201 protein-coding genes, 5 tRNA genes, 2 pseudogenes and 1 riboswitch (1 of these 209 cut by a window edge) are annotated in these 230,686 nt (G+C 59.5%); of the genes and pseudogenes, 130 read left to right on the top strand and 78 right to left on the bottom strand.

The annotated features are described in order from the left end of the window. The 5 genes from AAIE04_RS12600 to AAIE04_RS12580 form a co-directional block, all read right to left on the bottom strand. Window positions 1-1,045: the 5' portion of an extracellular solute-binding protein gene (locus tag AAIE04_RS12600; protein WP_498577046.1), read on the bottom strand. It extends 767 nt beyond the left edge of the window; the window shows 1,045 of its 1,812 coding nt (coding positions 1-1,045); it begins with the start codon at window positions 1,043-1,045; the stop codon falls past the left edge of the window. A gap of 89 nt (window positions 1,046-1,134) precedes the next feature. Further along, window positions 1,135-2,721: a cyclic di-3',5'-guanosine monophosphate phosphodiesterase PdeN gene (pdeN, locus tag AAIE04_RS12595; RefSeq protein WP_498577045.1), complete on the bottom strand. Its 1,587-nt coding sequence runs from the start codon at window positions 2,719-2,721 to the stop codon at window positions 1,135-1,137. A gap of 413 nt (window positions 2,722-3,134) precedes the next feature. Continuing rightward, complete coding sequence (gene mepS, locus AAIE04_RS12590; RefSeq protein ID WP_025160183.1) at window positions 3,135-3,710, bottom strand: bifunctional murein DD-endopeptidase/murein LD-carboxypeptidase; 576 nt, start codon at window positions 3,708-3,710, stop codon at window positions 3,135-3,137. 410 nt (window positions 3,711-4,120) lie between these two features. Beyond that, window positions 4,121-4,831 carry a phosphatase PAP2 family protein gene (locus tag AAIE04_RS12585; RefSeq protein ID WP_498577044.1) on the bottom strand — a complete coding sequence of 237 codons (711 nt, stop codon included), beginning with the start codon at window positions 4,829-4,831 and terminating at the stop codon, window positions 4,121-4,123. A gap of 78 nt (window positions 4,832-4,909) precedes the next feature. Beyond that, window positions 4,910-5,884, bottom strand: a complete 975-nt coding sequence (locus AAIE04_RS12580; RefSeq protein WP_154746537.1) for a CobW family GTP-binding protein — start codon at window positions 5,882-5,884, stop codon at window positions 4,910-4,912. A 318-nt stretch (window positions 5,885-6,202) separates the two neighbouring features. Between AAIE04_RS12580 and AAIE04_RS12575 the strand changes: the two genes are divergently transcribed. Further along, window positions 6,203-6,511, top strand: coding sequence for a YmdA family protein (locus tag AAIE04_RS12575; RefSeq protein ID WP_019453631.1), 309 nt, complete (start codon window positions 6,203-6,205; stop codon window positions 6,509-6,511). Window positions 6,512-6,573: 62 nt separating this feature from the next. Here the strand turns inward: AAIE04_RS12575 and AAIE04_RS12570 are convergent, their stop codons facing one another. Continuing rightward, window positions 6,574-8,046 (bottom strand): mannitol dehydrogenase family protein, encoded by a 1,473-nt coding sequence (locus AAIE04_RS12570; RefSeq protein WP_498577043.1) that lies wholly within the window; start codon window positions 8,044-8,046, stop codon window positions 6,574-6,576. A gap of 293 nt (window positions 8,047-8,339) precedes the next feature. Between AAIE04_RS12570 and uxuA the strand changes: the two genes are divergently transcribed. Further along, entirely contained in the window at window positions 8,340-9,530 is a 1,191-nt protein-coding gene (gene uxuA, locus AAIE04_RS12565) for a mannonate dehydratase (RefSeq protein WP_498577042.1), read from the top strand. A 42-nt stretch (window positions 9,531-9,572) separates the two neighbouring features. Here uxuA and yeiP read toward each other — a convergent pair whose 3' ends face one another. Beyond that, a complete protein-coding gene (gene yeiP / locus AAIE04_RS12560; protein ID WP_004935725.1) occupies window positions 9,573-10,145 on the bottom strand; it encodes an elongation factor P-like protein YeiP in 573 nt (190 codons plus the stop codon). A 126-nt stretch (window positions 10,146-10,271) separates the two neighbouring features. After that, on the bottom strand, window positions 10,272-11,516 hold the full coding sequence (gene mtr / locus AAIE04_RS12555) for a tryptophan permease (RefSeq protein WP_019453628.1): 1,245 nt from the start codon (window positions 11,514-11,516) through the stop codon (window positions 10,272-10,274). A gap of 269 nt (window positions 11,517-11,785) precedes the next feature. On the opposite strand from mtr, the gene AAIE04_RS12550 reads away from it, so the two are divergent. Continuing rightward, complete coding sequence (locus AAIE04_RS12550; protein WP_019453627.1) at window positions 11,786-12,040, top strand: YkgJ family cysteine cluster protein; 255 nt, start codon at window positions 11,786-11,788, stop codon at window positions 12,038-12,040. Here AAIE04_RS12550 and AAIE04_RS12545 read toward each other — a convergent pair. The 4 genes from AAIE04_RS12545 to AAIE04_RS12530 all read right to left on the bottom strand — a co-directional run bounded on the left by AAIE04_RS12545 (window position 12,037) and on the right by AAIE04_RS12530 (window position 17,671). Beyond that, window positions 12,037-13,212, bottom strand: coding sequence for a sugar efflux transporter (locus AAIE04_RS12545; protein ID WP_025160184.1), 1,176 nt, complete (start codon window positions 13,210-13,212; stop codon window positions 12,037-12,039). The genes AAIE04_RS12550 and AAIE04_RS12545 overlap by 4 nt on opposite strands. 155 nt (window positions 13,213-13,367) lie before the next feature. Next, a complete protein-coding gene (gene torA / locus AAIE04_RS12540) occupies window positions 13,368-15,842 on the bottom strand; it encodes a trimethylamine-N-oxide reductase TorA (protein ID WP_498577041.1) in 2,475 nt (824 codons plus the stop codon). A gap of 12 nt (window positions 15,843-15,854) precedes the next feature. After that, window positions 15,855-17,015, bottom strand: a complete 1,161-nt coding sequence (locus AAIE04_RS12535; protein WP_498577040.1) for a NapC/NirT family cytochrome c — start codon at window positions 17,013-17,015, stop codon at window positions 15,855-15,857. 233 nt (window positions 17,016-17,248) lie between these two features. After that, entirely contained in the window at window positions 17,249-17,671 is a 423-nt protein-coding gene (locus tag AAIE04_RS12530) for a nucleotide triphosphate diphosphatase NUDT15 (RefSeq protein WP_063919738.1), read from the bottom strand. 248 nt (window positions 17,672-17,919) lie between these two features. Between AAIE04_RS12530 and fruB the strand changes: the two genes are divergently transcribed. The 4 genes from fruB to AAIE04_RS12510 all read left to right on the top strand — a co-directional run bounded on the left by fruB (window position 17,920) and on the right by AAIE04_RS12510 (window position 22,440). Then, window positions 17,920-19,053, top strand: a complete 1,134-nt coding sequence (gene fruB, locus AAIE04_RS12525; RefSeq protein WP_197668049.1) for a fused PTS fructose transporter subunit IIA/HPr protein — start codon at window positions 17,920-17,922, stop codon at window positions 19,051-19,053. Continuing rightward, window positions 19,050-19,991: a 1-phosphofructokinase gene (fruK, locus tag AAIE04_RS12520; protein ID WP_004935702.1), complete on the top strand. Its 942-nt coding sequence runs from the start codon at window positions 19,050-19,052 to the stop codon at window positions 19,989-19,991. The genes fruB and fruK overlap by 4 nt, the downstream gene beginning before the upstream one ends. A gap of 11 nt (window positions 19,992-20,002) precedes the next feature. Then, a complete protein-coding gene (gene fruA / locus AAIE04_RS12515) occupies window positions 20,003-21,685 on the top strand; it encodes a PTS fructose transporter subunit IIBC (protein WP_019453619.1) in 1,683 nt (560 codons plus the stop codon). Window positions 21,686-21,846: 161 nt separating this feature from the next. Further along, the gene (locus AAIE04_RS12510; protein WP_498056725.1) at window positions 21,847-22,440 is read left to right on the top strand and encodes a DJ-1/PfpI family protein; all 594 of its coding nucleotides are present in this window, start codon (window positions 21,847-21,849) and stop codon (window positions 22,438-22,440) included. 19 nt (window positions 22,441-22,459) lie between these two features. Here AAIE04_RS12510 and nfo read toward each other — a convergent pair whose 3' ends face one another. Next, window positions 22,460-23,299, bottom strand: coding sequence for a deoxyribonuclease IV (gene nfo / locus AAIE04_RS12505; protein ID WP_019453617.1), 840 nt, complete (start codon window positions 23,297-23,299; stop codon window positions 22,460-22,462). A gap of 89 nt (window positions 23,300-23,388) precedes the next feature. Further along, window positions 23,389-24,462, bottom strand: coding sequence for a YeiH family putative sulfate export transporter (locus tag AAIE04_RS12500; RefSeq protein WP_154746531.1), 1,074 nt, complete (start codon window positions 24,460-24,462; stop codon window positions 23,389-23,391). Window positions 24,463-24,656: 194 nt separating this feature from the next. Between AAIE04_RS12500 and AAIE04_RS12495 the strand changes: the two genes are divergently transcribed. The 3 genes from AAIE04_RS12495 to AAIE04_RS12485 all read left to right on the top strand — a co-directional run bounded on the left by AAIE04_RS12495 (window position 24,657) and on the right by AAIE04_RS12485 (window position 27,525). Beyond that, entirely contained in the window at window positions 24,657-24,854 is a 198-nt protein-coding gene (locus tag AAIE04_RS12495) for a hypothetical protein (protein WP_019453615.1), read from the top strand. Between the two features lie 104 nt (window positions 24,855-24,958). Continuing rightward, complete coding sequence (yieE, locus tag AAIE04_RS12490; RefSeq protein WP_063919734.1) at window positions 24,959-25,825, top strand: DNA-binding transcriptional regulator YeiE; 867 nt, start codon at window positions 24,959-24,961, stop codon at window positions 25,823-25,825. Window positions 25,826-26,046: 221 nt separating this feature from the next. After that, window positions 26,047-27,525 (top strand): amino acid permease, encoded by a 1,479-nt coding sequence (locus AAIE04_RS12485; RefSeq protein WP_025160186.1) that lies wholly within the window; start codon window positions 26,047-26,049, stop codon window positions 27,523-27,525. A 45-nt stretch (window positions 27,526-27,570) separates the two neighbouring features. On the opposite strand, the gene AAIE04_RS12480 is transcribed toward AAIE04_RS12485, so the two are convergent. After that, window positions 27,571-28,671 carry a GGDEF domain-containing protein gene (locus AAIE04_RS12480; RefSeq protein WP_498577039.1) on the bottom strand — a complete coding sequence of 367 codons (1,101 nt, stop codon included), beginning with the start codon at window positions 28,669-28,671 and terminating at the stop codon, window positions 27,571-27,573. Window positions 28,672-29,033: 362 nt separating this feature from the next. Here AAIE04_RS12480 and AAIE04_RS12475 point away from each other — a divergent pair, with 362 nt between their 5' ends. After that, window positions 29,034-30,116 (top strand): FecCD family ABC transporter permease, encoded by a 1,083-nt coding sequence (locus tag AAIE04_RS12475; RefSeq protein ID WP_025160187.1) that lies wholly within the window; start codon window positions 29,034-29,036, stop codon window positions 30,114-30,116. Next, the gene (locus tag AAIE04_RS12470) at window positions 30,113-30,901 is read left to right on the top strand and encodes an ABC transporter ATP-binding protein (RefSeq protein ID WP_019453610.1); all 789 of its coding nucleotides are present in this window, start codon (window positions 30,113-30,115) and stop codon (window positions 30,899-30,901) included. Before AAIE04_RS12475 ends, AAIE04_RS12470 begins: the two co-directional genes overlap by 4 nt. A 33-nt stretch (window positions 30,902-30,934) precedes the next feature. Here AAIE04_RS12470 and AAIE04_RS12465 read toward each other — a convergent pair whose 3' ends face one another. From AAIE04_RS12465 to puuR, 5 genes are all read right to left on the bottom strand, one after another. Beyond that, window positions 30,935-31,882: a siderophore ABC transporter substrate-binding protein gene (locus AAIE04_RS12465; RefSeq protein WP_074055859.1), complete on the bottom strand. Its 948-nt coding sequence runs from the start codon at window positions 31,880-31,882 to the stop codon at window positions 30,935-30,937. A gap of 55 nt (window positions 31,883-31,937) precedes the next feature. After that, entirely contained in the window at window positions 31,938-33,926 is a 1,989-nt protein-coding gene (locus AAIE04_RS12460) for a ligand-gated channel protein (RefSeq protein WP_197668045.1), read from the bottom strand. 244 nt (window positions 33,927-34,170) lie between these two features. Next, window positions 34,171-35,166, bottom strand: a complete 996-nt coding sequence (locus AAIE04_RS12455; RefSeq protein WP_498577038.1) for an ABC transporter permease — start codon at window positions 35,164-35,166, stop codon at window positions 34,171-34,173. Continuing rightward, window positions 35,163-36,674 (bottom strand): sugar ABC transporter ATP-binding protein, encoded by a 1,512-nt coding sequence (locus AAIE04_RS12450; RefSeq protein WP_498577037.1) that lies wholly within the window; start codon window positions 36,672-36,674, stop codon window positions 35,163-35,165. Before AAIE04_RS12450 ends, AAIE04_RS12455 begins: the two co-directional genes overlap by 4 nt. 157 nt (window positions 36,675-36,831) lie before the next feature. Next, window positions 36,832-37,389, bottom strand: a complete 558-nt coding sequence (gene puuR, locus AAIE04_RS12445; protein ID WP_063919728.1) for an HTH-type transcriptional regulator PuuR — start codon at window positions 37,387-37,389, stop codon at window positions 36,832-36,834. 395 nt (window positions 37,390-37,784) lie between these two features. Between puuR and AAIE04_RS12440 the strand changes: the two genes are divergently transcribed. Both AAIE04_RS12440 and AAIE04_RS12435 read left to right on the top strand, forming a co-directional pair. Next, window positions 37,785-39,203, top strand: a complete 1,419-nt coding sequence (locus AAIE04_RS12440) for a glutamine synthetase family protein (protein WP_498577036.1) — start codon at window positions 37,785-37,787, stop codon at window positions 39,201-39,203. Window positions 39,204-39,738: 535 nt separating this feature from the next. Continuing rightward, the gene (locus tag AAIE04_RS12435) at window positions 39,739-41,106 is read left to right on the top strand and encodes an APC family permease (RefSeq protein WP_019453602.1); all 1,368 of its coding nucleotides are present in this window, start codon (window positions 39,739-39,741) and stop codon (window positions 41,104-41,106) included. A gap of 69 nt (window positions 41,107-41,175) precedes the next feature. Here the strand turns inward: AAIE04_RS12435 and sbcB are convergent, their stop codons facing one another. The 3 genes from sbcB to AAIE04_RS12420 form a co-directional block, all read right to left on the bottom strand. Next, the gene (gene sbcB, locus AAIE04_RS12430) at window positions 41,176-42,603 is read right to left on the bottom strand and encodes an exodeoxyribonuclease I (protein WP_063919726.1); all 1,428 of its coding nucleotides are present in this window, start codon (window positions 42,601-42,603) and stop codon (window positions 41,176-41,178) included. Between the two features lie 90 nt (window positions 42,604-42,693). Then, window positions 42,694-42,882: a DNA polymerase III subunit theta gene (locus tag AAIE04_RS12425; protein ID WP_019453600.1), complete on the bottom strand. Its 189-nt coding sequence runs from the start codon at window positions 42,880-42,882 to the stop codon at window positions 42,694-42,696. A gap of 54 nt (window positions 42,883-42,936) precedes the next feature. Continuing rightward, entirely contained in the window at window positions 42,937-43,143 is a 207-nt protein-coding gene (locus AAIE04_RS12420) for a hypothetical protein (RefSeq protein WP_498577035.1), read from the bottom strand. 258 nt (window positions 43,144-43,401) lie between these two features. On the opposite strand from AAIE04_RS12420, the gene AAIE04_RS12415 reads away from it, so the two are divergent. Then, window positions 43,402-44,511 (top strand): SDR family oxidoreductase, encoded by a 1,110-nt coding sequence (locus tag AAIE04_RS12415; RefSeq protein WP_025160190.1) that lies wholly within the window; start codon window positions 43,402-43,404, stop codon window positions 44,509-44,511. A 36-nt stretch (window positions 44,512-44,547) separates the two neighbouring features. Here the strand turns inward: AAIE04_RS12415 and AAIE04_RS12410 are convergent, their stop codons facing one another. Further along, window positions 44,548-45,294: a S24 family peptidase gene (locus tag AAIE04_RS12410; RefSeq protein ID WP_019453597.1), complete on the bottom strand. Its 747-nt coding sequence runs from the start codon at window positions 45,292-45,294 to the stop codon at window positions 44,548-44,550. A gap of 175 nt (window positions 45,295-45,469) precedes the next feature. Here AAIE04_RS12410 and AAIE04_RS12405 point away from each other — a divergent pair, with 175 nt between their 5' ends. The 3 genes from AAIE04_RS12405 to tmaR all read left to right on the top strand — a co-directional run bounded on the left by AAIE04_RS12405 (window position 45,470) and on the right by tmaR (window position 47,877). Further along, the gene (locus AAIE04_RS12405; protein WP_019453596.1) at window positions 45,470-46,237 is read left to right on the top strand and encodes an N-acetylmuramoyl-L-alanine amidase; all 768 of its coding nucleotides are present in this window, start codon (window positions 45,470-45,472) and stop codon (window positions 46,235-46,237) included. Window positions 46,238-46,331: 94 nt separating this feature from the next. After that, window positions 46,332-47,399, top strand: coding sequence for an FUSC family protein (locus tag AAIE04_RS12400; protein WP_019453595.1), 1,068 nt, complete (start codon window positions 46,332-46,334; stop codon window positions 47,397-47,399). Between the two features lie 160 nt (window positions 47,400-47,559). Then, window positions 47,560-47,877, top strand: coding sequence for a PTS system regulator TmaR (gene tmaR / locus AAIE04_RS12395; RefSeq protein ID WP_004935612.1), 318 nt, complete (start codon window positions 47,560-47,562; stop codon window positions 47,875-47,877). Window positions 47,878-48,021: 144 nt separating this feature from the next. Here the strand turns inward: tmaR and AAIE04_RS12390 are convergent, their stop codons facing one another. Together AAIE04_RS12390 and AAIE04_RS12385 are read right to left on the bottom strand one after the other, a co-directional pair. Next, window positions 48,022-48,810, bottom strand: a complete 789-nt coding sequence (locus AAIE04_RS12390) for an ABC transporter substrate-binding protein (RefSeq protein ID WP_074055864.1) — start codon at window positions 48,808-48,810, stop codon at window positions 48,022-48,024. Between the two features lie 22 nt (window positions 48,811-48,832). After that, complete coding sequence (locus tag AAIE04_RS12385) at window positions 48,833-50,014, bottom strand: M20 aminoacylase family protein (RefSeq protein ID WP_498577034.1); 1,182 nt, start codon at window positions 50,012-50,014, stop codon at window positions 48,833-48,835. Window positions 50,015-50,152: 138 nt separating this feature from the next. On the opposite strand from AAIE04_RS12385, the gene AAIE04_RS12380 reads away from it, so the two are divergent. The 8 genes from AAIE04_RS12380 (at window position 50,153) to araD (ending at window position 59,081) form a co-directional block, all read left to right on the top strand. Continuing rightward, window positions 50,153-51,106, top strand: a complete 954-nt coding sequence (locus tag AAIE04_RS12380; protein WP_374930154.1) for a LysR family transcriptional regulator — start codon at window positions 50,153-50,155, stop codon at window positions 51,104-51,106. Between the two features lie 285 nt (window positions 51,107-51,391). Next, window positions 51,392-52,459, top strand: coding sequence for a zinc-binding dehydrogenase (locus AAIE04_RS12375; RefSeq protein ID WP_498577033.1), 1,068 nt, complete (start codon window positions 51,392-51,394; stop codon window positions 52,457-52,459). Between the two features lie 135 nt (window positions 52,460-52,594). Then, on the top strand, window positions 52,595-53,512 hold the full coding sequence (locus tag AAIE04_RS12370; protein WP_015378502.1) for an ABC transporter substrate-binding protein: 918 nt from the start codon (window positions 52,595-52,597) through the stop codon (window positions 53,510-53,512). Between the two features lie 54 nt (window positions 53,513-53,566). Beyond that, window positions 53,567-55,057 (top strand): sugar ABC transporter ATP-binding protein, encoded by a 1,491-nt coding sequence (locus AAIE04_RS12365; RefSeq protein WP_498577032.1) that lies wholly within the window; start codon window positions 53,567-53,569, stop codon window positions 55,055-55,057. Continuing rightward, on the top strand, window positions 55,054-56,043 hold the full coding sequence (locus AAIE04_RS12360; protein WP_498577031.1) for an ABC transporter permease: 990 nt from the start codon (window positions 55,054-55,056) through the stop codon (window positions 56,041-56,043). Before AAIE04_RS12365 ends, AAIE04_RS12360 begins: the two co-directional genes overlap by 4 nt. An 8-nt stretch (window positions 56,044-56,051) precedes the next feature. Then, entirely contained in the window at window positions 56,052-57,539 is a 1,488-nt protein-coding gene (locus tag AAIE04_RS12355) for an FGGY-family carbohydrate kinase (RefSeq protein WP_498577030.1), read from the top strand. Next, complete coding sequence (locus tag AAIE04_RS12350) at window positions 57,526-58,395, top strand: L-ribulose-5-phosphate 3-epimerase (RefSeq protein WP_498577029.1); 870 nt, start codon at window positions 57,526-57,528, stop codon at window positions 58,393-58,395. Before AAIE04_RS12355 ends, AAIE04_RS12350 begins: the two co-directional genes overlap by 14 nt. Next, a complete protein-coding gene (gene araD, locus AAIE04_RS12345) occupies window positions 58,389-59,081 on the top strand; it encodes an L-ribulose-5-phosphate 4-epimerase (RefSeq protein ID WP_498577028.1) in 693 nt (230 codons plus the stop codon). The genes AAIE04_RS12350 and araD overlap by 7 nt, the downstream gene beginning before the upstream one ends. Before the next feature lie 6 nt (window positions 59,082-59,087). Here araD and AAIE04_RS12340 read toward each other — a convergent pair whose 3' ends face one another. Then, window positions 59,088-60,092, bottom strand: coding sequence for a LacI family DNA-binding transcriptional regulator (locus tag AAIE04_RS12340; protein ID WP_004935582.1), 1,005 nt, complete (start codon window positions 60,090-60,092; stop codon window positions 59,088-59,090). Window positions 60,093-60,512: 420 nt separating this feature from the next. Between AAIE04_RS12340 and AAIE04_RS12335 the strand changes: the two genes are divergently transcribed. Then, window positions 60,513-61,292: a hypothetical protein gene (locus tag AAIE04_RS12335; protein WP_498577027.1), complete on the top strand. Its 780-nt coding sequence runs from the start codon at window positions 60,513-60,515 to the stop codon at window positions 61,290-61,292. A gap of 290 nt (window positions 61,293-61,582) precedes the next feature. Here the strand turns inward: AAIE04_RS12335 and AAIE04_RS12330 are convergent, their stop codons facing one another. Then, the gene (locus tag AAIE04_RS12330) at window positions 61,583-62,476 is read right to left on the bottom strand and encodes a LysR family transcriptional regulator (protein ID WP_498577026.1); all 894 of its coding nucleotides are present in this window, start codon (window positions 62,474-62,476) and stop codon (window positions 61,583-61,585) included. 107 nt (window positions 62,477-62,583) lie between these two features. On the opposite strand from AAIE04_RS12330, the gene AAIE04_RS12325 reads away from it, so the two are divergent. From AAIE04_RS12325 to AAIE04_RS12315, 3 genes and pseudogenes are all read left to right on the top strand, one after another. Beyond that, window positions 62,584-63,891: a serine hydrolase domain-containing protein gene (locus tag AAIE04_RS12325; RefSeq protein ID WP_498577025.1), complete on the top strand. Its 1,308-nt coding sequence runs from the start codon at window positions 62,584-62,586 to the stop codon at window positions 63,889-63,891. 210 nt (window positions 63,892-64,101) lie between these two features. Continuing rightward, window positions 64,102-64,299, top strand: a pseudogene (locus AAIE04_RS12320) (DUF6434 domain-containing protein); the annotation flags it as partial. A 416-nt stretch (window positions 64,300-64,715) separates the two neighbouring features. Continuing rightward, a complete protein-coding gene (locus AAIE04_RS12315) occupies window positions 64,716-65,708 on the top strand; it encodes a PDDEXK family nuclease (RefSeq protein WP_141967758.1) in 993 nt (330 codons plus the stop codon). Window positions 65,709-65,842: 134 nt separating this feature from the next. Here AAIE04_RS12315 and lptG read toward each other — a convergent pair whose 3' ends face one another. The 7 genes from lptG to AAIE04_RS12280 form a co-directional block, all read right to left on the bottom strand. Continuing rightward, window positions 65,843-66,922, bottom strand: a complete 1,080-nt coding sequence (lptG, locus tag AAIE04_RS12310) for an LPS export ABC transporter permease LptG (protein ID WP_498577024.1) — start codon at window positions 66,920-66,922, stop codon at window positions 65,843-65,845. Beyond that, the gene (gene lptF, locus AAIE04_RS12305) at window positions 66,919-67,989 is read right to left on the bottom strand and encodes an LPS export ABC transporter permease LptF (protein ID WP_498577023.1); all 1,071 of its coding nucleotides are present in this window, start codon (window positions 67,987-67,989) and stop codon (window positions 66,919-66,921) included. The genes lptG and lptF overlap by 4 nt, the downstream gene beginning before the upstream one ends. A 28-nt stretch (window positions 67,990-68,017) precedes the next feature. Next, window positions 68,018-68,584, bottom strand: coding sequence for a YtfJ family protein (locus AAIE04_RS12300; protein ID WP_498577070.1), 567 nt, complete (start codon window positions 68,582-68,584; stop codon window positions 68,018-68,020). A gap of 20 nt (window positions 68,585-68,604) precedes the next feature. Further along, complete coding sequence (locus AAIE04_RS12295) at window positions 68,605-69,474, bottom strand: hypothetical protein (protein ID WP_063919713.1); 870 nt, start codon at window positions 69,472-69,474, stop codon at window positions 68,605-68,607. Continuing rightward, window positions 69,471-70,808 (bottom strand): lipopolysaccharide biosynthesis protein, encoded by a 1,338-nt coding sequence (locus tag AAIE04_RS12290; protein ID WP_019453576.1) that lies wholly within the window; start codon window positions 70,806-70,808, stop codon window positions 69,471-69,473. Before AAIE04_RS12290 ends, AAIE04_RS12295 begins: the two co-directional genes overlap by 4 nt. 72 nt (window positions 70,809-70,880) lie before the next feature. Beyond that, on the bottom strand, window positions 70,881-71,675 hold the full coding sequence (locus AAIE04_RS12285) for a nucleoside/nucleotide kinase family protein (protein WP_498577022.1): 795 nt from the start codon (window positions 71,673-71,675) through the stop codon (window positions 70,881-70,883). Between the two features lie 30 nt (window positions 71,676-71,705). Next, window positions 71,706-72,431 carry a nucleoside/nucleotide kinase family protein gene (locus tag AAIE04_RS12280; protein WP_074053685.1) on the bottom strand — a complete coding sequence of 242 codons (726 nt, stop codon included), beginning with the start codon at window positions 72,429-72,431 and terminating at the stop codon, window positions 71,706-71,708. A gap of 368 nt (window positions 72,432-72,799) precedes the next feature. Between AAIE04_RS12280 and AAIE04_RS12275 the strand changes: the two genes are divergently transcribed. Next, complete coding sequence (locus tag AAIE04_RS12275; RefSeq protein ID WP_019453573.1) at window positions 72,800-73,531, top strand: nucleoside/nucleotide kinase family protein; 732 nt, start codon at window positions 72,800-72,802, stop codon at window positions 73,529-73,531. A 70-nt stretch (window positions 73,532-73,601) separates the two neighbouring features. On the opposite strand, the gene spt is transcribed toward AAIE04_RS12275, so the two are convergent. The 4 genes from spt to AAIE04_RS12255 are packed head-to-tail and all read right to left on the bottom strand — an operon-like array spanning window position 73,602 to window position 77,703. Further along, a complete protein-coding gene (gene spt / locus AAIE04_RS12270) occupies window positions 73,602-74,774 on the bottom strand; it encodes a serine palmitoyltransferase (RefSeq protein ID WP_498577021.1) in 1,173 nt (390 codons plus the stop codon). After that, window positions 74,761-75,021 carry an acyl carrier protein gene (locus AAIE04_RS12265; protein ID WP_019453571.1) on the bottom strand — a complete coding sequence of 87 codons (261 nt, stop codon included), beginning with the start codon at window positions 75,019-75,021 and terminating at the stop codon, window positions 74,761-74,763. The genes spt and AAIE04_RS12265 overlap by 14 nt, the downstream gene beginning before the upstream one ends. A 31-nt stretch (window positions 75,022-75,052) precedes the next feature. After that, a complete protein-coding gene (locus tag AAIE04_RS12260; protein ID WP_498577020.1) occupies window positions 75,053-75,967 on the bottom strand; it encodes an NAD-dependent epimerase/dehydratase family protein in 915 nt (304 codons plus the stop codon). Continuing rightward, window positions 75,964-77,703, bottom strand: coding sequence for a fatty acyl-AMP ligase (locus tag AAIE04_RS12255; protein WP_498577019.1), 1,740 nt, complete (start codon window positions 77,701-77,703; stop codon window positions 75,964-75,966). The genes AAIE04_RS12260 and AAIE04_RS12255 overlap by 4 nt, the downstream gene beginning before the upstream one ends. A 740-nt stretch (window positions 77,704-78,443) precedes the next feature. Here AAIE04_RS12255 and AAIE04_RS12250 point away from each other — a divergent pair. Both AAIE04_RS12250 and AAIE04_RS12245 read left to right on the top strand, forming a co-directional pair. Next, on the top strand, window positions 78,444-79,568 hold the full coding sequence (locus AAIE04_RS12250) for an N-acetyltransferase (RefSeq protein WP_498577018.1): 1,125 nt from the start codon (window positions 78,444-78,446) through the stop codon (window positions 79,566-79,568). Between the two features lie 218 nt (window positions 79,569-79,786). Further along, window positions 79,787-80,152, top strand: coding sequence for a diacylglycerol kinase (locus AAIE04_RS12245; RefSeq protein WP_063919704.1), 366 nt, complete (start codon window positions 79,787-79,789; stop codon window positions 80,150-80,152). Between the two features lie 208 nt (window positions 80,153-80,360). On the opposite strand, the gene AAIE04_RS12240 is transcribed toward AAIE04_RS12245, so the two are convergent. Next, window positions 80,361-81,269, bottom strand: a complete 909-nt coding sequence (locus tag AAIE04_RS12240; RefSeq protein ID WP_019453564.1) for a LysR family transcriptional regulator — start codon at window positions 81,267-81,269, stop codon at window positions 80,361-80,363. 138 nt (window positions 81,270-81,407) lie between these two features. Between AAIE04_RS12240 and AAIE04_RS12235 the strand changes: the two genes are divergently transcribed. Both AAIE04_RS12235 and AAIE04_RS12230 read left to right on the top strand, forming a co-directional pair. Then, entirely contained in the window at window positions 81,408-82,328 is a 921-nt protein-coding gene (locus tag AAIE04_RS12235; RefSeq protein ID WP_025160200.1) for an alpha/beta hydrolase, read from the top strand. Next, a complete protein-coding gene (locus tag AAIE04_RS12230) occupies window positions 82,328-82,963 on the top strand; it encodes an SDR family oxidoreductase (protein ID WP_498577017.1) in 636 nt (211 codons plus the stop codon). Before AAIE04_RS12235 ends, AAIE04_RS12230 begins: the two co-directional genes overlap by 1 nt. 123 nt (window positions 82,964-83,086) lie before the next feature. Here the strand turns inward: AAIE04_RS12230 and AAIE04_RS12225 are convergent. Beyond that, window positions 83,087-83,162, bottom strand: a tRNA-Asn gene (locus tag AAIE04_RS12225). Between the two features lie 433 nt (window positions 83,163-83,595). On the opposite strand from AAIE04_RS12225, the gene AAIE04_RS12220 reads away from it, so the two are divergent. From AAIE04_RS12220 to AAIE04_RS12200, 5 genes are all read left to right on the top strand, one after another. Further along, window positions 83,596-84,714 carry a branched-chain amino acid ABC transporter substrate-binding protein gene (locus tag AAIE04_RS12220; protein ID WP_019452435.1) on the top strand — a complete coding sequence of 373 codons (1,119 nt, stop codon included), beginning with the start codon at window positions 83,596-83,598 and terminating at the stop codon, window positions 84,712-84,714. Window positions 84,715-84,839: 125 nt separating this feature from the next. After that, window positions 84,840-85,754, top strand: a complete 915-nt coding sequence (locus tag AAIE04_RS12215) for an ABC transporter permease subunit (protein WP_019452436.1) — start codon at window positions 84,840-84,842, stop codon at window positions 85,752-85,754. Window positions 85,755-85,764: 10 nt separating this feature from the next. Next, window positions 85,765-87,051, top strand: coding sequence for a high-affinity branched-chain amino acid ABC transporter permease LivM (gene livM, locus AAIE04_RS12210; protein ID WP_019452437.1), 1,287 nt, complete (start codon window positions 85,765-85,767; stop codon window positions 87,049-87,051). After that, window positions 87,048-87,923, top strand: a complete 876-nt coding sequence (locus AAIE04_RS12205) for an ABC transporter ATP-binding protein (RefSeq protein ID WP_019452438.1) — start codon at window positions 87,048-87,050, stop codon at window positions 87,921-87,923. Before livM ends, AAIE04_RS12205 begins: the two co-directional genes overlap by 4 nt. Beyond that, window positions 87,920-88,636 carry an ABC transporter ATP-binding protein gene (locus AAIE04_RS12200; RefSeq protein WP_309530486.1) on the top strand — a complete coding sequence of 239 codons (717 nt, stop codon included), beginning with the start codon at window positions 87,920-87,922 and terminating at the stop codon, window positions 88,634-88,636. Before AAIE04_RS12205 ends, AAIE04_RS12200 begins: the two co-directional genes overlap by 4 nt. A 29-nt stretch (window positions 88,637-88,665) precedes the next feature. On the opposite strand, the gene AAIE04_RS12195 is transcribed toward AAIE04_RS12200, so the two are convergent. Then, the gene (locus tag AAIE04_RS12195) at window positions 88,666-89,088 is read right to left on the bottom strand and encodes a winged helix-turn-helix transcriptional regulator (protein WP_019452440.1); all 423 of its coding nucleotides are present in this window, start codon (window positions 89,086-89,088) and stop codon (window positions 88,666-88,668) included. A gap of 86 nt (window positions 89,089-89,174) precedes the next feature. Between AAIE04_RS12195 and AAIE04_RS12190 the strand changes: the two genes are divergently transcribed. Then, window positions 89,175-90,122 (top strand): aromatic alcohol reductase, encoded by a 948-nt coding sequence (locus AAIE04_RS12190; protein ID WP_498577016.1) that lies wholly within the window; start codon window positions 89,175-89,177, stop codon window positions 90,120-90,122. Window positions 90,123-90,135: 13 nt separating this feature from the next. On the opposite strand, the gene AAIE04_RS12185 is transcribed toward AAIE04_RS12190, so the two are convergent. After that, window positions 90,136-90,822, bottom strand: a complete 687-nt coding sequence (locus AAIE04_RS12185; protein WP_019452443.1) for an aspartyl/asparaginyl beta-hydroxylase domain-containing protein — start codon at window positions 90,820-90,822, stop codon at window positions 90,136-90,138. Between the two features lie 266 nt (window positions 90,823-91,088). On the opposite strand from AAIE04_RS12185, the gene AAIE04_RS12180 reads away from it, so the two are divergent. From AAIE04_RS12180 to AAIE04_RS12155, 6 genes are all read left to right on the top strand, one after another. Next, window positions 91,089-92,279 carry a sugar transporter gene (locus AAIE04_RS12180; protein ID WP_498577015.1) on the top strand — a complete coding sequence of 397 codons (1,191 nt, stop codon included), beginning with the start codon at window positions 91,089-91,091 and terminating at the stop codon, window positions 92,277-92,279. Window positions 92,280-92,452: 173 nt separating this feature from the next. Then, complete coding sequence (locus AAIE04_RS12175) at window positions 92,453-93,847, top strand: MFS transporter (protein WP_498577014.1); 1,395 nt, start codon at window positions 92,453-92,455, stop codon at window positions 93,845-93,847. Window positions 93,848-93,989: 142 nt separating this feature from the next. Then, complete coding sequence (locus tag AAIE04_RS12170) at window positions 93,990-94,820, top strand: alpha/beta fold hydrolase (RefSeq protein ID WP_498577013.1); 831 nt, start codon at window positions 93,990-93,992, stop codon at window positions 94,818-94,820. A 9-nt stretch (window positions 94,821-94,829) separates the two neighbouring features. Further along, on the top strand, window positions 94,830-95,255 hold the full coding sequence (locus tag AAIE04_RS12165) for a DoxX family protein (protein ID WP_019452447.1): 426 nt from the start codon (window positions 94,830-94,832) through the stop codon (window positions 95,253-95,255). Further along, on the top strand, window positions 95,248-96,858 hold the full coding sequence (locus AAIE04_RS12160) for an MFS transporter (RefSeq protein WP_019452448.1): 1,611 nt from the start codon (window positions 95,248-95,250) through the stop codon (window positions 96,856-96,858). Before AAIE04_RS12165 ends, AAIE04_RS12160 begins: the two co-directional genes overlap by 8 nt. 96 nt (window positions 96,859-96,954) lie before the next feature. Then, window positions 96,955-98,007, top strand: a complete 1,053-nt coding sequence (locus AAIE04_RS12155; protein ID WP_498577012.1) for an NAD(P)H-dependent flavin oxidoreductase — start codon at window positions 96,955-96,957, stop codon at window positions 98,005-98,007. A gap of 40 nt (window positions 98,008-98,047) precedes the next feature. On the opposite strand, the gene AAIE04_RS12150 is transcribed toward AAIE04_RS12155, so the two are convergent. From AAIE04_RS12150 to AAIE04_RS12135, 4 genes are all read right to left on the bottom strand, one after another. Further along, window positions 98,048-99,337 (bottom strand): alginate export family protein, encoded by a 1,290-nt coding sequence (locus AAIE04_RS12150; protein ID WP_498577011.1) that lies wholly within the window; start codon window positions 99,335-99,337, stop codon window positions 98,048-98,050. A gap of 41 nt (window positions 99,338-99,378) precedes the next feature. Continuing rightward, entirely contained in the window at window positions 99,379-100,278 is a 900-nt protein-coding gene (locus tag AAIE04_RS12145) for a VOC family protein (protein ID WP_498577010.1), read from the bottom strand. A 524-nt stretch (window positions 100,279-100,802) separates the two neighbouring features. Next, entirely contained in the window at window positions 100,803-102,998 is a 2,196-nt protein-coding gene (katG, locus tag AAIE04_RS12140; RefSeq protein WP_498577009.1) for a catalase/peroxidase HPI, read from the bottom strand. A 251-nt stretch (window positions 102,999-103,249) separates the two neighbouring features. Next, window positions 103,250-104,674, bottom strand: a complete 1,425-nt coding sequence (locus AAIE04_RS12135; RefSeq protein WP_498577008.1) for a coniferyl aldehyde dehydrogenase — start codon at window positions 104,672-104,674, stop codon at window positions 103,250-103,252. Window positions 104,675-104,878: 204 nt separating this feature from the next. Here AAIE04_RS12135 and AAIE04_RS12130 point away from each other — a divergent pair, with 204 nt between their 5' ends. The 3 genes from AAIE04_RS12130 (at window position 104,879) to AAIE04_RS12120 (ending at window position 107,431) form a co-directional block, all read left to right on the top strand. Beyond that, entirely contained in the window at window positions 104,879-105,709 is an 831-nt protein-coding gene (locus tag AAIE04_RS12130) for an alpha/beta fold hydrolase (protein ID WP_498577007.1), read from the top strand. 121 nt (window positions 105,710-105,830) lie between these two features. Continuing rightward, window positions 105,831-106,706: a glyoxalase III HchA gene (gene hchA, locus AAIE04_RS12125; protein WP_498577006.1), complete on the top strand. Its 876-nt coding sequence runs from the start codon at window positions 105,831-105,833 to the stop codon at window positions 106,704-106,706. After that, on the top strand, window positions 106,703-107,431 hold the full coding sequence (locus AAIE04_RS12120; RefSeq protein ID WP_498577005.1) for a PA1136 family autoinducer-binding transcriptional regulator: 729 nt from the start codon (window positions 106,703-106,705) through the stop codon (window positions 107,429-107,431). Before hchA ends, AAIE04_RS12120 begins: the two co-directional genes overlap by 4 nt. Here the strand turns inward: AAIE04_RS12120 and AAIE04_RS12115 are convergent. Continuing rightward, window positions 107,428-108,318, bottom strand: coding sequence for a LysR substrate-binding domain-containing protein (locus tag AAIE04_RS12115; protein ID WP_498056684.1), 891 nt, complete (start codon window positions 108,316-108,318; stop codon window positions 107,428-107,430). The genes AAIE04_RS12120 and AAIE04_RS12115 overlap by 4 nt on opposite strands. Window positions 108,319-108,447: 129 nt before the next feature. Here AAIE04_RS12115 and AAIE04_RS12110 point away from each other — a divergent pair, with 129 nt between their 5' ends. After that, entirely contained in the window at window positions 108,448-109,020 is a 573-nt protein-coding gene (locus AAIE04_RS12110; protein ID WP_498577004.1) for a hypothetical protein, read from the top strand. Between the two features lie 195 nt (window positions 109,021-109,215). Beyond that, window positions 109,216-109,674, top strand: coding sequence for an IS200/IS605 family transposase (tnpA, locus tag AAIE04_RS12105; protein WP_498577003.1), 459 nt, complete (start codon window positions 109,216-109,218; stop codon window positions 109,672-109,674). Window positions 109,675-109,792: 118 nt separating this feature from the next. On the opposite strand, the gene AAIE04_RS12100 is transcribed toward tnpA, so the two are convergent. The 3 genes from AAIE04_RS12100 to AAIE04_RS12090 all read right to left on the bottom strand — a co-directional run bounded on the left by AAIE04_RS12100 (window position 109,793) and on the right by AAIE04_RS12090 (window position 113,699). Further along, a complete protein-coding gene (locus tag AAIE04_RS12100) occupies window positions 109,793-111,508 on the bottom strand; it encodes a hemolysin (protein ID WP_498577002.1) in 1,716 nt (571 codons plus the stop codon). 565 nt (window positions 111,509-112,073) lie between these two features. Beyond that, on the bottom strand, window positions 112,074-112,562 hold the full coding sequence (locus tag AAIE04_RS12095) for a GNAT family N-acetyltransferase (protein ID WP_498577001.1): 489 nt from the start codon (window positions 112,560-112,562) through the stop codon (window positions 112,074-112,076). Between the two features lie 237 nt (window positions 112,563-112,799). Then, window positions 112,800-113,699 carry a LysR family transcriptional regulator gene (locus AAIE04_RS12090; RefSeq protein WP_004928662.1) on the bottom strand — a complete coding sequence of 300 codons (900 nt, stop codon included), beginning with the start codon at window positions 113,697-113,699 and terminating at the stop codon, window positions 112,800-112,802. A 227-nt stretch (window positions 113,700-113,926) separates the two neighbouring features. Here AAIE04_RS12090 and AAIE04_RS12085 point away from each other — a divergent pair, with 227 nt between their 5' ends. The 5 genes and pseudogenes from AAIE04_RS12085 to AAIE04_RS12065 all read left to right on the top strand — a co-directional run bounded on the left by AAIE04_RS12085 (window position 113,927) and on the right by AAIE04_RS12065 (window position 117,842). Continuing rightward, window positions 113,927-114,277: a cyclophilin-like fold protein gene (locus AAIE04_RS12085; protein ID WP_015378446.1), complete on the top strand. Its 351-nt coding sequence runs from the start codon at window positions 113,927-113,929 to the stop codon at window positions 114,275-114,277. 127 nt (window positions 114,278-114,404) lie between these two features. After that, entirely contained in the window at window positions 114,405-115,622 is a 1,218-nt protein-coding gene (locus AAIE04_RS12080; protein WP_071591411.1) for an MFS transporter, read from the top strand. 16 nt (window positions 115,623-115,638) lie between these two features. Beyond that, a pseudogene (locus tag AAIE04_RS12075) lies at window positions 115,639-115,767 on the top strand (alcohol dehydrogenase); the annotation flags it as partial. A gap of 34 nt (window positions 115,768-115,801) precedes the next feature. After that, window positions 115,802-116,830, top strand: coding sequence for an alpha/beta hydrolase (locus tag AAIE04_RS12070; RefSeq protein ID WP_004928673.1), 1,029 nt, complete (start codon window positions 115,802-115,804; stop codon window positions 116,828-116,830). Between the two features lie 25 nt (window positions 116,831-116,855). Next, complete coding sequence (locus AAIE04_RS12065; RefSeq protein WP_015378445.1) at window positions 116,856-117,842, top strand: aldo/keto reductase; 987 nt, start codon at window positions 116,856-116,858, stop codon at window positions 117,840-117,842. A 195-nt stretch (window positions 117,843-118,037) separates the two neighbouring features. On the opposite strand, the gene AAIE04_RS12060 is transcribed toward AAIE04_RS12065, so the two are convergent. Next, a complete protein-coding gene (locus AAIE04_RS12060; RefSeq protein WP_498577000.1) occupies window positions 118,038-118,958 on the bottom strand; it encodes an AraC family transcriptional regulator in 921 nt (306 codons plus the stop codon). Window positions 118,959-119,063: 105 nt separating this feature from the next. Here AAIE04_RS12060 and AAIE04_RS12055 point away from each other — a divergent pair, with 105 nt between their 5' ends. Beyond that, window positions 119,064-119,897: an oxidoreductase gene (locus AAIE04_RS12055; protein ID WP_498577069.1), complete on the top strand. Its 834-nt coding sequence runs from the start codon at window positions 119,064-119,066 to the stop codon at window positions 119,895-119,897. 96 nt (window positions 119,898-119,993) lie between these two features. Here the strand turns inward: AAIE04_RS12055 and AAIE04_RS12050 are convergent. The 3 genes from AAIE04_RS12050 to dpiA all read right to left on the bottom strand — a co-directional run bounded on the left by AAIE04_RS12050 (window position 119,994) and on the right by dpiA (window position 124,062). Continuing rightward, window positions 119,994-120,069 (bottom strand) — tRNA-Asn (locus tag AAIE04_RS12050). A gap of 114 nt (window positions 120,070-120,183) precedes the next feature. Further along, window positions 120,184-123,273: a beta-galactosidase gene (locus AAIE04_RS12045; protein WP_498576999.1), complete on the bottom strand. Its 3,090-nt coding sequence runs from the start codon at window positions 123,271-123,273 to the stop codon at window positions 120,184-120,186. A gap of 102 nt (window positions 123,274-123,375) precedes the next feature. After that, on the bottom strand, window positions 123,376-124,062 hold the full coding sequence (gene dpiA, locus AAIE04_RS12040) for a two-component response regulator DpiA (RefSeq protein ID WP_004940807.1): 687 nt from the start codon (window positions 124,060-124,062) through the stop codon (window positions 123,376-123,378). Between the two features lie 313 nt (window positions 124,063-124,375). Between dpiA and citC the strand changes: the two genes are divergently transcribed. From citC to dhbA, 11 genes are all read left to right on the top strand, one after another. Next, a complete protein-coding gene (gene citC, locus AAIE04_RS12035) occupies window positions 124,376-125,446 on the top strand; it encodes a [citrate (pro-3S)-lyase] ligase (RefSeq protein WP_028127715.1) in 1,071 nt (356 codons plus the stop codon). Then, window positions 125,446-125,754 (top strand): citrate lyase acyl carrier protein, encoded by a 309-nt coding sequence (gene citD / locus AAIE04_RS12030; RefSeq protein ID WP_019452464.1) that lies wholly within the window; start codon window positions 125,446-125,448, stop codon window positions 125,752-125,754. Before citC ends, citD begins: the two co-directional genes overlap by 1 nt. Continuing rightward, complete coding sequence (citE, locus tag AAIE04_RS12025) at window positions 125,738-126,658, top strand: citrate (pro-3S)-lyase subunit beta (protein WP_044030873.1); 921 nt, start codon at window positions 125,738-125,740, stop codon at window positions 126,656-126,658. Before citD ends, citE begins: the two co-directional genes overlap by 17 nt. Further along, window positions 126,658-128,163 (top strand): citrate lyase subunit alpha, encoded by a 1,506-nt coding sequence (gene citF, locus AAIE04_RS12020; protein ID WP_498577068.1) that lies wholly within the window; start codon window positions 126,658-126,660, stop codon window positions 128,161-128,163. The genes citE and citF overlap by 1 nt, the downstream gene beginning before the upstream one ends. Window positions 128,164-128,166: 3 nt before the next feature. Further along, window positions 128,167-128,715 carry a citrate lyase holo-[acyl-carrier protein] synthase gene (gene citX / locus AAIE04_RS12015; protein WP_498576998.1) on the top strand — a complete coding sequence of 183 codons (549 nt, stop codon included), beginning with the start codon at window positions 128,167-128,169 and terminating at the stop codon, window positions 128,713-128,715. Beyond that, window positions 128,696-129,580: a triphosphoribosyl-dephospho-CoA synthase CitG gene (gene citG, locus AAIE04_RS12010; RefSeq protein WP_498576997.1), complete on the top strand. Its 885-nt coding sequence runs from the start codon at window positions 128,696-128,698 to the stop codon at window positions 129,578-129,580. Before citX ends, citG begins: the two co-directional genes overlap by 20 nt. Before the next feature lie 25 nt (window positions 129,581-129,605). Then, the gene (locus AAIE04_RS12005; protein ID WP_498576996.1) at window positions 129,606-131,069 is read left to right on the top strand and encodes an anion permease; all 1,464 of its coding nucleotides are present in this window, start codon (window positions 129,606-129,608) and stop codon (window positions 131,067-131,069) included. Between the two features lie 146 nt (window positions 131,070-131,215). After that, on the top strand, window positions 131,216-132,445 hold the full coding sequence (gene agp, locus AAIE04_RS12000; RefSeq protein ID WP_019452469.1) for a bifunctional glucose-1-phosphatase/inositol phosphatase: 1,230 nt from the start codon (window positions 131,216-131,218) through the stop codon (window positions 132,443-132,445). Window positions 132,446-132,606: 161 nt separating this feature from the next. Continuing rightward, on the top strand, window positions 132,607-133,299 hold the full coding sequence (locus tag AAIE04_RS11995; RefSeq protein WP_498576995.1) for a 4'-phosphopantetheinyl transferase family protein: 693 nt from the start codon (window positions 132,607-132,609) through the stop codon (window positions 133,297-133,299). A 190-nt stretch (window positions 133,300-133,489) separates the two neighbouring features. After that, window positions 133,490-134,680: an isochorismate synthase gene (locus AAIE04_RS11990; protein WP_498576994.1), complete on the top strand. Its 1,191-nt coding sequence runs from the start codon at window positions 133,490-133,492 to the stop codon at window positions 134,678-134,680. A gap of 101 nt (window positions 134,681-134,781) precedes the next feature. After that, the gene (dhbA, locus tag AAIE04_RS11985; RefSeq protein ID WP_309530469.1) at window positions 134,782-135,540 is read left to right on the top strand and encodes a 2,3-dihydro-2,3-dihydroxybenzoate dehydrogenase; all 759 of its coding nucleotides are present in this window, start codon (window positions 134,782-134,784) and stop codon (window positions 135,538-135,540) included. 1 nt (window position 135,541) lies between these two features. Here dhbA and rarD read toward each other — a convergent pair whose 3' ends face one another. Beyond that, entirely contained in the window at window positions 135,542-136,420 is an 879-nt protein-coding gene (gene rarD, locus AAIE04_RS11980; RefSeq protein ID WP_309530468.1) for an EamA family transporter RarD, read from the bottom strand. 139 nt (window positions 136,421-136,559) lie between these two features. Here rarD and alkB point away from each other — a divergent pair, with 139 nt between their 5' ends. After that, entirely contained in the window at window positions 136,560-137,207 is a 648-nt protein-coding gene (alkB, locus tag AAIE04_RS11975; RefSeq protein ID WP_019452474.1) for a DNA oxidative demethylase AlkB, read from the top strand. Here alkB and AAIE04_RS11970 read toward each other — a convergent pair. Continuing rightward, window positions 137,190-138,125 (bottom strand): LysR family transcriptional regulator, encoded by a 936-nt coding sequence (locus AAIE04_RS11970; RefSeq protein WP_143778293.1) that lies wholly within the window; start codon window positions 138,123-138,125, stop codon window positions 137,190-137,192. The two genes, alkB and AAIE04_RS11970, sit on opposite strands and share 18 nt — an antisense overlap. 85 nt (window positions 138,126-138,210) lie before the next feature. Here AAIE04_RS11970 and AAIE04_RS11965 point away from each other — a divergent pair, with 85 nt between their 5' ends. Then, window positions 138,211-138,840: an alanyl-tRNA editing protein gene (locus AAIE04_RS11965; RefSeq protein WP_498577067.1), complete on the top strand. Its 630-nt coding sequence runs from the start codon at window positions 138,211-138,213 to the stop codon at window positions 138,838-138,840. Between the two features lie 11 nt (window positions 138,841-138,851). Here the strand turns inward: AAIE04_RS11965 and AAIE04_RS11960 are convergent, their stop codons facing one another. From AAIE04_RS11960 to AAIE04_RS11940, 5 genes are all read right to left on the bottom strand, one after another. After that, window positions 138,852-139,094, bottom strand: coding sequence for a hypothetical protein (locus tag AAIE04_RS11960; protein ID WP_019452477.1), 243 nt, complete (start codon window positions 139,092-139,094; stop codon window positions 138,852-138,854). A 223-nt stretch (window positions 139,095-139,317) separates the two neighbouring features. After that, complete coding sequence (locus AAIE04_RS11955; protein WP_498576993.1) at window positions 139,318-140,958, bottom strand: Na+/H+ antiporter; 1,641 nt, start codon at window positions 140,956-140,958, stop codon at window positions 139,318-139,320. A 189-nt stretch (window positions 140,959-141,147) separates the two neighbouring features. Then, window positions 141,148-143,493, bottom strand: a complete 2,346-nt coding sequence (locus AAIE04_RS11950) for a membrane-bound PQQ-dependent dehydrogenase, glucose/quinate/shikimate family (protein WP_498576992.1) — start codon at window positions 143,491-143,493, stop codon at window positions 141,148-141,150. Window positions 143,494-143,940: 447 nt separating this feature from the next. Beyond that, window positions 143,941-144,114, bottom strand: coding sequence for a hypothetical protein (locus AAIE04_RS11945; RefSeq protein WP_154746484.1), 174 nt, complete (start codon window positions 144,112-144,114; stop codon window positions 143,941-143,943). A gap of 487 nt (window positions 144,115-144,601) precedes the next feature. After that, window positions 144,602-145,486 (bottom strand): helix-turn-helix domain-containing protein, encoded by an 885-nt coding sequence (locus tag AAIE04_RS11940; protein ID WP_498576991.1) that lies wholly within the window; start codon window positions 145,484-145,486, stop codon window positions 144,602-144,604. A 744-nt stretch (window positions 145,487-146,230) separates the two neighbouring features. On the opposite strand from AAIE04_RS11940, the gene AAIE04_RS11935 reads away from it, so the two are divergent. The 3 genes from AAIE04_RS11935 (at window position 146,231) to AAIE04_RS11925 (ending at window position 150,057) form a co-directional block, all read left to right on the top strand. Then, a complete protein-coding gene (locus AAIE04_RS11935; protein ID WP_019452483.1) occupies window positions 146,231-146,956 on the top strand; it encodes a helix-turn-helix domain-containing protein in 726 nt (241 codons plus the stop codon). Between the two features lie 991 nt (window positions 146,957-147,947). Continuing rightward, window positions 147,948-148,856 carry a WaaZ-like lipopolysaccharide core biosynthesis protein gene (locus AAIE04_RS11930; RefSeq protein WP_211130270.1) on the top strand — a complete coding sequence of 303 codons (909 nt, stop codon included), beginning with the start codon at window positions 147,948-147,950 and terminating at the stop codon, window positions 148,854-148,856. After that, window positions 148,834-150,057, top strand: a complete 1,224-nt coding sequence (locus AAIE04_RS11925) for an O-antigen ligase family protein (RefSeq protein WP_498576990.1) — start codon at window positions 148,834-148,836, stop codon at window positions 150,055-150,057. Before AAIE04_RS11930 ends, AAIE04_RS11925 begins: the two co-directional genes overlap by 23 nt. Here the strand turns inward: AAIE04_RS11925 and AAIE04_RS11920 are convergent. Together AAIE04_RS11920 and AAIE04_RS11915 are read right to left on the bottom strand one after the other, a co-directional pair. Further along, entirely contained in the window at window positions 149,996-151,096 is a 1,101-nt protein-coding gene (locus AAIE04_RS11920) for a glycosyltransferase family 9 protein (protein ID WP_498576989.1), read from the bottom strand. The genes AAIE04_RS11925 and AAIE04_RS11920 overlap by 62 nt on opposite strands. A gap of 138 nt (window positions 151,097-151,234) precedes the next feature. After that, window positions 151,235-151,870 carry a flavodoxin family protein gene (locus tag AAIE04_RS11915; protein ID WP_498576988.1) on the bottom strand — a complete coding sequence of 212 codons (636 nt, stop codon included), beginning with the start codon at window positions 151,868-151,870 and terminating at the stop codon, window positions 151,235-151,237. Between the two features lie 114 nt (window positions 151,871-151,984). Between AAIE04_RS11915 and AAIE04_RS11910 the strand changes: the two genes are divergently transcribed. From AAIE04_RS11910 to AAIE04_RS11900, 3 genes are all read left to right on the top strand, one after another. Then, the gene (locus AAIE04_RS11910; RefSeq protein WP_498576987.1) at window positions 151,985-152,881 is read left to right on the top strand and encodes a LysR substrate-binding domain-containing protein; all 897 of its coding nucleotides are present in this window, start codon (window positions 151,985-151,987) and stop codon (window positions 152,879-152,881) included. A 69-nt stretch (window positions 152,882-152,950) separates the two neighbouring features. Further along, a complete protein-coding gene (locus tag AAIE04_RS11905; RefSeq protein WP_025160322.1) occupies window positions 152,951-153,538 on the top strand; it encodes a nitroreductase family protein in 588 nt (195 codons plus the stop codon). A 130-nt stretch (window positions 153,539-153,668) separates the two neighbouring features. Next, window positions 153,669-153,962, top strand: coding sequence for a DUF2623 family protein (locus AAIE04_RS11900; RefSeq protein ID WP_063917902.1), 294 nt, complete (start codon window positions 153,669-153,671; stop codon window positions 153,960-153,962). A gap of 13 nt (window positions 153,963-153,975) precedes the next feature. Here the strand turns inward: AAIE04_RS11900 and AAIE04_RS11895 are convergent, their stop codons facing one another. Next, on the bottom strand, window positions 153,976-154,545 hold the full coding sequence (locus tag AAIE04_RS11895) for a helix-turn-helix domain-containing protein (RefSeq protein WP_063917903.1): 570 nt from the start codon (window positions 154,543-154,545) through the stop codon (window positions 153,976-153,978). Window positions 154,546-154,583: 38 nt separating this feature from the next. Here AAIE04_RS11895 and AAIE04_RS11890 point away from each other — a divergent pair, with 38 nt between their 5' ends. Together AAIE04_RS11890 and AAIE04_RS11885 are read left to right on the top strand one after the other, a co-directional pair. Continuing rightward, window positions 154,584-155,108 carry a GNAT family N-acetyltransferase gene (locus AAIE04_RS11890; RefSeq protein WP_498576986.1) on the top strand — a complete coding sequence of 175 codons (525 nt, stop codon included), beginning with the start codon at window positions 154,584-154,586 and terminating at the stop codon, window positions 155,106-155,108. Further along, on the top strand, window positions 155,105-155,545 hold the full coding sequence (locus AAIE04_RS11885) for a DMT family transporter (protein WP_019452494.1): 441 nt from the start codon (window positions 155,105-155,107) through the stop codon (window positions 155,543-155,545). Before AAIE04_RS11890 ends, AAIE04_RS11885 begins: the two co-directional genes overlap by 4 nt. Window positions 155,546-155,616: 71 nt before the next feature. On the opposite strand, the gene AAIE04_RS11880 is transcribed toward AAIE04_RS11885, so the two are convergent. Next, the gene (locus tag AAIE04_RS11880) at window positions 155,617-156,480 is read right to left on the bottom strand and encodes a hypothetical protein (protein WP_498576985.1); all 864 of its coding nucleotides are present in this window, start codon (window positions 156,478-156,480) and stop codon (window positions 155,617-155,619) included. A 96-nt stretch (window positions 156,481-156,576) separates the two neighbouring features. Here AAIE04_RS11880 and AAIE04_RS11875 point away from each other — a divergent pair, with 96 nt between their 5' ends. After that, window positions 156,577-156,762, top strand: coding sequence for a hypothetical protein (locus tag AAIE04_RS11875; RefSeq protein ID WP_498576984.1), 186 nt, complete (start codon window positions 156,577-156,579; stop codon window positions 156,760-156,762). A 17-nt stretch (window positions 156,763-156,779) separates the two neighbouring features. On the opposite strand, the gene AAIE04_RS11870 is transcribed toward AAIE04_RS11875, so the two are convergent. Next, a tRNA-Asn gene (locus AAIE04_RS11870) sits at window positions 156,780-156,855 on the bottom strand. A 338-nt stretch (window positions 156,856-157,193) separates the two neighbouring features. Here AAIE04_RS11870 and nac point away from each other — a divergent pair. Next, window positions 157,194-158,117 (top strand): nitrogen assimilation transcriptional regulator NAC, encoded by a 924-nt coding sequence (gene nac, locus AAIE04_RS11865; RefSeq protein WP_019452497.1) that lies wholly within the window; start codon window positions 157,194-157,196, stop codon window positions 158,115-158,117. Between the two features lie 36 nt (window positions 158,118-158,153). On the opposite strand, the gene AAIE04_RS11860 is transcribed toward nac, so the two are convergent. Both AAIE04_RS11860 and opgB read right to left on the bottom strand, forming a co-directional pair. Then, complete coding sequence (locus AAIE04_RS11860) at window positions 158,154-159,617, bottom strand: AMP nucleosidase (RefSeq protein ID WP_019452498.1); 1,464 nt, start codon at window positions 159,615-159,617, stop codon at window positions 158,154-158,156. 137 nt (window positions 159,618-159,754) lie between these two features. Continuing rightward, entirely contained in the window at window positions 159,755-162,058 is a 2,304-nt protein-coding gene (opgB, locus tag AAIE04_RS11855; protein ID WP_498576983.1) for a phosphatidylglycerol--membrane-oligosaccharide glycerophosphotransferase, read from the bottom strand. Window positions 162,059-162,342: 284 nt separating this feature from the next. On the opposite strand from opgB, the gene AAIE04_RS11850 reads away from it, so the two are divergent. Then, window positions 162,343-163,083: a transporter substrate-binding domain-containing protein gene (locus AAIE04_RS11850; RefSeq protein WP_074053756.1), complete on the top strand. Its 741-nt coding sequence runs from the start codon at window positions 162,343-162,345 to the stop codon at window positions 163,081-163,083. Here AAIE04_RS11850 and AAIE04_RS11845 read toward each other — a convergent pair whose 3' ends face one another. From AAIE04_RS11845 to tenA, 4 genes are read right to left on the bottom strand one after another with little or no spacing between them, the layout of a single operon-like run. After that, window positions 163,084-164,019, bottom strand: a complete 936-nt coding sequence (locus AAIE04_RS11845; protein WP_154746471.1) for an ABC transporter substrate-binding protein — start codon at window positions 164,017-164,019, stop codon at window positions 163,084-163,086. It abuts the gene before it with no gap. Between the two features lie 35 nt (window positions 164,020-164,054). Next, window positions 164,055-164,822: an ABC transporter permease gene (locus AAIE04_RS11840; RefSeq protein WP_019452502.1), complete on the bottom strand. Its 768-nt coding sequence runs from the start codon at window positions 164,820-164,822 to the stop codon at window positions 164,055-164,057. Continuing rightward, a complete protein-coding gene (locus AAIE04_RS11835) occupies window positions 164,819-165,559 on the bottom strand; it encodes an ABC transporter ATP-binding protein (RefSeq protein WP_019452503.1) in 741 nt (246 codons plus the stop codon). Before AAIE04_RS11835 ends, AAIE04_RS11840 begins: the two co-directional genes overlap by 4 nt. Further along, window positions 165,556-166,239, bottom strand: coding sequence for a thiaminase II (gene tenA, locus AAIE04_RS11830; protein WP_019452504.1), 684 nt, complete (start codon window positions 166,237-166,239; stop codon window positions 165,556-165,558). The genes AAIE04_RS11835 and tenA overlap by 4 nt, the downstream gene beginning before the upstream one ends. Before the next feature lie 62 nt (window positions 166,240-166,301). Beyond that, window positions 166,302-166,404: riboswitch (TPP riboswitch) on the bottom strand. 149 nt (window positions 166,405-166,553) lie between these two features. On the opposite strand from tenA, the gene AAIE04_RS11825 reads away from it, so the two are divergent. From AAIE04_RS11825 to gap, 4 genes are all read left to right on the top strand, one after another. Continuing rightward, the gene (locus AAIE04_RS11825; RefSeq protein WP_063917911.1) at window positions 166,554-167,576 is read left to right on the top strand and encodes an LLM class flavin-dependent oxidoreductase; all 1,023 of its coding nucleotides are present in this window, start codon (window positions 166,554-166,556) and stop codon (window positions 167,574-167,576) included. Window positions 167,577-167,589: 13 nt separating this feature from the next. Next, window positions 167,590-168,324 carry a Rossmann-fold NAD(P)-binding domain-containing protein gene (locus AAIE04_RS11820; protein WP_498056656.1) on the top strand — a complete coding sequence of 245 codons (735 nt, stop codon included), beginning with the start codon at window positions 167,590-167,592 and terminating at the stop codon, window positions 168,322-168,324. A 126-nt stretch (window positions 168,325-168,450) separates the two neighbouring features. Beyond that, window positions 168,451-169,437 carry a GlxA family transcriptional regulator gene (locus AAIE04_RS11815; protein WP_197667788.1) on the top strand — a complete coding sequence of 329 codons (987 nt, stop codon included), beginning with the start codon at window positions 168,451-168,453 and terminating at the stop codon, window positions 169,435-169,437. 65 nt (window positions 169,438-169,502) lie between these two features. Continuing rightward, entirely contained in the window at window positions 169,503-170,513 is a 1,011-nt protein-coding gene (gap, locus tag AAIE04_RS11810) for a type I glyceraldehyde-3-phosphate dehydrogenase (RefSeq protein WP_063917913.1), read from the top strand. A 54-nt stretch (window positions 170,514-170,567) separates the two neighbouring features. Here the strand turns inward: gap and AAIE04_RS11805 are convergent. Then, window positions 170,568-170,643 (bottom strand) — tRNA-Asn (locus AAIE04_RS11805). 99 nt (window positions 170,644-170,742) lie between these two features. After that, the gene (mtfA, locus tag AAIE04_RS11800; RefSeq protein WP_211130594.1) at window positions 170,743-171,543 is read right to left on the bottom strand and encodes a DgsA anti-repressor MtfA; all 801 of its coding nucleotides are present in this window, start codon (window positions 171,541-171,543) and stop codon (window positions 170,743-170,745) included. Window positions 171,544-171,635: 92 nt separating this feature from the next. Here mtfA and AAIE04_RS11795 point away from each other — a divergent pair. The 4 genes from AAIE04_RS11795 to AAIE04_RS11780 all read left to right on the top strand — a co-directional run bounded on the left by AAIE04_RS11795 (window position 171,636) and on the right by AAIE04_RS11780 (window position 174,865). Then, window positions 171,636-171,725: transfer RNA gene (locus tag AAIE04_RS11795), tRNA-Ser, on the top strand. 440 nt (window positions 171,726-172,165) lie between these two features. Continuing rightward, complete coding sequence (locus AAIE04_RS11790) at window positions 172,166-173,653, top strand: UbiD family decarboxylase (protein WP_154746464.1); 1,488 nt, start codon at window positions 172,166-172,168, stop codon at window positions 173,651-173,653. Beyond that, entirely contained in the window at window positions 173,643-174,113 is a 471-nt protein-coding gene (locus tag AAIE04_RS11785; protein WP_025160318.1) for a MarR family winged helix-turn-helix transcriptional regulator, read from the top strand. The genes AAIE04_RS11790 and AAIE04_RS11785 overlap by 11 nt, the downstream gene beginning before the upstream one ends. A gap of 119 nt (window positions 174,114-174,232) precedes the next feature. Further along, window positions 174,233-174,865: an ECs1377 family protein gene (locus tag AAIE04_RS11780; protein ID WP_498576982.1), complete on the top strand. Its 633-nt coding sequence runs from the start codon at window positions 174,233-174,235 to the stop codon at window positions 174,863-174,865. Window positions 174,866-174,922: 57 nt separating this feature from the next. Here AAIE04_RS11780 and AAIE04_RS11775 read toward each other — a convergent pair whose 3' ends face one another. After that, window positions 174,923-175,357, bottom strand: a complete 435-nt coding sequence (locus tag AAIE04_RS11775) for a DoxX family protein (protein ID WP_019452514.1) — start codon at window positions 175,355-175,357, stop codon at window positions 174,923-174,925. Between the two features lie 1,681 nt (window positions 175,358-177,038). On the opposite strand from AAIE04_RS11775, the gene AAIE04_RS11770 reads away from it, so the two are divergent. The 18 genes from AAIE04_RS11770 (at window position 177,039) to AAIE04_RS11685 (ending at window position 200,834) form a co-directional block, all read left to right on the top strand. After that, window positions 177,039-178,004, top strand: coding sequence for a type VI secretion system protein TssA (locus AAIE04_RS11770; protein ID WP_074053768.1), 966 nt, complete (start codon window positions 177,039-177,041; stop codon window positions 178,002-178,004). Between the two features lie 24 nt (window positions 178,005-178,028). After that, on the top strand, window positions 178,029-178,586 hold the full coding sequence (gene tssB / locus AAIE04_RS11765) for a type VI secretion system contractile sheath small subunit (protein WP_019456176.1): 558 nt from the start codon (window positions 178,029-178,031) through the stop codon (window positions 178,584-178,586). After that, window positions 178,583-180,109 carry a type VI secretion system contractile sheath large subunit gene (gene tssC, locus AAIE04_RS11760; protein WP_019456177.1) on the top strand — a complete coding sequence of 509 codons (1,527 nt, stop codon included), beginning with the start codon at window positions 178,583-178,585 and terminating at the stop codon, window positions 180,107-180,109. The genes tssB and tssC overlap by 4 nt, the downstream gene beginning before the upstream one ends. 231 nt (window positions 180,110-180,340) lie before the next feature. Beyond that, window positions 180,341-180,865, top strand: coding sequence for an Hcp family type VI secretion system effector (locus AAIE04_RS11755; protein WP_004935369.1), 525 nt, complete (start codon window positions 180,341-180,343; stop codon window positions 180,863-180,865). Between the two features lie 82 nt (window positions 180,866-180,947). Further along, window positions 180,948-181,394 carry a type VI secretion system baseplate subunit TssE gene (locus AAIE04_RS11750; RefSeq protein ID WP_071532884.1) on the top strand — a complete coding sequence of 149 codons (447 nt, stop codon included), beginning with the start codon at window positions 180,948-180,950 and terminating at the stop codon, window positions 181,392-181,394. Between the two features lie 11 nt (window positions 181,395-181,405). Beyond that, window positions 181,406-183,247 carry a type VI secretion system baseplate subunit TssF gene (tssF, locus tag AAIE04_RS11745; RefSeq protein ID WP_025160410.1) on the top strand — a complete coding sequence of 614 codons (1,842 nt, stop codon included), beginning with the start codon at window positions 181,406-181,408 and terminating at the stop codon, window positions 183,245-183,247. Further along, window positions 183,240-184,268 carry a type VI secretion system baseplate subunit TssG gene (gene tssG, locus AAIE04_RS11740; protein ID WP_498576981.1) on the top strand — a complete coding sequence of 343 codons (1,029 nt, stop codon included), beginning with the start codon at window positions 183,240-183,242 and terminating at the stop codon, window positions 184,266-184,268. The genes tssF and tssG overlap by 8 nt, the downstream gene beginning before the upstream one ends. 16 nt (window positions 184,269-184,284) lie before the next feature. After that, entirely contained in the window at window positions 184,285-186,870 is a 2,586-nt protein-coding gene (tssH, locus tag AAIE04_RS11735; protein WP_498576980.1) for a type VI secretion system ATPase TssH, read from the top strand. A 64-nt stretch (window positions 186,871-186,934) separates the two neighbouring features. Next, window positions 186,935-189,196, top strand: a complete 2,262-nt coding sequence (vgrG, locus tag AAIE04_RS11730; protein ID WP_063918626.1) for a type VI secretion system tip protein VgrG — start codon at window positions 186,935-186,937, stop codon at window positions 189,194-189,196. Window positions 189,197-189,208: 12 nt separating this feature from the next. After that, the gene (locus AAIE04_RS11725) at window positions 189,209-191,434 is read left to right on the top strand and encodes a DUF2169 family type VI secretion system accessory protein (protein WP_498576979.1); all 2,226 of its coding nucleotides are present in this window, start codon (window positions 189,209-189,211) and stop codon (window positions 191,432-191,434) included. Beyond that, window positions 191,424-192,578, top strand: a complete 1,155-nt coding sequence (locus AAIE04_RS11720) for a pentapeptide repeat-containing protein (protein ID WP_498576978.1) — start codon at window positions 191,424-191,426, stop codon at window positions 192,576-192,578. Before AAIE04_RS11725 ends, AAIE04_RS11720 begins: the two co-directional genes overlap by 11 nt. After that, window positions 192,571-193,185 (top strand): DUF3540 domain-containing protein, encoded by a 615-nt coding sequence (locus tag AAIE04_RS11715; RefSeq protein WP_019456420.1) that lies wholly within the window; start codon window positions 192,571-192,573, stop codon window positions 193,183-193,185. Before AAIE04_RS11720 ends, AAIE04_RS11715 begins: the two co-directional genes overlap by 8 nt. Window positions 193,186-193,190: 5 nt before the next feature. After that, window positions 193,191-193,556, top strand: a complete 366-nt coding sequence (locus tag AAIE04_RS11710) for a PAAR-like domain-containing protein (RefSeq protein ID WP_498056650.1) — start codon at window positions 193,191-193,193, stop codon at window positions 193,554-193,556. A 9-nt stretch (window positions 193,557-193,565) separates the two neighbouring features. Then, window positions 193,566-194,072, top strand: a complete 507-nt coding sequence (locus AAIE04_RS11705) for a type VI secretion lipoprotein TssJ (protein ID WP_498576977.1) — start codon at window positions 193,566-193,568, stop codon at window positions 194,070-194,072. A gap of 1 nt (window position 194,073) precedes the next feature. Next, complete coding sequence (tssK, locus tag AAIE04_RS11700; protein WP_019456423.1) at window positions 194,074-195,432, top strand: type VI secretion system baseplate subunit TssK; 1,359 nt, start codon at window positions 194,074-194,076, stop codon at window positions 195,430-195,432. Next, entirely contained in the window at window positions 195,429-196,940 is a 1,512-nt protein-coding gene (gene icmH, locus AAIE04_RS11695) for a type IVB secretion system protein IcmH/DotU (protein WP_498056648.1), read from the top strand. Before tssK ends, icmH begins: the two co-directional genes overlap by 4 nt. A gap of 35 nt (window positions 196,941-196,975) precedes the next feature. Further along, entirely contained in the window at window positions 196,976-200,455 is a 3,480-nt protein-coding gene (tssM, locus tag AAIE04_RS11690) for a type VI secretion system membrane subunit TssM (RefSeq protein ID WP_025159872.1), read from the top strand. A gap of 25 nt (window positions 200,456-200,480) precedes the next feature. Continuing rightward, window positions 200,481-200,834, top strand: coding sequence for a DUF6277 family protein (locus tag AAIE04_RS11685; protein ID WP_004935323.1), 354 nt, complete (start codon window positions 200,481-200,483; stop codon window positions 200,832-200,834). 267 nt (window positions 200,835-201,101) lie between these two features. On the opposite strand, the gene AAIE04_RS11680 is transcribed toward AAIE04_RS11685, so the two are convergent. Continuing rightward, complete coding sequence (locus AAIE04_RS11680; protein ID WP_019453435.1) at window positions 201,102-201,329, bottom strand: hypothetical protein; 228 nt, start codon at window positions 201,327-201,329, stop codon at window positions 201,102-201,104. Window positions 201,330-201,575: 246 nt separating this feature from the next. Between AAIE04_RS11680 and AAIE04_RS11675 the strand changes: the two genes are divergently transcribed. The 18 genes from AAIE04_RS11675 (at window position 201,576) to AAIE04_RS11590 (ending at window position 225,030) form a co-directional block, all read left to right on the top strand. Then, window positions 201,576-201,866 carry a hypothetical protein gene (locus tag AAIE04_RS11675; RefSeq protein WP_019453436.1) on the top strand — a complete coding sequence of 97 codons (291 nt, stop codon included), beginning with the start codon at window positions 201,576-201,578 and terminating at the stop codon, window positions 201,864-201,866. Window positions 201,867-202,567: 701 nt separating this feature from the next. Further along, window positions 202,568-203,143, top strand: coding sequence for a helix-turn-helix transcriptional regulator (locus AAIE04_RS11670; protein WP_019453437.1), 576 nt, complete (start codon window positions 202,568-202,570; stop codon window positions 203,141-203,143). Between the two features lie 109 nt (window positions 203,144-203,252). Then, entirely contained in the window at window positions 203,253-204,122 is an 870-nt protein-coding gene (locus AAIE04_RS11665; protein WP_498056647.1) for a hypothetical protein, read from the top strand. A gap of 34 nt (window positions 204,123-204,156) precedes the next feature. After that, window positions 204,157-209,949 carry an amino acid adenylation domain-containing protein gene (locus AAIE04_RS11660; RefSeq protein WP_498576976.1) on the top strand — a complete coding sequence of 1,931 codons (5,793 nt, stop codon included), beginning with the start codon at window positions 204,157-204,159 and terminating at the stop codon, window positions 209,947-209,949. Between the two features lies 1 nt (window position 209,950). Then, a complete protein-coding gene (locus AAIE04_RS11655) occupies window positions 209,951-210,778 on the top strand; it encodes an HAD family hydrolase (RefSeq protein WP_498056645.1) in 828 nt (275 codons plus the stop codon). 106 nt (window positions 210,779-210,884) lie between these two features. Continuing rightward, a complete protein-coding gene (locus tag AAIE04_RS11650) occupies window positions 210,885-211,118 on the top strand; it encodes a hypothetical protein (protein ID WP_498576975.1) in 234 nt (77 codons plus the stop codon). 78 nt (window positions 211,119-211,196) lie between these two features. Then, a complete protein-coding gene (locus AAIE04_RS11645) occupies window positions 211,197-211,595 on the top strand; it encodes a hypothetical protein (RefSeq protein ID WP_019453442.1) in 399 nt (132 codons plus the stop codon). Between the two features lie 71 nt (window positions 211,596-211,666). After that, a complete protein-coding gene (locus AAIE04_RS11640) occupies window positions 211,667-213,166 on the top strand; it encodes a PhoPQ-activated protein PqaA family protein (protein WP_498576974.1) in 1,500 nt (499 codons plus the stop codon). 657 nt (window positions 213,167-213,823) lie between these two features. Further along, window positions 213,824-214,363, top strand: coding sequence for a fimbrial protein (locus AAIE04_RS11635; RefSeq protein WP_071532816.1), 540 nt, complete (start codon window positions 213,824-213,826; stop codon window positions 214,361-214,363). A 56-nt stretch (window positions 214,364-214,419) separates the two neighbouring features. Then, entirely contained in the window at window positions 214,420-215,103 is a 684-nt protein-coding gene (locus AAIE04_RS11630; RefSeq protein WP_025159869.1) for a fimbrial biogenesis chaperone, read from the top strand. A gap of 55 nt (window positions 215,104-215,158) precedes the next feature. Beyond that, window positions 215,159-217,741: a fimbria/pilus outer membrane usher protein gene (locus AAIE04_RS11625; protein WP_498576973.1), complete on the top strand. Its 2,583-nt coding sequence runs from the start codon at window positions 215,159-215,161 to the stop codon at window positions 217,739-217,741. A 43-nt stretch (window positions 217,742-217,784) separates the two neighbouring features. Next, a complete protein-coding gene (locus tag AAIE04_RS11620) occupies window positions 217,785-218,726 on the top strand; it encodes a fimbrial protein (protein WP_025159868.1) in 942 nt (313 codons plus the stop codon). A 135-nt stretch (window positions 218,727-218,861) separates the two neighbouring features. Next, window positions 218,862-219,221, top strand: coding sequence for a hypothetical protein (locus AAIE04_RS11615; protein ID WP_019453448.1), 360 nt, complete (start codon window positions 218,862-218,864; stop codon window positions 219,219-219,221). A 74-nt stretch (window positions 219,222-219,295) separates the two neighbouring features. Beyond that, window positions 219,296-220,591: an HlyD family secretion protein gene (locus AAIE04_RS11610; RefSeq protein WP_019453449.1), complete on the top strand. Its 1,296-nt coding sequence runs from the start codon at window positions 219,296-219,298 to the stop codon at window positions 220,589-220,591. Then, the gene (locus tag AAIE04_RS11605) at window positions 220,578-222,710 is read left to right on the top strand and encodes a peptidase domain-containing ABC transporter (protein WP_019453450.1); all 2,133 of its coding nucleotides are present in this window, start codon (window positions 220,578-220,580) and stop codon (window positions 222,708-222,710) included. The genes AAIE04_RS11610 and AAIE04_RS11605 overlap by 14 nt, the downstream gene beginning before the upstream one ends. 95 nt (window positions 222,711-222,805) lie before the next feature. Further along, a complete protein-coding gene (locus tag AAIE04_RS11600; protein WP_019453451.1) occupies window positions 222,806-223,006 on the top strand; it encodes a hypothetical protein in 201 nt (66 codons plus the stop codon). Window positions 223,007-223,083: 77 nt separating this feature from the next. Further along, entirely contained in the window at window positions 223,084-223,482 is a 399-nt protein-coding gene (gspS, locus tag AAIE04_RS11595) for a type II secretion system pilot lipoprotein GspS (RefSeq protein ID WP_019453453.1), read from the top strand. 114 nt (window positions 223,483-223,596) lie between these two features. Next, complete coding sequence (locus tag AAIE04_RS11590; RefSeq protein WP_498056639.1) at window positions 223,597-225,030, top strand: EmmdR/YeeO family multidrug/toxin efflux MATE transporter; 1,434 nt, start codon at window positions 223,597-223,599, stop codon at window positions 225,028-225,030. 56 nt (window positions 225,031-225,086) lie between these two features. Here the strand turns inward: AAIE04_RS11590 and AAIE04_RS11585 are convergent, their stop codons facing one another. Beyond that, the gene (locus tag AAIE04_RS11585; protein ID WP_019453455.1) at window positions 225,087-225,350 is read right to left on the bottom strand and encodes a FaeA/PapI family transcriptional regulator; all 264 of its coding nucleotides are present in this window, start codon (window positions 225,348-225,350) and stop codon (window positions 225,087-225,089) included. Window positions 225,351-226,125: 775 nt separating this feature from the next. On the opposite strand from AAIE04_RS11585, the gene AAIE04_RS11580 reads away from it, so the two are divergent. The 4 genes from AAIE04_RS11580 (at window position 226,126) to AAIE04_RS11565 (ending at window position 230,669) form a co-directional block, all read left to right on the top strand. Then, complete coding sequence (locus AAIE04_RS11580) at window positions 226,126-226,650, top strand: fimbrial protein (RefSeq protein ID WP_019453456.1); 525 nt, start codon at window positions 226,126-226,128, stop codon at window positions 226,648-226,650. An 84-nt stretch (window positions 226,651-226,734) separates the two neighbouring features. Further along, a complete protein-coding gene (locus AAIE04_RS11575) occupies window positions 226,735-227,280 on the top strand; it encodes a fimbrial protein (RefSeq protein ID WP_498576972.1) in 546 nt (181 codons plus the stop codon). Window positions 227,281-227,336: 56 nt separating this feature from the next. Next, entirely contained in the window at window positions 227,337-229,877 is a 2,541-nt protein-coding gene (locus AAIE04_RS11570; RefSeq protein WP_498576971.1) for an outer membrane usher protein, read from the top strand. A 33-nt stretch (window positions 229,878-229,910) separates the two neighbouring features. Continuing rightward, window positions 229,911-230,669, top strand: a complete 759-nt coding sequence (locus tag AAIE04_RS11565; protein ID WP_019453459.1) for a fimbria/pilus periplasmic chaperone — start codon at window positions 229,911-229,913, stop codon at window positions 230,667-230,669. Window positions 230,670-230,686 lie beyond the last annotated feature (17 nt).

The raw sequence follows: 230,686 nt of genomic DNA, 5'->3' as shown, positions 1-230,686 counted from the left end.
GATAGGCGTTGTAATACAGCGCCTTGTTCATCCAGCTAAAGTCGAAAGCCAGAGTGATCGCTTCACGCACGCGCGGATCGGCGAACAGCGGCTTTTGGACGTTGAACGCAAGCCAGCGGGTATTCTGCGCCGCCTGATTCACTTCATCCTGCTTGATGATGTAGTTGCGTGCAAAGTTGCCGCCCTGATATTGGGTGGCCCAGCTCTTGGGCGACGGCTCGATGCGGAAATCGTAAGCGCCGGCCTTGAAGGCTTCCAGCGCCACTTTATCGTCCAGATAATAATCGTAGCGAATGCTGTCGAAGTTGTAACGGCCACGGTTCACCGGCAGATTAGCGGCCCAGTAGTCGCGCACCCGCTGGTAGGTGATGTACTGGCCGAGGCGGAAATCGCTGATTTTATACGGGCCGCTGGCGAGCGGCGGGGTGTTGAGCGGTTCATTGAGCTTATGCTGTTGCCAAAAGGCCGCCGGCAGGATCGGCAGACTGCCGAATAGCGACAGCATCGCCTCTTTGTTCGGCTGTGGGAACTCCATGCGCACCGTCAAGCGCGAGATGGCCTTGACCGTGACGCCTTTGTAGAAAGCACGAAACTGGGGTACACCCTCGGTCATGAATTTGTTGAAGGTGAAGGCCACGTCGGCGGCGGTGATCGGGCTGCCGTCGTGGAAACGGGCGCGGGCGTTGATATCCACTTCGACCCAGCGCAGATCGCCGGGATAACGGGCCGATTCGGCAATCAACGGGTAATAGCTGCCGGGTTCGTCGTCGGACGTTGCGAACAGGGTATCGTAGAGTTGGTCGGTACGCGCACCGGGCACGCCGCGGGTGGCGAAGCGGTTGAAATTGTCGTAGGTGCCGATGGCCGCCAGCCGCACGTCGCCGCCTTTGGGCGCTGCCGGATTGACGTAGTCGAAATGGCTGAAGTCGGTGGCGTATTTCGGTTCACCGAGAAGGGCGAAAGCGTAGCTTTCATTGAGGGCCTCGGCCTGCAGACCGAAGCTCAGTGTCGAAAGCACCAAAGCTGCGAAAATGCGCACGGACATCAGACGGTAAGCTCCTGCTGTGGAATGAAGTACAACCTGCGCCCAGCATAACATTCTTCGGGGAGGCGCAGGGTAAAGATGCTTAAAGATTAACTATTTTTTTCCTGATAATCAAAGACCTGATGCGCCTTACAGTAAGCGACGAAATTGTCGAGGCTCAAGGGCCTGCTGAAGTAATAACCCTGCATGAAGTTGACGCCGTGTTCCTGCAAGAACTGCATTTGCTCGGCGGTTTCCACGCCTTCGGCCACCGTCAGCATTTTCAGCTTTCTCGCCAGCGAAATCACGGCATCCAGCACCGGTGCAGTGACCGTATCCTGGCCGATGGTATTGACGAAGCCGCGATCGATCTTCAGGTAATCCATGGTGAAACGTTCAAGATAAATAAGCGCACTGTGGCCGGTGCCGAAGTCGTCTACCGCGATCTCGATGCCCTGCTTATGCAACCAGTCGAATTCCGCCAGCGCGCTCTCTTCTTCCACCATGCCGCGTTCGGTAATTTCAAACACCAGCGTAAAGTAGTTGCACGGCAACTGCGCCAGCAGTTCATACACGTCCTGGTGGAAGGATGGCGCGCTGAGGTGGGAAGGGGAGATATTGAGGCCGAGCTTGCCGCCTTGCGGTAAGGCTTTGGCCAGCTGCGGCGCATCTTCGGCGATCAGTCTGAACAGGTGGCGGGTGAGCGGCACGATCAGCCCGTTGCTTTCGGCATAAGGGATAAAGATATCCGGCGGAATGCGCCCTTCGATAGGATGCTGCCAGCGAATCAGCGCTTCCAGCCCGCCGATGCTGTTGCTGCCGGTATGAAACACCGGCTGGTATTCGACAAAGAACTCATTGCGCTTGATGCCGCGCAGCAGCGCGCGCTCCGGGCTTTGCCGCAGCAGCAGCATGTAATAGCAGAGCACGCCGATCATCAGCGACAGCACCAGGCTGCCCAGCAGCGTCAGGCGGATGTCGTTAGGCGTCAATTTTTCGTTGTAGAACATAATGGTCAGCGGCAGATTGGGCAGCGTCAGGTAATCCGCCTTGCCTTTCGGCAGCTGATCGACCGGCATCAGGTTCGGGCTGAAAGTGGTCAGGGCGCGCTGGCCCATCACGATGGCGATGCCCGGCGCCTGTTCGTCATGCGAGGTGAACAGCAGATAAGGCATCAGATCGATGTCCAGCGTCGCGAGAATGCCGGTAGCCGGCTCGCCGGGATGCCGCAGCCAAACCGCCACCGCCGGTTTGTTCGGCACAATCGGCGTGCCCTGCTGCAATTTCATATCCAGAGGCAGATTCCAGTCGATATCCTGATACAGGTTTTTCATCGGCAACATCATGTCGCCGGTGGCGGATGAGCAATAGGCGTAACCTTCCTTCACTAACAGGAAGGTGCGCACGCCGCTGGTGAAGGCCGCCTGATAGGTAATGTCCGACTGGCTGGAGAGGCAAGGCTTGTCCAGCAGCGGCATCATTTTTTGCATGACCGCCGTCAGGTGCGAAATATAATCCAGCGAGAACTGCCTGGTGCGAGCTTCAACCTTATGCTGATATTGCGTGCGTTGGTGGTTGATCAAAGAAAGCGTGACCGCGGTAAATAGCGTAAAAAAGACCAGGGCGGCGACGCAGCTCTTAGCCAGACTGCGCTGCCGATGCGACACGCTGCGGGCGAAAGCCCTTTTCAAGCCCATAATCGAGTCCTCTGCATCAGGGCGTCAGGGTTATTGCGCAGCCATTTAATGGATTGTGCCAACGGCTTTTTTTTCATTTTTGCCTTTCTATCCTGTACCCAGCCGACGGCGCCGTTTAAATGCGAAGCGTCGCTGATAAATATATTGCGCATATTTTAAGCGGTAACGTTTTAAATAACGCCGGGGCGCCGTTGCCGTCATCTGACGATAATAGGCGAGTTTCTCCTCGCCGGCGCGATTTCCTGCCAACAGTTTATCAAAATAATGGTGGGCGGCGGCGGCTTGGCGGGGAAGGTAACGAGAATACCTGGCCAAACCCCGGTGATTCGGCGGTTCGACAGCCAATAAAAACGCCGCCCGTAGGCGGCGCTTATCGCTCGTTTGGTCTTCAGAAACTTCAGGGCAGGGCGCCGTCAGCCGCTGGTCAGCACCCGGCGCGCTTCTCGATAACGTTTGTCCCAGTAGTTATCGGTCAGCTTGGAAATCATGACTCCACTGCTGGTGGAGGCGTGAACGAACTGGTCGTTGCCTAAATAGATGCCGACATGGCGCCCGGTGGAACCGGCGCGGAACAGCACCAAATCGCCGGCGCGCAGCTTGGTGCGCTGGATTTTCTTGCCGAGATCTTCCTGTTCATAGGTCGAACGCGGTAAATCCATGCCGAACTGTTCGCGGAAGGTGCGCTGTACAAACGCCGAGCAATCGATGCCGCGCTTGGTGTCACCGCCTAAGCGGTAGCGAACGCCTTTCCAGTCCGCGTACTGATCCATAATCTTTGACTTGACGTCAACGTTGCGGACCATCGCTTCGAATTCATCCTGAGAGGCTTGCAGTAAAAGACCGTCTTTGTCATTAACTGCACGCATCTCAGTTTGTGCGTTATTCAAGTTCGAAGTGTGAGTCGAGCTGCACGCTGACAGCATAACCGCAGCGGCAATTGCAGGGATCGCCCGCAAAAAATATCTCAGAAACGGTTGAGATTTGACCATTGTTGTTGTTTTCCCTTGAAGTCCTTAACGACGAAAGTCGCTACCTGAAAAATGCCAAACGGAACGAGCCTAATCTGCACCTGCTGCATCGACAATCAGTTACCGCTGAAAACGTGCGGGAACGCACATTTTTACCGGATTCCATACTGATTCAACTTAAACCAGGCACAAACGCATCCGAGATTACCGGAACAGATAGGGGATTGCGAGCCTTTTTCCCGTCTTTTTTATATGAATTTGTGATGTAACATAATGTAAATCTTCATATAAAAAACGCCAATTGTCCGATGTATGAATCTGGCGTGAAATCAGGTTGCAAAAGCGTTAACGGACGGCGGTGAAATTTTGCGCGCTGCGCGGAGGGAGTGCACGGGAGGCGTGGGCCTCCCGGCATGAGTCATAGACGCAAGTTATGGTTGGCCGGGGCGGTGCTTGCCGGGCACCAGGCGATTCAACCGATCGATAATCCAGTCGCTGCAAGGCGTCATCAGCACCCAGCTGGCGCCAACCAGCACTACGGAGAGCGAGCCGACGGCGATGTCGGTAAACCAGTGGGCGCCAATCATCACGCGCGGCAATGAAAAGACCAGCGTAATCAGCAAGGCGATGGCAAAGGCGCCGCGGCCGAAATAGCGCAGCATAAAGCAGGAAAAAATAATCAGCATCATGCCGTGGTCGCCGGGGAAACTGTCGCCTGAAGCGTCCTTGGTGGGGATACCGGTCAGCTCACTAACGCGATGGATATTGTCGAAGGTCAGGGTTGGGCTCGGATGTTTCACCGGCAGCAGGTGACCCAGTTGGTTCAGCACCACGGCGGTCAGCAGCATCACCACGCCGGTGATCACCAGGCGGCGGCGGCCGGCGGCGTCCTGCTTCAGGTAGAAGTACAGGTACAGCAGGCCCATGGCGAGCAGCGAAATCACATCGAACGCGCGGTTATTGGTGATGGCGACCAGGTGCAAAAATGACGGGTCGGTGGCCAGATGGCGGTTAAAGAAGAAGAAGATCGCCGAGTCCAGGGTAAACCAGCCGCCGTGGTTGGCCGGCAGGAACCAGGACAGAAACAGCGCAACGCCCAGTAAGTTGAAGAAGAGGATGAAGGGTAAATTGCGGCGTGTCATGACATAACCTGTTGAAAAAATGAAAATGAAACAAAACCCGGCTGCCCTGCGACAACCGGGGGGGCAACGGTACGAGATTTAACTTAAACGAATCTTAAACAAGGCGGATTGCAGGGCGTTCCAATCGGCATTTTCGCTGTGGATCAGCTCAATGCGGCTATCGAGCGGGGCGGCCGGACGAGTTTCGATGTTGAGATCCTGGCCCTGACGGTTGATCAGCAGCGTGCCTTCGGGGATGCGCACCACGCCTTTGGCGCGTTCGACCGGTGCCAGCCGCACCCACTCCATAAAACCGACGGTGTCGAACCGGGTTTCGCCGTCAAAAATCCAGCCGCAGCTGGTGAAGCCTTGCCCTTCGTTCAACGCCCGCCGCCAGCGGGCGTTTTCCGGTAGCCGCAGCGCCGCCAATCCCTGCGTTTTCGCCTGCCCATGATGATGCTGCGCGTCCGGCAATTCTGTACGATTCGTGCGCGGAAGTGACAACAGCGCGACATCCGCCTCGCCTTGCGCGATAGCGTAGCAGGGCCGCTGCAGCGGATCCTGCGCCGTCCAGGCTGTTAGCGCCAGCCGATCTTCTGCCTGATAGGTATCGCTTTTGCTGGCCAAAATAATGTCGGCTGCGGCCAGCTGATCGCGGAAGTTTTCGTTGTCGCGGTAGCGCGGTTGGCTGAGCTGGCGCGCGTCCAGCAGACACAGCGTCGCCTGCAGATCGATCCAGCCGGCATAGCTCTCCTGGGTCAGCAGCGACAGGATTTGTTTCGGATGCCCAAGCCCGGTTGGCTCGATCAGCAGCCGGTCCGGTTTGGCCTGCTGCAACAACATATTCAAACCCACCTGCATCGGCAGGCCGTTGACGCAGCACATACAGCCGCCGGGGATCTCTTTGAGCACCGCGCCGCTGTCCGCCAGCAGCGCGCCGTCGATGCCGATTTCGCCGAATTCATTGACCAATACCGCCCAGCGCTCATGCTCGGGTTTATGAGCCAGCAAATGGCGGATGGTGGTGGTTTTACCGCTGCCGAGGAAGCCGGTAATCAGATTGGTTTTGGTCATTAATCATTCCAGGTGCAAAAATTAACTTGCTTAATAAATGAGTTACGCTGCCGGATTGGCAAGGCCGCTGCGATTTAATTTGTGCTCTATCTCTCAAATTTTGCACGTCACCCTGCGCTTTTCAATCGACAAAATCCACTTTTCAGAACAAGAAAGTTCTTAGATAAAACCCTGTATTAGATACGGTTAACTTTTGTTAGTAGCTTGTTTTTACATTGTTAATGACGCGATTAACGATCAAATCCTGCCCCTTTCCTTGCGATTATTCCTAACAAGATCCTCTATGGTTAAATTGGCTTAACTAGAAATGAGGTTGCCATGAATATCTTTCGGTTATTTTTGATCGTAGGAATGTTGTTTTCATGGACGGCAGTGAGTCATGCAGGAGTGGCCGGCGGGGTAATTCGCTTCGTCGGTTCTATCGTTGAAAGTCCTTGCACGGTCAATATTGCAGATTCTAAGGCGAATACGCAATGTTACCGCAACGGCCAGCATTATCAGGCCCAGCAAGCGTTGTCAGGTTTTGATACTACACGCAAAGAACTTCCGCTAAATCTAGGCACAACCGAAATGAAGTGGGTAGACCAACAGAAGAAACTCGCTGTTATGACGGTCGTTTATCGTTAAGTCGTTCCGCCATGCCGGCGTAACGTTACGCCGGCATGGTTATTCTCGGCTCTGCAGGCTCCTCACCGCATCACCCACTCCTTCACCGTTTCACGCGCACCGCGATCGCGCAGCGATAAATAGGCTTGCGTCACCGCTTCGCTAAACGCCGCATGCGCCGCCAGCGTTTCGCCGAATACCGATTTCAACGCTAACAGCGCCGCTACGCGCCGTCGATCGTCCGGCGTTGCGGCAACCGTCTGCAGCAGCATGTCTGCCAGCGGATCGCGAATGTCGATCGGCTCACCGGCGTCATCGACGCCGCCGACGTAACGCATCCAGCCCGCCACGCCCAACGCCAGCCCGCTATAGTCGCCGCCGTGCCGCAGATGCCAGCGCACGGCATCCAGCAGGCGCTGCGGCAGCTTCTGGGTGCCGTCCATGGCGATCTGCCAGGTGAGGTGTTGCAGCGCCGGATTGCTGAAACGCGCGATAAGCTGTGCGGCATAGCCGGGCAGGCTGATGCCGGTGACGCTCAGCGTTGGCGCCTGTTCATCCAGCATCAACCGCAGGGCGGCGCGGCGGTAGTGCTCATCCGCCATGCACTCGTTGATATAGCGGTAGCCGCCCAGGTAGCCTAGGTAAGCCAGGAACGAGTGGCTGCCGTTCAGCATGCGCAGCTTCATGTGTTCAAACGGCAGCACATCGCTGACCAACTGGGCGCCGGCCAACTCCCACGCCGGGCGTCCGGCGGCGAAGTGGTCTTCCACCACCCATTGAATGAAGGGCTCGCAGGCGATGGCGCATTCGTCGCGCACGCCGCCCAGCGCGGCGGCGATCTCATCCAGCGTGGCCGGCGTGGCGGCTGGCACGATGCGATCCACCATGGTGCAGGGGAAGGTAGCGGCGCTGGCGATCCAATCGGCGAGCGACGGATCCCGCGCCTGCGCCAGATCGAGCACCGCCCGGCGCAGCACATGGCCGTTCTGCGGAATATTGTCGCAGGAGAGCAGGGAGAAGGCGGGCAGGCCGCGTTCGCGCCGCAGCCGCAGCGCTTCCACCAAAATGCCGGGCACGGTCTGCGGCTGATGCGGCCACGCCAGATCGGCGACGATCCCCGAATGCTGCCGATCCAGTCGCCCGCTGCCGGGTTCGATGCAGTAGCCTTTTTCGGTAATGGTCATCGAGACGATCGCCACCTGCGGTTCGGCCAGCTTCTCCAGCACCGCGGCGATGCCCTCCAGCTTGCGGTGCAGGCTCTCACGCACCGCGCCGATCACGATGGCCTGATGGCCGTCCGCGCCTTTCTCCAGCACGCTGTACAGATGATCCTGCTGTCGCAGCGCCTCAAACAGCGGTACGCCGCCGGACAGACTGATCTCGCAAATGCCCCAGTCGCCGCCTTGGGCGTTCAGCACTCGATCGGTCAGCAGCGCCTGATGCGCGCGGTGGAACGCACCGAAACCAAGGTGCACGATGCGGCTGCGCAGGGCTCGGCGGTCATAGCCCGGTTGCCGGACGGCGCCCGGCAGCGGGGTGTTGGCGATCGTTTTCATCTCATCTCCAAAGCCTGTAAGACAGCTGGTTGGCCCCTTGCGTCAAGTTAGCGGACCAGTTTGTCGCCCTATCAACAAGGGCGCGCTGACGATATAAAACTGCGGCCAGTGTAGAGCTGTCAGCCAGTCAAATAAATTGGTCTGTCCAAAATAAGCCAGATTCGTGAAGTGGATCAACCAATCAAGGGTTCGGTTTTGACAGCGGAGGGCGAAAGGGTAAGCTAAAGATAGCTGACATCTAAATTAAACTGGTATAACAGCATTGCGGTGCGAGACAGGCATAAGGATAAAACATGGAACAAACATGGCGTTGGTATGGCCCGAACGATCCGGTCTCTTTGGACGACGTACGTCAGGCCGGGGCGACCGGGGTGGTGACGGCGCTGCACCATATCGCGAACGGCGAGGTCTGGCCGATCGACGAGATCCGCGCGCGGCAGGCGCTGCTGGCGGAAAAGGGGCTGGTGTGGTCGGTGGTGGAAAGCGTACCGGTGCATGAGGAGATCAAAACCCACAGCGGCGACTGGCGGCGTCATATCGTCAACTATCAACAGACGCTGCGCAACCTGGCGGCCTGCGGCATCGACACCGTCTGCTACAACTTCATGCCGATCCTCGACTGGACGCGCACCGATCTGGCCTATCCGCTGCCGGACGGTTCCAAAGCGCTGCGTTTCGATCAGACCGCCTTCGCCGCGTTCGAGCTGCATATCCTGCAGCGCACCGGTGCCGAGGCGGACTATACGTCAGAGGAGTGCAGTCAGGCGGCGGCCTATTTCGCCGCCATGAGCGAGGAGGAAAAAAACCGGCTGACCGGCAACATTATCGCCGGGCTGCCGGGAGCGGAAGAAGGCTATACGTTGGAGCAGTTCCGCCGGCGGTTGGCGGAATATGATGGCATCGACAAGGTGCGGCTGCGCGAGAACATGGCGGTCTTTCTGCGCGCCATCGTGCCGGTGGCGGAAGAGGCCGGCATCCGGCTGGCGGTGCACCCCGACGATCCGCCGCGGCCGATCCTCGGCCTGCCGCGCATCGTTTCCACCCTAGAAGACATGCAGTGGCTGAAACAGACCGTCGACAGCCTTCATAACGGTTTCACGATGTGCACCGGTTCATACGGTGTGCGCGCCGACAACGATCTGGTGCGGATGATTGAAACCTTCGGCGATCGCATTCATTTCACCCATCTGCGCGCCACCTGCCGCGAGGAAAACCCGAAAAGCTTCCATGAAGGGGCGCACCTGCAGGGCGATGTGGACATGGTGGCGGTGATCGAAGCGATCCTGACCGAAGAGTTGCGGCGGCAACGGGCGGGCGATCGGCGGCCGATCCCGATGCGCCCCGATCATGGGCATCAGATGCTGGACGATTTGAAAAAGAAAACCAATCCGGGCTATTCGGCCATCGGGCGGTTGAAAGGGCTGGCGGAGCTGCGCGGCGTCGAGCTGGCGCTCAAGCGGCGCTTTTTCCCGGAATTGCCGTAGCGGAAAGTGACACGGGGCCGAGCATCGGCCCCGTAGGCGCGACTAGTCGGCGCGGCTCATATAGCGGCGTTCGGCGATATGAATGCGGATCTTGTCGCCAGCGCTGAGGTATTCCGGCACGTGGATCACCAGACCGGTCGCCATGGTGGCCGGTTTGTTGCGGGCGCTGGCGGAGGCGCCTTTGATGCCCGGCGCGGTCTCGACGATTTCCATATCCACGGTTTGCGGCAGCTCCAGCGCCAGCACCTGGCCATCCAGCGTCAGTACCTGCATGCCCGGCAGGCCGCCTTCCGGAATGAACAGCAGTTCATCTTCGATCTGGTCTTTCTTGAAGATGTACGGCGTGTAATCTTCGTCGTCCATGAACACGTATTCTTCACCGTCGATATAGGAGAAGTTCACCTTGCGGCGCGACAGGGAAATGGTGTCCAGAATATCGTCGCCCTTGAAGCGTTCTTCCACTTTCAGGCCGGTGCGCACGTCGGAGAAGCGCATTTTGTACAGGGTGCTGGCGCCACGGGCGCTCGGGCTCTGCACGTCGATATCTTTTACCAGCAGCAGTTTGCCGTTGTAGCTGATCGCCATGCCGCGCTTAATTTCGTTAGCTCTTGCCATTTCAATTCATCCGCAATGAAGAGTATTAGAGAAGTTGCGACAAGGTACTCGCGCCGCCGATTTCAGGCAAGGGCCTGGCGTAAAAACAGTGCAGGAAAGGGAGAGCAGGCGCTCTCCCTTCAAGGATTACTGGAAGACCGGCAGCAGGCCGAACAGCGACAGGATATGCGCGGCGGCGTTGATCAGCCCGAACAGGATGACGAACAGAATCACGGCGCGGCCGCCCGGTGCGCGGTAACCCGCCTGCGGGTAGCGGCGGCGGCTGGCGCGCGCCATCAGCGCCGGCACGATCACCGCCCAGATGGTGGCCGCCAGCCCGGCGAAGCCGATGGCGTACAGGAAACCGTTCGGGAACAGTAGCGCGGCCAGGGTCGGCGGCACGAAGGTCACCAGGGCGGTCTTGCTGCGCCCGACGGCGTCGTCCTTGAACTTGCAGAAATCCGCCAGATAATCGAACAGGCCCAGCGACACGCCGAGGAACGAGCTGGCCAGCGCCATATAGGAGAAAGCGTTCAGCAGTTGGCTGACGGTCTGGCTGCTGGAGACGTTGCCCATTTGCTTGAGCAGGCTGCCGATATTGCCGCCTTCGGCGATCACTTGCTTAAAGGCGTCGCGCGCGATATTGCCCTGAATCACATACTGCCACAGGATGTAGATAGCCAATGCCAGCAGGGTGCCGTACACCAGGCTGCGCACCACGGAGCCGCTGTCCTTGTGGTAGTACTTCACCAGCCCGGGAATGTTGCCGTGGTAGCCGAACGAGGTCAGCAGGTAAGGCAACGCCGCCAGGGCGTAAGGCAGATAGCTGGCCCGATCGTCGCCGCTGTTGAACAGCACCGCAGGCTGTACGTGGGTGAACATGTCGCCCACCGACATCACGAAGGTGATCACCATGCCGCCGATCAGAATGGTGCTGAGGCGATCGACCGCGCGGGTGGAGAGCCAGACGATAAATGCCACCACCAGTGCGAACACCAGGCCGGCGGTAGTCTGGCCGACGCCGACGATGCCTTCCAGCGTGTGGGCGATGATCGAGCCGCCGGCGGAGATATAGGCATAGGTCAGGATGTACAGCACGAATGCCACCGACAGGCCATTCACGGCGTTCCAGCCTTTACCCAGCAGATCCTTGACCATGGTGTTGAAGCTGGCGCCGCTCGGGTAGTGCAGCGTGGCTTCGAGGATCATCAGGCCGGACAGCAACATGCAGGCCCAGGTATACACCAGCAGCGCGACGGAGCCGCTGAACCAGACACCGGAAGTGACGATCGGAATGGAAAACATGCCGGCGCCAACGGCGGTACCGGCAATGATCATCGCGCCGCCGAGGACGGAAGGGCGGGCCAGCTTCTGGATGGTGTCCGTAGACATGTGTGCTCCTGAAAGAGGTTCTTTTGTACTAGCTCAATGGTACATGGGTGTATGACGCATGTAAAGCAGGGGGATTGCACGTTTCACGCGTATTTATCGTTAAAATGAGATGGTTTGGGCGTTTATTCGCCACGTGGCTAAATAAACCGGCGCCAAGCCGCCGCGAGAAGTGTGTAAAGATCGCCGGGCCGCAGGGATTCTGCTGGCGGCCGCCGCGCGCGGCTGCTATTGTCGCGCTTCTTTTCCCCAGCCCACCAGGAGTAGCGCTGATGGACTGTCGCAGCGACTGCGGCGCCTGCTGTATCGCGCCGTCAATATCCAGCCCGATCCCCGGCATGCCGAACGGCAAACCCGCCAATACCCGCTGCATTCATTTGGATGAACAGCTGCGCTGCGGCCTGTTTCACTCGCCGCTGCGGCCGAAGGTGTGCGGCAGCCTGCAGCCGAGCCGCGACATGTGCCACGATCACCGCGATCAGGCGTTGATCTATCTCGCCAGGCTGGAAGCGGACACCGCGCCCTAAGCTTCCTTCAGCTTCCACAGACACAGCGTCGCCCCTGCCGCCATCGCCAGCGCGGCGTAAAACACCGCATGGTAGCGCCAGATTTCCGCCACCGCGCCGGCGAGGGCGCCGGCAATGATCCAGCCCACCCGGATGGTATTGGTGAACAACGTGGTGGCGGTGCCGGCCTGACCGGGCATCAAATCCTGGAAATAGAGCATGCCGATCCCCGCCAGCACGCCGATAAACGCCGCATTCAGCAGCTGCAGAGCGATGAGTTGCCCGCTGCCGGTGATAAACAGCAGGCCAGCGTAGAACAGCACGCCGGCGACTACCGCCACGCGCATCAGAAAACGCTTGCCGCAGCGTTTCGCCGCCAGCCCGGCGAGCAGCATGATGGGGATCTCCAGCCCGGCGGCGGCGCCCATCAGTATCCCGGCCAGCCGTTCCGGCAGCCGCAATTCGTGCACCACATACAGCGGCATCGTGATCAGGTACATGCTGTTGGCGGTCCACATCAGGGTGCAGGCGGCGAACAACAGCAGCGAATCGCGGCGATGTTGGCGCGGCGCGGCCAGCGGGGCGCCCGCCGCCACGGCCTTTGGCATCGAAGGCAACCGCTGCCACACCAGCAGGCCGCACAGCACAAAGGCCGCCGCGCCCGCCAGATACAGGGTTTTGAAGCCGAATCCCAGCGCCAGCGCAAAGGCGATCGGCGGACCGATCACCCAGGCGAGGGAGACCTGGGCGCGCATGATGGAGGTGAACATCACCGCCTCGCGTCCGGAGCGATCGGCGTGCTCGCGCGCCAGCGCAAACATCTGCGGGTTAGCGGTGGAACCGAAGCTGGTGAGCAGTACGCCGACGAGCAGCAGCAGGTAATAGTTGCGGCTCCAGGCGAACAGCGTGAACCCCAGCGCGCCCAGCATGCAGCAGAGGAAAATCAGTGATTTGCGGTCGCCTTTTTTATCCGAACGGCCGGCGAGAAACTGGCTGACCAAAATGCCGATCACCGCGCTGCCGGTAAAGAACAGCCCGACCAGCGCCGGCCGCACCTTAACCTCGGTTTCCAGAAACAGACTCAGCGTCGGGGTTTGCAAAGCGCCGGCGATGCCGGTCAGGAACGCCACCGCCAAAAAGGCCAGCGAAGTGAGGTCGGGCGCGCGTCGCGTTACTGCGGATGAAGTCGGCATGGCGGTTGAGAATTCGTCGAAAAAGGGAGGTCGCGCGCATCATACGCCCGTTGAAAAGAAACGCAAACCGCTATCCAGCGGCGTAGGGTAAGCGAATATTTCGCGCGGCGACGAGAAAAAAGGGGCGCACCGCGCCCCTGATACTTGCCGATAAATCAGGCGCCTTGTGGCACCGCGTGCGCGGTGTTTTTCAGCGCCGGCCCCTGAAACTTCTCGATCTGCAGCTGTGCCATCTGCCCGCAGTTGCCCTGCGCCAGGCTGGAAGAGCCGATGTCGAAGGTCAGGCAGTTGACGTTGCCGTTCTTGCACAGCGAGCCGGGCTGCGCCGGATCGGCCGGATCGAACCAGGCGCCTTCGCTGATGCGCACCACGCCGGGCCGCACGTCTTCGCTGACCACCGCGCCCACCAGGATCTGGCCGCGATCGTTGAACGCCCGCACCAGATCGCCGCCGCTGATGCCGCGCGGCTGCGCGTCCTGCGGGTGGATCAGGATCGCTTCACGGTCCGCCACCGCGTATTTCTCGCGCAGCGGCGTGTTGTCGAGCTGGGAATGCAGCCGGTTGGTCGGGTGCGCGGTATTGAGCGACAGCGGATATTTGGCCGCTTCCGGCCCGCGATACCACTCGTGCGGCGGCATCCAGGTCGGGATGCCGGGGCAATCCGCATAATGCATTTTGGCGATGGCGTCGGAGTAGATCTCGATCTTGCCCGACGGCGTGCCCAGCGGGTTCAGCAGCGGGTTGTCGCGATAGTCGGCAAAGCGCACCCACTGCGTGTTGGCCTCCGGCACCGGGAAACGCACGTAGTTATTGGATTGCCAGAACATGTCGAACGGCGGCAACGCCACCCGCGCGGCGCGCGCCTGGTTCTTCATGTCGTCGTACATGCCTTTCAGCCACTGGGTTTCATCCTTGCCCTCGGTGAAGGCTTCCTGCACGCCCAGCCTGGCCGCCATCGCCGAGAAGATGTCGAAGTCGCTGCGCGACTCGTGCTGCGGCGGCACGCATTGATGCATCGGGAACACGTAGAGCTGCGAATAGTCGCCGCCCATTTCCAGATCGTTGCGCTCGTAGCTGGTGGTAGCCGGCAGCACGATGTCGGCATGCTTGGCGGTGGCGGTCCAGTAAGGCTCGTTGACTACGATGGTGTCCGGCCGCTGCCAGGCTTTGACCAGGTTATTGGTGTCCTGATGCTGGTGGAAGGTGTTGCCGCCCGCCACATACACCATTTTCACCTCGGGGTAGGTGACCTTGGCGCCGTTGAAGTCGATGGTTTTGCCCGGATTGCTCAGGCATTCGGCGATGCGCGCCACCGGGATCGGCGCCGGCGAGTTCTTCGGCGCGTTGCCGGCGGAGATGCCGGCGATGATGCCGCCTTTGGCGGTCGGGCTGCCGCCGGAGGAATAATGGTAGCTGAAGCCGAAGCCGCCGCCCGGCAGGCCGATCTGGCCGAGCATCGCCGCCACCGTCACTAGCAGCCAGTGCTGCTGTTCGCCGTGGTGCTGGCGCTGAATGCCCCAGCCGCCCATGATCATGGTGCGGTGTTTCGCCATCTCGCGCGCCAGTCCGCGCAGCGTATCGGCATCGACGCCGCTGATGTCGGCCGCCCATTCGGCGGTTTTCGCCACGCCGTCGCTCTCGCCCAGCAGGTAGGCCTGGAACTTGTCGAAGCCGACGGTGTAGGTTTTCAGGAAGTCCGGGTTATGCAGCTTCTCGGTCAGCAGCGTGTGGGCGATGCCGATCAGCATCGCGCCGTCGGTATAAGGACGCGGGGCGATCCACTGTGCATTGACGAACTTGGCGCTGTCGCTGTGCACCGGATCGATGCTGATCACCCGGGTGCCTTTCTTCTTCAGCGCCTCGAAGCCGGTCTGGCCGACGTGATCCGGCACGTTCCAGCTGTTTTTCAGCGTGACCATCGGGTTGCAGCCCCACAGGATCACCAGCTCGCTGTTCTCGATCACGTTCGGCCAAGCGGTCTGCTGCTCGTAGACCTCCATCGAACCGACCACGTGCGACATGATCACCTGCGCCGCGCCGGTGGAGTAGTCGCCGGCGTAGCCGAGGAAACCGCCGGTCAGGTTCATCAGGCGCTGCAGCAGCGTGCGGCTGTTGTGCAGCATGCCGACGCTTTTCCAGCCGTAGGAACCGGCGTAGATCGACTGCGGCCCGTGATCTTTTTGCAGGCGAACGATCTCATTGCACACCAGCTCGGTCGCTTTGTCCCAGCTGACGCGCACCCACTCGTCGCGGCCGCGCAGTTCGGTGCGGCTGCCGGGGCCGCCCTCCAGCCAGCTTTTGCGCACCATCGGGTATTTGATGCGGTTCTCGGCGTGCACCTGATAAGGCGCCATGGTGATCAGCTCATTCGGATACGGATCGTCCTGCACCGGCTGTACGCCGACCATCTTGCCGTCTTGCACGATGGCTTCAAACGCGCCCCAGTGAGCGCCGGTCAGAATGCCTTTCTGCGCCTGACGCAAGACGATGAACTGCGGCAGCGCTTCGCTGATGGCCTGCGCCAGCGCCGCTTTGGGCCACAAGCCCGCCAGCAGCGGGGCGGCGGCCAGCGCGGCGGCACCGGTCAGGAAACGGCGGCGGCTCATGGTTAACGGTTGTTGGTTGCTCATTGCGCTTCTCCCTTAAAGCTTGGCCGGTGCGGCAGGTGGCATGTCGCTGGCGTGTTTTTGTACGTATTGCGTCAGCACGCGCAGCTGTTCCTGCGTCAGCGAAGTGCGCGGTGCCATGCCTTTGATGACGCCGATCCATTGGTTGGCGTTGAAGCGATCGAGCGCGGTCAGCCCGTGGCAGCCGGTGCAGTTGGCCGACATCATGTCTGCGGCGTAGCGCCAGATTTTTTGCTGATCGTCGATCAACTGTTTGCGCGGCAGCCACACCTGCAGAGAAACCTGATGCCAGACCAGGCCGGTTTCCGCATCGGTCTGGGTGGCGGCGGTCTTCAGCTGTTGGCGTGCTTCCTCCCCCAGCAGCACGCTGAGGATGCGTTTGCCCTGCGCGGCGTAGAACACTTCGCTGACCCCGTCCTGCTGCCAGCCGCTGACGGTGGCCAGCACTTTGTCGCCATCCTGCTTGACCACCTGCACTTCGGTGGACGGCATCAGGTTGCCGGCGTTATGGCTGTCGTTGACGCCGAGGAAGAACGGCTCGGTGGCGATGGTGTAGAGGGTGGTGGCGTCCGGTGCGGTCAAGGCCGCGGCCTTCGCCAGCTCGGCGGCGCCGGCCTGGGTTTCGCCGCTCATGTCCGGCAGGATATGCGCCACGCCCTTGTGGCAATCGATGCAGGTTTCGCCCTGTTTGATCGCCACCGGGTGCTGCAGGCGCGCTTCAGGGCGCTGGGCGGTGATATCCATGGCGTCGTAGCTGTGGCAGGAGCGGCAGGTGGCCGAGTCGTTCTCTTTCAGCGTTTTCCAGACTGACTGCGCCATCGCCAGCTTGTGCGCTTCGTATTTCTCCGGCGTATCGATGGTGCCGACCATCTCGCCGTAAATGTCTTTCACCGCGCGGATTTTGGTCCACAGATAATCGATCGGCTGGTGCGGCACGTGGCAGTCGGCGCACTCGGCGCGGATGCCCTTGGTGTTCTGGAAGTGGACGCTGCCCTGATATTCGGCCAACGGTTGTTGCATGGTGTGGCAGGAAACGCAGAAGGCGGTATCGCTGGTTTTATGGAATACGGTGGCGGTCCCGGCCAACAGCGCCGCGCCGAGGATAATCCCCAGCAGCAAAAGCCATAGCCATCCCCACCGACGCTTTTTTTCAAAGCCAGTCAGTTTTTTGCTCATGGTAAACCCGCTTATAATTATGAATTTAAAATAAAATCTTGCCAAAAGGCCGCCGACCGGAGGTCAGAATGCCACGTCGATTGCAGGGATAATGATAGAAGAGGGTTAACCCCATAGGGTTATCCGTAGTCAAAAAAATGGCGTATATCGCAAAAAATAGCGTTATATTCTAATTTATATAACGGTGGAGCGATGCGGCAGGGGAAGCGAGCGCAGCACGCGCTCGCATTGGATCAGACCGCTGGCAGGTAGGCCTGGCCGCTCAGCCACAGGCGGATAGCGGTGCGGCTGGCTTCGAAATGGGGTTCCGGCAGGGCTTCAGGCGCGCACCAGCGCCACTCGGCGCATTTCTCCGGTTCTTTCAGCTCGGCTGCGCCGCCGGGGTGGGCCACCTGCAGGCAGATAGACACCGTGTGTTTGCCTTCGGCGCGCCAGGTCTGCAGATTGTTGCTGACGCCCACGAAGCGCGGCGGATCGATGAGCAAGCCGGTCTCTTCGGCGATTTCGCGCTGGGCGCACTGCTCGAAGGTCTCCCCGGCCTCCAGATGGCCGCCGGGAATCGACCAAAAGGGCGCGTGGGAACCGCAGCGTTTGCCCAACAAAATCTCGCCTTGCGGGTTGACGATGATCACCCCGACGCCCGTCACTACGTTCATGCTTTTCTCCGTCAGCAAAGTTTCAGCACCAGTATGTCATTTTGCCCCGGCGCTGACCAATGCGCCGGCGAAAGTGTGCGTAAGCTCAAAAATCTGCAATGGCGAAAGGGAGAAAACTTGCTTTCGCCTTGCGCTGCTCACACACTCCTTGAAACGTTTCAGCGTTATCCCGCCGCTTGTGGTCAGCGGATAGCGCTCCTTTTTCTCAATGAAGCTGAAACGATTCAATTCAGCAGGAGAGGAGAATCATGTTCCAGTTGTCACCGCAAGACATTCATCTGGGCGCCGCGGCTGCCGGTAAGCAGGAGGCCATCCGTCAGGTGGCCGCCGCCCTGACCGAAGCCGGCTGCGTCAGCGCCGGCTATGTAGACGGCATGCTGCAGCGCGAACTGCAGACGTCCACCTATCTGGGTAACGGCATCGCCATTCCGCACGGCACCACCGATACCCGTGATCTGGTGTTGAAAACTGGCGTGCAGGTGTTTCAGTTCCCGCAGGGCATCACCTGGGGAGAAGGCCAGACCGCCTATGTAGCGATCGGCATCGCCGCCCGTTCCGACGAGCATTTGGCGCTGCTGCGTCAGCTCACCCACGTGCTGAGCGATGACAGCGTGGCGGAGCGGTTGGCGAAAACCACCTCTGCGGAAGAGCTGCGCAGCCTGTTGATGGGCGAGCAGCAGAGCGCCGAATTCCAGTTCGACGTCTCGCTGATTGCGCTCGACGTCGCGGCCGACAGCCTGATGACGCTGCAGGCGCTGAACGCCGGCCGGCTGCAAAAGGTCGGTGCGGTCAATGCGCAGTTCGTCAGCGATGTCATCACCCGTAAGCCGCTGAACCTGGGGCAGGGTATCTGGCTGAGCGACAGCGTTGAAGGCAACCTGGCCAGCGCGGCCACCGTCAGCCGACCGGCGCAGGCTTTCGTGGAAGACGGCGAGCCGGTGGCGCTGCTGCTGACGGTGTCGGTCGCCGACGCGCAGCCGCTGGCGGTGCTCAACTACCTCAGCGATCTGCTGCTGGCCAATAAAGCTGAACGCTTGCTGAAGGCGGATGCCGCCGGCGTGCTGGCGCTGCTGACCAGCGAAGTGGCCGAGGAGAGCAGCGTGCTGAGCGCCGAGTTCGTGATCCGCAACGAGCACGGTCTGCACGCGCGGCCGGGCACGGCGCTGGTTAACGTGATCAAAAGTTTCAACAGTGACATCACCGTCACCAACCTGGACGGCAGCGGCAAGCCGGCCAACGGGCGCAGCCTGATGAAGGTGGTGGCGCTGGGCGTGAAGAAAGGGCACCACCTGCGCTTTACCGCCAATGGAGAAGATGCTGAAGCCGCGCTGAAGGCGATCGGCGAAGCGATTAATGAAGGACTGGGCGAGGGCGCAGCATGAGCAGAAGAGTAGCAACGATCACCTTGAACCCGGCGTACGATCTGGTGGGTTTCTGCCCGCAGATCGAGCGCGGGGAAGTCAACCGGGTAAAAACCGCCGGCCTGCACGCCGCCGGTAAGGGCATCAACGTCGCCAAGGTGTTGAAGGATTTAGGCATCGACGTCACCGTCGGCGGCTTCCTGGGCAAAGACAATCAGGACGGTTTCCAGCTGCTGTTCAGCGATCTGGGGATCGCCAACCGCTTCCAGGTGGTGCCGGGCCGCACCCGTATCAACGTCAAGCTGACGGAAAAAGACGGCGAAGTGACCGACTTTAACTTCTCCGGCTTCGAAGTCACGCCGCAGGACTGGGATCGTTTCGTCAGCGACTCGCTGAGCTGGCTGGGCCAGTTCGATATGGTGGCGGTGAGCGGCAGCCTGCCGGCCGGCGTCGATCCCGATGCGTTTACCGACTGGATGACCCAGCTGCGCGCCAAGTGCCCGTGCATCATTTTCGACAGCAGCCGCGAAGCGCTGGTCGCCGGGCTGAAGGCCTCGCCGTGGTTGGTCAAACCGAACCGCCGCGAGCTGGAAATCTGGGCCGGCCGCCCGCTGCCGGCGCTGGCGGACGTGGTCGAGGCCGCGCATGCGCTGCGCGAGCAGGGCATCGCCCACGTGGTGATCTCCCTCGGTGCGGAAGGCGCGCTGTGGGTTAACGCTTCCGGCGCCTGGATCGCCAAACCGCCGTCCTGTGAGGTGGTCAGCACCGTGGGTGCCGGCGATTCGATGGTCGGCGGCCTGATTTACGGCCTGTTGATGCGCGAATCCAGCGAACACACCCTGCGTTTGGCCACGGCAGTAGCGGCGCTGGCGGTCAGCCAGAGCAACGTCGGCGTGACCGATCGTCCCCAGTTGGCCGCGATGATGGCGCGCGTCGATCTGAAACCTTTCAATCAATAGCAGGAGGCAGAATGAAAACGCTGCTGATGGTAGACAGTTCGTTGGGGCAGGCCCGTGGCCACCTGGCGAAACGCATGCTGGAGGCTGCCGCGGCCAAAACCGGCCTGACGCTGGTCGAGTCGCTGCAGGATGCCGAACTGGTGGTGGTGGCAGGGCAGACTGCGCCTGCTGACGCCGGGCTGAACGGCAAATTGGTGTATGTGGGTGAGGTAGAGCAGGCGGTGCGTGAACCGGAGGCTTTTCTGGCACGGGCCAAGGCCGAAGCTGAAACCTATCAGGCGCCGCAGGCGGCGGCGGTGAAAGCCGCCGGGCAAAAACGCATCGTGGCGATCACCGCCTGCCCGACCGGCGTGGCGCACACCTTTATGGCGGCCGAAGCCATTGAAAGCGAAGCGAAGAAGCGCGGCTGGTGGGTGAAGGTGGAAACGCGCGGCTCCGTGGGCGCCGGCAACGCTATCACTCCGGAAGAAGTGGCGGCGGCGGATTTGGTGATCGTCGCGGCGGACATCGAAGTGGATCTGGACAAATTTGCCGGTAAGCCGATGTATCGCACTTCGACCGGCCTGGCGCTGAAGAAAACCGCCCAGGAGCTGGACAAGGCGCAGGCCGAGGCGGAAGTGTTCCAGCCGCAGCAGCGCGGCAACGCGGCGCCGGCGGCGAAAAAGAAAGAGGGCAACGGCCCGTATCGCCACCTGCTGACCGGCGTGTCTTACATGCTGCCGATGGTGGTGGCAGGCGGGTTGTGCATCGCGCTGTCGTTCGTGTTCGGCATCAAGGCGTTTGAAGTCAAAGGCACGCTGGCGGCGGCGCTGATGCAGATCGGCGGCGGCTCTGCCTTCGCGCTGATGGTGCCGGTATTGGCCGGTTTCATCGCCTTTTCCATCGCGGATCGTCCGGGGCTGACGCCGGGCCTGATCGGCGGCATGCTGGCGGTGAGCACCGGCGCCGGTTTCCTCGGCGGTATCATCGCCGGCTTCCTGGCGGGTTACGTCGCCAAGGCGATCAGCAGCAAGCTGCGCCTGCCGCAAAGCATGGAAGCGTTGAAGCCGATCCTGATCATTCCGCTGGTTGCCAGCCTGATCACCGGCCTTATCATGATTTACGTGGTCGGCACGCCGGTGGCGAAGATCATGGAAGGACTGACCCATTGGCTGCAATCGCTGGGCACCGCCAACGCAGTGCTGCTGGGCGCAATCCTCGGCGGCATGATGTGCACCGACATGGGCGGCCCGGTGAACAAAGCGGCCTACGCGTTCGGCGTCGCGCTGCTCAGCTCCTCGGTGTATGCGCCGATGGCGGCGATCATGGCGGCGGGCATGGTGCCACCGCTGGCGATGGGGCTGGCGACGCTGCTGGCGCGCCGCAAGTTCCCGAAATCCGAACAGGAAGGCGGCAAGGCGGCGTTGGTGCTGGGGCTGTGCTTTATTACCGAAGGGGCGATTCCATTCGCCGCCCGCGATCCGATGCGCGTGCTGCCGTGCTGCATTGCCGGCGGGGCGCTGACCGGCGCGCTGTCGATGGCCTTCGGCGCCAAACTGATGGCGCCGCACGGTGGGCTGTTCGTGCTGCTGATCCCGGGCGCGATTTCGCCGGTGCTGTTGTACCTGGTGGCGATCGCTGCAGGCACGCTGCTGGCGGGGGTGGCGTACGCCCTGCTGAAACGTGCTGAAGCGCCGGTAGCCGCCGCGGCGTAAGCCTTGCCGATACCGCAAAACGCGCAGCCTCGAGCTGCGCGTTTTTGTTTGTGCCTTAGTCGGTTAGCACGATTTACCCCTGGCCAAAAATCACAATGCTTTCTACGCTGATAGCGCGACTTTGTTCCTGCGAACAAGGAATGACTCAAGGAGATTCATCAGTGGCTAAAAAAGTGGCGATCGTACTGACATCCGGTTTCGCCGATTGGGAATACGCGCTTATCGCCGGCGTTGGCGGGCCGTTTTATGGCTTGGAGGTGGCGTTTTTTGCGCCGCAGGCCGGAAAGCTTCGCTCACAGGGCGGGTTGACGGTAGAGGTGGCTCGCGGCGTCGCCGAATTGGCGGATTGGTGCCCCGAGGTGCTGGTGGTGGTCGGCGGCACCCTGTGGGAAACCGAACGGGCGCCGGACATCAGCGCGCTGCTCAACGAGCAGCTGCAACGCGGTGCGACTGTGGCGGGCATTTGCGGCGGGACGCTGGCGTTGGCGCGGGCCGGCCTGTTGAACGGCAGGGCGCACACCTCCAACGATGCCGAGTTTTTGACGCGCCATGTGGCGGGCTATACCGGGCAGCGCCGTTTCGTTGCGAGCGCCGCCGCCGTGGCGGATGACCGAGTCATTACGGCGCCGGGATCGGCGCCGGTCAGCTTTACCACTGCGGTGTTCAGGGCTGCGGGCCTGGATGAAGAAACGCTGCGTCAGTTCAGCGCCATGCTGGCGGCGGAGCACGCGGTGAAGGAAACCGCCCGCGCTTAGGCGAGCGGCCAGGGGAGGGTTACTGCTGCGCCTTCAGCCAGGCGATCTCTTCGGCCCAGATATCCGGGTTTACCGTTTCCAGAATCAACGGAATATTGTCGAAACGCGGATCGCGCATGATGTAGCTGAACACCGTTTTACCGATGTTGCCTTCCCCCAGGCTGTGGTGGCGATCGACGCGGCTGTTGAACTCGCTCTTGGCGTCGTTCAGGTGCATGCCGCGCAGGTAGTTGAAACCGACGATGTCGCCAAGCTGCTTAAAGGTGCGCTCGCACTCTTCTTCGGTGCGCAGATCGTAGCCGGCGGCGAAGGCGTGACAGGTATCGATGCAGACGCCGACGCGGCTTTTGTCTTCCACGCCGTCGATGATCGCCGCCAGGTGTTCGAATTTGAAGCCCAGATTGCTGCCCTGGCCGGCGGTGTTCTCGATCACGGCCGTCACGCCGGCGGTTTTATCCAGCGCGATGTTGATCGATTCGGCGATGCGCGCCAGGCATTTATCTTCATCGATTTGCAGCAGGTGGCTGCCTGGGTGGAAGTTCAGCAGCGTCAGCCCCAGCTGTTCGCAGCGCTGCAGCTCGTCGATAAACGCTTCGCGCGATTTTTCCAACGCGTCGGCCACCGGGTGCCCGAGGTTGATCAGGTAGCTGTCGTGCGGCAGGATCTGCCCCGGCCCGAAGCCGTACTGGGCGCAGGCGCTCTTGAACTTATCGATCACGTCGGCGGCCAGCGGCGCGGCCTTCCATTGACGCTGATTTTTGGTGAACAGGGCGAACGCGGTCGCCTCCAATTCGTGCGCGCGGATAACCGCTTGATCCACGCCGCCTGACGCGCTGACATGTGCACCGACAAACTTCATCTTCATTCTCCTGTGTTATCGGTGACATTATGGCATTGATGGCGGGCGGAATAAATGCGGCCCGCCGAAGCGGGCCGCAGAAGGGGAGATTAGAACCAGTGTTGCACCAGCTGATTTATCGCGGCGCCGCCGACCAGCAGCCAGACGAACAGCAGCGTAGCCAACAGAATCGGTTTCATCCCGGCCTGGCGCACGGCGCTGATGTGGGTGGTCAGCCCCAGCGCCGCCATCGCCATCGCCAGCATCCAGGTGTCGGCGGTGATCAGGTGACGCACCAGCGTGGCCGGCAGCAGGTTGAAGGAGTTCAACCCGGCGACGGCGATAAACAGCACGGCGAACCACGGAATGGTGATGGCGGATTTTTCCGCCTTGCCTTCGCCGCCGCGGCTGATGTAGCCCGACAGCAGCAGCAGGAACGGCGCCAGCATCATCACGCGAATCATCTTGGCGATCACCGCCGCGTTTTCGGCGTCAGGGCCGATGGCGTGCCCGGCGGCGACCACCTGAGCCACTTCGTGAATGGTGGAGCCGGCGTAGATGCCGAAGGTTTCCTGGCTGAACGGCAGCCACTGGAAGTGTTCATTCAACTGATACAGCCACGGGTAGGCGAAGATCGCCAGAGTGCCGAACACCACCACGGTCGAGACCGCCACCGCCACTTTGCTGGAGTCGGCCTTCAGCACCGGCTCGGTGGCCATCACCGCCGCCGCGCCGCAAATGCTGCTGCCGGCGCCGATCAGTATCGCGGTCTGGCTGTCGATGCCGAACACTTTTTTGCCGAGCCAACAGGCCAGCAGGAAGGTGGTGGTCAGGGTCAGCGCGTCGATGATGATGCCGCTGGCGCCCACGTCGGCGATCTGCTGAAAGGTCAGCCGGAAGCCGTAAAGGATAATACCCAAACGCAGCAGACGCTGTTTAGCCAACTGTACGCCGCTGTGGCAAGCGGTTTGCCAGCGCGGATACAACGTGTTGCCCACCAGAATGCCGAGCAGGATCGCCAGCGTCAGCGCCCCCAGCCCCAGCTCCGCCACCCAGGGAATATCGCCGGCCCAGACGGCCAGCGCGGTGAGCGCGCCGGTCAGCAGCAGCCCTGGCACCAGCCGCGGCAGGCCGAACAGCGGAAAGCGTCGCTCGGGATAAGTGTGAGTGGTATCAGTCGCCATAAAAGTCAGTCCTTCAGTCTGTTTCTTGCCGCTAAGAGTACGTTTGGGCTGAATAAAAGAGAAATTGATTATATATTTATAACCTATCTGAATAAGTGGTATGCGTTCAGACATTGGCATAAAGCCGCATTGCGGCTAGGGTGAGGGAGGCGCGGCGAGCCGCCGTCAATTTTCCAACTGAACAGGAGCAGGCGATGGATATCGACGATCAACGCAGAGAGCAGATAGACCTGGAAGTGGGCCGCGCGGTGCGGCGTTTGATTGAAGAGAACAAAGCGGTCGATCGCGATCGCCTGGTGGCGATGCTGCAATTAATACAGCGGGACGAAACCGGCACGCCGCGCGAGGCGGTGCTGGCCGCCGCGGCGCAGCTGGTCGCTTTGGGCAAGTAACGCCGATCGGGCCGTAAACCGGGTGGCCTGATCGGGTCGCCCACATCATGCTGACATCATATTTTGGTTCTCTGACGGAACCTTCTTTCAATACCGGGACAGCTATGCATATCACGTTGCGTCAACTGGAAGTCTTCACCGAAGTGCTGAAAAGCGGTTCGACCACTCAGGCCTCGGTGGTGCTGGCGCTGTCGCAGTCGGCGGTCAGCGCGGCGCTGGCGGATCTGGAGGGGCAGCTGGGCGTGCAGCTGTTCGATCGCGTCGGCAAACGGCTGGTGATCAACGAACATGGCCGGTTGCTGTATCCCAAGGCGCTGGCGCTGTTGGAACAGGCGGGGGAGATCGAGCAGCTGTTTCGCCATGACGGCGGGGCGCTGCGCATCGCCGCCAGCAGCACCATCGGCAACTACATGCTGCCGGAGATGATCGCCCGTTACCGCCGGGATTTTCCGGCCGCGCCGCTGGAGCTGAATGTCGGCAACAGCCAGGACGTGATCGTGGCGGTGGCGGACTTTCGCGTCGATCTGGGGTTGATCGAGGGGCCTTGCCATATGCCGGAGCTGGTGACGCAGCCGTGGCTGGAGGACGAGCTGGTGGTGTTCGCCGCGCCGGATAACCCGCTGACCCGCGAGCCGCCGACGCTGGAGGCATTGGCCAATGCGCCCTGGATCCTGCGCGAGCGCGGTTCGGGCACTCGCGAGGTGCTGGATCATCTGCTGTTGGCGCATCTGCCGCATTTCCAGCTGGTGATGGAGCTGGGCAATTCCGAGGCGATCAAGCACGCGGTGCGGCACGGTATCGGCATCAGCTGCCTGTCGCGGCGGGTGGTGGCCGAACAGCTGGCCAGCGGCGCGCTGGTGGAACTGCCGCTTCCGCTGCCGCCGCTGCGTCGCACCCTGTACCTGATTCGCCATCGGCAAAAGCACATCTCCAACGCGTTGCAGCGTTTTCTCAGCTACTGCGCGCTGTAATCGGCAGCGCGTCACGCCCTCTATCGCCGCGCAGGCCTGAAAAAGCATAAAAATCTGCGCGCGCTCACATTAATGAGAGTAAGTAAGGCCATAAGGGCCGCGGCTAATAATTGCCTCTGAATTATGAAGCTATCTTATATCAGTGCAATGTTGCTAGTTCACCGGCGGGTATTTGTTACAATCCGCCCTCATTTTTCGAAGAGCAGATAGATAGGGAACGAATGGCTCAGCAGGATATAAAAACATCGGGGCAGCAAGCACCCGGATTGCGCCGCGAGCTGAAAGCCCGGCATTTGACCATGATCGCCATCGGCGGCTCCATCGGCACCGGTCTGTTCGTCGCCTCGGGCGCCACGGTTTCTCAGGCAGGCCCCGGCGGGGCACTGTTGTCTTACGCTCTGATCGGTTTGATGGTGTATTTCCTGATGACCAGCCTGGGCGAACTGGCGGCCTTTATGCCGGTCTCCGGTTCATTCTCCACCTACGGCGCCAAATACGTGGAAGAAGGCTTCGGCTTCGCGCTGGGCTGGAACTACTGGTACAACTGGGCGGTGACCATCGCGGTTGACCTGGTGGCCTCGCAGTTGGTGATGAGTTACTGGTTCCCGGACACGCCGGGTTGGATCTGGAGCGCGCTGTTCCTCGGCCTGATGTTCCTGCTGAACTACATTTCGGTGAAAGGGTTCGGCGAGGCGGAATACTGGTTCGCGCTGATCAAGGTCAGCACCGTGATTATCTTCATCGCCGTCGGCGTGCTGATGATCGTCGGCATTCTGAAGGGCGGCGAACACGCCGGCTGGCAGAACTGGACGATAGGAGACGCGCCGTTCGCCGGCGGCTTCTCGGCGATGATCGGCGTGGCGATGATCGTCGGCTTCTCGTTCCAGGGCACCGAACTTATCGGCATCGCGGCCGGCGAGTCGGAAAACCCGGGCAAAAACATCCCGCGCGCGGTGCGTCAGGTGTTCTGGCGTATCCTGCTGTTCTATATCTTCGCCATTCTGATCATCAGCCTGATCATTCCGTACACCGATCCGAGCCTGCTGCGCAATGACGTGAAAGACATCAGCGTCAGCCCGTTCACCCTGGTGTTCCAGCATGCCGGCCTGCTGTCGGCGGCGGCGGTGATGAACGCGGTGATCCTGACGGCGGTGCTTTCCGCCGGTAACTCGGGCATGTACGCGTCTACCCGCATGCTGTTCACTCTGGCCTCGGAAGGCAAGGCACCGCGCATCTTCGCCAAGCTGTCGAAAGGCGGCGTGCCGCGCAACGCGCTGTATGCGACCTGCGTGGTGGCCGGCCTGTGCTTCCTGACGTCGATGTTTGGCAACCAGTCGGTTTATCTGTGGCTGCTGAATACTTCGGGCATGACCGGCTTCATCGCCTGGTTGGGCATCGCCATCAGCCACTACCGCTTCCGTCGCGGTTACATGCTGCAGGGGCGCGATCTGAACGACTTGCCGTACCGTTCCGGGTTCTTCCCGCTGGGGCCGATCTTCGCCTTCGTGCTGTGCCTGATCATCACCCTGGGCCAGAACTATCAGGCCTTCCTGCAAGACAAGATCGACTGGTACGGCGTGACCGCGACCTACATCGGCATCCCGCTGTTCCTGCTGATCTGGTTCGGCTACAAGCTGTCGCGCGGCACCCGTGTGGTGAAGTACAGCGAAATGGAATTCCCGAAGATGGACGTGAAGTAATTTTCGGTGAGTGATACGCGGCGGGGGCTCCCGCCGCGTTTTATGTTACTTTTTCCCGCCTTTGGCTTCCGCCAGCGCCTGCTGCGCCGAGCTCATCAAACTGTCCACCGTCGCGTAATTCTGCGTCAACGCCAGAATGCCGGCGCTAAGCTGCATGTTCACCTCGCCGAACGCGCCAAAATCGTAGGGCGCCTCCAGCGGCGGCACAATGCGCGCCAGGAACTCGCTTTCCGCCCCGTAGGGCAGATCGTGCACCAGAATCAAAAACAGACCGCCGGTATAGCGGCAGACGTAGTCGCTGGGGCGGATCAGCGTCTTGAGGCGTTCGCCGACGGTGCGCAGTACGTCGTCGCCGATCTGGACGCCGTGGCTTTGGTAGAGCGCTGCCAGCGGGCCGAATTCAAGAATGAACAGGTGGGAGATCGGCTGCGTCGAACCGGGGCGGCAGATGCTGCGCATCACCGCTTCGCCCCCCGCGCGGTTGAGGAAGCCGGTCAGGCGATCGCGGTGTGACGCCAGCTGCTTTTCCCACGCCAGCGTGACGCGCTGCACCAATTGGCGGTGATAGCGAGCGATCATGCCATGAGCCAGCACCAGCCACAGCGGGGCGAGATCCGCCAGGATAAACAGGTTTTGCACCCGTGACAGCGGGGCCGCCAGCAGATAGGGCAGCGTCAGTACGATCACTTCAAGCAGCGCGAAGCGCGGGGCGGCGGCGTGACGCTGCATCAGCCAGCAGGCCAGGGCGGTGATCGTCAGACCGGCGAACAGGATCAGCACGAAGCGGCCCGACAGCATCGCCAGGGCGGCGCTGGCGCCGACCAGCAGCGCCCACAGCAGCACCGTCACCAGCATGGCGTTCGGCCAGGCAGGCTGACGTCGGCGCGCCAGCCAGGCGCGCCCGGCGGTCAACAGCAGCAACAGCAGCAGCAAGCCGATGCCGATCGGCCGTTGGCTCAGCCAGGCGTACCCCACCAGCAGCGCGGCCGGCCCCGCGGCATTCAGCCAAGGGGTGAGAGGAGAGGGCGTCAACGTGAGCCGCAGCTGGCGTTGAAACGGCTCGTCATCGGCGTGCAGCGGGCTGTATAACAGCCAGTTCAGCAGCGCAGGACGTTTGGGCGTTACCGCCGGAGATGGACTTCTCATTACTGCCTCGTCAATAAGGCCGCTCTTGCGGCAGCCTGAAGTTTTTTGCACGCGCGGTGCCGTGGTTCTGGATTCTATGTGGTTTTTTCGTGTTTTGTCAGAGTCTGGTCGGATCAGGAATAATTTTCAGAATAATTAACCTAATGGCGGTGAAGAGAGGAAACGCGAGGGGCTGAAAAATGGCGAGTAAAAACAAATTATTACATTTCGACAATGCCGTTTTCACCTATTGATATGATTGATAAGTATTATCGTTTGTTTTATTGTTAACGGCTGCGCGCGGGCGGTCTGCGCGCACTTTCCGGTTCACGGCGGCCGCTTTCGCGCCGCTGTCATCATGGTTGCAACAGGTATCTTAACTAATGAGCGTATCCACCGATCCCATGACTGAAGCCAAGGGGCAACCCGACGCCGGCGTGATGGGGCGTTATCAGCATATTCTTCGCCATCGCCTGTTGATGATGGGCGTGTTGGCACTGGCGATCCTGGGCTCGCTGCTGCTGGATTTCACCATGGGGCCGTCCGGCCTGTCGCTGGCATCCTTATGGCAAACGCTGCTTGACCCCGCCGCGGCCGACGCCGGTACGCGGGTGATCGTCTGGGATATCCGCTTGCCGTATGCGCTGATGGCGGTGGTGGTGGGCTTTGCGCTCGGCCTGGCCGGGGCGGAAATGCAGACCATCCTGAATAACCCGCTGGCCAGTCCCTTTACTCTCGGCGTGTCTTCCGCCGCGGCCTTTGGCGCCGCGCTGGCGATCGTGCTCGGCATCGGCATTCCGGGGATTCCCGATCAGTGGTTCATCTCCGCCAACGCCTTTATCTTTGCGCTGTTCGCCGCGCTGATGCTCGACGGCATCACGCGCTGGACGCGGGTCGCCACCTCCGGCGTGGTGCTGTTCGGCATCGCGCTGGTGTTTACCTTCAACGCGCTGGTTTCGATGATGCAGTTCATCGCCAGCGAGGACACGCTGCAGGGGCTGGTGTTCTGGACCATGGGCAGCCTGGCGCGCGCCTCATGGGACAAGCTGGGCATTCTGTTCGGCGTGTTCGCCGTGCTGCTGCCGCTGTCGATGATGAGCTCGTGGAAACTGACGGCGCTGCGCCTGGGTGAAGACCGGGCGGTGAGCTTCGGCATCGACGTGCGTCGTCTGCGGCTGACCACGCTGCTGCGCATCAGCATTCTCTCGGCGCTGGCGGTGGCCTTCGTCGGGCCTATCGGCTTTATCGGCCTGGTGGCGCCGCATATCGCCCGCATGATCTTCGGCGAAGATCACCGCTTCTATCTGCCAGCCAGCGCGCTGATCGGCGCTCTGGTGCTGTCGATGGCCTCGGTGGCGTCGAAAAACCTGGTGCCTGGGGTGATCATTCCGGTGGGCATCGTGACGTCGCTGGTCGGGGTGCCGTTCTTCCTGAGCATTATTCTGCGCCACCGGGGGAACGTATGAACCAGGGCTTGCGGATAGAAAACTTCTCGGCGGGCTACCCGAAACGCCAGGTGATTGACGATCTCTCTGTGCCGATGCTGCCGCGCGGGCAAATCACCGTGCTGCTGGGGCCGAACGGCAGCGGCAAATCGACGCTGCTGCGTTCGCTGGCCGGGCTGAACCCGGCGCAGGGCAAGCTGTGGCTGGACGACGGCGATCTGATGCAGATGCCGTTCGCCCGTCGGGCGGAGAAGGTGGTGTACCTGCCGCAGTCGCTGCCCGCCGGGGTGCATCTGCACGTGCTGGAGTCGATCATCGTGGCGCAGCGCGCCTCGGGCGGCCGCAGCAACGCCGGCAGCGAAGCGGAAGTGATGGCTTTGCTGGAACAGCTGGGCATCGCCCACCTGGCGCTGAGCTATCTCGATCAGCTGTCCGGCGGCCAGAAACAGCTGGTGGGGTTGGCGCAGTCGCTGATCCGCCAGCCTTCTCTGCTGTTGCTGGATGAGCCGCTGAGCGCGCTCGATCTCAACTATCAGTTCCACGTGATGGATTTGGTGCGCCGCGAAACCCGCAAGCGCAACATCGTGACGGTGGTGGTGGTGCATGACATCAATATCGCACTGCGTCACGGCGACCACGTGCTGATGCTGCAGGATGGCGATCTGATCGCCGACGGCGCGCCGGATCAGGTGATTACGCCGCAGAGCCTGGCGCGGGTCTACGGCGTGCGCGGGCGTATCGAACGCTGCTCGCAGGGCACGCCGCAGGTGCTGATAGACGGCTTGGTAAATCAGCCGACGATTTAATCCAGAAAAAAGCCCGGCATCGCCGGGCTTTCTTTATCGTGCAGTGTGATTGAGCGCCTCGCTCACGCGTTCAACAACGTGCTGGGCGGTGACGATGCCGCCGGACAGATAGACCTCGGCCGCCGGCAGGTAAACCACCTGGCCTTTTTTCACCGCCGTGGTTTTCTTCAGCGCGGTGCCGGTAAGGATCTTCTGCGGCGCCACCGCGTTCGGCCGCCCGGTCGCGGCGTCTCTGTCGATAACGAACAGCCAGTCCGGATTCAGTTTGGCCACCTGCTCAGGCGTCAGTTTGTTGCCGCGCACGTCTTTCTCGTCGGACTGCAACGCAGACGAGAAGCCGAGGGCGTCATAGACGAAGCTGAAACGGCTCTTGGGGGCGTAAGCACTGATCTTGCCGCCGGAGAACAGCACCACCAGTCCGCGCCCGGCCTGGGCGGCCTGCGGTTTGACCGCGGCGATTTGCGCATCCAGCTTATCGACCGCCGCCTGCGCCTGCTGCTGCTTATCGAACAGTTCACCCAGCTGCAGCGTGCGCTGTTTCAGGCTGCCCAACTGATCCTGCGGATCGACGGACATGTTCAACGTCGGCGCCAGCGCGTTCAGCTCGTCATAGGCCTTGGACGCCCGGCCGGCGATCAGGATCAGATCCGGTTTGGCGGCGCGCAGCACGGCCATATCCGGCTCGAACAGGGTACCGGCATTGAGGTATTTGTCGTCCTGATAGCGCTTCAGGTTATCCGGCAAGTTCTTGCGGTTGCCGGGCAGCGCCAGCGGCTCGACGCCCAGCAGCTGCAGCGTTTCTAGCGAGGCGTAATCCAGCACCACGATGCGCTGTGGGTGTTTTTTCACCTCGGTGCTGCCGTTCAGGTGCTGGACATTGACGGTGGCCGGGGCCGCCGGCGCGTCGGTTTTGCTGTGGCAACCCGCCAGCGCCATCGTGGCCAGCAGGGCGATCATCAGGGGGGAGCGGCGTAATTTCATGGGGCTTCCTCACGGTGATGGAATGAAAAGGGCGCGCAGCGCGCGCCCGGGGGCATCAGAAGTTGTAGGTCATGCCGACGGTGTAACGGCGGCCGTCCAGCGTGGTGTTGTAGTGGTCGTAATCCACGGTCTTGTCGAGGATGTTGTAGACCCCGCCGGTCAGCTGCAGGTTTTTCGCTGCCTGGTAGCTCAGGCCTGCATCGACGAAGGTGTAAGACGGCGTGCTCTTGGCCATCGAGGTGCGGCTCAGGTATTCCGACGTCTTGCTGCGGAAGTTAACGCGTGACCACAGGCTGAGGTCTTGCGTGGCGCGCCAGTCCAGCACTGTGTTGACCATGTGCTTCGGCATCTGGTTGAGCGCCTTGCCCTGGAACTCGCCGCTCTTCTGCTCGGAAGAGGTGTAGGTGTAGTTGGTGTTCCACTTCCAGTCTTTGTTGATCTGCCAGCCGAAGGTGGCTTCTACGCCGCGCATATTGGCTTTGTCGACGTTGACGCGATCGCTGATAAAGTCATAGACATCGTTGCCGATCTTACAGTCCGGCGTGTCTTCGCAGCGGCGCACTTCGGTGATCTTGTTCTTGAAGTCGGTATTGAAGACCGTAACCCCGGCGTTGATGCCTTTCAGGCTATCCCACATCAGGCCGATCTCTTCGCTCAGGCTTTTCTCCGGCTGCAGATCCGGATTGCCGACGATGATGCCTTTACGCACGCCGCCGCCGGTGACCTGGCCCCAGTTGGCGGAGGATTGGCGCAGGTCCGGCGATTTGTAACCGGCGGAGACGCCGCCTTTCAGCGTCCACTGTTCGGTCAGATGCCAGACGCCGTACATGCGCGGTGTCCAGTGGCTGCCGAAGTTTTCGTCCTGATCCATGCGGATGCCGGTCGTCAGACTGAAGTCGTTGGTCAATGCCCACTCGTCTTCGGCGAACAGCGCCCAGCTCCAGCGCGTTAACTGGTTAACGTCTTTTGCAGATTCAAGCTGGTTGCCGCCGTCGCTCAGTTTTTCATAGCGATACTGTCCGCCGAGGTTCAGCATATGGGAGCCCAGCTCGAACTGGTTCTGGGTGTTGAAGATGGTGTTGTACATCTTCATATTGCGGCCAGGGTTGTTGGTCTCTTCCCGCTGAACGTAGCTGGTGGAGTTGCCGAAGTCGTAATAGCCGTTGTGGGTCAGCGCGTAGTTGGTGCGCGTATACAGGCTTTCGCTGCGCGACGCTGGCGTGCATTTGCCTTTGCTGCAGCGTTCCGCCACCACCGATTTGCCCGGCGTGCTGTTGCGATCCTGCAGCGAGCGGCCGACTTCGAAGTCGAATTCGTTTTTCTCGTCCGGCGTCAGGGTGAACACCGCAGTGCCGCTGCGCATGCGCTGTTCGTTGTAACCGTTGACGATTTTATCTTCCGCGCGGCGCGACAGCAGGCCGTTGACCCGCAGGCCCAGCAGGCCTTCAATCAGCGGGCCGGAGGCGTAGGCGTTGGTCTGGAACAGATCGCCGGAATCGCGGTTTTCCTGAAGGGTCGCGTCGCCGTGCAGCGAGCCTTTCCACTCGGTGCGGGAGGTCTTGCGGGTGATGACGTTGATCACGCCGCCCATGGCGTCGGAGCCGTACAGCGAAGACATCGGCCCGCGCACCACTTCGATGCGCTCGATGGCTTCCATCGGCGGCAGCCAGCCCTGTTCGATACCGGCGTTGTCGCTGTTCGGCCGGGTACCGCGGGTGTCGACGCGCTTGCCGTCCACCAGGATCAGCGTGTACTTGGAGGACATGCCGCGAATGCTGATGTCGCTGCTGCTGGCGCCGCCGGTGACCACTACGCCCGGCACGTCTTTCAGCGCGTCGGTCACGTCGCGATAGGCCTTATCTTCGATCTGCTGGCGCGGGATCACCGAGATGGAGGCGGCGGAGTCCTGAATTTTTTGCTGGAAGCCGGAGGCGGTGACGACCATGGTGTCTTGGGTATCGTCCTGCGGCGCGGCCAGTGCGGCGGTGGCGCTGAGTGAGGCGATCACCAGAGCGGCGAGCTTGCTGTAACGTGGCGTTTCCATGAGGTAAACCTTTCCTGGATTGAAGTGAAAGTAATTAACCAATTGAATTTCTAATGAAATAATTCATCGTTCGCTGAGAAATCCGTCGCTTCGTCAGCGTTGCGTGAGGCCATTGTAAGGATTTTTTACTGAATGTAAACGCTAATGATAATTCATATCATTTGTATGCTTGTTATTCTGACGGGAAAGAGTAACCGGATGAATTAAAGGGAAAAGCGGCGCAGCGGACGTGCGCCGGAGAGGATCAGCGTTTCTGGATATAGGTGATGGCCAGCGCCAGCGCCAACACCAGGCCTTTGATAATGTCCATGGCGTAGTAGGGCACTGAGAGCATCACCAGGCCGTTTTGCAGCACGCCGAGGATCACCGCGCCGATTAGGGTGCCGAGCGCATTGGGTTTGCCGGAGCCGGCCAGCGAGAAGCCGATGTAGGCCGCCGCCACCGCATCCATCAGATAGCCGCCGCCGGCGTTGACCTGCGAAGAACCAATACGTGACGCCAACAGGATGCCGCCAAGCGCCGCCAGCCAAGAAGAAATGACGTAAGCGGCCACCCTGTAACGTACGGTGCGAATGCCCGACAGGCGCGCGGCCTCGGGGTTGCCGCCGATGGCATACATGCGGCGGCCGTGCTTGGTCAGCGACAGGAACAGCTGCACCGCCACGGTGGCCGCCAGCATGATCAGCACGATCACCGGCACCTGACCGAGGGCGGAAAACATCTCCGGGATCAGGCCTTCCGCCATGTCGCCGTTCGGCAGCACCATGTTTTGGGTGATGGAGCCGCCGTAGCTGTAGGTCATCGCCACGCCCTGGATCACGAACAGGCTGGCCAGCGTCGCCAGCATATCGGGAATTCTGAACACCACGATCAGTAGGGCGTTGAACAGGCCGACCAGCGTGCACAGCAACAGCGTCACCACAATGGCGCCGGTGGTGCCGAACCCGTGCCAGACGAACAGCGAAATCACCAGCGCGTTGGCCAACGAGGCGGTCGAACCGACCGACAGATCGAAACCGCCGACCGACAGCGAGAGAGAGACGCCGATGGCGATCACCGTCACGATGGCGATCGAACGCAGGATATTGATGATGTTGTTGGCGTCGAGAAAGTTGTCCGACGCCAGGCCAAACAGGGCGATCAGCGCCGCGACGGTCAGCAGCATGCCCCATTTGTAGAGGAAATCGAACAGCTGTTGACGCCAGGGCAGCGCTGGCCGCAGGGCAAATTCTTTACTCACGCAGGGGTTCCTCCGGTGGAATAGAGCAATAAGGTTTCTTCGTCGATGTCGGCGGCGTGCAGCTCCGCCACGATGCGGCCGTCCCACAGCACGCAGATGCGATCGCACAGGCCAACCAGTTCGGCAAACTCGCCGGAGGCGTAAATCACGCCTTTGCCGGCGCGCGCCAGGCCGTCGATCAGGCTGAACAGTTCCCGCTTGGCCTTGATGTCTACGCCCTTGGTCGGCTCATCGAAGATCAGCACCTCGGCGTCGCCGCGTAGCCATTTGCCGATCGCCACTTTTTGTTGATTGCCGCCGGACAGGCGCGCCAGCCGCTGTTGCGGGCCGGAGGCGCGAATGTTCAGACGCTGCATGATCTCGCGCGCCCAGCGCAGTTCCTGTCGCCGGCTGAACAGGCTCCAGCGCGAGAAGCTGTCGTCGGCGCTGACGCTCAGGTTCATCGGGATCGCCTCATCGATAAAAATGCCTTCTTTGCGGCGCTCTTCCGGCACCAGAGCCAATCCCTGTTCGACCGACAGATGCGGCGCGCGCGGCGCCCAGGGTTGCCCGCGTAGTTCGCCGCGCTCGAGCTGCACCGCGCTGGCGCCGAACAGCGCTTTGCACAGCTCGGTTTTGCCCGCTCCGGCCAGCCCGGCGATGCCGAGGATCTCGCCTTCATGCAGCCGCAGCGAAACGTCGCGCAGCTTGTGGCGATCGCGTAAGCCTTGCACCTGCAGCAGCGTTCGCTCAGGGTGCGGCGGGCGCGGCGGCGGGAAAATGTCGTCCAGCCGATGGCCGAGCATCTTTTCGACGATCTGTTCGCCACTCAGCCCGCGCATGGCGTCTTCGCTGACGCGGCGGCCGTCACGCAGCACCGTCAGCCGATCGCAAATGTCGCTCAGTTCGTGGATGCGGTGGGAAATAAACACGATGCCGATGCCTTCGGATTGCAGGCGGCGCACCACGTTAAACAGGCGCTCGCTCTCGGCGCGATCGAGCGGCGCGGTCGGCTCGTCGAGCACCAGAAAACGGCAGCGGTGCGACAGCGCGCGCGCCAGCAGCACCTGCTGTTTTTCCGCCAGCGTACAGTCCGCCAGGCGTTTGCGCGGGTTGAGCGGCAGCGCCCATTGCTGCAACAGCTGCACGGCGCGGCGGTGCAGCTCCGCCCAGTTCAGCCAATGCCCCGGCTCGTTCAGCCAGTCCAGCATGATGTTCTCCGCCACCGACAGCGTGGGGATCAGCGCGACGTCGACCTCTTGCTGCACCACGTGAATGCCGTGGCGGCGCGCCTGCAACGGGGAGTGGATCGCCACCGCCTGGCCGTCGATCAGGATTTCGCCGCGATAATGATCGTGGGCGCCGGAGAGGATTGCCATCAGCGTCGACTTGCCTGCGCCGTTGGCGCCAACCAGCGCATGGATTGAGCCGCCCTGCAGCGTGAAGTCCACGTCTTGCAGCGCGTTGAAGCCGGCGAAGGCGATCGAGATATTGCGCATCTCGAGGCGTGAAGGCGTTGCGGTTGACATAGGGTATTAAGGCCGTTTAGATGTTTAGATGGCTGTTTTGCTCTGTTGTAACACAGATTGCGCCGTTGGCAACCAACAAAATGGCATAACGGAGATGAAAAAAGCGTTGGCGGGCTGGGGCGCAACCCGCGTCAGGCTGCGCCGGTGCGAGAAGCGGTCAGAAGGTGGTGGGGGTGTGTGCGCTGACGATGCGGCAGACACGCGCCGACGTATTGCTGAAGCTGTGCGGGATGCCGGTGTTGATGGCGTAACTCTGGCCGGCGCTCAGGCAGTAGCTCTGGCCGTTGATGGTCAGCACGATTTCGCCTTCCAGCAGGGTGCCGATCTCTTCTCCCTGATGCTTGATCTTTTCGCCGGTGGTGGTGCCGGGCTGGTAGGTTTCCAGCATCATCGCCAGGTTGCGCGTCGGGCTGCCGTTATGCACCAGTTTCATCGACACCCCCTGGCTGCCGATCTCAATCAGGTCCTCGGCGTCGATCACCACGCGCGGCTCGTCGGCGGCTTCCGGTTCGGCAAAGAATTCCGACAGCGACAGACCATACACCTTCAGCAGCTTTTGCAGCGTGCTGATGGCCGGGCTGACCTTGTCCTGTTCGATGGTGCTGATCGCACTGTGGGTTAACCCGGACAGTTCGGCGACCCGGCGCTGCGACAAACCCAATTGCTGACGGATCTGCGACAGGCGCTTGCCCGGTGCCAAGCTGGCTTCGCTCATAGCGGTACTTCCTTCTGGTAGGGGCGACAGGCAGAAATGAATATCGGTATCGGGCGCCTGTCTGGGCGATAACGATGCTGCATGATATCGGTAGTTAGGGCGAGTTTGGAAAATATATTGCCCATGCTCACCTTCAGCGCGGCGGACAAAATAGTTGACGTGAAAATGACGACAAGGCCTTTTCGGTCAATATTTTATCAATTTAGCAGCCGGCGGCGAATAATCAAACAGGATTGTAACATTTGCAAACCAATTCTGTTAAGGCTATGTTTCATATTGTGGATGTTATTTTGAGCGCCCAGCAGCGGCGCGGCCTGGCGAGAAATCCTATCATGTGTTGAATTGAACGGCGGACGGGCGCCAGCGCGCCTTCAGAGCATAATGGCGGGTGACGTATGCAAACCAATAGCGCAGCAGTTGAACATTTTGCACAGCATCATGAAGAGAGGCGAAGTAGCGCGTTCCAAAATGAGGTCGCTCATTATTTGGAACGCCATCCCGCCACGCAGTATATCGATATCCTTCTCACCGATCTCAATGGTTCCTTCCGCGGCAAACGCATACCCGTCTCAGGGTTGAAAAAACTGGAAAAAGGCAGCTACTTCCCCGCGTCGGTGTTCGCTATGGACATCCTCGGCAACGTGGTGGAGGAGACCGGTCTTGGGCAGGAGCTCGGCGAACCGGATCGCGTGTGCCTGCCGGTGCCGGGCTCGCTGACCCCCTCGGCCGCCGATCCTGAGCACATCGGCCAGGTGCTGCTGACCATGCTGGACGAAGATGGCACTCCCTTTGACGTTGAACCCCGCAATGTGCTGAATCGCGTGTGGCAGGCGTTGCGACAGCGCGGCTTGTTCCCGGTGGCAGCGGTAGAGCTGGAGTTTTATCTCATCGATCGGCAGCGGGACGCGGAAGGCGATCTGCAGCCGCCGTGCGCGCCCGGCACCCAGGAGCGCAACACCCAAAGCCAGGTGTATTCCGTCGATAACCTCAACCATTTCGCCGAGGTGCTGAACGATATCGACGCGCTGGCGAAGCTGCAGGGGCTGCCGGCGGACGGCGCGGTGGCGGAGGCCTCACCGGGGCAGTTTGAGGTCAACTTGCGCCATACCGACGATATCTTGCTGGCCTGCGACCATGCGCTGGCGCTGAAACGGCTGGTGCGGCTGGTGGCCGAGAATCACGGCATGCACGCCACCTTTATGGCCAAACCCTATGAGGATTACGCCGGCAGCGGCATGCATGTGCATGTCAGCATGCAGGACGGCGCCGGCAATAACCTGTTCGCCGACGCCGAAGGCGAGGATTCGCCGCTGTTGGAGCAGACGCTGGCCGGGATGATCACCCTGATGCCGGCGTCGATGGCGCTGCTGGCGCCGAACGTCAACGCCTACCGGCGCTTCCAGCCGGGGATGTATGTGCCTATCCAGGCTTCCTGGGGCCACAACAACCGCACCGTGGCGCTGCGTATTCCCTGCGGGGAGGCGGAGAACCGCCGGGTGGAGTATCGCGTGGCGGGCGCCGACGCCAATCCGTATCTGGTAATGGCGGCGATCCTGGCCGGCATGCTGTATGGGCTGGACACCGCGTTGCCGTTGCCTGCACCGGTAACCGGCAACGGGCTGGAGCAAGAGGGGCTGCCGCTGCCGATCCGCCAGAGCGACGCGCTGTACGAGTTTGAACACCAGCGCGCGCTGACGCACTATCTCGGCGAGCGCTTCACCCACGTCTACCACGCGTGCAAGACCGACGAGCTGCTGCAGTTTGAACGGCGAGTGACGGAGACCGAGATCGACTGGATGTTGAAAAATGCCTGAATAGGCGTATAAAGTAAGAGGTATGTGCGGGCGACCAGCCTGCCGGTAGCGGATTAATTCGCCTGCCGGGCTGGTTTTCCGTTCGATCGACAAAAAGAATTTGTATTTGAGGGTTTCCGGATCTTGTCATCCGGAGGCATTCTGGTGCAAAATATCTCAAATGCAGATAGCCGACGTTTTGAAAGCGTCGGTTATTTTTTTTGCATTAAGTTTTACCAACGTAGCGTTTCATACACCAAGCGAGGCCGGACACCGATCCGGATAGATAAATAGTTTCGTGCACGATCAAACAAAACTTTATGGTCGTGACTCATGAGGATTAGAAAGATGGGGCAATTTTTCACTTTAGCACCGGTGCCCGCCGGTTTCCGCTGTGGCCGCAGCGACTATGGAGCAGCCGAGGTTACCTCGACCCGTTATCCAGCTTACAATCCCCTTCTTTTAGAATTAAGTCGCTCGTTGCGAAGTTTCCCCGCAACCTTAAGTCTTGGCGTGTCCGCCATCCGCAAGGCTCAAGGTAAGGGGGGGCTGACCAATGTCCGATAACACCATCAACGCCGCTCCGGCTCAGCGCACTCAGCTGCGTAAAACCCTGACTTTAGTTCCGGTAGTGATGATGGGCCTGGCTTATCTGCAGCCAATGACCATTTTCGATACCTTCGGCATCGTATCCGGCCTGACCGATGGTCACGTCGCGACCGCGTACGCCTTCGCTCTGCTGGCGATCCTGTTTACCGCCCTGAGCTACGGTAAACTGGTGAAGAAATTCCCTTCCGCCGGTTCTGCCTACACCTACGCCCAGAAAGCCATCAGCCCGCACGTCGGCTTTATGGTGGGCTGGTCATCGCTGCTGGACTACCTGTTCATGCCGATGATCAACATTTTGCTGGCCAAGATTTACCTGGAAGCGATCTTCCCGGGCGTTCCGTCCTGGATCTTCGTGGCGGTGCTGGTCGGGTTGATGACGATTTTCAACCTGCGCGGCATCAAGCTGGTGGCCAACCTGAACTCCATCATCGTGGTGGTGCAGGTGGCGATCATGATCGTGTTCCTCGGCCTGGTGATCAACGGCATCTACCACGGCGAAGGCGCCGGTACGCTGGTCAGCAGCCGTCCGTTCTGGTCCGATAACGCACACGTGGTGCCGATGATTACCGGCGCGACCATCCTGTGCTTCTCGTTCCTGGGCTTCGACGGTATCAGCTCGCTGTCCGAAGAGACCAAAGACGCGGAAAAAGTGATCCCGAAAGCCATCTTCCTGACGGCGCTGATCGGCGGCATCATCTTTATCGTGGTGTCTTACTTCGTGCAGCTGTACTTCCCGGACATCTCGCGCTTCAAGGATCCTGACGCGTCGCAGCCTGAAATCATGCTGTACGTGGCGGGCAAGTTCTTCCAGTCGGTGATCCTGGTGTTCTCCTGCGTGACGGTATTGGCGTCAGGCATGGCGGCGCACGCGGGCGTTTCGCGTCTGATGTACGTGATGGGCCGCGACGGCGTGTTCCCGACCCGCTTCTTCGGCTATGTGCATCCGAAGTGGCGTACCCCGGCGCTGAACGTGCTGCTGGTTGGCGCCATCGCGCTGTCCGCGGTGTCGTTTGACCTGGTGACCGCGACCGCGCTGATCAACTTCGGTGCGCTGGTGGCCTTCACCTTCGTCAACCTGTCGGTGATCTCGCAGTTCTATATTCGCGACAAGATGAACCGCACCGTGAAGGACACGTTCAACTACCTGATCCTGCCGGTGATGGGCGCACTGACCGTCGGCGCGCTGTGGATCAACCTGGAAGCCAGCTCGATGACGCTGGGCCTGGTTTGGGCGACCATCGGTCTGATCTACCTGGCCGTCGTTACCCGCAGCTTCCGCCTGCCGGTGCCGCAAGCGAGCGAAGACGCCGCCTAAGCGCGAGCCGTTTCCTCAGCCACAAAAAAGGCCGCATTCGCGGCCTTTTTCTTTTCTGCTGCTGCGGGGTTACCCCACCAATTCTTTGCCGTAATCGAACAGCGCTTTCAGCAGGGCGGTTTTCTCTTTGTCGCCTTCGTGCAGGTTATACAGCGATTCCAACTGCAGCAGGTAACTTTGCACGCGCTCCGCGCTCAAGGCTTCCTGACGGTGCTGTAGCCAGCGGCGCTGCTCGGTGTCGTCCAGCGTATTCGGGTAGTTGCGCGCACGGAAACGGAACAGCAGCTCTTTCATGCGGCCGTCGTTGAAGGCCAGATCCAGCGCCGGCAGGTTTTGCGGTTTGGTCTGCTGGATAATCTTCATCGCCGCCTTGTCGGCGTCGCTGAAGAAGCCGTCATACAACCGGGCGTCGACGTCGTCGGAGCCCTTGAACGGCTCGGCTTCGGCGAACAGCGCCACCACTTTCTCGCGCACTTCCGGGTGCTGTTTCAGCAGCTGCAGGTTTTGCAGGCAGGCCTGGCGATCGATACCCAGCCGCTCGGCGTTCTCCGGCAGCAGGGTTTTGGCCGGCGCCAGCACCGGGCATTTGTTGATGTGCACCAGCTTGATCGGCACCGGCGCCTGATCCGGCGCCAGGTCGTCGCGGCGGGTGTACAGCCTTTCCCGCAGTTGCTCGGCGCTCAGCGTCAGCAGCGGCGTCATATCGCCGGCGAGATCGCACATGATCACCGCGTTCTTGTTGTCCGGGTGCCAGGCCAGCGGCGACACCCAGCTGGTGTTGCCGCGCGCCGCGCCGAACATGCCGGAGACGTGCACCAGCGGCGTCATGTCGGCGACGTCGATCAGAGCGTTCAGCTTGTGCTTGTTGCGGTGCTGCAACAGGAAATCGAACAGCCGCGGCTGCGCCTGCTTGACCAGCTTGGCCATGGCGATGGTGGCGTAAACGTCCGACATCGCGTCGTGAGCCTGCGTGTGCTCGACGCCGTTGGCGCGCGTCAGGTGTTCTAGGCGGAAGCTGGGGAAGCCGTCTTCATTTTCTGGCCAGACGATGCCGTCCGGGCGCAGGGCATAGCAGGCGCGCATCACATCCAGCAGATCCCAGCGCGAGTTGCCGTTTTGCCAGCTGTAGGCATAGGGATCGTAGAAGTTGCGGTAGAAGATATTGCGGCTGACTTCGTCATCGAAGCGGATGTTGTTGTAACCGAGAATACAGGTGCCGGCCACGCTGAAGGCCTGATGAATTTGACGGGTGAACTCGGCCTCGTTAACGCCTTTGGCGCGCGCCACCTGCGGGGTGATGCCGGTGATCATCACCGCCTCGGGTTCCGGCAGGTAGTCGTCGGCCGGGGCGCAGTAGATGACCAGCGGCTCTTCGATAATGTTGAAATCCATATCGGTGCGCACGCCGGCGAACTGCGCCGGGCGGTCCAGCGACGGGCTCTTGCCGAAGGTTTCGTAATCGTGAATGTAAAATGTGGCCGTTGCCTTGCTGCTCAAAATCGCGTCTCTTCAGTGGCGGATACAATATGCTCCTATTGTAACGGCGTGGGGAGCGATGCCAAGCGGCGGTTAGCGAAATGCGCGCAATTACGCACGACGATAGTAATCCAGCCGTTGATGAAAGTAGGGGAGCAGGTGGTCGGGGATCTGTTGTTCGGTTTCCGCCTGGGTCGAAGCGATGCCGTAGCGTTCGTTGTAGATCACGCTGATGGCCAGCAAATCGGTTTCTATCTGTTCACGTTGCGCTTGCGGTAAGCTATCCAGCTTTCGAGCCATCGTTATCTCCCTGTTAACCTTAGGGCATAATAGGATCGTTAGCGGATATTGTCCCTACCCATTCCGGGGGGCGGTGGACGCCTGAGCGGCTTGCTGCGAGCAGGGGGCCAGGCTGTGGCGAGCGGCGAACTCGCTCTCCGGGTGATGCGCGCCGAGCCGCTCAGTCCGGTTATACAGCGAACAGGCGCCGCCGATCACCGCCACCCAAAACAGGGTGCACAGCAGTAAAACCCCCAACCAGGCTTTTTGGTTATAGGTCATAAGTCCTCCACGGACGAGAAGAGAAATAACATTGACCGTTAAATTAAATCAGGGGCTGCATCAATGGTATTTAAACAGTAGGGATTAATCGCAATGGTTGCCCGACTCTTTTGTTACTAAATCCATGACGGATGTTTCAAAAGATTCCTTAAGATAATATTAAGAAGAGTGAGTCAGGGTGCCGTAATTCTATTTAATATTTGTTTAATTATCCGCAGATACAATCTTCCACATTCAATACCAATGTGGGTGACAATTATGAAAACGCTACTGTTGACCGGCGCTACCGGCTTTCTCGGTGGTGCAGTTCTCGAAAAATTATTGATTGAAAATCAGTCTATTAATTATCTTTTACTGGTGCGCGCCGAGGATGCGCAGCAAGGGCTGGCCCGTATTCGCGCGAATATGGAAAAGTTTAATATCGACGCGAACCTGCTTTCTAAAATCACGATAGAAAATATATTGTTGGGCGATCTTTCCGAGCCGGCCGAGTTTTTAACTGACGCACGCATTAACAATGTCACGCACGTTATTAACTGTGCGGCTGTTGCATCATTTGGTAATAACCCGCTCATTTGGAAGGTAAACGTGGAAGGCACCCTGGCCTTTGCCGAAAGAATGGCGCAGGTGCCGGGGTTAAAACGTTTCCTGCACGTCGGTACCGCCATGTCCTGTTCGCCGGAACCGGGTTCGCTGGTGGCGGAGAGCGGCGAGTTTGAGGAAGACGCCGAGCACCTGGTGGAATATACGCGTTCCAAATCCACCATCGAACAGCTGATGCGCCAACGCTGCCCGCAAATGCCGCTGACCATCGCGCGTCCGTCGATCGTGGTGGGGCACACTCGCTTGGGCTGTCAGCCTTCCAGCAGCATTTTCTGGGTATTCGGCATGGCGCTGATGCTGCGCAAGTTCATGTGCTCGCTGCAGGACAATATCGACGTGATCCCGGCGGACTACTGTGCGGATGCGCTGGTGATGCTGATGAACAGCGAAACGCTGGAGAACGACGTTTATCACATCTCCGCCGGCGTAGAGAGCAGCGTCAGCTTTGCCGAAATTGACAACGCCATGGCGGCGGCGCTGGAAAAAGCGCCGGTGGGCGATGAGTATGCGCAGGTAACCTACGACGCGCTGGTGAAAATGCGCCGGCAGCTGAAAGACATTTTCGGCCCGTGCAACGAGCGGCTGATGCTGAAGGCGATGCGCCTGTACGGATCGTTCGCCATGCTCAACGTGCGTTTCAGCAACGAGAAGATCCTCAAGCTGGGCATGCCGAAACCGCCGCGTTTCACCGACTACATCGCCGGTTGCGTGCAGTCGACCCGCGGGTTGTCTATCCAGCAGCAGATGGTGGTGGACTTCAAGTAACCGCCGGGCGCAACGGGCGCCCGACGTTGTCGTCCGTTACCAGGACGAAGACGACCAGAAGACGCGGCCGAGCACCACCAGTTGCTCTTTGCGCTGCTGATAGCTGAGATGCTCGTCCTGGTACTCTTCCCGGTTGAGGGAGCGGATGATGACGCCGCCGTCCGGCTGTTCGATCAGCACCTTCACCCGCAGCAAATTGCCGTGGCGGATGGCGTAGGTCTTGCCTTCGCGAATGCGCGTGTCGTCGGTGTTGATGCCGACCACGTCGCCATCCTGCAGGCGAGGCTCCATGCTGGAGCCGGAGATGCGGATGATGCGCGCGGCGTTGACCGCCACCCCCATCTTGTGCAGATAGTAACGGCGAAAGATCAGCGAAAACTCCTCGCGATCGACGATTTCGTAGCAGCCGTCGCCGGCGGAAAAATCGATATCCAGCAGCGGGATCTCCACAAACTCTTCCTTGTCTTGTTCGGTATCTTCCCATACCACCGGTTTCAAACGGGCGGGTTGGAAGTCCGACTCCGCCGCCACGTTGTCAAACGGGCGCACCAGCTGCTTTTCATGAAATACGTCGAACCAGCCTTTAGGCAAATTCAGCCTGGCCTCGATCCGCCTGGCTAGATTGTCGCCAAGATTGCGGGAGGATTTTTCCCCGATGATTTGGCTCAGCGTTGGCGCGGAAGATTCAACCAGCGTGGCGAACTCATTCTGGTTGACACCTTGCCGGGCGTAGCGGGCCATCAATTCGCGCAGATTGTTGCGCCTGATTTCTTTAGTTTCCATCGTTTGATGATCGCACTCTTTAGCAAAAAGGTAAATAACGGTTTTGCTAAAAAAGACTTGCGCATGATTTAGCAATTAGCTAAAACAGAAAGGTGAGCCGAAGGTTCACCTGTGCGGGGCGGCCTGTCATGATGAGGGGCCGCTCAGTGAAATCAAACGAGAGAGGGACTTTACGATGTACAAGATTGATTACAATAGCTACCGATCGGTCGCCAGCTTCGGCCACCGCGTGCGCTTTCTGGTGCTGCATTACACGGCGCAAAACTTCGCCGACTCGGTGAAGTCATTGACCGGAAAATCGGTCAGCGCGCACTATCTGGTGCCGGATCCGACCGAGGCCACCTATCAGGCCGCCGGCTTCAACGGCGTGCGCATTTTCAACCTGGTAGACGAGAACGAACGCGCCTGGCATGCCGGTACCAGCCAGTGGGGCACCCGCAGCAACATCAACGACACCTCGATCGGCATCGAGATCGTTAACCTGGCGAGTGGCGACGGTGAGAACATCACCTTCCCGCCGTTCAACCCGCAGCAGATCGAGGCGGTCACCCAGCTGGCGCAGAACATCCTGCAGCGTTATCCGGACATCTCGCCGGTGAACGTGGTGGCGCACTCCGACATCGCGCCGGGCCGCAAGAGCGATCCGGGCCCGCAGTTCCCGTGGCAGCAGCTGTATCAGGCCGGCGTCGGCGCCTGGTATGACGAAGCGACCAAGCAGCAGCGCCAGCAGGAATATTGCAGCCAGGGGCTGCCGGCGCAGGCCGAGCTGTTGAAACTGTTCGCCCAATACGGCTACGACACCTCGGCGGCGAACACCGCAGAAGGCTATCGCCAGCTGGTGCGCGCGTTCCAGCTGCACTTCCGTCAGCAGAAGTATGACGGCGTGATGGATGTTGAGACCGCCGCCGTTCTGCGCGCGCTGGTCGACAAATACGTCGCCTGAGCCTGAGTGCGAATGGGGGACGCCTCATTCGCCTTTTCCTTGTCGCGCTTCCTCCGTTAAAATAGCGGCCTGGCTGGTACTTATCGGAGGCATCGTGCGCCTCGATCGAAAAATCTCTTCCCTTGAGCTGCTGACCTATCGCCATTATCGCGTCGTCCACGGCGTGCGCATCGGGCTGGCGTTTATCCTGACTTTTCTGCTGATCCGCCTGCTGGCGGTGCCTGAAGGCACCTGGCCGTTGATCACCCTGGTGGTGGTGATGGGGCCGATCTCGTTTTGGGGCAACGTGCTGCAGCGGGCGCTGCAACGTATCGCCGGTACGGTGTTCGGCGCCGTTTCCGGCCTGATCGCCCTGTACCTCGAGCTCTATTCGCTGCCGCTGATGCTGGCATGGTGCGGCGTGGTGATGTTCGTCTGCGGTTACCTGACGCTCGGCAAACGGCCCTATATGGCGCTGCTGGTGGGGATCACGCTGGCGGTGGTGTGCGGCGCGGGCGCCGGCGACATGCACACCGCGCTGTGGCGCAGCGGCGATGTGATCTTCGGTTCGCTGCTGGCGCTGCTGTTTACCAGCATCTACCCGCAACGCGCCTACATTCTGTGGCGCATGCAAATGGCGGACTGCCTGCAAACCGCCGCCCGCATCTACGGCGCCTATTTTTCACCGAACGTCATTGAGCGGCCGCGGCTGGAGCCGCAGCTCAAGGATTTGTTGAATCAGGTGGTGAAGCTGCGCAGCCTGATCGTGCCCGCCAGCAAGGAGACCCGCATTCCCAAAACGGTGTTCGAAGCGGTGCAAACCCTCAGCCGCAATCTGGTGTGCACGCTGGAGCTGATGGCCGACGCCTACTGGGCCTCGCGCGAAACGCACTTCATCATGCTGAACGCCCGCACGCTGCGCAGCACCCAATTGCTGACGTTGAGCTCGCTGGAATCGCTGGCGCTGCTGATGCGCGAAGGGCCACAGGCGCAGCGGCAGGCGGCGGCGGGGCAGTTGGCGGAGATCGCCGGCGAGCTGAAAACGCTGATGCAGGAGGTTAGCCTCGGCCAGCACGGCGAAGCGCCGATTTACGGCTATGTCTGGCTCAGCATGGAGCTGGCGCAACAGCTGGAAGAGTTAGGGGATCTGCTCCAGGTTTGCACCGCCGCCGGGCGTGAATAAGGGGTCAGATCATGAAGGTGGCGCTTTGGGTTTTGGCCGCCGGGGCAAAGTGGGTAAGATAAGGCAATCACTGTTGTGCCGGACCGCCACAAACCTGTATCTTGGTGCCATGTGGCCGTAAGCAAATGAATCTGTGTATTACTAAAGCAAGGGTATAAAGATGGATAATGCAAATAAGCCGAGTTTCCAGGACGTGCTGGAGTTTGTGCGTATGTTCCGCCGCAAAAACAAACTGCAACGCGAGATCGTCGACAACGAAAAGAAAATTCGTGATAACCAGAAGCGCGTGCTGCTGCTCGACAACCTGAGTGAGTACATCAAGCCCGGCATGAGCATTGAAGACATTCAGGGCATCATCGCCAACATGCGCAGTGACTACGAAGATCGCGTTGATGACTACATCATCAAAAATGCCGATTTGTCCAAAGAACGCCGCGAGCTGTCCAAAAAGCTGAAGGCGATGGGCGAAGTGAAGTAAATCGCCTTATCGGGCCGGGCGTCCTGCCTGGCCCGTATCGCAATCCCACCTGCTGACACTGCCGTTTTCGTTGGGGCGTTCCCCGGCGGCCGAAGGCGCCTCCCCATCCTGCCCGATCGGCAGGTGACCGCAAGGGAACGTTTGTTACTGCTCCGCGCCGTACATGTCGAAGTCGAAATACTTGTCATTGATTTTCTTGTAAGTGCCGTTGGCGCGGATCGCCTGCAGCGCGTCGTTGAAGGCGTTCAGCAGTGCGGTATCCTCTTTGCGCACCCCGATGCCGTCGCCGACGCCGAAGTATTTGCTGTCGGTCAGCTCGGCGCCGATAAAGGCGAAGTCTTTGCCGCCGGGCGTTTTGAAGAACTCGCTGGCGCTGACGCTGGCCAGCAGCGAAGCATCCAGGCGGCCGTTGGCCAGATCTTCGTTCACTTCCTGCTGGCTTTGGTAGGCGACCACGTTGACGCCGGCCGGCCGCCACAGCGCGTTGGCGTAGGCCTCCTGGCTGGAGCCTTGCTGCACGCCGACGGATTTGCCCTTCAGCGAGGCGGCGGTCGGCTGCAGGTTGCTGCCCTTATGCGCCACCAGCCGCGCCGGAGCGTTGGAGACTTTGCTGGAGAAAGCGATCTGCTGCCGGCGCTGCGGCGTGATGGTCATCGACGAGGCGATAGCGTCGAACTTCTTTGCCTGCAGGCCGGGGATCATGCCGTCCCAGCTGCTTTCCACCCACACGCACCTGGCCTGCATCTGGTCGCACAGCGCCTGGGCGATATCGACGCCGAAGCCGGTCAGCTTGCCCTGCGGGTTTTTATATTCCAGCGGCGGAAAGGTGGGATCGATGCCCAGCTTGATCACTTTGCCGCTGAATTCACCGCTCAGCGCGGGAAAACTCGCGGCCAGCGGCAGCAACAACAACAGCCCTTTGATGGTTTTCATGTCATTTCCTCAGCGTTGGCGATTAAACCGCGGGGCGAGCCAAAAAGCGCTCGACCAATTTGACCCAGTAGGTGGCGCCCAGCGACAGACTGTTGTCGTTGAAGTCATAGCCGGGGTTGTGCAGGGCATTGCCCGGCGTGGCGGGGCCGTTGCCGATTGAGATGTAACTGCCCGGGCACTTCTCCAGCATAAAGGCGAAATCTTCGCTGGCGGTGAACGGCCGCAGCGTGGGGATCACCCGGCCCTCTCCGGCCCACTCCAGCGCCACGGCGCGCGCCAGCTCGGTTTCTGCCGGGTGGTTCACCAGCACCGGATAGCCGTGCTGGTAGTCGATCTCCGCGCGGGCGCCGAAGCTGGCGGCCTGCGCCGTGACCAGCTCGGTGATGCGCTGCTCCAGCCGCGCGCGCACCGCCGCCGTCAGCGCGCGCACGCTGAGCGTCAGGGTGGCGGTCGCCGGGATCACGTTGGCGGCCTGACCGGCCTGCATCGCCCCCACGGTGACGATCGCCGTTTCCTGCGGATCGATATTGCGCGCCACGATGGTTTGCAGGCTCATGACGATGGCCGCGCAGGCCACCACAGGATCGACGGTGCTCTGCGGCACCGCGCCGTGGCCGCCGTGGCCGTGCAGGGTGATGTGCACCGTGTCGGCCGAGCACATCAAGGGGCCGCTGGCGAAGCCCAAGTGACCGGTGGGGAAGCCGGGCACGTTGTGCATGGCGAACACCGCGTCGCAGGGGAAGCGCTCAAACAGGCCGTCTTCGATCATCACTCTGGCGCCGCCGCCGCCTTCTTCCGCCGGCTGGAAAATCAGGTGCAGGGTGCCGCAAAAGTTCGGCTGCCGCGCCAGATAGCGCGCCGCCGCCAGCAGCATGGCGGTGTGCCCGTCGTGGCCGCAGGCGTGCATCACCCCGGAATGGGTGCTGGCGTAAGGCAGCTCGGTGGTTTCGGCGATCGGCAGGGCGTCCATGTCGGCGCGAATGCCGAGCGATTTTCCCGGCCCGCGCTGCAGTGTGGCGACAACGCCGGTTTGTCCTACGCCGCGCGTGACGCGGTAACCCCATTCCTCCAGCCGCCGCGCCACCAGATCCGAGGTGGCGAACTCCTGGAATCCCAATTCCGGGTGGGCGTGAAGGTGGCGGCGAAGGGCGACCATCTCATCATGAACGGCGGCGATATCAGGCAGTATCAGTGAATGCATCATCACGATCTCCGGCAAAGGGCCCCGGCTAACGGGCGGTGAACGGGGCAGAGAGGTTGGTATCGAGACTAGCAAACTCCGTTTTTGTCGGGTAGCCGCCGTTCGGTTATGCTGACAACCTGTGATTGTCAGGAGGTGAACATGAAACTGCATCAACTGCAGGCGCTGGTGGCCAGCGCCGACAGCGGCAGCATTCGCGCGGCGGCGCGGCATCTGGGGCTGTCGCAGGCGGCGGTGACCCGCGCGCTGCGCGAACTGGAACAGGAGCAGGCGCTGCCGCTGCTGATCCGCACGCCGACCGGGCTGGGCTTCACCCCTTACGGCAAAACCTTGCTGGCGCACGCGCGGCTGGTGCTCAACCAGCTGGAGCAGGCGCAGGGCGAAATGGCGGCGCTGCGCGGCAGTGCGGCGGATCTGGTCAAGGCGGCGATCACTCCCTGGCTGATGCTGACGGTGCTGCCGCCAGCGGTGATGGCGTTTCGCGGCAAGGTGCCGGCGGTGCGGCTGGAATTGTCGGAAAGCCTGATGGCCAACGCTCAGTCGCAGCTGCGCGAGGGCACGATGGATTTCGCCATCACGCCGCTGCCGGCGTCGTCGGCACCGCAGGAGTTTCATTGCGAGCCGCTGCTGGAGTATGAAACGGCGTACATGGTGCGGCGCGGCCACCCGCTGGCGCACAGCACCTCGCTGCATCAGCTGCTGGAGCAGGATTGGGTGATGAGCTATACCCAGGAGAGTTTCGATGCGCTGCTCGACGAGGTGTTCCACCGCCACGGCGCGCGCCTGCCGCGCCAGCGCATTATCCAGGCGCATTCGTTCGGCATGCTGCAGGCGCTGGTGGAGTCCGCCGAGATGTGTACCTGGTGCCCGCGGCCGATCGCCGCGCTGCCGCAGTTTGCCTCACGCGTGCAGCCGCTGGCGCTGCGGGAGAGCTGCCAACCGGCGCAGCTGAATATCGTCACCCGGCGCAACAGCATTCTGAGCGCTGCCGCCCATGCGTTTATCGACACGCTGGTGCGCACCCTGCGTCAGCAGGTGCGATCGTCGCGGCCGGAGGATCGCCAGATCTACGATCGCGTGCGCCTGCTGATTTAGCGGATCTGCCTGGATCGCCGATCCGGTAAATGGGATCGCGATCCGCATTTGTAGCATTTTTAGCCGCAATGTTAACGATATGTGATTTTGCTCAAATAATTATTTTTGCAGCTTTGGTTATATGTCGCTCTATGTTCACGTTGTCATTTTGAGTTTTCCTGGGTATTTGATGATTAATCAATTGAAATTTATCACTTTATAGCGTTTGTTGTTTTTTGTTAGATAAAAATGACAACGTCAACATTTATATTTTTCAAGCATTTAATGAGTGTATTGGAGGAGTGGATGAGTCAGTTGCCGGAAAAAATGCGCGCGGTCGTTTGCCACGGCCCGCAGGATTATCGTTTCGAACAGGTGCCCACGCCGCTGCCGAAGGCGCGTGAGCTGGTGATCAAGGTGGAAGGCTGCGGCATCTGCGCCGGCGACTGCAAGTGCAAGAACGGCGCGCAGATGTTTTGGGGAGAGAACCCGTGGGTCAAACCGCCGGTGGTGCCGGGGCACGAGTTCTACGGCCGCATCGCCGCGCTGGGCGAGGGCACGGAAGGCAAATACCGGATCGGCGAGCGGGTGATCGCTGAGCAGATCGTACCGTGCTGGGAGTGCCGTTACTGCAAATCCGGCAGCTACTGGATGTGTGAGACGCACAACATTTACGGCTTCCAGAAAGACGTGGCGGAAGGCGGTATGGCGGAATACATGCGCTTTTCCGAGAACGCCATCGTGCACAAGATCCCGGAAAGCCTGAGCCATGAAGACGCGGTATTGATCGAACCGATGTCCTGCGCCATCCACACCGTGGCGCGCGGCGACATTCAGCTGGACGACGTGGTGGTGCTGGCCGGCGCCGGGCCGCTTGGGCTGTGCATGGTGCAGGTGGCACGCCTGAAGACGCCGAAGAAACTGATCGTGATCGACGCCATCGACGAGCGGCTGGCGCTGGCGAAGGAGTTTGGCGCCGACGTGGTGATCAACCCGTTGAAAGAAGACGCCGACCAGATCGTCAAATCGCTGACCGGTGGCTACGGCTGCGACGTCTACATCGAGGCCACCGGCGCGCCGATCGGCGTCACCCAGGGGCTGCAGATGATCCGCAAGCTGGGCCGCTTCGTGGAGTTCAGCGTGTTCGGCAAGGAAACCACCGTCGACTGGTCCATCATCGGCGATCGCAAGGAGCTGGACATTCGCGGTGCGCACCTGGCGCCCTACAGCTATGAAATCGCCATCGATCTGTTCGAGCGCGGGCTGGTGACCTCAAGCGGCGTGGTCACCCACAGCTATTCATTGAACGACTGGGACGAAGCCTTCGCCCTGGCGGACTCGACCGACTCCATCAAGGTGATCCTGGTTCCCTGACCCTCCCGCCGTACCGCTGTTGCAGTCACGATCGCCGGCCCATCCGCAATGGGGGGCCGGCCGGTCGGCCAAACGTAAAGACATGCTGTTGCTCTGATAACCACAACAAGAAGCTTCCCTACAGGAGAATTGGCTATGTTTTCATTATTCAAAAAGACCCTGCCTTTTATCGTCGCCGGTGGAATGTTGGCGGCCAGCCATGGGGCGCTGGCCAAGCAAATCACTATCGGTATGTCGTTCCAGGAAATGAACAACGACTACTTCGTCACCATGAAACAGGCGCTGGATCAGGCGGCGGCCGATATCGGCGCCAAGGTTTACGTGGCCGATGCGCGCCATGACGTCGCCAAACAGATCGGCGACGTGGAAGACATGCTGCAGAAGAAGGTGGATATCCTGCTGATCAACCCGACCGACTCGGTGGGGGTGCAGTCGGCGGTGATCTCCGCCCATAAGGCCGGCGCGGTGGTGGTGGCGATCGACGCCCAGGCCGAAGGGCCGCTGGACTCGTTCGTCGGCTCGGAAAACTACGACGCCGGCTTCCAGGCGGGCGAGTACCTGGCGAAAGCGCTGGGCGGCAAAGGCAAGGTGGCGATCCTCGACGGCATCCCGGTGGTGCCGATCCTGGAGCGCGTGCGCGGCTTTGAAGCGGCGATGAAGAAATACCCCGACATCAAGATTGTCACCAAACAAAACGGCAAGCAGGAACGCGACACCGCGCTGACCGTCACCGAAAACATGCTGCAGTCGGCGCCGGATCTGGCGGGCATCTTCAGCGTCAACGACGTCGGCGCGCTCGGCGCCCTGGCGGCGATCGAAAGCAACGGCGCCAAGGTCAAGCTGGTGAGCGTCGACGGCCAGCCGGAAGCCATCAAAGAGATCCTCAAGCCGAACTCGCCGTTTATCGCCACCTCGGCGCAGTTCCCGCGCGACCAGCTGCGCATCGCGCTCGGCATTGCGCTGGCCCGCTACTGGGGGGCCACGGTGCCGAAAACCGTGCCGGTCAAAGTGAAGCTGATCGACCGCAGCAATGCGGCCGGCTTTAGCTGGTAACAGCGGCCAGGTTCGCCCCGCTGTGGCGGGGCGTTCGGCGCGGAGGGTAATGCGGTGACACCTTTACTGGAACTGAAGCGAATAAAAAAGAGCTTTCCCGGCGTGAAGGCGCTGGACGGCATCGACCTGGCCATTCAACGCGGCGAGGTGCACGCCCTGCTGGGCGAAAACGGCGCCGGCAAATCGACGCTGGTGAAAATCATGTGCGGCATCCATCAGCCGGACGAGGGCGATATTTTTATCGACGGCGAGCAGCGCCGCTTTAACAACTATCGCCAGGCGATCGAGGCCGGGGTCGGCATTATTTTTCAGGAATTCTCGTTGATTCCCTACATGAGCGCCATCGACAACATCTTCCTCAACCGGGAGATCAGGAACCGCTGGGGCCTGCTGGATCGGCGGGCGATGCGGCGCAAGGCCGAGGCCATTTTCAAGCGGCTGACGGTGGCTATCGATCTCGATTGCCCGGTGGAGCAGCTGAGCGTAGCGCAGCAGCAGTTCGTTGAGATCGCCAAGGCGCTGTCGCTGGAGGCGCGGGTGCTGGTGCTGGATGAACCGACCGCCACGCTGACGCCGGGCGAGGCCGAGCACCTGTTCAGCGTGATGAACGATCTGCGGCTGTTGGGCGTCGGTATGGTGTTTATCTCGCACCACCTGGACGAGATCTTCACCATCTGCGATCGCATTACCGTGCTGCGCGACGGTGCCTACATCGAAACGCTGGCCACCGGCGACACCAACGTGGAGGAGCTGGTGCGGCTGATGGTCGGGCGCAAAATCGAGAACGCCTTCCCGGTGAAACAGCACCCGGTCGATACCGCGACGGTGCTGCTGGAGGCGGAGATCCAGCGCGAGAAGCACGGCGCGACCGACCGTTTTCGGCTGTACAAGGGCGAGATCCTCGGCTTCGCCGGGCTGGTGGGCTCCGGGCGCACCGAGACCGTCTCGGCGCTGATCGGCGCCAGCCGCTGTCACCGCAAACGCGTCAGCCTCGGCGGCCAACCGGCGGCGCTGCGCTCCCCGGCGCAGGCGCTGGCGCAGGGCATCGGCCTGCTGCCGGAGAGCCGCAAAACCGAGGGTCTGGTGCTGCCGTTCTCGGTGGCGCAGAACATCACTCTCAACCGGCACCACCGGCGCGGCAAGATCTTCGTCAGCGCCCGCAAGGATCGCGACGTGGTGCAGCGGCTGATCCGCGCCGTAGGCGTGAAAACCCCGGACGCCGAGACCGCCGTCAGCACCCTGAGCGGCGGCAACCAGCAGAAGGTGGTGATCGCCCGCTGGCTCAACAACGACTGCAACATCCTGATCTTCGATGAGCCGACGCGCGGCATCGACGTGGGCGCCAAGGCCGAGATTTACCAACTGATGCAGCAACTGACCCAGCAGGGCATCTCCATCATCATGATTTCCTCCGAACTGCCGGAGATTATCGGCGTGTGCGACCGCGTGCTGGTGTTTCGCGGCGGCCACATCGTCGCCGAGCTGACCGGCGACGACATCGAATCCAACCACATCATGCTTCACGCGACCGGGAGTGCCTTATGATCGGAATTGAACAACCCGCCGTGGCGCGCCGCGCTGCCGGCCCCAGCCTCGGCAAGCGCTGGGAAAAACTGCTGCATCACCCGGCGGTCTTGCCGTTTATCGGCTTCGCTGTCCTGTTCGTGCTGATGAGCCTGTTGAACGATAGCTTCCTCAGCGTCAACAACCTGACCAACGTGGCGCGCCAGGTGTCGATCAACGCCATCATCGCGGTGGGCATGACCTGCGCCATCCTGACCGGCGGCATCGATCTCTCGGTGGGGCCGGTGATGGCGTTGGCCGGCTCGGTCGCCGCCGGGCTGATGCTGGCGGCGGTGCCCATCCCACTGGCGATGGTAGCGGCGCTGGCGCTCGGCGCGCTGTTCGGCCTGGCCAACGGCGCCTGCATCGCCTACCTGCGCATGCCGCCGATCATCGTCACCCTGGCGTCGATGGGCATCGCCCGCGGCTTGGCGCTGCTCTATACCGGCGGCTACCCGATCTCCGGCCTGCCCGACGTCTTCTCGTTCTTCGGCCGCGGCACGGTGCTGGGCATTCAGGTGCCGATCCTGATCATGCTCGGCGTGTACCTGCTGGCCTGGCTGATGCTCAACCAGCTGCCGTTCGGCCGCTACGTCTACGCGATGGGCGGCAACGAAGAGGCGGCGCGCCTGAGCGGCATCCGTGTGCCGCGCTACAAGATGCTGGTCTACGTGATCAGCGGCCTGACCGCTGCGCTGGCCGGGCTGGTGCTGACCTCGCGCCTGATGAGCGGGCAGCCCAACGCCGGCGAAGGCTTCGAGCTGGACGCCATCGCCGCGGTGGTGCTGGGCGGGGCGGCGATCTCCGGCGGGCGCGGCGCCATCATCGGCACGCTGGTGGGGGCGATGATGCTCGGGGTGCTCAACAACGGCCTCAATCTGATGAACGTGTCGCCGTATATCCAGAACGTGGTGAAGGGCGGCATCATCCTGGCCGCCATCTACCTCAGCTCCGTGCGGCGCAAATAGGAGGCGCGATGTCAGTCTTTCTTGGCATAGACGTCGGCGGCACGGTGATCAAGGCCGGGCTGTACCGGGCAAGCGGCGAAGAGCTGGCGATCGCCGAGCGCGACGGCGCGGCGATTGCCGCCCAGCCGGGCTTCAGCGAACGCAATATGGACGTGCTGTGGGATGACGTCTGCGCGGCGATCCGCCAGACGCTGCACGCGGCGGGGCTGGAGCCCGGGCAGGTGCGCGGCGTCAGCTTCTCGGCGCACGGCAAAGGGCTGTACGCCATCGACCGCCACGGCAAACCGGTCGGCAACGGCATCCTCTCTTCGGACAACCGCGCGGCGGCAACAGTGGCTGAGCTGCGCCGCGCCGGCATGGACGCGCAGACCTACCCGCGCAGCCTGCAGCCGCTGTGGCCCAGCCACCCGGCGCTGCTGCTGCGCTGGCTGAAGCAGCGGCAGCCGGCGCAGTATGCCGCCGTCGATCGCATCCTGATGGCGCACGACTACCTGCGCTTTCGCCTCACCGGCGAGGCGGCGGCCGAGGTGACCAATATCTCCGGCAGCAACCTGTTTAACCAGCGCAGCGGCGCTTACGATCCGGCGCTGATGGCGGCCTTCGGCATCGAAGAGGCGCAGGAGAAGACCGCGCCGGTGATCGGCTCGGCGCAGCTGGCCGGGCGGGTGACGGCCGCTGCGGCGGCGCAGTGTGGCCTGCGCACGGGCACCGCGGTGTATGGCGGCCTGTTCGACGTGGTGGGCGCGGCGCTCAGCTCCGGCGTGGCCGACGATCGCACGCTCAGCGCGGTGGCGGGCACCTGGTCGATCGCCACCTGCGTGACCGAGCGTATCATTCCCGCCGATTACCCCTACGCCTGGGGGCGCTACTGCATCGACGGCCGCTATTTCGTGCACGAAGGCAGCCCGACCTCGGCCGGCAACCTGGCCTGGTTCCTGCGCCAGTTCTGCGCCGACGACCGGCAGCGCTACGCCCAGTTCAACGCCTGGGTGGCCGAGCGCCGCGAGCAGCCCAGCGGGCTGCTGTTCCTGCCTTATCTGTACGGCTCCAACCTCGGCGGCAACACGCCGGGCGGGCTGATCGGCCTGAGCGCCCACCACGAGATGGCGGACGTGGTGCAGGCGATCTACCAGGGCATCGTGTTCTCGCACCTGATCCATCAGGAGCGCATGGTGCAGCTGAACCCGCGCATCGAACGGGTGCGCATGACCGGCGGGCCGACGCAGTCCGAGGTCTGGATGCAGATGTATGCCGATGCCGGCAACCTGCCGCTTGAGGTGGTGGAAACCCGCCAGAGCGGCTGCCGCGCCGCCGCCCTGTGCGCCGCCGTCGGCGCCGGGGAGTACGCCGGGTTCGCCGAGGCGATCGCCGCCGCGCCGCCCAAGCTGCGCTGTTATTATCCCGCGACCGCCGCCCACCGGCGCCTGCGCGCCCAGCAGGCGCGCTATCTGGCGGTCGCCCAGGCTTTGAGTGAGGTGACTGATGCAAACGACTAACGCCGCCTGTCTGGGGCTGTATGAAAAGGCGCTGCCCGCCGATCTGAGCTGGCCGCAGCGGCTGGCCACCGCCGCCGAGCTGGGCTTTGAGTTCGTGGAGATGTCGATCGACGAACAGCCGGCGCGCCAGCAGCGGCTGGACTGGGATCGCCGCCAGCGGCTGGCGTTTATCCAGGCGCGGCTCGACAGCGGGGTGACGGTGCCGAGCCTGTGCCTGTCGGCGCACCGGCGCGATCCGTTCGGCAGCGCCGAGGCCGCCACCCGTGAGCGGGCGCGGGTGCTGATGAGCAAGGCGCTGGAACTGGCGACGGATCTCGGCATCCGCAACATCCAGCTGGCGGGCTACGACGTCTATTACGAACCCGCCGATCGCCACAGCCGCGAACGCTTTATCGAGGGCATGCAGTGGGCGGCGGCGCAGGCCGCCAGGGCGCAGGTGATGCTGTCGGTGGAGGTGATGGACACGCCGTTCATCAACAGCATCAGCAAATGGCGCGACATCGCGCGCCACGTCAACAGCCCGTGGTTCACGGTGTATCCCGATCTCGGTAACCTCAGCGCCTGGAGCAACGACGTCGCCGCCGAGCTGGCGCTGGGCATCGGCAGCATCACCGCCGTGCACCTCAAAGATACCGTCGCGGTGGGGCCGGGCAGCGCCGGGCAGTTCCGCGACGTGCTGTTCGGCGAAGGCTGCGTGGATTTCGCCCACGCCTTTTCCGTGCTCAACGCGCTCGGCTATCGCGGCCCCTACCTGCTGGAGATGTGGGCGCGCGAAGACGGGCGGGATAAGCAACGCATCGCCCAGGCCAAGGCCTGGCTCGAACAACAGATGAATGAGGGAGGCATTGCATGCTGAACGAACTCAAGCGGCAGGTGCTGGCCGCCAACCTCAGCCTGCCGGAATACGGGCTGGTGACCTTTACCTGGGGCAACGTCTCGGCGATCGATCGCCAAAGCGGGCTGGTGGTGATCAAGCCTTCGGGCATCGCCTACGAGGCGATGACGCTGGCGGATCTGGTGGTGGTGGATCTGGAGGGCAAGGTGCGCGAAGGGCACCGAAAACCCTCATCCGACACTGCCACCCACCTGGCGCTGTACCGCGCCTTCGCCGATATCGGCGGCGTGGTGCACACCCACAGCCGCAACGCCACCATCTGGGCGCAGGCCGGGCAGCCGATCCCGGCGCTGGGCACCACCCACGCCGACTACTTTTACGGCGACATTCCCTGCACCCGGCCGATGAGCGAGGCGGAGATCGCCGGCGATTACGAGGGGGAGACCGGCAAGGTGATTATCGAGACTTTTAATCAGGCGGGGCGCGATCCGCAGCAGGTGCCGGGGGTGCTGGTTTACTCCCACGGCCCGTTCGCCTGGGGCAAGGACGCGGCGGATGCGGTGCATAACGCGGTGGTGCTGGAAGAGGTAGCGATCATGGCGATGGCGACGCGCCAGCTGGCGCCGGCCATCGCCCCGATGCAGCCGGAGCTATTGGACAAACATTTCCTGCGCAAGCACGGCAAACACGCCTACTACGGGCAATAGCGCCCGTCAGCGATTCAACAGCGAGCCGGTGAAGAACTCTCTGCGCACCGGCAGCTCGCCGCGCGGGCTGTTAATGGCGCTGAACAGCAGCTCCGCGGCGATCTCCCCCAGTTTTTGCGTATCGTGATACACCCCCGGAATGTGCAGGCCGTAAGCGCCAGCGCGCGGCGGCTCGTCTATCGAGAAGAATTTCACCTGCTGATAAAGCCCCATCTCGTGGCAGATGGCGATGGCGCCCAGCGTGATGATGCCATTCAGGCCGATGATGTAATCCGGGCGGTTCTCCGGTTGCGCCAGATAGGCGCGCACCTCGCTTTCCTGCGAGGTGAAATCGTAGTCGCCGTTGATGATATGAATCTCACGCCCGCTGCCCTGTAGCGCCGCGACGATGCCGGCGGTGCGCGTTAGCGTAATTTCCGAATCCGCCGGGCCGCCGATAATCAGCAGCTTCTGCTCCGGCTGCTCCGCCAGATAGCGCCCGGCCAGCACGCCGATCTCGCGGTTATCGAGGAACACGCCGCTCAGCTGCTGATCGTAGAGATCGCGGTCGATCAGGATCAGCGGCACGCCGTACACCTCGGCCAGCTCGAGATAGGCGGGGCGGTAGCGCTTGTCGTCGCGCACCGCCGACAGCAGGATGCCGCGTGCCTTGTAGCCGAACAGCGCCTGAATGGCGCGCATTTCCGCCTCTTCGCTGCCGTCGGTGTCGAACAGCATGATCTGGTAGCCCTGCTGGCGCGCAATGCGCGACACGGTCTTGATCAGGCCGGAATAGAACGGGTTGTACATGCTGCTGGTAACGATGCCGATAATCTGGCTGCTGCTGCTTTTCAGCCCCTGCGCGAAGGCGTTGGGCACATAGTTCAGCTCTTTGGCGATGGCGTGAATGCGCTCGCGGGTTTCCGGCTTGACCAGCTCGGGCTTATTGAAGGCGCGGGAAACGGTGATATTGGTCACCCTGGCGCGGCGGGCGATATCCACGATAGTGGCATTGGGATTGGCTTTCGACACCGTCTTTCCTTGCGTTATGCCTCAACAGATCCCTTATTGTAGGGAAAGGGCGGGGGCGGTGCTAGGGGGGAGTTGGGGGCTGGAGCTGGGGGAGGTAAAATAATGGAATGAATAAAGAGGTAATAATGTCATTGATTTATTAATTGTGAATTAAATCATTTTATGTGGCTGTATTTTTTTGAGGAGAGGTTGGTAAGGTGTGTTTCATGGCCGAAGTTAGGTATCAATGACTGCTTTGTGCCAAAAGCGGATATCGCGAGCGTTAAGTCATATATTTGAAAACGCATCGTTACCTTAGTTGGGATACTTGCACTACCTCTAGGCGTACTGCTATCTTGCACAGTTGTTCAAATGTAATCTTTTCTTTATTAGCAGCCTACTTCCAAGGGCTTGTACAACTGACGAACGAGGGAGATCCCCATGAGCGACAAAGATTTTTCACTTTTTTATTTTGCAACCATTGATCGGGCTTACTTCCTCGATAAACACAATTTTTATGTTGCTGAAGCCAGAAAGCGTTTATTTTCGCAGTTTAGCGATTCTGATCTTGAAGCTGAAGTTCGGCAGAAAGAAAAAGATTACTACGAGGCCGCCGGTAAGCGTTTTGACCCCGATTATGACGACGAAGGGGCTATCTGGGAACAGGCTCATGATGAAGGAATTTCACATTGGATTGCTCTCAGTGATATGAAAAATACGGTTTCACTTGCACTGACAGCAGGAATGTTTCATCAGTTCGATAAGGAACTTCGAGAGAAGTGTATCCGTGAATTCAGCCATTGGCTCGACGCTAAACCCGTAACATCGATGATCTGGGACATCAGCTTCCCAAGGCTAATTGAAATTCTAGAATGGATTGGGATGGATATTACCAGCAAGGCTTATTACGAAAAAATCGATGCCTGTCGCCAAGTAGTCAATGTTTATAAGCACGGTGATGGCCATGCCCATCGGGAGCTTTCCGTCGCGCATCCTGAGTATTATCAGAATATCACTATTCCAGGAGGCTACAGATTTAGTCTACGTCATGAGCAACTTGAGGTTACAGAAAAACAGTTTATAGAGTTTGCAGATGCGATTACAGCTTTCTGGAATGATATCCCAATACACTGTATGCGATCAGCTATTCGGGAAGAACCTGAATGGATAAGTGGCGAATATAAAAAGCATGAGAAGAAAGTTAAAATGCTTCAGGACTAAAATTCTTGATGATAGCAGGTGTATCCTACATGTAGACATTTGCCTGCCGTGTCTTTTAGCTGCCCTAGTTGCAAGAACAATTGCGAACTTCCGCTCCTCGCTCAAAGCAGCCCCTCTAATGCCGTGTATCAAATCAATAAACCAGCACCTTTAGCGATGGGGCAAAGGTGGTGAGGGGCTCACTGGGAGAAAACAACAATCCCCGCCTAAGAACGATCGAAAAAGCAACGTGGACGATGAGCTCTACGATCGTCTTCTGGTAACAACACCGCTAATCTAGCAGCAACTTTTCACCCCCCAACCCCCCGCCACAACCCCGGCAACAGCGCCAGCGTCTCATCAATCAGCGTCCGTCGGTCATTGCCTGGTTTCCAGATAGTCACCATGGTTTGGCTGATCCCTTGGCTGCCCACTTCGGTGCGCAGCGTGTTGACGTTTTTCCACTGTTCGGCATGCATATGTGTCGGCAGGAATCCCCAGCCGCAGCCCTGTTCGAGCAGGGCGCGCAGCATCTCCAGCTCGTTAGTAAATATTGTGTGCCCGGAAATTTGCAGGCGGCGCGCCACCGGTTCGTCAGAGTCCGGGTGCATGATTACCTGCGGCGTGAGCGAGAGCTCCAGCAGCGAAAGCGGCTGTTCCGCGCCGGGGAAAAGCGTTTTAGCGGCGTAAAAATCCATCTCTATCGCCCCTAGGGCGCGCCACTCCATAGTGTCACCCACGCTGCGGTGGCGCGCCTGGCAGATCCCCAGATCGGCCTGGCCGTTTGCCAGCAGGCTTTCTGCCTCGTCGCGCGAGGCGTTAATCAGGCTCAGGCGCGTATTGCGCTGGGCCATGGCGGCAATCAGCGCCTGCAGCAATGCGCGGGGCGTAAAGGGATCGTAGACCAGCGAGATTTCCTGCGCCGCGCTGTTCGGCACGTCTTTGGCAAATGCCTCAAACGCTTTCACCTGCCGCATCAGCAGGTGCGCCTGGCGCTGCAGCTGTTCGCCCTCCGGCGTCAGGTGCAGGCTGCGCCCCTCGCGCAGGAACAGCGCATAGCCCAAGCCATCCTCGAGAAAATCAATCAAATCGCGCAGCGTCGTGCGGTCTTTGCCCAGCTTGAGCGCGGCTTTCGCCAGGCTGCCGTGCTCGGCCACGGCGGTGAAGGCTTCCAGTTGGGCAAAGGAATAAATCAGGCTCGGCACGCGGTTCTCCCGTCGATTTTTCGGGGGATTTTCCCCCATCAGGCGTTTTTTATTATAGGCCGCGTTTTTTTAAGCTGAACGCCTTCCTGAGCTATGCGAGAAATAATATGAAAAGCAAAGTGTTTAACCGCAGCCTATTGGCGGGCGTCGTCATCAGTCTCTGCAGCGGCCTGCTGGCGCCCGCCGCGCTGGCCGCCTGCGCGGGCACCGAACTCAGCGCCTGTCCTGCGCCTTTCGATGCGCAATTACCGGAGACGCACAAGATGCTCACCTGGAGCCAGAGCGACCGGGTGATCGGTTTTCGTAACGACTACCGCAACTATGCCGGGGATGTATTTCACCATAGCAATGCCACACCGCTGCCGGCTGCCGCTAAACCTTTAACCGACGCCAGCTATCGGGTTAATGGCAAAACCTACCACCTGCAGGATTACCTGCAGCGCCAGAACGTCAGCGGCATGCTGGTATTGAAAGAGGGCAAAATCGCCTGGAAATATCTGGGGCAGGGCAATACCGACGCCACGCTGTGGACGTCGCGCTCGGTGGGCAAATCCGTGGTCGCCACGTTGGTGGGCGTGGCGATTAAACAGGGCAAGATCCGCTCGCTCGACGATCTCATCACGCAATACGAACCCGATCTGAAAGGCACGGCGTGGGATGGCGTGACCCTCAGGCAGCTGATCACCCACACCTCCGGCGTGGCGTGGAATGAGGATTACACCAACCCGAAATCGGACTTCGCGCAGCTGACCGAGTGTGAAGCCAAACCCGGCACCTATGCCTGCGTGCGCAAACTGGTGGCCGGCCTGCAGCGTGCGCATCCGGCCGGGCAGAACTGGTCTTACTCCTCCGGCGGCGCATGGCTGCTGGGCGACGTGCTGGAGCGCGCTACCGGCATGCCGCTGGCGGCCTATCTGGAGCAAAGCATCTGGCAGCCGTACGGCATGGCGAGCGACGGCGTGTGGCATGCCTACGCCAAAGGCCAGCATGACGTGGGCGCGCATGGCTTCAACGCCACGCTGGAAGACTGGGGGCGCTTCGGTGAGTTCATTCTGCATAACGGGACGCTGCCGAACGGCAAACAGATCTTGCCAGCCGATTGGGTAGCCCAGTCGTCCAACTGGACGCGGGCGGCGGGCTCGGTGTCGGCGGCGCATCCTGACGGCATTTACGGATTCCAATGGTGGAACAACGAAGTGCCAGTGAATGCGACTAACGTAGAACCTGCTCCGCAGGCTTCCCTCAAACATTCCCTGTGGGCGCTGGGGATTTTCGGCCAGATGATTATGGTCAATCAGGCGGAGAATCTGGTGATCGTCCAGTGGTCCACCTGGCCGCAGGCGGAGCCTTCCTTCAGCGCCCAACCGCTGGAGGCATCGCTGATGTTTAGTGCGATAGCCAAGGAATTGCGTTAATTCCACGGCGCGAACAGGGGCGGTTGCCACTCCGCCCCTGTTCGAAGGCGATGGTATAAATGCGCCCGCACATATAACAGCGCGAAAATGGCGAGCTGGGCTATGCTTTTCACCACATCCACTTTGCGCCGAAACGGGCGTGACAAAAGTGCGATAGGTCAGGCCAGGCTGAAGCTCTTTATCGAAAGGCTCTTCACAGGAGTGGGTAAATTGAAAATCGATTGGCATAGCGCATTGCTAACACGCGCCACGATCGTGGACAAAAGCTACAAAAATACGCAAAACGTTCGTCGTTTCATGGTTGAGGCGTGCGGAGAAGATTTTCGCTTCGATCGTGAATTTATGGCATGGATACGCAATGACATGCCAAAGACGTTAGGTGATGTCGCCGATGAGTGGCGGCGCAGGCACTCATGGTCGTTCATAAACCCTAGCCGGTTAGGGGACGGTACGGGCAGCGCCTTATTGTTGGGTACCAGAACGGCCATTCATTTTGCTCAAGTCTTCAAATGGTTCTCTATCATAAAGTCCGGCAAGGTGTGAAATTTCAGGGCGCCTTATTGGAATGAGGCATAGCGATAAAATCCAGAGGGCGGAAGAAGTAAGTACTTGGCCATTAATCCAGAACCAGATATTGACCAGCGGTGGTCGCATGAGCTGATGTTGATTATTTAAACAATAATCAACTTTCTCATGTTTGCATTAATATCAGAAGGCCTACCAACTGTTTTTCCAAGAGAGAAATTCCTTCCGTCGTGATAGATTAAATTCATGAAATATTGTTTTCAAACTTAAACTATTTAAGATTTAATAATGAGGGAGTCATGGGTTTATTCACTTTGGAAGATCAAGAATTCAAAAAGGTTGCTAAAACCACATTTATGCGCGAATCGATCCTTGAACGCAGGGATATTCAGTCAGCAATAGCCAAGAATATGAGCGATTTTTTGCCCGATTGCCTGGTAATCCAGGAAGAGTTTAACAATTGGGAAAATAGTCAACGTAGAATTGATTTACTCTGTATCGACAAGGCATTTAATCTGGTTGTCGTTGAGCTGAAGCGGGATGAACAAGGTGCGCATATGGAGCTTCAGGCGGTAAGGTATGCCGCCATGGTTTCACAAATGACGTTTAATGATGCTGCGGAGTGCTACCAAAAACATCTTGATAAAGAAGGTGTTGCTAAGAACGCAGAGCAGGAGATACTCAAGTTTTGTGAGCGAGACGAAAGTGAGATTGCTGACTTCAATACTCAGGTAAGGATCGTTCTGATCTCGGCTGATTTCTCTACGGAAGTGACTAATACGGTACTTTGGCTGAACAACAACGGGTTAAATGTCAGCTGTTTCAAGTTAAGCCCTTATCTACACCTTGATAAGATATTGGTCAATTTTGAACAGATAATACCACTGCCCGAAGCAAAAGATTTCTTGGTTAGACAGAAACGAAAAGAAACGGAGGCCAGGGATGCCAAAGAAAAAGGAGAGAGAGATTACTCGAAATTTATCTATAAGGGTGTGGTTTATAATAAAAGAAATCTGGCCTATGAGCTGATGAACGAATGGATTATGGATACTAATCCGTATGGTATGCAGGCGATAGCGTCCGTGTTTGGCGATGATATCCATCGCAGCCTTATTAAAGCTGAACAGGATGTGATTGCGTCACGGCGTAAGCGATTTCATGATGAAACCATTGAGCTTGCCTCCGGTGAGATAGTACTAGTGACTAATCAATGGAGTATTGGCTCTATTCAAAAGCTGATAAATAAGTTTGCCAGCCTTGGCTATAACATTGAGATGCACCAGCAAGATTGATGCCAGGCGGCCAATCAGATGAGTCTCAGCACGCAAAGCGGAACCTTGCCCCTGTATGTGATGGCATTGTTCCGCTTGATACTCTCTCCGTTGTCCGCAAGCATGCCAGGCACGCCTCTGCATCAGCGCTTTCCCTAACCCCGCCGATCAAACCGATAAACCAGCGCCAATGCCAACGCCAGGATCAAAAGCGGCGGGGCGAGGGCGGTGAAGGGCGCGTTGAGGGCGAACAGCAATCCTAGGTTGAGGACAATCTGGTAAGCGATGTAGGTCAGCAACCCGACGATCACGCCGAGCGCTAACCGGCTGCCCATGCCGGGGGCGCGCGGGGCGGTAAAGGTAAACGGGATGGCCAGCAGAATCATCGCCAGCACCAGCAGGGGCTGGCCGAGTTTTTTCCACAGCGCCAGCCGGTATTCGGTGCTGGGCTGCCCCGAGCCCTGCAGGTAATCGATATAGCGATCCAGCTGCTGCAGCGAGAAACTGCCCGCCGGCAGGGTCAGCTCTTTCAGGCTCGGCACGGCGAACAGCGATCGCCACGGCAAGCTGTTTACCCGCTCAATCGTCTCTTTTCTGCCTTGCCAGCTTTTTTGCATCACATTGTGCAGCAGCCAGCTGCCGTCGGCAGAGGTGCTGGCGCTTTCGGCGTATATGTAAGATTCCAGCGCGCGGTTGGCCTGATAACGGAAGATCTCAATGCCGTGGGGCTGGTCGTTCTCATCGACGGTTTTTACCGTCACAAATTCGTTGCCGCGCCGCGCCCATAGCGGGTTCACGGTCACGTCGTTATCGTTCGACTGCGTCAGCGCGTTGTTCTTCATCTGCAGCGCGCGCTGCTGCAGCGGCGAGGCCGCCCATTCATCGAGAGCGCCGAGCGAGAGGTTCATCAACAGCCCGGCGACGAGCATCACCAGCGCAATGCGGAATATCGACATCCCGGCGGAGCGGATCGCCGTCAGCTCCAGGGTTTTAGACAGCTGGCCCAGCCCAACGATGCCGCCGAGCAGCGCGATAAACGGCCCCAGATCGACCAGGCTGCGCGGCAGGGTCATCACGGTCACCAGCAGCGCCTGCTGCCAGCGGTAGCCGCCCGGGGTCACGTCCTCCAGCTCGTTGATCAGCGTGAAGGTGGTGAACAGCGGGATCAGCAGCCCGGCCGCGGCGGCGAAGCCGATGAACACGTTGCGGATCAGGTAGCGGCTAAAAATGGTCATCGGGCAGTTTTCCGCAGCAGGGATAGGTCGCGCGCCAGCAGCAGGGCAATGCCGACAGCCATCGCTATCGGCACCAGCCAAACGCCGGGGATCGTCGGCAGAGAGCCGTTGGCCACCAGCGTGCGGCAAATGTTGCCGCCATAAAAAATCACGGTAAACAGGATTGTCAGGGGCAGCAGCGCAGCATAGCGGCCCTGCCGCGGCTTGATGCGGCTAAAGGGGATCGCCAGCAGCACCATCAGCACGGTGGTCAGCCCGCGGCTTTCGCGCCATTGCAGTTCGGCGGCGTCACCCGGATCGGCGGAGCGTGCCAGTTCCGCCGGCGAGGCCGATTTATGCCGAGACTCGGCGCTGGGCACGAACGGTTTGAGCGCGATGTCGAAGTTGTCGTAGTTCTGCCCGTTGTCGTCGCTGCCCTGGCGATCCAGCGCGTAGGCGGTGCCGGTTTTCAGCCGCACGGCGGGGCTGGCGGGGGAGGCGTCGAGCACCTCCACCGACTGCGCGCGGTACAGGTTGGTGTGATGGGCGCCGCGTACGTAAATCAGGGCATCGGTCAGGTGGTTGGCCGTTTTATCGACGTGATTGGCGAGGATCATGCGGCCGTTGCCGCTGACGTTGAATTTGTCGGCCTGCAGGTGGCTCACGTCCAGCACCGATTGCGACTGCTGCTGCAGCTGATAAATATTGGCGTACGCCCAGGGTCTGCCATACAGCGAAAGCAGCGTGACCGCTATCGCCAGCGGCACGGCCAGTATCAGCACCGCCTTGTACAGCCGCAGCGGGCTGGCGCCGGCGGCCAGCATGGCGGTGATCTCCGCATCGCTGTACATCTGGCTCAGCGCCACCGCCACCGAGACATACAGCGCGACGGGCAAAATCATCTCCAGCGCGATCAGCGATTTATAGAAAACCACGTCGGCCACCACCCGCAGCGCCAGCGTGCCGTTGGCGGCGTCGGTCAGGTAGCGCTGGGCGGAGTAGCTGGCGAACATAAAGATCAGAAACCCGGCGATTATCATCACCAGGCGGCGGATCTCAACCGTGATATAGCGTTCAATCAAAGACATGCGTTATCGGCTCCCGGCGGCGTGCGCGTCATGGCGTCTCTTGGTCGATCAGGGCGCGCAGCAGGGCGATCACCTGGTCAACTTCCTGCGGCGTGAGTGCGCCGTCCTTCGCCCACTGCACGCGCCCGGTCTTGTCCAGCACCACGATGGTGGAACTTTCTTCCGGCAGCCGCCAGGCCATGCGCCCCAGCCCGTCGCTGTCGACGATGAATTGCGCCCAGGGGTAATGCCGCTTGTTTTTCTCTATCTTGCCGCGCACGAAGAAGCTGGAGCCCGGTATCGCGTCGTCGGTGTTGACGATGGTGGTGGGTTGGAAGCGATCGCCCGGCAGGTTCGCCTCCTTGACGGCGTTGATCAGCAGCGAGTTCTTCTTTTTGGCCGAGGTGCGCCCGGCGATGTACTGGATCACCCGCACCTTGCCCGCCAGTTTGGCGCTGTTCCACGGCCGGTAGTGGAAATCGCCGTCGCGCAGCAGCAGCTCGCCGCGATCGGCGATGGCGATCGGCGCCACCGGCTTGCCATGCACGAAGTTATGCGCAGGCGCCGCCAGCGGCGTCAGCAGCAGGGCGAGGGGCAGCAAGCGGCGTAACGTCATCATGGCTCTGAGCAACGCGCTTATCTGCCCGCCGCGATGGCCGGCTGGGAAAACGACAGCGGAAAGCGCGCCAGCAGCAACTCCAGGCGCTGGCGGATGTCGATGTCCAGCGTCGCCGGCCGGTCATAGATATCGCCGCCGGCCAGCTTGTCCGCCACCATCACGTCGTGCCGGTCGCCCATCAGGCCGTTAATCGCCGCCAGGAAGCGCGAGATCTGCCGGGCTTCGCGGTTATCGGGATCGATCGATCTCAGCGTGTCGTAAAACGACACCTGCCGGCTGACGATTTTGCGCACGTCGTGGAACTGATGCCCGGTCAGCGCCGGGCTGGCGATCAGCGTCTGCAGGGAGCGCATCTGCTCCTGGCGGTAGGTGATAAAGCCTTGCGGGCTTTCCAGCCGGGTGTGGCGCAGCGCATAGCGCACGTAAGACCACACCGGCTTGCTGAGCAGCAGCCGCAGCAGGTTGCCGTACAGCGTCAGGTTCTTCTGGTTGCCGTTGCGAAATGCGTCCTGAAAATGGCCGAGCACCACGGTGGTGGTGTGGAACAGGCGGTTGGCGCGATGAGAGGCGCCGTACAGCTGCTGGGCGAAGCGCAGGTGCTTATAGCGGGCGCGAATATATTTGTAGCGCATGCGGGTGGCCGCCGCCAATTGCGGGTCTTGCAGGAAACCGTTCACCAGCTGCAGCAGCTCGCGGCGGGAAAAACCGTCTTCCCAAAACTGCAGGCACAGCGCGTAGTTGTCCCGGATGCTCTCGGGGGAACAGTGCAAATCAATCTGCTGCGGCAGGCTGATATTCGCCTCGACCAGATCGTCCTCTTCCACCGCGACAAACAGCGCCTGGGTGGTTTCGGTGGAGAACTTCTTCCAATTCGTGTTAGCGGTCATTGATTACTCTCTTTGGGCACATTCAGCCCCAACATAAAGCGATTGCGGTAGGCGCCGATCGTCGGTATCAGGGATAACAGAACGTCTAAACATTGCCCAAGTAAATAAGCGAAGGCGGCGCCCTGCACGCCGAAGGCGTACGCCATCGACACCAGCAGCGCAATGTAGGCCGCCGAGGCCGTCGCCTGCGCGATCAGGAAGGCGCGCTGCTTGCCCGCCATAAACAGTAAGGATTCCTGCGGGAAGCCCATCATAGAGACGATGATCGCGCCCAGCATGATTTGAATCAGGTCATAGGCTTCCAGGTATTGTTGCCCGAACACCGTGGAGATAAGCGGCTTGCCCACCAGCAGCATCAACACCGCCACGGCCAGGCCGATGCCGCCGGCCAGCAGCGAGGAGCGCAGGCCCAGCAGCCACGGCGTTTTGGTACGCGGATCCAGGCGCATGATCTCCGGATAGAAGCTTTTCTCCAGCAGCTTGGCCGGGGTACCCGTCGCATCGAAGAAGGTCATGGCGATCTTGAACAGCCCGGCGGCGGCCGGCCCGAGCACCACGCCCACCAGCACCGTGGTGCAGGAGTTGCGCGCAGCCCAGATGGTATGGGCGATGTTGGTGGTCCAGACGAAGTTCCAGGCGCCCTCGATGCGGCGCGCGACGTCGAACAGCCGCGGCCGCAGCGCGCCGTGGATATCGCGGCGGCGCAGTTCGCGCGCGGTGAACCACCAGAACAGCGTGCCGCCGATCAGGTTAGAGGCGTACCAGGTGACGATAAAGCCCGGGAACCCCAGATCGAAATAGTAGGAGATGACGCTGCCCACCGCCTGCAGGAACGGCTTGATCGCCTGCTGGATGGCGATGAGATCGAAGCGGTTGAAGGCGCGCAGCACGCCGGTCGGCGTGGATGAGGTCATCGACGGGATCAGCGTGCAATACAGCATGGCGAGCCAGAAGCTCTCGCTGTCCAGCCCCAGGGCGTGAGACAGGAACGGCAGCATGACCATGCCGCCCAACACGGCGATGACGCCGCTGGCGATATCCAGCCCGAAGGAGAAGGCGACGACGTCGCGGAAGCGGCCGGTATTTTGATGCTCCAGCGCCGGGGTGCCGAATTGCACCACAAACTGCCAGGTCTGGAATTTGATGAAATCGCTGACCGCTTTGGTATAGGCCTGGATCACCACCAGCACGCCGAACATTTCAGGCGACATGCCTTTACCGGCGCAGGAGAGCGCCAGCAGGCCGAGCAGCGCGCTGGCCACGCTGCCGGAACCTAAATAGGCGGCGTTACGTAAAATGGAACGAAACGCGCCATCGGAAAACCACCGTTTCATGACTCAAACCAACCGTTATCGTTATTTTTCTGCATCTTGTGTCCCGCAGTCATGCACTTGCCCTGTATGCGTTTAATAAACCTGAGTTTCTTTGCCGGCGCTCTCGCCGGATTGCCCGATGTCGCTCTGTGGGCGCTGCGCGGCGTTCACCACGGCGGAAATGGCGTTGAGCGCGTTGCTCAATACCTCGTCGTAAGGGGCTCGGGCGTCCAGCTCGATGATGTGCGCGCCGTTGTATTGCAGGCGCACCATGGCGGCAATCTTGTCTTTCAGCTCGTCATAGCTGTGATCGGGCTTGCGGGAAAATGCCGTATCGACATCGATATCCAGGCGAATGATCAGCTCCGGCCGATAGACGGCCATCTGCTGATACAAACGGCGTTCGCGCGCCGCCAGGCGGCTCAATAAACCGCCTTTTGCGCGTTCCACGCCGATACCGGGCCCATCGTAGTAAAAACCCGATATTTCCGCCTGCGGATAGCGATCGCTGATCACCAGCACGCCGCTCTGCGCCAGCCGCCGCACCTTGCGCAGGTTGGCGGCGCGCCACAGCGAAAAGCCGTACATGATCAGCGCCGCCCACAGCGCCGGCGGCTTGTTGCTCATGCGCTGAGTTTTATCGGATTTGGCCGCCAGGCGCCGTTCCAGCCATACGCCGATGAACGGCAATTTTTTGATTTTGTCGCCGTCTTCGCCGGAGATCAGCCCCAAATAGCGCCGCTCCGTGGGGCGATGCCGCTGCAGGTTTTTCACCAGATCGGCGGTCAGCGTGGACTTGCCGGTGCCGTCGCTGCCCACTACGGCAATCAGCCCGGTAATGCAGGTGGCGGAGGCGTGCGGTTCGGCAGTAAGTTTATTTTTATTCATCTGTTTCGGTACGAAAAGGTTATTTGGCGGCTAGGCATTGGCGGCCCTCAGCGATATTTGAGCGGCGCGCAGCGACTCGTCGAAAATACGGTTGGCCGGCTCGCGGCCGTCTAAATCCAGTATGTTGGCGCCGTTAAACGTCAGGTGCGGGATAACGGCGATCTTTTCACGCAACGCCGCCAGCGAGTGATCGGGTTTGCGTGAATAAGCCGTTTGCTCGTCAATATCCAGCCGAATTAATAATAACGGCCGATAAGACGCCATCCATTGGTACAGGTTTTGCTCGCGTGTTCTCAGCCAGCGGATCCAGCGGTTGCCGCCGGCGGTTTTCGCCAGCTGCGGGCCATCGAAACGAAAACCCGCCACTTCCGCCTGCGGATAACGATCGGTAATCAGCAATGCGCCCCGGCGACTTTTCGCCAACATGCGGCGAAATTTATAAACGCGCCAATAGGAAAGTAAAAAAATAACCAGTGCCGTGGCATTATCCGGCGGCGTAGAAGGGCGATCGTGCACGCGCTGCGATTTCTTCAGCAAATAACGGCCGAAGGGCGCGCCAATAATCGGCAGCGAACTTATCCATTCGCCGATGCGCCCGGAAGACTGGCCGAGATACAGCAGTTCTGCCGGTTCCTGCGCCGATAAGGCGCCGACCAAACGGGCAGCCAATGTGGATTTTCCCGAGCCGTCACAGCCGGTTATCGCTATTACGCGCACGGGCGAGCGATCAGATGAAGGTCTTATCTGCTGACTCACAATAATTGATCCAATGCGAAAAAAACTATTGTATTCCAATACGCCTTGGGTTCAAGATATTTATTGTGCTTTGCTGCGATAAAATAATGAGATCTGTATTTTGGTTCGTTATTTGAATTGATATTTATGGCGTTGGTTCTTGTTATTTTGTGCTAATTGTCCGTGCATGGGTCGGTTTCGCTTTTTATGTTAACTTCCGGCCTGACCCACGGCGGAAAACGAGCGGAGGTTTTTTATTTTCGCTTAATCTTTTGTGCTGTTTGGCTCCGCGTGAAGAGAGTTTCTTTCGCGCTGTCGCCACGGCCGTGAGTGATATTTCGCTTCAAATAAGGCGCGCCGTTTCCGGCGCATTGAAAGAGAGTTTGATTATGAGTGCAAAATTTCCGCCGTTGATTGCGGTTATTGGCAGCGACGGTTCGGGTAAGTCCACCGTTTGCGAACATTTGATCGAGTATGTGAAACATTATGGCCCGGCGGTGCAGGTGCATCTGGGCAAACAGGCGGGCAACGTCGGGCGCGCGGCGGCGAAATTGCCGCTGCTGGGGCGCTCGGTGGGCAAGGCTATCGAGAGCAATACCAAAAAAGTCAAAACGAAAAAATCCCGCATCGGTTTGTTGCCGTCTGCGGTGATCATCGCTTTCGTGGGGCGGCGGCTGCTGCGGTTTCGCCGCATGCTGGCGTTTCGCCGGCAGGGATTCATCGTGTTGACCGACCGTTTTCCACAGGCGCAGATCCCCGGCGCGTATGACGGCACAGTATTTCCCGTCGATGTGGAAGGCAGCCGTTTCGTCCGTTGGCTGGCGGCGCGCGAACGGGCGGCGTTCCAATGGATGGCGGGGCAAAAACCGGATCTGGTCCTCAAGCTGAATGTCAGTCTGGACGTGGCCTGCGCGCGCAAGCCCGATCATCGCAAAGCGGCGCTGGAGAAGAAGATCGCCGTCACGCCGTTATTGACGTTCGAAGGCGCCGATATCGTGGATCTCGATGCCGATCGGCCGATCGAGGAGGTGCTTTCGGCGGCGGAACAGGCCATCGCGGAATTTATGGCGGCGCAGGGATATCGCTATTCGGCTGATGGAGTGTCAACGGCTGCGCACTGAGGTGCGCATCGGTTCGGCAGGGCGGCGATGACGTTTCCGGCACCGCCGCCGCGGCCGACAGGGAAAGGCTTTATTTTTTCAGCGCGGCAAAGGCGCGCACGATGGCATCGATCTCTTCATCGCTGTGCGCGGCATTGACGCTGCAGCGCAGCAGGGTGACGCCCGCCGGCGCGGCCGGCGGCAGCACCAGATTCACATACACGCCGTGGGCGATCAGCTCGCGCCAGAAACGCAGGCCGTCTTCCTTCGACCCGATCATCACCGGCACCACCGGGCTGATGCGCGGCCCCAGGGTATACCCCAGTTCGGCGAGGCCGTGGTACAGGCGGTGCGCGTTGCTCCACAGTTTTTCCCGCAGCTCGGGATGGCGCGCGATTTTTTGCAGCGCCGTGCGCACCGAGGCGATGCTGGAAGGCGACGGCGACGCGGTAAAGATATACGGCCGGCTGCTGTAGCGCAGCACGTCCATCCCCTTGCCGCCGACGGCGAATCCGCCGATCGAAGCCAGGCTTTTGCTGAAGGTGCCCAGGATGATATCCACGTCTTGCTCGACGCCCAGCGCTTCGGCCAGGCCGCGGCCATGCTCGCCCATCACGCCGAAGGAGTGCGCTTCGTCCACCAGCAGATAGCCGCCCAGCCGCCGCTTGATATCGACGATTTCCAACAGCGGGGCGACGTCGCCCAGCATGCTGTAGATGCCTTCGACGATGATGATCGCTTCGCGGGCGCGCTCGCCCAGGCGCAGCATGCGGCGCTCCAGATCGGCGGCGTCATTGTGGCGGAAGCGAATGATCTCCGCGCCGCCGAGGGCGCAGGCGTCGTAAATGCTCGCGTGGCTGTCCGCATCGATCAACACCACGGATCCCGGCCCCGCCAGCGTGCTGATGACGCCGAGGTTGGCGGTATAGCCGGTGGAGAACACGATGGCGCTGGGGCGATCGAAGAATTCCGCCAATTCCCGCTCCAGCGTCAGGTGCGATCCGTAGCTGCCGTTCGCCATGCGCGAGCCGGTAGTGCCGGTGCCGAGCGCGGCCAAGGCCGCCTGGCCGGCGGCGATCGCCTGCGCGTCGAACGTCAGACCGAGGTAGTTATTGGTGCCGGCGAGGACAATCTTTTGATCGCCGATGCGCCCCTGGGTGGCGGAATACACTTCGTCGATGCAGGTGCCGAACGGGTTCAGGCCGGACGTTTGAAATTGTTCACGCTCGCCCGCGAGCCGCGAAAATTTATCATACAGTCCCATGGCTTTTCTCCAGATAAGGTCGCAGAGCGTCAAGCAGTTGCTCTGGCGTTCTGACATCAAGCAATATATTGATCGGGATGGAGATATCTAATTCATCTTCCAGCATCATCAGCAGATCCAATACTCTGATGGATTCCAGGCCAAGATCATTGACGAGATCGCTATCAGGCTTTATTTCGACTCCGCCTTCGACGATACCTTGCAAACACGTCAGGATATAATCCATTACAGCATCGCGATTTAGCATAAGAACGTTGACACACCTCTAATTGGAATAATTAAAACAGCCCTTCACGCAGCGCGCGCTCCAAACTCACCTGTGGAAACCAATTAATCTGCTGCGACAGCGCATGATTGTTGGCGGACCAGTCGCGATGGGTTAATTCGCGTATTTTGCTGCGCGTCAGCATCGGCTCCCGTTTAATCAGGCGGTTCCACAATCCGCCGATATCCGCCAGGGCTTTCAGCAGCGGCAGCGGAATGCCCACCAGGCGCACCGGGCCCTGGCGCACCGCGGCGCCGATGTCGCGCAGGCGCAGCCAGTTATAGCCTTCGGCCACGCCGTCGCACAGTTCGTAAATATTCGGCTGCGCGGGCTGCGCCAATAACCATTGGGCGACCGCCTGCGCCAAATCGCTCACGTGCAGAAAAGAGAGTTTGGCGTCAGGCGCGCCGAGCCGGGGCAGCACGCCGCGCAGCAGGCCGTTGAACAGCGGTTTCAGCTCTTTATCGCCCGGGCCGTAAACCGCCGTCGGGCGGAAAATCCCCAGCGCGATATCGCCGCTGGCGGCGATGAGTTGCTGTTCGGCGGCCTGTTTTGAATGGGCGTACCAGGACAGCGCCGGATGGCGGGCCGCCAGCGACGACATGAACAGGAAGCGATTGCAGCGGCCGTTCTGCCTGGCCGCCTGCATCAGATTCAGGCTGCCGGTCACGTTGCAGCGGGTGAACACCGCTTCCGCATGCCCACGCACCTGGCCGGCGCAGTGCACCACGCACTCCGCGCCGCGCACCAGTTCGGTGAGCGAGGGCCGATCTTCCAGCGCGCCCGGGATCCACTGCAGGTTGTCGGCGGCGGCTTTTCCAGATTGCCGCGTCAGGGCGCGCACGCTAAACCCTTGCGCCAGCAGTTCCTGGACGATATGCCGGCCGATAAAGCCGGTCGCGCCCGTCACCGCGACGGTGCCGCTCATTGTGCGAAACCGGCCAGCTGCGGCATTTGCGGGTAGAGCGAGGCGCTCAGCCAGCGTTTTTTGGCTTCGGCACGGGCGGGTTTGCCCGACGACGTGCGGGGAATGCTGTGCGGCGGCAGCAGCTCAATGTCCACCGCGATGCCGAATTCGCTTTGAATGCGCGCGCTCAGCGAATGGACGATTTGTTCCCGACGTTCTTCCGAGCTGACCCGGCACTGGATCTGCAAAATAATTCTGGCCGCTTCGTCGTGTTCTTCGGTCACGAAGGCAATCGCATCGCCAGAGCGGATTTCCGGTTCGGATTCCGCGACGTACTCGATATCCTGCGGCCAGATATTGCGGCCGCGAATGATGATCAAATCCTTCTTGCGGCCGGTGACGTACAGATAGCCGTCCAGCAGGTAGCCCAGATCGCCGGTATCCATCCAACCGGTCACCTGAATTTGCTGCTGGGACTCATCGTCGCAGAAGTAACCGTTCATCAGGCTGGGACCGGAAATCGTGATATGGCCGACCTGACGTTCCGGCAGCGGTTGCCCGGTTTCGCTGCGGATCTCGATGCGGTGCCCAGGCAGCGCCCGGCCGCAGTTGACGAAGGTCGAAACGGCGCGGGTCTTCTTGCCGGGCGCGACCGCTTTACCCTGGTACTCCAAAATATCGCGGTCGACCGCGTTGGTTTGCGGGCCGGCGCAAGGATCGGAAAAGCTGACCGCCAGCGTGTTCTCCGCCAGGCCGTAACAAGGCATGAAGGCTTTGCTGTCGAAGTTGATGCTGCTGAAGTGTTCGCCAAATTGGCTGAGCAGCTCGGCCGGAATAGGTTCGGCGCCGACGCCGGCGACCCGCCAGCTGGAGAGATCCAGATCGGCCAGCTCTTTGGCGTTGCTGCGGCGCAGGCACAGATCGTAGCCGAACGGCGGGGCTACGGACACCGTGCCGCGGTTCTTGGCGATCAGTTTCAGCCACTGCATCGGGCGCATGGCAAAATCTTGCGTGCGCAGGTAGTCGACGGACAGCTGGGTCGCCACCGGGGTCAGCAGGAAACCGACCAGGCCCATATCGTGATAGAAGGGCAGCCAGGAGACGCAGCGGTCGCCGGCGCGCAGCTTGATGCCGTCGCGACTGATCGCGTTCAGGTTCGCCATCGCCGCCCGCTGGGTGATGATCACGCCGCGCGGAAAACGCGTGCTGCCCGAGGTGTATTGGAGATAGGCGATATCGTCGGGCGAGGGCGCCGGCAGCGCGATCGCCGGCTCTGGCAGCGCGTTGAAGTCCGCGTCGCTGAGAATGTGCAGCGACGGCGCGCGTTCCGTGGCGGAGGCGATCAGCGGCGTCCACTCTTCGCTGCTGATGATTGCCGCAGGATTACAGCTGGCGATCAGCCCTTTCAGTTTGGCGGTGTAGGAATCACGCTGGCCGACGCCCATGGGGATCGCCAGCGGCACCGCCACCAGGCCGGCATATTGGCAGGCGAAAAAGGCTTCGACGAATCCCGCGCTGGTTTCGGCGATAAGCGCCACGCGATCGCCTTTCTTGAGTTTCAGCGACAATAAACGCCGCGCGCCCGAGATCGCTTTTTGCTGCAGCGTGCGATATTCGAGAACGGTCACGAGTTGATTGCGACGGTCGTAAAAATTCATTCCCGTATTACCGAGCGCCGCGTAATCCAACGCGTCCACTAAAGTGGGGAAGTCCGCATAGCGCATAGGAAGAGAATGAACAGAACTTGTTTCAGACATAGACAAACTTAGCCATAGATTAAAAATCACCAAAAGAGATACATCACTCTTGGCGAGGTAATTGATATTTTACTATGAATAGGATTTGAATAAGTTTGTTATTCAACCATCTTCATTCCGCGAACAGCGTATATTGCCGAGCTTGAGTCGCGCGTCAGTTATTAACCCGGTAACCCGTGAGCAACTTGCGTCATCAGCCTTGAGCGGCGCGTTGGGGATATACGGGGAGATATTGTAATATCCTGGCTTTGCCGTTCTTTAGTTTGTATCTGTCGGGCAGGGAATAACTGTCGCCTCATAGGTTATGACCTCATGCATGGCTATCTTAGAACTTAAACACTTCCTAAACAGTATGCCGCAAGAAATCAAAAAGTGAATGCCTGATTTAGCCTGAATCTTAAAAACAGCATTAAGTGATAAAAATGATGGTGCCCCTCATGATTAAAGTCGGCACACTAAAAACGGGCGGGATTCTTTTGCCGAGACAGCACTAAATAATAAAAGAGCACCAATAGCGTAGCATGCCTGCGCCGCTTTGGGCTTTCCTTTTTTGCACCATCAACCGCGTTTACGGGTGAATGACAGGCAATTAATGCGCTGATTCACCGGGGGTAATATTCGGTTTTTCTTATCGTTTAGCCGGAGGCAAGACACAATTCAATAAAAGAGAACAGCATAAAAAATGCTAAAGGCGTTGTCGCGCTCATATTTGATTATTTTATTAAAACCTAAGGCTATTTATGATCCGTATTGAGAAAGTTCTGGATAAACCCGAACTTAAAGAGTTTATTGCTTTCCCCTCGTTACTGTTTCGCGATGATCCGAACTGGATTGAGCCGCTGTATTTAGAGCGTGAAGAACACCTGTCAAAGAAAAATCCCGGCACCGACCATATCGAATGGCAGGCGTGGGTGGCCAAAAAGCAGGGGAAGGCCGTCGGGCGCATCACCGCACAAATTGACTCCCTGCATCGCGAGCTGCATGGGCAAGATACCGGCCACTTCGGCATGATTGACGCCGTCGACGATCCCGCCGTTTTCAGCGCGCTATTCTCGGCGGCGGAAGAGTGGCTGAGATCGAAGGGCGCGCGCAAGATCACCGGGCCGTTCAGCCTCAACATCAATCAGGAGAGCGGCCTGTTGGTCGAGGGATTTGACACCCCGCCGTCGGCCATGATGACGCATGCCAAACCCTACTATGCGACCCAGATAGCGCAGCAGGGTTACAGCGAAGGGATTGATCTGCTTGCCTATTGGATGAAAAGAACCGACCTGCATTTCTCGCCGTCGCTCAGCCGGATGATGGACCAGGTGCGCAAAAAGGTGACCGTTCGTCGCCTCAACCGTAAGCGCTTTCGGGAAGAGATGCAGGTGTTGCGGGAGGTGTTCAATTCCGGATGGCAGCATAACTGGGGATTTGTCCCGTTCACCGAACACGAGTTCGCCACCATGGGGGATCAGCTGAAGTTCCTGGTGCCCGACGATATGATCCATATCGCCGAGGTGGACGGTGCGCCCTGCGCCTTTATCGTCGGGCTGCCGAACATTAACGAGGCCATTGCCGATCTGCAGGGGCGGTTATTGCCTTTCGGCTGGGCCAAATTGCTGTGGCGCCTGAAAGTCAGCGGCGTGCGCACGGCACGGGTGCCATTGATGGGCGTGCGTCAGGAATATCAATTCAGCCGCATCGGGCCGATTATTGCGCTGCTGCTGATTGAGGCGCTGCGCGAGCCCTTCGCCAAGCGCAATATCGACGCGCTGGAAATGTCGTGGATCCTGGAAACCAATACCGGCATGCGGACGATTTTAGAACGCATCGGCGCGGTGCCTTATAAGCGCTACCGATTGTACGAAAAAACACTTTAACCGATTGATCGCGAATCGCCTTTTAACGTCCCCAGGATAATTGCCGCGTCAGGGTGCTTTTCGTGCGGTGTGATTCCAGTCGTGGACGCTAAAACCTGAGTGAGTGGATGATCCCCAGAGGGGATAGATTAAAGTCTTTAACTAATAAACCACGGACAAATTCACGGCGTGTGACTTATTTTCGCCTGGTCGCCGTGATGTGGATGAGAGCAGAATAGATGCCTGTGAAAAAGAAAAAAGGAATAAACCGATTAACCTACAGCATAAGGAATTCATGGGCCGGCTTTATTGATGCCATGTTGACCGAGGATGCATTCCGTCAATTATTGGTTATTAACGCCATTTTACTGGTTGTTACATTTACTTTAGATATTACAAAAATGGAACGGCTGTTATTAATCGCCTGCAGTTTCCTGTTGTTGGTGGTCGAGCTGCTTAATACGGCGATTGAAACCGTGGTCGACCGTATTTCACTGGCGCTGCATCCGTTATCCAAACGTGCCAAAGATCTGGGCGGCGCGGCGCAATTGGTGGCGGTGCTGATGACCATCGTTGTTTGGGCAACGGTGCTGCTGGGGCGATAAGGGCGAGGCTCACCCAGGCGTTAAACCGGTGTCACGCGGCGTGCAGCCGCATGCCGTGCGCCACCGTGGTACCGGGCGCCGAGAACGTTATGCGCTTTTGTGACAGGGTTAATGGCGGGGCGGGGAACTGCGTCTGGATGTCGAACTGCCGGACGGTTCGCACTACGAATTTGTGCTGTAAGCGCCGTTGTCAGCTGGCGGCAGTACGCTATTTGGGCTTCTGCGCGTCGTTAAACCTAAGCACATCGATAAGCAAAGAAAAGGCCGATCCTGGATGCTTGCGGTGCGGGTAGTAAAGATGATACCCCGGCAGGTCCGGGGTGAACTTGTCCAGCACGCGAACGAGTTTTTTCTCGTCAAGGGCGCTCTGCACCTGATCGCAAGGCAGGTAGGCCAGGCCGTGCCCGTCGAGAGCGGCGTCCAGGATCAGGTCGATGGTGTTTAACAACAGTTGGCCTTCCATGCGAACCCGAACTTCACGTCCGCCGCGCATGAGTCGCCAGCGGTTGGCGGTGCCCGAGGTGGGAAGATAGAGGTTAATCGCCTGATGATCGACCAGCTGCGCCACCGAAGTCGGGGTGCCTCGCCGGGCAAGATAATCCGGCGCGCCAACGATCGCCATCGGAATATCAGGCCCAATCCGCACGGCAATCATATCCTTATCCATCTCTCCCCCCAGACGGACGCCGGCATCGAAACGCTCGGCGACCACATCGCTAAGACCATAATCGATCAGGAGCTGCACGTTTATTTCTGGGTGAGATTTCAGCAGCGTGCGCATGGCGGGCAGCAACAGGGTTTTTGCCGCATGCTCCACCGTGGTGATGCGTATGGTGCCGGAAGGGCGGTTGCGCAGCTCGCCCAGTGACGTCATGACGGAATCCAGGTCTTGCAGCATGGGGCCAAGGGTCGACAAAAGCTGCTCCCCGGCCTCGGTGGGCACTACGCTGCGCGTGGTGCGCGTCAGCAGACGAAACCCCAGCCGTTCTTCGATGCGGCGGACGATCTGGCTTAACGCCGACTGCGCCATGCCCAGGCGGGCCGCGGCCCGGGTGAAGCTGCGCTCCTCGGCGACCACCACAAATGCCACCAAATCGGCTATCTCATCACGTTTCATCTCTGTTTTCCGCTCGGCTGATTAATCATTTAAGTGATAGGTCCAATCATTATTTTGGGTCTAATAATCTTAATGTTCAATGTCTATAGTGAGAATCAGAAACGATGTAGTTAACCGACCACCCTGATGAGGAACCGGATGATGAACCAGAAAATCAGCTTCACTAATAGCAATAACCCAACCATCGATCTTTCCGCAGTGCTCTACTTGCCACCGGCGTTCGACGCGGGCCGTCAGTATCCGGCCATCGTCGTTTCTCACCCGGGGGGCGGCGTGAAAGAGCAAACCGCCGGCACCTATGCCGCAAAACTGGCGGAGCAGGGATTTGTGACCGTGGCTTACGATGCCTCTTATCAGGGGGAAAGCGGCGGCGAACCCCGTCAGTTGGAAAACCCTTATATCCGCACCGAAGACGTCAGCGCGGTGATTGATTACCTGACCACGCTGCCTTATGTCGACAACGAGCGCATAGGCGCGATGGGAATTTGCGCCGGCGCGGGCTATACCGCCAACGCTGCGATCCAGGATCGCCGCATCAAGGCGATCGGCACCGTCAGCGCCGTCAATATCGGCTCGATGTTCCGCAACGGGTGGGAAAACAATGTGAAGTCCATTGATGCGCTGCCGTATGTTGAGGCGGGTTCCAACGCCCGTACCGGCGATATCAGCAGCGGTGAACATGCCACCATGCCGCTGGCGCCGATGAAAGAATCCGATGCGCCGAACGAAGAGCTGCGCCAAGCCTGGGAGTATTACCATACCCCGCGCGCGCAATATCCGACGGCGCCCGGCTATGCGACGCTGCGCAGCCTCAACCAGATCATTACCTACGACGCCTACCACATGGCTGAAGTGTATCTGACCCAGCCGATGCAGATCGTGGCGGGCAGCGTGGCGGGCAGTAAATGGATGAGTGACGATTTATACGATCGCGCCGCGAGCAGCGACAAGCGTTACCACATCGTCGAAGGTGCGAATCATATGGAATTGTATGACGGCAAAGCCTATGTCGCCGAAGCTGTTTCCGTCCTGGCGCCGTTCTTTGAAGAGACGCTGTAATGAAAAATGTATTGATCCTTGGCGCCGGCGGCCAAATCGCCCGTCATGTTATCGACCGATTGGCGGATGAACAGTCGCTTGTGCAAACGTTGTTCGCTCGCCGGCCGGAAAAAATCCGGTCGCGCCCGGCCAACGGCCGGATCCTTATCGGCGATGTGTTGAACCCGTCCGCATTGGAACAAGCGATGCAGGGCCAGGATCTGGTGTATGCCAACCTGACGGGGGAGGATCTGGATGTGCAGGCTGAGGCGGTGATTGCCGCCATGCAGGCCAGCGGCGTCAAACGCCTGATCTTCGTTCTTTCGCTGGGGATTTATGATGAGGTCCCGGGAAAATTCGGTGAATGGAACAACGCGATCATCGGTGAGCCCCTCAAGCCATTTCGTCGGGCGGCTGACGCGATTGAAGCCTCCGGGCTGGACTACACCATTCTGCGCCCGGCCTGGTTAACGGACGAAGACCAGGTTGACTATGAGCTTACTGCCCGCAATGCGCCGTTCAAAGGAACCATCGTATCGCGCAAGAGCGTCGCCGCTTTAATTGCCGACATCATCGAGCAACCGAAAAAACATCAGGGTGAGAACATCGGCGTCAACCAGCCGGGCACTGACGGTGACAAGCCGTATTTTATGTAAGTGCCTTCAATACCCTATAGCGTTAAGGCGGTGTTCAGAGAGCCGGTGGCATCTCTGCCATTGCGCGCACGCGCCAAAAGCAAAAAGCCCGCTTAAGTTTCCTTAAGCGGACTTCTCTAAATATGGCTCCTCTGACTGGACTCGAACCAGTGACATACGGATTAACAGTCCGCCGTTCTACCGACTGAACTACAGAGGAATCGTGTGAACGGGGCGAATAATAGCGGGGTACCTGGGGTTTGTCAAAGCGCTAAACTGCAAAAAAAGCGCGTTTGCTGGCGGAATGAACATCTTGCGCTGTTTTTCGGCATTTTCCATCGCTGTGCGGTGATTTTGTGGCCCACAACGATTGCACAAGCCTTTGCACGGCGATGGTGCAGGGCCGTTCTCCCTCTCACGCTAGCCGCACTGCCCAGACTCTCGGTTATCCCCGCCACACACTGCGCTGCAACTGATATGTAGGATGAATAAGCAAACAATATGTATTCGTCGTCACAATGGCTGGATTTTTGCTTACCCATTTTTGGGGAATGCGACTGCGCTCTCAAGAAAATTATTTTCCCCGTCTACACATAAAGTGACTGATCCGCGCCCCAGGGCGTTTCGCTACAACAGTGCTGAGGAAGATAACAATGTCATCGAAATTGATAAAAAGTCCGCTCGCTGCTTTGCTCATCGGTTGTTTAGGCACGGCCTTTTCTGCGCAGGCCGATATCGTCATCGGCGTCGCCGGGCCGTTCTCCGGGCCGAACGCCACCTATGGCGATCAGTATTGGCGCGGCGCTTCGCAGGCGGCGGCGGACATCAACGCCGCCGGCGGCATCAAAGGGGAAAAAATCAAGCTGGTGCAGGGGGATGACGCCTGCGAACCGAAACAGGCGGTCGCGGTCGCCAACCGGCTGGTGGATCAGGACAAGGTCTCGGCGGTGGTCGGCCATTTCTGCTCCTCTTCCACCATGCCCGCCTCCGAGGTGTATGACGAAGCCGGCATCATCGCCATCACCCCTGGCTCCACCAACCCGCAGATCACCGAGCGCGGCATGAAGACCATGTTCCGCATGTGCGGGCGCGACGATCAGCAGGGCGCGATCGCCACCAACTACATGCTGGATACGCTGAAGGCCAAACGCATCGCGGTGATCCACGATAAAGACACCTACGGCCAGGGGCTGGCGGACGCCGCCAAGGCGGCGATGAACAAGCGCGGCGTCACAGAGGTGCTGTATGAGGGGCTGTCGCGCGGTGAAAAAGACTTCAACGCGCTGGTGACCAAGATCGCCTCGGTCAAGCCGGACGTGGTTTACTTCGGCGGCTGTCATCCGGAAGCCGGGCCGCTGGTGCGCCAGATGCGCGAGCAGGGCGTGACCGCCAAGTTCTTCTCCGGCGACTGCGTGGTGACCGAAGAGCTGGTGACCGCCGCCGGCGGGCCGCAGTACACCAACGGCGTCCTGATGACCTTCGGCAACGATCCGCGCCTGATCCCGGAAGGCAAGGCGGTGATCGCCAAGTTCCGCGCCAGCGGCTTTGAGCCGGAAGGCTACACCCTCTATTCCTATGCCTCGATCCAGGCGATCGCCGCCGCCTTCAACGCCACCGGCGGCAAAGACAGCGCCAAGGCCGCCGAATGGCTGAAATCGCACGACGTGGACACCGTGATGGGCAAGAAAGCCTGGGACCAGAAGGGCGACCTGAAGGTTTCGGACTACGTGGTCTATCAGTGGGATGACAAGGGCAAATATCACCAGCTTTGAACAACCCAATACTGAAGTTGTGACCCCATGACAGACGGGCCCGCCGCTGTGGCGCGCCCGTTCCGCGATGACCTTTGGGCCGCGTCGGACTGCGTTGGCGGCCTTACCAGGCGAGACTGCTCATTATGGATGTATTCTTTTTGCAACAGCTGATCAACGGCCTGACCCTCGGTGCGGTGTATGGCCTGATCGCCATCGGCTACACCATGGTTTACGGCATCATCGGCATGATCAACTTCGCCCACGGCGAGGTGTACATGATCTCCGCCTATCTCTGCGCCATCGGTTTGGCGCTGCTGTCGTTCTTCGGGCTGCACTCGTTCCCGCTGCTGATCCTCGGCACGCTGGTGTTCACCATCGTCATCACCGGGGTGTACGGCTGGGTGATCGAGCGCATCGCCTACAAGCCGCTGCGCAACTCCACCCGCCTGGCGCCGCTGATCTCCGCCATCGGCATGTCGTTAATCCTGCAAAACTACGCGCAGATTAGCCAGGGGCCGCGCCAGCAGGGCATCCCGACGCTGCTGAGCGGCGTGTTCCGCCTGGAGTTCGACGGCGGCGTGCTGCAGATCACCTACACCAAGGTGTTTATCCTGGTGGCGTCGCTGCTCGGCATGGCGATCCTCACCTACATCATTCAGCGCACCCGGCTGGGGCGCATCTGCCGCGCCACCCAGCAGGATCGCAAAATGGCCTCGATCCTCGGCATCAATACCGATCGGGTGATCTCGCTGGTGTTCGTGATCGGCGCTGCCATGGCCGGGCTGGCCGGCGTGCTGATCACCATGAACTACGGCACCTTCGATTTTTACGTCGGTTTTATCATCGGCATCAAGGCCTTTACCGCCGCAGTGCTGGGCGGCATCGGTTCGCTGCCGGGCGCGATGCTGGGCGGGCTGTTGCTCGGGGTGGCGGAGGCGCAGTTTGCCGGCATGGTGAACTCGGATTATAAGGACGTGTTCTCCTTCGGGTTGCTGGTGGCGATCCTGATCTTCCGGCCGCAGGGCCTGCTCGGCCGGCCGCTGGTCGCCAAGGTTTAAGGAGAACGCCATGTCGCAATCCGTGATCAACGGCGGGCTGGACGTTAAACGCAGCCTGCTGGACGCCGTCTTGGCCGGGCTGATCGCTCTGATCGTGTTCGGGCCGATCGTCGGCATCGTGCTGAACGGCTACAGCTTCAACTTCGAGCCGCACCGGCTGGTGTGGATCATCGTCGCGGTGATGGCCGGGCGGCTGCTGCTGAGCCTGTTCCTGCAAACTGCGCCGGGGCGTAAGGTGTTGGCGCGCTTCGACGGCGGCAACGACGGCGTCTACGTGCGGCCGCTGGGCTATAAATCCAACCTGCGCTGGATCCTGCCGCTGATGGCGGCGATCGCGTTGCTGTTCCCGTTCGTCGCCACCAAATACCTGCTGACGGTGGCGATCCTCGGCCTGATCTACGTGCTGCTCGGCCTGGGGCTGAACATCGTGGTCGGGTTGGCGGGGCTGCTCGATCTGGGGTACGTGGCGTTTTACGCCATCGGCGCCTACGGGCTGGCGCTGGGCTACCAGTATCTCGGGCTGGGGTTCTGGGCGATGCTGCCGCTGGGTGCGCTGATGGCGGCGCTGGCCGGCGCATTGCTGGGCTTCCCGGTGCTGCGCATGCACGGTGACTACCTGGCGATCGTTACGCTGGGGTTCGGCGAGATCATCCGGCTGGTGCTGAACAACTGGATGTCGCTCACCGGCGGGCCGAACGGCGTCTCGGTGCCGGCGCCGACGGTGTTCGGCCTCGAGTTCGGCCGGCGGGCCAAAGACGGCGGGGTGCCGATCCACGAGTTTCTCGGCATCGATTACAACCCCAATCTCAAGTTCATTTTCATCTACGCGGTGCTGTTTTTGGTGGTGCTGCTGGTGCTGTATATCAAGCACCGGCTGACGCGCATGCCGATCGGCCGCGCCTGGGAGGCGCTGCGCGAGGATGAGATCGCCTGCCGCTCCCTCGGGCTGAACCACGTGCTGGTGAAGCTGTCGGCCTTTATGCTGGGCGCCTCAACCGCCGGGCTGGCGGGGGTGTTTTTCGCCACTTATCAGGGCTTCGTCAACCCGACTTCGTTCACCTTCTTCGAGTCGGCGCTGATCCTGGCGATCGTGGTGCTGGGCGGCATGGGTTCCACCCTCGGCGTGGTGCTGGCGGCCTTCGTGCTGACGGTGGCGCCGGAGTTGCTGCGCAGCTTCGCCGAATACCGGGTGCTGCTGTTCGGCGTGCTGATGGTGGCGATGATGATCTGGCGGCCGCGTGGGCTGGTGCGCATCAGCCGATCCAGCTTCGCTGAGCGCAAGGGGGTGGCACCATGAGCGATGCCATTTTGCGGGTGGAGCACCTGATGATGCGCTTTGGCGGCATCAAGGCGCTGAACGACGTCAATCTGGAGGTGGAGCGCGGCTCGATCACCGCGCTGATCGGCCCCAACGGCGCCGGCAAGACCACGGTATTCAACTGCCTGACCGGCTTCTACCGCGCCACCGGCGGCGCGATCCTGCTCAATACCCACAAGCGGCCGACCGACGTGATCCAGGTGCTGGGGCAGAAGTTCCGCGCCGGCGACTGGATACGCCCGAAGCGGCTCGGTTCGCGTCTCTACTACAAGATGTTCGGCGGCACGCACCTGGTGAACCGCGCCGGGCTGGCGCGCACCTTCCAGAACATCCGCCTGTTTCGTGAAATGTCGGTGGTGGAGAACCTGCTGGTGGCGCAGCACATGCAGAGCAACCGCAACCTGATCGCCGGCGTACTGAATACGCCGGGCTATCGTCGGGCGGAGAACGCCGCGCTGGATCGCGCCTTCTACTGGCTGGAGGTGGTGGATCTGGTGGACTGCGCCAACCGGCTGGCGGGGGAGATGTCCTACGGCCAGCAGCGGCGGCTGGAGATCGCGCGCGCCATGTGCACCGCGCCGGAGATGATCTGTCTCGACGAGCCGGCCGCCGGGCTGAACCCGGTGGAGACGGCCACGCTGAGCCGCATCATCCGTTTTCTGCGCCAGCATCACGGCATCACGGTGCTGTTGATCGAGCATGACATGGGCATGGTGATGGAGATCTCCGATCGGGTGATCGTGCTCGATCACGGCGACGTGATCGCCCGCGGCACGCCGCAGGAGATCCAACACAACGACGCGGTGATCGCCGCCTACCTGGGCGCGGACGAAGAGGAGCTGGCGGGATGAGCGAAGCGATGCTGGAATTTCGCGAAGTGGACGTGTTTTACGGGCCGATCCAGGCGCTGCGTAAGGTGTCGCTGCAGGTCAACGCCGGCGAGACGGTGGCGCTGATCGGCGCCAACGGTGCGGGCAAATCCACGCTGTTGATGTCGATCTTCGGCCAGCCGCGCATCGCCGGCGGGCAGATCCTGTTCAGCGGTGAGGACATCAGCCGCCGCTCCACGCATTACGTGGCGGCCGGCGGCATCGCGCAGGCGCCGGAAGGGCGGCGCATCTTCCCGGACATGAGCGTGGAGGAGAACCTGCTGATGGGCACCATCACCGTCGGCAATCGCTATCTGGAAGAAGATTTGCCGCGCATGTTCGAGCTGTTTCCGCGCCTCAAGGAGCGGCGCAATCAGCGGGCGATGACCCTGTCGGGCGGCGAACAGCAGATGCTGGCTATCGCCCGCGCGCTGATGAGCCGGCCGAAGCTGCTGCTGTTGGACGAGCCGAGCCTGGGGCTGGCGCCGATCGTGGTGCGGCAGATCTTCGGCGTGCTGCGCGAGCTGACCCGCAGCGGCATGACGCTGTTTCTGGTGGAACAGAACGCCAACCACGCGCTGAAGCTGTCCGATCGCGGCTATGTGATGGTCAACGGCCAGATCCGCCTCACCGGCAGCGGCCAGGAACTGTTGAACGATCCTGAGGTGAGAAAGGCTTATCTGGGCGGCGGCTGAGTGCCGCCCAAGGGCAGGGAAGCCCGCGTTCATTCCTCGGCGGCGTTGCGCTGTTGGTCATCGTAGTGCGAGCGGGCCGTCCTGAAAGCGTCGGCGGAGGAGATAATCCACGACCAGAGCGGCAGCATGTTGAGCAGCATCGTTTCCCCCGCTTCGGTGATGGCGTACACCACGCGGGGCAGCTTTTCCTGATAATCGCAGCGCGATATCAGCCCGTCCCGCTCGAGATGGCGCAGCGTCCGCGTCAGCATTCTCTGCGTCACGCCCGCCAGCTGGCGGCTTATCTCGCCGTGGCGCAGCGGCCCGTGAGTGCCCAGGATATGCAATACCCCCAGCGACCAACGGTTGCCCGCATGCGCGAGGATCTCACGCTTCAACCCTTCATCGTCGTTGCTCAGTTCTTCACAGAACGCCTGCGAAAATTGCAGCAGCGCTGCGCGATCGCTCGTCATATTCCTCTCCGGTATCACGGGTGTACCTAATTGAACCCGTTTTTGTCAGCTGTCAGGATGACGCAGTGTTAAGACAGGAGGCAAGAATGAAATCCACAAATCCATCTATCAATACCGTGCTCATACTCGGCGCCGGTGAACTGGGGCTGCCGGTATTGCGTGCGATGAGCCGGCACGCTCAGCGGCATGCGAATGTCACCATCAGCGTGCTGCTCCGGCCGGAGGCCACCCGCGCCGTCAGCGGCCCGCATCGGGCGCGGCGGGATGAGCTGACGCGGCTCGGCATCGCCGTGGTGGAAGGCGATCTGCAGCAAAACGGCGTGGAGGCGCTGAGTGCGCTATTCCGTTCCTTCGACGCGGTGATCAACTGCAGCGGCTTTGTCGGCGGGGCGGGCACGCAGATAAAGATCACCCAGGCCGTCTTGCAGGCAGGCGTGGCGCGCTATTTCCCGTGGCAGTTTGGCGTAGATTACGATGTCGTGGGTAAAGGCAGCGGGCAGCAGGTGTGGGATGAACAGCTCGAGGTGCGCCACCTGCTGCGTGCGCAGCGTGCGACGGAGTGGGTGATTGTTTCCACGGGCATTTTCACCAGCTACCTGTTTGACCCCGGCTTTGGCGTGGTGGACGCGGCAAGCAAAACGGTATGCGCGCTGGGCGACTGGCGCTATGCGGTGACGCTGACCACCCCTGAGGACATTGGCCGGCTGACGGCCGAGATTTTTTTCCATCGGCCCGCGTTTCGCAACCAGGTGGTTTATATCGCCGGCGACACGCTGACCTACCGCGAGCTTGCCGATCTCCTGCAGGCGCACTGGGGCGTCGAGGTCAACAGAACCTTGCTCGACTCCGCACGGCTGCAGGAGGCGGTGCGGAACCATCCGCATGACGTCGGCGCCAAATACCGGCTGGCTTTCGCCCGGCCCGACGGCGTAGCCTGGGACAAGGCGGCAACCTTCAATGCGCGTCAGGGCCTGCTCACCACCACCGCCGGCCAGTGGCTGGCGCGGTATTGGCCGGTCGCTCACGACGGTTGATCGTCTGAGCGCTTCAGAACTGGCGCTGCATCCAGCGCACGTTCAGCCGCACCAGCGCGATGATGGCGCTGGAGAGCAGCCGCAGCCCGCCGGGCATGTCGCGACGGCGGATATCCAGCAGCAGCACGGTGCGCACCTGCGCGCTGTCGTTCCACACCTCGTGTTCGAAAGTGTCGTCCCACAGCATGAACTCCCCCTCGTGCAGGCGGTATTCACGGCCGTCCACTTTCAGCACCGCCGCCGGTACGCCGTCGGCGCGCTTGGGCATGTCCAGCACCAGATAGCCGCGCAGAATGCCGCGGAACGGGCCGCGGTGGGGCGGCACCTGCTTGCCGGGCGCCAGGAAGGAGAGTGAGGCGGACAGCACGTCCGGCGAGGAGGCGATCAATGCTGCCAGCGCAGGGCAGCGCGCCAGGTTGCGGGCGATCGGCTGGCCGTAGGCCTTCATGATGAACATGCGCCAGTCGCGCGCGTCGTTGGCGGAGATAGACTCCTGTTGGATCATGATCTCGTGAAAGCGTGGGATATTGTGCAGATCGTGGGCGACGGTCAGCGCCTCTTCGCGGATCTGCCGCCATTGGGCGGTGAAACGTTCCGCATCGGGGAACAGCGCGGCGCTGTCGAGCACCGGTTGGCCCTGAATGCGGCGATCGTAAACATTGCGCAATGCGAGCACGGACCAATCATAAATCGCGGACATAATGACCTCGCCTCAGGAAACGCCAAATGGACACTGCGCGCGGTTCTTCGGCGCGGCGCGTCGTCTGCGGCGGCCGAAGGAAGAGCGGCAGGAAAAATTGGTACGCTTCAAGAGATTAGCACAGCATTTGTGCAACCGTGTGTCTGCGAGTGTGTCGAAATGCGGCGAAAAAAACCACACAATTAAAGTGTGACGCGTATCGCATTTAGCGCGGCGGTTGGTTAAAATATCGCTACTTGCCCGCACCTGTCCGGATTTTGTTTACCATGGAAAACGCACCCGTTTCGCGCTCAACCGCCTGGTTGCGCGTGGTTATCCTCGCCGTCTCGGCCTTTATCTTCAACACCACCGAATTTATTCCGGTCGGGCTGTTGAGCGATATCGCCGCCAGCTTCTCGATGCAAACCGAACAGGTCGGCCTGATCATCACCATTTACGCCTGGATCGTCGCCGCCGCTTCGCTGGCGTGCATGCTGTTGACCAGCAAGATCGAGCGCCGCAAGCTGCTGATCGGCGTGTTCATCCTGTTTATCGCCAGCCATGTGCTGACCGCCGTGGCCTGGAACTTCACCACGCTGGTGATTTCACGCGCCGGCGTGGCGCTGGCGCACTCGGTGTTCTGGTCGATCACCGCCTCGCTGGCGATCCGCGTGGCGCCGCCGGGCAAGAAAGCGCAGGCGTTGAGCCTGCTGGCGGGCGGCACCGCGCTGGCGATGGTGCTCGGGCTGCCGCTCGGGCGGGTGGTCGGGCAGTTGCTCGGCTGGCGCATGACCTTTATCGGCATCGCGGTGTGCGCCACTCTGGCGCTGGTGCTGCTGTGGCGCCTGCTGCCGGTGCTGAAAAGCGAGCACTCCGGTTCGCTGGCCAGCGTGCCGCTGTTGTTCAAACGCCCGGCGCTGGTGGCGCTGTACATGCTGACCATCATCGTGGTGACGGCGCACTTCACCGCCTACAGCTACATCGAGCCGTTTATCCAGACCGTGGCCGGGCTGTCGGAAAACTTCACCACGCTGATGCTGCTGCTGTTCGGCGCCGCCGGCATCGTCGGCAGCCTGCTGTTCAGCCGCTACAGCGAGCGGTTTCCTTCCGGCTTCTTTATCGGCGCCATCGCGCTGCTGGCCCTGAGCCTGCTGCTGCTGTTGCCGGCCGCCGGCAGCGAAAGCCATCTGACGGTGCTGTGCATTTTCTGGGGCATGGCGATCATGGCCATCGGCCTGTCGATGCAGGCCAAGGTGCTGAGTCTGGCGCCGGACGCCACCGATGTGGCGATGGCGATCTTCTCCGGCCTGTACAACTTCGGCATCGGCAGCGGCGCGCTGCTGGGCAATCAGGTGAGTCTGCATCTGGGGATGGGCAACATCGGTTTCGTCGCCGCGCCGCTGGCGCTGATCGCCCTCGGCTGGTGCCTGCTGAGCTTTTACCGCAGCGAACGGTTGCAGCAGCACCACAGCCGTTAACCCACCGATTCGGGATGCCGGCCGGCATCCCGCGCTACATTTTCTCGCTATAAAACAGGCCGCTGCAGCGTTTTATGCTTAACTTTTTTTCATAGTCTGCTAATTAAAAATTTAACTCCGGCGTCGCTTCGCTAGCATAGAAAGTCATCAAAAATGTTAATGCGAGGTTAACGGTGAGTGACTCTGTAGCGGCGTCGCCGATCCATGCGCGGGATTTGGCGGCCAGAATCGACGCCTTGCCCGCGTCGGCCGGCCTGTGGCGCTTTATCATTTTGCTGTCGCTGGGCGGCTTTTTCGAACTCTACGATCTGTTCCAGACCGGCTATATCAGCACTGGCCTTATCGCCGACGGCATTTTCCACACCGGGGTGCTGGGCGTCTTCGGCGTGTCGGATCAGGCGGCCTTCGCCGCCGCCACCTTTCTCGGTCTGTTCGTCGGCGCCAGCCTGCTGAGCCCTTACGCTGACCGCTTCGGCCGCCGCGCCACCTTTATGTTTGCCCTGATCTGGTATGGCGCCTTCTCGCTGTTGCTGGCGTTTCAACAGCAGGCGGAATGGGTGATCTTTCTGCGCTTTCTGGTGGGAGTGGGGCTCGGCATCGAGCTGGTGACCATCGACACCTACCTGACGGAGTGGGTGCCCGCGCACTTGCGCACCCGGGCTTTCGCCTTCGCGTTCTTCGTGCAGTTCCTGTCGGTGCCGGCGGTGGCGCTGATGTCCTGGTGGCTGGTGCCGCAGACGATTTGGGGGCTGAGCGGCTGGCGTTACGTGGTGATCGCCGGCGCGCTGGCCTCGCTGGTGATCTGGCTGGTGCGCAAGGGGCTGCCGGAGTCGCCGCGCTGGCTGGTGCAGCAACGGCGCTATGCGCAGGCGCGGCAGGTGATGCGGGACATGGAACGGCGCTGCGGCGTGGCGCCCGCGGAGTTTCCGTTGCGCTCGGCTGAAGAGGCCGATGGCGCGCCGCAGCGCGGCCGCTTTCGCGACATCTGGGCGCCGCAGTATCGCGATCGCACGCTGATGCTGGTGGTGATGAACTTCTTTCAGGCCATCGGTTTCTTCGGCTTCGGCAACTGGCTGCCGGCGCTGCTGTCGGGCAAGGGCGCGTCGGTCACGCACAGCCTGCTGTACGCTTTCTTCATCACGCTGGCCTATCCGCTGGGTTCGCTGCTGTGCAGTTTTTACGCCGACAAGATGGAGAACAAGTGGCAGATCGTGTTGTCTTGCCTGGTGACGGTGATCTTCGGCTCGCTGTTCGCGCTGCAGAACAATCCGCTGTGGCTGATCCTGTGCGGTTTCTTCATCACTTGGTCCAACGCTTGGCTGACCTACAGCTACCACTCGTATCAATCCGAGATCTTCCCGACCCACATCCGCGCCCGCGCCGTCGGTTTTTGCTACTCCTTCAGCCGCCTGTCGACGGTGTTCAGCAGCATCATCATCGGCATTATCTTGCAGTACGGCGGCTCGCTGGGGGTGATCGCGTTTATCGTCGCCAGCATGCTGATCGTGATGCTGGTGATCGGGCTGTTTGGCCCGAAAACGCGCGGCATCGATCTGGAAAACATCTGACGTTATGCGCCGGCGGCTACGCCGGCCTCTTCAGCAAAAAAACTCGCGATCATGCGAAAATTATTCCGTTATCACTGCCTTTACGCCTGCCGTACTGTTAACCCGTACAAAATCCAATTCGATACCGAACGGGGAGCACGTCATGAGCACTCTTACCGCGCCCGATGGCGCACGCATTTTCTATAAGGATTGGGGCCGCGGCCAGCCGATCATGTTCTCCCACGGTTGGCCGCTGTCCGCCGACGCCTGGGACAACCAGATGCTGTTTTTCGGCCAGAGCGGATTCCGCGTGATCGCTCACGATCGCCGCAGCCATGGCCGTTCGGATCAAACCTGGCACGGCAACGACATCAATCAATACGCCGACGATCTGGCTGTGCTGATAGAAACGCTGGATCTGCGCGATCTGATCCTGGTCGGCCATTCCACCGGCGGCGGCGAAGTGGCGCGCTATATCGGCCGTCACGGCAGCAGTCGGGTGGCGAAGGTGGTGCTGGTGGGGGCGCCGGCGCCGCTGATGCTGCAGACGCCGGCCAACCCCGAGGGCACGCCGATGGCGGCGTTCGACGGCATTCGCAGCGGCGTGGCGGGCAACCGCTCGCAGTTCTTCAAAGATTTGGCGGTGCCGTTCTACGGCCTCCACTGCGATGAGGTCGAGAGCAACGCGGGGCTTATCGACAGCTTTTGGTTGATGGGCATGCAGGGCGGCGTGAAAGGCCAGTACGACGGCGTGCGCGAGTTCTCCGAAGTGGATTACACCGCCGATCTGCTGGCGATCGACAAGCCGACGCTGCTGGTGCACGGCGACGCCGATCAGATCGTGCCGTTCGAAGCCTCGGCGCAGAAAGCCGCTAAGCTTATGCAACAGGCGGAGCTGAATGTTTACGCTGGCGGCTCACACGGTTTGGCGCAGACCGATCCCGATCGCTTCAACGCCGATCTGCTGGCCTTTATCCAGAATTCGCCATTCTAAGGGGGCGCGATGAATATTACCGATATCGCCGCCCGCTGCGCTCAGCGGCTGCATGCGCCCGCGGTGCGCTGGCTGCTGCTGCTCGCGATTTGCGCCGCCTACATTCAGGGCGGGCTGGTCAAGGCGTTGAATGTCGAGGGCGCGGTCGCCGAGATGACCCACTTCGGCCTGCAGCCGGCGGCGCTGTTCGCCGTGCTGGTGACGCTGTTTGAACTGGCGGCGTCGGCGCTGATCCTGAGCGGTTTTTACCGCTGGCTCGGCGCGTTGGCGCTGGCCGGTTTTACCCTGATGGCGACGCTGATGGCCAATCCGTTCTGGCAGTTCGACGGCGCGGAACGAGGCCAGATGATGAACGGATTTTTTGAACACCTCGGGCTGGCCGGCGCGCTGTTGCTGGTGGCATTTAACGATTTGAAGGAGCGAACGGATGGCTGAACAGACGGAAAACAAGGCGGCGGCGGGCGGCTTCGCGCCGCTGAAAATCCCATTATTTGCGGTGCTGTGGGGCGCGACGGTGCTCGGCAACGTCGGCAGCTTTATGCGCGACGTCGCCAGCTCGTGGTTGATCACCGACCTGTCGAGCAACCCCTCGGCGGTGGCGCTGATGCAAACCGCCGCCACGCTGCCGGTGTTCCTGCTGGCGATCCCGGCCGGGGTATTGTCGGACATTCTCGATCGGCGGCGCTTTCTGATCTTCGTGCAAATCCTGCTGGCCTGCGTCAGTGGCAGCCTGCTGGTGCTGTCGCAGACCGGTGCGCTGACGGTGGAATACCTGCTGGCGCTGACCTTTGTCGGCGGCATCGGCGCGGCGCTGATGGGGCCGACCTGGCAGGCGATCGTGCCGGAACTGGTGCCGCGCGCCGAGCTGAAAAACGCCGTGGCGCTGAACTCGCTGGGCATCAACATCGCCCGCTCCATCGGCCCGGCGGCCGGCGGCCTGCTGCTGGCCAGCTTCGGCGCCGGCGCGGCCTACGGCGCGGACGTGATGAGCTATGTGCTGGTGATCGCGGCGCTGCTGTGGTGGAAGCGGCCGAAGGCCGAAGACAGCGGCTTGTCGGAGCATTTCTTCGGCGCCTTCCGCGCCGGTCTGCGCTATGCGCGTTCCAGCCGCGAGCTGCACGTGGTGCTGCTGCGGGCGGCGGTGTTTTTCGCCTTCTCCAGCTCGGTCTGGGCGCTGCTGCCGCTGGTGGCGCGCCGCATGCTGGGCGGCAGCGCCGGTTTTTACGGCGTTCTGCTGGGGGCGGTGGGCGCCGGGGCGATCCTCGGGGCTATTGTGCTGCCGCGTCTGCGCCAGCGGCTCAACGCCGACGGGCTGGTGCTGCTGGCGGCGGTGCTCACCGCCGTGGTGATGGCGGCCTTGTCGCTGGCGCCGCCGCAGTGGCTGGCGGTGGTGCTGCTGTTGGTGCTGGGCGCCGGCTGGATCATCGCGCTGACCACGCTCAACGGCGCGGCGCAGGGCGTGCTGCCTAACTGGGTGCGCGGCCGCGGCCTGGCCATCTACCTGATGGTGTTCAACGGCGCGATGGCGGCGGGCAGCCTGCTGTGGGGGCTGGTGGCGCAAGAGCTGGGCGTCGCCGCCACGCTGCTGGTCGGTGGCGTCGGCCTGTTGGCAGCGGGGCTGCTGTTCCACCGTCTGCGTCTACCGACCGGCGAAGCCGATCTGCAGCCGTCGAACCATTGGCCGGAACCGTTGGTCAACACGCCGGTCGAGAACGATCGCGGGCCGGTGATGATTCAGGTGGAATACCGCATCCGCGAACAGGATCGCCCGCAGTTCTTGCGCACTTTGCTGATGCTGGAGCGGGCGCGCCGTCGCGACGGCGCTTACGCCTGGGGCATCACCGAGCATACCGGCGATCCGGAATGCATCATGGAGTGGTTCCTGGTGGAGTCCTGGGCGGAGCATCTGCGCCAGCATCAGCGGGTGTCGCACGCCGACGCCGATTTGCAGCAGGAGGCGCTGGGCTTCCATATCGGCCCGGACAAGCCGGTGGTGCACCACTTCCTGTCGCTGGACCGGCGTCAGGTGAAGCATTAACTGCACGGTCAGACGGTGAGAAGGTGCTATGCTTTTGGTCGGTTCGGCGGCGCGGCCGCCGTAAGACGAATGTAGTCCACACAGGGAGACACATTGATGACGGCACCTTCTGCTTTTGCCCGCGAGCTTGGGTTGCGCTATCCGATCGTTCAGGGGCCGATGAACGGCGCATCGCCGCCGGCGTTGGCGGTGGCGGTGAGCAACACCGGGGCGCTGGGATCGTGCGCGGCGGCGCTGTTCTCACCGGAGGTGATCCTCGAGCGCGTGCAGCAGATCCGCGCGCAGACCGCCGCGCCGTTTAACATCAACCTGTTTCTGCTTGATGAACAGCACCCGGATCTCGCCGAGCTGAAACGCGCCCAGCACCTGCTGCGGCCGTTCCGCGAAGCGCTGGGGCTGAGCGAGCCGCCGATCCCCGCCAAATTTGCCGAAAACAACCGCGACCAGATCGCGGCCTTGCTGGAGGCCGCGCCGCCGGTGGCCAGCTTCACCTTCGGCGTGCTGCCGCGCGCGACGGTCACGCAGTTCAAGCAGGCCGGCTCGCGGGTGATAGGCACCGCCACCACGGTGGCGGAAGCCCGCGCCTGGGAAGAGGCGGGCGCCGACTTTGTCTGCGTTTCGGGCGCGGAGGCGGGCGGTCATCGTCCGACGTTCCTCGGCGATATCGAGCAATCCTGCGTCGGCCTGATGGCCCTGTTGCCGCAGGTGGTGGCGGCGGTGAAGATCCCGGTGATCGCCGCAGGCGGCATCATGAACGGTCGCGGCATCGCGGCGGCGCAATTGCTGGGCGCGCAGGCGGCGCAGCTCGGCACCGCGTTTCTGTGCAGCCCGGAATCGGGTATCGCCGACGCCTGGCGAGCGGCATTGCGCAACGCCGGTGATGACAGTACGCGCCTGACACGCGCCTTCAGCGGCCGCCCGGCGCGCGGCATCGTCAATGATTTCATGCGCCAGATGCGCGCGGAGGAGGGGCAGATCCTGCCTTATCCGGTGCAGAACGCGCTCACCGGCGATATCCGCCAGGCGGCGGCCAAGGCCGGGCGCGGGGAGTTTATGTCGCTGTGGGCCGGGCAGGGCGTAGGCCTGGCGCGGCCGATGCCGGCGGCGCAGCTGGTCGCCACCCTGGCGGCGGAGTTGGCTGCGCTGTAAGACAGACGGGGCGCCTGGTTCGGCGCCCTTTTTATTGACGTCAGAAGCTGTAGGTGCCCTGCGCCAGGACGAAGTTCATGTCTTTCAGTCCGGCATGTTGCTGCAGGCTGTGGCCGACGTCGAAGTAGACATAGGCCACCTTGAACTGGAGATCGCTGCGCGGCGTCCAGGTGGTTTCGACCTGATACTGATTGCCGATAAAGCGCGAGCCCTGCTCGCTGCCTTTCACCGGGCGCATCGGCCCGAGATAGAAGGCGTCCTGGCGGCGTTGCCGCCATAACGCGTCCCAGCTGAAGTCGATGGCCAGGGTTTGCCACGGCGTGATGGTGACCGAAGGGTGGATGGCGATCAGGTTAGCCGGCGCCACCAGCCCGTTCTCGGTCAGATAGGGCAGCTTGGGGTACATGGCGTTGAAGGTATTGAGTTGCCCGTCATGGCCGTTTTTATCGCCGCTGGCGATGCCAATCTTGCCGCCGAAGCGCGGCTGCCAGCGCCAGTCGCTCACCGTATAGCCGGCGTGCGCCGACGCCGACCAGGCGCGGATGTCGCGCTGTTCTGCGCTGCCGAATTGCCAGGCGGCCTCATTGTCCCAGTCGAACCCCTGTGCCGCGCCGAAAATGCGCGCGCCGACGGTATAGCGCCGCTCTTGCCCGTTGAGCTGCGCGTAATGGGCGTCGTTATCTTCAAAGCCAAAGGTGTAGAGATCGAGCGAAGAAGCCAGCGGCGTCAGCGGCGTGGTACCGTAGAGCCCCCAAACTTTTTGGCTGTTGTCGGTATCGTCGTCGAAACTGCCGGTTTTAAGGGTGACGGGATGGCCGATAAAGGCGTCGAGGCGGTTTTTATCCTTGGCCCAGCTGGCGCGGATGGCGTCGAAAGAACGGCGCACGTTGGGGCCGTCGCGGGTGCCCATCAGGTGCAGCGAACCCAGCGCAATCTCCTGGCGGCCGACCCGCAGGGTGCCGAGGCCGTAGGCGGTGGGCAATTTCATATCCACATAGCCCTGGCCGAGATAGGCGCGATCTTCATCGGTTGGCTTGCGCCCATGGTCGCGCATCGTCGCCAGCGAAGATCCCAGCTGGACGTAGGCGCCAAAATAGTCGCCGTAGTCGAGGCGTGCGCCGATCAGCAGGCGCTGCATCAAGGTATCGTCGCGCCCGCCGCTCAGATCGCGTTGATCCGTCCATTCATAGCGCTCGCGCAGTGAACCGTCGAAAGACAAGGTGGCCGCATCGCCCAACGGGATGTTTTTCCAGGGTGCCGCAGTGGGCTCCGCCGCCAGAGCGGGCAGCGCGGAGAGCAGCAAAAGTGCGGGAAGCGTGCGTTTCATCATGGATATCCGAAGAAAAAAGCGCGCCGCAGCGCGCCTTGGGTTTATTTAGCCGTCTGGTGAATTTCGGCGATATAGCCGCCGGGGAAACGCACCAGCGCCGAGGCGCGGCTTTCCGCCGCCGTCGAGCGCCACAGCACCTGCGCGCCGCTGGCCGTCGCTTTGGCCAGCGTGGCCTGCAGATCCTCGACGCCATAGCCGGTGCGCTCATGGCCGAACGGATAAGGCAGGTGCCCGTCGGTGACGAAAATGCGCGTTTTGCCAAACCGCGAATCCAGTTCGATTTGGCGGATCTTGCCGTTATCGTTGCGGCCGATCGCCGCATCGCTGACCTGCTCGTCGCGCACGACCTTACCGTGCGAGAACGCCTGATAGCTTTTCAGGAAGTCATCGACGCGGTAGGCGGAGAGATACAGGCGGTTTTCCGGCACGCTCTGCAGCGGCCGGTAGTTGGGCGCTTTGGTGTGCCAATAGAGCTGCATATTGACGCCGCCGGGCCATTGGATCACCGCGTCGCGGCCGATCGGATCGTCGAAAGGCTCAACCTGCACATCGGCGCCGGCGGCCTTGGCTTGTTGAATGGCGGCATCCATATCCCTGACCAGAAAACCGTTGCGCTCGGTGCCGAACGGGTGCGGGATCGGCGTTTTGAAATCGAACACCGAGAAGCTGCCGGCCGGCGTCAGTATCAGCTGGGAATAGGTTTCGCTCGGCGTGGGCGTGACGTTGACCAGCACGCGTTCGGTGCTGGTGCCGCCGAAGGTTTTCAGGATGCTGTCGACAAAGGCATCCATTTTGCCGCGTTCCACATAGACATGCGTGGTGTCGTATTGCGGCCCCACGGCGACAGACGCCGTATCGGCCGCCCATGACATTGCAGGGAGTAGCAGCGCAAGGGCCGATATCCTCAGCCGACGAGAAGAAATACCGATAATGTGTTGCATGATGACCTCCAGGTTGCGGTTATTTTCCTGAGTGCAGCGTAATTTCCTTTGAGCTTTCCCGTTGGCTGAAAATAAAAACGAAAAGCGCAATGCGCGCCGTAAAACATTAACGAAGGGCGAACGTCAGACGCCCAGGCGAATATCGCGCAGGGGCAGAACATTTATTCTTATTGGCGTAAAAGGTGAGACGCCCGGCCAGCAGGCCCGCTGTCGCTAAGGGACGGCGCTGATAATGCGGCCCGCCTCGTCGCGTGTTGAAGTGAATCGAGGATAATCCATAACGGTCTTCTCCTTGCTGGGATATATCGTATTGGTACGCTGAATTTACGTTCTTCATTGCCCTCTAAATATAAATACAGCATTAGAAGAATTGCCGCCCATCAAATTTTTATATGACTTGTTGAGTAAATACGAATAAGCGAGGAGATGAAATATAACGACGGGCGCTACGGCTGGCGCTGAGCGGAAGTAGTGTTGATCTCGGGAAAAAAACGGCCTGCCGAAGCAGGCCGTTGCGGGGGAGTTTACGCCAGATCGAAACGATCGAGGTTCATCACTTTGTTCCAGGCGGCAACGAAGTCATGGGCAAACTTCTCTTGCGCGTCGGCGCTGCCGTAGACTTCGGCCAGCGCGCGCAGCTGCGCGTGCGAACCGAACACCAGATCGACGCGGGTGCCGGTCCACTTGACCGCGCCGCTGCGGCGATCGCGGCCTTCGAACAGGCCGTCCTCGCCCACCGGGTGCCAGATGGTGCCCATATCGAGCAGGTTGACGAAGAAGTCGTTGGTCAGCGCCTGCGGCCGCTGGGTGAACACGCCATGCTGCGCGCCGCCGACGTTGGCGCCGAGCACCCGCAGCCCGCCGACCAGCACCGTCATTTCCGGCGCGGTCAGGGTCAGCAGCTGCGCCTTATCGACCAACAACGCTTCGGCCGGCACGCGGTATTTGCCCTTCAGGAAGTTGCGGAAGCCGTCGGCGAGCGGCTCCATCGCCTCGAAAGAGTCCACGTCGGTCTGTTCCTGCGAAGCGTCGGTGCGGCCCGGTGCGAACGGCACCGTCAGGGTCAAGCCGGCGTTCTTCGCCGCCTGTTCCACGCCCGCCGCGCCGGCCAGCACGATCAGATCCGCCAGCGAGACGCGCTTGCCGCCGGTTTGCGCATCGTTGAAGGCGCGCTGGATGCCTTCCAGCGTGGCCAACGTTGCGGCGAGCTGCGCAGGCTGGTTGACCGCCCAGTCCTTCTGCGGCGCCAGACGAATGCGCGCGCCGTTGGCGCCGCCGCGCTTGTCGGAACCGCGGAAGCTCGAGGCCGACGCCCAGGCGGTGGAAACCAGCGTTGAGACCGGCAGGCCGGAGGCCAGCACCTTGCTTTTCAGCGCGGCGACGTCCTGCTCGTCGATCAGCGGATGATCGACCGCCGGAACCGGATCTTGCCAGATCAGTTCTTCCTGCGGCACTTCCGGGCCGAGGTAGCGCGCGCGCGGCCCCATGTCGCGGTGGGTCAGCTTGAACCAGGCGCGGGCGAAGGCGTCGGCCAACTCTTCCGGGTGTTCATAGAAGCGGCGCGAAATTTTCTCGTAGGCCGGATCGAAACGCAGCGACAGGTCGGTGGTCAGCATGGTCGGACGGCGTTTCTTGTTCGGGTCGAAGGCGTCGGGGATGGTTTCGCCGATGTCTTTCGCCACCCACTGGTGCGCGCCGGCCGGGCTTTGGCTCAGCTCCCATTCGTATTCGAACAGGTGGCGGAAGAAGTCGTGGTTCCACTGGGTCGGGGTGGTGGTCCAGGTGACTTCCAGCCCGCTGGTGATGGCGTCTTTGCCGACGCCGGTGCCGAAGGTGCTGTGCCAGCCGAGGCCTTGCTGTTCCAGCCCGGCGGCTTCCGGATCGGCACCGACGTTAGACGCCGGGCCGGCGCCGTGGGTTTTGCCGAAAGTGTGGCCGCCGGCGATCAGCGCCACGGTCTCTTCATCGTTCATCGCCATGCGGGCGAAGGTTTCACGGATGTCGCGCGCGGCGGCCACCGGATCGGGGTTGCCGTCCGGCCCTTCCGGGTTGACGTAGATCAGGCCCATCTGCACCGCCGCCAGCGGGTCTTCCAGGTCGCGGTCGCCCGAGTAGCGGCTGTTCGGCCCGCCGCTCAGCTCCAGCCAGATCTTCTCAGACCCCCAGTAGACGTCGTCCGGCTCCCAGGTATCGGCGCGGCCGCCGGCGTAGCCGAAGGTTTTGAAGCCCATCGATTCCAGCGCCACGTTGCCGGTCAGGATCAGCAGGTCGGCCCAGGAGATGTTGCGGCCGTATTTTTGCTTGATCGGCCACAGCAGGCGGCGCGCCTTGTCGAGGCTGACGTTGTCCGGCCAGCTGTTGAGCGGAGCGAAGCGCTGCTGGCCTTCGCCCGCGCCGCCGCGGCCGTCGCCGATACGGTAGGTGCCGGCGCTGTGCCAGGCCATGCGGATGAACAGGCCGCCGTAGTGGCCGAAGTCCGCCGGCCACCATTCCTGTGAGTCGGTCATCAGGGCGTGCAGATCCTGTTTGACCGCCGCCAGATCGAGGCTGTTGAAGGCGTCGGCGTAGTTGAAGTCTTTATCCATCGGATCGGACAGGGGGGAGTGTTGATGCAGCGGTTTCAGGCTGAGCTGATTAGGCCACCAATCCTGATTGGTGGTGCCGTCTTGCGGTGCGGGCTGTTTGCCGCCCGAAAACGGGCATTTGCTTTCAGTTGTCATAATGCGCTCTCTGCTTCCGTATTGGGCTCCAGGCGTGGAGCGGTTAACAAGACATGCGGGTAAGGCTTGCGTCGGGTGTTGCGCTAAATAACTGAACTCAATCGATCCACATCGCCCCGGCCGCTAACGGGCAAAGGGCGACTCATGGCTAAGCTTAGTCAGCGGCGGCGGAGAGATAAAATAGGAATGATTGAATACTGTGATAGTTTTCAGCGATTCAAGGCCTTGCCGTCGATAGGCAACGCGGCGCCTTATCGACGCCGCAGCATGATCTTGAGCACCGCGTCCGCCAGTTTGCCGAACGGGGCGCGCAGCAGATCGGTAAAGTGCCAGTGGCTCTGGATGAAGACGCCCTTGGCGTGGCTCAGCGCCCGGAACCCTTCGATGCCGTGACAGGCCCCCATGCCGCTGGGGCCGATGCCGCCGAACGGCAGATCGTCCTGGGCGAAGTGCAGCAGGGTGGTGTTGACGCTGACGTTGCCGGAGGTGGTACGCGTCAGCAGCCGTTCCCGCTCCGCGCCGGCCGGCCCGAAGTAGTACAGCGCCAGCGGGCGCGGCCCGGCGTTGATAAGCTCGATCGCCTCATCAATAGCAGCGTAGGTGCGCACCGGCAGCAGCGGCCCGAAGATCTCCTCTTGCATGATCCGGCTGTCGTCGGGCGCGCCGACGATCAGCGTGGGGGCCAGGGTTTTTGCCCGTTCAGACGCAGATTCAGGGCGATGGCCCACCGGAACGATCCGCGCGCCCCGCGCTTGCGCGTCGGCCAGCAGGTCTTGCAAACGCTGATAGTGCCTGTCGCTGATGATGGCGCCGTAGTCGCTGCCCGTCGGCCCTGTGGGGTAAAACGCTTTGACCGCCGCGTCGTAGAGCGCAATGAAGTTCTCCACATCGTTCTGATGGATCAGCAGGTAATCGGGCGCGATGCAGGTTTGGCCCGCGTTCGACAGCTTGCCGAATGCCAGGCTGTTGACGTCTCTGGCGGTGAGCGCACCGCGCGCCATGACCGCAGGGCTCTTGCCGCCCAACTCGAGCGTCAGCGGCACCAGATTTTTAGCGGCCGCCTGCATGACCTGGCGGCCGATCGCCGTGCTGCCGGTGAACACCAGGTGATCGAACGCCAGTTCGCTGAACCTGGCCCCGATCTCCGGCCCGCCGGTCACCACGGCGACCTCGTCGGCGGGAAACTGCGCCGCCAGCATCGTCTCGATGAGTTGGCTGGTGTGCGGCGTGAGTTCCGAAGGTTTCAGCATCGCGCGATTGCCGGCGGCCAGGGCGGTGGCCAGCGGGATGAGCGTCAAGGATAACGGGTAGTTCCACGGTGCCATGACGCCGACCACGCCCTTGGGTTGGTATTGCACATAGGCGCGCCCGGCCTGGTACGGCAGGGCGACGTGGCGGCGCTCCGGCTGCATAAAGCGCTTCAGGTTGCGCAGCAGATAATCGATCGCCTGCACGGTGACCAGAATTTCCAGAATGTCGGTTTCGTAAGGCGAGCGGTGGCCGAAATCCGCGCTGACGGCCGCCGTCAGTGCGCTGCGCTGGGCCAAAATGGCGCTGCGCAGGTGGCGCAGGGCGGCCTTGCGTTGAGCGAACGTCGGCGCGCCGTCGCGCAGGAAGGCGCGGCGTTGGGCGGCAAGCCGTTGCTCCATCGTCATGGCGGCGTCATCTCCTGGCACTTGAATACTCCTGATACCGAGCTTGTTGGGTGGGGGGCACACCGTCAGCAGAACTGCATTTGACCTTAAAGTAAGGTTTAAACCTATACTCGTTAAGCGATCAACGCAAGATCGCCGGCCAACCGGGATGAGGGAGCTTGCCATACCGGCGTCGTGAGCACTATCCGTCTTATTTTCTGACAATGTGTAAATGGGAGAAACGACATGGGTTACGTAACGACCAGCGATGGCGTCGAGATTTTCTACAAGGATTGGGGCCCCAAAAACGGCAAGGTCATTTACTTCCACCACGGCTGGCCGTTGTCCAGCGATGACTGGGATGCCCAGATGCTGTTCTTCGTGAACCAAGGGTTCCGCGTGGTTGCGCACGATCGCCGCGGCCACGGCCGCTCCAGCCAGGTGTGGGAAGGGCACGACATGGATCACTACGCCGATGACGTCGCTGCGGTGGTGAAACACCTCGGCGTGCAGGGCGCCATGCACGTGGGCCATTCGACGGGCGGCGGTGAGGTGGTGCGCTATATCGTGCGCCACGGCGAGGATAAGGTGTCCAAAGCCGTGCTGATCAGCGCGGTGCCGCCGCTGATGGTGAAAACCGACGCCAATCCGCAGGGCACGCCCAAAGCGGTGTTCGATGATTTCCAGGCGCAGCTGGCCGCCAATCGGGCGCAGTTCTACTATGACGTGCCCGCCGGCCCGTTCTACGGCTATAACCGCCCGGGCGCCAAACCGTCGGAAGCGATTATCTGGAACTGGTGGCGGCAGGGCATGATGGGCGGCGCCAAGGCGCATTATGACGGCATCGTCGCCTTCTCGCAGACCGATTTCACCGAGGATCTCAAGAAGATTGCCATTCCGGTGCTGGTGATCCACGGCGACGACGATCAGGTGGTGCCTTATCAGGATTCCGGCGTGCTGTCGGCCAAGTTGGTCAAAAATGGCACGCTGCATACCTACAAGGGCGCGCCGCACGGCATCCCGACCACCCACGCCGATCAGGTCAATGCCGATCTGCTGGCGTTCGTTAACAGCTAAGAACAGCGCCCAGGGGGACGCTCCGCCGCCTGGGCGCTGCTTGAGGGATATCCCTCATTGCGGCCCCGCCGGCGGTTATTTAAGCTGAAAGGGCAATGCAACGGTGAATATGGAGATAATCATGACTGATTCAGTGTCCAACGATCGTAATCCCACCCCGGATGTGGCGGAAGACAACGCGTTCTTCCCATCACCTTACTCCCTTAGCCAGTACACCTCGTCCAAGACCGACTTCGCGGGCGCCAGCTACCCGAACGCCTATCGCGGCGGCAAGTGGAAGGTGCTGATGATCGCCTCACAGGAGCGCTATCTGCTGATGCAAAACGGCAAGTTCTTCTCCACCGGCAACCACCCGGTCGAGATGCTGCTGCCGATGTATCATCTGGATCTGGCCGGTTTCGAGATCGACATCGCCACGCCGTCCGGCGATCCGGTGAAGCTGGAGATGTGGGCGTTCCCGCATGAGGATGAAGCGGTCAAGGCCACCTACGAGAAGTACCGCAGCCAACTCAAGCAGCCGAAAAAGCTGACGGAGGTGGTGAAGGATCTGGATGGCGGCAATTACCTCGGCGTTTTCATTCCCGGCGGCCACGGTGTGCTGAATGATATCCCGTTCAGCGAAGAGGTGAAAAAGACGCTGCACTGGGCGCATGACCACGATCGCTACGTGATCTCGCTGTGCCACGGGCCGGCGGGTCTGCTGGCGGCGGGCATCGGCGAGAGCAAAGAGGATTTCCTTTATCGCGGCTATGAGATGTGCGTGTTCCCGGACTCGCTCGATACCGGCGCCAACATCGACATCGGCTATATTCCCGGCCCGATGCCCTGGCTGGTGGGCGAACGCCTGCGCGATCTGGGCGTCAAGATCGTCAACGCCGACATCACCGGCAAGGTGCATAAAGATCGGCGCCTGCTGACCGGCGACAGCCCGCTGGCTTCCAACAACCTCGGCAAACTGGCGGCGGAGACGCTGCTGGCCGACGTCGCCGCGCGATGAGCGACGAGCTCGCGCAGCGCGCTTTCCAGACGGCGTTGGCGATGGACCACGAGCGAACCCTGTCCGCCATTCAGGGGCGGGTTCGCACCTTCGCCGCACCGTTCGGCTTCGACCGCTTTGTGCTGTTCTCCGCCTCCGCTGCGGCGGAAGCGGGGATTGAGCATATCTATTGGGTCGAGGGCGACTGGTTCGGCGACGGTGAGGCGGTCGATGCGCTGACCTACGTGCGGCACTGCCCGGTGACCCGGCACATGCTGCGGGCCAGCGAACCGTTCTTCTGGACCAAAACCCGGGCGGAGCAAGGAGAGCGCTACCGGATTGTGCGCACGCCGCGCGGCGCGGGACTGCACGGCGTGCAGATCCCGGTGTTCGGCCCCGCCGGCCTGGAGGGGGCTGTCAGCCTGGGGGGCGAGCGCATCGACACCTCGCCGCCGGTGCGGTTGGCGCTGTCGCTCGTGGGCACGGCGGCCTTTCTGGCGGCGCGGCGGCTGTTCGAGCCGGCGGCCGTGCAGGAGAGGGGGCGTCTGTCGGCGCGCGAGCGCGAGGTGCTGAGCTGGACCGCCATCGGCCGGCGCCAGGCGGATATCGCCGCGATGCTCGGCCTGTCTGAACGCACGGTAGAAAACCATCTGCGGCGCATTCGCCAACGGCTCGGCGCCGCCACCACCGCGCAGGCGATCGGCGTGGCGATCCGCCTGGGGGAAATCGCCCCCGAGCGCCGTTAGCCCGCCGCCATTTGCCGCAACAACCACTCGCGCAGCGCAATGATATCGGAGCGCTGCGCGGTCTCTTCGGTGGCCACCAAATAGTAGTTGGCGCCGGGCAATGACATCTCGAACGGCGCGTCCAACACGCCGCGCTGCAACAAATCGCGCGCCAGCAGCCGGCTGGCGATCACCACCCCCTGACCTGCCACCGCCGCCTGCAGCGCATGGGTTTCGTCGCTGAAGGTCAGCCCGGCTGCCACGTTCAACCCCTCCGGCCCGTAGCGCCGCCGCCAGTTTTCCCAGGTCGGCGCGTCGGCGGGCACCTGCCGATGTTCCACGTGAAACAGCGTCACCCGCTGCAAATCCTCGCTGCGCTCCAGCGCCAGCGCCGGGCTGGCCACCACGATAAAGCGATCCTCATGCAGCAGGGTGCAGTGAAGATCGGTTTCCGGCGTTTCGCGGTAGCGGATAGCGACGTCCACGGTGCGCTGGTTGAGATCGACGCGCTCGACGCTGGTGTGCAGGCGCAGATCGATGGTGGGAAACTCCGCCTTGAAATCCGCCAGACGCGGCACCAGCCAGTGGGTGAGAAAATTGGAGGTGGTGGTGACGGTCAGCGCCGGCGGCAGCTGAACGCGGGTGATTTGGGCGACGGACTGCTCCAGCGCGGCGAAGGCGCGCTGGGTGCCGGCATACAAGATCTCGCCGGTCTCGGTCAGGCTGACGCCCTGCGCGCTGCGCTCGCACACCCGGCATGCCAGCACCGACTCCAGCAGCTTGATCTGATGGCTGACCGCCGTCGCGCTGACGCCCAGCTCCTCGGCGGCCAGCTTGAAGCTGAGACAGCCGGCCACGGCGTGGAAGGCGCGCAGCGCGCCCAGCGGCGGCAAACGGGTTTTTCTCATGGCTGAGTTATTCTCATCTAAGGCTGAAAACTATGAGTTTGTCTGACCGAGTATACAAGAGATAGGCTACCGACATGTGAACAGGGAAATGAATTTATTTCATCATTTTCATCTTGTCGGGAGTGAGCGATGAGCCTCTATATCAACAACGGCGCCCTGGGCGCTATGGAACATACGGGAACGGCGGCGAGCGCCCTGGCGCTCAGCGTGCCGGTGGCAGCGGGCGCCTTGCTGCTGGAGACGGAAAGCCTGTTGGGCATCGGCGTCACCCTGACGCTGCTAACGGCCTTGGCGCTGGCGTTTCTTGGCGGCGGCGCGCTGGCCCGCCGGCGGGCGCTGCGCAATAGCCCGGCGTTGATCGTTCTCCGCTACGGTTTTTTGCTGGCGGCGGCGGGGTGGTTATTCACGCTGCTAATGCTGTTCGGTGGCCATGACTGGCCGGCCCTGCTGCCGGGCATCGCCCTCGGCGGCCTGGGCCAGGGCGTAGCCTACCGCACGGCGGTGGGGGAGAAAGCGGCGTTCGCCGTGGCGTGCAGGCTGACGACGGTGATGACCACCGCGGCGGTGGTGGTTGCCGTTTTGCTGGTGCAGACCTATGCCGCGCCGGAGATAAAGGGAGCCTGTTTCGCGCTGGCGTTGCTGGTCGATTTGGCGTTGCTGGGGGCGCTGATGGCGCGGATTGCGGAGCGAGACAGGGAGTGAGTCGCCGCGCTGAAGGTAAACAGCCCGCCCGGGGAAACGGGCGGGCTTTATTGTGCACAGAAAACCCCCAGCTAGGCTGGGGGTTCAGTAAAGCTTTCAGCTTTGGGCCAGTTATAAAAACCCCTTTTGATTTGTTAAAACAGTTTGCGGTCTGGCAACTGCAAAGGTTCAACAAGAAATCAAAAGGGGGTCCCAATGAGGGACGAAAAGAGCTTAGCGCACACAAGATGGAGCTGTAAATATCACATAGTTTTTGCCCCGAAGTACCGCAGACAGATGTTCTACGGGGAAAAGCGTAAAGCGATTGGCAGCATCTTAAGAAAGCTGTGCGAATGGAAAAGCGTGAATATTCTGGATGCAGAATGCTGTGCAGATCACATCCATATGCTTCTGGAAATCCCGCCGAAGATGAGTGTTTCGGGCTTTATGGGGTACTTGAAGGGAAAGAGCAGTCTGATGCTTTATGAGCAGTTTGGCGATTTGAAGTACAAATATCGTAACAGAGAGTTTTGGTGCCGAGGGTACTACGTTGATACGGTTGGAAAAAATACGGCCAGGATACAAGAGTACATAAAGCACCAACTGGAAGAGGATAAAATGGGTGAGCAACTCTCGATCCCGTATCCAGGAAGCCCGTTTACGGGCCGTAAGTAATCCATAGAAGCAAATGTCAGATCGTGATGCGCCTGTTAGGGTGCGGCTGGTAACAGAGCCTTATAGGCGCATATGAAAAACCTCCGGCTATGCCGGAGGATATTTATTTAGGCGGCATTTAGGCGGCCGCCAGCTCTTGCGGCGTAACGTTTTGCAAACCGACAAGCTGTATGGCCGGCTGCTCCAGCGTGATGCCGAAGTCGCCTTGGCCCCAATTGTAGATATTGACGACGTGCTGATTGAGCGCGCTTGTGCCCTGCATGAATATCGACAGATCCTGCGTATGGGTTTGCGCGTTGTAGTTCAGCGAGAAGCTGCTGTTTGATCCTTCGGCGCCGAAGGCCAGCAGGTGGTTATCGATAGACAGGGAAGAGGCCTGTAAAAAGCCCAGCTCAAAGCTGTCGTCGATATAGATATTGTGAGTCTGCTTCACCGGAATATTCAGCAGGCTGTTGGGAAAAGGCACATCGTTGGACAGCATGCTCAGGTTTACGCCGAGATAATCCTGCGGCGCACTCCCACCCGGCACAGTGGTATAGCCGTGCTCGAAGCGAATTTCGCTGGAGCCTTTGCCCAGGTTAACCTCCAGGCCGTTGGCCGGCGTCAGCACCCGATCGTTAAAGGTGACGTTATCCTTAAAGTCCGTCAACTTCACCGCCTCGATGTTGTACAGCCCGTCCTTGAAGCCATACAGCCCGATGCCGTTTTTCTCGATCACCCCGCGCCCGCCGTAGCTGCCCTGAGCGTCAAACTTCAGGTTTACCCCGTGTGACAGGCTGGAATAATCGACCGTATCATGGCCGCTGCCGCCGTCGATGACCGTCCAGCCGTAGTTGCCGGCGTTGTTTTGCCAGCCGCGCGGCACGCTGATGGTGTCGTCGCCGCTGCCGGTGTTAACGGCGATATTGCCGAACGCCAACGTGAAATCATCGTCATGCAGCGTACCGACGCGGTACAGATTCGGCGTGGACAGCACGTCGGCAATGTCGTTGAAAATCGCCGAGCCGATATCCAGCTTGCCGGGAATAATGCTGCCACCGCCGGTCACGCTGCTGCCGTAGGATTCGGTGTAGAAATCACGCGCCGCCTCGGCGGCCAGGCGGATGGTCTCGTGGCCAATGCCCAGGGTGGTCAAATAGGTGGGCACTTCGCCCGCCAGCAGCGTTTCAACCACGTAACTGAGGTTTTTCATCTGCATGGAGACCTGCGCCGCCGCAATCAGATCGTAGGTGCCGCCTTCCACCTTAAAGGCCGAGGTGTCGTTGGTCGCCACCCATTCGGTAAAGAACGAAGTGTCGCCTAAATAGGAGAACAGCGTGGTGCCGGCCCAGGGGGAATAGTTGGGGGCACCGGTCGAGGAGGCGTCGGTGAACACTTCGGATGCCGCCGCACCGGCGTCGATCAGACCAACCTCGTGAATATCCGGCACTTTGGCGCTGGTGGGCGGGGCATCCGGCAGCGGCGCGTTAGGATCGCTGCTCAGATCGACGCCAAACAGCGTTTTGGCGAAGTTTTTGGCGATGTTGTCGGAGGCGTTCTGAATGCGCGTCTCCCAGTCATCGGGGACATGCCCGGTGCGCAGCTCATACTGCAGCTTGGTTTGGTCGCGAATGTAATGGGCAAACGCCCCCTGATTCGAGTTCACGCCATAGGCGCCTTTAATCCAGGTATAGACCGCGATATCCACGCCCTGAATAGGCTGGTTGGCATGGTTGGCATGGTTGGGATCGGTGAGCGCATCGACGGAGGCGGCATACACGGCCGGCCAGTCGCCGGCTTTGGCAGCCTCCCAAATCGCTTGCAGTTTTTCTCGGTCGGTAATGACGTAAGCCATATAAACACTCCTTGTTGCTGAGAGATTGCTTATAAATTCAACATGATGAATGGAGGTGCGCGATGGAATAAACCGAAACCCGTACAGCCAGAAACGCGCATGCCGCGAGCCGCAGCGAACGATGGGCAGCAGGCACCCATAGCGAAAGGATAGACGCAACTTGCCGAGCGCGAGAAATTCGCTTATCGATTGTTTTTACAGAATTATTGCTGTAAATCGGCGGGTTAACCCGCGTATTGGCATCAGGAAGGAATATCCGTCAGCTGAGTTAGGAATCTTCTTAGATAAAAGAGTGGGTTTCGCTGGTGGGGGTTGGCCAAACGTTGGCGTTATGGTGGTGATTGTGGTTACCGCTTTGCGGATTTACACCGACGGCAACGCAGGAGGGCTCTGGCGCTGCTGGGGCGTGGAATGGGGTGGGGAAATGCTGGAGTGGGTAATCTGACGGTCGGCTGTGTGCCAGAAGCGGACATTGATGATGTGAAGATATATAGTGGTAGATTGCCTATCGATAGTTGATATTACCCGAAATTGTCTCCGAAAATTATGATTAACGGATTGCTGATCAGTCGGATCCTAGCAAAAGACTCATATCAAAACCAGTTATCCGAAAACCAAACTCTTTATATAATTTTAAAGCCCTTTGATTGTCCGGTGACACTCTGAGTTCCACCTCATATGCGCCCTGTTGAGTCAGCTCATTCAGGAATGCACGGATAAAATCCCGACCCATTCCCTTACCCTGAAATTCTGGGAGAAGCATTATATCTGACAAAAAGGCTGAGTTATCTTCCAGGCTGAACCACAGATATCCCGCAGCCTGACTGTCATGTTCATAGGTTCTAAAATGGTTATTTTGAGTATTGATTCCCGCTGGCAAGGCTGTTTTAAATGATTTCGACGCCTCTATCTGGGCTTTTTTACGACTGTACCGATGATTTGCCATCAGGTCTTCAACATAGTCATTTAAAGAGAGGCCCCCCCAGAGGCCAAATTCGTCGTCATGCATGGGCCTATAAATTGATTTGGGGATTTTTGACTGTTTTGTTTTCAATTTACTGTCTCATTCTTAATAGCAACGTAACGCATACTTAGTACTACTCTACCGAATTATCCGCCGATTCAGCATGATAAAATTATATCATATAGCTTTGTCAACTGAGCGTAATTTTGCTGACGCCGAATTCTGCACTTCGCTCAAAGCAGACCCAATGACCACGTAGCCTGCCCGTTGCGTGCCAGAAGCGGACGTTCACGTCCGTTCTTGAAATATTGGCCCGATAATTCAGCGTTAAATTTTCCGGTTAATACGCAACGCATCCACAACGAGTGAAAACGCTGGGGAAGGCTGTTTACGGCTGGGATAATAAAGATAGTAGCCGGGAAAAGGACGGCACCATTCTTCAAGCACGCGGATCAGTTTTCCTTCCTGCAGATGTGTGCCGAACTCCTCTTCAGGTAAAAAGGCAATGCCCAGTCCGGCAAGAGCTGCGTCAACGACGTGTTCCGATGTGTTAAACGTCATTTGCCCTTCAACCCGAACGTGAAATTTACCGTTTTCCTGCTCAAACTCCCAGGCGTAAATTTTCCCCGATTGAACCATGCGCTCATTAATACAGCAGTGTTGCATCAGATCGCGTGGCGTCTGAGGGGCGGCGCACCGGGCAAAATACTCAGGGGAAGCTACAGCCGCCATGCGCAGTTTCGGGCCAATGGGTACGGCTATCATATCTTTGTCGATAGTGTCTCCGAGCCGCACGCCGGCATCAAAACGGTCCGCCACGATATCCCGGAACCCGTGGTTGGCATCAAACTCAATATGAATATCAGGATATTCGCGTAACAGTGGTGTCAGCTTTGGCAGCAGCGTGGTCTTCAGAACATTAGGTCCACATGTAATACGGACGGTCCCCGCAGGTTTATCACGCAGTGCCGTCAGCATGTCCAGCTCGGCTTCAATCTCATCAATACGATGGCCCACAGACTGCAGCAGGCGTTCCCCGGCGGCGGTCACTGACACGCTGCGCGTGGTTCGCGTCAGCAGGCGGATTTGCATCCGTTCTTCCAGCCCGGAAATCGCCTGGCTCAGTGCGGGCTGGGTCACGCCGAGCTGGGCGGCAGCGCGCGTAAAGCTGCCCTCACGCGCCACGGTGACGAAAGAGAGTAAGTCGTTGAGATTGCGTCTGGCCATGCTCGTTTCCGGTCCATTTATAAATTTTACTTATAAGGGTATTAAGTATTCATTAGCTAGTTAACCCGCTGCATATTGGTAACAATAATGCGATGAAAAAGTCAACGCTAACCCTTATGCAAAACGCTTACTGCAGAACATCACTGCTGCTCCTTGCCGGCCTGCTTTTCGTCACGCAGTCCGCTATGGCGGGTGACAACGACCGGGGAGTGGCGCAGGAGACGCTTATGAAAATTGAGATCATTGTGGAGGGAGAAACCGCCACCGCCACCCTCTTTGATACGCCGACAGGCCGGGACTTTGCGTCTTTGCTTCCCCTCAGCCTGACGCTGGAAGACTATGACGATATTGAGCGTATAAGCGACCTGCCGCGCAGGCTTTCCACGGTGCAGGCACCGGACGGCATGACGCCGGAAGCCGGAGATATCACTTACTACGCGCCCTGGGGCAACCTGGCGATTTTTGCCCAGGGCAGGGCTTACGCCCGTTCACTGATCCCGTTAGGGAAAGTGGATTCCGGACTGCCGGTCCTGCAGCGCCACGGACCTCTTGCGGTGCAGATCAGGGTCGCCAACTGACCCGCAGCACCTTCCGTACCGCGATTATCCCCCTTATCCCGTCTCCGTATGCCGTTTCAGCTCTTCCTGCAGCGCTGAAGGCTCCGGGGCACAGACTTCATGTTATCTACTGAAAAGAAATCCCTGAATGAGTAATAAGACAGACGAAAACAGAAAAAAAAACACCGGAAGCGGAAAACAGCCTGCGCACTGGAGTGGTGTCTTTGCCATGACGCTGTGCGTCTTCGCCCTGATCGCCTCCGAATTCATGCCGGTCAGCCTGCTGACACCGATGGCGCAGACCCTTCGTGTCACCGAAGGCATGGCCGGACAGGGCATCGCCATTTCCGGGGCATTTGCAGTGGTAACCAGCCTGTTTATTTCCGTGCTGGCAGGCACGCTTAACCGGAAAACGCTGCTGCTCGGCCTGACCTGCATGATGGCAATTTCCGGTGCTGTTATTGCGATGGCACCCAATTACCTGACCTATATGGCGGGCAGGGCTCTGATTGGCATCGTAGTCGGCGGGTTCTGGTCGATGTCGGCAGCCACGGCGATGCGTTTGGTTCCGGTGCACCGAGTTCCGCTGGCGTTGGCCATTTTTAACAGCGGCAATGCACTGGCCACGGTCATCGCGGCCCCTTTGGGCAGTTGGCTCGGTTCGGTGATCGGCTGGCGCGGGGCCTTCTTTTGTCTGGTGCCGGTCGCGATCGCCGCGTTTATCTGGCAGTTGTTCAGCCTGCCCTCCATGCAGGTCACCCGGCAGAGTAACGGTGCCAGCAATGTCTTCACGCTGTTTCGCCGTCGAGTGGTCACGTTAGGCATGCTGGGCGTCGGCATCTTCTTTATGGGGCAGTTCACGCTCTTTACCTACATCAGGCCTTTCCTTGAAACGGTGACGAAGGTGGATGCTTCAGTGGTCACCCTAATCCTGCTGGTTATCGGTGTCGCGGGTTTCATCGGCACCACGCTGATTGGCAGAGTGCTGAAACGCGGCTTCTACTCGACCCTGATAGCCATTCCGGTGCTGATGGCCATCACCGCGCTGGCACTGATCGCTTTTGGCAGTCAGGTGGCCATCGTGATGGTGCTGCTCGGGTTGTGGGGGCTGATTTCTACCGGTGCGCCGGTGGGGTGGTGGGCCTGGGTACCGCGTATCTTTCCGCAGAATGCCGAAGCCGGCGGCGGGCTGATGGTGGCAATGGTCCAGTTATCCATTGCGCTAGGTTCAACGGTAGGGGGGCTGCTTTTCGATCACCACGGCTACCAGAGCACTTTCTTGGCCAGCGTCACGATGCTGCTTATCGCGGCCGGGCTGATTTTCCTGACCTCACGCGCAGACACCTCTGCCAGAGACCATTCATAAACCCTGGAGTTATGTCATGACAGGTAAAGCTTACGGTGCCCATGCGGGCACACTGCCGCTGGAGCCGATGGATATCACCCGTCGCGCCTCCGGCGCCCGTGATGTGCAGATTGATTTCGCGTTCTGCGGCGTCTGCCATTCGGATAACGCCACCCTGGCTTAATGATAAGGAGACCATCATGAAAAAATTTACGTTAGCGCTGGGGCTGTTGATCAGTGCATTTGCTTCCTCTGCGGCGGATATGTCCCGTGGGGCCGATAATTTTTATAAAAGCGATAAGGTGACGCAGCAAAAAGTCACCTTTAAAAACCAGTATCAGATGGCCGTGGTCGGCAACCTGTTTATCCCGAAAAAGATGAACCAGAATACCCGACACCCGGCGATCGTCGTTGGTCACCCGATGGGAGCCGTTAAGGAACAGAGTTCGAATCTTTATGCGCAGAAGCTGGCGGAGCAGGGGTTTGTCACGCTGGCTATCGATCTCTCTTTCTGGGGAGAAAGCGAGGGCAAACCGGGGCACCTGATTTCACCGGAAATCTACACAGATGATTTCAGCGCGGCGGTTGATTATCTAAGCACACAGCCGTTTGTTGATCCGGATAGCATCGGTGTATTAGGTATCTGCGGCAGCGGAAGTTTTGTTATCAGTGCTGCCAAGATTGACCCGCGTATGAAAGCCATTGCCACCGTCAGCATGTATGACATGGGGGCTGCATTTCGCAACGGCCTCAACCATTCCCAGACGCCGGAACAACGAAAGGCCTTTATCCGGTCAGCCACAGAGCAGCGTTTAGCAGAGTTTCAGGGAGGCGAGACGGCCTACATTCCCGGTACCGTGAATACACTGGACGCTTCAACGCCGGATATTCAGCGTGAGTTTTTCGATTTCTACCGCACCGAACGCGGTGGTTACACCCCGAAGGGTGAGAAAGAAGCACTGACGACGAAACCGATGTTGAGCAGTATCGGCAAGTTTATGAACTTCTATCCGTTCAACGATATTGAAACCATTTCACCGCGTCCGATGCTGTTTATCACCGGCGATCGGGCTCACTCAAAAGAGTTCAGCGAGGATGCATTCAAACGCGCCGGTCAGCCTAAAGAGCTTTATGTCGTACCGGGCGCAGGGCATGTCGATCTCTATGATCGTACCGACGTGATCCCTTTTGACAAACTGACAGACTTTTTCCGTAAGAACCTGCAATAACACGTTCAGTTAAGGAGCATCTGACATGAACTATAAACATCTGGGTCGTACCGGCCTGCGGGTGAGCCGCATCGGTCTCGGTACCATGAATTTCGGTGAGCTGACGGATGAGCCGGCCAGCTTCAGGATCATGGATGAAGCCGTGGATGCGGGTATCAACTTTTTCGATACCGCTGACGTCTATGGCGGACCGCAGTCACCGGATATGGCAAAGGGGTACGGGACATCCGAAGAAATCATCGGTAACTGGTTGGCGCGCAGTGGCCTGCGTGACCGAATCGTGCTGGCCACGAAAGTTTACCAGCCGATGGATACGGGCCCGAATGACAAATATCTGTCCGCTTACCATATTCGCCGGGCCTGTGAGGCCAGTCTGAAAAGACTGAAAACGGACCATATCGATCTCTACCAGATGCACCATATCGACCGGAACACCCCCTGGGAGGAAATCTGGCAGGCCATGGAACAGCTGATCCGTGAGGGTAAAATCAGCTACGTGGGCAGCAGTAACTTTGCCGGCTGGGATATTGCCACCGCACAGTGCACGGCTGATGCGCGCAACCTGCTGGGGCTGGCATCGGAACAGAGCCTTTACAACCTGACCCAGCGCACGGTTGAGCTTGAAGTCATTCCGGCACTGCGCCATTACGGCATTGGCCTGATCCCCTGGAGCCCGGTCGGGATGGGGATGCTGGGTGGCGTGCTGAAAAAAATTGCCGATGGCCGCCGGGCAACACCGCAGCTGCAGGCACAAATCAATCGCTTGCGGCCGCAACTGGAGGCCTGGGAAACGCTGTGTGATGAGCTGGGGGAGGCGCCCTCAGACGTGGCGTTGGCCTGGCTGTTGCAGAACCCCGTGGTTACCGCTGTGCTCAGTGGTCCGCGCACAGCTGAACAGCTCCGTCAGAATCTCAATGCCCTGACGTTGTCCCTTTCAGGCGATACGCTCAAAAGACTGGATACCATCTGGCCGGGACCGGGTGGGGAAGCCCCTGAAGCCTACGCATGGTAACCGTTATCCGTGTTAACAATGACCGGCCTTCGGGTCGGTAAGTACGTTATTTCAGTCAAATTTATTTATCACCTGAAGATGTTGTTCTTTGCTTTAATACTTTGATGTCCGCTCTCGCTCATAGCTGACTTTCTCCCCAAGTGCCGATCCGCCTGGCGCCAGAAGCGGACTATCGTTCGCCTGACCACATAAGCCTCAGTGCGATGAAACAAATACCGAGGCAGGCTGCGCGGGCGGAATGGCGAAGTGACGCTGCATGCGTTTTATCTCCTCTGCCGGTGGTAGGCCAAACAGACGCTTGAATTCGCGGTTAAATTGCGATGGGCTTTCATAGCCAACGGCGTAACTCGCGGCGGCGGCGGTGATTTGTTGGCGTACCATCAGCATCCGTGCCTGGTGCAGGCGTACCGATTTCACATACTGCATCGGCGGCATCTGCGTTATCGCTTTGAAATGGCTATGAAAGGTCGGCACGCTCATGCCGGCCATCATCGCCAGCTGCGTCAGCGTTAACGGCTCCGCGTAAGCGGCATGGATGTGCTGCAACGCTTTACCGATTTTGCCAAACTGGCCCTGCAAGGCCAATGCGGCACGCATTGCGTTGCCCTGTGCGCCTGTCAGTACGCGGAAATAAAGCTCACGCACCCGCGCCGGGCCGAGGATCGCCGCCTCAAGCGGGTTAGCCAGGACTTCAAGTAAGCGAAGTACGGCCATTTTTACCGCACCGTCCATGGGGCTCGACATCATGCTTTGCGGCGCGACGGGAGGATGCGGGGCGCCATGCTGTTCAATCTGCAACATCAGTTCCGCGGCAAGCTGAAAATCCAGATGCATATAAATCGCCAGCAGCGGATGTGCTGCCGACGCGTCGGTTTCCATCACAAACGGTACCGGCACCGAAACCGCCAGGTAGTGCTGCTCATCATATAAATAGGTCTGTTGACCGAAATAGCCGCGTTTGCTGCCCTGGCAGACGATCACGATCCCCGGATCGTAAAGCACCGGCGTCCTGGCAAGCGGGCGATCGGAACGCAAAATTCGCACATCAGGTAGGGCAGTGAGGTTGTATCCCTCTTGCACCGCAAGTCTATTCATCAGGGCAATCATGTCGGACATCCCACCACCTCATAAAATCAGGCAAGAAAAAGAGAAGATACGGCCTAAAAATGCGGCAGAGCAGAGAATACCATGCAACCTTCATGGTTCATGGGAGTTCTTTTTATGGCATCTGCAAAAACGATTTTAATCACCGGCGTCAGCAGTGGCTTTGGTCAGGCGCTGGCGCGAGAAGCCCTCGCCGTGGGGCATCGGGTTATAGGGACGGTGCGCAACAGCGAAGCGCTGCAGGCTTTCGGTGCGCTCGATACGCAGCGGGCTTTTGGCTATCTGCTTGATGTCACGGACGTTGAACGTATTGATGAGGTGGTTGGAGAGATAGAGTCTGCCATTGGTCCGATAGATGTGCTGGTGAACAATGCCGGTTACGGCCACGAAGGCATTCTGGAAGAATCCCCGCTTGCAGAGCTGCGCCGCCAGTTTGACGTCAATGTGTTTGGCGCGGTGGCGATGATCAAAGCCGTGCTACCGGGCATGCGCCAGCGCCGTCGCGGTCACATTATCAATATCACCTCAATGGGCAGTTTCATTACCTTGCCCGGTATCAGCTATTACTGCGGCAGCAAATTTGCACTGGAAGGGATATCAGAAACCTTAAGTAAAGAGCTTGCCCCGTTCAACATAAGCGTGACCGCAGTAGCGCCCGGCTCGTTTCGAACGGACTGGGCCGGGCGTTCAATGGTACGCAGCCCTCGCCGTCTCCCTGACTATGACGCGTTATTTGAACCTGTTCGTCAGGCGCGTCAGGAAAAAAGCGGCAAGCAACTCGGCGATCCCGTGAAGGCGGCTCACGCCATGCTGGCATTGATCGAGAGCCAGACCCCACCTACGCATCTGTTGTTAGGCAGTGACGCATTAAGTTTGGTACGGCAAAAGCTCGAGGCGTTAGGTCAGGAAATTGAACAATGGGAGAAACTCACCCGTTCAACGGATGGCTGACCGGTGTCGGGTAGAGAGAGTGCAGTGGATAATTGAGTATAACCGCCCAACAGCAAAAAGCCCGCTCAGGTTTCCCTGAGCGGGCTTCTCTAAATATGGCTCCTCTGACTGGACTCGAACCAGTGACATACGGATTAACAGTCCGCCGTTCTACCGACTGAACTACAGAGGAATCGTGTGAACGGGGCGAATAATAGCGAGGCGCCGCAGGCATGTCAAAGGCGGATTACACATTCTGTGACTGTTTGCTTACAGAATGCGCAACCCGTTGAGTTTTTTGGCAGATTTAGCCCTCTGGCGCTCGCTGCAGGCGCAGCTGATAGCGGTAAACGCCGGCGGTGAGCAGGTAATCCCGGTGCACGCTCGGGCTCCAGGAATCGTCGCCGCCCACCCCCATGTGGAAGCCGTCCAGATGCAGCCAGGTGCCTGCTTCCGGCTGCAGCAGGTGCTGGTGGCTGCAGGCCATCAGCTGTTGCAGGCCGTAGCGGCTGAGCGAGAAGTGGAAGCGGCCGTCGATGCGCCAGCCGCCGTAGCGCAGGCTGCGGGTATCGCAGCGCAGGCCGTTCTCGCCGGGGAAAATATACGGCGTGTGCAGTTCCGCCAGCGGCAGGCGCCAGCGCCCGTGCTGCGCGGCCAGGCGGCGATCCGGGTAGTTCTCGTGCGGGCCCAGGCCCAGCCATTCCGCCTGCGGCTGCACCGTTGCCAATTGGCAGTGCAGGCCGATGCGCGCCGGGGGCGGCAGAGTATCGGCCACCTCGACCTCCACGTTCACGCTCACTGCGCCCAGCGCATCGAACAGCCACTGTTTGCGGCTGATCAGCAACATCTCCCCGTCCACGCCAAACAGGTGTTCGCTCACCACCTGCACGCCGTTTTGCAGCGCATCGGCCTGCAGCAGCGTGCAGCGCTCATCCAGCCGGTACAGGCCCGCCAGCTTCCAACGTTCGACCCAGGCGTTGGGATCGATATGGTCCGCCTCGCTGACGCCGATGTCGTTGTCGATCGGCGCGCGCGCAAAGCCGTCGCGCAGCGGCGTCAGCAGCTGCGGCTGCTCATTCTGCCACCACTGCGTCAGGTGGCCGCTGCTGCGATCGAAGCGCCAGCGCTGGTCGCCGTGGGTGAGGGTCAGCCCCTGATCGTCTTCAATCAGCGTTGGCGGCACGCCCTGTGCGGGCGGCGGCGCGGGATGCATCGCACGCGGCACCCGCCACTGATCCCAGGCGCAGCGGTGGTGAGCTTCAGACCAGTCGGTGGCCTGCGGTTGCACCACCTCCACGTTCAGCCACAGCTCGCCTGGCTGATGCAACATCGGCAGCCGGTCGAGCAAGATGAAGCTAGCGCTGCCCTGCGGCGCCAGCGCCAGATCGAAGCTGCCGCTGGCGCGCTCCACGCCGTCCAGCTCCAGCCGCCAGTTGAGCTGTTCGTTGTCGGTGTGGCGGAACAGGTAATCGCTGGTGACGGTCAGCGTCAGCGAGGCGGCGTCGAAGGCGAAGCGGAACAGCTGCTGCGCCCGCTGCGCTTCGAACAGCGCCGGGTGAGGGGTGCGATCCGCGAACACCAGCCCGTTCAGGCAGAACTGGCGATCGTTGGGGGTGTCGCCGAAGTCGCCGCCGTAGGCCCAGAACTCTTGGCCGTGCTCGTCGCGTTTGATCAGCGCCTGATCGACCCAGTCCCAGACAAAGCCGCCCTGCAGGCGCGGATGTTCGTGGAATGCGCGCCAGTAGCGCTCAAAGCCGCCGAAGCTGTTGCCCATCGCATGGGCGTATTCGCACAGGATCAGCGGGCGCTGTTCCTCCGGCAGGCCGATCCACTTGCCAATTGCCCATTTGGGCACCGCCGGGAACGGCTGATCCTGATCCACCCGCGCATACATCGGGCAGATGATGTCGGTGGCGGCGGTGTCGGCGCCGCCGCCTTCATATTGCACCGGGCGGGTCGGATCCTGGCTTTTCACCCAGCGGTACAGCGCGTCGTGGTTCACGCCGTGGCCGGACTCGTTGCCCAGCGACCAGATAATGATGCAAGGGTGGTTGCGATCGCGCTGCACCATGCGGGTGACGCGCTCGCTCATCGCCGGCAGCCACAGCGGATCGTCAGCCAGCCGGTTCATCGGCTGCATGCCGTGGGTCTCGATATTGGCTTCGTCCACCACATACAGCCCGTAGCGGTCGCACAGCCGATACCACAGCGGGTGGTTGGGATAATGCGAGCAGCGCACCGCGTTGAAGTTGTGCTGCTTCATCAGCAGGATGTCGTGGCGCATCGTCGCTTCGTCCATCACCTGGCCGTGGCGCGGATGATGCTCGTGGCGGTTAACGCCGCGGATCAGCAGCGGCTGCCCGTTAAGCTTCAACAGCCCGCCGCTGATTTCCACCTGGCGGAAGCCGATGTCATAGGCTTCCACTTCGATAATCTCCCCCTCGGGGGAGAGCAGGGCGACGGTGGCGCGATACAGCGCGGGCGTTTCGGCGCTCCACAGCGCGGGGTGCTCCACAGGCAGGCGCAGCGTGACGCGGTCGTCATAGGCGCCGCGTTCGTCCACCATCTCGCCGCCGAGTGGCTGGGTGCGTTCGGCCACCTGGGCGCCGTCGCGCCACAGCTGCACCTGCACCTGCAGTGGGCCGGGCCGGTTGGCACGCGCCGTTACCACCAGTTCGCCGCGGGTAAAGCCGTCATGCAGCGGGGTAGTGAGGCGGATATCGCTCAGGTGCGCGGCGGGTTTGTGCAGCAGGCTGACGTCGCGGAAGATGCCGCTCATGCGCCACATATCCTGATCTTCCAGGTAGCTGCCGTCGCACCAGCGCAGCACCATCACCGCCAGCCGGTTTTCTCCCGGCTGCAGCCACGGGCTGAGATCGAACTCCGCCGGCAGGCGGCTGTCCTGCGAATAGCCGACCCAGTGGCCGTTGCACCATAAATAGAACGCCGAGTTGACGCCGTCGAAGATGATGCGCGTCTGGCCGGCGACCAGCCAGGCCGGATCGACGCTGAAGGTGCGCGAGTAGCAGCCGGTGGGGTTGTCTTCCGGCACGCGTGGCGGATCGACCGGGAATGGATAGCGCACGTTGGTGTAGATCGGCGCGTCGTAGCCGGCGAGCTGCCAGTTGCCCGGCACCGCCAGCGGGGCGGCGTCCGGCAGATCCTGCTGCAGCCAGCCTTCCGGCGCCGCCTGCGGGCGCGGGAAATAGCTGAAGCGCCATTCGCCGTTCAGCGACTTGCGGCTGGCGCTGGGGGCATCGTCGCGCGCGTCCTCCACCGTGCGCCAGCTGGCGAACGGCGGGTGGGCGTCCAGCCGGCGGTAGTGGGTGCAGGCCGGGTTTTGCCAGTCACGGCGGGCGAGGATCTCGGTCAGGGAAGCAAGGGGCGCAGCAGGCATCGGCGATCGTCCAGTTGGCTAGGTGATGCTCACCAAGATGCTGACCGGCGCATAAAAAGTAAAGCGGTTACACGCAACCTTGCAAGGGCGATCAAATAACCGTTAATGCGGCTCGCCGGCGCGATAGATCCGCTGTGGGCGGCCCACCTTGCCGTAAATGATCTCGGCGCGCAGCTGCTGCGCGGCGGTGCAAAATTCCAGATAACGGCGCGCGGTGGTGCGGCTGAGCCCCATTTTTTGCGCAACGCTTTCAGCGGTGTGGCGCGCGGCGGGTTCGGCGAACAGCGCGCGGATCTTACCCAGCGTCAGCTCGTCGATGCCGGCGGGCAGCGCCGCCTGCTGTTCGCCGCGGGCGTAGGTGTTGAACATCTCGTCAATGCGGCGTTGGTTGAGGCGCGCCTTGTCCTTCAGCGCTTCGCGGCGTTGGCTGAAGCGCTGAAGGGTCTGGCTCAGCCGGTCATAGGCCAGCGGTTTGATCAGGTAGTCGAACACGCCGTAACGCAAAGCCTCGGCTACGGTGGCCATGTCGCTGGCGGCGGTGATGAACACGATGCCGCCGCGATAGCCGCTCAGCGTAAGTTCGCGCAGCAGGGTGATGCCCTGGCCGTCGGGCAGAAAGTTGTCCAGCAGGATCAGGTCCGGCTTGAAGCGTTCGGTCATGGCGCGGGCCTGCGCCAGCGTACCGGCCAGCCAAATCTGGCGGCAGCCGCCGTTCTGGCGGATAAACTCCGCATGCATCTCCGCCAGCGGCGTTTCGTCTTCAACGATCAGGATGTTCAGCCATTCCATAATGAAACCTACTATTGCAATCAAGATGCTAAATGAATGTAAGTAAATTGCGGCGTCAAATAAAGATTATCTCAATAATAAACACCATAAGATTAATTAAGTAAATAAAGAACATTAAATAACTTATTAACCGGGGACGGTTTGTGAAATAGGTCAATAATCCGCGTTTTTTTTCTGTTTACCATTGGTTTATCGAGCGCGATGTCGTGTTTATCTTCATGGTTTTTAAGGTTTTAATTAGTCTTGTCAATGTTAATTAAAAAGCCTTTTTGTATTTAACTTGTTGTTTGTCAGTTAACCCAGAGAGCGTGTTATGTTAGGCGATGCCGTATTTAATCGGGTAAAGCGATCGGATCATAAAGCGATTTCGGAAATAAGCGCCTTCTTGCGCAGTAACGATCTGAATATCGACACTACGGTTGAAATATTTATTACCGTTACCCAGCACGACAAATTGGTCGCCTGCGGCGGCATCGCCGACAATATTATCAAATGCGTCGCCATCAGTCCGCTGATGCGCGGCGAAGGGTTGGCGCTGGCGCTGGCGACCGAGCTGGTGAACCTGGCCTACGAGCGGCACCATACCCAGCTGTTTATCTACACCAAGGTGCAGAACGAGCCGCTGTTCCGCCAGTGCGGTTTCTACCCGATCGCCACCGTGCCGGGCATCGTGGTGCTGATGGAAAACAGCCCATGCCGCCTGAAGCGCTATGCCGCCCAACTGGCGAGCCAGCGCCGGCCGGGCGAGACCATCGGCAGCATCGTGATGAACGCCAACCCCTTCACCCGCGGGCATCAGTATCTGGTGCGTCAGGCGGCCAAACGCTGCGACTGGCTGCACCTGTTTCTGGTGAAGGAAAACACCTCGCGCTTCAGCTATGAAGACCGGCGCCGGCTGGTGCTGGCCGGCACCGCCGATATCCCCAACCTCACGGTACATGAAGGCTCGCAGTACGTGATCTCGCGCGCCACCTTCCCCTGTTACTTCATCAAGGACCAGGGCGTGGCCGACGACTGTTACACCGAAATCGATCTGAAGATCTTCCGCCAGTATCTGGCGCCCGCGCTGGGCATTACGCACCGCTTCGTCGGCAACGAGCCGTTCTGCGCGGTGACCGCGAAATACAACCGCGACATGCGCTACTGGCTGGAAACGCCGGCGCTGCCCAGCCCGCCGATCGCGCTGGTGGAAATCGAGCGTTTGCAATATCAGGGCACGGCGATCTCCGCCTCCTGGGTGCGCAAGCTGCTGGCGGCGGGGGACTTCCACGCCGCCGCGCCGCTGGTGCCGCCGGACACCCTGTACTACCTGCAGGATCTGCAAACGCAGCGCCGGGCCAAGGCGGCCCCGCATCCTTTTGAGTCCGCACAATCAGGTGAATGATGAAAATTATCCGAGAAGCAATGGCCGGCACGCTGGAATCCAGCGATGTCATGGTGCGCATCGCGCCCGCCGAAGGGCCGCAGCACGATCTGCTGATCGCCAGCAGCGTGGAAAAACAGTTCGGCGCGGCGATCCGCCACACCCTGTTGGAGGTGCTGCAGCGCTATGAGGTGGAGCCGGTGCAGGTGATCGTCGACGATAAGGGGGCGCTGGACTGCGTGCTGCGCGCCCGGCTGGAAACCGCGCTGATGCGCGCCTGCGAGGGCGGCCAACTGCCGTGGGAGGCGAAAGATGAAAACGCTGAATAAAACCCGGCTGCGCCGCAGCATGCTGTTCGTTCCCGGCGCCAACGCGGCGATGGTCAGCAACGCCTTTATCTACCAGGCCGACGCGCTGATGTTCGATCTGGAAGACTCGGTGATCCTGCGTGAAAAAGACGCGGCGCGCCGGCTGGTGTACCACGCGCTGCAGCACCCGCTGTACCAGGAGGTGGAAACCATCGTGCGCGTCAATGCGCTCGACTCCGCCTACGGCCTGGCGGACCTGCAGGCGGTGGTGCGCGGCGGCGCAGACATCGTGCGTCTGCCTAAGACCGACAGCGCGCAGGACGTTATCGACATGGAGCGCGAGATTGCCGCCATCGAAGCGGCCTGCGGCCGGCCGGTCGGCAGCACCGGGCTGTTGGCGGCGATCGAATCGGCGCAGGGCATCACCAACGCGGTGGCGATCGCGCACGCTTCGCCGCGTCTTATCGGCATCGCGCTGGGGGCGGAAGACTATGTACGCAACCTGCGCACCGAACGCTCGCCGGAAGGCATCGAGCTGCTGTTCGCCCGTTGCTCGCTGCTGCAGGCGGCGCGCGCCGCCGGCATTCAGGCGTTCGACACCGTCTACTCCGACGCCAACAACGAGGCCGGTTTCCTGCAGGAGGCGGCGCTGATCAAACAGCTCGGCTTCGACGGCAAATCGCTGATCAACCCGCGCCAGATTGAGCTGCTGCACAACCTGTACGCACCGACCGCCAAAGAGGTGGCGCACGCGCAGCGGGTGGTGGACGCCGCCGAAGCGGCGGAGCGGGAAGGACGCGGCGTGGTGTCGCTCAACGGAAAAATGGTCGACAGCCCGGTGATTGAACGCGCCCGGCTGGTGCTGGAGCGCGCCGCGCTGTCCGGCTTACGGGAAGAACCGGCGCAGCACGGGGAGGAAGCATGATGAACCGCCAACAACGATTGATGACCTTCGCCAACCCGGCGGATCTGCCGGGCTATCAGGACGTCTCCAAGGCCAATCTGCAGGCGCGCAAACCGCGCGATCTCAAGCTGTGCGATTCCTTGCAAGAGGCGGTGCGCCGTAGCGGATTGCAGGACGGCATGACCATCTCTTTCCACCATGCGTTTCGCGGCGGCGATTTGACCCTCAACCAGGTGATGGAGACGCTGGCGGCGATGGGGTTCCGCAACCTGACGCTGGCCTCCAGTTCGCTGACCGATTGCCACGCGCCGTTGGTTGAACACATTCGCCACGGCGTGGTGAGCCGCATTTACACTTCCGGGTTGCGCGGCCCGCTGGCGGACGCCATTTCACGCGGGCTGCTGGCGGAGCCGGTGCAAATTCATTCGCACGGCGGCCGGGTCAACCTGATCGAATCCGGCGAGCTGAAGATAGACGTGGCCTTCCTCGGCGTGCCGGCCTGCGATGAGTTCGGTAACGCCAACGGCTACAGCGGTGAAGCCTGCTGCGGCTCGCTCGGCTATGCGCGGGTGGACGCCGAGGCGGCGGGCACCGTGGTGCTGTTGACCGAGCAACTGGTGCCGTATCCGCATCATCCCGCCAGCCTGGCGCAGGATCGGGTGGACCTGATCGTGCAGCTGGAGCGGGTGGGGGACGCCGACAAGATCGGCGCCGACGCCACGCGCATGACCTCGAACCCGCGTGAGCTATTGATCGCCCGCCGCGCCGCCGAGGTGATCGCCGGCTCCGGCTACTTCACCGAAGGCTTCTCGCTGCAAACCGGCACCGGCGGCGCCTCGCTGGCGGTGACCCGGTTCCTGGAGGACAAGATGCGCGCCCGCGGCATTCGCGCCGCGTTCGCCCTCGGCGGCATCACCTCGACCATGGTGGATCTGCACGAGAAAGGGCTGATCGGCAAGCTGCTGGACGTGCAGAGCTTCGATCGGGCGGCGGCGACCTCGCTGGCGCGCAACCCGCGCCATATCGAAATCAGCGCCAACCAGTACGCCAACTTCAGCTCCAAGGGGGCGTCGGTCGATCGGCTCGACGTGGTGGTGCTGAGCGCGCTCGAGATCGATACCGGTTTCAACGTTAACGTGCTGACCGGCTCCGACGGCGTGCTGCGCGGCGCGTCCGGCGGCCACTGCGACACCGCCGCCGCCGCGCGGCTGGCGATCATCGTCGCGCCGCTGGTGCGCGGGCGCATTCCGACGCTGGTGGAGCAGGTGACCACCTGCGTCACGCCGGGCTCCAGCATCGACATTCTGGTGACCGACCACGGCATCGCCGTCAACCCGGCGCGGCCGGAGCTGGCGCAGCGCCTGCGGGAGGCTGGGCTCGAGGTGGTGAGCATCGACTGGCTGCGCACCCGCGCGCTGCAGCTGACCGGCGAACCGCAGCCGATCGCCTTTACCGACAAGGTGGTGGCGGTGGTGCGTTACCGCGACGGCTCGGTGATCGACGTGGTGCATCAGGTGGCGGAGTAACCGATGGCCGCCGTCGATCCCCAACTGGCCGCCGAACGCGCGGTCAGCCTGCCGGAGCTGCTCACCAGCCGCGAATGCCGCCAGGCGCGCCAGCAAGCGTGGCTGGCGCAGCACCAGTGCACGCTGCTGGTGCTGACGCTGGTGGTGCCCGGCCCGGTGAAGGACAGCGCGCTGACGCGCGGCATCTTCAACCTGGGGTGGGCGGCGCTGCTGCGGCTGTGCGCCGAACAGGGCTGGCCCAGCCCGCAGGCCGAAGTGCTGGCGCTCTCCACCGGCTGCGAAGGGTTTGTGGCACTGCGCGCCGATGCCCAGCGGGTGAAGGACTGCGCCATGCAGCTGGAGGTGAGCCGCCCGATCGGCCGGCTGTGGGACATCGACGTGCTGGATACGCAGGGGCGCATTTTGTCGCGCCGCGATATCGGCCTGCCAGAACGGCGCTGTTTGCTGTGCGGCCAACCGGCCAAGATCTGCGCCCGCCAGCGGCGGCATAGCAGCGAGCAACTGCTGCATGAAATGGAAAGGATGTTCAACGATGCGATCTCTGCCGATTAATCTGCCCGCCCGCCGTGCCGAACCGGCCTGCGACTTCGCCCGCGCCGCCTTTCGCGCGCTGCTGGTGGAAGTCAACCTCACGCCCAAGCCGGGGCTGGTGGATCGCCATAACACCGGCGCCCACCGCGACATGGATCTCGGGCATTTTTACCGCAGCGCCCGCGCCATCGGCGTGTGGCTGCCGCGCTTTATCCAACGCGGGCGCGAAGACGCGGCTCTGCCGGCAGAGCAGCAGCTGGCGCGGCTGCGGCCGCTGGGCCTGGCCTGCGAAAACCAGATGTTTCGCGCCACCGGCGGCATTAACACCCACAAAGGCAGCGTGTTCTCGCTCGGGTTGCTGTGCGCCGCCTTCGGCCGTCTGCAGCAGCAGGGGCGCGCCATCGGCGCAGCGGCGCTGTGCGCCGAAACGGCGGCGATGTGTCGGGGGGTGGTGGAGCGCGAGCTGCGGCGCAACAACGCCGGGCAGACCGCCGGCCAGCGGCTGTTCGCTGCCTACGGCCTCAGCGGCGCGCGCGGCGAGGCGGAAGCCGGTTTTCGGCTGGTGCTGGACGGCGCGCTGCCGCTGTATCGGCAACGGTTGGCCGCCGACGGCGACGAACAGCGGGCGCTGCTGGACAGTCTGCTGTGGCTGATGGCCCACAACGGTGACACCAACGTCGCCTCGCGCGGCGGCATGCACGGACTGCGCTGGCTACGGCGCCGGGCGGCGTTGCTGCTGGCGCAGGGCGGCTCGGCCGGGGAGGCGGGCCTGGCGCGCCTGCGGCGCTTCGATGCCGACTGCATTGCCCGCAACCTCAGCCCCGGCGGCAGCGCCGACTTGTTGATAGTGACCTGGCTGCTGGCGCAGCTGGGTGCCCAAGAATAATAACCAAGCCTTCAGGAGAGTCCCCATGTCCCAAACCCAGGAAAAGATCTGGAAAGCGATAGCGCCGCTGGCGGTGCTCGCGATCCTGTTATTGATACCGGTGCCCGACGGCATGCCGCCGCAGGCGTGGCACTACTTCGCCATCTTCGTGGCGATGATCGTCGGCATGATTCTGGAGCCGATCCCGGCCACCGCCATCAGCTTTATCGCCGTGACCGTCAGCGTGCTCAGCGCCAACTGGGTGCTGTTCGGCGCGCAGGAACTGGCGGAGCCGGGCTTCAAGGCCGGTAAAGAGGCGCTGAAATGGGGGCTGGCGGGCTTCTCCAGCACCACCGTCTGGCTGGTGTTCGGCGCCTTTATCTTCGCGCTGGGCTACGAGGCCACCGGGCTGGGGCGGCGCATCGCACTGTTCCTGGTGAAGTTCATGGGCAAGCGCACGCTGACGCTGGGCTATGCGGTGGTGATCATCGATATCCTGCTGGCACCGTTCACGCCGTCCAACACCGCGCGCACCGGCGGCACCGTGTTCCCGGTGGTGAAAAACCTGCCGCCGCTGTTCGACTCTTTCCCTAACGATCCCTCCTCGCGCCGCATCGGTGGTTACCTGATGTGGATGATGGTGGTCGGTACCAGCATCAGCTCCTCGATGTTCGTCACCGGCGCTGCGCCGAACGTGCTGGGCATCGAGTTCGTCGGCAAGATCGCCGGGGTGCACATCAGCTGGATGCAGTGGTTCCTGGCGTTCCTGCCGGTCGGTCTGCTGTTGCTGATCATCGCGCCGCTGATTTCCTATTACCTGTACAAACCGGGCGTGACCCACAGCAGCGAAGTGGCCGCCTGGGCGGATACCGCGCTGGGGGAAATGGGCAAGCTGACGCGCAAGGAATACACCCTGATCGGCCTGGTGCTGCTCAGCCTGTGCCTGTGGGTGTTCGGCGGCAAAATGCTGGACGCCACCGCGGTGTGTCTGCTGGCGGTGTCGCTGATGCTGGCGCTGCACGTGGTGTCGTGGAAAGAGATCACCAAATATTCCAGCGCCTGGAACACGCTGGTTAACCTGGCGACGCTGGTGGTGATGGCCAACGGCCTGACGCGCTCCGGCTTTATCGACTGGTTCGCCCAGACCATGAGCACCCATCTGGACGGCTTCTCGCCGAACATGACGGTGGTGGCGCTGGTGCTGGTGTTCTACTTTGCCCACTATCTGTTCGCCAGCCTGTCGGCGCACACCGCCACCATGCTGCCGGTGATCCTGGCGGTCGGGAAAGGGCTGCCGGGCGTGCCGATGGGGCAGCTGTCGATGCTGCTGGTGCTGTCGATCGGCATCATGGGCGTGCTGACGCCGTACGCCACCGGGCCGGGGGTCATCATCTACGGCTGCGGCTACGTGAAATCGAAAGACTACTGGCGCCTGGGCGGCATTCTCGGCGTGGTGTACATCGCCGCGCTGCTGCTGATCGGCTGGCCGATCATGAGCCTGTGGTACTGAGTTGAACTACAGCGGCCGCCGCCCGGTGGCCGCTGGTACGATCTTTTCCCGTGAACCCTGTCACACACTTGTCACACTAACCCCGCCATCATACTCAGGCAAACGCTAACACCTTAAAAATAATCATTTTCCGGGAGCCTCTGCGGATGAGAAAAAAAACGTTATTGCTGTGCCTGCCTTTGTTATTCACCGGGAACGCGCTGGCGGAAGCCGGCGGTTATCAACTGGAACAGGTGCTGGTGATGAGCCGCCATAACCTGCGTGCGCCGCTGGCCAATAACGGCAGCGTGCTGGCGCAGTCTACGCCGAAGGCCTGGCCGGCCTGGGAAACGCCGGGCGGCCAGCTGACCACCAAGGGCGGGGTGCTGGAAGTGTACATGGGGCACTACTTCAATGCCTGGCTGAAGCAGACCGGCCTGTTGCCGCAAGAGGGCTGCCCGACCGCCGGCAGCGTGTATGTCTACGCCAACAGCCTGCAGCGCACGGTGGCCACCGCGCAGTTCTTCAGCAATGGCGCGTTCCCGGGCTGCGACGTCAGCGTGCACCATCAGGACAAGATGGGCGAGATGGATCCGACCTTCAACCCGATCATCACCGATACCAGCGAAGCCTTCAACCAGCAGGCGCTGGCGGCGATGAACGCCGCGCTGGGATCGCTGAAGCTGGACGCCTCTTACCAACAGCTGGCGAAGATCATCGATTACAAGGATTCCGCCGCCTGCAAGACCGACAAACACTGCGATCTGACCAAAGAAGCCAGCGTGATGAGCGCGGTGCCGGGCAAAGAGCCGGGCGTCTCCGGCCCGCTGCGGGTGGGCAACTCGCTGGTAGACGCCTTTATGCTGCAGTACTACGAAGGTTTCCCGATGAAAGAGGTGGCCTGGGGCAAAATCGCCACCCCGCATCAGTGGAAACAGCTGGCGCAGCTGAAAGACGGCTATCAGGATTCGCTGTTCACCTCGCCGGTGGTGGCGCAAAACGTCGCCAAACCGCTGCTGACCTATATCAACAACGCGCTGCTCGGCGAGCGCAAACCGGACGCGCCGAAGCTGACGGTGCTGGTCGGCCACGACTCCAATATCGCTTCGCTGCTGTCGGCCATGCAGTTCCAGCCGTATCAGCTGCCGCAGCAGTATGAGAAAACGCCGATCGGCGGCAAGCTGGTGTTCCAACGCTGGCGCGACGCGCAGAACGACCGTGAATTGCTGAAGATCGAGTACGTCTATCAGTCCACCGAACAGCTGCGCAAGGCGACGCCGCTGACGCTGCAAACCCCGCCGCAGCGCGTAACGCTGGCGCTGAAAGGTTGCCCGATCGACAAGGACGGTTTCTGCGCCTGGAGCGATTTCGAAAAGACCATGAAGGGTATCCTGTAATGCCCAGCCTCTCTCCCGACCGCGGGGGAGAGGCCTCTTCCCAACCCGGCTAACGCGCCGCCGTGCCGGCCTTAACGCCATTTATTTTGCCCAGAGTCATTGTTGCAGGCCGTTTCGGGGGCTAACATCATCAGCCTGCCTGCTTATCATGGATACTGCCGTTGCCCACTTTTATCCGCAATATCGACTTTTTCACGCCGGACGGTTATCCGGGCCAGGTGGCGCGCTGCCAGTTTGCGTTGGCGGAGTATCACGACGACAGTTTTTCTGCATTGGGCTTTACGCTGCCGGATCATCTGGCGCGCGCGGTGCCGAAGCGCCGTGCGGAGTATCTGGCCGGACGCGTTCTGGCGCGGCAGCTGTTGGCGCCGCTCGGTTTCGTCGATTTCACTCTGGCGCGCGGCGAAGATCGCGCGCCGCAGTGGCCGGCTGGCATTGCCGGTGCGCTGAGCCATAATTCGAATACCGCGCTGTGCGCCGTGCACCGCGAGAGCGGGCTGGGCGGCGTTGGGCTGGATGTGGAGACGCTGCTGTCTGACGAGCGGGCGGAGGAGCTGTGGGGGGCGATCGTTTCGCCGACGGAGCGCGAGGCGTTGCTGCGCGAGGCGCTGCCGTTCAACGCGCTGCTGACGCTGGCGTTTTCTGCCAAAGAGAGCCTGTTCAAGACGCTTTATCCGCAGGTGCGCTGTTACTTCGACTTTCTTGATGCGCGCATGACGGCCGTGGATGTGCAGCGGCAGACGTTCGTATTAGAGCTGCTTAAGACATTGACGCCGCATTGCCCCGCCGGCCGCCGGTTCAGCGGGCGTTTTTGGCGTGAAGGTGACGACGTCACGACCTTTATTTTTTGCTAAAACACAATAATAACAGTGTGTTATTTATTTCTGTGCCGTAACGCGGATTTGCCGCGGCGCGCGGAAAGATTCATTCACCGGTGATTGACCCACGGTGGGGATCCGGTGTAATTTACCATCCTTTTTATGGCTAATGATAATTATTCGCATAAACATTATCATTGGTGAGGCGCAACAAAGGAGTGGTCTTGTGGCGACACTGACGACAGAAAACCAAACCTTCCCCGGGTTTGTGTACGCCGAGCAATCGACCTTTTTGTACCGGTCCGAATTCCGTTCCCTTTCCGCCGACGGCGTGTTCGAGCGCATTGAGACGCCGGCGTTCGGCGGCGAACAGGAAGGCAGCGCGCTGGCGCAGCATATCCGCGAGGCGCTGGCGCGCGCCAAAGCCGCCGGCCAGGCGGCACCGGTGGTGGTGGGTGCCATTCCGTTCGATACGCGCCGGCCTTCCAGCCTGTATGTGCCTGAAAACTGCCAGTTTGTCGCCAACGACAGCTTTACCCGCGCCGCGCGCCCGATGCTGCAACAGCCGCATCGTCTTGCTGCCTGCACCAGCATTCCGGACGAGCCGCGCTTCAAGCATGCGGTGGCGGAAGCGGTCAGCCGCTTTAAACAAGGCAAGCTGGACAAGGCGGTGCTGTCGCGCATCCTCGACATCGAGCTGGAACAGCCGGTGGCGGGCCACCAGATCTTCAATAACCTGATGGTGCAGAACCCGACCGGTTATCACTTTTCCCTGCCGTTGGCCGATGGCGGCGTGCTGATCGGCGCCAGCCCGGAACTGCTGATCCGCAAGCAGGGCGGCGAGATCCACACCAATCCGCTGGCGGGCTCGGCGCGCCGTCAGGACGATGCGCAGCAGGATCGCCTCGGTAGCGAGCGCCTGATGCGCTCGACCAAAGACAAATACGAACACAAGCTGGTGATAGAGGATATTCGCCGGCATCTGGCACCGCTGTGCGCCAGCCTGAGCGTGCCCAGCGGCCCGTCGCTGCTCAGCACCGGCACCATGTGGCACCTGTCCACCCGCATTCGCGGCGAGTTGCTGAACCCGACGCTCAACGTGATGCAGCTGGCTTGTCTGCTGCATCCGACACCGGCGCTGTGCGGTTTCCCGACCGAGAGCGCCCGCCAGCTGATCGCCGATTTGGAGCCGCACGATCGTGGCCTGTTCAGCGGCATCGTCGGCTGGTGCGACGCCAACGGCGACGGCGAGTGGGCGATCGTCATCCGCAGCGGTCTGCTGCACGGTAACCGGGTGCGGCTGTTCGCCGGCGCGGGCATCGTCGCCGCTTCGACGCCGCAGTCCGAGTGGATGGAAACCGCCGCCAAACTGGGCACCATGCTCAACGCTTTCGGCCTGAACAGCGGCGCGCTGTAGGGCCTCTTTGCGGCGCAGTGTGCGCCGCGCCATACGCTTTCGCAGGAGACAACGATGAACAACAACATGACCCGGCTGTGCGCCCGGATGGCGGTGTGCGCATGAGCATTCAGATGGATTTCACCGGCAAACGGGTGTGGGTGACCGGCGCGGCGCGCGGCATCGGCGAGCAGATCGCCCGGCACTTTTTGGCTCAGGGTGCTGAGGTGGTGGGATTTGACCGCGAATTCGCCAACCCGGATCTGCCTTACCCTTGCGTGACGCTGGACATCAGCCGGCCGGAACAGGTGGAGGCGGTGTGCCGCCAACAGCTGGGGGAGAACCCGCGACTGGACGTGTTGGTCAACGCCGCCGGCATTTTGCGCATGGGCAATACCGAAGATCTGAGCGTGGATGACTGGCATCAGTGCATCAACGTCAACGCCTCGGGGGCGTTTTACCTGTTCCGCGCGCTGCTGCCGCACTTCAAGGCGCAGCGCAGCGGGGCGATCGTCAGCGTCGGCTCCAACGCTGCGCACGTGCCGCGCGCGCAGATGGCGGCCTACTGCGCCTCCAAGGCGGCGCTGACCAGCCTGAACCACTGCGTGGGGCTGGAGATGGCGCCGTTCGGCGTGCGCTGCAATCTGGTGTCGCCGGGCTCGACCGACACGCCGATGCAGCGCGGCATGTGGCAGACCGACGATGCGCAGCAGCGCACCATCGCCGGCTTCCCCGAGATGTTCAAACTGGGGATCCCGCTGGGTAAAATCGCCCGCCCGGACGAGATCGCCAACGCGGTGTTGTTCTTGGCCTCCGACCTGGCCAGCCACATCACCATGCAGGATATCGTGATCGACGGCGGCGCCACGCTGGCCGCCTGAGTCAGACCCGCTGGCGGCGCAGCAGGTGCTGCGCGCCTTCCGCCGCCAGCAGCAGCACCGCCAGCCAGATCGCCAGATAGGTCGGCCATTCGCTTTGGCTGATGCTCTCGCCGAGCAGCAGCGCGACGATCACCAGCAGCACCGGTTCCACATAGCTCAGCAGGCCGAACAGACTGAACGGCAGCAGGCGGCTGGCGAGGATGTAACACACCAGCGCCACGGCGCTGATGACGCCGAGCAACGGAATGCGCCAATACAGCTCGGCATTGACCTGCAGCGCCGCCGCGCCGTGGTCGCCGAAAGCGAACCAGGCCGCCGCCGGCAGCATCAGCGCCAGCTCGCACCACAGTCCGCCGAGGTTGTCGGTGGCGAAGCGGCGCCGCAAAATAAAGTAGAGCGGATAGCCCAGCGCCACCACCAGTGTCGGCCATGAGACGCCGCCCGCCTGATACAGCTCATTGCCTACCCCCACCATAGCGCACGCCACCGCCAGTTTTTGCAGCAGCGACAGCCGATCGCGATAGATCAGGCGCCCCGCCAGCACCATGGTCAGCGGCAGAAGAAAATAGCCGAGCGATACGTCGAGCGCCTTGCCGTGCAGCGGCGCCCACAGGAACAGCCACAGCTGCACCCCCAGCAGCGCCGAGGTGAGCAGCAGGCCCAGCAGCCGCAGCGGCCGTTGGCCGATCCAGCCCAGCGTGTCGGCCACCTTGCGCCAATCGCCGGACAACGCCATGAACAGCGTCAGGAACGGCAGCGTCAGCAGCGTGCGCCAGCCGTAAACCTGTTCGCCGTTCAGCGGGGTGAGGGTAGAGGTGAAGTAATACATCGCGCCGAACAAGATGGAGGCGACGATCGAAAGAGTGATGCCCTTAATCACACGCATTCCTGGTGAGTGATTGATTTTATGGCGGCTACTGTAGAGAAATTTGCCGCCAACGACAATGGCGTTGCCGGGCGCTGGACAATCGACGGCGGCGGGTTACAATGGATACTGTGTATTCATACAGGCATTGACGATGACAATCGATCTTTTTGAAGACGCACTGCCGCCGCCGTGGCGGGAAGAGATCGCTCCCGGCGCGGTGGTGATGCACGGCTTTGTGCGCGATCACGGGCCGGAACTGCTGGCGGCGGTGCAGGGCGTGGTGGCTCAGGTGCCATGGCGGCATTTGACCACCCCCGGCGGGCATGTGATGTCGGTGGCGATGAGCTGGTGCGGCAACGGCTGGACCAGCGACAGCCGCGGCTATCGCTATTCGGAACGCGACGCACGCAGCGGCAAACGCTGGCCGGCCATTCCCCCAATCTTGATGGCGTTGGCGGATGAGGCCGCACAGCAAGCGGGCTTTGGCCCCTTCGTGCCGGACTCTTGCCTGATGAACCGTTACGATCCGGGCAGCAAGCTGTCGCTGCATCAGGATAAGGACGAACACGACTTCGGTGCGCCGATCGTCTCGGTTTCGCTCGGGCTGCCGGCGGTATTTCAGTTCGGCGGCCTGCAGCGCAGCGACCGGGCGCGGCGCATCCCGTTGGCGCACGGCGACGTGGTGGTATGGGGCGGCCCGGCGCGGCTCTGCTTCCACGGCATCCTGCCGGTCAAAGAAGGCTACCACTCGCTGGTGGGGCCGCACCGCATCAACATTACGCTACGCAAGGCGCTGTAGCTGCGGTTCCTGCGCCAGGCAGGCGACGAGATAGTCGATGAATACCCGCAGTTTGGGCGGCAAATGCTGGTTGGGCACGTAGAGCAACCACAGGCCGCCGTGATAGCTGCTGAGAAAATCCCATTCCGGCAACACTTGCACGATCTCGCCGTCTTCGAGCGCCTGGCGGGCGGTAAAGTACGGCAGGCTGCCGATGCCGATATGCTGTTTCACTGCGTCCAGCCGCACGCCGGTGTGGTTGGCGGCGTAGCGGCCGCGCACGTTGACCGTCACCGTTTTGCCGCTGCGGCGGAATTTCCATTGCGCATCGCTCGGCGTCTCTCCCAGATAGATGCAGCTGTGCGCCGTCAGATCGTGCGGGTGCTGCGGCGTGCCGTGCTGCGCCAGATAATCCGGCGTGGCGCATATCAGATGGTCTATTCTCATCAACTGGCGGCCGATCAAACCGGGCGACGGGCGATCGGTAATGCGCAGCGCCAGATCGACCCGATCGTCGATCAGATCCATATAGCGATCTTCCAGCCGCAGCCTGACGTCTACCTTCGGGTAGCGCCGCAGAAACGCCGGCATGTGCGGATGCAGCACGAAACGGCCCACCGCCTTGGGGACGCTGATGCTGACTAACCCTTCGGGCTCCGCGGCGCCGCGCCCGCCGATCGCCATCGCCGCCTCGGCCGCCGCCAGCATGGCGCGGCAGTGTTGAAACACCTCTTCGCCGTTTTCACTAAGCCGCAGCTTGCGGGTGGTGCGGTGCAACAGCTGCAGCGCCAGCGCCTGCTCGAGTTTCGCCACGCTGCGGCTGAGGGCGGAAGGCGAGGCACCCAACTTACGGGCGGCGGCGGAAAAGCTGCCGCTCTCCACCACCTGGACGAAAACGGCCATTTCGGCCAACAGGGCGTGAGAAAGATTTGTGCTCATGACGCAAAGGTCCATTGTGATGACGACGGATTATCCTCTGATTATGACATGAATATAATGGCTCCCTGAATCGAGGAGAAAAATGATGACCGAACGACGTTATTACTACAGCGACGAGTTACAGGGCCAGGCACAGGTGTTGAGCTGCGCGCCGGCCGAGGCGGGCGCTTACGCCGTAGAGCTCGACGCCACGCTATTTCACCCGCAGGGCGGCGGCCAGCCCTCCGACGTGGGAACGTTGGACAACGTCGCTGTCGTGCGGGTACAGCAGCAGGGGGATAAGGTGGTGCACTTTACCGCCGCGCCGCTGCCGATCGGGCCGGTTACGATGCGTATCGATGAAGCGCAACGCCGGCTGCATGCCCGTTGGCACTCCGGCGGGCATCTGATCGGCTGGCTGGGCGAAGGCCGGGGGTGGCGGCCAGTCAAGGCGCATCATTGGCCGGGGGAAGGCCGCATCACGTTTACGCCGGAGGCAGACGCGCAGACGATCGAGGCGGATGTTTTACAAACGGAGCTGGCGCGCCTGATCGCCGCCGATCTGCCGCGTCGCCAACAGGCGGTGGACGGCATGCGCCAGGTGGGTTTCGGCGAGCTGCTGGCTTACGGCTGCGGCGGCACCCACGTCGCCACGCTGGCCGAGATAGGGGCGGTGAGCGTCACCGGCGTCAAAATGAAGAAAGGGCAGCTGATCGTGCAGTATGAGCTGGATTAAATAAGGGGGCTTCAGCGCCCGGCCTGCCGCAGCTGGGTGCAGAACGCGCATTGGCATCCCGCCACTGGCACCGCCGCGCAGCTGCCGATGTTCACCGCCTGGGCGTCCATGGCGTGAAAGCCGTAAAACAGATTTTCGATGTTTTGCTCCGCCGCGCGCGCCTGCTCGGGACGCGGCTCGGGCACCTTCGACTGAAACGCCGCGGCCTTGCCGGCCAACAGGCTGAGAAACAGCAGCGACAGCTGGATTTTCATCGTCGTCTTCCCTTCGTTAATTTCTGATACATTATAACAGAATGAATGCCCTGCCAAGCGGCACCCGGAAACAAGGTAACGAAGAGAGGACAGGGCGCAGTCGCCTGCGCCGGGGGAGGAAAACGGCGTCATATCGCCGGCTTTTTTGTTGCACGACGGCGGTTTTTCGGCGGCAATCGTACCCCGCAGGGTCGTGATTGCCGCCAGACCGAGGCTCATCGGTTCAGACACTGTCTTCAGAGATCAGCACTTCGGTAATATCAATTCGATGCAGCAGCTTTCTCAGCTTTTCATGGCTGATTTTTTTCATGCGGCGCAATCGATACAGTTCTTCCCTTTCTGCGTGCAAAGAAGCCAGGTACAGCTGCCTTTCGAGCCGTTTCAGCGCCACGATGTTTTTAATATCGTCCTTGGTCAGGATTTTTCGCTGCAGCACGTCCAACATCCGGCGCGTCGTTTCTTCAATCAACTCTGGCGTTGCGTCGTCCGGTGGAGTATCGACCAGCTTTTCCTTCGTTTCATTAACCGCTTTGATGGCGGCACTCGCCAGCGCCTCTGAGACTGAAAACGCTTCTTCCTGATCCTCTTCAGGCGGCGGGTTGCCGCGCAATAGCAAAGGCAAGGTGAGTATGCCGACGACGATCGACAGCAAGATGACGCCAGAAGCGATAAATACCAGCTGATAGCGCCCCGGGAATGGCGAACCGTCGAGCAAGAACAACGGGATCGACAACACGCCTGCCAACGTGACGGCCCCACGAACCCCGGCGAAGGACGCCACGAACAGATCGCGCGTGCTGAATTTCGAAAATAACAGCGGATCTTTGCGCATCAGCTTCGCGCTGCCGAATTTCATCAACCACAGCCAGATCAAACGTACCGCGATCAAACTGAAATAGATGATGGCCACGTAACCCAGCAGTTTCTCCAGACTGACGGAATGATCCATATCGGTTTGCGCCAGGGTGAAGTTCAGGATGCCCGGCAGCTGCAGCCCGAGCAAAATGAACACCATGCCGTTAAAGATAAACTCGAGCATTTCCCATATGTTATTGGTGCGCAAACGCACCAGCGGCATATTGTGATTCACTTTGGATTGGCCAATCATCATGCCGGCGCTGACGGCAGCCAGAATGCCGGAGACGCCGATCTTTTCCGCTATCAGGTAACAAGAAAAGGGGAGCAGCAAAGAGAAGACAATCTGCGTGGCCGAGTCGTTGTACATCCATCTGTGGATGAATTTAACCATTTGATTATATAAAACGACGATAACAATGCCGCAGAGCACCCCGCCAATAGAGACCTGCAGAAAGGTTAGAAAGGCGCTTTCCCAGGTGAAGGCCAATGCGCCGAGCGCAACGGCGATGGAAAAGTTAAGGGAAACCAAACCGGAAGCGTCGTTCATGAGCGCCTCGCCTTCGATCACGCGCATGACCGGCTTGGGCATGCGCCCTTTGCCGACGATGCCGGAAAGCGCGACGGCATCGGTAGGCGACAGGACGGCGGCCAGGGCAAACGCGGCCGCGAGAGGGATAGACGGAAGCAGCAAGTGAATCAGATAGCCCACCCCCACCACCGTGATGATCACCAGCACCAAAGCCAGGCTCAGTATTTCTCTGCCGTAATGAATAAACTCTTGCGCCGGCGTTTTCCATCCGTCGGCAAACAGCAGAGGAGGGATAAACAGCATCAAGAAAAGTTCGGGGTTGAAGTCGATGTGCAGGCCAAATTGCGGCCAGGCCAAAACGGCGCCGACGATGATTTGCACCAGCGGCAAGGGGATTTGGAATGGAAATATTCTCGTCACGATGCCGGACAACGAGACGGTGAGTAATAAGATTAATATGGTGAAGAATGTTTCCATCGTGAACCTTTGGTTGGTTAATTTTTCTCGCCGTTTTCAAGCGCTGCCTGCTTGATGTCTGCCGCCCCGGCAGGCTCGTCCTTCTGCAGGCGGATAAGCTATGTATGGCTCCAGGGCGGCCATCGATAGCGGCCGTCAGAGTATCGTGTAGTGTCCCCCCGGCAGATTCGATCGGCCGGGGTAACGAGGTCAGGATTCAGGAAGCGCAAACGCCATGACGTAATCGCCGGTTTCTTGCGAGTGCGCCGCGCCGCCGACCACAATCACGATGTATTGCCGGCCGGTTTTCGGCGAAACATAGCTCATCGGCGTGGCGCTCGCGCCGACCGGCAGCGCGTACTTCCAGACCTCCTTGCCGGTGCTGCTGTTGTAGGCCCGCAGATAGTAGTCCTGGAAGCCGGCGAAGAAGACCAGGCCGCCGGCTGTCGTCATGGTGCCCGCATAGGTGGGCATGCCGACGGGCATTGGCAGGTGTGATCTGATACCCAACGGCCCCATTTTTTCGGCGGTGCCGGCAGGGATCTGCCAGGCAATCTTCTTGTTTTTGTAATCGACGGCGGTGATGGTGCCGTAAGGGGGCTGGTTACAAGGCACCTCGAGCGGCGACATCCACATCAGCGTGATCATGCCGTATGGCGTGCCGATCATGGGCGATGGCCCATGGCCGTCGATCACTTTTTGCGGATACTGTTTCGCGACGCGCTCATAGTTATCGCGCGTCACTAACCAGAACACATTCGGGATCCGCACATCGTTCATGTAAGCCATGTGGTTCACCGGATCAATCGACATGCTGCCCCAGTTGAGACCGCCTATATTGCCGGGCTGCTCGAGCGTGGGCCGCGTGCTGATTGGGGTCATGGCCCCCTGATAATTCATCCGTTTGAACAAGATGCGGCATGCCATTTGATCAAACAGGGTGGTGCCCCACATTTTCTCTTCGGTAAGGTGTTCGGCGCCGATGGTCGGCATGCCGACAGAAAACGGCTGGGTCGGTGAGAGTTTTTCTTCCGGAACGGCGCCTTGGGTCGGTACGGCTTGCTCTTCAACCTGCGCCAGCGGCTGGCCTGTCTCACGGTTCAGGTAGAAAATCTGCCCGCGTTTAGTGCCCAACAGGAGGGCGGGCACCGGATTATGCCGATCGTCGAAGCCGTCCACCAGGGCGGGCTGGGAGGCGAGATCGTAATCCCAGATATCGTGGTGGGTCGTTTGGAATTTCCAGCGCTCGCGGCCCGTTTCAATATCGATGGCGACAATGGATGAGTTGTAGTCGTCCGAGTTTTTAGGGCGGTTCATGCCGTAATAGTCGGGTGTCGCGTTGCCGAGCGGTGCGTACAACAAACCCAATTTGTCATCATAGGCGGCGGTGGTCCACATATTCGGGGTGCCGCGGGTATAGGTGCTTCCGGGCGGCGGCGTTTTGGCGATCGCCGGATTGCCTAAGTCCCACGCCCAGTCCAACTCGCCGGTTTTGGCGTCAAACGCTCTGATGACGCCGGAAGGCTCCCCTTTCATCACATTATCGATGACCCAACCGCCGACGATAATTTTCCCCCGGGCGATAGTTGGCGCTGACGTCTGGAAGTAAAATCCAGGTTCGATTTTCCCCATATGCTGGCCGAGGTTAACCTCGCCGTTTTGACCGAATGAGGGGCATTTCTGGCCCGTTTTGGCATCCAGCGCAATGATGCGGGCGTCGATTGTGGTATGAATGATCGTTTTTTCGCACACAGAGCCTGGCGCCGCATCCTCATTCTGGTAGTAACCCAGCCCGCGACAGCGCTGCCAGACCGGGGATGTTGAATGCGAGTCAAACTTCCAACGCGCTTTGCCCGTATCGGCATCTATGGCGGTAATCAGCCCGTTGGGCGTGCAGTTATAGACCAAATCATCAATGGCCAGCGGGGTGTTCTGATCGACGCCCGGCCTGAAATCGCCGGTCCGGTAAACCCAGGCGAGCTTGAGATCTTTGACTGTGGAACGGTTAACTTGATTAAACGGCGCATAGCGCGTTCCTTCCGTCGTGCGGCCATAGGCGCTCCAATCCGCAGGGGCATTATCGCTTTTGCTCTCGATAAAGGTTGCGTTATCAGCAGGCGTTATCGCTCCATGGGGAAAAAAGGCGCCGCTAAAGAAAGCAACGAATGCAACGGACAAAACCGTACCGGCAATGTAAGCCTGTTTTTTCCCCTTAGCGCTGTACAGATGCGAGGGAAGTAAAAACGCGGCGATGATAGAAAGGCCCGCGGGAACCAGCAGACGAGGGAACAGTGCCCAGTAGTTGAGCCCGGATTCCCAAAGCGCCCACAGCGTCGTGATGAAGAACAGCGCAATGGTTAAGTGATAACCCTGTTTGTTGCGTTTAAACACCAGTATCGCGGCTGCGGCATAACCTATCCCTGCGATGGCATAGTAAAACGAGCCGCCGAGGGCAATGAGCCAAACGCCGCCCACGGTTAACGCAACGCCCGAAAAAACCAGCAAGCAAAAGAACGTGATTATTAAAGCTCTCTTTACAACCGATGTTCTAATCATATGTTTTCCTTTGACCTGTCAATCCCATTGGGATCATCATTCCATCGCTCTCAATACGCGAAAACGCCGGCATGAAAGGCACTTTCATCGCCTTGAGACGGTTCACTAACGCTTTATGGCTGCTAAGGTCTTGTTTCGCTTTCCATTTCATGGCACAGAATGGCGGCCTGGATCCGCCGCCTGAGCGAGATAAAGGTTTTATTGAGCAATGAGGGCGCGTACGTGATTAACGTATGGCTTATCGCATCATTTAATACCGGGTTGAAAACCGTTGCTGAACGGCGCGGCTTTCAGTATTACGGCGAATTTAATACTCTGTTAGACGATATGTGCGCCTGATGAAATGGCCTCTTTGGGCTAATTATTTAGAGTGATGCGCAATGCAGTGCTATTATAAATAACAGGCTTTTACCGATTTTCATAACTCGATAAATTCAGTATGAAGTTTCATTCTTTATCAAGCCGGTGTCGATAAAAACGGCGAAAAAAATGATTCAACGCCATTCTCTCGCCATCGACATAGACAATATAACCTTTCCCGCGGTCGCCGATAGTCACTTTTTCCACATTAACATCGGGGTAGTGTTTTTTTAAATTTTTGGACCATGCGTGAGTGCTCATAATTCTATTTTCCTGACGGGGTTTACTCTTGTTTAAGGCATGTTAATAGCACCGGTGAATACAGGCATCGTGGAAATAAAATATCTTCCCTGTTTAGGGATGTCTACAAGAGGGGGGAGCGGGGTAAAGCGAACGTCAGGCGGTATGACGCGATCGGGGTTTTTCAATAAACCCAATCAAAACAATAAGTTATAACTCACCCCGCACGAAAGGTAAATTAACATAACTCATTGATATATAAGGTATTGGTATGTTAGTCACATTGCAGTGATTTATCCGCAGATAAACGTTCAACCATTACCATGGCCACAAGATAGAGACCGGACTCGCTTGGCGAAATGATGTTGATGGGCTTTCCAATTGGATAAGTCTTAAAATTTTCTCTGTTTTAACGTGCGCGCGTGATGCCGCTCGCAAGCTCAATATGATTTTTACTGATTGATATAGATTGCATTAGTAAAGCCTGAGGTCGACATTGACGTGCCGGCTATTCTGGCATTTTCGTTCCATTTATTTCTCTTTTCCTGGCAGGGAATAAAATAGGGATATAGGTCTTCATCGCTATTTCGCCATTGCCTATTGGGCTAAGGATTTCGATGAGGAAGCGATCGACCATGCCCACTTTATTTATCGGGAATGATTTGGTGTAAATGCTTTGCGTGAACTGTTGCGCTTCATCGCTCGCGCCTTTAAAAGTGAATTCGGCAAACAGTTGCATATCCTTTTTTCCCTGAACCTCGGCCAGCGAGGCAAGAACGCTAGTGATATCAGCGCCTTCAGGAACATAGGTCGTCTTCAAATAGATGCTAACGTGGTTCTCTTTGTTGGCGCTTGCGCCGAAGTTAAAAAAATTAATCATGCCGCCGTCTGTTGCTTGCATTTTATCAATTGCCGCCAATCGCAGCGCCGAAACCGCGGGGTGGAAGTGATAGATCTCAGCATCGATACAATCCCCTGATTCATCGAAAAATTTTGGCAGGTGGACATAGCGATGTTCGGGTATGCCATCGAGAAACAGCAAGGGGATGGCGGAGGAAACGTCCCAGGATTTACTCTTGCGGTACTGCATCGGCGACGTTCTGAACTGCTTGCGAAACGCTCGGCCAAATGATTGATATGACTGAAATTTCAACTCATTAACGATATGGGAAATGGAGAGGTTTGTCGCTTTCAGCATAAATGCGGCGCGAATGAGTTTTCTGCCCCTCACATAGTTGCCGAAAGTCATTCCCGTTTCATCTTTAAAGGCTTTCTGGATATGCCCACGTGAATATCCGCTTTTTTCTGAAAGCATCTCAACAGTGAGCTTCTCATTGAACCCACTTTCCTCGACCCAGGCGAGCAGCTCCTCAATGACTTTGGTTATAAACATACGGGAGCTTCCTTTTAGTTATCTGCCTAATGGTTGCGTCAGGTAAAATAACGCTTTATCGGTAATCAGCGACAGCGGCCTGATTCATTCGCTGTTTTAGGCAATATCCTGAGTATAGAGCGCACGCAATATTAACGCGGCAAATTGAGGAAAATGTACTCAAAAGTGTCATTTGGCAACTAACTGGGTAGGACGAGAGACGGCAAGATGGCGTGATTTAGACAGCGTGATTTTTGCAATTCATTGATTTTTATTTGTTTTGTATCGTGTTATCCGATCCGGACAGGATAGGTCACGGGGAGCGGAAGCGCACTTTTTATTCATTGATAGATAAAAACTCTATATGTCTGCCAATTTATTGACAGTAACATCTTTTAGAATCGAAATAATTAACTATGCTATGTTTAAGGGTGAGTGGTTAAGGGGTAAATAGGCCTAAGGCTGCGCTGCAGAATAATGTCTAATCCAAATTGGGTATCACGGGGGTAATTTCATAACGTGTTTTTGTCTTGATGCCATTATTGGCGTTATTAGATGCGACTTGCCTAAGAATTTCAACTTGCGCGAAAGGTGAATGGCCATCCTATGGTCATGGACAGGTTGTTCGCGCCGTCTGACGCATGGATATATTTGAACAAGTATGGGGATGCCATTTTTCAATAGGAAGCAAACTTAACGGTTTTCTGATGCTAAAAAAAGAGAAATGCATTCAATAATAAATATAGCAAGATGACAGGCTTTACTATGGATTGTTCTAACGAGTTCAGACGCAATATTTTAGACGAAATAATCTGCATCATTGAAAAGGCGATAGATACTCAGAGCCATGTTTCAATTAGAGCGTTATCCATCAAGTCAGGATATTCCATTGGCCATTTGCAGCGGATGTTCTATTTGTATCAAGGGATGAAGATAGGGACTTACATCAGAAAACGCAGGCTGAGCCGCTCGACGTTGCTGTTGAAACGTACGGATATGAAGATCTATGAAATTGCCTTACTGTCTGGATTTAGTTCTCAACAATCATTTAGCCGCGCCTTTTCAAATCAATTCGGTTGTCCGCCGCGAACATTTAGAACCATGAGCCACTGGCCTTTTGTCAATTATCAACCGATTATTGCTTTCGACAAAGAGCCCTTTCCCAGCAGTATCGTGCACTTGAATTTGCATGAGTATTACGAGAAAAAAAGGCAGGTGCAACTGCTGTCTCCGGTCATGATCCGGGGACAGATGAAGATAAGCTACAAAGACCCAATAACCTGTGGTCTGTACAACTCATCGGCAAGGTACCTTGCAATCCGGCGTAATGAGCACAAGATGAGTGAAAGCGAGTTCATCCTGTCGGCCTATGAAGGTGTTCTGGCCTCATTGGATATCTCCATTACCGAGAGCGTCATGTTTAAAATCCACGATCATTGCCCTGGTGAAAAGGATGACATCAGCATGTGGTATTTCATACCGATTAAATGATCCGGGCTTGTTGCTCGGGCCGAAGCGCGCTCTCTGATTTTTGCCTTGATATCATTGACAATTTTTTTCAGGCCTCCCAATGCCCTATTGGGATGGCATGCGCGTAGCCTGGTGCTCAGGCTGCGGTAGGGAGAGCGAAAAAAAACCGACCGCGAGGGTCGGTAAGCATGGGGTATTCAATAGGTATGACAAACTACGGGTGAAATAGTAGCGCGCGTTGCCATTTTCTCTTTACCGAAAAGTGTTCTCTGTTATCAATAAATAGGTAAAACGTGCTAATCCGGCTCCGCTGTCGATAGTGTTGAGGTCTGGCAAGGTGATGTTGGAATAAAAAAAGCCGGCGATAACGCCGGCGAATGAAACATCGATAATCTCTCTGGGATGCATGACCTACACACGGAAAATAAGGGCATGCACTGCGCATCTAACCTTATCGCTTCGGCATTTTCTTACCAAAAAACGGTATTTATGGTGGCGGATCAGGCGGGAGAAATAAAAAAGCCGATCTTTACGATCGGCGAATGCGAAATAACAGGGTAACGTTGCTTGAAAGTGCACATAAAATGATAGCGAGTTAATCCTAGCACTGTCGGTGGCTGCCTATTTTACCTAAAAATGTGTTTATCGCGCCTCCTGGTCTGGCGCTCTTGTTCAGATAAGTTATTAATCGATATGCTATCCGTCCTCTGTGAATCTGCCGAAACAGCCGCAGGATAATGGCGTAAACTGCCGCCTAAGCGACAGGATAACGGTGAGCTTTGATTTTATTTTATATTTACGCAGTGAAACATTTATTCATCTATTTAACATCTGGACATATCTCTTGGCGATGCGTTGACGAATAATTCAAATTACAAAAATTGCTTCATTAAACGAATATTTAGATACTCGCTGTACGGCCTGGCCAGCGCTGACACGTTATTAAATTCTGAGCATACAGAAAGATGCCCCTGTAGGTATCGTCACGCACTCTGGATAGGACATCGCCACCATGGGCTCTTTTTTTAAGCAGGTCTATCGCTATTCCCACGCGCGCCCTTATCGGCATAACGAAAATCTTTGGCCCTATGTGAAGATCGCGCGCGGCGAAGGAGGGGAAATCACCGCCTTGTGGTATAAGCACCGGTCGGTGCCGATCGTCCCGTTGAGCGAACTGCGCAACAGCTGCCGGGGAGAGGCGTTGTTGACGGCCACCGGCCCGTCGGTGAAGCAGCTGCGCTTCGAAAATATTCCCGCCATGCCCGCCATCGGGGTCAACGGCGCCTATTTTCTGCATCGGCAGGTGGATTTTCGCTTCTACGTCATTGTGGATATGGGCTTTATCGATAGCCGCCCGGAGATCGTGCGCGACGTCATTCAACGGCGGGAGCTGACGTTATTCACCACCGTGCACGGCGTAGCCCGCATTCTCGATCGATTTGGCCAGGCGGCGATCGGTTGCCGTTTGGCGATTGTCGAAGATGCGTCCTGCAAGATTTACCATCCCCGGATCGACAGCGGTGCGCTGTGGGATCACTACTGCCGGGAAAGCGGCGTGGTTTTTGCCGCCGCGTGCCGCACGCTCGGCTTCAGTCAGGATATTCGCTGCGGCGTTTTCGATGCCGGCACCGTGGCCTACTGGGCGCTGCAAATCATCGCCTATCTCGGTTTCAAGCAGCTGTTTATCGCCGGGCTGGACATGAACAACTTCCACCAGCCGCGTTTTTACGAGACCGAGCAAGATCGGTTGCCGACATTCCTGGCAGACAAGGTGGAGTCGCTGGTGATCCCCGCTTTCCGGCACGCCGGCGCGATCATGAAAAAGCAGCAGATCGCGATAAAAAACCTTTCTCTGCACAGCGCTATCGACAGCGATATCTTCGAGAAGGTGGACGGCAATGTTTACTTTCAGCAAGCCTGAGCAATTTTATCGCCTCGGCAGCGCGTTGTTTTTAGCCTTTGCGTTTTTCAGCGCGATATTTTGCGGCCAAACCCGCGTCAACAATCTGTTTCACCTGGCGGCGCTGCTGTGGCTGGCCGCGGTGTTTACCTGGCCGCCGCTGCGGCGGCAGTTGCTGAGCAACCGCAGGGCACTGTGGGGCGGCGGATTGGCGCTGATGTTTCTGCTTTATTATTCCCTCAGCGCCCTGTGGAGCGAGACGCCGGGCGACTTACCGTCGGCCCTGACCCACAGCGCCTATATCCTGCTGTATCTCGCCTGGCTGGTGACACTGCTTGACGGTGAGCGTCGCCATCAGTTGCAGTGGGCGATGTTGGTCGGCATTGCGGCGCTGTGTCTGTATCTGACGCTGGTCGACGCCCCGTCGATTTATCATCTGCGAGAAACCACCCCCCGCAATCCGGGGCCGAGCAACGTGATCGATCTGGCCGGTTACGCCGCCATTGCCATTTTGCTGAGCCTGATGATTTTCCGCGACACCGGGCAGAAGGCGGCGCTGTGCTTTATCCCGCCGCTGCTGGCGTTCATGGTGCTGACGCAAAGCCGCGGTCCGTTGATGGCGCTGGTGTTTGCGCTAGTGGCGACGATGCCCTATCGACAGCGGCCGGGAAAGTGGCTGTGGATCCTGCTGCCCGGCGTGCTGGCGGTGGTTTTCGCCGTCGTTTACAGCGCGATCGGCGAGATGCTGCTCACCCGCTTTGGCGAGCTGTACCAACAGAGCTTCGTGCGCATCAGCATTTGGCGCCATAGCCTGAGGCTGATCGAACAGGCGCCGTTCTTCGGCTACGGCTTTGATAAGCAGCTTAACTTTCTCAATTATACCGGCGAGCTGAATCATACCACGCACAACCTGTACCTCGGCGCCTTGCTGAAGGGCGGCGGCGTGGGTTTTCTGCTGCTGTTTGCGTTGCTGGCATACGGTGCGCGGCTTGCCTTTGCGCACTGGCGCGCAGGACGGCGTTGGGAGGCGGCCATGTTTCTGTTTATGCTGGTATTCTACAGTTCGCAGGGGATGTTTGTGATCGCCAATCCGGCGGAGTTTTGGTACCTGTTCTGGCTGCCGTTGGCGATGCTGTTGTCGCAGCCAAAGCGGTCGCCGATCAGACGGGTGCGGGCGGCAGCGCCGCCAGCGTCTTCTCCAGCACCCGTTCCGCCTCGATGATACTGAGCGGTTGGCGGCGCTGGGCGGCATCCAGCGCGGCGCTGTCAACCGGCACATGCATCACCTGGTGCCGCTCAGGGTCCTGATAGGGGCCGGTATGCTGCGGATTGGCGGTGACGAACAGGCTGACGGTGGCGGTTTTCAACGCCACGGCGAGGTGCAGCGGGCCGGTATCGCCGGTCACCAGCACCTGCAGATTGGCGATCACCGCCAGCAGTTGCGGCAGCGTGGTCGTGCCGATATGGCTTACCACCCGCTGTTGCTGTTCCTCGCTCAGGCCCGCCATAAATTCCCGCTCGATGTGGCGCTCCGCAGCGCTGCCAATCAGCTCGATCTGATAGTCGGCGGAGTGCGCCAGCAGCCGTTGCGCCAGCTGAACAAAACGTTCGACCGGCCAGCGGCGCAGCGTTTCGGAGGCGCCCATCTGAAAGCCGATCAGGATCTTGCCTGCCGGTTTTGCGCGCGGCGGGAAAGCGACGGGAATGAACATCTCCGGGTTATCGGTGCGGCAGCCCAGTTGCCCCACCATATCCAGCTTGCGTTGGATCAGATGGCCGCCGGTGCTGCGGCTGACGCCAGTCAACCAGCGCTCCATCCCGCTCGGCTTATTGCCGTAAAGGTCTTTAAACAGATAGCGGCAGCCGGCGGCGATGGCGACCAGCACGTCGTAAGGCACCTTCGAGTGCAGGATGATCGCCAGCTGCGGCCGGTTTTTTCGCAGCCGGCGGATCACGCTCAGCATGTCTTTGGCCTTGTGATCCCAATAAATCACGTCATGAAACCAGGGGCTGCCTTCGACCAGTTGCCGGTTTTTGTGGCTGGAGACTAAGGTGATTTGCGCACCGGGATAGCGTTCATGCAGCGCTCGGATGGCGGGCGTGTTGAACATCAGATCGCCGAGGGCGCTGGTGGAGAAAATCACGATGCGCTCAAACGGGTGCTGCGGATCTAAGCTCGCTGCCGGCCGGAAATTGCCCGCGATGCGGGTATAGAGACGTAAACCGGCGTTGGCCGCCGCTATTTTCCACTGTTTCGACATTGCAGTTCGCTTCCGTTTGAGAAAGGCGGCCACCGTCTGGCGCCGCGTCGTATCATACAAGCGCGGCAACGGCGGGCCAATGGCCCGCAACAGATTGCGACAGATGCTAACGTTATGCTTGCAATTGCTGCAACGCGCCTACTCCTCCCAGACCTGCGTGCTGCGCGGGCTGTCCATCTGATAATCAGAGTAGGGGCGGGTGAAGATCTCGCGCCCCAGCGCGCGGGCGGCCTGCAGCGGGTTGCGTGGATCGCGGGCGATTTCGCCGCGTTGGTTGCCGGCGCCGTGCACCAGTCCGACGAATTCAGAGTGGGTGTAGCGGCTGAACTCCTGGAGTTGATGCACGATACCCAGCGCCGCGCCGGGGTAGGTCTCTTCCGACGCCACTGCCAGCCCGATGCGCTTGCCGCTCATGCGTTGATGCACCTCCGCCGCCTGAGGGTAGGCGTTGGAATAGAAACTGAACGAGCGATCGAAAAAGGCCTTGGTTTGCGCCGACATGCCGTACCAGTAAATCGGCGTGCAAAACACCGCGCCGTCGGCCGGCAGGAAGTGTTCCAGAAACAGCTCGGCGTAGCGATCGGCCGGCGCCGGCGTATGCCGCTCGTCGCTCAGAAAACCGCTCAGGTAATCATCGAGAAAATGCAGGCTGGCGGACGTGCTGGCTTCGGCGGCGCCCGCCACGATCGCCTGCGCCAGCGTGGCGCTGTTGCCATCGCGGCGCGGGCTGCCGACCAATACCACCAGACGCTTGGGTTGATGAGTTGTATTCATGTCATATTCCTTTTTGTTAAGCGATTTCAGCCTTACTTTAGAAACTAACGTTGGCAGACGACAAATGACGGCTTTTCTGCCAGGATGAATTCAATTCACCTGTAGGGGGTCACCATGTTCGCCACGCTGCCCGTCAACGCATTGCGCACTTTTGAATCAGCCGCTCGTCTGCACAGCTTCAAGCTGGCGGCGGCCGAGCTGGCGGTAACGCCAACGGCGATTTCACACCAGATAAAAGCGCTGGAACAGCAGCTGGGATTTGCGCTGTTTCAGCGGCTACCGCGCGGCGTGCAGCTGACGGCGAAAGGGGAAACGCTGTTTGCCGGAGTGCACGGCGCGCTGCTGGACGTCGCCGCTACGCTCGAGGGCCTGCGGCCGCAGCCCAGCAGCGGATCGCTGTGCGTCTCGGTGACGCACTCTTTCGCGGCGCTGTGGCTGGTGCCGCGCCTGGGCCGTTTCTACCAGGCGCATCCGCACTATCTGGTGCGCCTGGAGGCCTGCGCCGAGGTGATCGATCTGCAGCAGGACGCCAGCGTGGACGTGGCGGTGCGCTACAGCCGCGCGCATTATCCCGCGCTGCATCAGACGGCGCGCCTGGAGGAAAGCTTTGGCGTCTATGCCGCGCCGGGGCTGGCCGCCGCTCCGCCGGAAAATCCGGTGTTGATCACCGTCAAGTGGGGGGATTCTGCGCTGTACGACAGCGGCTGGCATGACTGGTGTCGAGCCGCGGGCGTAGACTGGTGGCAGCGCCATGCGGCGATGCGCAGCTATCACGAGGAGCATTACGCCCTGCAGGCGGCGGTGGCCGGACAGGGGCTGGTGCTCGCCAGTTCGGTGATGGTGTCCGATATGGTGGACAACGGTCTGTTGGTGGCGTACCGGCCGGAGGTGGGCGTACCGGGCGCCGCGTACAGCGTGTTGTGCGCACCGGGGCGCGAACGGCATCCGCCGGTCAGGGCATTCCTCGCCTGGCTGCAGCAGGAACTGCCGCAGGGCAATGGCACGAAATAAAAGTTTTATCGTCCTAAGCTGTGGGAATATCTGCGAACTTTTGTTTTTACTTCACTGCGAGAACCTGCCATGAGCCAGCCAAGAACTTCCGATTACCCGATTGATGCACAATTTATTGAACGCTGGTCGCCGCGTGCCATGGCCAACGACGCCATCGACGATCAGACGCTGCTCAGCTTCTTTGAAGCGGCGCGTTGGTCGCCTTCGGCCTACAACATTCAGCCGTGGCGCTTCGCCTACAGCAAGCACGGTTCCGACAGCTGGGAGAGCTATCTGGAGTTTCTGATCGACTTCAACCGCGGCTGGGCGCAGCACGCCTCGGCGCTGGTGGTGATCGTCTCCAAAACCACCAGCCTGAACGGCGAGCGGCTGGTGGACAATCCGACTCATGCGTTTGATACCGGCGCCGCCTGGGCCAACCTGGCGCATCAGGCGCACCTGAAAGGCTGGTTGACCCACTGCATGAGCGGCATCCACCACGATAAGATCAAAGCGGCGCTGCAGCTGCCGGACGACTATGCGGTGCACGCCATGGTGGCGATCGGCAAACCGGGCGACAAAGCTCGCCTGCCGGATTTTCTGCAGGAAAAAGAAACGCCGTCGGGCCGTCTGCCGATCGGCAAAACCGTCAGCGAAGGGCTGAACTTCACGCTGTGATCGACCGCGCTCGCCGAGGCCCGCCTGGCGGGCCTTTTTTATGCGGCGAGTAAAACTTTGGGAGTATATTCTCGCTCGCCTATTCGCTGTATATTTTGTTACATAGCGATTGCGTGATGAGGAGGAAACCGTGGGGGATCATTTTGGCAAAGGGCTGTTGGCGGGGTTAAAGGCGGAGAATCTGCAGCCGGAGGCGGAGCTGTCGCGCTTTTGCTCCGACTACAAGCGCGGTTTCGTGCTCGGCTATGCGCACCATTTGGCGCAGCGCTGCGGCGACGAGAACCGGGCGGCGTTTGAGGCCGGGCAGCTCAGCCGCGCCTATGGCCTCGGCAGCGAGCCGATGAGCGAGTTCTTCTCTGGCGGCGATAACCGGCTGGCGGAGAAGTTTTTCCGCGCCGGCTATAACCGACCGATGCAAAGTTAACGCATGCAAGCCGTCAGGCGGCGCTCAGTACCGCCACCATATACACGCACGGTTGGTCGCTACGGTTTTCAAAGCGGCAGTCCGCCGGTGGGCCGAGCTCCAGGCAGTCTCCCTCGGCCATTTCGTGGCGCGCCTCACCCTCGACAAACAGCAGCTCACCGGATAACACCCAGATTAGCTGACGCTTGAACGCATACACCGAGGCCGGCATCGGGATCGCCGCGCCGGCCGGCAGTTCGATGCGCACCAGATCGAGCGGCAGATCGGTGCGCGGCGAAACGTGGCGCCGCACGTAGCCACTCTCCGGATCGACCCACATCGGTTGTTCTTCCCGGCGCAGCAGTCGGCCTTCCTGCGTTTCCGCCCGAGCGATCAGCTTGGACATGCTGAGACCGAACGCGCCCGCCAGTCTGCCCAGCAGCATCGCCGTCGGGCTGCTCTCGCCGCGTTCGATCTTATGAACCATCGCCCGCGATACGCCCGCCCGTTCGGCCAGATCGGACAGCGACCAGTGGCGCGCCTCGCGTTCAATGCGAATGCGCGCGCCGATCAGCTGATTTAGATTGTCTAATTTAATATTCATATCGTAGTATTATAGTGGACAATTGGCCGGGGTAAACCATGATTATACGAAATGCGACGCTCAACGATAGCGCGGCGATTGCCGCTATCTATAACGACGCGGTGTTGAACAGCACCGCCATCTGGAATGAACAAACCGTGGATGCGGCCAACCGCGCAACCTGGATCGGCGAACGCCAGGCGGCGGGCTACCCGGTGCTGGTGGCGGTGAACGGTGCGGACGAGGCGATCGGCTATGCGTCGTTCGGTGATTGGCGCGCCTGGGACGGCTATCGGCATACCGTGGAACATTCGGTGTATGTCCATCAGGCGCATCGCGGAGAGGGGATTGGCAAAGCGCTGTTGATCGCCCTGATCGCACGGGCGCGGGAGATCGGCAAGCACGTGATGGTGGCCGGCATTGAATCCGGCAACCAGGCCTCCATCAAACTGCATCTGGCGCAGGGATTCCATGAGGTGGGGCGTATGGAGCAGGTGGGCGCCAAATTCGGCCAATGGCTGGATCTGATCTTCCTGCAGCTGAAGCTGGACGAGCGGGCCACGCCGCCCGCGACAGAGCGATGAATATGCTGTTGCTGCTGGTGGCGGCGGGGATGGGGCTGGTGGTGCAGAATCTGCTGATGGTGCGCATTACCGAAAGCGTCTCGACCATCCTTATCACGCTGGTGATCAACTCCAGCGTCGGTTTGCTGCTGCTGATGGGGCTGCTGCTGGCCAAAAACGGTCTCGGCGCTGTGGCGGAAGTGACCGGCGCCGCCAGGTGGTGGATGCTGTTGCCGGGGCTGTTGGGATCGCTGTTCGTGTTCGCCGGCATTTTGGGTTACCAAAAGCTGGGGGCGGCGGCCACCATCTCGATCCTGGTCGCCAGCCAGCTGTGCATGGGGCTGTTGGCCGATGCCTATCGCGCCGGTCCGGCGGCGCTGCGCGAGAATCTGCCGGCGTTGTTCGGCGCCTTGTTGCTGGTGGCGGGCGCTTATCTGGTGGCGAAACGCAGCTTTTGAGCGCGCCGTTTGCTGCCGCGCCTTGAGTGACGTTGCCTATTGTCGGGGGAGATTACTCCCCCGATAACAATCTAGTAAACATAGTCATACTTTATTTCTGCAACGTGGTTGTAGACGTTATCCCGGTTTTTCTTCACGTCTTTAATCAAAATTGAAATGTTTTGCTGAGCATTAATGCATCTTCCAAACTTATCCCAACTTTTACAGGTGGTTGTGGTCGTTTCTGTGGTGAAGGACTTCATCACTTCTTTGCTGGTTAACTCTCTATCGTCGTTATCATAAGTAAAATCTTCAGTTGTTGCTCCCGAGATCATTCTTGTTAAACGATTTTTAGCGTCATAACTATAAACGGTGTTGCTACTGTCATTTCCTAACGTGCTAACCCGGCTTGAACCGGAGAGCCTGCCTGTATCATCCGTTGAGAATGTGGTTATTGCCTTGCCTGATTGATGATTTTTTCCAGCGGAAATATCGGATGTGTCCTCAGAGCGGATTATTTTGCCATTGAGGTCTGTCAGAAATTTCCCGCTCATTTTTTGTGTCATCAGTGCATGTTTATCCGCTCCACTTTCAATCATTGACATCTTAAAAGTCATGTCGTAATCCCAGTTGTTATGATTTTTATCTATCGAACCCTGGAGTTGAGTTAGTAAAACGTTGTTATTAATCCGTGACTTGATGGTTTTGCTGCTGCGTGAACTTAACAACGCGCCGCATTCATCGAACTCCATCTGCGTATCAGCCTTTATATAATCATCTTTGCTTTCTATATGCATGCTGACTTTTTTGGGAATCTTCCTGGCTGAGGCGTCTTGCGTCAATATCATGTTATTGAAAGCATTAATGGGGGTGAGATGTTCAGGGCAGATCTTTTCATTTGCATAGACATTACACGAATAAATAATCGGCAGGCATAAACACAATAATTTTTTCACAGCGAACACTCCATGTAATAACGCATTATCGGTCAATAATTATACCTAAGCCCGATATCTGGCTGCAATGTTCAACCCGTGATGCATGCAGGGAAGGTGGAAAAATACGGTTATGGCGAGAAATTATTGTCCGGGCCGAATATTCAGCGCCGTCGGCTCAGGGTATTGGCGGATAAAACCATTCTACCCGCAGGTGAGGGTTTCGCGTTTTTTGTGGATGAGATGAACCTGAGGCGGGAGGGCAGCGGTACAGATGCAAAAAGCCCGCTCGGGTTTCCCTGAGCGGGCTTCTCTAAATATGGCTCCTCTGACTGGACTCGAACCAGTGACATACGGATTAACAGTCCGCCGTTCTACCGACTGAACTACAGAGGAATCGTGTGAACGGGGCGAATAATAGCGGGGTGGTTGCGGCTTGTAAAGCCTGAAAACGCCCGATGCGTTCGTTTGCTGCAAGATTGCCCAACCTGCTGCTTTTTATCGCTTTTGTCGCTTATCCCGCGCGCAGCGCCGGCGGATTGCCCGTTGTTTAAGGCCGTTGCCTGCCGATGGTGCAACGCATGCCCTGCGTTGTGGCGCGCGCCGCCCGGCGAACGGCCGTTTGCCGCCGCGTATCCCGCTTCTCGGGGCATTTACCGACTCTGGCCCGGATCTTGCTGCGATTGAATAACCGGATTTCGGCATTCTCAATTTAGCGGCTCGCTGGAGGCACTATGAATTTCAGACGTCTGAAGTACTTCGTGAAAATCGTCGATATTGGCAGCCTGACCCAGGCGGCGGAGGTGTTGCATATCGCCCAGCCGGCGCTCAGCCAGCAATTGGCAACGCTGGAAGGGGAACTGAAGCAGCAACTGCTGATCCGCACCAAGCGCGGCGTGCAGCCGACCGAGGCCGGCAATATTCTCTATGCTCATGCGCAGACCATCCTGCGCCAGTGCGAACAGGCGCAGAGCGCGGTCAACAGCGCCGGGCAGGCGATGAGCGGCCAGGTGTCTCTCGGGCTGGCGTCGGGCAGCACTGCGGCGCAGCTGGCGCTGCCGCTGCTGCAGACCCTGCGCGATCAGCAGCCGGGCATTCTGCTCAGCCTGCATGAAAACAGCGGCGCGGCATTGGCCGGGCAGGTAGCCAATCAGACGCTGGATATGGCGATGATCTACGGCGCCAAAATGCCCGCCGGTCAGCACGCTATCGCGCTGATGCGGGAAGATCTCTATCTGGTGGCGACGCGTGCGGTGCCGCATCCCGGCAACAGCGTCGAGCTGCTGGACGTGGCGCGGCTGAACCTGTTTCTGCCGCGCGAGGGGGATGCGGTGCGCAACCAGCTGGAAGAGGCGATGGCGCTGCGCAAGCTGGCGATCAACGTGGTGGGAGAGATTGAATCCTCAGGCGCGCTGAGCGCCGCGATCGCAAGCGGGTTGGGGGCGACCGTGCTGCCGGAGTCGGTGGCGCGCGCGATGATCGGCCCGGCCAAGGCCTGGATGGCGCGCATCAATGCGCCGACGATGTCGGTGCCGCTGTCGCTGTGCATGTCGGGCCAACAGGCGCTGTCCGCCCCGGCATTGCTGGTGAAAGACCTGCTGCTGTCGATCGCCGGCGGCCGCAGCCAGGAGAAGCGCGCGCTGGCGCTGGTGCGTTGAGGAAAAAATGGCCCGCCGCAGCGGGCCTGTGCACCGTTAGCGGAACGGCGGTTCGTTGAAGGTGCGCAGCTTGCGCGAATGCAGGCGATCGCCCTCGGCGCGCAGCAGATCGATGGCGCAGATGCCAATCTGCAGGTGCTCGGAGATCGCCCCTTCGTAGAAGCGGTTGGCCTGGCCCGGCAGTTTGATCTCGCCGTGCAGCGGTTTGTCGGAGACGCACAGCAGCGTGCCGTACGGCACTCGGAAACGGTAACCTTGGGCGGCGATGGTGGCGCTCTCCATGTCGACCGCCACCGCGCGGCTGAGGTTGAAGCGGCGTGCCGAAGCGGAGTAGCGCAACTCCCAGTTGCGGTCGTCGGTGGTGACCACGGTGCCGGTGCGCAGGCGCTGTTTGACCTCTTCGCCGGGCATGCCGCTGACCATTTTGGTGGCGTCATACAGGGCGCGCTGCACTTCGGCTATGCTCGGGATCGGGATATCCGGCGGCAGCACCGCGTCCAGCACGTGATCGTCGCGCAGATAGGCGTGGGCCAGCACATAGTCGCCGATCGCCTGGCTTTCGCGCAGGCCGCCGCAGTGGCCGATCATCAGCCAGGCGCTCGGGCGCAGCACCGCCAGGTGATCGCAAATGGTCTTGGCGTTGGACGGGCCGACGCCGATGTTGATCAGCGTGATGCCCTGACCGGTGCGCGAGATCAGGTGATAGGCCGGCATCTGGTTGTTTTTCCAGGCCAGATCGGACACCGTCTGCTCGGGCGCGCTGGTTTCGGGCGTGATGTAGGCGCCGCCGGCGCTGGAGAGCGCGATATATGGGCTGGCCGGATCGGCGATCTGCGCGCAGGCCCAGCGTACGAACTCGTCCACATAGCGGGTGTAGTTGGTGAACAGCACGAACGGTTGGAAATGCTCCACCGGCGTGCCGGTGTAGTGCCGCAGGCGCGCCAGCGAGAAGTCCGCGCGCAGCGCATCGAAATGCGACAGCGGGAAATGATTGTCGGTGGCGTGGTACAGGCCATCGGCGGTTTCGTCACCGATCTGCGCCAGCTCGGTGGTCGGGAAATGCTGGGCGATGCCGGCGCTCATTGAGCGGTCGAGCGCCAGGCTGGAGCCGTCGATGACATAAGGGAACGGGATCTCCTGCTGTGACGGCGCTACTTCGATATGGGCGGCGTAATCGTGTTCCAGCATCGCCAGCTGTTCGGCCAGATAGTGGCGGAACAGCTGCGGCCGGGTCACGGTGGTACTGTAGCTGCCGGGATGGGTAAAGCGGCCGAAGGCGCGGGTTTTGCTCGGGCCGGATTGCTGCCCGTCCCAGCTGACGCGCAGCTCGGGGTACACGAACAGCCCGGCGGCGCGCGCCTGCGGATCCGGCAGCGTGCCGTGGCTGATAAAGTCGCTGACCGCCTGACGCAGCGCGTCTACCGCGGCGTCATACAGGGCTTCCAGTTGATCGAGTGCCTGATCGGCGCTGAGGCCGCTGCGAGGTGGGGCATAGCTCATACTTTCTCCTTGGATGTCCCGGCTCTGTGGCGGGGCTGCGGCGTTTCACCGTCACAGGTTAGCCGAAGAAAGGCGTAAAAGCTTGGTCGAAATGACGGGCGCGGCAAAGAAAATACCGCGCCCGCGGCGCAGGGGGATCAGGAAGCGGGGTCGGCCGTTTCGACCTTCAGCGACACCAAGCCGATGCCCAGCTTCTTCGGCGTGAAGCCGCCGCTGGCGCTCTCTTTCGGCTCGGTCGGCGCCGGCGGCGTAATGCTGATGTTTTGCGCGCCGCGCGGGTTATCGAAGCGCAGGGTGACGGTGCTGTCCTGTTCGCCGAGCGACACGAAATGCTCTTCGTCGCCGACGCGCACCGAAATCGGTTCGCCGACGTTGTTGCCGTAGGCGCGGGCGCGCAGCACCAGATCGAAGGTTTTAGGCAGCGGATCGACGTAATCGATGTTCACCGCCGGCGCCAGATTGGCGTCGGACCAGCGGCCCCATTCCTCGACGGCGGAGACGCCGGTGATGGACTTCACCTGTTCCGGCATGCCGGGCAGCATGAACTCGATGGCGTCCGCCCGGTATTTCACCGCCGCGTCGTCCACCTGCAGGCGGGCGACGGCGTTTTGGTAGTCGGCGACGCTGTCCGCCGTCGGGGCACCAAAGTTTACCTTGCCGCGAAAGCGCTCGCCGCTCGCCTGCGCGATCTGCGGCGGCGAGGCCAGGGTACCTGAGGCCACGCAGATGTCGGTGCTCAGCGCCAACTGCGGCGCCCAGACCCGGCCGATCTCGTAGCATTTATCGACCCAGACGAATTTCTCCCCCGCCCCCAGCCCGGCCAGCTGCTTGCGCAGCGGGGTGGAGAGATAGACGTTGAACATCGGTTCGATGCGGTTATCGCCCACCCGCAGGATGAACGGCACCTTATAGGTGACGCCGGAGAAGCTGAAGCTGCGCTGGCGTGTATCCACGCTGTAGTCGCTGATGCGGTTCGGCAGGCCCCACTGGTTGATCACCGCCGGTTTCCAGCCGTTGATCTTCTCTTCGATGTTCAGGAACACCGTAGACAGCGACGGCGCCGACAGGCTGCTGCGGCCGAGGCCGATATAGTTGTCGCCGCCCATCACGTCCAGCACCGTGGCGCCGTTATCCAGTGTGCTGCGCTTTTCGTGGCGCTGCTCCGCCTGCGGCCGGGTGCCGTCGATGATGAAGAACAGGTTGCGGCGCTTCTGCTTGGTCAGAATGTCGTAGGCGGTGTTGTTCATCGCCAGGTGGTCGGAAGACACCACGATCACGGTATTGCTGAAGTACGGCGAGCGTTTGATCTTGTCGATCAGCGCGGCGATGTGCTGCTGACTGCAGGCCACCGCGCTCAGCGAGCGGTTGTCCTTATTCTGCCAGGCGTAACTTTGCTTGCTGCAGCCGGCGGAGATAAAACCGTCCGGGTGATGGGTGTCGACGGTCAGGGTAAACAGCGAGAACGGTTGGCGCTGTTCGGACAGTTCGACAAACTTGCCGTACACCACGTCCAGCACGGTGTCGTCGTACCAGCCCCAGTCGTTTTTATAGCTTGGATCGGCGACCCGATCGCGCAGCTCTTTGAAGCCGTAAACGTGATCGAAGCCGTGGGATTTCAGGAAGGTGTCTTTACCGGCGAACGCCAGCTCGGCGCCCTGGTAGAAATAGTTGCTGTAGCCGGCGGCCTTCAGCACGTCGCCCAGGCAGACGTTCTCCGGGTAGAAGGTGGAGACCGCGCTGGAGGCGTTACCGTCGAAGGGCGCGAACAGCGGAATGCCGCACTGCGAGGCGACCATGCCGGCGATGGTGTAACCGGTACCCGGCAGCTGCTGGGTGTTGCTGAAGTCGATGCTGTCGGCGCGCAGGGCATTCAGTTCGTCGGCCAAACCGGGAAACAGCTCGGTGTCGAAGTAGGTGCGCTCCAGGCTCTCGGCATAGATATACACCAGGTTCGGCCGCTTGCCCTGCACGGTCTTTTTCGGCGCCTTGTAGTAGGTGGTGAAATCGGCGGTATCGCCGACGATCTGGCTCTTGACCAACAGCGAAATGTCCTGAAACGCCGGGGTGGTGCCGACCGAAAACAGCGCCAGCAGCACGGCGACGACGCTGTAGGCCACGCTGCTGCCTTTAGCCTTGCGGCGCAGCAGGCTGCGGGCCAGCACGGCGAAAATTCCCCCCAGCGCCGCCAGCAGGCCGATAAACGGCAGCACGTATTTGCTGACGCCGGCGCCCTTGAGGCTACTGGTGACGGTGTAGATCACCGCATCGGTGATGCCGTCGCCGGTAAAGTAGTTGCTGGCGATCAGGATGACGTTCAGCACCAGATAGCTGCCGAGCAGCGTCAGCAAAATGGCGAACCACCAGCGGTTGGCGGCGGCCCGGGTGCGATAAATCAAAATCGACGCCAAAAAGAGAACAAACGAAACGACTGCTAAAACCATCCGCCAAACCCTGTCTGATTGGAAAAAACGTTGCTGCCCTGGTCTGCGCCGCCGGCCGTGCCGCGGCGCGAAAAGTGAAGGGTATAGCCTATTGCCGGCGGCGGAACAACGCGCGATCTCCCGCTACGGCCGACGAGCGGCGGCTATTGTACATTTTTATGACGATAGTGTGACGTTAATCACGCCAGCGGCGGCCACGGCGGCGAAAGCTTGCTGGTCGGAGGTTTCGCTCTACGCTTAATGAGCGCCACGACGGCGCGCCCATCAGCCATTCAGGAGGAAGTATGCAGACGATTTCCGCAGCGGTACTCGAGGATTTGGCCCCGCAAGGCGTGTTGCGCGCGGCGATCAACTACGGCAATCCGGTGCTGGCGCAGGCGGGGGCCGGCGGCAAACCGCAGGGGGCTTCGGTGGAGCTGGCCAGCGCGCTGGCTCAGGAACTGGGCGTGACGCTCGAGCTGGTGACCTATGACGCGGCGGGCAAGGTGTTCGCCGATCTGGACAGCGGCGCCTGGAACCTGGCGTTTATGGCCATCGAGCCGGTGCGCGCGGCGCAGATTGCGTTCAGCGAACCCTACGTGATCATCGAGGGGACTTACCTGGTGGCGAACGACGCGCCTTACTTTGAGGTGGCGCAGCTCGACAGGCCGGAAGTGCGCATTGCGGTCGGCCAGGGGGCGGCGTATGACCTGTTTTTATCGCGCACGCTGCAGCAGGCGCAACTGGTGCGGGCGGCAACCTCTGCCGAGGCGATCGCGCTGTTTTTCGAACGGGGGCTGGAGGCGGCGGCCGGCGTGCGTCAGCCGCTGCTGGCCGCCGCGGCCGCCCATCCGGGCTACCGGGTGCTGGAGGGGCATTTCACCGCCATCCGTCAGGCAATGGCGGTGCCGCGGCAAAAAACGCAGGGCGCCGCCTATGTGAACGGCTTTATTGAACGCTGCAAGGCCAACGGGCTGGTGAAGGCGGCATTGCAGCGCAGCGGCCAGGGTGAGGTGACGGTGGCGCCGCCGGCCGCCTCGGCGTGATCAGTCCAGTTCCACCGCGTACTGTTCTACCGGGGTGATTTTCTTGATCAGCTTGTTGTCGAACAGGAACTGCTCGTAAGCCTGGTAGCGGGCGCGATCCAGCTTGGCCGGATCGCGCGCGAACAGCGGCAGGCTGGCTTGCCAGGCCTGCTTGTTCAGCTCGGTATTCAGCTCCGGGTGCGCCTTGGCAAACGCCAGCCAGGTGTCCTGCGGGTGCGCGTGCAGGTAGTCGCTGCCTTGCTTCAGCGCGGCGAGGAATTTGCGAATTTTCGGCTCGTTCACCGCATCGCGGTTGGCGACGATGATCAGCTCGTCGTAGGCCGGCACGCCGTAATCTTCGACGTTGAACACCACCGGTTCTTTACCCTGCAGCTTGAGCTCCAGCGCTTCGATGTTGCGGTAGCCGCCGATCACCGCATCGACCTGGCCCGCCAGCAGGGCGCTGGTCAGCTGGAAGTTGACGTTGATGAGCTTGATATCCTGCGGTTTGAGATGCTCGTGTTCAACCATGGTGGCCAGCGTCGCCTGTTCGATGCCGCTGACCGAGTAACCCACCGTTTTGCCCTTGAGATCCGCCGGCGAGGCGATGTTCTTGTCCAGCGCGATCACCGTATTCAGCGGCGTGTTGATCAGCGTGCCGACGCGCATCAGCGGCAGGCCCTGATCGGCGAAGAAGTGCAGTTGCGGCTGATAGGTGATGGCGAGATCGGCCTGTTTAGCGGCCACCAGCCGCGGCGGCAGCGCCGGATCGGACGGCGGCACGATCTTGACGTCCAGCCCTGCGGCCTTGAAGGCGCCGATCTGCTCGGCCACCATAATCGGCGCGTGATCGGGGTTGATATACCAGTCGAGCACCAGCGTCAATTTCTCGGCCGCGCCGGCCTGGCCGGTGATGGCGGCGCCGAGCAACAGCCCGCAGAGGGTATGTTTAATCATGGTTGTTCCTTTATCCCTGGTTATGGTTGCAATCATCAGTCGTTTTCCGGCGCCCAGGCGATCAGGCGCCGCAGCAGCGCATCCACCGCGGCCCACAGCAACACGGTCATCAGCACTAGAATAAACAGCGCGGCGAAGCAGACGTCGGTCTGCATGCGCGCGTTGGCGTTCAGCATCACGTAGCCCAGCCCTTCGGCCGAGCCGACCCATTCGCCGATGATGGCGCCGATCGGCGCGACCGCAGCGGCCATGCGCAGGCCGGAGCCGAAGGCCGGCAGCGCCGCCATCAGCCGCACGTGCCGCAGTTGCGCCCAGCGCGAAGCGCGCATCGTGCGTGCCAGATCGAGATAGTCGTTGTTGACTCGGCGCAGCCCGTCGAAGAAGGCCGACACCACCGGGAAGAAGATCACCAGCACCGCCATCGCCACCTTGGCGCTCATGCCGAAGCCGAACCACAGCACCAGCAGCGGGGCCAGGGCGAACACCGGTATCGCCTGGCTGGTGAGCACCAGCGGCATCAGCCAACGCTGCAGGCGCGGCGAGAAGATCATGCACAGCGCCAGCGCCGCACCGAGCAACACGCCCAGAACCAGCCCGCTGACGATCTCCGAAGCGGTGACCAGCGTGTGCCAGGCGAGGTAGCCGCGCCCGTCCCACAGCGCCTGCGCCACCGCGCCCGGCGTGGGCAGCAGAAAGGCCGGGATGCCGCTTTGCCCTGCCAGCCACCACAGCAGCAGCAGGCCGGCGAACACCGTCAGCCCGCGCCGCAGGCGGGTAAGCCCGCGTTCTTTGGCGATATTCATTGCGCCGCCCTCACCATCTGCTGCAGCAACTCGGCCTGGCTTTTCAGCAGGTCGGCGTCATCCGGCGCGCGCGGCGGCTGCCCTTTGATGCAGTGGCTATCGTCGAGACCGAGCGGCCAGGGTGACAGCACCAGCAGGCGGTGGCTCAGACGGCAGGCCTCCATCGGATCGTGGGTGATCAGCAGCACGGTGTTTTGCGCCAGCAGCTCGGCGGCCAGGCTCTGGATTTCGGCGCGGGTAATGGCGTCCAGCGCGGAAAAGGGCTCGTCCATCAGTACGATCGGCTGGCGTTCGTAGAGCGTGCGGGCGATGGCGGCGCGCTGGCGCATGCCGCCGGACAGCGCGGCGGGCAGGCTGCGGCCATGCGCGGCCAGGCCCACGCGTTCAAGCAGGTGCGCCGCCCACGCCCGATCCGGCGCTTCGCCGCGCAGCCGCGAGCCGAGGGCGACGTTCTCCTCGATAGTCAGCCAGGGGTAGAGCAGGTCTTTCTGCCCCATGTAGGCGATGCGCCCGGCGATCGGCAGGCCGTCGCTGCCGCTCACCGTGCCTGAGCTGGCCTGCGCCAGCCCGGCGATGATCTTCAGCAAACTGGTTTTGCCGGCGCCGCTGGCGCCGAGCAGAGCGACGAAGCTGCCGCCGGCGATGTCGAAGCTCAGCCGGTCGAAGACGATTTGCTGACCGAAACGCAGGCTGAGATCCCGCACCTGGATGCCGGGCGGGAGAAGCGGGGAGGTCATGAGGCGTTCAGCCCCATTTGCCAAAATGCCGATTCCAGCTGGGTGGCGGTGGTGAAAATCTGCGCCAGCTCGGTGAGGCGGCTCTGCGCCCCGCGCTGATGGCCGACGGTCTCCAGCAGTTCGATGGCGGCGCGCACGCCGGCCAGATAGCCCTCGTCTCCGTAGTTGCGGATCCAGGAGGCGTAAGGATTACCCTCCATTTTGGTGGCGGGATCGTGCAGCAGCCGCAGGCCGATTTCGGCATAGCCGGCCACGCAGGGCAGCAGGCCGGCCAGCAGATCGAGGGCGTCGCCGGCATGGCCGATATCCAGCACGTAGCGGGTGTAGTTCATGGTCTCCGCCGCTTCCGGCTGGGCGGCGATCTGCGCCTCGTTCAAGCCCCATTCGGCGCAGTAGGCCACGTGCAGCGGCAGTTCGGCGACGATGCCGTTGAGCGAGGCGGTGGCGGCGCGCATCTCCGGCAGGGTGCGCAGCTTGCTGACCAGCAGCGCGTAGGCGCGGGCGAAGTGCAGCAGGAACAGATAGTCCTGGGTCAGGTAGCGACGAAAAGCGCGTTCGGGCAAGGTACCGGCGGCCAGCTGCTGCAGAAACGGGTGATCGACGTAGTCCTGCCAGTGGCTGCCGGCTTGTTGCCGCAGCCGGCCGTAAAGACCGCTTTCGAACAGGGTGGTGATGGACATGGGACCTCCTTGAGTCAGTGGAGATCCGGGCACGCTGAGGTATGAACAGGCAACGGGTGATTGCGTTGTTGCCTAACCGTCCCTTCGCTGGCATGACCCAGATCAGGTTCAAAGGGTTCGGCTTACGCCATCTCAGCCCGTAACAGGACACCCCTCGGAGCTGCTTGTTATACGACATTTGTTTTTTGATTACAATCGTCGGGCGGCGGCGCGGCAATCGGTTCGTTTAGTGCGATCGGGGGCGATTTTGCTGGCGCAGAGCGCGCGGTTTTTGTCACTGTAGGCCTATGTTTTGCCTTTGAGGACGATTCCCGATGAAAAAGATTGGTTTTCTCTCGTTTGGCCACTGGTCGCCTTCCGCTCAGTCCGGCACCCGTTCAGCGGCGGATGCGCTGCTGCAGTCTATCGATCTGGCGGTCGCCGCCGAAGATCTGGGGGCGGACGGCGCCTATTTTCGTGTGCACCACTTCGCGCGCCAGCTGGGATCGCCATTCCCGTTGCTGGCCGCCATCGGCGCCAAAACCCAACGCATCGAGATCGGCACCGGCGTGATCGACATGCGCTATGAAAACCCGCTGTATATGGTGGAGGACGCCGGCGCGGCGGATCTGATCGCCGGCGGGCGTTTGCAGCTCGGCATCAGCCGCGGCTCGCCGGAGCAGGTGATCGACGGCTGGCGCTATTTCGGCTATGCCCCGGCCGAGGGGGAAACCGACGCGGACATGGCCCGCCGCCATACCGAAGTCTTTCTGGAAGCGCTGCGCGGCGAAGGGTTCGCTGAACCCAATCCGCAGCCGATGTTCCCCAATCCGCCCGGGCTGCTGCGGCCGGAGCCGTTTTCCGCCGGGCTGCGCGATCGCATCTGGTGGGGTGCCGGTTCGAACGCGACCGCCGTCTGGGCGGCGAAGCTGGGTATGAACCTGCAAAGCTCGACGCTCAAGAACGACGAGACCGGCGAACCCTTCCATATCCAGCAGGCCAAGCAGATCCGCGCCTATCGCGCCGCCTGGCAAGAGGCCGGCCATGCGCGCGAGCCGCGGGTTTCCGTGAGCCGCAGCATCTTTGCGCTGGTGGATCAGCGGGATCGCAATTACTTCGGCGGCGGCGGCAAAGAGGGCGATCAGCTAGGGTATATCGACGCGCAGACCCGGGCGATCTTCGGCCGCAGCTATGCCGCCGAGCCGGACGCGCTGATCGAGCAGCTGGCGCAGGACGAGGCCATCGCCGAAGCGGATACGCTGCTGCTGACCGTGCCTAACCAGCTGGGCGTGGATTACAACGCCCACGTTATCGAATCGATTTTAACCCATGTCGCGCCGGCGCTCGGCTGGCGCTAAACGGAGGACTGGCATGTCACGTATTTTCATTACCGGCTCGGTGGACGGGCTGGGCCGCGCCGCCGCGCAAACGCTGTTGGACGAAGGGCATCAGGTTATCCTGCATGCGCGCGCCCCCGGCCGTCTGGAGGCAGTGCGCGATCTGCTGGATCGGGGCGCGCAGGCGGTGATTGGCGACCTGTCCGAGGTGCAGCAAATCCGGCAGGTCGCCGAGCAGGTGAATCGCCTCGGCCGCCCGAATGCGGTGATCCACAACGCCGGCATGTTCACCGGGCCGCAGGTGATGCCGGTGAACGTGATAGCGCCCTATCTGCTGACGGCCCTGATCGAACGCCCCGATCGCATCGTCTACCTGAGCAGCAGCATGCACTTTGACGGCGTAGCGGAACTGAACGGCGTGGATTGGCTTGGCGGCGCAGCCGGCTCCTATTCGGACAGCAAGCTGTTCGTCACCGCGCTGGCCGCCGCCGTGGCGCGCCTGTGGCCCGGCGTCATCAGCAGCGCAGTCGATCCCGGCTGGGTGCCGACCAAAATGGGCGGCGCGGACGCGCCCGACGATCTGGCGCTGGGACACGTGACGCAGGCGTGGCTGGTGAGCAGTGATGAGCCGCAGGCCCTGGTTTCCGGCGGTTATTGGCACCATCAGCAGCGGTTGGATCCTCATGCGGCGGTGCACGACGAGGCGTTTCAAACGGCGCTGCTGGCGCAGTTGGCGCGCGTGAGCGAGGTGAGTTTGCCTCAGGCCTGATGGCCGCGTTCTCCTGGCCCGTCGGTGGTTATCGGCGGGCTTTTTTATGCCCGCAGGGTGAACCGACGGGGCTTTTCTTATACAGTGGTTGCCTGGCCTGTTTTGATTGTTATTTATATTATCGCCATGCACACATTTCTGATTATCGTCCCCGAAGGGGGCATGCTGTTCGAAGCGGCGGGCATCGCCGATATTCTGATGCAGGCCAATCGCCTGAGCCCTGCCGAGGCGCCGCTGTATCAGATCGCGGTCGCCACCACGCAATCCCATCGGGTGGTACACGGCCTGTCCGGTCTGAGCCTGCTGGCCGATCATCGCCTGGCGGATCTCGATCCGGCCCTGCCGCGCGATACCGTCATCGTCGCCGGCAAAGGGGCGACCGAAGAAGAGGGCGCCCTGGTGGCGGATTGGCTGCGCCGCGCGGCCCCGCAGGCGCGCCGTATCGCCTCGGTCTGCGGCGGGGCTCTGCTGCTGGCCGAGGCCGGCTTGCTGGACGGACGACGGGCGACCACCCACTGGCGGCTGGCGGAAACGCTGCAGGCGCGCTTCCCGCAGGTGCAGGTCGAAAACGGCCCGATCTACGTGCAGGACGGGCCGATTTGGACCTCCGGCGGCGTCAGTTCCGGCTTCGATCTGACGCTGGCGTTGGTGGAGGACGACTACGGCTTCGTACAGGCCCGCGAAGTGGCACAGGACCTGGTGATGTTTCTACGCCGCCCCGGCGGGCAGGCGCAGTTCAGCCGCTACCCGCTCAACCAGGCCAAATCGCCGGGCCCGATCCGCGACCTGCAGTCCTGGATCCTGGAGAATCTCGCCGACGATCTCAGCGTCGATCGGTTGGCCGAGCGCGTGGCGATGAGCCCGCGCAACTTTACCCGGGTGTTCACCCGCGAGACGGGCATTTCTCCCGCCAAATTCGTCGAAGAGGGGCGGTTGCATACCGCCAGGCAGCGCCTCGAGCAGAGTGCAGAAGGCATCGAACAGGTCGCCCTGGCCACCGGCTTCGGCAACGGCCTTAACCTGCGGCGCGTGTTTGAACGCAAACTGCAGTTGACCCCGAGCGAATACCGTGAGCGCTTCCATGCGCGCAATTTGGCGCAAATTGATTGGTAAACGTCATTTACGCCGCCTCGGGGCAGGGCTAGATTTGAGGCAAAGCCCAAAACGAGGAGATCATCATGGTGAGAGTAGGCATTAATGGCTTCGGCAGGATCGGACGCAACGTGCTGCGCGCGGCGCTGGGGCGCAGCGATTTCGAAGTGGTGGCGATCAACGATCTGACGGACAGCAAAACGCTGGCGCACCTGCTGAAATACGACACGCTTTCCGGCACGCTGGCGGCCAGGGTGGAAGCCGGCGACAACCAGCTGCTGCTGGACGGCCGGCCGATTCAGGTATTTTCGCAGCGCGATCCCGCCGAGATCCCTTGGAGCAGCGTGGGCGTGGACGTGGTTATCGAAGCGACGGGCTTCTTTACCGACAAGGCCAAAGCGGAAGTGCACATTACGCACGGCGGCGCCAAGCGGGTGATTATCTCGGCGCCGGCCAAGAACGACGACATTACCATCGTCATGGGCGTTAACGACTCGCTCTACGATCCGGCGCTGCATAAAGTGGTCAGCAACGGCAGCTGTACCACCAACGGGCTGGCGCCCGCCGCGCAGGTGTTGCATCAGGCGTTCGGTATCGAATACGGGCTGATGAACACCACTCACGCCTATACCAACAGCCAGGCGCTGCATGATCAGCCGGAAAAAGATCTGCGCGGCGCGCGGGCGGCGGCGGAATCGATCGTGCCTTATTCCAGCGGTGCGGCCAAGGCGCTCGGCAAGGTGATCCCGGATCTGGACGGCCGGTTGACCGGTTACTCGCTGCGGGTGCCGGTGCCGGTGGTTTCGATCGTCGATCTGACGGTGACGCTGAAACGCCCGGCGACGGTGGAGGAGATCAACGCCGCTTTCCGCGCGGCGGCGGCGTCCGGCCCGCTGCAAGGGATCCTGGGGTACAGCGATGAACCGCTGGTGTCGAGCGACTACCGGGGCGATGCGCGCTCATCGATTATCGATGGTTTGTCCACGCTGGTCATCGGCGGCAACCTGGTGAAAGTGCTCGCCTGGTATGACAACGAGTGGGGCTTCTCCAATCGGTTGGTCGATCTGGCGCTGCTGATGGAAAAACGCGGGCTGTAAACGTCCAATAGCAAAAAGCCCGCTTAAGTTTCCTTAAGCGGGCTTCTCTAAATATGGCTCCTCTGACTGGACTCGAACCAGTGACATACGGATTAACAGTCCGCCGTTCTACCGACTGAACTACAGAGGAATCGTGTGAACGGGGCGCATGATATCCAGCAGCCCCGGGTGTGTCAACGCTAAATTGCCTTGAGCGGTTCGACTGCTCGGTATCTGAGCAATGCGCTCGTCAATCAGCCCATTGCGCGTCGTTTTCCGCCTGGGTGCGCAGCAGACGCGCCAGCGGATCCTGGCGGTAGAAGCGGCAAAAGTGCTGATACAGCGCCGGGAAGCGTTCGGCCAGCAGCTCGGGGGCGCTGAAAAAATACTCCGACAGCACGGCGAAGCACTCGGCCGCATCGGTGGCGGCGTAGGCGTCCATGCTGGCGGCCTCTTCGCCGACCATGTCGATCTCGTCCTGCAGGCTTTCCATCGCGGCGTGCAGATCGTGTTCCCAGGCAGCCACCTCGCGCAGCGGGATCGGCGGCACGCCTGTGGCGACTCCGCCGTTGCGCATATCCAGCTTGTGCACCGCTTCGTGGATCACCAGGTTAAAACCGGAAAGATCGAAAGAGTCCTGCACGTCTTGCCAATTGAGCACGATCGGCCCCTGTTCCCAGCTTTGGCCAGACTGCACCACCGGCCCCGAGTGCACCAGGCCGATCTCGTCCTGCCATTCGTCTTCCACCACGAATGGGGTAGGGTAAAGCAGAATTTCGTTGAAGCCGTCGAGGCACTCCGCGCCGAGCTCCAGCACCGGCAAGGCGAACAGCAGGGCAATGCGCGCCTGCATTTGTGAAGTGAGCTGCAGCCCCTGCAGCGGCACGATGCGCTTTTGCTGCAAAATCTGCCCGGCGACGGCCACCAGCCGCTGCCGCTCCTGCTCATCCAGCGGCGAGAGCAGCGGGATCGCCAGCGCGTCCTGCCACTGGGCCTGAATGTCTGCCTGGGGTTGAGAGGGTTGAGTCGCTTTCCACGGCCATTTAATCATCAGGTTGCTCGTAAAGTCATCACTTGAACGTTCGGCTGCATGCTAGTGCTGTAAAAATGCCGCAAAAGCGGGCATGATAGCAAGCGTTGTCAGGAGAGATGCCGGAGCGGCTGAACGGACCAGTCTCGAAAACTGGAGTAGGGGCAACTCTACCGGGGGTTCAAATCCCCCTCTCTCCGCCACTTCCCCCCACGTTATTACCCATCGATTCAAATTCCTTTTCATTTTCTTCTGTCTATTGCGCTGTAACCATTCGATTTGCAACGTGTTTGCGTTGGTCGGCATCCCGTTTCGCATTATAACCCGTGCATTATCAACGAATAGCATTTTGCGATTATGTTCTTCATTTTGTGAGCTATGTTGCGCTCAAATACGATGCGGCGCTTGAGACAAGAACGTGGCTGCGGCCTGCCAATCAGGCTGAGCGCATGAAACGGCTACGGTGATCATGCCTGCCGGCCAAAGCCAGTCTACTAACAGGTCCAATCTTGCCAAAATGGTGTTTATTTACACGCGATTTCTCGCGCGCTAATATGTGTGCACATGCACATAAATGATCAGTCTCCTGCCCGAAACGAGGGCGATAGAAGGGGCTGACCGCCTGGAGACTGGAGGACTTGACATGAGTTTGCTCGATTGCGCACTGGATTTTCGCCACTTCATTGAGGAGCTGCGTCGCCGAAAAGATTTGGTCGACGTGCATCAGGAAGTCTCCGCCGATCTGGAGATAGCGGCTGTCTGCCGCCGGGTTTACGAGCAACGGCTCTCGGCTCCGCTATTTCATCATGTGGCGGGCGCGATGCCGGGAGCCCGCATCCTCGGCGCGCCGGCCGGCATGCTCGCTTCGCCGGAATACGCCTATTCTCGTCTAGCCCTCCATTTTGGGCTGCCGCCGGAGAGCACTCCGCGGGATATCGTGGCGGCGATTCGCCGGGCGGTGAAGGCGGAACCGCTAGCCCCCGATTACTGCTCGACCGGGCCGGTGAAAGAGAATATTTGGCGAGGCGACGAGGTTGATCTGGAACGCTTCCCGGTACCGCTGCTGCATGAACGGGATGGCGGGCGCTACTTCGGCACTTACGGATTCCATGTCGTGCAATCCCCGGATGGGCAGTGGCACAGTTGGGGCGTCGGCAGGCTCATGATGCTCGATCGCAATCGTCTCACCGGCCCGGCAATCCCCACCCAACACATCGGCATGATCCGTGAAATGTGGCGCCGAGAGGGGAAACCTACGCCGTGGGCGATGGTGCTCGGGGCGCCGCCTGCCGCGGTGGCGGTGGCGGGGATGCCGTTGCCGGCCGGCGTCAGTGAGCCGGACTATGTCGGCGCGCTGCTCGGTAAAAGCGTCACGCTCACCCAAGCGGAAACCAACGATCTCTGGGTGCCGGCCAATGCGGAAATTGTGCTGGAAGGTGAAATCAGCCTGACGGAGACGGCGTTGGAAGGGCCGATGGGGGAGTATCACGGCTATCAACATCAGCAGGGCCACGAACAGCCGGTGTTCCATGTGCACGCGGTGACATTTCGCGATGACCCCATTTTGCCTATTTGCGTCGCAGGCACGCCGCCGGAGGAAAATCATACGATCTGGGGCACCATGATCTCGGCTCAGCTGCTGGAGACCCTGCAGAGCGCGGCATTGCCCGTCGACTTTGTCTGGTGTTCCTATGAGGCGGCAACCTGTTGGGCGGTGCTCTCCATCGATATTGAAAAACTGGCCGGCATGAAGACCAACGCTGCTGATTTTGCCGATAAGGTCGCGGAGATCGTCTTCGGTTCGCATGCGGGCTACCTGATCCCCAAACTGATTCTGGTCGGCAATGACATTGATATTGTCGATATCGATCAGGTGGTTTGGGCGCTGGCCACGCGTTCACATCCGGCGCGCGATCATTTTCTTTTCCCTGGCGTGCGCGAGTTCCCGATGGTGCCGTACCTGACGGAAGAGGACAAGGCGCGCGGCAGCGGCGGCAAAGCCATCATCAACTGTCTGTTCCCTGAGCAGTTCAGCGGAGTAACGCGTGCGGGCACGGCCTCTTTCAGACATGCTTATCCGGAACAGGTCAGGGCAAAAGTCGAAGCTAATTGGAAACAGTATGGATTCTGAAAAGAAAGGCGCACATAGTGGCCGACGGGGGATGGGATTGCCCAACGGCGCGCTTTATAAGATGACGGAAGTGGTGCGTCACCGTGAAAAACGGCTGTCTGCGTTACTGGCTTTACAAGGGCTCAGCCTCCATGAGTGGCGCGCGTTGCGCATTCTCTACAGCTTTCCGGGCGATGTGTCCATGAGCGATGTGATAGCGCATTCGCAGACCGATCGCACTGCGCTTGGACGCACGCTCACCCAACTGGTTAACCGGGGATGGGTTGCGCGTTTCCCCGATCCGGAAGATAAGCGGGCGGTATATCTGCGCGTGATGCCGGCGTCTCGCCCTATTTTTGACCAGGCGAGACAGCGGGTGGCGGATTATGACGCACAGCTGATGGCCTGTCTGGATGACGTCGGGCTCAGTGCCCTGGATGACGCACTGCAACGCATGATGCTGTTCATCGAGAGCGCGTAGTCCGTTCCGGCGAAGCCAGCGCCGTATTTCCCGAGTGACCTCATCGCGGTGTTGTACTGTTGCCCGCGGGTAAGGTAATTTGCTGATGGCAATGACGACTGACGCAGGGGCCAACGGACATGAATGAAAGGATCGACTACCACATCGAGAAATACCACTTCGCGCCGCTGGATGAAACCCCGCGGCTTGCGCACCAGTGGAGCGAGGTGCTGAACGAGTGTCGCCAGACGCAGGCTGGGGCGGAAGAGCGCCTGCGCATTGCGCTGCTCAACGTGGACTATGTGACCAGTTTTGAATTGCCTTTCCGTTTATTGCTGATCAGGGCGCCGCAGCTGATCGCCGGCCTGCGTGATGAGCTGGCGCTCAGTCAAAAAAATGTGGTGTTCAACGGCAAACGCTTTGGTTGCGTTTACAGCTTAAAAAGCGATTTAAGCGGCGTGCCCGAGGCCTTCCAATACGGCCTGTCGACCCGTATTCATCGAACCTCTGCGTCGGGCGTGGACGCGCTGCCTTACCGGGAAATCGCCAAAACGCTCAAGGCGCCGCGTGAGCGGCTCAAGCTGGCGCTGGATCAAGGCCTGCAGGTCACGGCGCTGGACGGCCTGTTCTGGTTCGGCATACAGCGCATCGCCGCCGAAGTGCGCAGGCTAAGAAAAGCCGGCATGGCGATCGCGACGGCGGAAACGGAGATCTTCGATACCCTGACCGGTACGACGCGCAAGGTGCCGGTGTACCGGTTGGCCGATCGTTAAGCGCCGTTTCCGCACAGAAGAAGTGAAAACCAAGAACCTCCTTATTGATTGCACGGCTTATCGATAGGCTTCATTCCGCGCGATCGCGTATTTCCCGCTGCCCAGCAGCAGGATGGCGAGCCCGCCCATAAAGAACACCAGTTCGTTTTCAATCCCCCAGGCACCGACGTCGGTGACGGTGAATACCTTGCCGGTGCCCACCATCAGAAATGCCACCACCAGCGTAAAGGCGTAAACCAGCGCGGCGGGGCGGGTAAACAGCCCCAGGATGATCAGGATCGGCGCCAGGATCTCGCCGACATACACGCCATAAGCGATGAAGGCGGGCAGCCCTTGCTCCTGCAACGCGCCGGCGATCCAGCCGACGCCGTGTTGAACTTTCGCCACGCCGTGAAACAGCATCAGCCCGCCGAAGGTCAGTCTGAGCGCCAGTTTGCCCGCATCCGGGCGATCAAAAAGACGAGTGAATGCCGCATTCAGTGACTTAACCATGGCCTTTTCTCCTGAATAGGAATGATTTTCAATCAATATATCAATTGGGGGAATGCGAAAGATGTTCTGGATCAGTAAAAGGGTGGGCTTCGCATCGAATTTGCGCCTGGAAGCCAGGGGGAAAGGAGGGAGGCTATCCCGGTGTGAGCCTTGCTTAAGGGGACGAGGGCGGCTGTTGCGTTCAGGTTTATTACACGGAATAACATTTCCACACAGGCTGAACGTGAGGTAAAAAAAGTCTCTGCGCCGTTTCCGGTATCACCTTATTATGATGCTGCGCATTCCTTTCATATCCTTTTTTGCCCTCAGGAGTGACGCCTGCGCCAATGCGCGAGGATAGCCGACAACATAAAGATTAATAAGGTTTTTCTTCATGAATAAACGGCTTTGGCGTGCACTCAATATAACTCTATAGGGTTATATCGTGCTTTTATTTTGAACGACTAACTAATTAGCGGTTCTTTTTCGCAATTTTATTGGGAATTATCTTGCTTATTTTGTTTTGCGAAAGTTGATTCTGTGGGGTGAAATGCTTCGCGCTGAGTTTATTTCTGGATTTTTTCTTTTTTTTTGATGGGAATTCAACGCTGAAGAGAATCCGACTGATTCCATGATTGGCATTATGAGCGGCTGTAAACTTTGGTGAACTATTTTTATCAGCCTAAAAATAATAGAATTACCATTTTTTTAAGTTATTGAATTGTTTAATTAATGTATATTCATTTGTTAATTTTTTATTAAAAAAATAATATTTTCCCTTGATATTGGTTTCGGCTTTGCTAGTATCAAATTAGTGGTCTTATCAGTTGGGAAAACATCTCTTGAGCATGGAGCGGATCACGGGTCTTAACAGAAGTGTCGCCGTTGCAAGGGCTGGGTGGTTATTTAGCTGTCAGGTTAAATGACATTGTTTATACCACTTTAGCAAAGTAGGCGCTTTTATCGCGTGATGCTTCGGTGTTGGCCTGCTGCAAAAGAACACGCAGGTGAAAGAACATTGAATCTTAAGTTGCTCTGATCATTACCGTGGGTTAACTATAAAAAATGTTGCTTTATCAACCCCGCTGTTTGCGTGCTAAAACCGTGTTCGGTGCGCCACGGCGTAATGTTAACCTTGTACCAAAGCGTTAAAATTAATAATCAAAACTCTCGCCAAATTGTTTATTTTCACACCAGGTTTCGTATGGGTAAGTACTGAGTGCTGGAAATGAAAGTCACACTGTCATCGTCTTCTGCTGATCATTGCGTGCTGCTCGATCGCAAGAAACGAATGGCTGTCATGGTTTTATGAAAAAATTTCACTATTTACTGTGGTTATCATTTGTTTATTAAATTATTTGTATTCTGGTGTTTTATTGGAATTGTCCTACCAACAGGGAAACGTTGTTTTTAGGGCATTTTTTGATTTTTTTCCTATTATTAGCTTGCATAATTATTGATTGTAACTTATTGATTTTAAAATGAAAAAATAAATATGTAAATGTAAAATAGTTTAAACCGATCACTGAGTTTTTATTGATAGGTTTAATCTATTATTGTTGTTAATATTAATACATCTAAACAATTTGCGGGCTTGGTGACGACTAATTAGGCTAAAAGGACTCTGGGAAAGACTGGCGAATGTAAAAGCCCATTTTTATAGGCTTTATGTTTGTAGTGCTGATGAAAAGGATATCAGGCCATGAATGAAGTCATCTCAACAGCAGTTAACGGCGTCGAATTTGACCCTCGATACAGTGAAATTGAATTTACGTTATCGGAATTCGACAGCCAAACCGATCCGCTGAATGCCGTGGACAATGCACGCGATATCAATTGGCATGCTATTCGCGAGCAATCTGCCGCCTTGCTTGAGCAGTGCTTCGATTTGCATGTCGTGCTGTGGTTTATGCGCGCCAATCTTCATATCGATGGTTTTTCGGCTGTCTATCAGGGCATCACCACTATCGACGGCAAATATGCCGAAGAGGGGAGCACCATTTTCCCTCAGGCCGATATGGAGCCGGCGACGGACAGCTTTCATGCGGCCGCATTAGGCTGGCTCGCTACCTCGTCCTGCCTGCACGAAATCAAGAACAGCAAGATTTTCCCCGACACGCCGTTAACCACTGATGAACTGCTCAATATGCGAATTGACGAGCAGGAAGGCAAAAGCCTGCATTTCTCGGAAGTGGTGAAAGTGTTGGGGCAGGCTGACAGCTATTTTGCCGGCAGAAACATGCCGCCATTAAAGGAACAGCTGTCTCGGGGAATAGATGCCCTGGAGCGCGTGGAAAACTACGCCAACCTGCAGGCCGAAGATTATCGGCTGGACTGCCGGCAGGTGCGTGACTATTTGACGCTGTTCAGCCGTCAATTGCTTTCTCTTGAACAGCAGGAGTTGCCGGAGGATATCGGCGCTGCGCCGGCCGACGCGGAAGCGGCGGAGACGCCGGCCACCCTGCCTGGCAAATATATCCGTTCCCGGCAGGATGTCATCTTGCTGTTGGATCAGGTTTTGGACTACTTCCAAAACTATGAGCCCAGCCATCCGGCCCCCATTCTTATTCGACGTTCGCAAAAAATGATCGGTATGGACTTCGCGACGATTGTTGAGGAGCTTTTGCCGGAATCTCTGGCCTCGTTAAATCAATTGTCCGGGAAGTAATTTTTCTCACAAAGGAGTTTTCCAATGGCTAAGGACTCAAGCTCTCAGAAATTTATCGGTAAAAATAACGCGCCCCGCGTGCAAATTGAATATGACGTAGAGCTCTACGGTTCGCAAAAGAAAGTAGAGTTACCTTTCGTCACGGGGGTCATGTCCGATCTCTCTGGGCATCGGAAAAAACCTTTGCTGCCGATCGAAGAGCGGAAATTCCTGACGTTCGATCAGGACAATTTCAACGATCGCATGCGCGCCATTAAACCTCGTCTTCAATTTTACGTGGAGAATACCCTGAGCGAAGACGATGCGCTGCTGGATGTGGAATTAGAGTTTGAATCGATGGAGGATTTTACGCCTGGCGCGATCGCCAAACGGGTTCCGCAAATGCAACGTCTGCTGGAAGCCCGGGAACATCTCACGGAGCTCATCACGTATATGGATGGTAAATCCAGCGCGGAAGAGGTGGTGAAGAATCTGCTGGAGAAGCCCGATTTTCTGCATCGCTTGGTGACGGATGCACGCAAAACGGTCGCGGATGCGGAACAGGATGTGCAGGATTCGGGCAATAAAGGAGATGAGGAATGAGAGCGAGGCAACGACGCTATTCAGCTAAACAGCAGGCAACGGCGGTCGCTGAAGTTGAAACGCAGGAAACGGAAAATGAGCTTGACGGTTTGCTCAAGCGTTCATTCCGGCCGAGAACGAACGAGGCCTCAGAAGCGGTTCGTCGGGCCATCGGCACGCTGTCCGAATATGCCAACCAAGGCAAGGTAAAGGTCAGCCAGGATGTCGTATTGACCATTGAATCGTTGATCGCCCAGATCGATGAGCAGCTGTCGCAGCAGATGAACAATATCTTGCACCATAAGGAGTTCCAGAAGCTGGAGTCCGCCTGGCAAGGTCTGAGTTATCTGGTCGATAACACCAACGTCAGCGAAACGCTGAAGATTCGGGTATTGAATATCAGCCAGGATGAATTGACGCGCAATCTGCGGCGCTATCGAGGATCGGCCTGGGATCAAAGCCCGGTGTTCAAACAAATTTACGAACAAGAGTATGGTCAGTTCGGTGGCGAACCCTTCGGTTGCATCATCGGCGATTTTGAGTTCGATCACAGCCCGATGAGCGTGACGCTGCTGACGGAGCTGGCGAAAATTTCCGCCGCCTCGCACTGTCCGTTTATTTCCGCCGCTTCGCCGTCGCTGTTGCAGATGAGCAAGTGGAACGAACTGGGCAACCCGCGGGATATCGGCAAGATTTTCACCACGCCGGAGTATGCCTCCTGGCGCCGCCTGCGCGAAAGCAACGATTCGCGTTATCTGGTGCTGACCATGCCGCGCTTCCTGTCGCGTTTGCCTTACGGTGCCAAGACCAACCCGATCGAAGAGTTCGCTTTCGAGGAGGCCGTCCGGCCGGATATGGATGATGATTTCTCCTGGGCCAACTCGGCGTATGCGATGGGCGTGAACATCAACCGCGCCTTCCATGAGTACGGTTGGTGCTCGAAAATCCGCGGCATCGAATCCGGCGGTTCGGTAGAAGAACTGCCCGCCTACGCGTTTCCTTCTGATGAGGGCGGTTATGAGTTGACGTGTCCGACGGAGGTCGCCATTTCCGATCGGCGTGAACAGGAGCTGTCAGACGCCGGGTTCTTGCCTTTGGTTTATCGCAAGCATTCTGATTTCGCTGCCTTTATCGGTTCTTGCACCATGCATGCCCCGGCGAAATACGAAGATCCGGATGCGACGGCCAACGCCAAGCTTTCCTCCCGACTGCCGTACATTTTCGCCACGTGCCGCTTTGCGCACTATTTGAAATGCATCGTACGCGACAAAATCGGTTCTTTCCGTTCCAGAGACGATATGCAGCTGTGGCTGAATGACTGGCTGATGAATTACGTCGATGGCGATCCTTCCGTGTCGACGGAGGCGACGAAAGCGCGTCGTCCATTGGCCGCCGCCGAAGTTCGCGTTGAGGATGTTGAAGACGATCCGGGTTATTACCGCGCACATTTCTATTTGCGCCCGCATTACCAGTTGGAAGGCATGACCGTGTCCTTGCGACTTGTATCAAAACTTCCGTCAGCCAAAAAAGATGGGAGCAGATAAGTTACGGCTGGTCATTGGTTTGGATATTGCCGACGCCTATTATTAAATGGCGTGAGTGTGAATTGATATTTCGTTGAAATTTAGCGGCGTTATTCTCTGCGTCATGGCTATTTATTGATGGCTGATGGATTCCCATTTCCGCTATTTCAATGATTGCGTTGGCAATATAACGACTTATCTGAGTGGATATTTCAATTAACGTAGTAGGACCTATCAGTCAAGGAGACAAAAATGAGCACTAAAGCATTAGTAGACTATTTTTTGAAGATTGAGGGTGTAGACGGCGAATCCCCTGACCAAACTTATCCGGGATGGATTCAGCTGCAAGCCTGGCAATGGGCGGAGGAAAATGCCGGGCGCTGGGGATTCGGCAGCGGCGGTGGGTCCGGCAAAGTCGAAATGAAAGACTTTGAGTTTCGCATGGTAAGTAATAAGGCCTCGCCCAAGCTGTTTCTGATGTGCGCCACCGGCGAACATATTCCTCAGGCAAAACTTGTTTGCCGTAAATCAGGCCAGGGTCAGCAAGATTTTATTGCCGTGACCTTCAGTAACTGCCTGGTTTCCTCATTCAAGACCGTGGGCAATATGCCGCTGAACTCCACCATCGGTACTGAAATCGATACCGTGCTGCCAACCGATGTTATCAAGCTGAATTTCGCACGTATCGAAGTTGAGTACAAAGAGCAAAACAACGATGGCTCCATGGGTGCGGTGATTAAGACGGGGTATGACCTCAAGCTTAATGCCCGTATCTGATCATTGATGTCATAACACTTATTGCAGGCCGTCTGCCCGCAGAACCTTGCGGGCAGACACAATCATTACCGCGAGGTGTTAAATGAAAGCGTCATTGCCCATGCTATTCGATAAGCTCAGCGTGAGAAATCAAAGCGGCAGCGCCGATAATTGGCGGCGCGTCCTGGTGCGTGATATCGAATTTTTACTGAATGACGCATCGCGCAGCGCAGATTTAAAACTTCACGATTATGCGCATAGCGAAAGCTCGGTATTGAATTATGGTCTGCCGTCGCTGAGCCAACGAATACCCATTAATACCGATCCGCTAACGTTGGCGAGACATATACAAAGAATTATTACTTCTTTTGAGCCGAGATTGGATCCGAAAACGATTCGCGTGGTGCCGGTCGTGAATGAGCGTCAATCGTATGTATTGGCAATCTTATTTGATATCTATGGCACTTGCTCATTACCGGGCGACGAAATGCTGGTTAATTTGCGCATAGCTCTTGATTATTCCTGTGGCGCCGTACACGTATTTGATTAATAGAGGTGACTATGTTCAGTGAGCGCTTTCTCCAATTATATAATGATGAGCTGCGTTATTTTCGCGAGGCCGGTCGTCAATTTGCCTCTTCTCATCCTCAGGTCGCTCAGCATTTGGGCATGCATATCGACGGCGTGCTGGATCCTTTCGTCGAGCGTCTGTTGGAGGGCTCCGCTTTTCTTTGCACCCGCATCCAGGAAAAACTGAACAACGAGCAGCCAGAATTTGCCTTGCAAATGCTTTCTCGCCTGGCGCCCTTGTGGTACACGCCCGTTCCCGCGATCGCCACCGTCGCGATTAAGCCCGATCTCTCTTTCCCCCAGTGGCACAGCCAGGTCGATCTGCCGCGGGGAAGCCGAATGACCCTCAACGATATCTCGCTGAACAACAAACCCGCCACCTTCACCACGGCGCGGCATATTAAAGTGCAGCCCGTTGAGATTTCATTGGCGGAATGTGAAATTTTGCCGCCTCACCATCTGCCTGACGGCGCCGCCAGGCATATGCAAGATTGTTCAGCCTACGTCAGAATCGGCCTGACCACGCACGGCGTGTTACCCGTCTCGGAACTGGACCTCGAACCCTTGCACCTGACGTTGGCGGAAGATACGGTGCGTGCCAATCAACTGATGGCCGCGCTGCTTAATCGCACCTTGCGCATCGTGCTATGGGCGAAAAACGATGACCGGCCGATCGTCAAAGTCCTGCAACCGGAAAGCCTGCGCCTGGGCGGCGTCGGCGACGAAGAGGCATTGTTGCCCACCGCGGTAGGGGAATTGCCCGGCAACCGGCTGATGCGCGAATACTTTGCGGCACCGAGCCGCTTTTTCAGCCTCGAGCTGCATGGCGTACAGGATTTTCTGCGTCAATGCGAACGCGTCCATGAGTTCGAGATCTTGTTTGCTCTTGAGCAACGCCCACTGACTCTGATCGGTCGCGTCAACGCCAGGGATTTTCATCTGTTCGCGACCCCGGTCATCAACCTGTATCGCCGCCATTGCTCGCCGGTGCTGTTGACGGGTGAGCGCACCGAGCACCAGCTGGTGGTCGACCGTTTGAACACCTCGCTGTATGAGATACATAGCGTTAAACAGGTGAAAGGCATGTTGCCGGACGGCAACCCGGTGATTTTCTCTTCGCTGCAGGCCGATGTGCATTACGACTGTGAACGGGAGCCGGCGGGTTATACGCTGCAGCGTCGTCGCGAGCCGTCGCCATCCAAATACAACAACCCGCACCTGCCCAACGAAGATACTTTCATCGCCATTTCGCCGGGCAAAAGCGGTATCGACATCGACGACATCACGTCGCTCAGCGTCGAGGCGCTGGTCTGCGAACGGCATCTGGTGCCTGCGCACCTTCAGCAACCGCATTTCCAACTGGAAACGGCGATGCCGATCCACCAGGTGGAGATCGTCCGCTACCCGAGCAACCCTGTCGCGGTGCCCAACATCAGCCAGGCGTGGCAAGCGATTCAGATGCTGGCCTCCAATCCTTTGCGCCATGCGCGCCCGGACGTTCAGGATTGTTCGGCGCTGTTGCGCGATTGGCTGTCGTTGTTCTGCCATCAGGATGACTCCAGCCAGCGCAAACGCATCGCCAGCATCAAAAATGCCTGGGTGGAGCACCACTTCGAACGCAATCAGGGGCCGGGGCCGCTCGCCTGGATCCGCGGGGCCGAGATCGCCGTCAACTTGAGCGCCAACCATCATGCCGACCACGGCGCCTATCTGTTCGGCAAAATATTGCACCACGCGCTCAGCCAATACGGCGATTTGAACCAAACGTTGAGCATGAAGCTGTTGCTGGATGGGGAAACCCACGCCGACTGGGGGGCGCTCTACTATGGCTGATATGTCGTTGATGCGCGAAACGGCGCTGTCGTTGGAGCCGGCGCCGGCGACGGGGGCGCAAGGCGAGAGCCTGGGCCAGGCCGAAATCCGCGGGCTGTCCAATCGGCAGGATTTTTTCGAGTTGCTGCGGCGTATCGAACGCGCGCAGCCGGATGCGCCGCGGCTCGGCGTCTCCAACGATCGCAGCCGCGAAAGGCTCTGCATCACCCAGCCGGCGGATATGGCGTTTGCCTCGCGCGAAATCGCCTCCATCGTGCAACGCCCGACGCAGGTGCTGATTCAGGCGCGGCATTTCGGCATGTTCGCCCCTTACGGCCCGCTGCCAATCCATGTGACCGAGCACGCGCGCACCGAAGTCATCGCCCGGCGCAATCAGGCGTTCCAGCAGTTCGTCGGCATCGTCAGCCAGCGCTTCGCCGTCTTGCACTACCGGGCCTGGGCGCAGTTGAAGGCGATGATCGGCCATGATCACGACGATGACAAAAACCCGTTCTTGCATCATTTGCGTCAGACGGTGGGCGTCGATACGGCGTTGACGGTAAACCCGCATATCCAGCGCCTGCGCGAAGCCTATCCCGGCACTTACCTGCCGGGGCGTCGCTCGCTGCGGCAGTTGACCAAGATGCTGACGGCCTATTTCGCCGTTCCCATCACCATTACGCCGCGCTACGCCAAGTGGATCGACGACGGCAAAAAAAGCGGCAGTCAAAAGCTGGGCAAGTTGGGTCGCACGCGCATCGGCAGCCGCTTTTTCGATGCCCAATACGGCGCGCATATTCAAATCGGGCCGCTGGGGGCCCCGCATTACCAGCAGTATCAGCGCGGCAGCCGGCGGCTACAGGCGCTGGTGAGTATCTGTCATGACTTCACGAGCCATCAGCTGATGCTGGACGTCAGCCTGCTGATCGCCACGGAGCCGAGCATGGCGGCGCAGCTGGGCGGCAAGTCGCTGAGTAAAGACAGCTGGCTGAAACCTAAGACAGGGACGTTTAGGCAGCTGGTTTATCAATCAACAACTTAATATAAGGAAATTTAAGGTGTATCAACGAGAACGTCTTTTTTCGCGATTGGGCCACTTTGCTTATCAGTCCTTCGTTGAAGCGACCAAGCTGTGCCGGACCTTCAGGCACGAATACGTGGAGCTTGAACACTGGCTGAAAGTCCTGGTGGACAAGGAGCGCGGCGACCTGCCGCTGATCCTGGCGCACTACGCCATCAATAGTCAGCGCATCAGTGATGCGTTGGATCGCATTCTGCATACCTTGCCGAACCGCACGAATGCGGTGGTGGATCTGTCGACGCAATTGGAAACGGTGGTGGAAAGGGGCCTGCTGATGAGCCAGCTCGCCGAAACGCCGTCCGGCGGCGTGCGCACCATCCATATCCTGGTCGGCATTCTGCAGGATCCCACGCTGCAGCGCAGTCTGTACCGGCTGAGCGACGAATTCAAAAAACTGCCGATCCCGCAGCTGTTCGACGATTATCCGGCGATTCTGGCGGAGTCCGTCGAGCATGAGGAAGAAGAAGAGGAAGTCTACAGCGCCCACGGCGATGCGCCGGATGCGTCCGAGACGGTCGAGATACTCGATAAATGGTGCGCCGACCTGACTCGCCAGGCGCGCGACGGTGAAATCGATCCGGTGATTGGCCGCGAGGCGGAGCTGCGCCAGGTGATCGACATTTTGCTGCGCCGTCGGCAGAACAACCCGATTTTGGTGGGCGAAGCCGGGGTCGGCAAAACGGCGGTGGCGGAAGCGCTGGCCTGCAAGATAGCGCAAGGACAGGTGCCGCCGCTGCTGCAGGGCGCCCGGCTGCTGTCTTTGGATCTGGGGCGCATGCAGGCCGGGGCGAGCATGCGCGGGGAGTTCGAATCACGTCTGAAAGCGCTGATCGACGCCATTGCGCATTCGGCCGTGCCGGTGATCCTGTTCTGCGATGAGGCGCATACGCTGGTGGGCGCCGGCGGGCAGGCCGGCACCGGCGACGCCGTCAACCTGCTGAAACCCATGCTGGCCAGGGGGGCGCTGCGCATGGTGGCGGCGACCACCTGGTCGGAATACAAACAGTTCATCGAGCCGGATGCCGCGTTGACGCGCCGCTTCCAGTACGTGTTGGTTTCAGAGCCGGACGAAGAGAATGCGGTGAACATGATGCGCGCCATCGCCCCGCATTTCGCACAGCACCACAGCGTCAAAATCCGCGAATCGGCGCTGCAGGCGGCGGTGCATTTGTCGCTGCGCCATCTGCCGTCGCGGCAGCTACCGGACAAGGCCATCAGCCTGCTGGATACCGCCTGCGCGCGGGTGGCGCTGAGCCAGCATGCGCAGCCTGAAAAAATCGAGTCGCTCGAGGCCGGGCTGGCGGTGAAGCGCACCGAATTGAACGGCCTGCAGGAAGAAAGCCGATTCGACAGTCTGGCGCCCACTCGCATCAGCGAATTGCAGCAGACGCTCAGCGAGATGGAGGGAGAGCTGGACGCCCTGCGTCGGCGACAAGCACAGGAGCAGCAGGCGGTTACCACCTTGCTCGAGGCGGAGCGGCAGTCGCCGGAGCGTCTGCCGCAGCTGGCCACCGAGTTGGGCGAGCTGCAAGACGGCGGCCTGCCGTTGGTGTATCCGTGGGTGGACGATCGCGTCGTGGCGGAGGTGCTGTCGGATTGGACCGGCATTCCCACCGGCCGCATGCTGCAAAGCGATCTGGACAATGCGCTCAACCTTAACCAACTGCTGAGCCGCCAGATTTTCGGCCAGCAGACGGCGATCGATGAAATCGCGCAGGCGGTGAGGATCTCCCGCGCCGGCATTCAGGCGCACGATCGGCCATTGGGCGTTTTCATGCTGTCCGGCCCGAGCGGCGTCGGCAAAACGGAGACCGCGTTCGCCCTGGCGGAGGCGATGTACGGCGGCGCGCACAACCTGATCGTCTTCAATATGAGCGAATTTCAGGAATCGCACACCGTCTCCACGCTGAAGGGAGCGCCGCCGGGCTATGTCGGCTACGGCAAGGGCGGAAAATTGACGGAGGCGGTGCGCCGCAAGCCTTATTCCATCGTGCTGCTCGACGAATTCGACAAGGCACATCCCGACATCCATGAGGCGTTCTATCAAGTCTTTGACAAGGGCGTGATGGAGGACGGCGAAGGCCGCATGATCAGCTTCCGCCAGTGCTTTATTTTGATGACGAGCAACATCGGCGCCGGCGAAATAGAAGCGACGCTGACGGAAACGCCGGAGCTGAAAACCGAGGCGCTGCGCCCGATGCTGCACGATGTGCTGGCGCGCTTTTTCCCGGCGGCACTGTTGGCGCGCATGAACGTCATTCCTTACGTGCCGCTTTCCACCGAAGCGATAACCCATATCGCCACCAAACAGATTTCACGTTTACAGCAACGTTTGCACAAAGAAGTGGGCGTGTCGCTGGTGCTGGAAGGCGACATTCCCGGCTGGATAGCCAAACGCATCAGCGCCCATCCTTCGCGCGGCAGAGCGGTCGAGTCGCTGCTGCAGCAGGCGATTTTGCCGCCAATCAGCAATGAAGTGCTGCAGCGCAAACGGGCGGGACAGGAACTGCAGAATATCCAACTCATGGTCGAGAACGATAGTTTAAGTGTTTATTTCGACTGATTTTTAATTTACCGCCGGCCCGCAAACGCGGGGCGGGGTTCGATATCGGATCAGAGAGGTTGTTATGCCTTTAATCGAAATTGATAACCCGGTGTTAGCCGAATTAAATGCGTTTCCACTCAGCTTTACCACCAAAGAAGGGTTGTCGAGCAACTCGCAATATTCGCTCGAATTCGAATGCGCTCAGGCGGATGTGGATTATGAGTCTTTGCTGGGTGAAGGGATCAGCATTCAAATAGAAAGGCCGGATTTCGGCTCGCGGCCTTTTTACGCTTACGTGATCGGCGCCTCCGATGCGGGGCAGCACCAGGATAAGTTCGTTTATAAGCTGGAGCTGAGCACCTGGCTGTGGTTTTTGATGCAGAACCGCAACAGCCGTATATTCCAGGATCTGAACGTGCTCGATATCATCGAGCAAATCTTCTCTCGCTACGGCTTTGCCGACTACCGTCTGGATATTCAAGGTACCTATCCGACGCGTGAGTATTGCGTGCAATTTTCCGAAACGGATTTCGCGTTTATCAGCCGCCTGCTGGAAGACGAAGGCATCTGGTATTACTTCGATCACGCCGAGGATAAGCACACGCTGGTGATCACCGACCGGCAGAACTTCGACGATCTGGATTTCGGTTACGCCGTGTTGCCGTTCATGCCGGACAGCGAAGAAAACCGCGCTATCCGCGAAGGGATCCAGCGCATCCAGCGTTCCCGCAAAGTGCGCCCGAATGAAATCGTGCTGCGCGACTTCGACTTTCAGAACCCGCGCAAGAACCTGCAAACCAAGGTGGAAGAGAGCCGCCTCGGCCTGCAGAACACGCCGCTGGAATGGTACGACTACGCGGCGGGTTATATAGATACCGAGCGCGGTGAGAACCTGGCGCGGTTGCGCCTGGAAGAAATGCAAAGCGATGGTCACCTGCTGTTTGGCGAGAGCAACGCCGTCGGGCTGATGGCCGGCAAGGACTTCTCCTTGATTTTGCACCCGGACGCCAACCGCAACCGCCGCTTCAAACTGACCCGTTGCGACTACGTGTTCGTGCAAGACGGCCCCGACAGCAGCAGCGACGGCCGCAACGTGACCTGCCGTTTCAATGCGCTCAACGACGATGTGGCGTTCCGCCCGCTGCGCGAAACGCCCAAGCCGCAGATGCCGGGCATCCAGAGCGCCACCGTGGTCGGCGCGCCCAATTCCGAAGTGCATACCGACAAGTTTGCGCGCATTCGCGTGCATTTCCACTGGGATCGCTACAAAACCACCGAGGAGGACAGCTCTTGCTGGATCCGCGTCGTGCAGGCCTGGGCGGGGAAAGGCTGGGGCGTGATCGCCATGCCGCGCGTCGGCCAGGAAGTGCTGGTGACCTATGTCGACGGCGATCTCGACCGTCCGATGGTGACAGGGATTGTTTATAACGGCGATAACCCGCCGCCTTACCAACTGCCTGAATACATCAACTACTCGGGGATGGTCTCGCGTTCGCTGCGCTTCGGCAAGCCGCAGCACGCCAGCCAGTTGACCTTCGATGACAACCGCAACAACGAACGCGTCATGCTGCACGCCGAGCGCGATCTGCAAACCACGGTGGAGCGCAATCAGGCCACCGAGGTGGGGATGGACAAGTTCGACATCATCCGCCGCACCTTTACGGACTGGTTCACCAACCACGTCTCTTACAAGGATTACGTCTTCAGCATTACCGGATTTAACGCGTCGATCACCGGCGTCAGCGCCTCACTGACCGGCGTCAGTCTTAGCGCCACCGGGGTCAGCACCTCGTTTACCGGCGTCAGCACCTCGTTCACCGGCGTGAGCACGTCGTTTACCGGCGTGAGTACCTCGTTCACCGGGTTGAGCACGTCGTTTACCGGGCAGAGCACCAGCTGCACCGGCGTCTCGAACTCGATGACCGGCGAAAGCAACTCCTTCACCAGCATCAGCAACAGCATGACCGGCGAGAGCAACAGCTATACCACGGTCAGCACCAGCCAGACCGGCAGCAGCACCAGCTTTACCGGCGTGAGCGTGAGCACCACCGGCTCATCGACCAGCACCACCGGCTGCAGTATCAGCACCACCGGTTCGTCGACCAGCACCACCGGTTGCAGCATCAGCACCACCGGCAGCAGCGTGAGCACCACCGGCAGCAGCGTCGGCACTACCGGCAGCAGCGTCAGCAGCACCGGCAGCAGCGTCAGCAATACCGGTAGCAGCGTCAGCAATACCGGCAGCAGCACCAGCACGACGGGGGTGTCCATCAGCTACACCGGCGCGTCACTGTCCGAGACCGGCGTCGATTTGAAAAAAGTCGGGATGCAAAGCAAAAACTAACGAGGCGCGGCAATGAGAATCATACGGCCACAGCAATTGGTGGCGATTAAAGGAAGTTACCAGATCGGCACAGACAGCCGGCTCGGCATCAGCGTCGTGGCCGGATGCTACCTGTCCCGACCGGAACACTTCGTGAACGAAGCCGAAATCTGGGAGGCGTGGAAACGCGCGCCGCTCAGCCTGCCGGTGCTGGATGTGGCCGAGCCGAAGCCGTTCGCCGAATACCTGATCGCCGGCCATGCCGGCATCGGTCAGCCGGTAAAAACGCTGGACGTCAGCGCCGACATCGGCGGGCTTAAGCGCCGTTGGCGGGTCGAGGGCGAGGGCCGACGCGGCGCGATGGGGGCGGAACCTTTCCTCAGCGTGCCGCTGGATCACACCTCGGCCTGGGGCGGGAAAGACAACAAGGAGAATCCGTTGGGGCGCGGCGGCAATGATGGACTGCGGCCGCTGCTGATGACCTTGTCCGCCGAGGGCTCCGCACAGGAACGCTCCCCGCTGGCGGCGCCGGCGCCGGTGCCGCACGAGTTTTTGCTGCGTAAGGCGCACATCGACAAGGTAGCGGGCCAGATCGCCAGCAAAGCGTATCTGGAAACGGCTTTCCCCGGATTGCCGGCCGATATCGATCGGCGCTACTACCAGATGGCACCGCCGGCGCAGTGGCTGCCGGAAGCGGCGTGGCCGGATAGGGTGCCCTTTGAACTGCAGGGCGTCGGCGCGCAAAGCCAGGCGATACGCGGCGAGCTGCCGGCGGTGCGTGGGCGGGCGTTCATACGCCGCCACGATAGCGAGAGCCTCGAGGAAATTGCACTGCTGCGCAAAACGCTGTGGTTCCTGCCCGACAGCGACATCGCGCTGATCGTGTTCACCGGCGATGCGCCGCTGACGCATCTTCTGGACGAGTCCATCGAGTCCCTGATGCTGGCGTTGGATCGCTGCGATGCGCCGCGGCCGTTCGATTATTTCCGGCAGGTGCATCACAAGCGCAGCGACGATGAGGCTTCCCCCTTTGAGTTCCTGTTCGATCCGGATCTGATGCCGGCGGAGATGGGCCTGAATGTCATCCAGGCGGTGTCGGATCACCCCAGCGATTTGCGTTATGACCCGTCGCCCACCTCGTTGGGCGACTCCGCCGTTTTCTATCAACGCATCCGCGAGGCGATTGCCTTGCACCAGCAACAGACGACGGCGGATCCCGCTTCCGTGACGCTGCCCGATTTGCCGGATCTGCCCGCCGAAGACGGCAATGATGCGTTTTTTCCCGCTAGCGCAACCGTGGAAGGGAAGACTTTCAGCGGATTGCGCAGCCATGCGCTGTCAGACAAGCATTTTCTGCAATGCCGCTTTGAGCGCTGCGATTTTTCCCAGGCGATCCTGGAGAACTGCACCTTCGAAAACTGTGTTTTTGATGCGGTCGACCTGACGCAGGCGACGCTGCGTCGGATCCGCATGGTTTCGTGCACCTTGCAAAAGCCGTCGATAGCGGAAAGCGCGTGGCAGGAGGCGGTCCTCGAACGGGTAACGCTGGAGGCACCGCAGGGGCAAGGCATGCGGGCCGAGGGGGTGAAGCTGGATTACTGCGTCTTCGAGCGGGGGGATTTCACGGCGATGCGCTTTGAGCGCGGGGCGATTGGCAACGGCATGTTCAACGGCTCGACGCTGATCCGCGCGCAATTTCTGCAAGGGGAACTGGATGCCTGCGTGTTCAACCGCTGCCTGGCCGAAGGTGCGGTGGCGCTGGATATGACGTTAACCAAAAACTCGTTCCTCGGCGGCAATTGGCGCGGCGTGCGCTTTGAACGCTGCGGCGTCGAGAGCTTGACGGCGGGCATGCAGGTGAATTTTTCCCACGGCGTGTTCAGCGATTGCTGTTTCACCAAAGTGGGGCTGAAAGCGGCGCGCCTGGAGAGGTGCCAACTGCTGTACAGCGTTTTCACCGAATGCAATTTCGACGAGGCCGATTTGACGGCTAGCACCATCGCCGGCTGCGACATGGCCGGCGTGCGGTTCAAAGACAGCGTGCTGACGCACGCTCGCTGGCAAAACAGCAGCGCCCAGCAAGGATTGTTTTACAACGCCGACTTGCGCGATGCGGGATTTGACCAGTGCAACCTGGCGGCGGCGAATCTGGCGATGAGCTGGCAGGACGCCGGTACCCGTTTCAGCGGGTGTTTGCTTGAACGGGCGTGCTGGGTGCCACGCAGAATTATTCAGGGGGACTATGCGCATGAAAACTGAGAGCCGCGTCATCCAACAGGCCCTGCCTGACCGAGAGGCGATCGAACTGGAGGTCGCTCAGGCGGTGGCGCAGACGCCGGCCATGCCGCGCACCTTCAAAAAGCGACGTTTCCACGATCGTGAGCTGAAAGGGTTGACGCTGAGCGACTGTTTTTTCATCGACTGCCATTTCGAACGCGTCACGTTTGAAGGATGCGATTTGCGAGCGGTGCGCTTTGAGGGCTGCACCCTGCAGCAGGTCAACGTGGTCGGCGGCAGCTTGATGCGCCTGGCGTTCAACGAATGCCGGTTTGACAACCTGACGTTGCAACAGGGGCTGCTGTGCAATGTGGCGTGCAATGACACCACGCTGCAGGGGTGCTACGTCGGCGATTGTCTGCTGGACGACTGCAGTTTGATCCGGTGTGAGGTCAACGGGGCGGAAGTTGAACGCAGCAGCCTGGGGCATCTGGCCGTGCAGACCAGCACCCTGACCAACCTGATGTTTCACCAGGACGTGATACAGGACGCCAACTGGTATGCCTGCCAACTCACACAGTGCTTGTGGCAGGCGTCGACCCTCGAGCGCCACATCATGGGGGGCTGTCAGTTGGTGAAGTGCAGCTGGCAAACGATCGCCGGACAGGCGCGCATCTGGTTCACCTGCCGCCTGTCGGGCTGCAATTTGGCGCAGCTGCAACTGCAGGGCGCCAGTTTTCACCGCAGCGAGCTGGAGGGGTGTTCATTCGCCGACAGCGATCTGACCTCGGCGATCTTCGCCGAAGCGCAGGCGCTGCGCTGCGATTTCGAGCGCGCGACGCTGACCCTGGCGCAGGGGCAAAAAGCCCGGTTCAGCGAGTGCGCGATGGGCGGTGCCAACTGGGGGCGCGCCATGCTGATGCAAGCGGAATTCAGGGCGTGCGATCTGGCGCTGGCCAATCTGGAGCAGGCCGAGCTGCGGGAAGCGAATCTGATCGAACAGCCGTTGACCGCCGCCCAGCAACAGAGCGCTCGTCTGCATGGCGCACAGCGTCATCGCGCCGAAAATGTGCCGCTTACCGCCGATCCGTTCTTGAGTGCGATCGACGCCTGGTATGCGCATCAACAACCGGGACCGCGGCAACCGTCGTATCAACGGCCAACAGGAGTAAGCAGATATGTATAAGTCCAGAAGAGAGCATCAGAAGGTCTATGCCAACGCCAGGGTGACGCCTTTGCAGTTGGTGCGCAGCGCTCCGCTTGCCGAACAAGGGGGGCGCAAGGTAGTGACGCTGGCGGCCGACGCCAATGGCGGCCTGTATGTCGACGGCATGCGCGCCCATTGTCTGGCGGTCGCCACCAGCTGCCTGGTTCAGCCGCTGGCGGGCGATCGCGTTTGCGTCATCGTCGACGGCGACAAATTGGTCATTACCGAGATCCTGTCGCGGCAACAGGCGCATGCCGTCATGACGCTGGACAGCCGCAGCGCCAACTTGCGCATCGTGGCGCCGGAGATCGAACTGCAGGGCGGCAAGCGGCTGACGTTGCGCAGCCCGCACTTCACGCTGCTGACGCGCAGCAGCCGTTGGGTGGCCGAAACGCTGCACCAAATCTCTCAACGCCTGTTTGTGCGCAGCAAGCACGCAAGCCGGCGGGTGGAGGAAACCGACGAGGTATTGGCGAAACACATCATTCAGGATGCGCGGCAATCTCTGGTCATCAACAGTGAAATTGGTTCCCTGAAGTCTTCGGCGGTGCTGAAGATCGACGGCGGCCAGATACATATGGGGTAACCACCATGACTGCAGCCAATACCAACATGGGCGGGATCGGCTTGGCCGGCTGTGACCCGATGATACCGGCGCCGGGTCCGAATACTTCGCCCAACAACACTGGCATACCGAACGTGCCTAACTGTTTCATTTGCGGCGGCAATGAACAGAACCTCGGCACCATTCGCGTGGCCACCATCGATTCGGGCGGGGTGATCGGCGCCGCCTCGGGAACGCATTCGGCCCAGGCGCAGCCGGTGCAGGGATCGGGCAAGTATTTCTCCGGCGGCATGCCGGTCACGCGATTAGGTGATTCCAGCACGACGAACAACAACAACATGGTCGCTACTCAGGTCGCGCCCAGCCAGACCAAATGTTTCGTTAATGCATAGGAGTTCAGCATGGTGAAAACGCTCCGGGGGATCGCGGCAGGGGCTCTGTTGGCGGTGGGGACGCTCGGCGGATGCAGCTGGTTTTCTCACGACGAAGCGGCGGATGCGGGGCGTCGGTTGCGGTTTATCGACGTCGAAGTGACCGCCAACGACAACGTGAACCCGAATGCGGCCGGGGAGGCGCAGCCGGTCAAGGTGTGCGTCATAGAAACCAATCGCTCGGGGTGGATGCCCGACGGGATTGGCGATGGCGCCCCTTGCCGCGAGACGGCGCCGTCGGAAGGGGCGCTGAGCCGGCACCAGAGCATTTTGCAACCGAGGGAAACGCTGCGTTATCGCTTCGAGGTGCCGGCAGGGCAAGAGCGGTGGGTCGTCGTCGGGGCGGAATTTCAGCAAATCAGCGGCGTCTTGCCGCTTGCCGAGAAAAAGTCCCCCGCGCAGGCTGATTCGCAAATGAAGGTGATGGTGGGGATGACGTCACTCAGCATAGTGACTAACGACAAAATGGATGAATGACATGTTACCTAAACAACGCGTCGCCTGGGTAGAAGGCATGTTGATGGAACCGCAGCATTTCCAGCAGCAGGAACGTTTTTTCGAGCACTTGATTGAAGCGCGCTTGCGCAGCGTCGAAACCTTCACCTGGGGGTTCCTGGCGCTGGAGATCGACAACGGGCTATTGGAGCAGGGCAAGTTTGCGCTGAAGAAAGCCAAGGGCGTTTTCCCCGACGGCACGGCGTTCAGCATGCCTGAGGATATTCCGCTGCCGCCGCCACTGGTGCTGGGAGAAGGCTGCCAGGGGAAAGTGGTGTGCCTGTCCGTGCTGATGGACATTGCCGGCAATGCCCAGATCGATCTTATCCAGGATGAGCGGAAAAGCAGCCGCTTTCGCACCATGGACGCCGATGTGCCGGATCGCAACCACGGCGTCAGCCTGGAGGGAACGCCGCGCGTATGCACGATGCAGCTGGGGAGCCTGGTGACGCGGCTAAGCCTGGAGGATGCGGTCAGCAGCGCGGAAAGCGTTTTGCCGGTCGGCTTCGTGCGCGAGCTCACCAGCGATCGTCGGGTGCTGCTGGATGAGCGCGCCTTGCCGCCGATGCTGGATTTCCGCGCCATCGGCTGGCTGCCCGCGTTCACCACCGAACTGCTTGGGCTGATCAGCCAACGTCTGGAATCGGTCTTCCGTCCGGACGTGCACATGACGATCGGCGGGCTTTCCGAGCTGCTGGAGTTGCTGTTGCTGCAAACCTTGAGCGAGTTCAATTTGCGCATCAGCCAACTGTTGGCCAGCCCGCAGGTGCACCCTGAAACCCTGTTCGACACGCTGCTGAGCCTGTTGGGGCGGCTCAGCATCATTCCCGGCGGCGAACGTCTCTGGGATCGCGCCGATTTGGTGTATCTGCACGATGAGCCGCACAACTGCTATTTCCAGCTGTTCGCCTCGATCCGTCGCGCGCTGTCGCTGGTGATCGAAGCGCCGGCGGTGGCGCTGCCGTTTATCGATCGCGGCGACAGCATTTATCTGTGCCCGAACGACTCGCAGCTGCGTCTGGAAAAACTGGTGTTTGCCGTCAGCTGCGGGTTGTCCATCGAGCATCTGCGCTCGTATTTCCCCGCGCAGGTCAAACTGGGGCCGGTCGAGAAAATCATTCAGCTGATCGATCTTCAATTACCGGGCGCTCGCTTGCTGCCTATGGCTTCGCCGCCGCGGCACATACCGTATTACCCGAACAGCATCTATTTCGAGGTTGATCATGCTGACCCGATTTACAAGGAGATGATGGGCGGCTCGGCGATGGCGCTCAGCATCGTGGGGGATTTCCCGGACCTGCGCTTTGACGTCTGGGGATTAAGGCAAGGGAGGGTGGGATGAACGAATTCGAGAGAAAAATACGCGAGGCGATGGCGGTAACGCGCAACAACGCGACGCCGCGCCTCCCCGCGTCCGGCACGGTAGGCAAAACGACGGCGGAAATCGCCGCGTTGTCCTTCGGCGCGCGGGCGTTGGCCGCCAAGCTGCGGCCGGGGAACGCCGGGGTGGCGGCGCCCACCGAACCCAAGCCTTATGAAGCGGAAAGCGCCGCGCCGGAAAACAGCGATCCCGCCCCTGGCGACCGCCAGGGGGACACGGCGACGGCCTCGAACGGCTTGTTTGGCCGCGCCGCGCTGAGCAAGCCCGGGGTGATGATGGGCCACTGGGACAATCCACTGATCGCCGCCGCCATTCCGGTCTTGCTGCAGGTGGAGCGGGTACGCGATCAGAAACAGCTGAATCCGGGCGCGGTGCGCGCGCAGATCGTGCGCGAGATCCAACAGTTCCAGCAGACGCTGTTGGCGGATCACGTCGCGCCGAGCGATGTCGACAAGCTGGCCTATCTGTTGTGCTCCTACGTGGATGAGTGCTGCATGGGCACGCTGGAGTCGGGCGAACTGAATCTCAGCCTGCTGGTGGAGTTTTATCGCGACGCCTGGGGCGGGGAAAAGTGCTTCGAGCACCTGCAAGAGTATCTGGCCGCCTCGCCGCGCAATAAGGAGATCCTGGCGTTCTACGATCTGATCCTGTCGCTGGGCTTCGAAGGGCAATACCACGTGATGGAGCGCGGCGCGGTGCTGCTGGCCGACGTGCGCAACCGTCTTGACGGTTATCTGTACAGCCAGAACCCGACGCAGACGCTGGCCGATGCCGAACCGAGCAGCGTGGTGCGTAAGGCCACCCGCATCACGCCGCTCAAGCTGCTGTGCTACGGCCTGGCGATAGCGCTGCTGGCGTACGCCTCGGCCGCCTGGTATCTGCACGATCAGTCGCGCGCGCTGCGCAACGCCATTCTGGCCTGGACGCCACCGCAGCCGCGCAAAATCAACATCATGGAGACGCTGCCGCAGCCGCTGCCGCAAATCCTCAGCGAAGGGTGGCTGGAGGTGCGCGCCGATCCGCGCGGCTGGCTGTTGATCTTCACCTCCGACGGCGCTTTCGCCACCGGGCAGTCGAAGTTGTCGGAAGAGTTTAAAAAGAAACGCAACATTGAGCGTTTGGGGGAGGCGCTGGCGCCGTGGCCGGGCGATCTGGAGGTGATCGGGCATACCGACAACAAACCGTATCGCAACACCTCCAACAACTCCAACCTGAAACTCTCGGAAGCTCGCGCGCAGACGGTGGCCGACAAGCTGCGAGAATCCTTGGCCAACAGTAAATACAACCGCACCGTGACATCGGTCGGCAAGGGCGATCAGGAGCCGCTGGACGACAACGCGACGGAAGAAGGGCGCCGCCGCAACCGCCGGGTGGACATCCTTTGGAAAATCGGCGAGAGGGAGATGGCTTCACCGTCTGCCACGTTGAATCAGGCAGGGGTAGCCGCCGAGGTCCCCGAGGATAACTAAGACATCCGTCGGCGTAGAGATAATAAGGAAATTATATGATACGTAGATCATTCATATTGGTGATTGCCTTGCTGCTGTGTGCGGTGGTGTGGTGGATTGGGCCGCTGATCGCCATCGGCACCTACCGCCCGCTGCTGTCGGTCTGGGTCAGAGGCATCATTATCGCTCTGATCCTGTGCTGGGCGCTGTGGCCGTTCGTGGCGACGTTTTTGTCCTGGGTGTTCCGCCACGCGCGGGCCCCCGCTCCGGCCAAAAGAAAAACCGCGCAGCGAGATCGCGTCACCTCGCGTTTTTACGACGCCTTGCGCACCTTGCAGTACGTCGGCACGTCGAAGCAGCGCACCCCCTGGCAGCGCTTCAAGTACCGCCTGACGCGCCGTTATATCAGCGAAAAACCCTGGTTTTTGGTCATCGGGCCGCCGGGCAGCGGCAAAACCTCGTTGATCGGCGAAAGCGGCGAACGCTTCTTGCTGGCCGAACACTATGGGCTGCAACAGACGGTGGATGTCGGGCCAACCCAGGATTGCAACTGGTGGCTGGCGGAGAATTCGGTGTATGTGGACACCTCCGGTGAATGGCTGCAGCTGAACGGCCTCGGCGATGAGGGTGCTAGGGCGCGCGATACCCTGTTCAAGCTGATCAGGCGCCACCGCCGCCATCCGGGCATCGACGGCATCATGCTGTGTCTGGATGCGCGTTGGTTGCTGCACGCTTCGCTGACCGAAAGAAAGTCGGTCGCCGACGCGCTGCGCGTGCGTCTGCTGGAAATGGCTTCGTGGTTCCGCAGCGAGCTGCCGGTCTATCTCACCATCAGCCACCTCGATCAGCTGGTCGGCGGCGAAACCTTCCTGTCCATGCTGGGCGACGATCTGCTGCAAAACGGGATGGGATTCAGCCTGAACCGCGCCGCACAGGGCGAAACGCCCTTCGAACAGTATGAAACCCTCTACCGGGAGATGGTGGCGCGCGTCAGCCATCATGTGCTCGAACTGCTGCACGATGCGCCGGACGGGCAAAACCGCCAACAGCTGCTGTTCTTCACCGAGTCGCTGGGATCGCTGGGCAACCCGCTGTATTCCCTGTTAGAGCAGATCTTCCCGCAAACGCCGGTGGGCTACGCCTGCCATTTGCAGCAGGTCTGGCTGGGCAGCACCATCGCCCTGCCGCCGCAGGGCGCGATTTATAACGCGGAAGCGGCGGATATCTATGAAGCTCGCCCGACCGGGCGCATTTATCACCCGGAGCTGAATTACGCCCGGCAAGAGCGTGGGGTGATGCAGCAGTCTTCTCACGCCAGGCCGCTCGGCAGCCGCATGAGCTCCCTGGGCCGCTATGTGCTGGTGCTCATTCTGTTGGCGGTCTCTTTTAACCTGCTGGCGATGCGTTACCTGTGGGAGAGTGATTACATCTCCTACATTGCGGCGCGCTTTGACGAAACGAAGCGCATCGTGCGTGAAATACCGGTCACTAACCGCGTCAGCGACGATGTCATTTCCGCCTATGAGCAGTTGGGCTATATGAACGCGCAGCTGGGCGGTGAGGTTTCACCGGTGCCGAATCCCTATTTCGAGCACAAGCTGATCAACAGCGCGGCGCAAAAGACTTATCAGCGCCATTTGCTGCAGATCTTCTGGCCGGCGGTGGAAAACTATATCGCGGACGAACTCAAGAATGACGTATCGGCGTCCAACAAGGACGTCTACGGCACGCTGAAAGTGTATCTGATGATGGGCGAGCCTTCGCACCGTTCCGCCGAGGCGCTGGTCGACTGGTTCATGACGCGTTGGGATAGCTTCATGCCGCAAGGTTACACCGACATGAACAAAGGCATCTTCGCTTACCACCTGCGGGAAATGTTTTCCCTGCCGAATGCGCCGGTCATGAAAATGAACGGCGACTTGCTGCGCCTGGCGCGGGTGAAAGCGATGAATATTCCGATGCAGGTGCGGGTGGTGCGCCGCATCGAAGAGAAACCGCTGCCGGCGGCGATCAACGACATATCGCTGGCCGACGCCGCCGGGCCGAACGTGTCCTTGATGCTGCGCCGCAAGAGCCAGGCGACGGTGACCGATACCGCCGTGCCGGGGTTCTATACCCGCGCCAGCTACCGCGATGTCTTCCTGGCGCAGCTCGATGACGCCGCCAGGGATATGATCGAAGAAGAGTCCTGGGTGCTGCGCGACAGCCCGGAAGGCAAAAACAAAGTGAACTCATTGGCCTCCGCACAAAAGTTGGCCGATGAAGCGAGAAAGCTTTATCTCATCGAATACGCGGACAAATGGGATGCGTTCATGCGCGACGTGCGCGCCCGGCCGGTCAACGGGCTGGAGGATGCGGCGATATTGGCGCGTCAGCTGTCCGATCCTTCGTCTCCGTTGGCCAACCTGGTGCGTTTCGCCGCGCGTGAAACCAGCATGACCGGCACCAACCAGGGCGATGCGGCGAGCTGGTTCGATCGCCAGCGCAATCGCCTCGAACAGCAACGGCGTGACATCCTCGGCGAGATCTCCGGCGAACGTGCGCGTTTTCGTCTTACGCCGGAACGCGCGGTGGAAGATCGTTTCGAGTTGCTTCGCCGCTTGGGGTATCAGCTGTTGCAGACCACCAATGCCAGCAACGATCCGCTGAGCCGCAGTTTCGAAGCGCTGTACAGCCAGCTGACCACGCTGTCCACCTCATTGCGCGGTGGCCAGGTGGTACCGGCCGGCGGCACGCTGAAACGGCTGCAGTTGGATGCGGCGCGTCAGCCGGAACCGGTGCGCAGCGTCATGATGGATCTGTTGCAGGTTGGGGACAGTCAAACGATCCAGCAGAGCCAGAAGAACCTGAGCAAAGGGGCTTCGTCGCTGGCTTCCGGGTTGTGCAAGGGCAGCATCAGCGGGCGCTATCCGTTCTCGCGCAACGCCAGAGCGGAGGTCGGCATCGAGGACTTCTCGCGCATGTTTGGGCAGAACGGCGCAATGCAGCAGTTCTTCGATGAAAACCTGGCCGCTTACGTGGATGTCAACGCGCAGAAATGGAATGCCAAACCGGGGTCGGAGGGGATCGTCAATGCGAGCACGCTGGGCGCGTTTGAAAATGCCCGCTTGATTCGCGATACCTTCTTCAGCGCCGGCGACAAACTTTCATTCTCCATGTTCATCAGACCGCTGTCTCTGACCCCGACCATCACCGAAGCGACCCTGGACATCGATGGGCAGGTGATTAACTACAGCCATGGTTATAGCCAGCCTACCCGCATCGATTGGCCGGGCCCGAAAGGCGGCAGCTATGTTCGACTGACCTTCCGCACCGGCACCGGCCAGATCCAGGTCGCCAGTTTCGACGGGCCCTGGGCCTTATTCCGGATGTTCGACGCCAGCAATCCGGTGCCGCTCGCCAGCGACAGGCGAGAGCTGACGATGTCGATGTCGTCGGTGGTTGGCGTGCTCAAACTGGAGTTGCGCTCGACGATGAAAGATTTCCCACTTTGGTCACGGGCGTTGCGAGGATTCTCGTGCCCGAAAGCGATGTAAACACAACCGTAACGAGGTGATAAACATGTTAGATCCAGCCAAAATTTTAGAAACCATGAAAGCCGGCGGCAATTTGGGCACCAACTCCCAATCGTCGCTGAGCCAACCCTTTATGCAAGGCGTCAGCAATATTCAAATGTCGGGGCCCGACGCGGCCAAGTCGGTCATGAGTAACGTGACAAAATCTTGCGATGATATGTTCGGTAATATGAAGGGCATTTTTAATGGTCTGCAATCGAATGTGAACGCACACCAAAAAATGCAAACGGGCGAGCAGCCGAAAGATTTTAATGTTTCCATGGACGATCTTCGTCCGGCGATTGCGAAAGGGTTCCCGCACGAAATGGCGGACTTCTTTTCCAAAGTGCCGAAACTGTAATCAACAACTCGATGGATAAAATACCGGGAGGTGGAAATGCCTCCTGGTATTCACAAGGAGTGGTGCGATGATCTATGACTGGATGCTTAAAAACGCCAATAAACGCATGGGTTTTTTCATCATGGTGATACCCAGCTTGTTTTTCTGGATAATGGTTTTTCTGACCTTTTATATTTTTTGATTCTTTGATGTAAAAAAAAGCACCCGCAAAGGTGCTTAAAATGAAACGAATTAAAAAAAATAGTAAGGGATGATTATGAGTTTTTATTACAGTTTCGAGATGATCTGCAACCCGCTGGAAATCAGCGCATCGACGGCCAGACCAATACCTTTACCGATGGTGCCGACAACGGTTTTTGCATCCGGATTAACACCGGCAATCGCGGAAATGGTATCAATACCGGTTCCCACTGCACTGCCAATCAGTGTACCTACGTCACCAAAAAAACCAGCACCGTTAACTTGTTCAATTTCAATTGCGGATAGTTCTTTCATGATTGAAACTCCTTTTTCAGTTAGCCCTTTACTTCAGGCAATTTCATTATTGCAAATCAGGTCTTTTTTTCAACAAAAGTGTTGTCATTTTTTATACTATTCTGTTGTTTGTTATTTTAATTTGGCATCGTTAAATTATATGTTATTGGATCCTGATTTTTCATATCGCATTTACCCTCAGCGTTCACTGCGCAATAACGCTTGTTATTTAAAAATCTGAATGACATCTACCCGAAGGGAGACCGTATGAAGATATTGACGACGCCGGAAAGACCTTTCCGCTATGATGAGCTTGCGGAAAAAATTGTCGTAGAGGCCAGAAGCCGCTTGGGGTGCGCCGCTCTGCGGTTTTTAGACTGCATGATCCAGGGGTATGGCCCGCCGGTGATTGTATTTGATATCTATAATAATCACGGTAAGTTGCAAACGGTTAAAGTCATTCTGCCCATTGGCAGTCATAAACAGTTAAAAAAAGATCACCTCGGGCTGATTGCCTGTCTGGAGGCTAAAAAACTGACGCGATTAAAAAAAATATAAAAATTACTCAGATCGACACTATTTATTACCTCTGTTTGCTCTGCGTCACGCCGGTAAAAACGCTTTCCCAGCCTGGTCGTTCTTGCTCCGGCCGCCGATGAGTTCATCTTTTCTCAATCAATCGCCATGAAAGTTTTGCAGTCACTTGCAACCGTAAAGTGTAGCTTTTTTTTATGCATTTTTTTTACAATAAGATTAATATGGTTATAGACAGTTTTTTTATATGGCTTGCCAGGGGAACGGCACGCCTCGAGATAAAGCATTATCCCGCCTTTCTTCTAAGTAAAATCCTAATACATAATCGGATGCTCTTAACAATCAATTCAGCGCCGCGTTATGTTCCATATTATGTTTTTTTTCGATATTTATCTGGATATATTGCGCTCTTGGAGTAAAATTAACTTATCGAAGAAAATTCTTGGTACCGTACCACGGATGGCAATGATGCACTATAAATATATCTTACGGTAACCCTTTACCTTGTAAAACGCGGTGCTTCCCCGCGTCTTGCTTTTGCGTACTCTCCAGGGCTGATGAGCTTATATCGTTATATATAAAATACACCTTTTGCGAGGCGAAGACGTTTCCGTATCGCATATAACGCTTTTTTATTAAGAAGCATCTCAAAAATAAAAAATAATCACAGCAGGCATATTGCAGTAAGGAGAGTGGGCAAGCGCAGTCAAAAGGGAGGTTTGTTAATGGAGCGCGTCAATATTGCTATCGTCGATCAAAATCAATTTTTCAAGCTTGGGTTAGGTCTGGCCTTGCAAGAAGGTTTTCTCACGAATGGTGTCAAGGCCAGGATCACGGGAGAGGAAAGGGCCAACATTATATTCAGGGCGCCGGATAAACGGGTGTCTATCAACTTTTGCCATACCCAGCTTTTGCAGGGCAATTTTTCTTCTATTCCGCTCTATTTTTCAATATTGGAGCATAAAACGATTTTTCCGAAAATTCATTGCAATTTAGAGGCCGGAAGCATTACGCGCAAAGACGGCGTGGCGGCGATCGTGGATAAGGTCATGTTGAGCTATCGCAAGAAAAACAGTTTAGTTTCAAGCTATTGCCCACGTTGCCGTACCCAACTGACCTTTAGCGAGGGAAAAGTGTGCCGCCTGATTCACCTGGGATATTCGCAAAATCAAACGGCGATGTTGCTCGGCATCAGCCCGAAAACGGTCAGCATCCATAAGCGCTCAGCGATGAGAAAACTAAACATCGATAATAATATTGAATTCTTGCGCTGGTTAAAAATGCACAGCGACTCTTGTTAATAGGATCGAGGGCAGAGACAGTCTGATTCCGTATTTTATACCGGAGCGGGGTGGCAATCGTTCATTGATTACCGCCTGGCATGGAATAGGTTTTATAGGGAGATAAAACATGGCTGATTTCGTGAGGGAAACGGTTTCCCATAATCATTTCAAATTATTGCAAGAGCTTTACGGCAGAGATTTGGGCGGGGAGCGTTTCCTGCACTGGAAGCATCTGCTCGATCCGCATTGTGGGGCCCCAATGGAAAAAACTGGCATATTCTACAAGGAGCAGGAACGCTACCTCGGGATGTTCGTATCCAGCCTTTATCCCTTTAAAATCAATGGTGTTTCTTTCAATGTCAATATGCTTGGCGATCTTGGGATCCATCATCAGGTAAAATCCTCCACCGTATTGAAAGACTTTTTCCTGCAGGCCAGGCGGTCGGATGTGGCGGCGGATATCTGCTTTTCCGATGACCGTAAGATCAGGGTTTATGAAAAGATTTTTAGAAAGTATTTAACGTCCAATACGCGAATCTATCCCTATGTCGAATTAACCTTAAAGCCTGATAAGTTTATGGCCTTTCGTTTCGCTGAGGGGGGGCTCGCTCAACAGGCAAACTTTATCAATAATTTAGGGCGAGAAAAGGATCATCACGCATTTGAGTATATTGAAAAGCATCCCCTGTATCATAAAATTCATTATATAAATAAAGGGAGCCTTTACGCCGTGATCGGGTGTTCTGGCGAGTGCGCCGAACTATTGGATATTTCCAATCCTTCCAGGGAGTGCTTTTCCTGGGCGATCGGGGTTTGTCGGCACCTGCATAGCCGTTGCAAAGTGATGGTGCCCATCGCTTTTTATAAGTCGGTTTGCGCTCAGGCGGCGGAGGTGATTTCAGAAAAGCGCATCAACATGTTGATCGGCTATTACTCACAAAAGATAAGCGAGCTGATGCCGAAAGACGTTTGGGTATGCCGCATGGATCGCCGTTAAGCAGGGCACGTGTATTTTAAATGGAGTGTTTGTCATGGAAGAGATTCCTGTATCACCCTATTCAAACGTTTTTATCGATGAATATGACCGCCATCCAGAGGGCTGCAACTACAACGTATTGGTGCTGCAGCGTATTGAGGGCGTGCTGGATCCCATCAGATTGCAAGCCGCGCTGAATGCGTTGGTGCAAGATCATGTATTGCTGAACAGCCATATTCATGAACAGGATGGCGAGCTGTATTGGCGTCGCAATGACGCAATCTATCCTCTGCAGCATTACACGGACCGCACGCTGTTGACGCAAGTGATTCGCCAGCCTTTCGATATTTACCGCGGGCCTCTTTATCGTTGGGCGCTCTTCGCCGAGGGAGAAGGGCGCTATACCCTGGCGTTGGTCGGCCACCATCTGGTGATTGACGGCGCGTCTTCCGACGAGTTTTTCTCATTGGTAAGCCAGTACTATCGCCAACAGCGGCTGACGACGCGCATAGAAGCGGCCGAGATCGCCGTCATTAACCGGCAATTGCACCGGGAGGTGGAACAACTGGCCTCCGCGGGGGCGCTGGCGCACTGGCATGCCGAAGCGGCCAATTTGAGCACGCTTGAGGTGCCGTTTGAGCGAAGCGGCGCCGGGCGCGTGGATGTGGATGAAGCGGGCGAGTTGCGTTTCCAATTTCCCAAAGCGCAATGGAAAGCGCTGAAACAGGCCTCGGGGATACGGCGAATTAATGACTTTCTGGCGCTGCTGGTGTTGTGGGGGATCTTGATGGCGCGCAGCGGCAATCAGGAAACTGTCTATATCAGCTATCCGGTGTCGATAAAGAAGGGGCAAAAATTTGCGCTCGGTGGGCATGTGAACACCAGCGTGCTCCCCGTTTCTTTACGCGATGGCGCGGGTTTTTCCGATGTTTATCGACGCGCTTTGGCATTTATTACCGCCGCGGCGCCGCAATCGCGCCATCGATTTAATCAGCTGCCCACGCAAGAGGTGGTGCGAGCGTTGGGTATTCGCTCATTGCCGATTTCCTTCGCCCAGACCAACTTGCGCGACGAGGCATTGTCGCTGGCCGATTGCGTCACCTCGCCGCTATTCGAAGCCAACCATGATATGGCCAGTGCGACGCTCTCTCTGGAGTACGAGGATCGGGCCGATGGCGACGCGTTGCAGTTTCGTTTGCGCTTTCGCCAGGGCCTGTTTGACGAGGAAGAGATGCGTGACTGCGCGGCGCATTTTATTCGCCTGATGCAACAGGCGATGAGCGCACCTGATGCCCCTTTAAGCCACATCGCCTGCTATCCCGCCGCCGAGCGGTTGCCGCAGAATGACGAAAGCCCCGTGCAACCGAGGGAAACCCTCAGTGCCCGTTTTGAAGCGATCGCGCAGCGGTATCCGGAAAATATCGCGCTGGAGTATGAGGGGCTGCGCGTCAGTTACCGTGAGTTGAACGGCCTGGCGAATAGCCTGGCGAGAGAAATCGTGCTTCGCTATACGTCGCTGACCGGGGCCGCGCCCCAGGCGGACACGCCGATCGCCTTGTACAGCGAGAAAAGCCTGGAAATGGTCGTGGCGCTGCTGGCGGTGCTGAAAACCGGCGCGGCCTACGTGCCGATCTCTTGCCATTATCCTCAGGCGCGCATTCGGCATATTCTTGAGGAAACCCGCTCGGCGTTGCTCATCGCCGGGCAAACTATGCAGACCTCGGCGCAGGCGTTGGCCGCGATGCTGCCGCATCCCCCGTCCGTGCTGACATTGGGCGACCTGAGCCGCCTGCCGCATGAACGGCATAACCTGCCGGTTATCACCGCCGCCGAACGGCTTGGCGCTGTCATTTATACCTCGGGTTCGACGGGAACGCCGAAAGGCGTGATGCTCGAACAACATGCGATGTGCCAATTGGCGACCGCGTCCGGCATCGCGATTACGCCCGAAGATGTGTTGTTGTTCCTGTCCAGCCCCGCGTTTGACGCGGCGACGTTCGAAGTGTGGGGCGCATTGCTCAACGGCGCCAAACTGGTGGTCATCCGTGATACGGAGGATATCGCCGGGGATGTGCCGCAGCTGGAGGCCTTGTTGCGTCGGCAACAGGTGTCGATTCTCTGGGCGACGCGCAGCCTGTTCGATCACCTTTATCTCAGCAATGCCGACCTGTTTTCCGGGCTGCGCTGTTTGCTGGTGGGCGGAGAGGCGCTGACCGCCACGCTGATGCAGCGCCTGGTGCGGCAAACCAACCGACCACAGCAGGTCATCAACGGCTACGGCCCAACCGAATGCACCACGTTCACCACCCTGTATGCCATCGCGGCGGACGAAACCCGCAGCAGTATTCCCATCGGCAGAGCGATACCGGGGCGCGAGCTTTATGTGCTGGATCGCTGGCTGCAGCCGCTGCCGCCGGGCTTGGCCGGCGAGCTGTATATCGGCGGTTCGGCGCTGGCGCGCGGCTATCTCAATCAGCCGCAACAAACCCAGACGAGTTTCATCGAACTGAATGGCCGGCGCTTGTATAAAACCGGCGATCGGGTGCGTTGGCTGCGCGACGGTAATCTGGAATATCTCGGCAGAAATGATTGCCAGGTGAAAATCCGCGGATTCAGGATTGAACTCAGCGAGATAGAAAGCGCGATCAATGCCCTGGAGGGCGTCGAGAAATGCGTCGTGGTGGATGTCGTCCATCGGGACAGCAAGCGTCTTGCCGCCTACTTGCTGATGACGCGGGGCGTGGCCCTGGATCCTGCCGAGTTCCGCTCACGGCTCGAGCGCGATTTGCCGGATTATATGGTGCCGTCCAGCTATGTCGAGATCGAGGAGATCCCGTTGACGGTTAACGGCAAGTTGGATCGCTCGGCCTTGCCCACGCCGCAATTCGCGCAAAACGAGCGTTATGCCGCGCCGGAGAACCCGCTGGAGGCGCTGATTTGCTCGCTGTGGTCGAGCATTCTCGGCGTGGAGACCGTGGGGGTCGACGACGACTTCTTTCGGTTGGGGGGCGATTCGATCCAAAGCATTGTGTTCACCAGCGAATTGAGCAAGTCGGGTTACCACAGCAACTCGCGCGCGGTGTTCGAAACCAGAAATGCGCGGGCCCTGGCCAAGCGCATTCTGCGGCAGCAAGATGCGGTGACGACGCTAGACGAACAAGGCGAGCTGCAGGGCGAATTCGAACTGCAGCCGATTCAGCGTTGGTACAGTGAGCTGGCGCCGAAGCGCGACGCCTTCTTCAACCAGACATTTTTGGTGCGGGTACCGCCGATGTCCGCCGAGCAGGTCGCCGATCTGGTGGCCGCGCTGGCGGAGCAGCATGACATGTTGCGCGCGCGTTTTAGCGTCGATGACAACGGCGTCATCGTGTCGCAGCGCTACCTTTCGGCGGCCGATGGCGGCCCTTCATGGGGCTACTATGACCTGGCGCTGTGTCGTCAAAGCCGCGCCGAGCTGCTGCGGCAATGGCAATCGGGGTTTGATCCGGCAGAAGGGCCGATGTGCCGTTTCGTTTATATCTTTGACAGCAGCGCGCCCGGCTATGCCCTGATGTTCTGCGCGTTTCATCATCTGATCGTCGATGTGGTGTCCTGGCGCATCATCGTCAGCGACATGCAGCGGTTGCACCTGGGGGAATCGCTGTCGGCAAAAGGCACCAGCTACCGCCAATGGGGAGAGCGGTTACGGCAATACGCGGCAACGCAGAAAGACCAATGCGCTTACTGGCTGGCGATGATCGCCGGGCAGCCCGATTATGCCCGGCTCGGCAGCGCGGCGCAGCCCCCCGAATTTTGCCGATTCGAGTGCGACGCGGCGTTGACAACGCTGCTGGTGGACACTTGCCATCAGGCCTACAACACCTCGATCCGCGAAGTGCTGTTAGCGGCTCTGGCGCCGGTGCTGCAGGCTTGGCACGGCAGCGCGGACAGTTACCTCACGCTGGAACACCATGGCCGCGATATCAATGACGATAGGGTCCGGCTTGAGGGCACCGTCGGCTGGTTCACCGCCCTGGCGCCGTTGCGCATCACCGCGCACGAGTGCCAAAAAACCACGTTGCGCGCCATCAAGGACACGTTGCGAAAGATGCCCGATCACGGCATCGGTTACTCGGCGCTGAAATACGCTTCAGCGTCGGGCGATGAGGCGCTGGCTTGCCTGCGGCGGCACCGCCTGCCGGCCATTTCATTCAATTATCTCGGGGTGTTCAACGAGCAGGCCGACGACGCGTTATGGGCATTGATCGACCAAACGGCGGATTTGGAAAATGGCGCGATGCCGGTGAGCGGCAACGTATTGGATCTGGTGCTTTATGTTCACGACGATCGGTTGAGCATCGTCATGTCGGGTTTGCTACCGCATGAAACGCTGTCGCGGATCGGCTCGCACTATGTCGACAGCCTGTCGGCGCTGGTCGAGCACTGTTGCCACGAGGCGAGTAACGGCGTTTGCCTCGCCAGCCCTGGGGACTTCCCCCATGCCGATGTCAGCCTCGCCGAACTGGATCGCTGGCAGCAGAAGCATCGCCTCGCCGCCGTTTTCGAAGCCACGGTGACCCAGCGGGAGCTGATGTATTTCAACCGGCTCAACCGCGAGTATCAGATTGATCAGGCGGTTTATGAGATCGCGGGGCCGTTGCAACCGGAGGTGCTGAATCAGGCGTGGGCGCTGGCGCTGCAGCGGTTTGAAATGCTGCGCGCCGGATTTGGCGATCAAACCTGCCGCGGCCGGCCCAACGTCTTCATCTGCGAGACGCTGCAGGCGCCGATCGCGATGGACGATTGGTCGAATGCATCACCGCCCTCTCTGGAAGAAAGGATGGAGGCGCTGTTGGCCCGGGAGCGGGAAACCGCGTTTGAGCTGGATGCACCGCCGTTGATTCGCTGGTGCCTCATCAGGCTGAACGCGGATGAGCATTATCTGGTGCAGACCTTTAACCATATTTTGTTTGACGGCTGGTCGCTGGGGGTGTTGTTCGGCCAGTGGTTCAATGATTACCTCGCCTTGTTGGCGGGCAGGGTGCCGGCGCTGGAGATTAACCGCTTCGAACCTTTTGCCGCCTATGTGCGAACGCACGGCAATGATCCCGAAGCGCGGGCCTTCTGGGCGGACTATCTGCAGGGTGCACCGGTCAATCAACGCTTGCCGTTGGCTGCCGCACCGGCTATCGCGCCGCAGGGGCGCCGGATGCGTCAGCATTGCGATGAATTCTCCAGCGCGCAGATGGCGCGCCTCACCGCATTTTGTCGGCGACAGGGGATCACCGTCAACCAACTGACGCAGCTGGCCTGGATGCTGGCGCTGGCCGAAGCGTTGGCTTGCGATGACATCGCGATCGGCACGACCATGAGCGAGCGCCCTGCCGACATTGAGCAGGTGCAGACGCTGTTTGGCCTGTGCGTCGCGAGCCCGGTGCTGCGGCTGCAGGCGATCCGTCAACGGCCGATTTATGCACTGCTGGATGACATCGCGGATTCACAAACTTTCAGGCAGAAGTACGCCTTTTCCGAACTGAATCGTTACGACGAGAATTGGGTGCCTACCCCGCCGTTCGGCAGCCTGTTCGTGTTTGAAAACATGCCGAAACCGGCGTTGGATCCGCGGCTGCCGTTTCACTGTCGCGTGATGGACATCGTCAGCGGCAGCAATCACCAAACGGTGCTGTGCCTGTTCCCCGAGGCGGAACGGCTCGCCATTTCACTGTTTTATGATTCCCACGAGATCGCTCGGGAAACCATCGACGAATTAGGCCGACGTTTTCTGATTATCGCGCTCGCAATCGCCAATCTTCCGCCCGACAGCGACATCAGCGCTGAGGACGGGATTATCCAGGCTGAGGAGGCATGATATGTGGCTGGCCATCGACGGCAAAATTAAATACCGGGCGATCGTGAGCGATCTTGACGGCACTTTGCTCGATCCTTCGGGAAATTTATCCGATCTGACGGTGGAAACGCTCAACATTTTACACCGCCGGGGGCTGGAAATCGTCATCGCGACGGGGCGCTGCGATGCCGATGCGCGTGGGATCGTGGACGGGTTGGGGTTCTCGCCGGTGATTGTTTCCTGCAACGGCGCGATGGTCAACATCGAAGGACAGACGGTGGCGGATAAAAACTATTTTTTGCCGGTGGAGCTGCAAGCGGGGTTGATTGACTTTTTATTCGCCAGCCCGTTCCACGTGACCCTGTTCACCCGGGAGGGGTGGATGATGGCCGAAGAGAACCCGCTTTTTTCTGACTATGTCAAAACGTCGGGCGTCGCCTGCCGCTATGTCGAGCCTGCGGCCATGAAGCGGCAGCAGATATTAAAAGTGCTGGTGCATGGCGATGCGGCGCAGATTGAGGCGCTGTTCGACGAGGTCAGTCTGGCGTTTGGAAAAACGCTGTCCATCTGTAAGTCCTCCACGGAAACGATAGACATCATGGATAAGCATGTTTCCAAGGCCAGAAGCGTGGCCGACTATTTGAATTCCAAACAGATAGCGATGCGCGATTGCCTGTCTTTCGGCGATGCCATGAACGATCTGGATATGCTGCGCTGGGCCGGGACGGGCGTGGTGATGGGCAATGCCATGAGCGAATTGAAACACGCTCTGCCGTTGAATCCGGTTGCGCTGCCCAACAGTCGCAATGGCGTCGCAGATTATCTCTGTCGTGAATTCGGTCTGTTCTGACGTTTTCACCGGGTGCGTTTTATTGGCGGAAAAAAGGAGGTGAACAGACAGTGAGGGTCTCATTTTCTTAAAACGGAACACTTTCGATTAATGCAAAGGAGCAAGTATGAAAGAACTGACTGAAGCAGAAGTCATGGCGGTTTCCGGTGCGGGCATCGCTTCCGACGCCGGCAAAATCCTGGGTACCGGCATTGGCGCCATCGTGGATGCCGGCACCAGTCTTTTCGGTATCCATGCGGATGCGGCAAACGCCGGTGCAAAACTCGGTGAAGGCATTGGCGCCGTCATCGATGCCGGGATTAGCGCGTTCTCGCAGTTGTTCGGCCGCAAATCCTCTTAAGCCTCTAATGAAAAGTGCCCGCAAGGGCACTTTTAAATCAACCGCGAGCGCGGCATAGAGAACGGGGCGGGAGGATGAATGGCGAATAAAATCATGCTGATTATGGTAATCAACCTTTTTGTGGCGGTGGCATTGGCGGTGTTTAACGTCATCTATATCCAAAAGAAGATGGATATCCGCTACCCCAGTGACACTACTCCCTTTCAGGTCGCGGAGAAAGCGCAGGCCAGAATCGTCTCCATGAGACAGACCTCGGTATTCTTAAACAACAATCCCGTGGTGGCGTTCACGTTGGAAATCAATGCCAGGAGCAGGCAGTTCACCTTGACGGATCATCGCGAGGTGGTGCTCTACGTCGCCATGAGTCGTTATCAGGAAAACAGCATTTACAGCGTGCTGTTGGGAGAAAACGAGAAAGACGTGGCGTTCGAAAAGGACAGCTTCGGCTATCCGATATTATTTCATCGTGCTTCATGAGGCCGCTGATGCCTGTTTGCCGCTTCGCCAGCCTGAAGGGGCGAAGCAACGTCAACCATCGTGAGGGAAACATGTTAAAAATATCCGCTTACATGATCTTGGTTTGGTTGGCGCTGGCTGTCTGCCGGTATGCTGCGGCCAACGAGGAAGACATCTGCTTTGTGGGTGAGTCCCCATCGCTACAGACGGTCATACCTTGCTATAACCAGCAGTTGGCCACGCTGCCTCTGTCATTTTCATTAAAAAGCGTGGATAGCGGTCATGACACGGAAATTCGTCATTATCGGCTGATGTCGCAATCTTGGTCGCCGCAAGACGCCATCCGGCCGACGCAATGGTGGCACGACGTGGACATTTATATTCCCAACGGCGCTCTCAGCCGCAAAGCGCTGCTGGTGATGGACGATGACTGTGCGTGCAGCGCTGCCGGACCGAAAGCGACAGGCAATCAGAAAGCGGCGTTTTCCGCCGAGGCGTTGGCGGCGCAGAGCAAAACGGTGGTGGTGGTGGTCAATCGGCTGCCTTACCCGTACCTGGAATACCAGAATGAGGGGCGCCGCCGTTCAGGAGAGGAGAGCCGAGCCAGAGGGTGGCGATTGTTCCTGGACGATGCGGATGAATATTTGATGATGCCGCTGCATATCCCGATGACGGCGGCGCTGTCGCAAGCCATGACGCTGGCGCAGCGCGAGTTGCGCCAATGGGGGATCGACAAATTTATCGTCGCGGGCGTGGCTGACGGAGGAACCGCGGCCATGCTGGCGGCGCGTTCAGATCAACGCATCGATGCTGTGGTTGCCATTTTCCCTGATGGGATCGCGGCGCGGCAGGTGATGAAGCATACCTATCGCACGTATGGCGGGCGTTGGCCTTTGGCGTTCCATCCTTATTATCAACTTGGCATCGATCGGCGCATAGAGACCCCGGCGTTTGACAAGCTGATGCAAATTGAGGATCCCACCGCATACCCCTTGCCGGTTGGGCGCGAGCGGCCGCCGGTGCCGAAGTACCTCATCATCGCCGGCGGCGACGAGCGTTATCCGCCCGACAGCACGCGATTTTATTTGCATAAACTGCCGGGGGAAATCTCGCTGCGAGCCATCGCCGACGGCGATCGCGCGGTAAGCCGGCAGGCCGCCGAACGCGCTGTTCTGGCTCTGGTGAATCGTCGACAGCGTGATATTGCGTTACCGACGATCGAGGTGCAGAGCAGCCCCTCAGAGGCTGCATTGCGCACGCTGCGCTTTTCCGAACCGCCGGTTAGGGTGTCGCGTTGGACGGCGCATAACCGCGCGGCCCGAGATTTTCGTTACTCGTGCGGCGTGCGTTTTACTTCGGCGCCGCTGGCGGCAGCGGGGGAGAACCGCGGCGAATTTCGGCTGGTCACCCCTGCGCAGGGATGGGCGGCCACCTTTATCGAAGCCGAGTTCAGCGATGGCTATATCGCGACCTCGCCGGTATTTATCACGCCTGACGATCGCTATCCGATCGCCGCGCCGGCAGGCGATGGCCTGGCGTGTGAAACCTTACCGGGCAGAGGGCTCGGCGAGGATTATCGCCATGACGATTAATCACGCTAAAAAATAAGGTGGAGAGGGGCATATTATGCGTTGAGCCTGGAACGTGCGGATATGCCGCTTAATTAGCCTACATCAGAGGGGAACCGTTTTCTATTGCCGGCGCCTTCTGTTTGCATCATTATTGCGCTGATTTTATCGTCAGCGTTTTTCTATTTTATGAAGTGCCGGTAAATGCCCGTTCTCATGGCACCACATCTTCTTATCTTTGCTTTTCTGCTGCCGAAATTTGCTCTGTCGCCGAAACGTGATCCCCCTTTGCAAGATATCAATTCCGCTGGCATCTGGCCTGCTTGGGATATTTTTACTTTTTATGACGGCTCCTATTATTTCGCCTGTTGGCTGAGGTGGAAATGAGTGGATTAGCTTGTGCGATAGCGTGAAGGTCGGGCGAAAATAGTTTTCTGTTCGCCCAGGCGAATGAGTTGGGAAACATCGTTTTTTTGGTTTTTTTAAAATAAAAATAAGAATGATGCCAATTCGATTTAGGGTAATTATCTTTTCTCATTCTTACATTGATTTTATGTATTGCTAAAGAGGGAAAGCCAAGCATAATTAACTGTGAAAGGGGCGGAGCTCCTATTCTCCTTGTCACGGGGTAGCCGTGATGGGGATATTTTGCAGTTTATCTAATCAAAAGGAGAAGTACCCATGATGGAAAAAAAAGTGATTGTGTTGGCATTGGTTGCGGCGACTTTTTCGAGTGCTCTACCGGCCCTGGCGGCAGACGGGCAGGTTAATTTTACCGGGAATATTGTTGATGCCGCATGCAAGGTCACAAATGACTTGAGTAATCCATTAAATGTTGTTCTGGGCGACGTGGCCCGAACGGCATTTGCGGGTGGCAAGGGATCCACGTCCTCGGCGACTAAATTTACGCTGGAAGTGACGGATTGTCCTGATACGGTGAAAAGCGCTACCGTTAAGTTCGACGGTGCGGCCGACAATGGCGACAGCAACGTATTGCAGCTGACCCAGGAAACGGATGTCGCCACGGGTGTTGGCATCCAGCTGTCTGATATTTCTAACAATGTTCTTCCGCTTTACACCGCCTCAACGGCCTATCCGCTGGCCTCCGGCAGCGGCGTGAAAAACAACCTTGATTTTACCGCGCGTTATATTTCTACGCTTGCGGATGTGACTGCCGGTAAAGCCAACGGTGTCGCCACCTTCACGCTGAATTACAACTGATAATATTTTCTTGCCCGCTGGTTTCCAGCGGGCCGTATTGCCTCGGAGATAATATTATGCGGTTTAGTCGCTGCAGTGCCCTGGCGGGCTTCGTTTTCTTATTGTTTTTTTCCACGGCTCAGGCCGGTGTGGTTGTCGGCGGAACGCGAGTGATTTTCAACGGCGAAAAAAAAGAGGCGTCAATCAGCGTCGATAACCCGGACAGCGAGCCTTATTTGATTCAGTCCTGGTTGGATAATCAACAGAGCGGCGTCGATAAGATTGCATTTATCATTACGCCGCCTTTATTCCGCCTGGATGGTCACCAGGAGAATATGTTGCGCATCGTGCGTGTTGGTGATGACTTGCCGAAGGATAAAGAGAGCCTGTATTGGATGAATATAAAATCCATTCCTTCGACAGAACATACGGCCAAATCTAACACGTTGCAGATCGCGGTGAAAACGCGCATCAAACTTATTTATCGCCCCGCGGCGTTGCTCAAACAGGTTCCCGAGGATGTGGCTCAACAGTTGACGTGGCAACGCGTCGGCAAGGAATTAAAACTGACCAATCCCACGCCTTATTATATGAACTTTCATTATGTTCGCATCGGTGGGCGTGAAATGAAAGAGGTGACCTATATCGCGCCGATGAGCAGCGAAATGTTTTCAGTGCCGGTTTCCGGCGCATCGTCGGTCAGCTGGAAATTAATTAATGACTATGGCGGCACCGGTAAGGAGCATCAGTCAGGTATTTAACCGCCTGGGGAAGGGCCACAGCAGGAAATAACAAATTCAATAATGGAGCTAATGAATGATAACGCACAAGCGTATGTTAGCGAAGCGGGATGCTTGGCTGAAACGCGTAGTCTTATTCACGGCAACCACGGCGGTATGCGGCAATATGGCCAATCCTGCCTTTTCTCGTGACTACTTTAATCCGGCGTTGCTGGAAACGGGGCGTTCGGGCCAACAGCATATCGACCTGTCGGTTTTTGAAAACGGCAACCAAGTGCCCGGCAAGTACCGGGTGGATATTTGGGTGAATGACATGCTGATGGAGACGCGTGAAGTTCGTTTTGTCATCAAGCCCGGCAGCGACGATAAAGCGGGTTTGCAGCCTTGCCTGACGAAGGAGGATCTGCAGCGGCTCGGCGTGAAAGTCGAGCGATTTCCCGCGTTGAACCGCGCTGAAGAGTGCGTGAATTTGGCCGCTATTCCGCAGGCCACGGCGCAATTTCAATTTAACCGCCAGCGGTTGATGCTGAGTATTCCCCAGGCGGCGTTGGAAAATCGGATACGCGGCTATGTGCCGCCCGAACTGTGGGACGAAGGGATGCCGGCGATGCTGCTCAACTATGGCTTCACCGGCAGCAACAGCAAGGGGCGCGATCGTTTTACCCAGAGCGCCAGCAGCTACTACCTCAACCTGCGGCCAGGCTTCAATCTGGGCGCCTGGCGGGTGCGAAATTATACCACCTGGAGCTACAACAGCGGCGGCGGAGGGCAGCCGTCTGAAGATCGCTGGGATACCGTCTATACCTACGCCCAGCGCAATATCATCAGGCTGAAGAGTTTGCTGACGCTCGGTGAAAGCAGCAGCCCGTCCGATGTGTTCGACAGCGTGTCGTTTCGCGGTGCGCAGTTGGCGTCCGATGACGATATGTTGCCGGAAAGCCTGCGCGGCTATGCGCCGGTGGTGCGCGGCATCGCACGCAGCAACGCGCAAGTGGTGATTCGCCAAAACGGCTATGTCATCTACCAGAGCTACGTCGCGCCGGGTGCGTTCGAGATTTCCGACATGTATCCGACCGGTGGCAGCGGCGATTTGGACGTGACTATCAAAGAGGCGGACGGCAGCGAACAGCATATGACCGTTCCCTTTGCCAGCTTGCCGGTATTGCAACGCGAAGGACGCCTGAAATACTCGCTGACGTCGGGCCAATACCGCACCTACGATCACAGCGTGGAGAAAAAGATCTTCACGCAGGCCAGCCTGATTTATGGCTTGCCGGCCGGCTTCACGCTCTATGGCGGTGGACAATTCGCCGGCCCGTACCAATCGCTGGCATTGGGAGCAGGTAAAAACCTGGGGGAGTTCGGCGCCCTGTCGGTGGACGTGACTCAGGCCTGGGCAAAACAGGAACACCAAGCGAAAAGCGATGGCCAGTCGTGGCGCGTGCGCTACAGCAAAAACATCGTTGAAACCGGCACCAACTTCGCCATTGCCGGCTATCGCTATTCGACCAGCGGATATTACGGGCTGCAGGAAGTGCTGGATACCTATCGCGGCGGCAACCGCTACGCCCCGATAGATCGCCGCAAGAACCGCGCCGAGATTACGCTCAGCCAGAATTTATGGCAGGGGGCCGGTTCGCTGTCACTCAGCGCGGTCAGCGAAGATTACTGGAACTCCGAGCGCAGCATGCAGTCGCTGGGGGCGGGTTACAACAATAGCTGGAATGGCATCAGCTACGGCTTTAACTACAGCTACAACCGCAATTCTCAGGCTATTTACGGTGATTCAAACCGAGGGCAGCGGCGTATTTACGATCGCGACCAGCTGTTTGCCTTCAATATCAGCGTGCCATTGGAGAAATGGCTGAGCAATACCTACGCCACTTACAGCCTCAATACCAGCCAAAAGGGCAACACCAGCCATACGGCGGGGCTCAACGGCACGGCGCTGGCCGGCAATAACCTCAACTGGAGCGTGCAGGAAGGGTATGGCAATCAGGGCCAGGGCAACAGCGGCAATGCGAATCTTGACTGGCGCGCGACTTACGGCGAAGTCGTCGCGGGGTACGCCTACGATCGCAGCCAGCAGCGCGTCAACTATGGGGTGAAAGGCGGAGTGATCGCTCACGAAGACGGCGTCACCTTTGGCCAGCCTTTTGGCGAGACGGCGGCGCTGGTGACGGCGGCCGGCGCCAGCGATGTGGCGGTCGGCAACCAGGTCGGGGTGAAAACCGACTGGCGCGGCTACGCTATCGTTCCTTACGCCACGCCTTATCGCAACAACTCGATTCGTCTTGATGTGGAAAGTTTACCGGATGATGTCGATCTGGCGTTGACCAATCAGTCGGTCATTCCGACCCGCGGTGCGGTGAGCCGGGCGAACTTCAAGGCTAACGTCGGCAACAGGATCTTGATGAGAGTCACGGATCCGCATGGGGTTCCTCTCCCTCTGGGCGCCAGCGTACGCGATGCCGGGCATTCGGCGCAGCCGTTCCTGATTGGCGGCGATGGGTTGGTTTATTTGTCCGGCATGGCGGAGCAAGGCCGGCTCATCGTGCAGTGGGGGAGAAATGCCGAGCATCAATGCCGCATCAGTTATCAACTGCCGGCGGAGAAACCCGCAGCAGGGATCCAACCCCTCAATGGAGTTTGCCAATAAGTCTCGCTCGGTATCCATCATGACTTGTTAAGTGAGAGTGAAAATGAACGTTTTTCTCAGGATATTCCGTTACGGCGCCCTGCTGTGGCTGGCAACGCTAACGACGTTGGCCTATGCCGGCACCTGTAGCACAAATGCGAAAACCATCCGCATGGGGTTGCTGACCCTGGCCGTGGATCCGCGTATTGAAATCGGCGAGCAGTTGGCTGTCCGTACGGAAAACAGCATCAGCGGCACCACGTTTTCTTTTCTTTGCTCGGGCTCGGTGGCCTATCGCTCCATGTCGCCGCTGACGCCGAGTGCGCTGCCCGGCGTGTTTGAAACGGGCATTGACGGCGTAGGGGTGACGATTTCAGACCTGTGGCAGAGCAATAAGAACGTGCCTTTCAATACGGCGATTTCGCCCAATCTGCTGACGCCGTGGATCAACCGCAACGATGTCAGGCTGACGTTCATCAAAACCGGCCCGATAAAAACCGGCGGCGATATGGGGGGGAAGATTATCGCCAGATATTATCTGGACTCGACCTCGGTATTGGATTTGAGCATTTCCGGCATGAAGGTCATTCAGAAAAGTTGCCTGGTTGATTTGAATTATAAAAATCAGACGGTGAATTTAGGCAGCCCAAAACGCAGCGAGTTTAACGGGGTCGGTAGCAGCGCGGTTTCTTCGGAACGCAACTTCTTCGTGGTCTTGCAATGCCAGGAAGACAATATTCCGGTGCAGGTGACGTTTGAAGCGGCGGGAAGTTCTCCGGGCGTAGGCATGATCGATATTGCCGACGGCTCCGATGCGGCAAAGGGCGTTGCTGTAGAAGTCTTGGACGAGAACCGTAATCCGATCGCTTTTTCCCGGCCGATTAACTATCACACTGCTGCAGAAAAAGAGATCAGAATTCCCTTAATGGCGCGATATAAGCAAACGGGAGACATTAGCCCCGGACAGGCCGATGCGGTGATGACATTCACGATTACGCAGAATTAAGGGAGCCTCATCAAAATATAATGTCGTTTTTTCCCGCGACATTATTGGTGGCATCCGGCGCTGCAGGCCGATGCCAATGCAATGACAACACGCATGTATGGCGGTGTTTGTCCGTTTAAATATGGAGATTAACCTATGAAAGAACTGTCTGTTATCGAAATGAATGAAGTGTCAGGCGCCTACTCCTGGGATATGAGCAATGGACTGGCCGGCCTGATTGGCAGCGCCGTCGCGAATGCCGCGGAAGCCGTTTCGTCGGTCGCTTTGGGCGCCTCCGTCGGCAGCATGGCGGGCGCCGTTATCGGCGGTAAGCACGGCGGCGACGGCGGCGGCCTGCTGGGCGTCGGTTCCATTGGCCAGGGCGTCGGCATGGTGGCCGGCGGCATCCTGGGCGGGGTAGCCAGCGGCGTAGCCGCCGCCGTTATCGGCTGGGATACCACCCTGGAATACTCCAAAAAAGGCCTCGATGGGCTGATTAACGGCACCATCAGCTAAATCAATATCGTTGTCCAAGGCCGCAGCGTTTTCGCTGCGGCTGTCTCTCGGTCAGGCATGCGCAGGCTCTTCCTATGAGTGAAAATAAGAGCAGAAATATTTTCCGCCAGGAGGCGGTTAATTATCAACGTCAAAGATGGACCGGCAGAGCGCTGTTAATTTCCGGTGCGTCGAGCTATGTGATTGCCGTTACGTGCTTTATTTTTATTCTTATTTTAGCGGGCGCGCTCTATTTCTGTGAGTATACGCGCAGGGTCGATGTCGAGGGCGAGGTGATCAGCATTCCGCATTCGACCAACGTTTTCTCCTCTCAATATGGCTACGTGAATCGATCTTTTCATCAGGCCGGTGATGTGGTGGAAAAAGACGAACCGCTATACGTCATTGATGTTTCGCGCAGCACGGCCTCAGGCAATGTCAGCCATATCGCCGCCAGTGAAATCAACAAACAGATTGGCAATCTGGATTCGATTATCAGCAAGCTGAATAAAAACAAAGACGCCATGCTGGATAACCTGAGAAAACAGATCAATAGCTATGAGTTAGCGTATAAAGAAACGGAAAAACTTAATCTCAATGCCCGAGACGGCATGGAAAAAATGAGGGAGAGTTTAAAAAACTATGAGCATTACCTGACCAAAGGATTGATTACCAAGGATCAGTTGAACTATCAGCGTTCGCTCTTTCAGCAACAGCAGAGCTCCTATCAGGCGCTCAACAGCCAAAAGATTCAGCAGAATATCCAGCTGTCGCAGTTGCGCAGCGATCTGCTTATTCGCGCCGCCGATTACGACAATCAAATTTCGCAAAGCGAATCGCAACGCAGCGAATTGCAACGTCAATTGGCGGAATCCAATGCCGGCGACCAGGTGATCATCAAAGCGCCCCTGAAAGGGAAAATCGAGTCTCTGAGCGTGACCGCCGGGCAGGTGGTCGAGAGCGGCAGCAGCCTGGCGCAGATCAAGCCGATTGAAAACATCAAATATTACCTAGTGTTGTGGCTGCCGAATAACAGTTTGCCCTACGTAAAAATCGGCGATGGCATCAACATTCGCTACGAAGCTTTTCCCTCGGACAAATTCGGTCAGTTCCCGGGGCGAATTGAGTCGATCTCCTCTGTTCCGGCTTCGCCGCAGGAGATGTCGGAATACAGCAGCGGCAATAAAAGGGAGAGGAACGCCTACTACAAAGTGTTGGCGTCCATTAGCGATACGCAATTCAGCGACAAAGGAAAATATCTGGAAATCAGCAGCGGGCTGCAGGCCAGAGTGATTGTCTTTCTGGATAAGAAACCGCTTTATCAATGGGCGGTAGCGCCTTTGTACGACATAAAAAACAGCGTGGTGGGGAGAGTCGATGAAGGATCATAATCTCTTTGAACGGATCAACGAGAAGTTAATCTTCTCTCTGCGCAAACGGGTGCCGAGCATCTTGCAGTCGGAGTCATCTGAATGCGGCCTGGCGTGCCTCGCCATGATTTCATCCTATTACGGGTTTAATGTGGATATGCTGAGCCTGCGGCAGCGATTCGGCATCTCCACCCAAGGCGCGACCCTGGGTACCATTTCACAAATCGCCTCGCAGATTCAGCTCAAGACGCGCGCGCTGTCATTGGACATCGATGAAGTCAACCAGTTGAAAACGCCCTGCGTATTGCATTGGAACATGAACCATTTCGTGGTGCTGGTGAAGGTTCGCCGCGCCAGCTTTGTGATCCACGATCCCGCCTTCGGGCGCAGAGTGATCGGCCTGCAAGAGATGTCGAATCATTTTACCGGCATTGCGCTGGAGCTGTGGCCCGACAGGGCGTTTCAGAAAGAGACGCTAAAGACCCGCTTGCGCCTGCTGGATTTGATGAAAAACATCGAGGGGCTGCCGGGGACGCTGCTCAAGATTTTTGCGTTATCTATCGTCATTGAGTCGGTCAACCTGCTGCTGCCCGTGGGGACCCAACTGGTGACCGACCATGTCATTCAGGCGCACGACTACAGTTTGCTGACGGTCATTTGTTTGGGGTTGATCTTCTTCACCCTGTTTCGCGCCGTGGTCAGTATTGCCAGAGCCTGGATTTCCATCGTACTGGGGACGCTGACCGACATTCAGTGGAAGACAACGCTGTTCGAGCATCTGTTAAAGCTGCCGCTGGATTTTTTCGAGAAACGGCACCTGGGGGATATTCAATCGCGATTCTCCTCGTTGGATGCGATCAGAACCACCTTTACCAATAATATCGTCAGCGGGATCATCGACGGCATCATGACGGTTGGCCTGTTCGTGATGATGATGGTCTACGGCGGATGGCTGGTCTGGGTCGTGTCAGGCTTCACCCTGGTCTATATCCTCATCAGGATGATGACTTACCGAACCTACCGCCAATTCTCGGAAGAACAAATCGTCAAGGCGGCCAAGGCCAATTCCCATTTCATGGAGACGCTGTACGGCGTCTCCACGGTCAAAGCGCTCGGCATCAAGGACACGCGCTCCAGCTATTGGCTCAATTTGAACGTCGATGCGGCCAATACCAATATCAAAATCACCCGATTCAATATGATGTTCGGCGGGATCAACACCTTCATCACCACGCTAGATCAGGTGGCGATACTTTGGCTCGGTGCCATGATGGTCATCGACAACTCGATGACGCTCGGCATGTTTATGGCGTTCAACGCCTACCGCGGCCAGTTCTCGCAGCGGGCTTCCAACCTGATCGATCTGGCGATCGGGCTGCGCATGCTGTCGCTGCATAATGAGAGGATATCCGACATTGTGTTTACCGATGCGGAGCCGGAATCCGCGCCGCGGCAGATATTTCAACCGGGCAAGGGCGTTGCCGTCGAGGTTAAAAACCTCACCTATCAATATGACGCGCTGTCCCGGCCGATATTTAAAGACCTGGACATGTGCATTGCGGCCGGTGAAAGCGTGGCCGTGGTGGGGGTCTCCGGCGCCGGGAAGACCACGTTGCTGAAGGTGATGTGCGGCTTACTCAGCCCGACCTCAGGCCAAATATTGGCCGACTCTATGGATATCCATAAAGTGGGGGTGAATAACTACCGTAATGCAATCGCCTGCGTGTTGCAGGACGACCGGCTGTTCTCCGGCTCCATCGCGGAAAACATCAGCGGTTTCGAAGTCAATGCCGATAAGGCGTTGATTGTCGCTTGTGCGGTGCACAGCAACATTCACGATGAAATCATGCAGATGCCGATGGGCTACGAAACCCTGATTGGCGAGTTGGGGAACGGCATCTCCGGCGGGCAAAAACAACGCTTGTTTATTGCGCGTGCGCTCTACCGGCGGCCGAGCGTGCTGTTTATGGATGAAGCGACCAGCCATCTGGACGTTGAGAATGAATTGGCGATCAACCGGGCGATATCTTCATTGAATATCACGCGCGTGATTGTCGCCCACAGAAAGTCGACGATCGACTCGGCAGATAGGGTAGTGGTGCTGGGGGCGGCGAGCGGTGACCCGGCGAGCAACGGCTGACCTACGCAGGGCAACGCAGGCTGTCCCCGCGGCCGAAATCGCGGTAAAATGCAGCAGTTGATCTTATCGCACGCCATCAGGCCGTTGTATCCGTTATGAAAATGCGTAAACCGCGCCGTCCGCCCGGGCGGTGGATCTATTACATCCTGCATGAAGACATGCTGTGGCCCTGCCCGGTCAAATGGGAGTGGGAGAGCGGCTATAACGCCTGGCTGCCGTTTTACTATTCCCCCACGCTGGAATTCGTTGCCGGCAACCCCGCCCGCGCCACCAAGGTCAGCAACGGTCGGCGCTGAGCGTGCCGCTCGCCTTGCCGCCCGGCATCTGCTCGCCTAAGATCATCACATCATCTACCGCTTTTCCGGGGGCTTTCATGTCTACTCTGTTTCGCACTTCTCTTTGCGGCGCGGTGGCGTTGCTGCTGCTTGCGGGTTGCCAGCAGACGGCGCATAAGCCGGCGCCACCGCTGCAGGCGCAGTTGGATCATATCGCTTCGATGCTCGCCGGCGGGCACTTTCTGCGTGTGGACTGCGGGCGCAGCGAGGTGCCGGACGACGTGAAACTGCAGCGCACCGCGATGCGTGCGGCGCAGCATCGCGGCTGGGATACGCATGCGGCCGGGTATCGGCAGTTACCGGCGCTCACTCAGGCGCGTTACCTGACCCTGCAACAGGATAATCAATTGCTGACGGAAAAATGCGCCGCGCTCAGCCGCAGCACGGCGCGCTTTATCGCGGCGGCGCAGGCCGATCAGGAAGACTACATGGAGTAGCGTTGCCGTCCCCCTTTCGGGCGCTCGTCATGGGCGCCCAAAAATTCTTTGCAGGATAACGATTTATCGCTCATCATTTGAAATGATGTTTCACTTTTACCCATCGAGCCCATCTTGAACCTGTATGCCGCCCTGCGTCAGCGCGTGGAAAATACGCCCTGGTATGCCAAACGGAAAAGTTACCGCGTACTGTTTTGGCGCGAGATCACGCCGCTGGCGGTGCCGATCTTTCTGGAAAACGCCTGTGTTTTGCTGATGGGGGTGCTGAGCACCTTTCTGGTGAGCTGGCTAGGTAAAGAGGCGATGGCCGGGGTGGGGCTGGCAGACAGCTTCAACATGGTGATCATCGCCTTTTTTGCCGCGGTGGATCTCGGCACTACCGTGGTGGTGGCCTTCAGCCTCGGCAAGCGCGATCGCCGGCGGGCGCGGGCCGCGGCGCGCCAGTCACTGGTGCTGATGACCGCCGTGGCGCTGTTGCTGGCGGCGGGCATTCATCTGGCGGGCGAGCAGATCATCGATGTGATCGCCGGTGCGGCCTCGCCGGAAGTGAAAGCGTTGGCGCTCTCTTACCTGCAAACCACGGTGTGGAGCTACCCGGCGGCGGCGATTGCGCTGATCGGCAGCGGCGCGCTGCGCGGCGCGGGCAACACCAAGATCCCGCTGCTGATCAACGGCGGCATGAATATCCTCAATATCATCATCAGCAGCATCCTGATCTACGGCATGCTGGGTTGGCACGGTCTGGGCTTCGTCGGCGCCGGGCTGGGGCTAACGATTTCCCGCTATATCGGCGCGATCGCCATCCTCTATGTGCTGGCGATCGGTTTTAACCCGGCGCTGCACATCACGCTGAAAAGCTATTTCACACCGCTGAAAATGAGCATCCTGTGGGAAGTGCTGGGGATCGGCATTCCCGCCAGCGTCGAATCAGTGTTGTTCAACGGCGGCAAGCTGTTGACGCAGATGTTCGTCGCCGGCATGGGCACCAACGTGATCGCCGGTAACTTCATCGCCTTCTCCATCGCTTCACTGATCAACTTGCCGGGCAACGCCCTGGGATCGGCCTCGACCATCATCGTCGGCCGGCGGCTCGGCAAAGGCGAGATAGGTCAGGCGGAGCGGCAGCTGCGCCATATTTTCTGGCTGTCGACCCTCGGGCTGACCGCCATCGCCTGGGGCACGGCGCCGCTGGCCGGGGTGTTCGCCGCGTTTTACACCTCGCAGGATGATGTGAAAACGGTGGTGAAAACCCTGATCTGGCTAAACGCCGCCTTTATGCCGATCTGGGCCGCCTCCTGGGTATTGCCCGCCGGGCTGAAAGGCGCGCGCGACGCCCGCTTCGCCATGTGGGTGACGATGCTCGGCATGTGGGGCTGCCGCGTGGTGGCCGGCTATGCGCTGGGCATTGAGCTGGGCATGGGCGTGGTGGGCGTCTGGTTGGGGATGTTCCTCGATTGGGCGGTGCGCGGCGCCTTGTTCTACTGGCGCATGGTCAGCGGGCGCTGGCTGTGGAAATATCCGCGCGTGCGGCGCACGGACGCCGGCTAATCTTGCCTGCGCGCAGCCTGCCGGCGCCCTGAGCGGCCGGCAGGCGAAATCGTGTATCAGAGGGAAGGGTACCAGCGCAACGACTTGTTGACCGGCCCCGGCGTGACCAACACTTTGCCTCTGCCGGCCAGGTTCAACAGCAAGTTGCGCGCCTGATAGATGGTGATGTCGTTGGACTCGGCCAGCTGACGAGTGGTGGGCCACTCACCGGGCGGCGGCGGGGCCGTGCCGTTGGCCGAAGGACAGAGACGGTGCAGCGTCGTTAATAAATGCTGCTGCAGGTTTTGTAATTCTTGTTGTTTTGACGTGCGTTTTATCATGTCAGCCTCCCTTAAACTTCAGCCGAGTTTTGATATAACGATAAGCGTCGCCCGGAAAATAATGCCCTGTCCCGGCAATACCCTTCCTGAACCGGTAGCGAACGCCTGCCTGAACCCGATATTTCCGCTGCTATAAACCTGCGACGTTCATGTATCGGGAGCGGTAATGGGGTGGCTAAATGTTCAGCCTGCTGTATGTAATGGCTGTGCTTCATTGTTTTTCTCCATGGTTTACTGCCCGGTGCTGGTTTTCACCAGACCGAATTGATAAGCCTCCCTTTCCATTTCCGAATCATTATAACGCAAATAGAAAAAAGGCGATCAATAATGTCGCATGATATATATTTTACGAGATAATCGACTGAGGTTATTAATTTTACGATCTGTTGTCTCGAAAAAATATATTTGCCCTGTGGTTTTTGGGCTTATATCTCGTATTTATTGCTTTTGGCGGGAATGGCTTTTCAAATTACGACGGTTTTTGTAACAATATTTGGGCCGAAACAAACGAGTGAGTTGAATCTTAGTTGAATTTTCCGTGGGGCGGTAAATATTCACGGAAGTTCACGGGTTTGATCGTTTTTCTTCCTCATCAGCATGGGTTTCGCTGAGTACCTAAAACGAGTGATGGTGAAATGAAAGTCGCGGTTTAATTATCGCGAGAATTTGTTTCGGCTGCGAATAATACCGTTTTAATTCTGGACTGTATAAATAACTGTTAAAGGAACGGGAGAGATCCTGCGCTTTTTACATAAATTAAAGGAATAAGTGAATTATGAAACTGAACAAAATCATGCTGACAGCAGTTCTGGCGTTTGGCGTTTCTTCTCTGGCGCATGCTGCCGACCAAGGGCATGGCAAAGTGACGTTTACCGGTTCCATTATTGATGCGCCTTGCTCCATTTCTCCCGAGACCGTGGACCAGACCGTGGATATGGGCCAGGTGTCCAACGTTGCGTTGAAAAATGGCGGCAAATCAGCGCCGCGCCAGTTCGATATTAAGCTGGAACAGTGCGACAACTCGACGCTGAAAACCGTCACCACCACCTTCGAAGGCAAAGCCTCTACCGCCAACAAGGACCTGCTGGGCATCGTCGGCACCGCCAGCGGCGCCAGCATCGCCATCACCGACACCGCCAGCAACCCGATCAAGCTGGGCACCGCAACGGCTCCACAGAACCTGGGTACCGGCACCAACACGTTGCGCTTCGCGGCTTACCTGCAGGGCGACGGCGCTTCCTCCGCCGTGGTTCCGGGCGACTTCACCGCCGTGGCCGATTTCAAGCTGGCTTACCAGTAAGCCTGCGCCATTGGCGTGACTTTTTGCATGCGGGAACCCCCGCATGCATTTTCCCTGGATGGAAGGCAAGTGTCAGGAGGTTCAATGCGCCGGTTTATTCACCCTTTAGTGTCTCCTTGCATATTGATGGCCACGCTGATGAGCCCGGTCGTGTCGGCGGCGTCCGGCTCTCAAGGTTGGGGGCGCGTAAATATGCAAGGAGCCATTATTGATACCGCTTGTGCGATTGCCGCCGGCAGCCGCGAGCAGACTATCGATATGGCCGTGATGCCGACGGGAAATATTATGCGCGATGGCTTAGGGAATACGCACCCATTCACCATCGAATTAATCAACTGCACGCTTGAGCGCCCAAAACCGAATTTACCGGACTGGCGACAGTTTCAGGTGGTTTTCGACGGCGACGCCGACGGCGACTTATTTGGCGTGCACGGTGAGGCGAAAGGCATCGCGCTGCAAATATCCGATGACCTGGGGAATATCGCCGCGCCTGGCCGGCCATTGCCGCTGGGCGATATAACGCCGGGCAACATGTCGCTCAATTACTCCATTAAATTGGTTGCCAATAACCAGCCGATGCGTGCGGGAAGCTATTTTTCCGCCGTGCGGTTCAAGCTGGATTATTACTGAGCGCTGTTATTGCGGCAAGCCGTAACGCCAGAATTATACGATATAAGGTTAGGGATATGATGTTGTCGCCTGCTGGGAAGCTATTTCGTTTTCAGGTGCTGGGATTATGTATCACGCTGGCGCTGGGAAGTTCATCAACGCGGGTCTATGCCGAAGATGGCATTCAGTTTAATGCCGACATTTTGGACGTGAACGATCGCAAAAATATCGACCTAAGCCAATTTTCCCGCAGCGGATACATTATGCCGGGAAGTTACGGCATGGTGGTTCATCTCAATAAAAGCGAGTTGCCCGAGCAGAAAATCGCTTTTTATCCGCCGGACAACGATCCTGCCGGCAGCCGCGCCTGCGTCGCTAAAGCGTTGGTCGATCAGCTTGGGCTGAAATCGGCGGCGATGCAATCGCTCACCTGGTGGCATCAGGGCGAGTGTCTGGATGAGTCCAGCCTGAAAGGCATGGTGTCGCGGGGCGATCTGGCGACGGGGACGCTTTACCTGAGCGTGCCGCAGGCTTACCTGGAATACAGCTCGGATGACTGGGATCCGCCGTCGCGCTGGGATGAGGGCATTCCAGGGCTGCTGTTCGATTACAACGTCAACGCACAAAGCCGACAGCAGCAGCAGGGCGGCACGCGTGGTTACAGCGTCAGCGGCAACGGCACCGCCGGCGCCAACCTGGGCGCGTGGCGTCTGCGCGCCGACTGGCAGGGGCAGGTCAATCATCAGACCGGCAGCGGGCAATCCACGGAAAAACGCCTGGATTGGAGCCGCTATTACGCCTATCGGGCCGTTTCCGCGCTGCGCTCGCGCCTGACGCTCGGCGAGGACTATCTGGATTCGGGCATTTTCGATAGCTTCCGTTTCTCGGGGGCGAGCCTGGTGTCGGACGACAACATGCTGCCTCCCAACCTGCGCGGCTATGCGCCTGAGGTGGTTGGGGTCGCCAAGACCAACGCCAAGGTGACCATCAGCCAGCAGGGGCGGGTGATCTATGAAACCCAGGTGGCGACGGGGCCGTTTCGCATTCAGGACATCAACGACGCCGTCACCGGCGAGCTGGACGTGCGGGTGGAGGAACAGGACGGCGGCGTGCAAGCATTCAAGGTCAATACCGCCAGCATTCCTTACCTGACTCGCCCCGGATCGTGGCGCTTCAAACTGGCCGCCGGCAAACCGTCGGACTGGCAACACCATTCACGCGGGCCGCTGTTCGGCACCGGCGAGTTTTCCTGGGGCGTCAGCAATGGTTGGTCGCTGTATGGCGGTGCGTTGCTGGGCGGCGACTATAACGCGCTGTCGTTGGGGGTCGGCCGCGATCTGATGATGTTCGGCGCGCTGTCGTTCGACGCCACCCAGTCGCGGGCGCGGTTGCCGCAGCGAGACGAGACGCTCAGCGGCGGCTCTTACCGGGTGAGCTATTCGAAAACGTTCGACGAGCTGGACAGTCAGGTCACCTTCGCCGGCTATCGCTTCTCGGAAGAGGACTTCATGAGCATGAGCGAGTATCTCGACGCGCGCTATTACGGCAGCCGGGTCGGCAACAACAAGGAGATGTACACCATCACCTTCAACAAGCAGTTCCGCGACTGGGGGCTGAGCAGCTACCTCAACTACAGCCACCAGACCTATTGGGATCGCCCGTCCAACGACCGTTACAACCTGACGCTGTCGAGCTACTTCGATCTCGGCGAGATAAAAAACCTGAACCTGTCGCTGTCGGCCTATCGCAACCGTTACAACGACACCAACGACGACGGCGTGTACCTGTCGCTGTCGATGCCGTGGGGCAACGGCGCCACGCTCAGCTACAACAGCACGGTGAACCGTAACGACACCACGAACCGGGTGGGTTATTACCAGCGAATCGATGAACACAACAATTACCAACTGAGCGCCGGCAGCGCCCGTCATGGCGCCAACCTGAGCGGCTACTACAACCACGAGGGCGATGCGGCGCGTCTGAGCGCCAACGCCAGCTATCAGGAAGGGCGCTACAGCGCCGTGGGGGTGTCCGCGCAGGGCGGCGCGACGCTGACGCCGGAGGGCGGCGCATTGCACCGCGTCGGCATGATCGGCGGCACGCGCCTGCTGCTGGACACCAACGGCGTGGGCGGGGTGCCGGTACGCGGTTACGGCAGCACCGTTCGCACCAACCGCTTCGGCAAGGCGGTGGTGGCGGACGTCAACAGCTACTACCGCAACAAGGCCAGCATCGATCTGGACAAACTGGGCGACAACGCCGAAGCCACCCGCTCGGTGGTGCAGGCCACCCTGACCGAAGGCGCGATCGGCTACCGTCAGTTTGACGTTATCGCCGGCGAGAAAGCGATGGCGATCGTCAAACTGGCGGACGGCAGCACGCCGCCGTTCGGCGCCACGGTGCTGAACGCCCGCAAACAAGAGACCGGCATCGTCAATGACGGCGGCAGCGTGTACCTGAGCGGCGTCAGAGCCGGTGAGAGCATGACGCTGCACTGGAGCGGCGCGGCGCAGTGCCAGGTGCAGCTGCCGGCAACGCTGCCGGCCGACATGCTGACGCGCACGCTGCTGCTGCCGTGTCGGCCGATCGCCGCGGCGCAATCGGCCCCGGTTGAATAAACCCATCACCCTGAATCTGGAGTTATCGACAACATGCAAATTTTTTCTCTGAAAACCGCAGCGGCGTTCGCGCTGTTGGGCGCCACGGTGTCGCAGCACGCGCAGGCGGCGATCGCGCTCGACCGTACCCGGGTGATCTTCGACGGCGGCCAGAACTCGGTCAGCCTCAATCTCAGCAATCAGAATAAGCAGCTGCCGTACCTGGCGCAGGGGTGGCTGGAGGACGAGCAGGGCAACAAAATCCAAAGCCCGCTGGTGGTCTTGCCGCCGGTGCAGCGCATCGAGCCGGGTAAGCCGAGCCAGATCAAGATTCAGGCGTTGCCGGCGGCCAGACAGCTGCCGCAGGACAGGGAGACGCTGTACTACTTCAACCTGCGCGAGATACCGCCGAAGAGCAACAAGCCCAATACGCTGCAGATCGCGCTGCAGACGCGCATCAAGCTGTTTTATCGCCCGGCGGCGATCGTGCCGAGCCGCACCGACATGGCGACGCCATGGCAGGAGCAGCTGACGCTGACGCGGCAAGGGGAGAGTTACCAGGTCAATAACCCGACGCCGTACTACATCACCATCGTCGATGCGGGCAGCAAAAAGGGCGGTGAGGGCGTGAAAGGGTTTGAGCCCTTCATGATCGCGCCGAAGAGCCAGGCGCGCCTGACCGTAGGCGCTGCGGGGCTGGGCGGCAGCCCGGTGCTGACCTATATCAACGATTACGGCGGCCGGCCGCAGCTGAGCTTCAGCTGCAGCGGCGCGAGCTGCAAGGTGGTGCCGGAAAAACGGGCGGCGTCATGACCCACCGTGAGCGGGCG

It is taken from the genome of Serratia sp. Ae19-1 (assembly GCF_059801225.1).
The sequence above is the reverse complement of the archived record's forward strand: the minus strand, read 5'-3'. Positions and strand labels throughout refer to the sequence as shown.

Bases quoted from the DNA above. Each gene is read 5' to 3' on its own strand.
- pdeN (WP_498577045.1), bottom strand. From the start codon at position 2,721: ATGGGCTTGAAAAGGGCTTTCGCCCGCAGCGTGTCGCATCGGCAGCGC.
- mepS (WP_025160183.1), bottom strand. From the start codon at position 3,710: ATGGTCAAATCTCAACCGTTTCTGAGATATTTTTTGCGGGCGATCCCT.
- AAIE04_RS12585 (WP_498577044.1), bottom strand. From the start codon at position 4,831: ATGACACGCCGCAATTTACCCTTCATCCTCTTCTTCAACTTACTGGGC.
- AAIE04_RS12580 (WP_154746537.1), bottom strand. From the start codon at position 5,884: ATGACCAAAACCAATCTGATTACCGGCTTCCTCGGCAGCGGTAAAACC.
- AAIE04_RS12575 (WP_019453631.1), top strand. From the start codon at position 6,203: ATGAATATCTTTCGGTTATTTTTGATCGTAGGAATGTTGTTTTCATGG.
- AAIE04_RS12570 (WP_498577043.1), bottom strand. From the start codon at position 8,046: ATGAAAACGATCGCCAACACCCCGCTGCCGGGCGCCGTCCGGCAACCG.
- uxuA (WP_498577042.1), top strand. From the start codon at position 8,340: ATGGAACAAACATGGCGTTGGTATGGCCCGAACGATCCGGTCTCTTTG.
- yeiP (WP_004935725.1), bottom strand. From the start codon at position 10,145: ATGGCAAGAGCTAACGAAATTAAGCGCGGCATGGCGATCAGCTACAAC.
- mtr (WP_019453628.1), bottom strand. From the start codon at position 11,516: ATGTCTACGGACACCATCCAGAAGCTGGCCCGCCCTTCCGTCCTCGGC.
- AAIE04_RS12550 (WP_019453627.1), top strand. From the start codon at position 11,786: ATGGACTGTCGCAGCGACTGCGGCGCCTGCTGTATCGCGCCGTCAATA.
- AAIE04_RS12545 (WP_025160184.1), bottom strand. From the start codon at position 13,212: ATGCCGACTTCATCCGCAGTAACGCGACGCGCGCCCGACCTCACTTCG.
- torA (WP_498577041.1), bottom strand. From the start codon at position 15,842: ATGAGCAACCAACAACCGTTAACCATGAGCCGCCGCCGTTTCCTGACC.
- AAIE04_RS12535 (WP_498577040.1), bottom strand. From the start codon at position 17,015: ATGAGCAAAAAACTGACTGGCTTTGAAAAAAAGCGTCGGTGGGGATGG.
- AAIE04_RS12530 (WP_063919738.1), bottom strand. From the start codon at position 17,671: ATGAACGTAGTGACGGGCGTCGGGGTGATCATCGTCAACCCGCAAGGC.
- fruB (WP_197668049.1), top strand. From the start codon at position 17,920: ATGTTCCAGTTGTCACCGCAAGACATTCATCTGGGCGCCGCGGCTGCC.
- fruK (WP_004935702.1), top strand. From the start codon at position 19,050: ATGAGCAGAAGAGTAGCAACGATCACCTTGAACCCGGCGTACGATCTG.
- fruA (WP_019453619.1), top strand. From the start codon at position 20,003: ATGAAAACGCTGCTGATGGTAGACAGTTCGTTGGGGCAGGCCCGTGGC.
- nfo (WP_019453617.1), bottom strand. From the start codon at position 23,299: ATGAAGTTTGTCGGTGCACATGTCAGCGCGTCAGGCGGCGTGGATCAA.
- AAIE04_RS12500 (WP_154746531.1), bottom strand. From the start codon at position 24,462: ATGGCGACTGATACCACTCACACTTATCCCGAGCGACGCTTTCCGCTG.
- AAIE04_RS12495 (WP_019453615.1), top strand. From the start codon at position 24,657: ATGGATATCGACGATCAACGCAGAGAGCAGATAGACCTGGAAGTGGGC.
- yieE (WP_063919734.1), top strand. From the start codon at position 24,959: ATGCATATCACGTTGCGTCAACTGGAAGTCTTCACCGAAGTGCTGAAA.
- AAIE04_RS12485 (WP_025160186.1), top strand. From the start codon at position 26,047: ATGGCTCAGCAGGATATAAAAACATCGGGGCAGCAAGCACCCGGATTG.
- AAIE04_RS12480 (WP_498577039.1), bottom strand. From the start codon at position 28,671: ATGAGAAGTCCATCTCCGGCGGTAACGCCCAAACGTCCTGCGCTGCTG.
- AAIE04_RS12475 (WP_025160187.1), top strand. From the start codon at position 29,034: ATGAGCGTATCCACCGATCCCATGACTGAAGCCAAGGGGCAACCCGAC.
- AAIE04_RS12470 (WP_019453610.1), top strand. From the start codon at position 30,113: ATGAACCAGGGCTTGCGGATAGAAAACTTCTCGGCGGGCTACCCGAAA.
- AAIE04_RS12465 (WP_074055859.1), bottom strand. From the start codon at position 31,882: ATGAAATTACGCCGCTCCCCCCTGATGATCGCCCTGCTGGCCACGATG.
- AAIE04_RS12460 (WP_197668045.1), bottom strand. From the start codon at position 33,926: ATGGAAACGCCACGTTACAGCAAGCTCGCCGCTCTGGTGATCGCCTCA.
- AAIE04_RS12450 (WP_498577037.1), bottom strand. From the start codon at position 36,674: ATGTCAACCGCAACGCCTTCACGCCTCGAGATGCGCAATATCTCGATC.
- puuR (WP_063919728.1), bottom strand. From the start codon at position 37,389: ATGAGCGAAGCCAGCTTGGCACCGGGCAAGCGCCTGTCGCAGATCCGT.
- AAIE04_RS12440 (WP_498577036.1), top strand. From the start codon at position 37,785: ATGCAAACCAATAGCGCAGCAGTTGAACATTTTGCACAGCATCATGAA.
- AAIE04_RS12435 (WP_019453602.1), top strand. From the start codon at position 39,739: ATGTCCGATAACACCATCAACGCCGCTCCGGCTCAGCGCACTCAGCTG.
- AAIE04_RS12425 (WP_019453600.1), bottom strand. From the start codon at position 42,882: ATGGCTCGAAAGCTGGATAGCTTACCGCAAGCGCAACGTGAACAGATA.
- AAIE04_RS12420 (WP_498577035.1), bottom strand. From the start codon at position 43,143: ATGACCTATAACCAAAAAGCCTGGTTGGGGGTTTTACTGCTGTGCACC.
- AAIE04_RS12415 (WP_025160190.1), top strand. From the start codon at position 43,402: ATGAAAACGCTACTGTTGACCGGCGCTACCGGCTTTCTCGGTGGTGCA.
- AAIE04_RS12410 (WP_019453597.1), bottom strand. From the start codon at position 45,294: ATGGAAACTAAAGAAATCAGGCGCAACAATCTGCGCGAATTGATGGCC.
- AAIE04_RS12405 (WP_019453596.1), top strand. From the start codon at position 45,470: ATGTACAAGATTGATTACAATAGCTACCGATCGGTCGCCAGCTTCGGC.
- tmaR (WP_004935612.1), top strand. From the start codon at position 47,560: ATGGATAATGCAAATAAGCCGAGTTTCCAGGACGTGCTGGAGTTTGTG.
- AAIE04_RS12390 (WP_074055864.1), bottom strand. From the start codon at position 48,810: ATGAAAACCATCAAAGGGCTGTTGTTGTTGCTGCCGCTGGCCGCGAGT.
- AAIE04_RS12385 (WP_498577034.1), bottom strand. From the start codon at position 50,014: ATGATGCATTCACTGATACTGCCTGATATCGCCGCCGTTCATGATGAG.
- AAIE04_RS12380 (WP_374930154.1), top strand. From the start codon at position 50,153: ATGAAACTGCATCAACTGCAGGCGCTGGTGGCCAGCGCCGACAGCGGC.
- AAIE04_RS12375 (WP_498577033.1), top strand. From the start codon at position 51,392: ATGAGTCAGTTGCCGGAAAAAATGCGCGCGGTCGTTTGCCACGGCCCG.
- AAIE04_RS12370 (WP_015378502.1), top strand. From the start codon at position 52,595: ATGTTTTCATTATTCAAAAAGACCCTGCCTTTTATCGTCGCCGGTGGA.
- AAIE04_RS12360 (WP_498577031.1), top strand. From the start codon at position 55,054: ATGATCGGAATTGAACAACCCGCCGTGGCGCGCCGCGCTGCCGGCCCC.
- AAIE04_RS12355 (WP_498577030.1), top strand. From the start codon at position 56,052: ATGTCAGTCTTTCTTGGCATAGACGTCGGCGGCACGGTGATCAAGGCC.
- AAIE04_RS12350 (WP_498577029.1), top strand. From the start codon at position 57,526: ATGCAAACGACTAACGCCGCCTGTCTGGGGCTGTATGAAAAGGCGCTG.
- araD (WP_498577028.1), top strand. From the start codon at position 58,389: ATGCTGAACGAACTCAAGCGGCAGGTGCTGGCCGCCAACCTCAGCCTG.
- AAIE04_RS12335 (WP_498577027.1), top strand. From the start codon at position 60,513: ATGAGCGACAAAGATTTTTCACTTTTTTATTTTGCAACCATTGATCGG.
- AAIE04_RS12325 (WP_498577025.1), top strand. From the start codon at position 62,584: ATGAAAAGCAAAGTGTTTAACCGCAGCCTATTGGCGGGCGTCGTCATC.
- AAIE04_RS12315 (WP_141967758.1), top strand. From the start codon at position 64,716: ATGGGTTTATTCACTTTGGAAGATCAAGAATTCAAAAAGGTTGCTAAA.
- lptG (WP_498577024.1), bottom strand. From the start codon at position 66,922: ATGACCATTTTTAGCCGCTACCTGATCCGCAACGTGTTCATCGGCTTC.
- lptF (WP_498577023.1), bottom strand. From the start codon at position 67,989: ATGTCTTTGATTGAACGCTATATCACGGTTGAGATCCGCCGCCTGGTG.
- AAIE04_RS12300 (WP_498577070.1), bottom strand. From the start codon at position 68,584: ATGACGTTACGCCGCTTGCTGCCCCTCGCCCTGCTGCTGACGCCGCTG.
- AAIE04_RS12295 (WP_063919713.1), bottom strand. From the start codon at position 69,474: ATGACCGCTAACACGAATTGGAAGAAGTTCTCCACCGAAACCACCCAG.
- AAIE04_RS12290 (WP_019453576.1), bottom strand. From the start codon at position 70,808: ATGAAACGGTGGTTTTCCGATGGCGCGTTTCGTTCCATTTTACGTAAC.
- AAIE04_RS12285 (WP_498577022.1), bottom strand. From the start codon at position 71,675: ATGAATAAAAATAAACTTACTGCCGAACCGCACGCCTCCGCCACCTGC.
- AAIE04_RS12275 (WP_019453573.1), top strand. From the start codon at position 72,800: ATGAGTGCAAAATTTCCGCCGTTGATTGCGGTTATTGGCAGCGACGGT.
- spt (WP_498577021.1), bottom strand. From the start codon at position 74,774: ATGGGACTGTATGATAAATTTTCGCGGCTCGCGGGCGAGCGTGAACAA.
- AAIE04_RS12265 (WP_019453571.1), bottom strand. From the start codon at position 75,021: ATGCTAAATCGCGATGCTGTAATGGATTATATCCTGACGTGTTTGCAA.
- AAIE04_RS12260 (WP_498577020.1), bottom strand. From the start codon at position 75,967: ATGAGCGGCACCGTCGCGGTGACGGGCGCGACCGGCTTTATCGGCCGG.
- AAIE04_RS12255 (WP_498577019.1), bottom strand. From the start codon at position 77,703: ATGTCTGAAACAAGTTCTGTTCATTCTCTTCCTATGCGCTATGCGGAC.
- AAIE04_RS12250 (WP_498577018.1), top strand. From the start codon at position 78,444: ATGATCCGTATTGAGAAAGTTCTGGATAAACCCGAACTTAAAGAGTTT.
- AAIE04_RS12245 (WP_063919704.1), top strand. From the start codon at position 79,787: ATGCCTGTGAAAAAGAAAAAAGGAATAAACCGATTAACCTACAGCATA.
- AAIE04_RS12240 (WP_019453564.1), bottom strand. From the start codon at position 81,269: ATGAAACGTGATGAGATAGCCGATTTGGTGGCATTTGTGGTGGTCGCC.
- AAIE04_RS12235 (WP_025160200.1), top strand. From the start codon at position 81,408: ATGATGAACCAGAAAATCAGCTTCACTAATAGCAATAACCCAACCATC.
- AAIE04_RS12230 (WP_498577017.1), top strand. From the start codon at position 82,328: ATGAAAAATGTATTGATCCTTGGCGCCGGCGGCCAAATCGCCCGTCAT.
- AAIE04_RS12220 (WP_019452435.1), top strand. From the start codon at position 83,596: ATGTCATCGAAATTGATAAAAAGTCCGCTCGCTGCTTTGCTCATCGGT.
- AAIE04_RS12215 (WP_019452436.1), top strand. From the start codon at position 84,840: ATGGATGTATTCTTTTTGCAACAGCTGATCAACGGCCTGACCCTCGGT.
- livM (WP_019452437.1), top strand. From the start codon at position 85,765: ATGTCGCAATCCGTGATCAACGGCGGGCTGGACGTTAAACGCAGCCTG.
- AAIE04_RS12205 (WP_019452438.1), top strand. From the start codon at position 87,048: ATGAGCGATGCCATTTTGCGGGTGGAGCACCTGATGATGCGCTTTGGC.
- AAIE04_RS12200 (WP_309530486.1), top strand. From the start codon at position 87,920: ATGAGCGAAGCGATGCTGGAATTTCGCGAAGTGGACGTGTTTTACGGG.
- AAIE04_RS12195 (WP_019452440.1), bottom strand. From the start codon at position 89,088: ATGACGAGCGATCGCGCAGCGCTGCTGCAATTTTCGCAGGCGTTCTGT.
- AAIE04_RS12190 (WP_498577016.1), top strand. From the start codon at position 89,175: ATGAAATCCACAAATCCATCTATCAATACCGTGCTCATACTCGGCGCC.
- AAIE04_RS12185 (WP_019452443.1), bottom strand. From the start codon at position 90,822: ATGTCCGCGATTTATGATTGGTCCGTGCTCGCATTGCGCAATGTTTAC.
- AAIE04_RS12180 (WP_498577015.1), top strand. From the start codon at position 91,089: ATGGAAAACGCACCCGTTTCGCGCTCAACCGCCTGGTTGCGCGTGGTT.
- AAIE04_RS12170 (WP_498577013.1), top strand. From the start codon at position 93,990: ATGAGCACTCTTACCGCGCCCGATGGCGCACGCATTTTCTATAAGGAT.
- AAIE04_RS12165 (WP_019452447.1), top strand. From the start codon at position 94,830: ATGAATATTACCGATATCGCCGCCCGCTGCGCTCAGCGGCTGCATGCG.
- AAIE04_RS12160 (WP_019452448.1), top strand. From the start codon at position 95,248: ATGGCTGAACAGACGGAAAACAAGGCGGCGGCGGGCGGCTTCGCGCCG.
- AAIE04_RS12155 (WP_498577012.1), top strand. From the start codon at position 96,955: ATGACGGCACCTTCTGCTTTTGCCCGCGAGCTTGGGTTGCGCTATCCG.
- AAIE04_RS12150 (WP_498577011.1), bottom strand. From the start codon at position 99,337: ATGATGAAACGCACGCTTCCCGCACTTTTGCTGCTCTCCGCGCTGCCC.
- AAIE04_RS12145 (WP_498577010.1), bottom strand. From the start codon at position 100,278: ATGCAACACATTATCGGTATTTCTTCTCGTCGGCTGAGGATATCGGCC.
- katG (WP_498577009.1), bottom strand. From the start codon at position 102,998: ATGACAACTGAAAGCAAATGCCCGTTTTCGGGCGGCAAACAGCCCGCA.
- AAIE04_RS12130 (WP_498577007.1), top strand. From the start codon at position 104,879: ATGGGTTACGTAACGACCAGCGATGGCGTCGAGATTTTCTACAAGGAT.
- hchA (WP_498577006.1), top strand. From the start codon at position 105,831: ATGACTGATTCAGTGTCCAACGATCGTAATCCCACCCCGGATGTGGCG.
- AAIE04_RS12120 (WP_498577005.1), top strand. From the start codon at position 106,703: ATGAGCGACGAGCTCGCGCAGCGCGCTTTCCAGACGGCGTTGGCGATG.
- AAIE04_RS12115 (WP_498056684.1), bottom strand. From the start codon at position 108,318: ATGAGAAAAACCCGTTTGCCGCCGCTGGGCGCGCTGCGCGCCTTCCAC.
- AAIE04_RS12110 (WP_498577004.1), top strand. From the start codon at position 108,448: ATGAGCCTCTATATCAACAACGGCGCCCTGGGCGCTATGGAACATACG.
- tnpA (WP_498577003.1), top strand. From the start codon at position 109,216: ATGAGGGACGAAAAGAGCTTAGCGCACACAAGATGGAGCTGTAAATAT.
- AAIE04_RS12100 (WP_498577002.1), bottom strand. From the start codon at position 111,508: ATGGCTTACGTCATTACCGACCGAGAAAAACTGCAAGCGATTTGGGAG.
- AAIE04_RS12090 (WP_004928662.1), bottom strand. From the start codon at position 113,699: ATGGCCAGACGCAATCTCAACGACTTACTCTCTTTCGTCACCGTGGCG.
- AAIE04_RS12085 (WP_015378446.1), top strand. From the start codon at position 113,927: ATGAAAATTGAGATCATTGTGGAGGGAGAAACCGCCACCGCCACCCTC.
- AAIE04_RS12080 (WP_071591411.1), top strand. From the start codon at position 114,405: ATGAGTAATAAGACAGACGAAAACAGAAAAAAAAACACCGGAAGCGGA.
- AAIE04_RS12070 (WP_004928673.1), top strand. From the start codon at position 115,802: ATGAAAAAATTTACGTTAGCGCTGGGGCTGTTGATCAGTGCATTTGCT.
- AAIE04_RS12065 (WP_015378445.1), top strand. From the start codon at position 116,856: ATGAACTATAAACATCTGGGTCGTACCGGCCTGCGGGTGAGCCGCATC.
- AAIE04_RS12060 (WP_498577000.1), bottom strand. From the start codon at position 118,958: ATGTCCGACATGATTGCCCTGATGAATAGACTTGCGGTGCAAGAGGGA.
- AAIE04_RS12055 (WP_498577069.1), top strand. From the start codon at position 119,064: ATGGCATCTGCAAAAACGATTTTAATCACCGGCGTCAGCAGTGGCTTT.
- AAIE04_RS12045 (WP_498576999.1), bottom strand. From the start codon at position 123,273: ATGCCTGCTGCGCCCCTTGCTTCCCTGACCGAGATCCTCGCCCGCCGT.
- dpiA (WP_004940807.1), bottom strand. From the start codon at position 124,062: ATGGAATGGCTGAACATCCTGATCGTTGAAGACGAAACGCCGCTGGCG.
- citC (WP_028127715.1), top strand. From the start codon at position 124,376: ATGTTAGGCGATGCCGTATTTAATCGGGTAAAGCGATCGGATCATAAA.
- citD (WP_019452464.1), top strand. From the start codon at position 125,446: ATGAAAATTATCCGAGAAGCAATGGCCGGCACGCTGGAATCCAGCGAT.
- citE (WP_044030873.1), top strand. From the start codon at position 125,738: ATGAAAACGCTGAATAAAACCCGGCTGCGCCGCAGCATGCTGTTCGTT.
- citF (WP_498577068.1), top strand. From the start codon at position 126,658: ATGAACCGCCAACAACGATTGATGACCTTCGCCAACCCGGCGGATCTG.
- citX (WP_498576998.1), top strand. From the start codon at position 128,167: ATGGCCGCCGTCGATCCCCAACTGGCCGCCGAACGCGCGGTCAGCCTG.
- citG (WP_498576997.1), top strand. From the start codon at position 128,696: ATGCGATCTCTGCCGATTAATCTGCCCGCCCGCCGTGCCGAACCGGCC.
- AAIE04_RS12005 (WP_498576996.1), top strand. From the start codon at position 129,606: ATGTCCCAAACCCAGGAAAAGATCTGGAAAGCGATAGCGCCGCTGGCG.
- agp (WP_019452469.1), top strand. From the start codon at position 131,216: ATGAGAAAAAAAACGTTATTGCTGTGCCTGCCTTTGTTATTCACCGGG.
- dhbA (WP_309530469.1), top strand. From the start codon at position 134,782: ATGAGCATTCAGATGGATTTCACCGGCAAACGGGTGTGGGTGACCGGC.
- alkB (WP_019452474.1), top strand. From the start codon at position 136,560: ATGACAATCGATCTTTTTGAAGACGCACTGCCGCCGCCGTGGCGGGAA.
- AAIE04_RS11970 (WP_143778293.1), bottom strand. From the start codon at position 138,125: ATGAGCACAAATCTTTCTCACGCCCTGTTGGCCGAAATGGCCGTTTTC.
- AAIE04_RS11965 (WP_498577067.1), top strand. From the start codon at position 138,211: ATGACCGAACGACGTTATTACTACAGCGACGAGTTACAGGGCCAGGCA.
- AAIE04_RS11960 (WP_019452477.1), bottom strand. From the start codon at position 139,094: ATGAAAATCCAGCTGTCGCTGCTGTTTCTCAGCCTGTTGGCCGGCAAG.
- AAIE04_RS11955 (WP_498576993.1), bottom strand. From the start codon at position 140,958: ATGGAAACATTCTTCACCATATTAATCTTATTACTCACCGTCTCGTTG.
- AAIE04_RS11950 (WP_498576992.1), bottom strand. From the start codon at position 143,493: ATGATTAGAACATCGGTTGTAAAGAGAGCTTTAATAATCACGTTCTTT.
- AAIE04_RS11945 (WP_154746484.1), bottom strand. From the start codon at position 144,114: ATGAGCACTCACGCATGGTCCAAAAATTTAAAAAAACACTACCCCGAT.
- AAIE04_RS11940 (WP_498576991.1), bottom strand. From the start codon at position 145,486: ATGTTTATAACCAAAGTCATTGAGGAGCTGCTCGCCTGGGTCGAGGAA.
- AAIE04_RS11935 (WP_019452483.1), top strand. From the start codon at position 146,231: ATGGATTGTTCTAACGAGTTCAGACGCAATATTTTAGACGAAATAATC.
- AAIE04_RS11930 (WP_211130270.1), top strand. From the start codon at position 147,948: ATGGGCTCTTTTTTTAAGCAGGTCTATCGCTATTCCCACGCGCGCCCT.
- AAIE04_RS11925 (WP_498576990.1), top strand. From the start codon at position 148,834: ATGTTTACTTTCAGCAAGCCTGAGCAATTTTATCGCCTCGGCAGCGCG.
- AAIE04_RS11920 (WP_498576989.1), bottom strand. From the start codon at position 151,096: ATGTCGAAACAGTGGAAAATAGCGGCGGCCAACGCCGGTTTACGTCTC.
- AAIE04_RS11915 (WP_498576988.1), bottom strand. From the start codon at position 151,870: ATGAATACAACTCATCAACCCAAGCGTCTGGTGGTATTGGTCGGCAGC.
- AAIE04_RS11910 (WP_498576987.1), top strand. From the start codon at position 151,985: ATGTTCGCCACGCTGCCCGTCAACGCATTGCGCACTTTTGAATCAGCC.
- AAIE04_RS11905 (WP_025160322.1), top strand. From the start codon at position 152,951: ATGAGCCAGCCAAGAACTTCCGATTACCCGATTGATGCACAATTTATT.
- AAIE04_RS11895 (WP_063917903.1), bottom strand. From the start codon at position 154,545: ATGAATATTAAATTAGACAATCTAAATCAGCTGATCGGCGCGCGCATT.
- AAIE04_RS11890 (WP_498576986.1), top strand. From the start codon at position 154,584: ATGATTATACGAAATGCGACGCTCAACGATAGCGCGGCGATTGCCGCT.
- AAIE04_RS11885 (WP_019452494.1), top strand. From the start codon at position 155,105: ATGAATATGCTGTTGCTGCTGGTGGCGGCGGGGATGGGGCTGGTGGTG.
- nac (WP_019452497.1), top strand. From the start codon at position 157,194: ATGAATTTCAGACGTCTGAAGTACTTCGTGAAAATCGTCGATATTGGC.
- AAIE04_RS11860 (WP_019452498.1), bottom strand. From the start codon at position 159,617: ATGAGCTATGCCCCACCTCGCAGCGGCCTCAGCGCCGATCAGGCACTC.
- opgB (WP_498576983.1), bottom strand. From the start codon at position 162,058: ATGGTTTTAGCAGTCGTTTCGTTTGTTCTCTTTTTGGCGTCGATTTTG.
- AAIE04_RS11850 (WP_074053756.1), top strand. From the start codon at position 162,343: ATGCAGACGATTTCCGCAGCGGTACTCGAGGATTTGGCCCCGCAAGGC.
- AAIE04_RS11845 (WP_154746471.1), bottom strand. From the start codon at position 164,019: ATGATTAAACATACCCTCTGCGGGCTGTTGCTCGGCGCCGCCATCACC.
- AAIE04_RS11840 (WP_019452502.1), bottom strand. From the start codon at position 164,822: ATGAATATCGCCAAAGAACGCGGGCTTACCCGCCTGCGGCGCGGGCTG.
- AAIE04_RS11835 (WP_019452503.1), bottom strand. From the start codon at position 165,559: ATGACCTCCCCGCTTCTCCCGCCCGGCATCCAGGTGCGGGATCTCAGC.
- tenA (WP_019452504.1), bottom strand. From the start codon at position 166,239: ATGTCCATCACCACCCTGTTCGAAAGCGGTCTTTACGGCCGGCTGCGG.
- AAIE04_RS11825 (WP_063917911.1), top strand. From the start codon at position 166,554: ATGAAAAAGATTGGTTTTCTCTCGTTTGGCCACTGGTCGCCTTCCGCT.
- AAIE04_RS11820 (WP_498056656.1), top strand. From the start codon at position 167,590: ATGTCACGTATTTTCATTACCGGCTCGGTGGACGGGCTGGGCCGCGCC.
- AAIE04_RS11815 (WP_197667788.1), top strand. From the start codon at position 168,451: ATGCACACATTTCTGATTATCGTCCCCGAAGGGGGCATGCTGTTCGAA.
- gap (WP_063917913.1), top strand. From the start codon at position 169,503: ATGGTGAGAGTAGGCATTAATGGCTTCGGCAGGATCGGACGCAACGTG.
- mtfA (WP_211130594.1), bottom strand. From the start codon at position 171,543: ATGATTAAATGGCCGTGGAAAGCGACTCAACCCTCTCAACCCCAGGCA.
- AAIE04_RS11790 (WP_154746464.1), top strand. From the start codon at position 172,166: ATGAGTTTGCTCGATTGCGCACTGGATTTTCGCCACTTCATTGAGGAG.
- AAIE04_RS11785 (WP_025160318.1), top strand. From the start codon at position 173,643: ATGGATTCTGAAAAGAAAGGCGCACATAGTGGCCGACGGGGGATGGGA.
- AAIE04_RS11780 (WP_498576982.1), top strand. From the start codon at position 174,233: ATGAATGAAAGGATCGACTACCACATCGAGAAATACCACTTCGCGCCG.
- AAIE04_RS11775 (WP_019452514.1), bottom strand. From the start codon at position 175,357: ATGGTTAAGTCACTGAATGCGGCATTCACTCGTCTTTTTGATCGCCCG.
- AAIE04_RS11770 (WP_074053768.1), top strand. From the start codon at position 177,039: ATGAATGAAGTCATCTCAACAGCAGTTAACGGCGTCGAATTTGACCCT.
- tssB (WP_019456176.1), top strand. From the start codon at position 178,029: ATGGCTAAGGACTCAAGCTCTCAGAAATTTATCGGTAAAAATAACGCG.
- tssC (WP_019456177.1), top strand. From the start codon at position 178,583: ATGAGAGCGAGGCAACGACGCTATTCAGCTAAACAGCAGGCAACGGCG.
- AAIE04_RS11755 (WP_004935369.1), top strand. From the start codon at position 180,341: ATGAGCACTAAAGCATTAGTAGACTATTTTTTGAAGATTGAGGGTGTA.
- AAIE04_RS11750 (WP_071532884.1), top strand. From the start codon at position 180,948: ATGAAAGCGTCATTGCCCATGCTATTCGATAAGCTCAGCGTGAGAAAT.
- tssF (WP_025160410.1), top strand. From the start codon at position 181,406: ATGTTCAGTGAGCGCTTTCTCCAATTATATAATGATGAGCTGCGTTAT.
- tssG (WP_498576981.1), top strand. From the start codon at position 183,240: ATGGCTGATATGTCGTTGATGCGCGAAACGGCGCTGTCGTTGGAGCCG.
- vgrG (WP_063918626.1), top strand. From the start codon at position 186,935: ATGCCTTTAATCGAAATTGATAACCCGGTGTTAGCCGAATTAAATGCG.
- AAIE04_RS11725 (WP_498576979.1), top strand. From the start codon at position 189,209: ATGAGAATCATACGGCCACAGCAATTGGTGGCGATTAAAGGAAGTTAC.
- AAIE04_RS11720 (WP_498576978.1), top strand. From the start codon at position 191,424: ATGAAAACTGAGAGCCGCGTCATCCAACAGGCCCTGCCTGACCGAGAG.
- AAIE04_RS11715 (WP_019456420.1), top strand. From the start codon at position 192,571: ATGTATAAGTCCAGAAGAGAGCATCAGAAGGTCTATGCCAACGCCAGG.
- AAIE04_RS11710 (WP_498056650.1), top strand. From the start codon at position 193,191: ATGACTGCAGCCAATACCAACATGGGCGGGATCGGCTTGGCCGGCTGT.
- AAIE04_RS11705 (WP_498576977.1), top strand. From the start codon at position 193,566: ATGGTGAAAACGCTCCGGGGGATCGCGGCAGGGGCTCTGTTGGCGGTG.
- tssK (WP_019456423.1), top strand. From the start codon at position 194,074: ATGTTACCTAAACAACGCGTCGCCTGGGTAGAAGGCATGTTGATGGAA.
- icmH (WP_498056648.1), top strand. From the start codon at position 195,429: ATGAACGAATTCGAGAGAAAAATACGCGAGGCGATGGCGGTAACGCGC.
- tssM (WP_025159872.1), top strand. From the start codon at position 196,976: ATGATACGTAGATCATTCATATTGGTGATTGCCTTGCTGCTGTGTGCG.
- AAIE04_RS11685 (WP_004935323.1), top strand. From the start codon at position 200,481: ATGTTAGATCCAGCCAAAATTTTAGAAACCATGAAAGCCGGCGGCAAT.
- AAIE04_RS11680 (WP_019453435.1), bottom strand. From the start codon at position 201,329: ATGAAAGAACTATCCGCAATTGAAATTGAACAAGTTAACGGTGCTGGT.
- AAIE04_RS11675 (WP_019453436.1), top strand. From the start codon at position 201,576: ATGAAGATATTGACGACGCCGGAAAGACCTTTCCGCTATGATGAGCTT.
- AAIE04_RS11670 (WP_019453437.1), top strand. From the start codon at position 202,568: ATGGAGCGCGTCAATATTGCTATCGTCGATCAAAATCAATTTTTCAAG.
- AAIE04_RS11665 (WP_498056647.1), top strand. From the start codon at position 203,253: ATGGCTGATTTCGTGAGGGAAACGGTTTCCCATAATCATTTCAAATTA.
- AAIE04_RS11660 (WP_498576976.1), top strand. From the start codon at position 204,157: ATGGAAGAGATTCCTGTATCACCCTATTCAAACGTTTTTATCGATGAA.
- AAIE04_RS11655 (WP_498056645.1), top strand. From the start codon at position 209,951: ATGTGGCTGGCCATCGACGGCAAAATTAAATACCGGGCGATCGTGAGC.
- AAIE04_RS11650 (WP_498576975.1), top strand. From the start codon at position 210,885: ATGAAAGAACTGACTGAAGCAGAAGTCATGGCGGTTTCCGGTGCGGGC.
- AAIE04_RS11645 (WP_019453442.1), top strand. From the start codon at position 211,197: ATGGCGAATAAAATCATGCTGATTATGGTAATCAACCTTTTTGTGGCG.
- AAIE04_RS11640 (WP_498576974.1), top strand. From the start codon at position 211,667: ATGTTAAAAATATCCGCTTACATGATCTTGGTTTGGTTGGCGCTGGCT.
- AAIE04_RS11635 (WP_071532816.1), top strand. From the start codon at position 213,824: ATGATGGAAAAAAAAGTGATTGTGTTGGCATTGGTTGCGGCGACTTTT.
- AAIE04_RS11630 (WP_025159869.1), top strand. From the start codon at position 214,420: ATGCGGTTTAGTCGCTGCAGTGCCCTGGCGGGCTTCGTTTTCTTATTG.
- AAIE04_RS11625 (WP_498576973.1), top strand. From the start codon at position 215,159: ATGATAACGCACAAGCGTATGTTAGCGAAGCGGGATGCTTGGCTGAAA.
- AAIE04_RS11620 (WP_025159868.1), top strand. From the start codon at position 217,785: ATGAACGTTTTTCTCAGGATATTCCGTTACGGCGCCCTGCTGTGGCTG.
- AAIE04_RS11615 (WP_019453448.1), top strand. From the start codon at position 218,862: ATGAAAGAACTGTCTGTTATCGAAATGAATGAAGTGTCAGGCGCCTAC.
- AAIE04_RS11610 (WP_019453449.1), top strand. From the start codon at position 219,296: ATGAGTGAAAATAAGAGCAGAAATATTTTCCGCCAGGAGGCGGTTAAT.
- AAIE04_RS11605 (WP_019453450.1), top strand. From the start codon at position 220,578: ATGAAGGATCATAATCTCTTTGAACGGATCAACGAGAAGTTAATCTTC.
- AAIE04_RS11600 (WP_019453451.1), top strand. From the start codon at position 222,806: ATGAAAATGCGTAAACCGCGCCGTCCGCCCGGGCGGTGGATCTATTAC.
- gspS (WP_019453453.1), top strand. From the start codon at position 223,084: ATGTCTACTCTGTTTCGCACTTCTCTTTGCGGCGCGGTGGCGTTGCTG.
- AAIE04_RS11585 (WP_019453455.1), bottom strand. From the start codon at position 225,350: ATGATAAAACGCACGTCAAAACAACAAGAATTACAAAACCTGCAGCAG.
- AAIE04_RS11580 (WP_019453456.1), top strand. From the start codon at position 226,126: ATGAAACTGAACAAAATCATGCTGACAGCAGTTCTGGCGTTTGGCGTT.
- AAIE04_RS11575 (WP_498576972.1), top strand. From the start codon at position 226,735: ATGCGCCGGTTTATTCACCCTTTAGTGTCTCCTTGCATATTGATGGCC.
- AAIE04_RS11570 (WP_498576971.1), top strand. From the start codon at position 227,337: ATGATGTTGTCGCCTGCTGGGAAGCTATTTCGTTTTCAGGTGCTGGGA.
- AAIE04_RS11565 (WP_019453459.1), top strand. From the start codon at position 229,911: ATGCAAATTTTTTCTCTGAAAACCGCAGCGGCGTTCGCGCTGTTGGGC.